Raw genomic sequence first — 228,871 nt, 5'->3', positions numbered from 1 at the left:
ACAGCTATATCGTCTATGGCCCGCTGGCCAATGGCGCCACCACGCTGATGTTTGAAGGCATCCCCAACTATCCCAGCGTCAGCCGATTCTGGGAGGTGATCGACAAGCACAAGGTCAATATCTTCTACACCGCCCCCACCGCCATCCGTGCCCTGATGCGCGAAGGCGAAGGCCCGGTGAAGAAGACCAGCCGCGCTTCCCTGCGCCTGCTGGGTTCCGTGGGTGAGCCAATCAACCCGGAAGCCTGGCTCTGGTACCATTCGGTGGTCGGTGATAACCGCTGCCCCATCGTGGATACCTGGTGGCAGACGGAAACCGGCGGCATCCTGATCACCCCGCTGCCGGGCGCCATCGGCCAGAAGCCGGGTTCGGCCACCCTGCCCTTCTTCGGCGTGAAGCCGCAGGTGGTGGATAATGAAGGCGCGGTGCTGGAAGGGGCGACGGAGGGCAATCTCTGCATCGCCGATAGCTGGCCGGGCCAGATGCGCACCGTTTATGGCGACCATGAACGGTTCGTGCAGACCTATTTCAGCACCTTCAAGGGCAAGTATTTCACCGGCGACGGCTGCCGCCGGGATGAGGATGGCTATTACTGGATCACCGGTCGCGTCGATGACGTGATCAACGTCTCCGGCCACCGGCTGGGCACGGCGGAAATCGAAAGCGCCCTGGTCGCCCATCCCAAGGTGGCCGAGGCGGCGGTGGTGGGTTACCCGCACGATCTGAAGGGCCAGGGCATCTATGCCTATGTGACGCTGAATGCCGGCGAGGAGACGTCGGACGAGCTGCGCAAGGAACTGGTGGCCTGGGTCCGCAAGGAAATCGGCCCGATCGCCACGCCGGACCTGATCCAGTGGGCGCCGGGCCTGCCCAAGACCCGGTCGGGCAAGATCATGCGCCGCATCCTGCGCAAGATCGCCGCCAACGAACATGAGGCTTTGGGCGATACCAGCACGTTGGCCGATCCCAACGTGGTGACCGAATTGGTGGGCAACCGGATGAACCGCAGCTGAGCCGAAAGCACAGCCGCGATACAAGGAAGGCCGGCGTCATTGCCGGCCTTTTTTGTGGCGATCAACCCGTTCCCGATCCACCACCGCATACAGGGCCGCATAGCGCTGGGCCTGCACGGCCGGGGCATAATCCCGTTCCGCCCGCTGCCGCCCGGCCCAGCCCATCGCGGGCAGGTCGGCCCGCCGGCGCACCGCCGCCGCCAGGGCGACCGCCAGACCGTCGGCATCGCTGCCGGGCGCCAGAAAGCCGGTGACGCCCGGCACGATCATGTCGGGCACCCCGCCACTGTCGAACCCGACCACCGGTCGGGCACAGGCCATCGCCTCCAGCACCACATTGGGCAGGTTATCCTGGCGGCTGGGCACGACCAGCAGGTCGCAGGTAGCATAAAACCCGCAGAGATCGGCATCGCCGGATTGCGGCCCGGCATTGAAGCAGGGCACAGAAAGGGGGACCGGCGGCACCTCCCCTTCCCCGGCAACCAACAGGGCCAGCCGGTCCGGCAGGCTGGGGGCCAGCTGGTTCAGCGCCTGCATCAGCAGATCCAGCCCCTTGCGCGGATCGGCCAGCAGGTGGGAGACAAAGCCCAGCGTCAGCACATCATCCGCAATGCCCAGCCGGTGGCGCAGCGGCGCGCCATCCACCGGAACCAGGGTGCGGATATCGACGGCATTGGGAATGACATGGATGGGCAAGCCGGCGAACAGCCGGCTGTTCGACGCCTCCGCCGCCAGCCAGCGGCTGGGGCTGACAAGATGGACCGGGCCGGGAAAGGCCGCCAATGCTGCCCGTTTGCGGGCCAGCACAAGGGCGGAAAGATCATCGGCCACAGCCGATCCCAGCGCCGGACAGCAGCCACACGCCGCGGTGAAACCCCGGCAGGCATCGGCATAATGGCAACCACCGGTGAAAGGGTTCTGGTCGTGCAGCGTCCAGACTAGGCCCTGATCCGGCCGGCGGCGACGAAAGAACAGGGGCCAGTCCACCAGACCGCGCACCCAATGCAGGTGGAAAATATCGGTTGGCGGCAGCCGATCTTCCAGCAGATCGGCACGGCCCGCCAGTCCGCTGTGGAAGGGCACGAATCCAGGCCCCTGAAGGGCAGGATAGGCCGCCAGCTCCGCCTGCCCTTCCCCCTCCCGCGCGGCCCAGGCCGCCTGCTCGGCAGCATCGCGCGGACGGACCGGTGTGATATCGGGATCGTCGCTATCCTTGCGGGCAACCAGAAAATGGTGCGGCACGCCGATATCCCGCAGCCCCTGGTGCAACCGATAGGCGGCGCGGGCGGCACCGCCGGCAATGTCGAACGTATTGAGTAAGGTGATCCGCATCATCCATGCTGTCCCGGTTCGCCCTCGTCCATCATACCGCAAATCCAGATGACAGCGACTGGTTGTCTCTGCCTACCCCAATGGGGTAGCATGGCTGAACAATTTTCATGATACCTGTACGTGAGCCTGCGGATGCATCGCTATTCAGATCTGGCCTCCTATCTGAACACAGGCGGGAAGCCGATCTTCTTTGTCCATTGCGTGAAGACCGCCGGCACCTCGTTGAACGGCTATCTCACCCGAATGGACGGGCGCAGCCGGATCGCCACCTATTATATCGACCGGCAATATACCGACATTCTGCTGACGGAGGCGGCGCAGCCCGGCTTTTATGACAGCCACCATGCCACCCACCTGCCTTTCTCAGTGCTGGACCCGATATTGGACCGGCTGGATGTCAGCCGGTTTCACTGGCTTGTCTGTGTGCGTGACCCGGTGGCGCGGCAAATCTCCCATTACCGCTTCCTGCGGAAGATGCAGCATCTGCCGCTGATCCAGAATAACTGCATCGATTTTTCCTCGCTGGAGGCTTTTACCGACAGTATGCCGCGCAACAGCCAGTGCCGCTTCTACCATTCATCCGGACAGGCCGCCGATGTCATCGCCTTTCTGGACCGGCTGGATGTGCAGGTGGTGCCGGTGGAATTCATGAGTGCGGTGATCGACAATATCTATGTGCAGCGCGGCCTGCCGCCGTTGCAGGAAATCCGCGCCAATCGCACCGATCAGGAACCGCCGGCCCGCGACCTGTCGCCCACCGCCGCCGCCCTGATCGCCGACCGCTTCGCCCAGGATGATCTGCTCTACCGCACCTATCATGCCCGCATTGCCCCGCTGATGGCGGGGCTGGGGCGGCCGGTACCGGTGGAGACATTGCAGCCAGGGGACGACCTGTCCTTCCTGCGCCCGGCGGTCCAGACAGGGAATTTATATATTTTCGGCAGCAGCGGCGTGGCCGAACAATTGCTGGGCCGGCTGCGCCAGGCCGGGCTGGAACCGGCCGGTTTCATCGACAGCACGCGGAACAGCACACTGGCCGGGCTGCCGGTTTGGCGGGCCGACCAGTTGGACAGCACGCAATGGCAGGCCGCCAGTGTTCTGATCGCAGCGGAAGCCTTCGGGCCGATTCATCGTGTGGCGCAGGCCCAGGGCTGCCGCCACATCATTGATGCCTTCGACTATGCCATCCAGAAAGAGATTTGGCGTGTCTGACACCAATCCGCTGAAGCTTTGAGGTTCAGGGAAAAAGGGAGAACCGGCCAACGAACCGGGGTACAGAAAAACCAACTTTAACCAAAGGCAGATCAACACAAAATCAAACAGGGGAACATAATGCATGAAAAACGATCAACGTTACGTGAGTTTGTCATCTTACCTATCCACCGGCAAGAAGCCCTTGTATTTTTTACATTGCCTGAAGACAGCCGGAACCTCTCTTATTCACTACATTGTTCGCCTTCATGGACGAGATCGATGCGACCTTCTTTATGATGAACGCCAATCAGTGCCAGGTCTGCTGGCGTCCGTCAGCAACCCGATAGAGCAGCTTCATCATCGCACAAGCCACTTGCCACTCGCCATCATGGGACCATTCCTGGACCAGATCGGTCATCAGCACTTCCATTGGATGACCTGTGTGCGTGAGCCGATGGCACGGCAATTGTCATTGTACCGGTACCTTCGGGATCGGCAGGATCGGCCCCTTCTGCAAAATCTCGGCCTGGATTTCAGCAGTCTGGAGCGTTTCATCGACGGCACCCCCCGTAACAGCCAGTGCCTTTTCTATCACCCGTCGGGGCAGGCCGATGCCGCGCTGGAAGCGCTGGACAAACTGGACGCACAAGTGATTCCGCTGCCCTTTCTGGGCACGGTGATCGATGCCCTGTTCGCCAACCAGGGTGTGGCACCACTGGCCCCCATCCATATCAACCGGTCACGCCGTGACAGCAGCGACGACCAGATCAGCCCCGCGGTACAGGCCATGATCGCGGAGCGCTTCGAACAGGATCAGTTGCTGTACGACACCTGTTACCAACGCGTCGCCCCCCTGTTGGCGGGGCTTGAACCCGCACGCCCAACGGTGGAAACACTCACGGCAACCGATGGGTTGGAGAGGCTGCACAGCCTTGGTGGGCCGATTCATATCTTCGGCACCAACACAGCGGGCCAAGCGCTTTTCCGGTGGTTGAATCAGGCTGGCATCCGGGTCAGCGGCTTCCTGGACAGCCGCAACCAGGGCGACATCCTGCTCGGACGGCCGATACAGCAGCCGGAAGCGCTGACTGCTGAGCAGATGCGGATGGCAACAGTGCTGATCGCGTCAGAAACCTACGGCCCGGTTTACCGACTGCTTTCCGACCATGGAGGTGGCCGGATCATTGACGCGTTTGATCTGGCAAAGACCCTGATGCTGACGGAGGTGGGTGGGTGTGAAAGTCACCACCACCCACCCCTCCCCATCAATGCGCCCCGCCTTCCAGATAGGCGGCCCGCACCTCCGGGTTGGCCAGCAGTTCCGGCCCAGCCCCCTGCAGGACCACCTGCCCCTGTGCCAACACATAGGCGCGGTGAGCCAGTTTAAGCGCGTGATAAGCGTTCTGCTCGACCAGCAGGATGGTCATCCCCCGCGTCTTGTTGAGATCGTTGATCACATCGAAGATGCGGCGGATGATCAGGGGTGCCAGCCCCAGCGAGGGTTCATCCAGCAGCAACAGGCGTGGCCGGCTCATCAGCGCGCGGGAAATGGCCAGCATCTGCTGTTCCCCACCCGACAGGGTGCCCGCCCGCTGGTCCCGGCGTTTTTGCAGGATGGGGAACAGGTCGAAGCAATAGGCGATGTCGGTATCGAAGTTGGCCGGGTCGCCCAGCGTGGCCCCCAGCTGCAGGTTTTCAAACACCGTCATGCGCGGGAAGATGCGCCGCCCTTCCGGCACCTGGGCGATGCCCAGCTTGGCCGTTTCATGTGGCGGCAGGTCGACGATGGACTGGCCATCGAAAACAATGCTGCCCGCCGCAGGCTTGGGCTGGCCGCAGATGGTCATCAGCAAGGTGGATTTGCCGGCCCCATTGGCGCCGATCAGGGTGACAATCTCCCCCTGTTCAACCGTCACATCCACGCCGCGCAGGGCCTCGATGGGGCCGTAATTGGTGCAGACCCCCGTCAGTTGCAGCAGGCTCATACCCGGTCTCCTTCGCCCGCCACATCGGCGATATCGGCTGCCACAGCGGGCGGCAATTCTTCCTCGTCCGGTTCGCCCAAATAAGCCTTGATGACGCGCTCATCGGTGCGGATTTGCTCCGGCGTGCCCTCGGCAATCTTGCGGCCATATTCCACCACATGGATATGGTCGGAAATGCCCATCACCAGCTTCATGTCATGTTCGATCAACAGGATGCCGATGCCGAATTCGGCCCGGATGCCCTGAAGCAACTCCCCCAGTGCCGCCGTTTCGCGCGGGTTCAAACCAGCGGCCGGTTCATCCAGGCACAGCAACAGCGGATCGGTGTTCATGGCGCGGGCGATTTCCACCCGCCGCTGCACACCATAGGAGAGGTTGCCCGCCTCCTCATTGGCGACAGCGCCCAGATCCAGCCGGTTGATCCAGAACCGGGCCCGCTCGATCGCGTCCCTCTGCGCCGTGCGCCAGCCCTTCAGGCCCAGCAGCCCGGCAACGCCCAGCACCGATTTGCGCATCAACCCGACATGCTGGGCGACCAGCAGGTTTTCCAGTACCGTCATGCGCGGGAACAGGCGGATATTCTGGAAGGTACGCACCACGCCATGGCGCGCCACCTGATAGCCCGGCAGGGTCTGCAAACTGACCTTGCCGCGCGTCGGGTGCGCCAGGGACAATTCACCCGATGTGGGTTTGTAAAACCCGGTCAGGCAGTTGAAAATGGTGGTCTTGCCGGCCCCGTTGGGGCCGATCAGGGCGGTGATGCGGCCGGTATCGGCCGACAGGTTCACGCCATCCACCGCCACCAACCCGCCAAACCGCATGGTCAGGCCGGTGACATTCAGCAATGGTTCGCTCATGTCTCAGGCCCCCTTCTGATCCAGCTTCACGGTCGGCACACGGGTGGAGAGCAGCCCACCCGGACGCCAGACCATGATGGTGATCATGGCAAGGCCGAACACGATCATGCGGTAATCGGCAAATTCACGCCCCAGTTCCGGCAGCATGACGATGAACAGGGCGGCAATCACCACCCCAACCTGACTGCCCATGCCGCCCAGCACCACGATGGCCAGGATCAAGGCGCTTTCGATGAAACCGAAGCTCTCCGGCGAGACGAAGCCCTGACGGGCGGCGAAGAAACAGCCGGCGAAGCCGCCCATCATGCCGCCAATGGCATAGGCGGACACTTTGCTGGCCGTGGGGTTGATGCCCAGCGACCGGCAGGCGATCTCATCCTCGCGCAACGCCTCCCACGCCCGTCCCACGGGCAGGGCACGCAACCGGTTGATCACCCAGGCCACCAGACAGACGAGCGCCAGCACGATCAGGTACAAGAACATCAACCGGTGTTCACCGGAAAAATCGATGCCCGTCAGCTCGTGAAAGCTGCCCATGCCTTCCGGCGGGCGGCGGTCGAAGGACAGGCCGAACAGGCCGGGACGCGGAATGCCCGACACACCGTTCGGCCCGCCCGTCAGGCTCTGCCAGTTCAGGATGACGATGCGGGTGATTTCCCCAAAACCCAGCGTGACGATGGCCAGATAATCCCCGCGCAGCCGCAGGATGGGCAGCGACAGCAGCGCCCCGAACAAGGCGGCGATCAGGCCCGACAAGGGCAGGCAGACCCAGAAATCCAGTCCGAAAAATTTCGACAGCAGGGCGAAACTGTAGGCACCGATGGCATAGAAGGCCACGAAACCCAGATCCAGCAACCCCGCCAGCCCCACGGTAACATTCAGCCCCAGCGCCAGCAGGATATAGATCAGCACCGTGGTGCCCAGGTCGATGATATAGCGGTCGCTATAGGGCATGAAGGGCAGCGTCACGGCAAACAGCAAGGCCACCGCCATGAAGGCCCGCGTCAGCCGGGCCGCCAGTGTCGGCTCCCCCGCCGCAACGGGCTTTGCCTGCTTCTTGGGTCGGCTGGCGGCACGCGCGGCCAGCGCATCGCGCGCAAAGCCCAGCAGCAACCGGCCGATAAACACCAGCCCCACAGCCCAGGCCACCCAGGACCAGCGGCTTTCCACCACCAGCCCCTGGTCGGTGGAAATGGTGTGCAGCCCGATGAAGGGGATGGACAGCACCAGCGCCAGCCCGGCGGCGGCGGCACTGTCTTTCAGCTTTGTCTCGATAGGGGTCGCCATCTCACACCTTCTCGATGTCTGGGCGGCCCAACAGGCCAGTGGGACGGAAGACCAGCACGGCGATCAGCACGCTGAAACTGGCCACATCCTTATAGGCACCAGAGATATAGCCGGTGAAAAACGCCTCAATCAGGCCGATCAGCAGCCCGCCCAGCATGGCCCCCGGCAGGGAGCCAATGCCCCCCAGCACGGCGGCGGTGAAGGCCTTCATCCCCGCCAGGAAGCCGATATAGAAATCGATCACCCCGTAATACATGGTCACCAGCACACCGGCCACGGCAGCCAATGCGGCACCCATCACGAAGGTCAGGCTGATGGTGCGGTCCACATTGATGCCCAGCAGCCCCGCCATCGTGCGGTCCTGCTCACACGCCCGCTGGGCGCGGCCCAGGGCGGTGCGGTTGATCAGCTGGGTGAAGCCAACCATCAGGGCAAAGGTCAGCACAATGATGAATAGCTGGATATAGGAGATGGAGAGCGTGAACCCGTCCCCCTGCCACAGGTTGATGCCGCCATTCATCACCGGGGCCAGCGGCTTGGGCCGCGATCCTTGCGTTTGCATCACATAGTTCTGCAGGAAGATCGACATGCCGATGGCCGAAATCAGCGGCGCCAGTTTTGGCGCGCCGCGCAGCGGGCGATAGGCGATGCGCTCCACCGTCCAGCCATAGGCGGCGGTGAAGAAGATCGACACCAGCAACACCAGCAGAAGCGCCAGCGGCACGGCAGCAATCCCCAGCGCCGAGAGTAGCGAGAAGGTCGTCACCGCCACAAAGGCACCGATCATATAGATTTCGCCATGGGCGAAATTGATCATGCGGATGATGCCGTAAACCATCGTGTAACCGATGGCGATCAACCCATAAATGGCGCCTAAGGTGATGCCATTGATCAGGTATTGGAGAAACGTCCCCAGCGCTGACGCGTCCATGTGCCCCCATATGTCCGATGCGGCCGGCGGTTCCCTGATTTATGGCCGGTGGCGTGGCCTTGCTCGGGAACTTCTTCCGGCACCCGGATGCACGGTAGCGAACCGACACGCCCCCATCAAGCATGGCGCGAATTGTCAGGGAGACATTTGGGGCGCCCAGGCGGGCCTCACTCCGCCGACAGCCCTGCCAACCGGGCGCGAGTCAGTTCTGGGCTGACCCGTTCGGATGCCATCAGCCAGCGGATCAACGGCGTGGCCATGAAGGTGCTGACAATGGCCATCACCACCAACATGCTGAACATCGGCTTGGGCAGCACGCCCATATCATAGCCGATATTCAGCACGATCAGTTCCATCAGCGCGCGGGTATTCATGGCCACCCCGACGGTGGCCGCCTGCCGGTGGCTCTCCCCCAACGCGCGGCAGGCCAGATAGGCACCGCCGAACTTGCCGGCAAAGGCCACCAGACAGACCAGCGCACACAGGCCCCAGCCGGATGCAGACAGGGAGCCGACATCGGTGCGCAGCCCCGTATAGGCAAAGAACAAAGGCAGCAGCAGCACCTGCACCAGCCCGCCGACGCGCATTTTCCATTGCGCCACAAAGGCCCGGTCATTTTGCAGGCAATGGCCGACAATGAACCCGCCGATGATGGCGAAGATGCCCAATTTGCTGGTGATGATGGCCGCCCCCAGCAGCACCAGCAGCAGCCCGGCAATGGTGGTTGTGTCCAGCGTACCCCCCTCCTTCGCCATCCTTCCGGCCACCCAGCGGGACAGGAACGGGCGCACCAGCGCCAGCATCACCGCCACGAACAGGGCCACGGCGGCGATACGGGCCAGGAACATCACCATATCGAAATTGGCGGCGACGATGGCGGCCACCAGCCCCAGCAGCATCCAGCCGCAAATATCATCGATCGCCGCCGAGCCGATGACCAGCGACGCCGTGCGTGTATGGGACAGGCCCAGTTCCATGAAAATCCGGCCCAGGATGGGGATGGCCGTGATCGACATGGCGATGGCAAAGAACAGGCGGAAGGCCAGCAGCCCCTGATCCGGGTCCATGCCCAGTTCCCGCCAGAAAAACGGCGCGGTGGCATAGCCCAGCGCAAAGGGCGTGATGATCCCGGTCAGGCTGATCAGTGCCACGGCCCGCCCATCACGCCCGCGCCCCGGTGTCACCTGAAATTCCATGCCGATCTGGAGCATCAGCAAGATCAGACCCAATTGCGCCAGCCCGACAAAGATGGGCCGGGTTTCCGGCACGAACAGCGCGTGGGAGAGATCGGGGAACAAGGCCCCGATCAGCGACGGCCCCAGCAGCAAGCCGGCCAGGATTTCGCCCGCCACCGCCGTCTGCCCCAGAAACCGGGTACTGACCCAGGAGACAATACGGCTGAAGGCCAGGATCACCACCAGCTGGCAAAGCAGCATCAGCGTCAGATGTTCTGCCGACGAACCCACGGCGGAACCGGCCATGGCAGCCGTATTGCTCATGCGTTTTCTCCCCCCACGGAAGTATGCTTTCTCATGCTATAGCGGATAGCGAATGGCCCTGCCAGTGCTGCCCCCGGCTGGGGCGGGGTTTGCAGGGAAAGCCGGTGTCGTCGCACCCGCCGGGGGCTATGCTATCGGAATTCCATTAAGCCACGCCCGGTAGTTTCGCCTGTGCCCCACGATCATTGCTGCGACGATCCCAGCCACCACCACAATGCCCCCGCCCCCCCGCCGCACCCGGACCGGCCGGCGGTGATGACGCCGGGCACGCCGGCCTATGCCAAGGGTGCGGCGGTGCTGGCGGCAGGCGGGCTGGTGGCCTTCCCCACCGAAACCGTTTATGGGCTGGGCGGCAATGCCGGGGATGATGCGGCCGTGGCCGCCATCTTCGCCGCCAAAGGCCGCCCCAGCTTCAACCCGCTGATCGTGCATGTGCTGGATGAGGCGGCGGCCGAACCGCTGGTGCATCTGGATGACCGCGCCCGCCAGTTGATCGAGCTTTACTGGCCAGGCCCGCTGACCCTGGTGCTGCCGCGCCGGGCCGATGCGCCGCTGTCGCTGCTGGTCAGTGCCGGGATGGACAGTGTGGCCGTGCGCAGCCCCGCCCATCCCGTGGCCCGCGCCCTGCTGGCGGCATCGGGCCTGCCGGTGGCGGCCCCGTCCGCCAACCGGTCCGGCCATGTCTCCCCCACCACGCCGCTGCATGTGGCAGAGGAGTTCCCTGATGGGGGTGGGGCAAGGCTGCAGCTGATCCTGGCCGGCGGCAAGGCGGAAATCGGCCTGGAATCCACCGTGCTGGACCTGACCGGCCCCACCGCCCGCCTGCTGCGCCCCGGTTCGGTGACGCGGGAGGAGCTGGAGACAGTGCTGGGCCGGGTGGAGCTGGCTGGCGAGGCCGATGGCATCAAGGCCCCTGGCATGATGACCAGCCATTATGCCCCCGGCCTGCCGGTGCGGCTTAATGCCGACAGCGTGGGCGGGACGGAGGCGCTGCTGGCCTTCGGGCCGGATCAGTTCCTGCGCGGCGGGGCCATGCGGCTGAACCTGTCCCAGCGCGGCGACATGGCGGAGGCTGCGGCCAACCTGTTCGCCATGCTGCGCACGCTGGACCGGCCCGGCCTGTCCGGCATCGCCGTGATGCCGGTGCCGGAAAAGGGGCTGGGTGTGGCGATCAATGACCGGCTGCGCCGCGCCGCCGCGCCGCGGGGCTGATCAGGCCAGAAAGTCCGCGCTGGGGCGCACCTGTGCCTTGTGCGGGCCGACGGGGAACCCATCCAATATCTGGTTATGGTGGGCAATGATCTGCTCAAAGCGCAGCGCGCCGATATCGCAGGTCATGTGCCCATCGGCCAGCAGCGTGACATCGAAGCCATGCGCCACGGCACTGCGCACACTGGTATCGATGCAATAGGGCGTCATGCAGCCGCCAATGATCAGGTGGCCGATGCTGCGTTCACGCAGCAACGCCTCCAGCCCGGTGCCGAGAAAGGCATCGCAGGCGGATTTATTGAAAACGGGCTCCCCAGCCGCCGGCCCCAGTTCCGCCCTTATCTTCCAGCCCTCACTGCCTTTTTCCAGGCGGTGCCCCGCTTCCCCATCATGCTGCACATGGATCACGGGCACACCCTGCGCACGGGCCCGGTCGGCCAACGCCGCCAGCCGATGCACCATGGCATCCAGGGCCGCCAGCGTTTCCACCCCACGCGGGTCAGACCCCAACAGGATATTGTTCTGCACATCGATGATGATCAGGGCTGTCGCATTACCAGACATGCGGTTTCCTCCTTGTGGCCGAGCCGCATCATGGCCTGGTTCGTCCCGCCAGCGGCGGGACTTTCGGCGGCAGCACCCATGCCCAGGCACGTCTTTACCACCCGTGACGCCTCCATTAGCCTGCGTCGGTTGAACTAATAGTCGGGAAGCCCGCCCCCATGTCCCCTGCCGACCTGCTTGCCCGGATCGCGGACCTGATCGGCCCTGCCCATGTGCTGACAGATGCGGCGGCGATGGCCCCCTTTGCCAGCGAGCAGCGGCGGCGGCAGGCCTCCCACCCCGCCGCCGTGCTGCGCCCCGCTGACATGGCCCAGGTGGCCGCCATTGCTGCCCTGGCATCGGCTGCGGGCGTGCCGCTGATCCCCCAGGGCGGTAATACCGGCGTGGTGGGCGGCACCGTGGCGGCGGCGGACCGGGGGGCATTTCTGCTCAATCTCGGCCGGTTGAACCGCATCCGTGACCTGGACGCGGCGGATTATACGGTGACGGTGGAGGCGGGCTGCATTCTGGCCGATCTCCAGCAGGCCGCATTGTCGGCAGACCGCTATTTCCCGCTCTCCCTGGGGTCGGAAGGTTCCTGCCAGTTGGGTGGCAATCTTTCCAGCAATGCCGGCGGCATCCTCACCCTGCGCTATGGCAATGCCCGCGATCTGGTGCTGGGGCTGGAGGTGGTGCTGGCCGACGGGCGGATCTGGAACGGGCTGCGGCGCCTGCGCAAAGACAATACCGGCTATGACCTGAAACACCTGTTCTTAGGTGCCGAGGGCACGCTGGGCATTATCACCGCTGCGACGCTGAAACTGTTCCCCCGCCCCCGGCAGGTGGAAACCGCCCTGATCGGTGTGGCCTCCCCCGCCGCCGCCGTCGCCCTGCTGGGGCGGGCGCGGTCCGGGACGGGCGACTTGTTGTCGGCCTTCGAACTGATGCCGCGTTTCGCCATGGATGGCGCGCGCGATCTGCTGGGCCGCAACCATGACCCGCTGGCAGCATCCCACCCCTGGTACGTGCTGTTGGAAGTGGCCAGCGGCATAGAGGGACCGCTGGTCCGCCAATTGGTGGAAAACACGCTCGCCGATGCGCTGGAAAGCGGGTTGGCCCAGGATGCCGTGCTGGCCGAAAGCGGGGAGCAGCGCCGCCGGCTCTGGCAAATCCGCGAAGGCTTGCCGGAGATCGGCCGGGCCATTGACGGCACAGTGCATACTGATGTTTCCGTGCCGATCAGCCGCATCCCGGATTTCCTGGACCGGGTGATCCTGGCCCTGGCCGATTTTATGCCGGGCCTGCGCCCCTACCCGTTCGGCCATGTCGGCGACGGCAATATCCATTGCAATGTCGCAAGGCCAGAAGCGATGGACAAGGCCACCTTCCTGGCCCATGCCCCCGCCATCACCGCCATCATCCATGCCGAGGTGACGCGCCAGGGCGGCAGCATCAGCGCCGAACATGGCATCGGCAATCTGAAGGTGGCGGAGATGGCCCGGCTGAAAGACCCGGTGGAACTGGCCCTGATGCAGCAGATGAAGGCCCTGCTGGACCCGGCGGGGATCATGAACCCGGGGAAAGTTCTATCCTTGTAACCAGATGGTCGCCTGCTTGCGGCCCTGCGCTTTCAGGGCCGCCAGATAGTCCCGATCCACCCGCAGACCATCCAGCTCTTCCACCGCCTTGGCGTCGGGATCGATGGCCAGCAGGTGCAGGCTCTCCGGCCGGTCACGGTGGGCCAGCTTTTCCCGGACCAGGGCAATCTCCGCCTCCAGCGGGCGGGAGAAGGTGATCTCGTTGAGCCGTTCGCGGATCGTGTCCGCCGTCTTCGGCGTCTGCGATGCCCGGTTGGGCATGGCCTGCACCACCAGGATGCGCCCCACGGCCGGCCCTTCCAGCAGGGCGGCCACCGGCGGGTTCAGGGTGTAACCGCCGTCCCAGTACGCCTCCCCCTCGATCTCCACCGCCTGATGGATCACCGGCAGGGTGGTGGAGGCCAACAGCGCGTCCAGGCTGATATCGCCATTGGTGAAGACGCGCGGACTGCCGTCGCGCACGCGCGTGGCGGAGATATAAAGGCGCGGCGCCTTCTTCTGCGTCAGCGCCTGAAAATCCAGCACCTCCGCCAGAATGTCACGCAGCGGGTTGAGACCCAGCGGGTTCAGCGCATAGGGGGAGAAAAAGCGCGTGGCCATCTGCAGCGCCGCCGCATTGACCGCCCGCACCACGCCGCTGGCCGGCCAGCTGGGACAGAAACCCAGCGAACCGGCGCCGCATTCCCCCACCTTTTGCCAGAGCAAATCCAGCGTCGCCCGCGCGCCCGCCGGACCGTCGGCGGCCCAGCCACAGGCAAAGGCGGCTGCGTTCACGGCCCCGGCGCTGGCCCCGGATAGACGCACCGGGGTGAAACCCGGCTCTTCCAGCAGCCGATCCAGCACCCCCCAGGTGAAGGCCCCCAGGGAGCCGCCGCCTTGCAGGGCTAGCGCCATGCCGTCGGGCCGATTCGGCCGGGCGGGTGCAGGCGGCGGCGGTACGGGTTCGGCAGCGGGTGCCGGTGGTGCCTGGCGGCGGAACCCGCTGATCAGCTTTTTCAACACCATGATGATTGCCCGATTGCTGCGCCGCACAATAATTTGGGCAGTCAATCGGCAATGTGCAAGCGCCTTGGGGCGGGGCAGCCATGCCCCGCCTTATGGTCCGGTATCAAGCTGCCAGCTTGGCGCCACCTTCGGCCTTCTTGCGCATCCGGCTATAAGCAAATTTTGATGCGATATTGTGCAGCCAACCCTGCGGCTTCAGGCCCGATGCCTTGAACACCATGGCCACCATACGGTCCAGATGCTGCCGCTTGTAATAGGAATAGGCCAGCTTGGTATATTCGCTATAATTCTCGCTGCGCTGATAGGGCCGCGTCCAATAGTTGGCCGCGTAATAGGCATAGGCCAGCTCGTCATCCTCTGTCTCGTTAATACGGGACATGCTGACCATCAGCCGCTGCAAGCGGTTCAGCTTCTCGCTTTCCAGATAGCGCTTCAGGTAATCGTAGAACAGCTTGTAATGGCGCAGCTCGTCCGCCGCAATATGGCGGCAAATCTGCTTGAACACCGGCTCGTCCGTATCATCGCCCAGGGCGGTGTAATAGCTGGAGGTGCCGGTCTCCACAATGCAGCGACTGACCAGCTCGCCCGCCCGGCTGCCCCGGCGGGAGGCATCGACCGAGGTCTCCACCTGATAGCCCTCACGGAAGCGCGTCACCGCCGCCTGAAAATCCCAACTGGGATCGACGCGCTGCGCCCAGGCACCCAAGGCCTCGCCATGCTGCACCTCTTCCACCGCCCAATCACGGGCGACCTGACAGAATTCCGGGTCGTCGCGGAAGACATTGCACAGATAGTCGGCATAGATATGGCCGTTATATTCGACCAGCGCTGCAGCCTTCGCCAGCTTCACCTTGTCAGGGTCGACCTTGGACGGGTCGAACTTGTCCCAGGGGAGACCCTCGATGGTCCAGTGCGTATAAGCCATGGTAACGGCCAGCTTTCCTGATGCGAAACGAATCCAGGCCAACAGATTGGCAAGAGATCAACAAAAAGCAACGGGGGCGCTAGGCGCCCCCGTGATAATCGATCGCAAAAACCTGTGGCGTGACAGATTTGTTACGCCTGCCCGCCGGGGCCAGCATTGATCGGGATCAATGCACGCTCTGACCGTGAAGTTCCAGCTTGGCCTGGGCGATCATCAGCTTAGCTTCCAACGCATGGCGTTCGCCATCGGTCTTGGCGTCTTCCAGATCCTCGGCCAGATCAGCAATCTGCTTTTCCAGCGCGCCCATGTCCTGGCGGCGCAGGGCCTCCAGATCAGAAGCTTCTTCGGCCAGCACGGTGACGCGACCGGCGGTGATTTCGCAGAAGCCACCGGCAACGAAGATGCGCTGGGTAATGGTCACCATGTCGTTACCATAGATGTCGATGACACCCGGCTTAACGGTGACGATCATCGGCGCATGGCCCGGCAGCACACCCAGGGAGCCCTCTGCACCCGGTACCACCACCATCGTCACCGGCTGGGAAACCAGCAGCTTCTCCGGCGCGACCAGCTCGAATTCAACCTTGTCGGACATTCTTCAGACTCCAGATGTCTGATGTCAGATGCCGGAGGCAGGGGATTCCCTGGCATCCGACATCTGACACCTGTCCTCTTATCAAGCAGCCTCAGCAGCCATCTTGCGGGCCTTCTCGACGGCACCTTCGATGGTGCCGACCATGTAGAAGGCCGCTTCCGGCAGGTGGTCATAGTCGCCGTTGACGATGCCCTTGAAGCCCTTGACCGTGTCCTCGATGGACACCAGCACGCCGGGGGTACCGGTGAACACTTCGGCCACGTGGAACGGCTGGGAGAGGAAGCGCTGGATCTTGCGGGCGCGGGCCACAACCAGCTTATCTTCTTCCGACAGTTCATCCATGCCCAGAATGGCAATGATGTCCTGCAGGGCCTTGTACTGCTGCAACACCTGCTGGACCTTGCGGGCCACGCCGTAATGCTCTTCACCCACAATGCGCGGGTCCAGCGCACGGGAGGTCGAGTCCAGCGGGTCCACGGCCGGGAAGATCGCCATTTCAGCAATCGAACGGCTCAGCACCGTCGTGGCATCCAGGTGGGCGAAGGAGGTGGCGGGGGCCGGGTCGGTCAAGTCGTCGGCGGGCACGTACACGGCCTGCACAGAGGTGATCGAACCCTTCTTGGTGGAGGTGATTCGCTCCTGCAGGGCACCCATGTCGGTGGCCAGCGTCGGCTGGTAACCCACGGCGGACGGGATACGGCCCAGCAGAGCGGACACTTCGGCGCCGGCCTGGGTGAAGCGGAAGATGTTGTCCACGAAGAACAGCACGTCCTGGCCTTCCTGATCGCGGAAATATTCCGCGACGGACAGACCGGTCAGCGCCACGCGGGCACGGGCACCGGGCGGCTCGTTCATCTGGCCGTACACCAGGGCCACCTTGGAGCCGAGCGTGTCGTTCTCGTTCAGCTTGATAACGCCCGAGTCCACCATTTCGTGGTAGAGATCGTTACCCTCACGGGTACGCTCACCCACACCGGCGAACACGGAAACACCACCGTGTGCCTTGGCGATGTTGTTGATCAGTTCCTGAATGGTCACGGTCTTGCCGACGCCGGCACCACCGAACAGGCCGATCTTGCCGCCCTTCAGGTACGGGGCCAGCAGGTCGATGACCTTGATGCCCGTCACCAGGATCTCGGCCTCGGTCGCCTGTTCAGCGAAGCTGGGCGCGTCGCGGTGGATGGAGGCGACGTTGGTCAGGTCGACCGGGCCGCGCTCGTCAATCGGCTCACCGATCACGTTCAGGATGCGGCCCAGGGTGGCGGGGCCGACCGGCACGGTGATGGGGGCGCCGGTATCCGACACCTTCTGACCACGGACAACACCATCGGTGGTGTCCATGGCGATGGCGCGGACAGTGTTTTCGCCCAGGTGCTGCGCCACTTCGAGCACCAGGGTCTTGCCCTCGTTCACCGTGTGCAGGGCGTTCAGGATGGGCGGCAGTTCGGCGTCGAACTGAACGTCCACGACGGCGCCCAGCACCTGGGTGATGCGGCCGACCGCGTTGCTCGTATTAGCCATGGGGCAAGCTCCCTCGGAACCCAATATCTGACAGTCGTCTTGGAACTAATACCACGGCCAGGAAATCTTGGCCTTGGTATCCGCGCCGACTGGCGCGGCGGCGGCACGTGCCGCCGAAGTCAGTAAATTCTGACAGGTCAGAATTTACTGACACTGGTATAGGACTTAAACCGCTTCCGCACCGGAGATGATTTCAATCAGCTCCTTGGTGATAGTCGCCTGGCGGGTACGGTTATAGATCAGCGTGTACTTTTTGATCATTTCGCCGGCATTGCGCGTGGCATTGTCCATCGCCGTCATCTGCGCGCCGAAGAAGGAGGCTGCGCTCTCCAACAGGGCGGAATAGATCTGGATGGCGACATTGCGCGGCAACAGATCGGCCAGAATGCTCTCTTCGCTCGGTTCAAATTCATAAACCGGACGAACAGCAGCATCGGCCCCCTCGACCGCTGCCTGCGGGGCAGCGAACGGGATGATCTGCTGGAGGGTGACCTCCTGCGTGATGGCCGACCTGAACTTGTTGTAGACGATCGTGGCGATGTCGAACTCACTCGCCTCGAACATCTCCAGCAGCTTGGCGGTGATCATGTCCGCGTCGGCATAGGAGAGGCGCTTCTTGCCCACTTCCTCAAACGAGGCGGCAATCAGCGAGGGGAATTCGCGGCGCAGCAGGTCGCGGCCCTTGCGGCCCACGCACAGCAGCTTCACCACCTTGCCCTGTGCCTGGAGCGACAGGATCTGTCGCTTGGTGGCACGGACGATGGAGCTGTTGAAACCGCCGGCCAGACCACGGTCGGCCGTCATCACCACCAGCAGATGCACCTGGTCATTGCCCGTGCCCGTCATCAGACGGGGGCCGCCCGGACCGCCCGCCACATTGGCGGCGAGCGATGCCAACATGCGGCCCATGCGCTCCGCATAGGGCCGACCAGCCTCCGCCTGTTCCTGGGCGCGGCGCAGCTTGCTGGCCGCGACCATCTTCAGGGCAGAAGTGATCTTCTGCGTCGACTTGACGCTGGTGATCCGGTTTCGGATGTCCTTCAAGCTCGGCATAACGGCCCTACGCTTTCAAAGACCCGTTCAATCGGGACTGTTGGATCAGGCAAAAACCTTGGAGAAATTTTCGAGGAAAGCCTTCAGCTTTTCCTCAGTCCCCTTGGAGATCGCCTTCTCGGTGCGGATCGCGTCCAGGATGTCGGCACCCTTGGCGCGGACCTCGTCCAGGAAGCGGGCCTCGAAGCGGTTCACATCCTCGGTTTTCACCTTGTCCAGGTAGCCCTTCACACCGGCGAAGATCGACACCACCTGCTCTTCCACCGGCAGCGGGCTGAACTGGGGCTGCTTCAGCAGTTCCGTCAGACGCGCACCGCGGTTCAGCAGACGCTGGGTGGAGGCATCAAGATCGGAAGCGAACTGCGCGAAGGCAGCCATTTCACGATACTGGGCCAGTTCCAGCTTGATGGTGCCCGCAACCTGCTTCATCGCCTTGATCTGCGCGGCGGAACCGACGCGGGACACAGACAGACCCACGTTGATGGCCGGGCGGATACCGCGATAGAACAGACCGGTTTCCAGGAAGATCTGACCGTCGGTGATGGAAATCACGTTGGTCGGAATGTAGGCCGACACGTCACCGGCCTGGGTTTCGATGACCGGCAGAGCGGTCAAGGAGCCGCCGCCATTCTCATCGTTCAGCTTGGCCGCACGTTCCAGCAGACGGGAGTGCAGATAGAACACGTCGCCGGGGTAAGCTTCGCGGCCCGGCGGACGGCGCAGCAGCAGCGACATCTGACGGTAAGCAACGGCCTGCTTGGACAGATCGTCATAAACGATCAGCGCGTGCATCCCGTTGTCGCGGAAGAATTCGCCCATGGCCGCACCCGTATAGGGGGCCAGGAACTGCAGCGGCGCCGGTTCGGAAGCGGTGGCGGCGACGACGATGGAATATTCCAGCGCGCCGTTTTCTTCCAGGGTCTTGACGATCTGGGCAACGGTGGAGCGCTTCTGGCCGACCGCAACATAGATGCAGTACAGCTTCTTGCTCTCGTCATCGCCCTTGTTGATCGCCTTCTGATTAATGAAGGTATCCAGCGCAATGGCGGTCTTGCCGGTCTGGCGGTCACCGATGATCAGCTCACGCTGGCCACGGCCAACCGGCACCAGGGCGTCAATGGCCTTCAGGCCGGTCTGCATCGGCTCATGCACGGACTTGCGCGGAATGATGCCCGGGGCCTTCACTTCCACGCGGGTGCGCACCACGTCGGTCAGCGGACCCTTGCCATCGATCGGGTTGCCCAGACCATCAACCACGCGGCCCAGCAGGCCACGGCCGACGGGGACTTCCACAATGGCGCCGGTGCGCTTGACGATGTCGCCTTCCTTGATCTGACGGTCGGAACCGAAAATCACGACGCCGACATTGTCAGCCTCAAGGTTCAGGGCCATGCCCTTCACCCCGCCCGGGAATTCGACCATCTCGCCGGCCTGCACATTGTCCAGACCATGGACACGCGCGACGCCGTCGCCAATGGACAGCACCTGGCCAACTTCGGCGACATCGGCCTCGTTGCCGAAGTTCGCGATCTGCTGCTTCAGGATCGCGGAAATCTCAGCGGCGCGGATTTCCATTATCCAACCCCTTTCATGGCGAGTTTCAGCTTGTTCAGCTTGGTGCGCACGGAACTGTCAACCATGCGGGAACCGATTTTGACGACCATCCCGCCGATCAGCGAAGGATCGATCCAGACGTCGAGCTTGACCTTGCCGCTGGCGCTCGGATCGATCGCCGCAGCCAGAGCCGTCCATTGTTCGTCGCTCAGCGGACGGGCAACCGTCACGCGCGCCGAGGATTCACCGCGACGACGGGCAAGTTCGGCCAGAAAACCGTCCATCATGCCCGGCAACGCCGCCAGCCGGCGGCTGCGCGCCACCAAGCCGATGAATTTGCGCACAAGCTCCCCCACGCCAGCGGCGGCCAGAACCGCCTCCATGGCGCGTTCCTGATCGCCACGGGCGAGCAGCGGGCTGCCGATCAAGCGGCGGAGATCCGCGCTTTCGGCGAGCAGAGCCTTGACGAGCGAGAGATCCTGGGCCGTCTGGTCCAGAGCCTGCTGCTCGTCCGCGAGATCGAACAAGGCGCTCGCATAGCGAGAGGCGAGTTCGGATACGCCAGTCCCTTCGGTTGCCACCTGGTAACCCCGGTTGTGTCCGTGGACCCTGAATAATTTCAGGATGTTAGCAATAAGCCACCTTGCCGGAAGAGAACCTTCCGACGTTGAGCGAGCGTGCATGTAACACAGCCCCAGCCCCTACGCAACTGGTCCGGCTGGATTTGGGCTATGCGGTTTTGCGCCGCGAACCGCCAAAAAACGCCGATCTGCGGCGTTTGGGGCGGGCGATCCGACGAAGGTGCAAGGGCGCCTTGCGCAGGTGCGAGATGACGATGCCATTGGTATAGGGCAGGCCGATGCTAGGCCAACCTATACGAAGGCGTTGATCTTGCGGGCTTCTCCGTAAAGTTCCCGTTAACCGGTTGCGCGCCAGTTTGGACAGAACAAAGGCCAGATTATGGCCGTCCTCATTCCTTCGTCCAAGGTGTCCGGCCATGTGTCTCATCATCCCCTTTCCGGTTACCCGTTTTACCCCCGGTGATGTTGCCTGCTGGTCCCGACTGGCCGAGGACAAGGTGCGCCGGGGATTGTGGCAGCCGCATCGCCGGGTGAGCAGCCGCGACAATGACAGTTTTCTGGTCAGCTTCCCCGATGCCGAACGGCCGGTCTTCAAGTTCGAACGGGATCGAAGCGGCACCTATCGCCTCAGCTTCAATGACCGTCGCGGCTGGCACCCGATCGGGGTAGGGGCAACGGCCGAGGAATGTCTGGCCGTCTGGGACCAGCCGCGCCGCCGCGACGCCGCCGCCAGTTAACCGCCCTGCCCCACTCTATACTGTGCCCGACGACAGCACGTTCAAGGGGATCGGCAAGCGCTCAATCCGCAGGGGCAGCCGGGCGATCACATCGCCATCACCCTGCACCGGCTCCCCCGCCGGCCCCTCGATCTCCACGGCCGTGACGGGCAAGATGGTGACATCCCGACGGGTCGGGATCAGTCCCAACACCATCGCCGTGGCATAGGACAAGGCCGCCAGCCGCCCCGCGCGCTGGAACAGCACCAGTTGAAAACCGTCCGCGTCCAGCCGTGCGGCCGGGGCCAGCACGAAGGTGCCGCCATAATAATGCCCATTGCAGATGATGGCGCTGGCTCCTTCCAGAGCCGTCACACTGCCATCCGGCCCGGTCGCCCGCACCCGATAATCACAGCGGGGGCCGGCCATGATCTCCCGCAGGGAGCCCAGCGCATAGGCCCCCTTGCCCAGCCGGCGCTTTACCACCGGATCAATGCCGGCCACCACACGGGCATCCATGCCCACACCGGCCATCTGCACGAACAGCCGACCATTGGCCCGGCCCAGCCGGATGGGGCGGGCCGGGGCGGTGGCCAGCCAGCGCCCCACCGAGCCCGCCTCGGCCGCCATGCCCAGCTCATGCGCCAGCACATTGGCCGTGCCCAGCGGCACAATCCCCAGGGCCGGTAAGGGCAGGCCGGCCACGAGCGCCGCCCCGACCATGCCGTTGATCACCTCATTGATGGTGCCATCACCACCCGCCGCCACGATGGCGTCAAAGCCACCGGAGCGCACCGCCGCCGCCGCCATGCGCTCCGCATCGCCGGCGGCCGTCGTCGCCGACAGCTCGATTCCCGCCCCCGCCCCCCGGGCGGCGGCCAGGGCGCGGTCCAGATAGCCCGGCCGCCGCCGCCCGGCCGTGGGATTGAAGATGACCAGCAGACGACGCCGTGGCGCAGAAACAGGCAAAGCCGACCCATTATGACGATCGGATGAATGGATCATGTATTCATCATGACTGTCCGAAGAAGATTTGAATAACATGACGTTCTTCACCGCTCATATGGTGGTCAATCAACGGAAGTGCCGATATAGAACCAGCAAGCTGTCGATAGATAGTCTTAAGCCATGACAATAACAATATGTGGATGAGGCGGTTTATCGAAGTGGGGGATTGGGGTTGACCGGCCATGGGGGCAGTCATGCTGGGCGACGAAGACGTCAAGCGTTACCGGACGATCTGGCTTTCCGACATTCACCTGGGCACCCGTGGGTGCCAGGCGGAAATGCTGCTGGATTTCCTGAAACATACCGAGTCGGAACGTCTCTATCTGGTCGGCGACATCGTCGATGGCTGGCGGCTGAAGAAAAGCTGGTACTGGCCCCAGGCGCATAATGACGTGGTGCAGAAAGTGCTGCGCCGCGCCCGCAAGGGCACCCAGGTGGTCCTGGTGCCCGGCAATCATGATGAGGCATTCCGGGAATTTGTCGGCCTGCAGTTCGGCGGCGTCACCATCCTGGAAGACACCATCCATGAGGCCGCCGACGGCAAGCGCTATCTGGTGATCCATGGCGACCAGTTCGATGCCGTGGTCCGCTATGCCAAGTGGTTGGCGTTCGTGGGCGACAGTGCCTACACCTTCCTGCTGTGGCTGAACACGGTGGTGAACAAGGTCCGGCGCAAGCTGGGTTTCCCCTATTGGTCGCTGTCAGCCTATCTGAAGCACAAGACCAAGAAGGCCGTCGAATTCATCGGCGATTATGAAACGGCGCTGACCGACGAAGCGCGGCGCCGGCAGGTGGATGGCGTCATCTGCGGCCATATCCACCATGCCGAAATGCGCGACATGGACGGTGTTCTCTATGTGAATGATGGGGACTGGGTCGAATCATGCACCGCACTGGTGGAACACACGGACGGGCGGCTGGAAATCTTGCGCTGGGCGGATATTGTCGCCTCCCGCACGGCGATGAAGGCAGCAGCGTGAAGCTGCTGATCGTCACGGATGCCTGGCATCCGCAGGTCAACGGCGTCGTGCGCACCCTGACGACGACGCGGGCTGAACTGGAACGGCTGGGCCATCGGGTGGAGGTGATCTCCCCCGACCGGTTCCGCACCATCCCCATGCCGACATATCCGGAAATCCGCCTCGCTCTGGCCCCCGGCCGGCGGGTGCGGCAGATGATTGAGGCGGCCCAGCCCGACGCCATCCATATCGCCACCGAAGGCCCGCTGGGTTTCGCCGCCCGGCGTTACTGCCTGAAACGCGGCCTGCCGTTTACCACCGCCTATCACACCCGCTTCCCGGAATATGTGCGGGATCGCGCACCGGTGCCGCTGCGCCTGTCCTATGCCTTCGTGCGCCGGTTCCATTCGCCGGCCCATTCGGTAATGGTGGCCACCGCCAGCATCGAGGCTGATCTGGTACAGCGCGGCTTCACCAATATCCGCCGCTGGTCGCGTGGGGTGGATACCGACCTGTTCCACCCGCGCGACAAGAGCCTGTTCGATCACCTGCCCCGGCCGGTCTTCATCTCTGTCGGCCGGGTGGCGGTGGAAAAGAATATTGAGGCGTTCCTGTCGCTGGACCTGCCCGGCTCCAAGGTGGTGGTGGGCGACGGGCCGCAACGGGCGGAGCTACAGGCTAAATATCCCGACGTCACCTTTGTCGGTGCCAAACATGGCGAAGAACTGGCCCGGCATTATGCCGCCGCTGATGCCTTCGTCTTCCCCTCGCGCACCGATACGTTCGGGCTGGTCTTGCTGGAGGCGCTGGCCAGCGGCCTGCCGGTGGCGGCCTTCCCCGTTCCGGGCCCGCTGGATGTGATCGGCGACCATCCGGCCGGCGTGCTGGATACGGATTTGCGCCGCGCCTGCCTGAAGGCGCTGGCGATCGACCCTAACCTGTGCCGGGACCACGCGCTGACCTTCTCCTGGCAGGCCTGTGCCCGCCAGTTCCTGGCCAACCTGCGCCCCTTCACGCCGGAGGGGCTGGCCGATCAGGCGGCTTGACAGCAATCCGCCTTGGTCAGACCCGTTGGTTCTGACCAAGGCCCCTCAATTGCCGGGCGGCGGCATCCGCCGCCTTGGCTCACGCGGGCACGTACCCGCGGGCGCTCAATGCGCCAACCAGGCATTAATGAGTGGCACTCATTAATGCCTGGTATCGCTGGCAACACGCAATCACGGGCCGGCACGGCATAATCTGCCGTTGCCGGCCCGTTTTGATTCGGTTATGCCTGAAGCCGGTGGCGCTTAACCTTTCCTGCCACCAACCATCAACACGCCGGTACCGGGAACACAGTGCGGATCACCTGATCCAAATCTGCGGCTATCCCTGTAACTGTAAGCGGCGAGCGTGACAGACGGGCGGGGCCGCAACCCCGCAGCCACTGGGCACCCCCTTGCAAGGGGCCATGCCTGGGAAGGTGTCTGTCAGGCGATGACCCGCGAGCCAGGAGACCGACCGGCGCTGTGTCGCTCTCTGCTTTGGCTCAGGGGTTGGCCAGGGCACGGGTTCACTCTCGTCTTGAGCGACGACCGAGCGGCGGGGGCCGCATCGGAACGTGCCGACGGGCGCCTGGCATCAGGCGCGTCCGACCGTTGGCGCGCGCCTGTTCGCCTGCCGGCGAGATGCCCCCTGCCCTGTTGCAGTGTCGCCAGACGGGGCTGTCGTCGGGGCTTGGACCCGCGCGGCGAAACAGTGCCGGGGACGCGATCTGTAACAGTTTCGGAACAGTAATTAACTCCCGCGGACGGGAGGGAATGTTACGGCAACTGAATGATCGCGCTCATGCATAGTGGGGAACCAATGACAAATAACCGGGTATCCCGGCTGGCCTTGATGGCCCTGGCCGGTCTCACCACCCTGCCCGCCGCCGCCGACGTACAGGTGGCGCAGACCGAGGAAATCATCGTCACCGGCCGTTCGCTGGAGGAAACGCTTCCCCAGGAACTGGCCGCCTATGGCAGCGATCTTGAAGTCATCGACGAAAGGCGGATCAAGGAGGGGGGCTTCCGCGATGTTTCCCAAGCCCTGCAGATGCTGACCCCCGGCCTTTACCTGCTGCCGAATTCCGGCCCCTTCTCCTATGTCGATATCTCGCTGCAGGGCTCGCGCACCCAGGATGTGCTGTGGCTGGTGGATGGGGTGCGCATCAATAACCGGCTTTACGGCACCACCACGCCGGCCGACACGCTGCCGGCCAGCATGGTGGAACGGATCGAGGTGCTGAAGGGCGGGCAAAGCCTGTTCTTCGGCACCCAGGCCGCCGCCGGTGCCATCAATGTGGTGACGCGCGGCTTCAGCGACACGCCGGACGGGCAAGCCAATATCGGCTTTGACACGCGCGGCACCTATCATCTGGATGGCTATGTCCGGGGCCGCATCGATGCGCATAAGCTGGTGCTCTATGCCACCAAGGAAAAGGCGGAAGGCTATCGTCCCTATACGGTGATGCAGCCCAGCGCCACCCAGCGCGACCGAGGCTTTAATGTCCGCTCCGCCGGGTTGAAATATGGCACGGAACTGGCCGAAGACCTGTCGCTGGAGCTGTCCTATCAGCATACCGACGCCAAGGTGGATTTCGCCACCCCGGCCCGCACCCTGCTGAATTACAATGACCGGGACGAGGAGATTGCCAGCCTGCGGCTGGATTACACGCCTACCGGCATCGCCCAGTTCTTCCTGAAAGGCTATTTCCATGATTGGGATACGAAATACGCCAATATCCAGAACAGCCTGACCGGCGGCCCGCCGGTGGTAATCAACCCGCCCGGCACCTATTGGGGCTATCGGGATTACGGGGTGAACGGGGTGCTGAAACTGGCCCTGCATCGCGGGGTGGATTATCTGCTGGGCTATGATTTCCAGAATTTCCATGGCCGGGATGATGTGCTGCTGATCGCCGGCAGAACCGAGCAGGTCCATGCCGGCATCCTGCAAATCCGCAGCAATGATGATCTCTCCAGCGATCTGAAGCTGGCCGCCGGCGTGCGCTACAACCGCACCGATGCGGCCGACAGCACGGTGTGGAATGTCAGCGGTCGCTATGAATTCAGTGACGCGCTTTATCTGGAGGGGGTGGGTGGCACCTCCTTCCTGTTGCCCAGTGCTGAACAATTATTCGCGGTTGATCCCTGCTGCGCACGGGGCAACCCGAAGCTGGCCCCTGAGCGCAGCCTGTCCGCCAACCTGTCGCTGGGCGGCGCGCTGGAAGCGGCGGGCCGGGTCACCTGGCAGGTGACCGGCTTTGCCCGCCGCGTCAACAACCTGATCACCGATACCTACAGCAACCCCGCCTTCCCGGACGGGATTTACATCAATGAAGACCGCAAGGTGCAGGTGCGCGGCGGGGAATTGCAGGTCGGCTGGCAGCCGGACGCGGATTGGCGGCTGGATGCCAGCTATACCCATACCCGCTCCCGCAACCAGGGGGCCAACCAGCAGCGCGACCGCATCCCAACGGATTTTGCCAAGGCCGGGGTCTCCTATCAGCCGGTCGACCGGCTTTTCGGCGCCGATCTGGCAGTGAGTTGGACCGGTGACAGTTGGCAGACACTGAGCGGTTTCGGCCGGCGTAATTACGGCAACCATGTCGTCACCGATCTGGGCGCCCACCTGTTCCTGGACAGTGACCGCCGGCACCGGCTGGGGGTGCGGCTGGAAAACCTGTTTGATGAAGAATACTCCACCCGGCTGGGCAGTGCGGCGGCCGATGCCGGTGGACGCTTCCTCTATGGTGCTCGCGGGGTGCCACGCACCCTGCATGTCAATTACGGCGTGCATTTCTGATGCCGGCCAGCCTTGTGCAAAAACGCCGCCCGCCGCCTGCCCATTGGCGGGCGGCGGTGCTGCGCGCCATCGTCTGGGCCCATCGCTGGCTAGGCGTGGGCCTGGGCCTGGTCATGCTGGTCTGGTGCCTGTCCGGCTTCGTCATGATGTATGTGGATTATCCACGACTGACGGCGGCGGAGCGGCGGCTTGGCCTTGCCCCCCTGGACCTGAGCCAGCCGCTGGCCGACCTGTCCGGCAGCCTGCCGGCGGAAACCATGCTGGCCGGATTCCGCCTGGAAATGCTGGGCGACCGGCCGGTGCTGCGCCTGCAGCCCGTCGGCGGGCACGGCCCCCGGCCAGGGGAACAGATGCGGGCAACGCCGTTGCTGCTGGACGCCGTGACAGGCCAGCCGGTGGCCACGCTGACGGCGGAACAGGTGGTGACACTGGCCGATGATGCCGCCCGGCGCAGCGGCATTGCCGGCACTGCACTGGAGGCCGAGCTGATCGAAGCGGACCAATGGACGGTGCAGAATGCGCGGCGTCACCAGCCGCTCTACAAGGTGCCCTTCAATGATGCCGCCGGCAGCGTGCTCTACGTCGCCGGAGCCAGCGGGGAACTGGTGCAGCAGACAACCCGCTGGGAACGGTTCTGGGGCTGGCTGGGGGCGGTGCCGCACTGGCTCTACCCCACCTTGCTGCGCCAGCAGCCGGTGCTGTGGACGCAGGTGGTGATCTGGCTGTCGCTGGCCGGCTGTTTTCTCACCCTGGCCGGGATCATCATCGGGCTGGTGCGGTTGCGGCGGCGGGATGGCAGCCTGTCCGTCCCCTATCGCGGCCTGTGGCGCTGGCACCATGTCAGCGGGCTGGTGGCCGGGCTGCTCACCCTCTCCTGGGTGGCATCGGGCCTGCTCTCCATGAATCCCTGGGGGCTGTTGGACAGCGAGGCCGGCCAGTGGCGGGGCCGGCTGGCCGGCACGTTGACGGGGGCCGATGCCGCCCATGCCCTGGCGCTGGCCCCCGGTCTGGCCCTGCCGCCCGATACGGTGATGCTGGAGGCCGCACCCTTGGGCGGACGGCTCTATCTGGCGGCGGTGACACGGGATGGCCAGATCCAGCGCTTTGATGCCGGGGGGCGGCCTGCCCCGTTGAAAGAAACGGAGATCAGCGACGCCATCACCACCAGCGGCACCCACATTACGGAACTGGGCCTGCTGACCGAGCCGGACGATTATTATTACGCGCATAAGGGTGTTGTCGCCCTGCCGATCTGGCGAGCCATCCTGGCGGATGCGGAGGCGACGCGGCTTTATATCGATGCCGGCTCCGGCGTTTTGCTGCGGGCCTTTGATGCCCCCGCCCGGCAGTTCCGCTGGTGGCAGGATGGGCTGCACCGGCTGGATTTCGCCTGGATACGGGCGCGTCCCTTGTGGGATCTGCTGGTCATCCCGGCCCTGGCCGCCGTCAGCCTGCTCTGCGCCACCGGCAGCTGGATGGGCCTGCGCCGGCTGGGGCTGAAACGCCGTCGCCGTCGCAGGCCCGGCAGGGTTCAACGCACCACGATGCTCTCAAACCCGCCATAGATCATGCGTTTGCCGTCAAAGGGCATATTGGCGGGATCGCAGTTCAGGCGCGGGTCGGCCATCACCTTGGCATTGATCTCGTCCCGTGCCTGACGCGACGGATAGGTGATCCAGGCGAACACCACCACCTCATCCTCCTTCGCCATCACGGCACGGGGGAAGGAGGTGAGTTCGCCATAGGGCACATCATCGGCCACCGCTTCCAGATAGGAGAGCGCGCCATAGTCGGTCCAGACCTCGGCCGCGGTACTGGCCAGCGCCTTGTAATCGGCCAACCGGTCCTTGGGCACCGCAACGATGAAACCATCAACATAGGGCATGGTTTTCCTCCGTCCTTGGGGTTGTTTTCTGCCAACAAGCCCAAGGACGGAGGAGGAGGCCGCCATCCGACAGCCCCGCCCGAAAAAATCAATTCCCGATCTGCGCCTTCAGGAACTGTTCCCAGGCGGTCATGATCCGGACCATATCCTCCCGGTTCATCGGGTAATGGTCCATTTCCTTGATCTCGATATATTCCACATTCTTGCCGGCCCTTCTCAGGGCCTTTTCCATGTCGCGGCTATGGCCGACATCGGCCTGCGCATCGCGGTCGCCATGGATCAGCAGGACAGGCACCTTGATTTCCGCCGCGCGATGCACCGGGGAATTGCCGGGATCGAATTCATCCGCCTCCCCAAAGATGCGGTCGCGGTTATAGTTCTTGGTCCGCACTTTGCGCAGATCATTATAGAGCCGTTCCATATTGGCGACCGGTGCGGTGGCCACGGCGCATTTGAACAGGTCCGGCGTCTTCACCGCGCCCATCAGCGCGGCATAGCCGCCATAGCTCCAGCCCAGGATGCACATGCGGGCGGGGTCGGCATAGCCCTGGGCCACGGCCCATTGTGCGGCATCGGTGACATCATCCTGCATCAGCCCGCCCCATTGGCGATATCCCGCCTCCCGGAACTCGCCCCCCAGACCGGTGGAACCACGAAAATTGGGCTGGATGACGGCATAGCCACGGTTGGCCAGGAATTGCGACAGCACGTCAAATTCCCCATCATTGCGGCTCTGGGGACCGCCATGGGGCATGACGATGAAGGGCAGGTTCTTTTCCCCCCGCCCGACAGGCAGGGTGAGATAGGCGGGAATCTCCTGTCCATCCCGCGCCTTGAAGGTTACCGGGCGGCGGGCGGCCACAGCGTCTGTCGGCAGACCGGGGTAACTGTCGCCAAAAAACTCAAACTTCTTACTGTCGCGGAAGAACAACCGATAGACCGTGGGTTCCGTCAGGGAATAGCTGGCGACCAGCGCCACCTTGCCATCATCGCTGACATCGATGATCACCTCGCGGCTATTGGGCACCGCCTTGTCCAGCTTTTCCTGCATATCCTGGGTCACCGGGTCCAGCCAACGGCGCTGCGGCAGGTCATCGGTCCATTGGAAGGCAACCACGGCCCCCTGCTTCATCACCGCCCCGCCGATCGAATATTTCGCATCCTCCAGCAGACGCGGCCCCAGTTTTTCCTTGTCCAGGTCATAGGTATGGATGCCTGAACGGTCGCTGTCTTTCGTGTTGGTGGCGATATAGAGCTGCTTGCCATCGCGGGAGAAGCCGAGCACATCGAAAATGCCATGGTGGATAATGTCCGCCCGCTTCATCGGCCGGTAGGACTCATCCGCGCTGTCGCGCCGCATATAGGTCATCACGCCGGTACGGTCGTTATAGGTGCTGGCGATGCGCACCTGGCCCGTCGGATCAGGCAGATAGTCGCTGAGATTGGGCAAGGCGCGACGGACGCGGCTATATAGCCCGGTATAGACATCCAGCCGCACCACATCAGGTTCCGGCTGGCCGCTGGTCGGGAACAGGGCCAGCACGTGCTCCCGGTCGATAAATTGCAGGATGGGGGTGGACACCAGATAATATCGCCCCGCATCCGCACCCCGGTTCAACAGCACCTTGGCCTTGGCCCCGTCGCGGTTGATGGCGATCAGGCGCTGAAAACGGATGGGCATGACGCCCATGTTGGTCGGCACCTTCTGTGTCGCCATGGCGGACAGGATCAGCCGCTCCTCATTCACCCAGTCAATCTGGATGATTTCCGCCTCATCCGGCGGGGCGAATACGGTGGGGCGCTCACCCGGAACCGGGTGGGTTTTCTGTATCGCCAGATGCTGCCGCCCCTGCAGCGGGGCGAGATAGGCGACATATTCACCATCCGGTGACAGGCTGATCACCTGCAAGCTGGCCGGGTTGGCGAAAATTTCCACCGCTGCCGGGGCCGGCTGCGCCCCGGCGGCTGATGCCCACACACACAAACCCATCACCGCCACCAGGGCAGCCTTGATTGCAAACTGCAAGATTCCCCCCACATGCACGTCAAAACCATCAGGCCCCGACCTTGCATAATCTTATAGAGGGGTTTTCATTCCGGCAATTCCCCTATTGCATGTATTGGCCCATCAGCGTTTTCCTTGAGCCAGCAAAACCCAGAGCCCGGCCAGCCTTGCCTCGTCACTATCGGCCGGGATGGCGGCCAGGGTCTGTTCGGCCAGCTTGGACTGACCGGCCTTGTAATAAAGGATGCCCAGCCACAGGCGGGTGCGGGCCGGCAGGCGGGGCTTTCCCCTCAGGGATTGCTGCAGCAGGTTGATGCCCTGGTCCAGTTGCCCCAACATGGCCCGCGCCATGCCCAGCTTGGCCAGGGTATTGGTATCCTTAGCGGCGATGGCCTGACGCTGCTGTTCATCCAGCTCCTTACGCTGGGCTTCCACCTGCTCCCGCGCATAGGCGCGCAACCGTTCCTGACGTTCCTGCTTCGGCCCCGGCTGGCCCAGCAGCCCGGCTTGCCAGCCCTTGTCCAGGATGGATACGGCCTCCCCCGGCAGCCCTTCCACGATGGCACGCTGTGCGGCCTCTGTGTAGGAGTCAGGATTCTCATAGGCATCAGCCGCCAGTTTCAGCCGCACCCAATCCATATCCAGCCGGTCCGGGATCGGCTTTTGCTTTTCCATCGCATCGAACAGGCGTTGCCAATTGTCATGGGTGCTTTGTGTGGCCAACTGCTGACGCAGAGTCTTGATATAGCCATCCACATTGCCGGTACCGAATTCCGATGCCGCCAGCAATTGCAACACCTCGGCATTGGGCTTGCGACCGGCGGCGCGGGCCTCGTTCACCAGGGCCTGCGCCAGTTTTGAGGCTTTGGCCGGGTTGTCGCTGCGGTAATAGGCCTCCGCCAGCATCTGGCGGAACGCTTCGCTTTGCCGCCCTGCCGCCAGGGCCTTCTCGCCATAAGCGGCGGATTTGGCGAAATCACCATGCCGGTACCAGAGCTGGGAGAGGGTTTCCAACGCCCCTGCCTGATCCGCCGCCGACAGCGGCACCAGCTTGGTGGCCGCTTCGAACGCGTTGGCGGCCAGATTGAACTTGCCCTGTGCCTTAAAGATGGCGGCGCGCATCTGCTCCACCGCCCATTTCTCGTCCGGCTTGATGGCTTTGACGGCTGCCGCCTTCTCCACCTCCTTCAACGCCTGATCATAGCGTTTCTTGGACAATGCCTCCCCTGCCGCCTGCAGCGGCTTGCCCACTTCCGGGCCAACGGAAATGGCCGCCACAGCGGGCAGCACGGCCAGGGCCATCGCCGTGGCAGCGGGCAACAGGCGGCGGCGCAGGGTGCGAAAGGCGGAACGCATGACTTCTCCCAGGGAAACAGCAAGGGCCATACCCTGATTTGTGTCCAAACGCGCCCCGGTTCAACCCTGAATGGGCCGCCCCCCCTCCAGTGAGCGGACAATATGTTCCGCCAGCAGGTCGACAGCCTTGGACATTGCCCCTGGTCGGCGATGCAAGGCGATCTCCATATCCGCCAGATCGGGCATCTTTTCCACCACCTGAAAGCCGGTGGCCAGCAGGTCGCGCGACAGGATGGTGACGCCCAACCCGGCACTGACAGCCGCCTGGATGCCGTTCAGGCTGGGGCTGGTATAGGTGATGCGCCAGGGCATTCCGGCACGGTCCAGCGCCTCCAGCGCGCGGCGGCGATAAATGTCCGGCGCGGGGGCCAGCACCAAAGGCACCGGCTGGCCCGGTTGCAGCAGCAGCCGGGCGGATGCCGCCCAGACCAAAGGTTCCCGCCAGACCCGCACCCCGTCGCCGGCGCCGCGCGGTTCCCGCTTGCACAGCACCAGATCGTAATCACCCTGCGCAAAGCCATCCAGCAGGTTGGCGGTGAAATCACACCGCACCTCCAGCGCCACCTGCGGATGGGCGCGGGCGAATCGCCACAGCACATCGGGGAGGTGTGCTGTGGCGAAATCTTCCGGTGTGCCCAGCCGAACGATCCCGCCGACATCCGGTTCCATCAGCACCGCACAGGCCTCCCCCGCCAGCCCCAGCAGCCGGCGGGCATAGGCCAGCAGCACCTCCCCGTCCCCTGTCAGGGCAAACCCCCGCCCGTCCCGCAGGAACAGCCGTTTGCCCAGCCCGTCCTCCAGCCGTTTCACCTGCAGGCTGATGGTGGACTGGGTGCGGCCCAGCCGTTCGGCGGCCCGGGTGACGCCGCCGCTTTCGGCAATCGTCACCAGGGTGCGCAGCAAATCCAGATCGAACGGCGGCAGAGGGATCGGCATCAGGTCAGCCCAGGATGGCGCGGGAGAGCGCGAGATAAAGGGGGATACCGATCAGGATATTGAAGGGGAAGGTAATGGCCAGCGAAAGTGGTAGCGAGAGGCCCGGATCAGCATCCGGCAGGGCATGGCGCAGTGCCGCCGGCACCGCGATATAAGAGGCCGAGGCGCAGAGCGTGACCAGCAGCACCGTATCCCCCAGTTCCAACCCCAGCGGCAGCGACACTGCCAGTCCGATGGCCGCCCCCAGCAGCGGCATGATGAAGCCAAAGGCGATCAGCCGGGGGCTGAGCGAGGCCGCCTGCCGCAGCCGGCTGGCCGCCAAATAACCCATTTCCAGCAGGAACAGGCTGAGCGCGCCATCCCAGGGGGCAACAAACAGGCCGGCCAGCTTGTCCAGCCCCGGCTTGCCGATCACCAGCCCGACCAGCAGCGAACCCGCCAGCAGCAGCACCGAGCCATTCAGCGCCGCCTCCCGCACAGCGGCCCCCAGCCGGCCATTGCCATTCCCACCGCCCATGGACAGGGTGACGGTGCCGCCCTGGCCATTGCTGCCCGCCGCCGCGACCGCTCCGCCGGCCATGCCCGCCAGCAACAGGCCGGAAATGATGGCCGGCCCTTCCATGATGGCCAGTGCCGCCACCATATGCCCGCCGAAGGTGATGCCTTGCGCTTCCAGCAGCTTGGTGGCGGTAACGAAGGTGACCAGACTGACGGAGCCATAATGCGCGGCAATCGCCGCCGCGTTGGTGCGGTCCAGCCCCACCGGCCCGCGCAACAGGGCAAAGCCCAGTATCGGCATGGCGAAGCTCAACAAAGCCGCTGCGATGAACAGGGGCAGCACCTCCCCCATCGCCGCCCCGGACAGGGCTACCCCGCCCTTCAGGCCGATGGCCACCAGCAGATAGGCTGCCAGCGCCTTGCCGAACCCATCCGGGAACGGGATACGGGCACCGACCAGCGCGATGGCAGCACCCAGAATGAAGAACAGGATAGGTGCGGACAGCAGCACGTCCATTTCAACATCTCCCACACAGCACAAAGGGCCTGTCAGACCCGCTGCGCCGCAACATAGGGGGGAGGTGTCATTTTGTGAAATTGATATGTTTTTTGATATTCATTGAATTTTTCAATGAATATCTGTGCAGGAAAATCGCCTCCCCCGACATCCGCCGTCACCCCGGCGAAGGCCGGGGTCCAGTTTCGTAGAGCAATGCGCAGGCGCCCCCTGGACCCCGACCTTCGCTGGGGTAACGGTGGTGAGAAAAGAAAAAAGGCCGGGGCGTTGCCACCCCGGCCTTGATCATCCTCACCCCCTTGCGGGGACCGCCGATCACATATGGATCGGGCGACCGGCAACGGCCATGGCGGCTTCCTTGATGGCTTCCGTCAGGGTCGGGTGGGCGTGGCTGGTGCGGTAGATATCTTCCGACGAAGCGCCGAATTCCACCGCCAGGCACAGTTCCTCAATCATCTCACCGGCAGAGGCACCGATGATATGGGCACCCAGCACCTTGTCGGTCTTGGCATCGGCCAGGATCTTCACAAAGCCTTCGGTGGCGTTCATCGACCGGGCGCGGCCATTGGCGGTGAAGGGGAACTTGCCGGCCTTATAGGCAATACCCTCGGCCTTCAGCTGCTCTTCCGTCTTGCCGACGGTGGCCACCTCCGGCCAGGTGTAAACGACGCCGGGGATGGCGTCGTAATTGATGTGGCCGGACTGGCCCGCCATCACTTCCGCCGCGACAACGCCCTCCTCTTCCGCCTTGTGGGCCAGCATCTGGCCGGCGATCACGTCGCCAATGGCCCAGATGCCCGCCACGTTGGTGCGGAAATGATGGTCGGTCTTGATGCGACGGCGTTCATCCAGTTCCACGCCCACAGCTTCCAGGCCCAGACCCTCGGTATAGGGGCGGCGACCGATGGCCACCAGCACGATATCCGCCTGGATGGTTTCCGCCGCACCGCCCTTGGCCGGCTCCACGGTCAGGGTGACGCTCTCGCCTTCCACCTTGGCGCCCGTCACCTTGGTGGACAGCTTGAAGTCGATGCCCTGCTTGCCGAAAATGCGCTGGGCCTGCTTGGAAACCTCACCATCCATGGTCGGCAGGATGCGGTCCAGATATTCAATGACGGTGACCTTGGCGCCCAGGCGCTGCCAGACGGAACCCAGTTCCAGCCCGATGACGCCGCCACCGATCACCACCAGATGGCCCGGCACCTTTTCCAGCTCCAGCGCACCGGTGGAGGAGACGATGCGCTTCTCATCAATCGTCACGCCGGGCAGCGGCATCACGTCGGAGCCGGTAGCGATCAGGATGTTCTTGGCGGACACTTCCTCGGTGGAGCCATCTTCCTTGGTCACCAGCACAATGCCGGGGGCCTTGATGGAACCCTTGCCAAGGATGCGGGTGACCTTGTTCTTCTTGAACAGGAAATCCACGCCGGTGACGTTGGACTTCACCACCTCGTCCTTGTGCTTCATCAGGCCGGCGAAATCCAGCTCCACACCCGACACCTTCACGCCGAAGGCACCCAGATGATGCTTGGCTTCGCTGTACTTCTCCGACGCGACCAGCAGCGCCTTGGAGGGGATGCAGCCGACATTCAGGCAGGTGCCGCCCAGGGTCTTGCGCATTTCCACGCAGGCAACGCGCATACCGAGCTGGGCCGCGCGGATGGCGGCAACATAACCGCCGGGGCCGGCGCCGATGACGACGAGATCGAATTGGGTGTCCGCCATGGGAATAACCATCCGTTGCTTTGCTGCTGCCCCTGGGCATAAGGGCCGGTTTCATTCGCGGCCCCCTTATGGCAAGGCCGCCCGCCGATGTCCACCGCCCGACCATGGTAACAGCCGTGGCGTTGTTACATGGCTGAAGGCGGTCGCCTGTACATCCCCGACATAAGTGTATTGTCGGTTTGCCCTGTTTTAAGCAAGAATCGACCAATGGCCTATAGCGGCGGGTACTGTTGCCCGTTCATTCTCCCCCTCTATGACAAGTCAGAGTCGCAATGATGAAAGCGACCGACCCACTGGGAGGCAAATGCCATGGATCAAGCCTATGCAGGCAACGGAAAGCCCGTCACCAGCGCAGGCACCAGCCAGGCCATCGCGGAGCTGGCGCAGGAGGTCGGAACGCTGGGCGTTTCCATTGCCGATGTGACCGGCTATGTCGATGATGTCAGCCGCCGCATCCGGCAGCAGGCGGAGATATTCGAGTCCTTGCGCCGGGAGGCGCTGGAGATGAAGGCCGGCAACACCCAGGTGACGGCCGCAACGTCTGCCGCAAGGGAAGTGACGGGCAAGGCACGGGCCCAGGCGGTGGAAAGCCGCACCCAGGTGGAACATGCGCTGGCGGAAATCCGCGCCCTGGCGACCGATGTCACCGGCATTGAACAGCAATTACGCGGGCTGACCGATGCCTTGTCACGCGTGGGCAAGGTGGCCGGTGAGATCAACACCATCGCCAAGCAGACCAACCTGCTGGCGTTGAATGCCACCATTGAGGCGGCACGCGCCGGCGATGCCGGGCGCGGCTTTGCCGTGGTGGCGACGGAGGTGAAGGCGCTGGCCAATAAAACGGCGGAGGCGACACAGGAAATCGACGCGACCATGCGCGACCTGGGCGAACAGGTGAAGGCCCTGGCGGCCAGAAGTGCCGCCGGCAGCGCCAAGGCCGCCAGGGTGCGCAATGAAACCGACCAGATCGGCCGCACCATGCAGGTGCTGGCCGACGCCATGGGCGAAGTGGACCGCCAGCAGGAACATATCGACACCGCCGCCCACGCCATCGGTGGCAGCATCGAGACGGTGGATCACCGTATCGGGGAAATGGCCGGCGGGGTGAAGGAAAGCAGCACCAGCCTGACCCAGGCCGGCAACCGGCTGAACAGCCTGCTTTCCCTCAGCGAACGGCTGATCGGCCACACGGCCAAGCTGGATGTGGAGACGGTGGACACGCCCTATATCCGCGCCACCCAGGCCGCCGCCCAGCAGATTTCCACCGCGTTTGAGCGGGCATTGGCCGAGGGGAGCATCCAGGTTTCCGACCTGTTTGACGAGGATTACAAGCCCATCCAGGGCAGCGACCCGGTGCAGCACATGGCGCGCTTCACCAGCCTGACCGACCGGCTGCTGCCCGCCATCCAGGAACCGCTGCTGACCCTGACCGACAAGGTGGTGTTCTGCGTGGCGCTGGACCGCAACGGCTATCTGCCCACACATAACCGCACATTCAGCGAGCCGCAGCGTCCCGGCGATCCGGCCTGGAACGCCGCCCATTGCCGCAACCGCCGCATCTTCAACGACCGGGTTGGCCTGACCGCCGGGCGCAACACCCAGCCCTTCCTGTTGCAGGCCTATCGTCGTGACATGGGCAACGGCACCTATACCTTGATGAAGGACTGTTCCGCCCCCATCCAGGTGGCGGGCCGGCATTGGGGGGCCTTGCGGCTGGCCTATCGGGTGTGAGGCGGGCGTTCAGCCATCCACCAGTTCAATACGCAACCGCTTGCCCACCGCACTGGCCGCCTTTTCCAGGGTCAGCAGGGTGACGGAGCCGTTGGCAGGGTCCAGCAGCCGGTCAACGGCTGTGCGGCTGGTGCCCATCCGCTCCGACATTTCCGTTTTGGTCAGGTTGCGACTTTCCATGGCTTGGGAAAGTTGCCAAGCGATGACCCGCTTCAGGGCGCGGGCATTGACCTGTTCAAGGATGCCTTGCTCTGCCAGAAAATCGTCAAAGGACGATCCGATATGGGGGTGCTTGTCTTCCATCACTTAGCCCTCGCGTCCTGACGCGAAGACTAAAAGGTCTTGCGTCAGAGGTTCCTCATCCGGTCCCTGGCCAGATCAAGATCGGCCTGCGGTGTCTCCTGCGTCTTCTTGATGAAGCCGTGGAGCAGGACCATCCGCCCCTCATGCACACAGAACAGAACTCGCGCGATGCGGTTCCTGAGATGCGTGCGCACCTCGAAAAGCCCACCGCCCATGGGGCGACAGGTTGGCATACCGATCGGCCAGCCAAATTCTACGGTTCGAATATCGTCTCCAATACCTACGCAATCTTCTTTGCTGAGGCTCAGCAACCATTCGCGTACAGGTTCGGCACCGCTTGCCAGCGCATAAAATTGCGCCGGGAGACGTTTAGGCACACCTTTCTGCATGACGCACCCCATTAACTGGAGCACATCAAGTAGCACCATTTTTGGTGCTACTTCAAACCAAAAAAATGAACACCAATGTGCCTACCATTGTTGTCCTTACACCCATTCTGCTGCAGGCGTCAACAAACAAAATTGTAGGAACAAACCTGCAGGGCTCAGCGGATATCGGAACCAGTCTGCAGCAGTCATGATAAAGCTGCAGACTGGTTCACGACTTATCCGGCCGAACAAAGCGGCTCCTCAAGCCCCCACCGCCCTCACCCCCTGGGCCACGCCCAGCGCCTTCAGCGCCGTGTCGACGATGTGGCGGGCGTTCAGGCCAGCCTCGTCATACTGCTTCTGCGGGGTGTCATGGTCCTGATAGGCGTCGGGCAGCACCATCGGGCGCACCTTGCAGCCGCCATCCAGTAACCCACTGCTGGCCAGATGGTGCAGCACATGGCTGCCGAAGCCACCGATGGAGCCTTCCTCCACCGTGATCAGTACCTCATGCTCCCGCACCAGCCGTTCGATCAGCGCCATGTCCAGCGGCTTGGCGAAGCGGGCATCGGCCACCGTCGTGGACAGGCCGCGGGCCCCCAAATCCTCCGCCGCTTTCAGCGCTTCCTGCAACCTTGTGCCCAGCGACAGGATGGCGACCTTGGCTCCCTGCTGAAGCACCCGGCCCTTGCCGATTTCCAGCGGCACGCCCTGTTCCGGCATGTCGATGCCCACCCCTTCGCCGCGCGGATAACGCACGGCAATAGGGCCGGCATCATGGGCAGCGCAGGTGGCCACCATATGCACCAGCTCCGCCTCGTCCGCGGCGGCCATCACCACCATGTTGGGCAGGCAGGCCAGATAGGCGATGTCGAAGGCGCCGGCATGGGTGGCGCCATCGGCCCCCACCAGCCCGGCGCGGTCAATGGCAAAGCGCACCGGCAGGTTCTGCAAGGCAACGTCATGGACCAACTGGTCATAACCGCGCTGCAGGAAGGTGGAATAGATGGCGCAGAACGGCTTGAAGCCTTCCGTCGCCATGCCGGCGGCGAAGGTGACGGCGTGCTGTTCGGCAATTGCCACGTCAAAGCTGCGCTTGGGGAACTGCTTCTGGAACAGGTCCAGCCCGGTGCCGGATGGCATGGCCGCCGTGATGGCGACGATCCTTTCGTCCTTGGCCGCTTCCTTGATCAGGCTGTCGGCAAAGACGCGGGTATAGGAGGGGGCATTGGCCTTGGGCTTGGCCTGGGCGCCGGTGATGACATCGAACTTGCCGACGGCGTGCAGCTTGTCGGCCGATGCCTCTGCCGGGGCATAGCCCTTGCCCTTCTGGGTGACGACATGCACCAGCACCGGGCCGCCCTGCGGATCGTCCCGTACATTTTCCAGCACGGGCAGCAGATGGTCCAGATTATGCCCGTCGATGGGGCCGACATAGTAGAAGCCCAGTTCCTCGAACAGGGTGCCGCCGGTTACCATGCCGCGCGCATATTCCTCCGCCCGGCGGGCGGCGTTCAACAGCGGGCGGGGCAGATGTTCGGCCACCTGTTTGGAGAAATCGCGGAAGCCGCGATAGGATTTGGACGAGATCAGCCGCGACAGATAGCCCGACAGCGCCCCCACCGGCGGGGCGATGGACATATCATTATCGTTCAGGATCACCACCAGCCGCGACTGGGCGGCCCCGGCATTGTTCATCGCCTCATAGGCCATGCCGGCAGACAAGGCCCCATCGCCGATGACGGCAACCACATTGTTGGTGCGACCGGCGAGATCGCGCGCCACCGCCATGCCCAACCCGGCAGAGATGGAGGTGGAGCTGTGGGCGGTGCCGAACGGGTCGTACTCGCTCTCCGCCCGTTTGGTGAAGCCGGACAGGCCGCCGCCCATGCGCAGGGTACGGATACGCTCCCGCCGCCCGGTCAAAATCTTGTGCGGATAGGCTTGGTGCCCCACATCCCAGATCAGCCGGTCGGCAGGCGTGTCAAAGCAGTAATGCAGGGCGACGGTCAGTTCCACCACACCCAGCCCGGCACCCAGATGGCCCCCGGTGACGGACACGGCATCGATCGTTTCCGCTCGCAGCTCATCGGCCAACTGGCGCAGTTGCGACGGCTGCAAACGGCGCAGATCCGCCGGAACCTTCACCTGATCCAGCAGCGGCGTTTTGGATGGGGACATGCCCGCCTCTCTCTAAACCCAAGTCTTTTTCTTAGGACCGGCGCTCAACGACAAATCGGGCGACCTGGACCAGCATATCGGCCCGATCACCAAAAATATCCAGATGCTGGGCCGCCTGATCGGCAAGCCGGCGTGCCTGATCGCGCGCCCGCTCCACCCCTAAGATAGAAACAAATGTGGCTTTTCCAGCGGCGTCATCTCGTCCCACCGGCTTGCCCACCTCATCCTGCTGGCCTTCCACATCCAGCAGATCGTCGGCAATCTGGAAGGCCAGCCCCAGATCGTGGGCGTAGGCCTGCAGTGCATGGTGCTGCGGCGCGCCGGCCCGGCCCAGAATGGCCCCGGCCCCGGCGGAAAAGGCGATCATGTCGCCGGTCTTCATCCGCTGCAGGCGGGTGATGGCGCCGATATCAAAGACGGTATTCTCGGCGATCAGGTCCAGCATCTGGCCGCCCACCATGCCGCGCGGGCCGGCCGCCTTGGCGAGGGCCGCCACCAGCTTGCAACGGACCTGCGGGTCTTCATGCGTCTCATGGTCGGCCAGAATTTCGAACGCCTGGGTCAGCAGGGCGTCGCCGGCCAGGATGGCCGTCGCCTCGTCAAACTCCAGATGCACGGTCTTGCGCCCGCGCCGCAGGTCGCTGTCATCCATGGCCGGCAGATCGTCATGGATCAGGCTGTAGCAATGGACGAATTCCACCGCCGCCGCCGTGCGCAGGGCGCAGGCGGGGCTGACGCCGAACATGCGTGCACTTTCCATCACCAGGAAGGGGCGCAACCGCTTGCCACCGCCCAGACAGCCATAGCGCATGGCATCGAACAGGCGCGCCTCCACCGCATCGGCGCGGGGCAGCAGCACCTCGATGGCGGCTTCCACCTGTTCGACGGTATCCGCCATGGCGGCAGTCAGGGTCTTGGGCAGCGAGGGCATGGTATCGCTCATCAATCCAGGCGTGCAGGTTCAGCGCCAATGGCGCCATCGGCGGAAATGGTGATGCGATCGACCTTGGCCTGGGCCTCGCGCAGCTTTTGTTCGCAATGGCGCTTCAACAGGGTGCCGCGCTCATAGGATTGGATGGCGTCATCCAGCTTGGCCCGCCCTTCCTCCAACTGACGGACGATTCGCTCCAGTTCGGCAAGCGCGTCCTCAAAACTCAAGGCGGCGATATCGGCGGGCAGTTTGGTATCGGTCATGGCATTCGCACGGGACACATTGCGGAACAGCGGACTGTATGTCCCCCGTCCCCGCCGTTCAAGTGCGATGGGTGCGGTGCAAGGCCGCTTTGTGCTGCCATGGGGGAGCCAACTACACCGTCATCAGGGTTTTAACATGGGCGGCGGTGCTGTTGGCCAGGGCCCGCAGGTCGTATCCACCCTCCAGCACGGAGACGATGCGCCCCTTGGCGTGGCGATCCGCCACCTCCACCAGCCGCGTCGTCACCCAGACGAAATCATCCTCCGTCAGGTCCAGCCCGCCCACCGGATCACGCATATGGGCATCGAATCCGGCAGAGATCATCAGCAGACCGGGGCGGAAGGCGTCCAGCGCCGGGATCAGCTTGGTCTGGATGGCATGGCGGAATTCCGGGCTGCCGGACATGGGCGGCAGGCAGGCATTCAGCACATTGCCGAATTCCCCCGTTTCCTTCACCGACCCGGTGCCTGGATAAAGCGGCCATTGATGGGTGGAGGCATAGAAAAGGTCGGGATCATGCTCGCAATAGGTCTGGGTGCCATTGCCGTGATGCACGTCGAAATCGACGATGGCGACGCGCTTGATCTTGTGCGCGGCGCGGGCATGGGCGGCACCCACGGCCACATTGTTGAACAGGCAGAAACCCATGGCCTGATCGGGCTCGGCATGGTGGCCGGGCGGGCGCACGGCACAGAAGGCGTTGCGCACCTCCCCCGAACAGACGGCATCCACGGCGGCCACCACGGCACCGGCGGCATGAAGGGCCGCCTCCCCGCTGCCGGGGGAGAGAATGGTGTCGCTGTCCAGCGAACTGTGACCTTCAGCCGGGATGGCGGCCAGAACACCCGTGACATGGGCCGGGGGATGCACCCGCTCCAACTGTTCCCGGCTGGCTGGCGGTGCGTCCCGCCGGTCCAGGAACATGAAGCTCTCCTCCTCCAGCGCCGACAGCACCACGCGCAGCCGGTCGGCGCATTCCGGGTGGCCGAAGCCGGTATCATGTTCCAGACAGGTGAGGTGGGTGAAAAGTGCTGTATTCATCCGCAACCCATTTCCCGAACGTTCCCCTGGGACGGGGGCCGGTCAAGGGTCGTAGAACCGCCCCCGCCTTCCCCTTCTCATTGTGCAAAACAGCATAAGCGGGGAGCGGGAACTTGTCATTGCGCTAAATCAGCCATTGCCCCGGCGGATGGTGAACAGGGTGACCGGTCCGGCGGCATGATCGCCCGCTGGCTGCATCGCCAGCAGCTCATGCCCGGCTTCACGGCAGAAGGTCTGGAAATCCTTGATCGCCACCTTGTCGGTGGCCGTCACGGCCAGCACCTGGCCCGGCTGCATGGCGCGGAGCGCCTTGGCCGCACGCAGCACCGGCATGGGGCAGCGCAATCCGTTGCAATCCAGTTCCTGATCCGCCATCTCACCGCCCCCGACCAAAGGCGGCAGAGGCGACCAGCAGCCAGCCGATGATGAAGGACAATCCGCCCAGGGGAGCCACCGCCCCCATGACGCTGGGCCCCCACCAGCCCAGCGCATAAAGCGCTCCGGGGAACAGCACCGATCCGATGGCGAAGGCCAGACCAGCCCCCAGCAGGCGGCGGGCGGCATGGGGCATCAGCCGGTAAAGCAGCACGGTGGCGACCATCGCCACCGCATGGATCAACTGGTAATGGCTGGCCATCTGCCACAGTTCCACCGCGCGGGCATCGCGGATGGCGGATAGACCGTGGCTGGCATAGGCCCCCGCCGCCACGGCAATGGCCCCGAACAGCCCCGCCAGCAGCAACAGGCGGTCGGCGCGGGCATCCTGCGGGGCGGGGTCGGTCATCATGGTTTCCTGAAGCAGCAGAGCGTGGACGCCAATCTAGGCGCTGCGGCGGAACAGGAAAAGGCCGGGGGTTGCGATATTCCGCCACCCCCAGCCTTTTTTAGTCACGCAAGCGCTGGAGCCTGCAACTCAGGAAAACCACACTTACGCGGTACGCGGCAGGTCGGCCAGCACCAGTTCGGCCTCCTCCAGCACCTCGATGGTCAGCACCGGCTCATCCCGAACGGCAGCACCATCGCGGGCTTCCAGCACCACGCCATTCACCTTCACCTTGCCACGGGCCGGCACCAGATAGGCCAGCCGGTCGCCCAGTTCATGCGTCAGCACGGTGCCCGCCGGCAGGGTGCCACCCAGCAGGGCAGCATCCTGATGGATGTAAAGCGCCCCGCTATCCTTGTCCTGCTCCCGGCCAGAGGCCAGCACCACCAGCTTGCCGGCCCGGTCGCCCTTGGGGAACTTGGCGGCTTCCCAGCGGGGCTTCACCCCCTGCTTGTTGGGGATGATCCAGATCTGGAACAGGGTGGTCTCGCCCGGCTCCCGGTTATATTCGGCATGGACGATGCCGGTACCGGCCGACATCACCTGCACATCACCTGCCTCGGTGCGGCCCTCATTGCCCAGAAAATCCTGGTGCGTGATGGCGCCCTTGCGGACATAGGTGATGATTTCCATGTCGCGGTGCGGGTGCGGGTCAAAGCCGGTGCCGCTGTCGATCGTGTCATCGTTCCAGACGCGCAGCGGGCCCCAATGCACCCGCGACGGGTTGTGATAGTTGGCGAAGCTGAAGTGGAAATTGGCGCGCAGCCAGCCATGGTTGGCCTTGCCCAAACCGGCGAAAGGACGATGTTCGATCATGATAGGTCTCCTGTAGCGGCCCCCGGCGCCGCCCCTGGCAGGCGGCGGAACCGGGTCCATGTGAGAAGGAAGTGAGAGGAACGGAAATTACGCCGTCAGCTTGGCGGCGATGCGGGCGACATGCTCACCCTGGAAGCGCGCGCCGGCCAGCTCGTTGGCGGAGGGCTGGCGGGAACCATCGCCGCCGGCGATGGTGGTGGCACCATAGGGGCTGCCGCCCGTCACCTCATCCAGCGTGGTCTGGCCGCCGAAGCTGTAGGGCAGGCCCACCACCACCATGCCGTGATGCAGCAGGCTGGTATGGAAGGACAGCAGGGTCGATTCCTGGCCGCCATGCTGGCTGGCGGTGGACACAAACGCGCTGCCCACCTTGCCGATCAGCGCGCCCTTGGCCCACAGACCGCCGGTCTGGTCCAGGAAGTTGCGCATCTGGGCGGCCATCATGCCGAACCGGGTGGGGGTGCCGAAGATGATGGCGTCATAATCGGCCAGCTCGTCCGGGGTGGCGATGGGGGCGGCCTGGTCCAGCTTGATATGGGCCCGCTTGGCCACCTCATCCGGCACCAGTTCCGGCACGCGCTTCACCACCACGTCGGTGCCCGGCACGCTGCGCGCACCCTCGGCCACGGCGTTGGCCATCGTCTCGACATGGCCATAGCTGGAATAATAAAGAACCAGAACCTTGCTCATCACCATCTCCTGTTTCTGGGCGGGGCCCCGTCGGCTGTGCCGGTCGGTTCATCCGTCTGTCTGAGGTGAAGATAGGCCGTTGCGGGTTACCCGTTAATGGCACAAAATCGAACAGGATTGTTGCAGACGACGGGACAATACCGATCTGTCGAAGGCCCGTCCTTCGACAGATCGGTGACCGGCGACTGAAGAAAATAGAATAAGGCGGCATACGGCATGGAACGGTTGGAGGATTTGCGGCTTTTCACCCTGGTGGCGGAGGGGCGTAGCTTTACCCGCGCCGCCGACCGGCTGGGCCTGTCGAAATCCGCCGCCAGCCGCCGCATCGGGGAGCTGGAGACGCGGCTGGGGGCCCGCCTGTTCAACCGCACCACCCGCCATATCAGCCTGACCCAGGTGGGGGAGGGTTTCTATCAGCGGGTCAGCCAGATTCTGGAAGCGCTGGAGGAGGCGGAACGCTCCGTCGCCAGCCAGCACGCCGCCCCACGCGGGCGGCTGAAACTGGCGGCCCCGATGTCGTTCGGCATCCAGCATCTTTCCAGCGCGGTGGCGGAGTTCATGGAACGCTACCCGGAGGTGGAGGTGGAGATGGAACTGTCCGACCGTTTCGTCGATCTGGTCGATGAAGGGTTCGATCTGGCCGTGCGCATCGGCCGGCTGAAGGACAGTTCGCTGGTGGCGCGCCGGCTCTGCCCGGTGCGCGCCGTGCTCTGCGCTTCGCCGGGATATCTGGCCCGACGCGGTACGCCGCAGGTGCCGGCCGATCTGCTTCAGCATGATTGCCTGATCTACACCAACAGCTCTTCGCCGGAGCAATGGAGCTTCCGTACCGAACCGGGGGCGGAGGAGACGCGCAGCATCCGCGTCAATGGCCGGTTGCATGCCAATAATGGCGATGCCCTGCGGGAAGCGGCCGTGACCGGTCAGGGGCTGGTGCTGCTGCCCACCTTCATCGTCGGGGAAGCCCTGTCGCGTGGGCGGCTGGTGCCGGTGCTGGACGATTATCTGCTCTCCCAAAGCGCTGTTCACGCCGTTTACCCCGCCAACCGCCATCTCAGCCCAAAGGTGCGGGCCTTTGTAGATTTTCTCGCATCGCGCTTCGGTCCAGTGCCATACTGGGATGCCGGGTTGACGGTACTGAAAGGCGGTTGAGGCCGCCCCCCCGACTTGGGGAAAACTTCACACAGTTTTCATCGTTTCCTTTCCCGTCATAGTGCTATGTGCCATGACTTTTCCCGAATGGTCGGAACAACCGATGGACCTGGAGGCGATGGTTAAAGCGTCCGATCACATGGGCTTTTCAGCGCGGCGGCTGTTGCAGGAAGCGCCCTGGGTCGGGACTGAAGCCACCTGTGGTCAGGTGGCCCAGATGTTCCAGGACGATCCGACCCTGCCCGCCATCGTGGTGCTGGCGGACAAGGGGGCGCGCATCCCCGCCGGGCTGGCCGACCGCAACACCTTCCTGCTGCATTTCGCCCAGCGCTATGGGCGCGATCTTTATACCAAGCGGCCGGTGCTGCATCTGGGGGATCGCAAGCCGCTGTTGGTATCGCTGGAGGCCGATTTGGCGGAAATCAGTGACAGGATCAGCCGGGAAAAGCCCGATGCCCTGCATCGCGGCTTCATTCTTGTGGATGAAAAGGGTGCCTATGCCGGGATCGGGCTGGGCATTGATGTGATGCGCCTGACGGCGGAGCGCACGGCCCAGACCCTGGAACAGTTGCGCAGCACCCAGCGCGAACTGATCCAGAGCGAGAAGATGGCCGCCCTGGGCGGGCTGGTGGCCGGCGTGGCGCATGAGATCAATACGCCGCTGGGCGTGGCTGTCACCGCCGTCACCGCCTTCGCGCAGGAGACGCAGAAATTCCGGGAAGCCTATCAGTCCGGCAAGCTGCGCCGCAATGATCTGGAAGAATATGTGCAATCGGCGGGGGAGGCGCTGGGCTTTGTCCAGGGCAATATCACCCGCGCCGCCGATCTGGTGCAGGCCTTCAAGCAGGTGGCGGTGGACCAGACCAGCGACCTGCCCCGCCAGTTCGACCTGGGTGAATATGTGGGCGAGGTGCTGCGCAGCCTGGTGCCGCGCCTGCGCCGCAGCCCGCACTGGCTGGATACCTATCTGCCCGCCGGCGTACAGGTGTACAGCGCCCCCGGCGCCATCGCCCAGATCATCACCAATCTGGTGATGAATGCGCTGACCCATGCCTTCGGGTCACAACAAGGGGTGATCGCCATCCGCCTCTCGGACGGCCCCCACCCCGACCTGCTGCAGCTTATCATCAGTGATGATGGTTGCGGCATTCCGGCAGACGACCTGCCGCATATTTTCGACCCGTTCTTCACCACAAAGCGGGACCAGGGGGGGACTGGTCTGGGCCTGCATGTAGTCTATAATCTTGTCACACAGCGGCTGCGTGGACGGATTGATGTGGAAAGCACCCCCGGCAAGGGCACACGGTTCCAGGTCACCTTCCCCCGGCAATTGCCCCGCGAATAAGCGGTTTCGCCCTGCCTAGCGCTGGTTTTTTGTTGACAAAAAAGAACAAAACGTGAATATTTATCACGCAAAGCCCGCGAAAGCACGATGAAGAAGACGCTGAAAGAACGCCTCGCCATCCTGTCGGATGCGGCCAAATATGATGCTTCCTGTGCCTCCAGCGGGACGGAACGGCGGGATTCCGGGCGCAGTGGCGGGCTGGGCTCAACCGAAGGGTCGGGCATCTGCCATGCCTATGCGCCGGACGGGCGCTGCATCTCCCTGCTGAAAATCCTGCTGACGAATTTTTGCATCTATGACTGCGCCTATTGCATCAACCGCTCCTCCAGCAATGTGGAGCGGGTGCGGTTTTCCGTGGAAGAGGTGGTCTGGCTGACGCTGGAATTTTATCGCCGCAACTATATTGAGGGGCTGTTCCTCTCCTCGGGCATCATCCGTTCTTCCGATCACACGATGGAAGAGCTGGTGCGGGTGGCCCGCATTTTACGCACCGACCATGGCTTCCGGGGCTATATCCACCTGAAGACCATCCCCGATGCCTCCCCGGCCTTGATTGAGGAGGCGGGGCTTTATGCCGACCGCCTGTCGATCAATATCGAATTGCCGACCGATGCAGGCATCGACAATTTCGCGCCGCAGAAGCACCCGACCCGCATCCGCGCGGCCATGGGCGATCTGCGGCTGAAGATCGATGCGGCGGCGGAGCCCAGCTTCCGGGGCCGGCGCAAGCGCTTTGTGCCCGGCGGGCAGAGCACCCAGATGATTGTCGGCGTGGATGGCGCCAATGATGCCACCATCCTGGCCTCTTCCGCCCGGCTTTACGGCAATTACCGTCTGCGCCGCGTCTATTATTCCGCCTTCAGCCCGATCCCCGATGCCTCCAGGGCGCTGCCGCTGATCAAGCCGCCATTGCTGCGCGAACATCGGCTCTATCAGGCCGATTGGCTTTATCGCTTTTATGGTTTCGCGGTGGAGGAGATCACCCGCACCCGGCCGGATGGCAATCTGGATCTGGAGATTGATCCCAAACTGGCCTGGGCGCTGGCCAACCGGGAACGGTTCCCCATCGATATCAACCGGGCGGAACGGGAGATGCTGTTGCGGGTGCCGGGGCTGGGACCGCGCAGCGTCAACGCCATCCTCTCGGCCCGCGCCCATAAGGCGCTGCGGCTGGAGGATCTGGGCCGGCTGGGCGTGTCGCTGCGCAAGGTCCGCCCCTTCATCGCCGCCCTGGGCTGGACGCCGTTGCGGCTGGTCGACCGGTCGGACCTGCGCGACCTGTTCGCCCCCAAACCCGAACAATTGAGCCTGTTCTGATGCTGACCATCCTGCTGGACGGGCATGGCGAACTGGCGGAATGGCGGGCGGCCGCCCGCGCCCTGCTGCTGGCCGGCATCCCGCCGGAGCGGGTGGAATGGCGGCAGCGGGGAGGTGCGACGGGTGACCTGTTCGGCGGGCAGATGGAGGGCAGCCCCCTGCCCCCGCCCGACCCGCAGACCCCCGCCGCCACTGTGCCGCGCGCCTTTCTGGAACTGGCCGAGGCGGTGATCTGCCACAACGATCCCCGCCGCTTCGCCCTGCTCTATCGCCTGCTCTGGCGCTTACAAGGGGAGCGGGCCTTGCTGGAGATGCGGGCCGACGCCGATGTGGTCCAGGCCAACCGGCTGGAAAAGTCGGTGCGGCGGGACGCGCACAAGATGAAGGCGTTTGTCCGCTTCAAGGAATTGTCGGATGGCGAAGGACAGCCGCGCCGCCGCTTTCTCGCCTGGTTTGAGCCGGAGCATTTCATCGTCGGTCGCACCGCCGGCTTCTTTCAGCGCCGCTTCACCGATATGGATTGGATCATCGCCACGCCCAAGGGCACATCATCCTGGGATGGGCAGCATCTGCGCTTTGATCCGGCCCCGGCGACAAAGCCGGACTTGCGCGATGCGGCAGATGATCTCTGGCGCACCTATTATGCCCATATCTTCAATCCGGCGCGGTTGAAGGTGCAGGCGATGCAGTCGGAAATGCCCAAGAAATATTGGAAGAACCTGCCGGAAGCCGACCTGATCCCAGACCTGATCGCCGGGGCGGAAGCCCGCGTGCGGGAGATGGCTGCGCGGGCGGCCAGCGACCCGCCGGCCTTCCATCACCGGCTGCGCGCACGGGACAAGGCGGCGGGGCGGGAGGGGGAAACATAGCACGCCCACGCCCCGCCGCCGCTTTGGCTCAGGGTCCGCCCAGAACGCCCTCTGTTTTTCGAGACCTTGTGATTTTACCACCGTCATTCCCGCGAAGGCGGGAATCCATACGACAGCGCGGATTTTGGATTCCCGCCTTCGCGGGAATGACGGTTAAGAGACGGGAAAATAACGATAAATTTCCGGACAGGCACTCAATGCAGGCTGACCGGCCCGCCGGCTGCCTTTTCCGAGACGCCGGCATCGGCGAAGGTGCCCATATTCAGATGGCAGGCCAGGGCGGAGCGCAGCAGCGGGATGGCCAGGGCAGCGCCTGATGCCTCCCCCAGCCGCATCCCGAAATCAAACAGGGCCTGTTTATTGATGGCGGCCAGCAGCCGGGCATGGCCGGGTTCCGCACTCTTATGCGCGACAACGCAATGGTCCAGGGCCTTGGGGTCGGCCTTGTGCAGCACAGCGGCGGCGGCCGTACAGGCAAAACCATCCAGCAGCACCGGCACACGGGCCAGACGGCAGGCGATGATGGCACCGACAATGGCCGCCAGTTCCTCCCCGCCCAAACAGCGCAGCGCCTCGAACGGGTCGGTCAGGGCCTGCGGGTTGGCGGCCAAGCCGGCATCAACCACAGCGGCCTTGCGCTTCAGGCCATCCTCATCGACGCCGGTCCCCGGCCCCACCCAATCGGCACCCGTGCCGCCGAACAGGGCCGCACAGAGGGCGGCGGCGGATGTGGTGTTGCCAATACCCATTTCGCCCAGGCACATCAGGTTCAGGCCCGGCTCCACCGCCATCATGCCATAGGCGGTGGCACGGGCGCAGCGCGCCTCATCCATGGCCGGGCCATGGGTGAAATCGGCGGTCGGGCGGGCGAGGTCCATTTCATAGACGCGCAGATCGGCATCGGCCGCCGTCGCCAGTTGGTTGACGGCGGCATGGCCATTGATGAAGGCCTGCACCATCTGGGCATTCACCGACGCCGGATAGGCGGACACCCCATGCGCCGCCACGCCATGGGCGCCGGCAAACACGGCGATGCGTGGATGGGTCAATTCCGGCGGGGCCTTGGCCTGCCAGGTGGCCAGCCACTGCACCAGGGTTTCCAGCCGGCCTAGCGCGCCGCGCGGCTTCAACAGGTTCTGTTCGCGCTGCAGGGCTGCCGTCGCCGATTCCAGGTCCGGCCCCGGCAGTTCCTTCAACACCTTGCGGATATCATCCATCGACGGGGCATCGTCGTGATGATGGTGGTGATGGTCATGATCGTGCGGATGGTCGTGATCGGCGGGCATCGAGAATGGTCCTGTGACGGTGGCCCCATAGGGGACGACGGCAACGGCGCTGGCGGCGCAAGCCACACTCCCGTATACCGATGTGATGGACGATGCAACAAAGCAGCACAGGCCCTCTCCGCTGGCGGAGTTTGTGGCCGCCGTGATTTTCCTGACCCGCCTGCCCATCCGCTGGCGCGGCCCCTGGCCGCCTGATCTGGACCGGCGGGCGCTGGCCTGGTTCCCCATTGTCGGCGCGCTGATCGGCACGGTCGGCGGGCTGCTTTACTGGGGGCTGACGCTGGCCGGGCTGACGGCCCCCTTGGCCGCCCTGGTGACGGTGGCGGGCCTGTCGCTGCTGACCGGGGCGCTGCATGAAGATGGGCTGGCCGATGTGGCGGACGGGTTTGGCGGCGGGCGCGACCCTGCCGCCAAGCTCTCCATCATGAAGGACAGCCGTGTCGGCACCTATGGCGCGCTGGCGCTGGTCCTGGCGGCACTGGCCCGCATCGGGGCGCTGGCCACCCTGGCCGATCCGCGGCTGGTGGCGCTGGCCCTGATCGGGGCGCATGGCTTCTCCCGCGCGCTGCTGCCGGCCATGAAGCTCTGGCTGCCCGATGCCCGCGCACAAGGGCTGTCCGCCAGCCAGGGCAGGCCGGACCGGGCGCGCGCCATCATTGCCGTGATCATCGGCTTTTCCTTTGCCGGCACCACGCTGGGGAAGCTGGGACTGCAATCCGGCCTGATCGGGCTGGATATCATGGCATTGTCCGCCCTGACGGTGATCGGGCTGGGCTGGCTGGCCCGCCGGCAGATCGGCGGGGTGACGGGCGATGTGCTGGGGGCCGCCCAGCAACTGGCGGAAATCGCCTTCCTGCTGGGTATTGTCGCCGCCCGCAGCCCATGAGCGCGATGATCACCACCCGTTGGTGGTGGGTGCGCCATGCCCCCATCGCCGCCGCCCCCGGCACCATCGCCGGACAGGCGGACCTGCCGGCCGACCTGTCGGACAGCACCGCTTTGGCCGCCCTGGCCCGGCGGCTGCCAACCGGGGCGGTGTGGATCGCCACCCCGCTGGCCCGCACCCAGGCCACGGCAAAGGCGCTGGGTGCCACGGAACTGCGGCTGGAGCCGGATTTCAGCGAACAGCATTTCGGCAGCTGGCAAGGCCGCACCTATGGGGCGGTCTGGGCGGAGGAGCGGGCAACGGCTGAGCAATTCTGGGCCGACCCCGCCCACGCCACCCCGCCAGCGGGGGAGAGTTTCGCCCAGCTCTGCGCCCGCGTGGCCGCCGCCGTACAGCGCCAGAGCCAGACCCTGGCCGGGCGGGATATTGTGGCCGTGGCCCATGCCGGCCCCATCCGCGCGGCCATCGGCCAGGCACTGGGCATCGCGCCCGCGCATTTATTGCCCCTGGCCGTGGATTGCCTGCATCTGACGCGCGTTGATCATATGGCGATGGCCGGCCAGCCGGACGCCTGGCGCCTTGGCGCTGTCAATATTCCGCCCTGTTAAGGCCCATCTGATCATTCAGGCTGTTATACTTCTGTCGTCAGGCTGGCCGCACCTTGTTCAACCGTGTTACCTGACAGACATCCAGCGATTTCGAAAAGACAGGCGACGTGAAGACAGGAGTGGGTTCGATGAAGCGTTTCGCGATGGCCCTGGCGGGTCTGGTACTGGCGATTTCCGCGCTGGTGCGTCCGGCCTATGCCTTGACCGAGCCTGAATTGATGGTGGAGCGGGCGCGAGTGACGGCGCTGACCCTGCTGACCGACCCGGAATATAGCGACCTGAAGAATCTGGTCGGCCGCGCTCGCGCCGTGCTGATCCTGCCCAATGTCATTCAGGCTGGCTTCTTCATCGGTGGCGGTGGCGGCACCGGCGTGATGGTGGCGCGCGGCGATGATGGCGCCTGGAGTGGCCCGGCCTTCTATACCCTGGCAGAGGCCAGCTTCGGCCTGCAATTCGGCGGTCAGGCCTCGGAAATGATCGTCGTCATCATGACCCAGAAGGGCCTGGATGCGGTGATCGACCGCAAGGTGAAGCTGGGCGCCGACGCCAATGTCGCCATCGGCGAACTGGGCACCGGCGTTGGCGCCTCCTATGGCGTAGGCCTGTCGTCAGACATCTATGTCTATTCCAAGACCAGCGGCCTGTTCGGCGGCATGGCGCTGGAAGGCTCCGTCATCGCGCCGCGCAGCGAGTTCAATGACAAGTTCTATGGCCAGCCGACCGACCCGCGCGCCATTCTGGTCGACCGGCATTTCTATCGGCCCGAGGCCCTGGCCCTGGCCAGCGCCCTGACCCCGGCACAGTAAGGGGTACGGCCCGGCCGCTTTCTCAGGCGGTCGGGCCCAGTTTTTCCTCGATGCGGCGCAAACTGTCGCGGATATCCAGCAGCACCTGCAGGCTGTCCGCTTCCCTGGGCTCGGGTGCCGTAGCCCCCATTGCCGCTTTGCCGTCGGCATCGCGCAGCCGCAGCACCCTTTCCTGAAAGACCTTAGCATCGCGCAAGCCCAGCAGCTTGACGCCACCAAGACCGCCCATCTGCCCACTGCCGCCCGCAGTTTCCAGACGCAGGCTGGTCAGGCCCAACATGTTCAGTACCGGCCCTTTCAGCAGGGCCATATCCTGGATCTTATCCAGCGGCACGGCACTTTCCCGCTGAAACAGGATGCCATGCTGAAAGTAAAGCCGCCGGCTGGTCACATGGCAGCGGATGGTCGCGTAATAATGCTTGGCCCACCACCAGGCCGCCGCCAGCGTCAGCGGCAAGAGCACAAGCCCGACCATGGTCACGCACAGCAGGAAACTGGCCTGCAAAAACAGATAAAGCCGCAGCTTGGGATCGAATTCCGCCACCAGCAGGGGCACATCCCGCTCCCGCCCCTCAACCACCTGTTCCACCATGGGTTTCCCCCAGTTGTCCATCGGGGACAGAATGCACGCAAGCGGCTCCCCACGCCAGCGCCGGCTCACAGCAGCAGCCTCTACTGGTCCCCGGGTGGGCAGCATCTGGAAGCGCCCATGTTCCACTGAATGTTAAATTTTGAACTTCTTGAACAAAGATTCCGGCATCAGCCGAATGATCCACATGATCAGGCGCCAGACGGGACGCAGGTAGACAACGTCCCGACCTTGGACCTGTGCCTTCCAGATGGCCTCCGCGACCTCCGCTGGCTGTGCCGTCAAGGCGGGAGGGAGAGCCATACCACGGGTCATACTGGTATCAATGAAGCCCGGCTTGATGGTCACCACCCTGACACCGTAGCGACTCAGCCGATTGCGCAGGCCAGACAGGAAAGCCGTGAAACCCGCTTTTGCCGACCCGTAGAGGTAGTTAGAGGCACGACCGCGATCGCCAGCCACCGAACTAACCCCGATGATGCAGCCCCTGCCTCTTGTCTGCATACGATTGGCGATCTCTCCCAACAGGCAGACGGGACCAAGATAATTGGTGCGCAAGATCAGGTCAGCCTGAACCCATGATTTCTCGGCCTCCTGCTGGCGGCCAAGCAGACCAACCACGCATATGACAGTGTCAGGCAAGCCGCCGAGACCATCGAGAAATGCCGCGTGCTCCGCCAAATCCAGAACATCGAGTTCAACCGACCGAACCGGCACGCCAAAGCGCATCGTCAGGTCTTGCACATCGGCGGTCAAGCGCTCCACCCGCCGTGCCGCCAGAATCAGGGGATGGCCTTCACGACCGTAGACACGCGCCAACGCCCGACCGACATCCGAGAGGGCACCGATGATCATCACCGAACCCCCATCGGCCACCGGGCCGGCTTGCGCGAACAGTGGATCGGTCATAACGCAAGCCTTTCGGAAAGCAGCGACCGGTAACGGCGGTCGGGATCAACAGCGCTGCATATCGCACGGAACCGGTCCAGATCAGGGTACGAAGCCCGCATCATGTCCGAACCCATGCGTGCATCCTTGGCCAGATACAGCCGGCCGCCGTGCCCGGCAACGACCTTGTCCATTTCCAGCATCAGAGAAAAGGCCGCCGGGGTTACCGGGAAATCCACCGCCAACGTATATCCCGCCATCGGAAATGAAAGCAGCCCCCCCTGCCCTGGCGTACAACCCGACCCGAACTGCTTCAGTACAGCCAGGAACGATCCACTGCCGCCAGCCGAGATCAGGGCCAGCAATTGCAAAAGCGCTTCCCGCCCCCCCGCGGTGGGCACCACACACTGGTACTGCACAAAACCACGACGACCATATAAGCGGTTCCAGTCGCCGATCGCATCCAGCGGATAGAAGAAATGCTGGTAGTCGATAAGCGTGCTTCCAGGCCGGCCCTGTTGGTAATAGAGCGCGTTGAAGGCTTGCACCGTCCAGCCATTCAGAACCCATTGAGGGACGTCGACGGGCACCCGTAGCCTGGGAGGCTTCGTGGTCAGGCGGGGTGCGCGCCTGCCTGTCGGCACGGCGGACGATGACGCGTGCTCGCCATGATACAAAAGGGCCCGTCCGCGCCCTCCTCCCTTGGCCAGGCAATCGATCCAGGCAACCGAGTAGGGGGCTGATCGCGCAGCCTCGAAAGCCGCGAGGGTTTCGTCAAGATCACGGCACCGAACCGTCTGCTGCAGAATCCACGGTGTTTCGATCCGGCGTAAGGACAAAGTGACCGTCAAAATGGTGCCCGTCAGGCCCATCCCGCCAATTGTTGCCCTGAACAGATCGACATTCTGGCTACGCGAACAGCGCCGGACCACACCATCCCCACACAGAAGCTCGAACTCCCGGACGTGATCCCCGAAGCAGCCGTCAATATGGTGGTTCTTGCCATGCACATCGGCCGCCAGCATACCGCCAAGTGTGACGAACCGGGTTCCTGGTGTCACCGGAGGAAACCAGCCGCGGGGAACAAACAGGGCCAGCAGGTCGGATAGCAACAACCCGGCCTCCGCCGTCAGAAGCCCGTCGACGGGATCGAAAGCCAACAGACGGTCAAGCCGCAGGGTGGAAAGGGTGGCCGCGGAATTCAGCGAAGCATCGCCGTAGGATCGGCCATTGCCCCGCGCGATCAACGACGATGCGTTGCGCCCGTCACCGATGGCCTCGGTCACGGTTCCCGGCCGCAGCAGAGGGCAAATTGCCACCGGGGATCGGCCCCAGCCGGAAAGGCGGACCTTGCGGCCAGCCGCGCTCACAGGCTGAACCAGACGATCAAGGCCATTGCCAATCCACAGGCCAGGCTCTTGCCATCGGTCACCGCAAAGACAACAGGATCTTCATGCATGTCCCCACGATGGGTCGTCAGCAACAGATGCCCCACCCAATAGATCATCACCAGGCAAGCCGCCCAAAGGCGTTCAGGATGCCCATACAGCATTGAGCCCTCGATGCTGCTGACATAGAGGGCCAGCACCAGAACGCTGACAAATCCGGAACCGGCCGCCATACTCGCGATGATCCCCAGGTCATCCGCCCGGTAACCACGGCCGCTGACACCCGCTGAACCGGCCTTTTTAAGCACAGCCAACTCTGTCGCCCGCTTGATCAGCGCCAGAAAGAAAAACAAGAACATAGCGAAAGCCGCAAACCAGTGTGACAGTGGAACCGAAGCAGCAACCGACCCCGCAATCAAACGGATGCCATACAGGCAGCAAAGGGCCACAACATCCAGCATGGCCATCCGTTTCAGGAAAATGGAATAGGTAAAGGTCAGGGCGTAATAGCCTACGAGCACCAGCAGGAAATCCACCGACACCGCTGAACCGAGCCCCAGCGACAATGCCAGCAGGACTGGTGCCAGAAGGAACCCATGCGACAGGGGAATGGCGCCCGCCGCGAAGGGACGGAACCGTTTGCTGTGCGAAAGTCGGTCACTGCGCAAATCCAGCAGATCATTCAGCAGGTACACACTGGAAGCACAGAAAGAGAAGGCTGCGAAACCCAGAAGCAGCGTAGACCAGGTCGAGGCAGAAAAGAGATGACCGGCCAATGCCGGCAGGAAAATTAGAATATTTTTGACCCATTGATAGACCCTCGCTGCCTTGACATATGCGGTGAGGGTGTTGATCCGTTCCGACAGCACGGTGTGGCCGGGATAGCGCTGCTTAACGCGCCGCCGCAGTTGCCGGTCAGGGTCAACAACGTACACTTGCCGCGCATGGTCCCATACCGGCAAATCATCGACATGGTTGCCGATATAGTCGAAGCCATTGGTTCCGAATTGTTGAACAAGCAGATCTGCCTTGGCCGTACCGGAGAGATTGCGGTCCTGGGTTGATGAAAATAGACCATCGAAAAGCCCCAGATGGTCTTGCACATCACAAGCGATGCGCTCGTTTGCCGCTGTTGCCAGGTAGACCTTTACTCCTCCGCTCCGCGCTTCCCGGATCAATGCCAAAACGGCTTGATTATAGGGATAGATAGCCGGGTCAGGTAACGCCATTTCGGCCAGTCGTGATTTGAATGCCGCCTTCCCGTGCAATATGGCAAGAAAAACGACGCTGAAAAATCGCAGAGGTGATTTTCGCAAAATAGTAAGGATGGTTTCAATCAAACTATCAGTTCTTATTAATGTTCCATCCAGATCAACAATTAATGGTAAAAACCCATTTTCAATCGTCACTTCACTGTCGGAATCAACTAAATATGCCGTCATTTTTGTGACCCGCATTTAGATTTCATGACCTTCACTGCAATCTCTCACCCCTAATGATCATGCCTGATATGGAGGCAAATCTCACTGGGATTTACCGGGAGGAAGGGCTGGCGGCCCGCCGCGCGACCGCCAGCCCGGCCATTTCATCCATAACGCCGCCCCAATCCAGAAAAATTCATGAACACTCCATCCGTGAACGACAAGGCAAGCAACCACTCAAAAGCATATTTATATGAGAAATGAATTGCCGAGCGATGCGGCAAAAGCTAAGAATCCAGGCAGAGGAAACAGCACCCCAGAGCGGTGCAACACCACCATGCAGAACGGAAATCGACATGAAGATCGCCCGCATTGAACTTTTCCAGGTGCCGCCCCGGTGGCTGTTCGTGCGGGTAGAGACCGATGACGGTCTGGTCGGCTGGGGTGAAGCCAGCCTGGAGGGCCACGCGGAGGCCGTGGAAGGAGCCTTTGAATCCCTGCGCGACCGGTTCCTTGGCACCGATGCCGCCCGGATTGAGGATGTCTGGCAGACCGCCTATCGCCTGGGTTTCTACCGTGGCGGACCGGTGCTGATGTCGGCCCTGTCAGGGCTGGATCAGGCGCTGTGGGATATCAAGGGCAAGGCGTTGAACACGCCTGTCTGGCAGATGCTGGGCGGCATGGTGCGTGACAAGATCGAATGTTATGCCTGGATCGGCGGCGACCGCCCGGACGAGGTGGCGGAATCTGCCCGCCTGCGCCAAGCTCAAGGGTTCCGCGCCGTGAAGATGAATGCCACGGCGGAACTGAACTGGCTGGCCACCAGCCGCGACATTGACGGGGTGCTGGCCCGTGCGTCCGCCGTGCAGGCGCAGGGTCTGGATGTCGGGCTGGATTTCCATGGCCGCGTCCATAAGCCGATGGCCAAGCAGTTGGCCGCCGCACTGGAACCGCTGCGCCCGCTCTTCATCGAAGAACCGCTTTTGTCGGAAAATATCGAGGGGCTCGCGCAGTTGGCGGGCCTGACCACCCTGCCCATCGCGCTGGGCGAACGGCTTTATAGCCGCTGGGATTTCAAGCCCTTCCTGACCCAGGGCATTGTCGACATCATCCAGCCCGATCTGTCCCATGCCGGCGGCATTTCAGAGGTGAAGCGCATCGCCACCATGGCGGAAGCCTATGATGTGGCGCTGGCCCCGCATTGCCCGCTGGGGCCGATCGCCTTTGCCTCCTGTCTGGCGCTGGCCGTCTCCACCCCCAATTTCATCATCGAGGAAATGTCACTGGGCATCCATTACAATACCGGCGGCTATGACCTGTTGACCTACCTGCGCGACCCGTCGATCTTTGCCCTGACCGATGGCTTCGTCAAAGCCCCCACCGGCCCCGGTCTGGGGGTGGAAATCAACGAGGAACTGGTGCGCGAAATGGCCCGCACCCCGCACCGCTGGCGCAACCCCGCTTGGCGGCTGCCTGATGGCAGTCTGGCGGAATGGTGAGGTTGGCTGTGGTTCCGCTGACGCGGCTGCGGTAGACGTTCTGTTGCGACCATGAAGCCACCCAACCGTCACCCCGGCGCAGGCCGGGGTCCAGTTTCGGAGAGCACAGTGCTTGTGACCCTGGACCCCGGCCTGCGCCGGGGTGACGGTCGTGCAAGCTGAGATACTGTCGGAAATTTTTTAGTCGATGCCACTGCGCCATCACGCTATTGAGCGGGATGTCGCATCGCTCACACCTCCTCCCCCGTCGCCTCCATGGTTTCCTTCGCCTGTTCGATCAGCGTCATGGCTTCCACCATCAGGTGACGCATGGCGGCCGATGCCGCCTCCGGATCACTGGCGAAAATCGCGTCAGCCACCTGCTGATGGTCAGCGACGCTGGCCAGCCGCACGCCCTTGCGTCGGTTGGTCAACCGGATCGACGTGCGCAGCGCCGCCTCGATCAGCCCGCGCAACTGGGCATAGAAGCGGTTGCCGCTGGCTTCCAGAATGGCGACATGGAAAGCGATATCCGATGTCAGCGGATCATCATCGCCGGCCTCCGCCGCCTTCATCCGGTTCAGTGCTGCGGTGATGGCTTCCTTGGCCTTGGCATCGGCATGGCGCGCGGCCAGGGCCGCCGCCATCGGTTCAATCGCCAGCCGCACTTGCGTGAATTCCAGCAGCAATCCTGGGGAGAATTTACGCTCCAGCAGCCAATAGAGCACATCGGGGTCCAGCAGGTTCCAGTTGCGCTCCGGCTCAATCCAGGTGCCCTGGCGCGGGCGGGCCTTCAGCAGGCCCTTGGCCGTCAGCATCTTCACCGCTTCGCGCAGCACGCTGCGGCTGGCCCCCAGCCGCTTGCACAGCTCGGCCTCCGTCGGGAATGGATTGCCCACGCCATAGGTGCCGGTGACGATATCCACGCCCAGCCGTTGCAGGATCTCGTACGTGAAGTTGCGGCCCATTTCGTGGCGCAGGCCCCTTGCATTGCCATTAGTCATCTGAACAGAACTCCACAGAAGCCGCGACGACACTCCTCTGCCAGAAGAAGCGCCAGACGGGCGGGGCCCAACAGCGGGGGCGCTGTTGAAAGGGTGCAGAAAAGAGGGGGCGGCTGAGATACCGACCAAGCATTATATATGATAAATACATGCCCGGTAAAGCCGCCCTACTGTAACAGAGCGCCTTGGATTTCAGGCTCCATTACAGACATGGAACGATTGCGCAATCAACCACCCAACCGGAAGCGGAAGCTGGTGGGGGTGACCGGGATGCGATAGGGCGGCAGGGCCCGACCATCCAGGCTCCACCCCGTATCGCCGCCGACACCCACCTGACCGGCATCGATCAGCAGGCTGCCGACGGGGCCGGGTTGGATATCGGAACTATGCGCCTTGCCCACCGGCTTCATCATCAGATCGGCATAGGGGAAGGCCAGGGCATTGACCGATAGCGGCCCGGCACCGGTGACCCGCAGCGTGGGCAGGCCCTGCCCTTGCAGGGTCAACCAGCGTACATCCACCTTGTTGCCGGTTTCCTGTGGCCGCACATAATCATGGTTCTGTTCGGCCAGCTTGCCCTGCCACAGGCCCAGCGCCATCCCGCTCTTGCGGTCGGCATAGCTTTCCTGCGGCCCTCGTCCGAACCAGGAAAGGTCCGTCAGGCTGGTCGGGATGCTGTAGGACAGGCCGATGCGCAGCGGATCGGGCAGGTCATCCTTCACCGGCGTGAAGCTGCCCGTCACCTCCACCACCCCGTCGCCCCCCATGGCATAGCGGGTTTCAAACCAGCCGCCGCCAGCGCCCAGGGCATGGCGCACGGCCACGGCACCTTCCTTGTCGACCTTGATTTCCCGCACATGGCGATAGCGCGCGTCGGACAGTTCGCGCCAGACATCATGGGTCTTGTGAACCCCAGCGCCGATATCATTATCGGTCAGCGCGCGGAAGAAATTGGGTGCCCCACCGGACAGCAGCAGCTTGCCCTGACGGGCATAGCGGTCCACCAGACCGGTCGCCCGGTCGATCACCAGTTCGGCATCACCGGCCGTCAGGGTGATGCGGCCATCGCGGTCCACCAGCCTAGCATCTGCCGCCAACAGCGCCGGGGCCGGCGGTTCGTTCAGGGCGAACTGTTCCCAGGCCACCACATGGCCCGCCGCCACGCCGGGAATCGCCCCCTCCCGCGCCAGGGCGCGGAGGGTCAGCACATGGCTGCGCGTGTCGCCCGCCGTCGGGGCTGGGTAGCGTGGCAGGGTCAGCCTGGCGCTGCTGGCCGCCGGCACGTTGGGCACATCCAGGCTGCCGCTGGCCACCACCACGCCATCGGCTTCCACCTTCCAGTCGAAGCTGACCCCGGACAGGTCCACCATATCGTGGCGGTTATGCAGGGTGACCGTGCCAGCCGCCGGGTCGAACCCGTCAAACCCGATGGGGGCATAGACCTTGGCCAATTCATAATAATGCGGGTTGGGCGTGCGGTCGGACTGGATCAAGCCATCGGCCACAACGCTGAGGTCGCCACGCGGGTTGGGGCCGTAATCAAAGCCGGATGCCCAGTAATCCCGACCCTTGGCGTCCTTCAGGATCATGGATTGGTCCACCCAATCCCAAACGAAGCCGCCCTGCAATTTGCGATGCGCCCGAATGGCCTGCCAGTAATCCTCCAGATTACCCAGCGAATTGCCCATGGCATGGGCATATTCGCACTGGATCAAGGGCTGCTTGAAGGCGGGGTCGGTGGCGTAACCGACGATCTTGTCGATATCGTCATACATGGGCGCATAGATATCGACATAATCATTGGGCCGATGTTCCTGGGTCAGCGTGCCCCAGCCGAGATAGGAGACAAGGCGCGATGGGTCGCGCCCCTTCACCCATTTGCCCATCGCCTCGAATGTCGGGCCGATGCCAGCCTCATTACCCAGCGACCAGAAGATGATGGAAGGGTGGTTCTTGTCCCGCTCCACCATGCGGCGCAACCGGTCCAGATGCGCCTCCTTCCATTCCGGCTTATAGCCCATCTGGTGGGCGGCGCGATCGCCGGTCTTGTTACCCAACTCCATGAATTCATGGGTTTCGATATTCGCCTCATCCATGATGTAGAGGCCATATTCATCGGCCAGATCATACAGGCGCGGATCGTTGGGATAGTGGGAGGTGCGCAGCGCGTTGACATTGGCCTGCTTCATCAACTCGATGTCGCGGCGCATCGTCTCCAGGCTGACCACCCGGAACGTATGCGGGTCATGTTCATGCCGGTTGACGCCGCGGATGGTGACGCGGCGGCCATTGACCTGCACCTCCCCATCCACCACCGCCACGCTGCGGAAGCCGACGCGGCGGCTGGTCGCCTCCACTAGCTTGCCGTCACGGTCCAGCAGTTCGATCAGAAGCGTATAAAGATGCGGCGTTTCCGCCGACCAGGGGCGCACCCCCGGCACGGTGCCGGAAAGGCTGACCGTGTCCTTCACGGCGGCCTGCTGGGTCAGCACCGGGTTATTGCCATCCAGCAGGGTGGCGCGCACCTGCCCGCCCTTGGCCGCCTTGGCCCCGGCAATCGCCACGTCCAGGGCGAAGGTGCCGTTCTGGAAGCCCTTATCCAGCCCGGCCTTCACCTCAAAGTCACGCAGATGGGTGGTGGGGGCGGCATAGAGCGTCACTGAGCGTTCAATACCGGAAACCCGCCAGAAATCCTGATCTTCCAGATAGGAACCATCAGCGAAGCGATACAGCTCAATCGCCACCACATTAGGCTGGCCGGGCTTCAGATGCGGGGTGACGTCGAATTCCGACGGCAGCTTGCTATCCTCGGCATAGCCCACGCGCACGCCATTGACCCAGACATAATAGGCCGCACCGGCGGCACCAATCTTCAGGAACACCTGCCGCCCGGCCCAATCCGCCGGAATGTCGATACTGCGGCGGTACGACCCGACCTCGTTCATTTCATGCGGGATGAAGGGGGGATTGAGCGGAAACGGATAATCGATATTGTTGAAATAGGGCTGGCCATAGCCCTGCGCCTGCATGATGCCCGGCACCTGGATGCTGCCCCAGCCGCTGACATCATAATCCGGGCGGTAAAAATCCTTCGGTCTTGCCTCCGGGTCGCGGGAATAGGCAAAGGACCATTTGCCATCCAACGACAGGTGAAAAGGCTGCCCCTTGGTATCGCGCGCCAGGGCGGCTTCACGGCTGGTGAAACCGTCAAAGGTGGCGCGCGCCGGCTCCCGCCCAATGACAAGAATATCCGGTCGTTCCCATTCGGCACGCGTCGGTTCTGGCTCCGCCGCCATGGCGGGGGCCGCCATCAGCGGGCAGAGCAGAAAAAGCGTGGCAAGGGCGGTTCCCAGGGGGCGGAGCATCGTCACGGGGCGACTTCCTTATTGGTTATGATCGGTGGATGGATGGCCGGAGCCATCCCTTGTGTCCGTCCGGTAAGTAATGGTGCGTCTCGAACCCTTGACCTTTCTCCACCGTCATTCCCGCGAAGGCGGGAATCCAAAATCCGCGCTGTTGTATGGATTCCCGCCTTCGCGGGAATGACGGTTAAATGGCTGAAAAAAGTGCGAACTTTGCGAACAAACATTTACAGATGATGGGCGGCGGCGGTGGCCGCGAAGGCCTCCACCTGTTGCTGCTGCCAGGTCTCATCCCGGCCCAGTTCGGCGGCCATCAGGGTGGCCACCTTGGGGGCCGCCTCCAAGGCGGCCGCCGCATCCAGCAGCAGGGCGCGGGTGCGGCGGGCCAGCACATCCTCCACCGTGCGCGCCATTTCGGCCCGCACGGCATGGATGACCAGGGCGGTAGGATAGGGCAGGCGCGGGTGCAGCGGGGCGGCCAACGCCGGATCGGATGCCATCAGCGCCCGCACCGCATCGGCATCAGCGCCATAGACGGTCAGCGGGTCGGCATAATCGCCCGCCTTCTCCACCCAGCCGGCCAGATGCCGGTCAGCGGTGTTGGACGGCACCGGCGGCAGCCCAGCCAGATCAGCGGCGCGATCCACCGTCTGTTCGGCCATCTTGCGATAGGTGGTCCATTTCCCGCCGGTGAGCGTAATCAGGCCCGATGGATCGGTGATGATCAGATGGTCACGCGGCACGGCAGAGGTGCCGGACACACCATCGGCCTTTACCAGCGGTCGGATACCGCTGAACACGGCCAGCACATCGGCGCGGGCCGGGGCCTTTTCCAGATACAGCGCCGCATGGGTCAGCAGGAATTCGATTTCCTGTTCCAGCGGGCGCGGTTCCAGCGCGATCTCCGGGATGGGCGTGTCAGTGGTGCCGATGATGGTGCGGTCGTGCCAGGGCACCGCGAACAGCACCCGCCCATCCGCCGTTTTCGGCACCATCACCGCATCATCCCCCGGCAGGAAGGACCGATCCAGCACCAGATGGATACCCTGGCTGAGCGACAGGGTGGAGGGGCGGGACGGATCGTCCAGATGCCGGGTCTGGTCGGTGAACAGGCCGGTGGCATTGATGATGGCGCGGGCATGGGCCATGCGCTCAATGCCGGTTTCGCTGTCCACGAACCGCACCCCCGTCACCTTGCCAGCCTGCTTCAGCAGCCCGATGACGGGGGCATGGTTGACCAGCACGGCCCCGGCTTCCGCCGCACTCAAGGCCAAAGTCAGGGCCAGCCGCGCATCGTCAAACTGCCCATCATAATAAAGGATGCCGGCCTTCAGCCCCGCCTGCTTCACCGTCGGTGCGCGGCGCAGAACTTCTGCGCGCGACAACAGACGGGACCGGCCCAGACCCAGCCGCCCGGCCAGCAGGTCGTACACCATCAGCCCGGCGCCATAGAAGGCGGCATCCCACCAGCGATAGACGGGCACGACAAAGGGCTGCTTGCGGGTGACATGCGGGGCATTGGCCAGCAGCCGCCCGCGTTCGCGCAGCGCATCCATCACCAGCCCGATATTACCCTGCGCCAGATAGCGCACACCGCCATGCACCAGCTTGGTGGAGCGCGACGAGGTGCCCTTGGCGAAATCATGCGCTTCCAGCAGCAGGGCGCTGTATCCGCGCGAAGCCGCCTCCAGCGCCACGCCCAGGCCACTGGCCCCACCACCGATAATCACCAAGTCCCAGCACTTGCCGGGTTCGGCATCCAGCCGGGCGATGGATTGGTTGCGATCCAGGATCGACATTGTTTGTTCCCGTGAATTGGGGGGCTGGTTTGCCTACCGTCATTTCCCTTCCACCGTCACCCAGGCCTTCGCCGGGGTGACGGTGGAGAGAGGGGCATCGGAGAATGCCCCCTACACATCCCACCCTTTGGCGCGTTCCAGGGCGCGGCCCCAGCGTTCATACAACCGGTCCCGTTCGGCGGGTGTCATGCCCGGCTCAAACCGGTGGGCCAGCTTCCATTTCTCGTCCAGCTCTTCCCGGCTGCTCCAGACACCGGCCCCCAGCCCGGCCAGATAGGCCGCACCCAATGCCGTCGTCTCGGCGATGCGCGGCACCTCCACCGGCACGCCCAGCATGTCGGCCTGGAACTGCATCAGGAAATGGTTGGCGGTGGCCCCGCCATCGGCGCGCAGCTCGGTCAGGGGAATGCCCGCCTCCCGCTCCATGGCGCGCACCACGTCCAGCGTCTGATACGCCATCGCCTCCAGGGCGGCGCGCACCATATGGGCGCGGCCAGTGCCGCGCGTCAGCCCGCAGATCAGGCCGCGCGCATAGGGATCCCAGTGCGGCGCGCCCAGCCCGGTCAGAGCCGGCACGAAATAGACCCCCTCATTACCCCGGATGGAGCGGGCCAGTTCTTCCGTCTCCGCCGCAGACGCAATCAGCCCCAGCCCGTCACGCAGCCATTGCACCGCCGCCCCGGTGACGAAGATCGCCCCTTCCAGCGCATATTCCACCGGTTCATCGCCAATGCCCCAGGCGATGGTGGTCAACAGGCTGCCCGGCCCCCGCCGCGCCGCCGTGCCCGTATTCATCAGCATGAAGGAACCGGTGCCATAGGTATTCTTGGCCAGCCCCGGCCCATGGCAGGCCTGGCCGAACAGGGCCGCCTGCTGATCCCCCGCCACGCCCGACACAGGAATGCCATGGGTGCCGAAGAAGCTGTCGGGATCGGTCAGCCCATGGATGCAGGTGGAGGGGTTGACCTTGGGCAGACAGACGGCGGGGATATCCATCAGGGCCAGGATATCCTCATCCCAGCGCAGTTCATGGATGTTGTAGAGCTGGGTGCGGGCGGCGTTCGAATAGTCGGTGACATGCGCCGCCCCGCCGGTCAGCTTCCAGATCAACCAACTGTCGATGGTGCCGAACGCCACTTCTCCCTTATCCGCCCGTGCCCGCAGGCCCGGCACATGGTCCAGCAGCCAGCGGATTTTCGTGCCGGAAAAATAGGGGTCGATGACCAGCCCGGTCTTGTCGCGGATCATCGCCTCCACGCCGGACTGCCCACGCAGTTCCTCGCAATAGGCGGCGGTGCGGCGATCCTGCCAGACGATGGCGCGGTGCAGCGGTTCCCCCGTCGTCCGGTCCCAGACCACCACGGTTTCCCGCTGGTTGGTGATGCCGATGGCGGCCAGATCATCGGCGCGCAGATGGGCGGCGCGCAGGGCGCGGCCGATCACATCCAGCGTCACATGCCAGATTTCCAACGCATCATGTTCCACCCAGCCAGCCTGGGGGAAATGCTGGGTAAATTCGGCATAGGCGCGGCCCACCATATTGGCGTCGCGGTCGAACACCAGCACGGTGGTGCCGGTGGTTCCCTGGTCGATGGCAAGCACATGGCCGGTCATTTTAAGGTTCTCCGATTGAGGAGTTATTCTTCCCGCACCGCCTTGGCGATGCGGGTCAGCGGCACCTTGGCCGCCGCATTGTGTAACTGTTGCAGCCGGTGAATCTGGGTGGCCGATGCGATCACCGCATGGGCCAGCGCCAGATAACCCTCCCGGTGCAGCGCCAGCAGATCGGCATCGGCCAGATCGCGCAGGCGGCCTTCCCCGATGCCGTAAAGCCCGTCGATCTGGTTTTCCCGCCCATCGCCGAAGGTCAGCAGCATGTCGACCGGGCAGATCAGGTCCAGCGCCGCCAGCCGGTCGACAAAGCCACGCGCGGCGGCCAGATCGTCGCGCAAGCTGGCCAGCAGCCGGCCCACCTGTTCGGTGCGCGCCGTCGGCTGGCCGTGCGCGTCGAACAGGGGTTCGCCCTCCCGGTCATGTAGCCGGTCCGTCTCCTCCTCCACCGCCAGATCGAACACGCCGCCGGCACCGGGGGCGAGGTGGAAGGGCTGGCGCAGCAGGTTGCGCGGCAGATATGTCGCCTGCCAGCCGCCCTGGATCATGAACCAGCTTGCCCCCCCTTCCAGGGCGAACAGGGCGCAGAGGTTGAACCGACCGCTATCGGCATGTTTCAGCAGGAAAATCGGGTAATCGGCCAACGCGTCCCGTACCTCGCTGAGACCCAGTTGGGCATGGTTCTGCCGGGCGGCATTGCCCATGTCGGGCAAGGGGCGCAGGCGGGCACGGGCGTGGCGGGCGGCGGTCAGGGGATGGATGGGCATGGGTGCTTCTCCTGATAACCGGGATCAGACCGGCTGCAGCCCGTATTGCTGAATACGGTTCAGCAGGTCACGGTGGCGCGGCAGGTCACGCAGGGCCTGTTGGCGCGCCCGCTCGGCCTGGGCAAAGGCGCGGCGGGCGCTGGCGGCCTCCGCCTTCACCTGGGCCAGCCCGCGATAGTCCGCGGCAAAGCCCATGCCATGCATCACATATTGATAAGAGGGCCAGGAAAACACCTCCGGCTGGTGCGGGAAATCGGCGGGGCCGGGCGGGTGGTAGCGCCACAGTTCCAGCTTTTCCCGCAATTCCAGCGGGATGCTGGCCGGGTCCAGATTATCGCGCCAGAAGGCGGTGTCGGTGCGCTTGGTCAGCACATAATGCAGCTTCAGGAATTCGATGATCCGGTCCCAGTGATGGGTGAAGGCGCGGTTGAACTGACGGGACAGCGTATCCATCACCGCCCGGTTGGCGGGCAGCCGGTCGGCGATGAAATCCACCGCCGTTTCGATCAGCATCAGGGCCGATGCTTCCAGCGGTTCCAGGAAGCCGGCGGCCAGCCCGACGCCGACGCAATTATGCGTCCAGAAGCTGGCGCGGTGGCCGGCGCGGATTTTGATCAGGCGCGGGCTCAGCCCGTCGGCGGCAGGGCCCAGATAGCGGCGCAGGCTCTCTTCCGCCGCCTCATCACTCATATGCCGGCTGGAATAGACATGGCCGGTGCCGCGCCGGGTCGGCAGGCCGATATCCCAGATCCAGCCGGCATCCTGCGCGGTGGAGATGGTGTGGGTGGCAATCGGCGCGTCGGGCCGATCATAGGGCACCTGCAGCGCCAGCGCCCGGTCACAGAACAGCACGTCGCTGCAATCCTTGAACGGCACGCCATAGGTGCCGCCCAGCAGCAGGGAGGCAAAGCCGGTGCAATCAACGAAGAAATCCCCGTCGATGCGCCCCGCCCCGCGCAGGGTCAGCCCGGTCAGGTCGCCGGCTTCATCCTGATGCACCTCTATGATGTCATCCACCATATGGATGACGCCCAGCTTTTCCACCGCATGATCGCGCAGCAGATCGGCGAATTTCCCGGCATCCAGATGATAGGCGTAATTGGCCAGCCCGGCATATTCCGGGCTGGTGATGGATTTCGGGGCCAGTCCGGCGTCGCACAGGCTAGCCTGGAAATCCACCGCCTCCGCGAAACTCAGCGGGTTCTCGCGGGCAAAGGCTTGCCAATGGCCGGACAGGTTGATCTGCGGCGCGCCCTGCGGCGGGTTCAGCGGGTGGTAATAGGCATCGCCATCGCTGCCATCCGTCCAGCGGGCAAACAGCGCTCCCTGCTTGAAGGCGGCGTCGCAATGGCGGATGAAATCGGTTTCCCGGATACCGATCTTGCGCAGGGTGTTGCGCATCGTCGGCCACGTCCCCTCCCCCACCCCGATGGTGCCGATCACCGCCGATTCGATCAGGATGACGCGCACGCCACCCGCCAAGTTAGCACCATTTCGGGCGGCGATACGGCCGGCCGCAATCCAGCCGGCGGAGCCGCCCCCGGCGATGACAACCGTTTTCACGGGCTTGTCCATAAACTCCTCCCACTTGATTATATTGGCATTTTTATGCCTTGGCGGGCAGGCCGCATCCCCTGTTGCAGATGCAGATATACCACACGAGGGAACGTTTTAGCCCGAAAGCGTCAGTTCGTCGATTGCAATGTTATATTTATCTGATAATTCATATACAAGAAACCGACGTCGAGATCAGGGAAGGGGCTCTTTCCCCGACAGGCGTCGAAAATCCGGGCGGCACAATCCTGTTCGGTCAGTACCGGTACGCCCGGTCAGCAAGAAGTAAATGTGTGGGAGGAGTGACATATGCTGAAAAAGACTATGGGCCGGCGCATGGCTGCCGGCCTGGGTGGTGTTGGCATGGCCGCGCTGTGCGCCCTGATCCCGGCAATGCCGGCGATGGCGCAGAATGCCACCGCTGCTGCGGATGGCACGCTGGATGAAATCGTCGTCACCGGTATCCGCCGCTCCCTGCAGGCCTCGGCGGAAATGAAGCGTTCCGCCGGCATCGTGATGGACAGCATCGCCAGCGAGGATTTGGGCAAGTTCCCGGACAGCAACGTGGCGGAATCGCTGCAGCGCATCCCCGGCGTCTCCATCGACCGCAGCGGCGGCGAAGGTCGTTTTGTCACCGTGCGCGGCTTCGGGCCGGAATTCAACACGGTGCTGGTCAATGGCCGCTCCTTCGCCTCGGAAAACCAGGGCCGCGAATTCTCCTTCGACCTGCTGGCCGCCGAACTGATTTCCGGCGCTGACGTCTATAAGACCAGCCAGGCCCCGGTGCAGGATGGCGGCATCGGTTCCACCATCAATGTGAAGACGGCGCGCCCGTTTGATATTGGCGGGTTCAAGGCCATCGCGTCCGCCAAGGGCGTGTATGAAGAGAATAACAAGAAGGTCTCGCCGCAGGCTTTCGGCCTGCTGTCGGGCACCTTCAATGATGACAAGCTGGGTGCCCTGCTGGCCGTGTCTTACCAGAAGCGTGAGACGGAAACCCCGTCCACCACGGTGAACGGCTATCTGTCCGGCCAGACGATCGGCCCCTCCTCCAAGCCCATCGCCACCAATGTCTATGCCCCGCGCAACCTGGATATCAGCCAGGAAACGTCGGAGCGGGAACGCATTGGCGTCAACCTGACCACCCAGTTGCAGGCCAATGACGATCTGGTCTTCACCCTGGACGGGCTTTACAACAAGTTCACGGTGGATTCGACCAGCCATGCGCTCGGCAACTGGTTTGAACCGTCCAGCTATACCGCTGCGCAGATCGATTCCAACCGCACGGTCACCGGCCTGACGACCAACGGCAATGCCGACCTGATCATCAACAGCAACAACCGTAACGTCACCACCAAGGCCGTGGGCCTGAATGGCGCCTGGAACGTCAATGACAATCTGACGGTGAAGGCGGACGCTTCCTGGTCCAAGGCTGCCAATAATAATGGTGGCAAGAATATCTTCACCGTTATCGGCATTCCCTCCACCTACAGCTTCCAGCAGGCGGATGGCGGCGGCTTCCCCTCCGTCTTCGGTCACACCACCTCGCTGACCGACCCGACGCGGGGCCGCACCCATATCGCCATCCGTCAGGGCAATGACGAGGCGGAAGAGGTGTTCGAGTACAAGCTGGACACCGAATGGAAGAGCGATGGCGGCGTGCTGGATGCCATCCGTTTCGGCCTGATCAATACCAACCGCGAGAAGACCAGCAATTCGGTCACCAGCGACCCGAACATCCAGTGCCTCTATTGCGGTTACCCGACTTCGGCCGATGCGTCCTTGCTGAAGCCGTTCAGCCTGGGCAGCTTCCTGGGTTCCGGCGGGCGTTTCCCGGCCAATTTCATGACCTATGACGCCAACGCCTATTTCAGCTTCCTGGAAAGCCCGGCGGCGGCGGCAGCCCTGGATAAGGCCCAGGGTCTGGCACCCGGCACCACGGCGGCTCGTCTGGCTGCCAGTAATGGCTATACCGCGACCCGTCAGCCCAATTCCTTCTCCGTGAAGGAAAATGTCTATGGCGGCTATGTGGATACCGCCTTCAAGGGTGACCTGGGCAACATGCCCTGGTTCGTGAATATTGGCTTCCGCTATATCCATACTGAGGTGAAGGCTTCCGGCCAGCAGCTGGCTTTGACCGACATCCTGCCGGTGGCCAATGACCCCACCATCTATACGGCGGTCTATGCCAATAACGGCGTGCCGGTGGCGACCAGCCAGAACAGCAGTTACGATTATCTGCTGCCCAGCCTGAATGTGAAGGTCGACCTGACGGACGATGTGATCGCCCGTTTCGGTGCTTCCCGCACGCTGACCCGCCCGCAGATCAGCGATATGGCGCCGCGTATCAGCTTTGATACGGTGCGTCCAGCCAGCCTGGATGCGTCGGGCGGCAACCCGTCGCTGAAGCCCTACACCTCTGACAATTTCGACATGTCGTTCGAATGGTACCCGACCCGTACCACCACCCTGTCGGCGGCCGCTTTCTATAAGCGCGTCAACAATTTCGTGGTGCAGACCCGGGCGGACGAGGTGTTCAACATCGCCAATGCCGGCAAGCTGGCGGTGGGTGCCGGTGGCGTGACCGGGCCGAACCAGGTGACCTTCAGCGTGCGCCGTCCGCGCAATGCGCAGAGCGCCAATGTCCATGGGTTTGAGTTCAATGTGAACCACACGATGGATTACCTGCCCGGTCTGCTGGCCGGTTTCGGTATCCAGGCGAACGCCACCTTCGTGGACAGCAACGCCGTGTTCGATCCTGCCTCTACCACCACCTCCTTCGCGCTGGAAGGTTTGGGTGACAGCCAGAACCTGGCCGTTTTCTATGAAATGGACGGGTTGTCGGCACGCGTCGCCTATAACCGCCGCGAACGCTTCCTGGAAAATCTGGTCAATCCCAGCGCTGGTTCTGATCCGGTCTATCGCCGGACCTATGATCAGGTTGACGCCCGCGTCAGCTATAATGTGCTTGAGAATGTGCAGGTCTTCGCTGAAGGCACCAATATTTTCGGCAGCGAAGTCGTCACCACCGGCCGCTTCGACAATCAGGTCCTGACCTATGTCGATACGGGTGCCCGTTACGCCATCGGTGTCCGCGCCGATTTCTAACGGTTTTTGACTCTCCCTTCTTCCTCAGGATCCCTGAAAAGGGGGCGGCCCGTCCGCCCCCCTCTTTTTATTGTGGGAGAAGGGTTGGAGATGTCGACTTTGACTCTATGGCTGCAAGGCCAGCACGGCGGCCCCGATCAACCCGGCATTGGCGCCCAGCTCGGCCGGTACCAGCAACGGCTCCTCCGTCTGCCGCAGGATCAGGGCACGGACGGCCTGATCCAGGGCCGCCACCAGCGGGGCTGACGAGCCCAGGCCGCCGCCCACCGGCACCCGATGCGGGCCGATGGCATTGACCAGCAGGGCCAGCGGTTCCGATACCAGTTCCAGGAAGATGGAAATGGTGCGGCGGCTGAGAGCCTCACCCGCCTGCCAGCCGTCAACGATGCTGCGGCTGTCCAGCCCCTGCCCCGTCAGGTGGTGGTGCAGCCGTTCCAGCCCGCGCGCACTGCCGAAGGTTTCAATGCAGCCGACACCGCCACAACCGCATTCCAGCCGGGGAATGGCGACGGGGGGCGACCCGGCCATGGTTTTCACAATGGCGCCATGGCCCCATTCCCCGGTGATGCCGGCAGCCCCGGAGATCAACCGGCCACCCACCACCAGCCCGCCACCGATGCCGGTGCCCAGGATGATGCCGAACACCACCCGGTGGCCCCGCCCGGCGCCAACGGTGGCTTCCGCCAGGGCGAAACAATCGGCATCATTGGCCACCCGCACCGGGCGGCCCAGCGCCACCGTCAGTTCCGCCGCCAGCCGGTGCCCCACCAGGCCACCCAGGTTGGAGGCGGCGGTCAGAATACCACTATCGGGATCGACGATGCCGGCCATGGAGATGGCCAGCGGTGCATCCGCCGGCTGCCCCGCGCCATGGCGGGCGCAGAGGTCAGCCAGCGCCGCCACGAAATCCGCCCAGCTATGGGCCGGCGTGGGCACCTGATCGACCTGTCGCACCGCCTCCCCATTACGGGGGGCGAGGCCGAATTTCATGAAGGAACCGCCGATATCGACACAGAAAGCCACGGCAGACACACCCGTTCGTCAGCTTCTCGGGTCAAGCAGGTCGCGCAGACCGTCGCCGAGGATGTTGAAACCAAGCACGGTCAGCATGATCGCCAGACCGGGAAACAGCGACATATAGATATTCACGCCCAGATAGTTGCGCCCATCGCTCATCATCGCCCCCCATTCCGGCATGGGCGGCTGGGCCCCCATGCCCAGGAAGGACAGGCTGGCCGCCGACAGCACCACCGTGCCCGCCGTCAGGGTGGATTGCACGATGACGGGGCCCAGCGCGTTGCGCAGGATATGGTCGAACATGATGCGCGGGGTGGATGCGCCCAGCGCCCGCGCCGCCTCCACATAATCCATGCTTTTCAGGCCCAAAGCCACGTTGCGCATCAGCCGCGCATAGACGGGGACGGAGAAAATGGCGATGGCGATCAACAGGTTGAACAGACCCGGCCCCAGGATGGAGACGATGAGGATGGCCAGCACCACGCCGGGAAAGGCGAACAGCACATCCATGGTCCACATGATCACCTGATCGACCAGCCCGCCGATGGTACCGGCGGCCAGCCCCAGCGGCACGCCCACCAGCACCGCCAAACCGACGCCCACCACCACTTCCAGCAGGGACAGCCGCGCGCCATAGAGCACGCGGGCCAGCAGGTCGCGGCCATTATCATCGGTGCCGAACGGATGGTCCCAACTGGGCGGCAAAAGCGCGTCGGACAGCACCTGTTCATAGGGATCGGCAGGCGACAGTAGCGGGGCCAGGATGGCGGCCAGCAGCACCAGCCCCACCAGCAACCCGCCGATGAAGATGCTGCGGCGGCGGGACAGCCAACGCCGGCGGCGGCGGGCCTTGCTGTCCGTGGGGGCCAGGGTGGCGGTGATCTCGGTCATTCTGGCCCTCAATCAAACCGGATGCGGGGATTGATGGCCGCGATCAACATCTCGGCCAGGAAATTCATCATGACGACGGCGGTGACGGCCACCAGGGTGACACCCTGCACCGTCGGGTAATCGCGGAAGCGCACGGAATCGACCAGCAGCCGGCCCAGGCCGGGCCAGTTGAACACCGATTCCGTCACCACCGCCCCACCCAACATGCTGCCGAAATTCAGCCCGATGATGGTGACGATGGGCACCAGGGCATTGCGCAGCGCGTGCTTGCGCATCACCACCCGTTCGGGCAGGCCCTTGGCGCGGGCGGTGCGGATATAATCCTGGCCCACCACCTCAATCATGGACGCGCGCGTCATGCGGGCAATCACCGCCGTCGGCATCACCGCCAGGGTGATGGCCGGCATGATGTAATGCTTCCATGTGCCCGACCCCATCAGCGGCAGCCAGCCCAGTTCCACCGCGAAGTAATTCATCGCCAGCAGGGCCAGCCAGAAATTGGCGATGGAGGCGCCGGCAATGGCGAACAGCATGGTTGCCTGATCGGGCCAGCGGTTGCGGTTGACCGCCGCCGCCATGCCCGCCGACAGGCCGACGGAAATGGCAATGCCATAGGCGACCAGGGCCAGTGAGATGGTCTTGGGCAACCGTTCGGCGATTTCCACCGTCACCGGTCGGCCCGACCGGATGGAGGTGCCCAGATCCCCGCCCAGCGCCGCCCCGGCGAAACGCAGATATTGCAGCGGCAAGGGATCATCCAGCCCCAGACGGACGCGCATGGCATCCACCGCTTCCTGCGGTGCCTCCGGCCCTGCCATCAGGCGGGCGGGATCGCCCGGCAAGGCACGCAGCGCCACGAAGACCAGCAGCGAGACCCCCAGCAGGATCAGCGGCAGGGTGACGAGTTTCTTCAGCAGATATATGGGCATGTTAAGGCTTCACCGCATCGCGCACGGCGATGCCGCCGCCCGGTTCCGTCCACAGGTTCTGGATGTTGGCCTGTGCGGCAAACAGATCCTTCTTGTAGTAGAGCAGCACATGCGGCGCGTCTTCGTTGATCAGCCGCTGCGCCTGCCCATACATCGCATTGCGAGCGGCTTCGTCCGCTGTCGCCGCCGCCTTATCCAGCAAGCCATCCAACGCGGGGGAGGAATAGAAGCCCAGATTGGCCCCGGTCGGCACGAAGCTGGCGGTGTGGTAAAGCGGGCGCAACTGCATGTCCGCCCCGTTCACCCCCGATGACCAGGAGGTAAGGATAGCGCCCGTACCTTCCTTGGCCTTCTGATCCGGGTTGGCGAAGGCGGCATTGGACCAGACGCCGCTTTCCATTTTGCGGACCTCCAGCTTCACGCCGATCTTGGCCCACATGCCCTGCAGCACCTCCGCGATGCGGGCCTCCGGCTCCTGCACGGCGACCGACAGGCTGAACCCGTCCGGCAATCCGGCCCGCACCAGCAGTTCCTTGGCCTTGGCGGGGTCGAACGGATAGGGGTTCAAGCTGGCATCATAGCCGGGGGTGACAGGGGAGAGCGGGGAATTGGCCGGGCGGCCAAAGCCGAACATGATCGCCTTGACCAGGGCCGCCCGGTCGGTGGCCAGGTTCAGGGCCTGACGCACCCGCACATCATCCAGCGGCTTCTGCTTCAGGTTCAGCGCCACGAAGAACACCACCGCCCCGTCGCTTTCATGCAGCGTCAGAGCGGTATTGGCCTTGACCATGCGGGCGAAAACCGGGGGCAGCGGGTTGACGATATCCACCTCCCCCGCCTGGATCGCCATGTTCAGCACCGATTGTTCGGCGGTCCAGGTCCATTTGATCCGTTCCGTCCCGCCCTGCTTGCCCCAATAACCGGAGAAGCGTTCTTCCAGCACATATTCGCCGGAGCGATATTCCACCAACCGGTAAGGCCCGGTGCCCACGGCCAAGCGGGACAGGGTGCCGGCGGCATCGGCCTTGGGGCTGACCATCAGGGCAGGCCCGGTGGTCAGCAGCGACAGAAAGGCCGGATACGGCCCCTTCAGGGTGAATTGCACTGTCATATCATCAAGCGCCACCACGCTGGCCAGCACCTGCCGGATACGGCCGGACGCGGCCAGACCGCGCTTGGTATCTAGATGGCGCTGGAAATTCTTCACCACCACATCGGCATTGAAGGGCGTGCCGTCATGGAAGCTGACGCCGGGCCGCAGCTTGAAGGTCCAGACCAGCCCGGCGGCGTCGCTGGACCATTCGGTGGCCAGCGCTGGTTCCAGCTGCAACTGCTTGTTCCGGCGAACCAGCCCTTCATAAAGCGGTTCCAGCACCGTGTAGGTGAAGGTCGCCGTCTGGTCGCCGGGGTCCATGCTGCGCGGCGCCTCGCTCTGCAACACGTTCAGCGTTGCGGCGGGGGCCGCCAAAGGCAGCCCCGCCAGCAGCCCGGCAAACAGGGTGGCCGCCACAAAGCGACCCTTCCTGACATTTGGCAACCCACGCGCCTTCATCGGCTTGAAACCCCTGCCCAACAGCAAACTTTACCAACCCTACCAAAAGCCTCTTCACTTTTGAACTAATTATGCGTAATAAATTTAGAAATTGAACTTAACACTCAGGCCCACCTCCCCGATGCTCAATCCCACCCAACGTCAGGCCCTGCGCACCATCGCGGAAGGCGGGCCGCTCAGCCGCAGCGATCTGGCCGAACGGCTGGATCTCAGCAAGGCGGCGATGACGACGCTGGTGCGCGACCTGATTCAGGACGGCATCCTGCGGGAGACGGAGATTGTGCGCGGCCTGGGCCGCCCTTCCATCCTGCTGGGCATCAACCCGGCCTGTGCCTATTTCGTCGGCGTGTCGCTGATCGACGATCCGATGATGATGGTGCTGACCGACCTGAATGGCGACATCCTGGCCCAGGCCTCGCTGCCCCGGTCACGCGAACCGCTGGCCGTGGCGCGGGATGTGGCGGCGGGCATCGGCCTGTTGCTGGATGGCAAGCCGGTGCAACGGGACCAGTTGGCCGGCATCGGCGTCACGCTCTCCGGTCTGGTGGACCCATCGCAGGGCGCCTGCCTGCAATCCACCCTGCTGGGCTGGCAGGATGTGCCCCTGTCCGCCATGGTAGAAGGGGCGACTAGCCTGCCCACCTATATGGAAAATGATGCCAAGGCCGTGGCGATCAGCCAGCATCTTTATGGGGCCGCCCGCGATGTGCGGTCCTTCTGTCTGGTCTCCGTCGGGGCCGGCATCGGGTCGGCCCATGTGATTGACGGGCAGCTTTACCGGGGCCGTCGGGGCGGGGCCGGTGAAATTGCCCATTGCACGATTGAAATCGGCGGTCGCCCCTGTCGCTGCGGCAAGCGCGGTTGCCTGGATACCATCGCCTCGGTCAGTGCCATTCTGGGCGAAGCGGCTTCATCTGGCCTACCCTGCCAAAGCGTGGCGGAGCTGGAAGCCCTAGCCGCCACCGGGGAAGCCCGCGCCGTGCGCATCCTGCACCATGCCGGTGAGGCGCTGGGGCTGGCCATTGCCCATATCATCCAGATCAACGATCCCGAACTGATCCTGATCACCCAGGAGGAGGCCCCGCTGGATGGGTTGATCGGCCGGGCCATGCGGCAGGCCATTGATGCCCATGTGCTGCCACTGTCGGCCGGGCAGACCCCCATCCACATCGTCCGCACCCAGCCCGACCATTGGGCGCGCGGGGCGGCCGGTCTGGTGGCGCACAAATTCTTCCACGATCCCGATTTCTTCCAATAGAGGCACCCGGACCATGCGCATCGCTGTCGGCGGCATCCATATCGAATGTTCGACCTACAACCCCGTGCTGAACCGGGCGCAGGATTTTATGATCGTGCGTGGCGACGCCCTGCTGGCGGCCCCCCGCTTTACCTTCCTGCAAGATTATCCGGCGCAGTTCCTGCCCACCATCCATGCCCGCGCCATTGCCGGCGGCCCCGTGGCGCGGGAAACCTATGAGGCATTTAAGGCCGAGTTCCTGGAACGGCTGGCGGCCACCCTGCCCATCGACGGCCTGTATCTGGCGATGCATGGCGCCATGTTCGTGGAAGGGATGGAGGATGCGGAAGGGGACTGGATCAGCGCTGCCCGCGCCCTGGTTGGCCCCGATTGCCCCATCACGGTCAGCTATGACCTGCATGGCAATGTCTCGCAGCGGATTATCGATGCGATCGACATGTATTCCACCTATCGCACCGCCCCGCATATTGATGTGGAAGAGACGATGCGCCGTGCCGTCACCATGCTGGTACGCAGCCTGGAAACCGGGGTGAAGCCCATCCTGCTGTGGGCGCCGGTCCCGGTGGTGCTGCCGGGCGAACGCACCTCCACCGTCGATGAACCGGCCAAGAGCCTTTATGCCATGTTGCCGGCGATCGACGCCATTCCCGGCGTCTGGGATGCCTCCCTGATGGTGGGCTATGTCTGGGCGGATGAGCCGCGCGCCACGGCGGCCGCCATCCTGACCGGCACCGACCGCGCCGTGCTGGAGCGGGAGGCCAAGCGCATCGCCCAGGCCTATTGGGAGGCGCGCGACCAGTTCGTTTTCGGTACCGATACCGGCAGCATTGAAGAATGCGTCGCCCAGGCCATTGCCAGCCAAACCCATCCGGTGGTGCTGGCCGATAGCGGCGACAATCCCACCGGTGGCGGGGTGGGCGACCGGGCGGATGTGCTGGGCGAACTGATCCGCAGGGGGGCGGATGGGGTGATCATCGCCGCCATCACCGACCTGCCGGCCCTGGAAGTGGCCTTTGCCGCTGGCGAAGGGGCGGAAATCCGGGTCACGGTGGGTGCCACACTGGACCCCGCCAGCCCGCGCGTGGTGGTGAGCGCCTATGTCACCCGCCTGATCGGGCATGAGGTGCCGGCGGAACGCGAAGCGGTGCTGACGCTGGGCGGCATCACCCTGGTGCTGGCCGCCCGCCGCCGCCCCTATCACAATATCGCCGACTTCACCCGCCTGGGGCTGGACCCCTTGGCCGCGAAGATCGTCGTCGTCAAATCGGGCTATCTGTCGCCCGAACTGGCCCCCATCGCCAACCCGGCGCTGATGGCGCTGTCGCCCGGCGTGGTGGACCAGTTCGTGGAGCGGCTGGCCCGCACCCGTAAAGTGACACCAACCTATCCGTGGGACCGTGATTTCAGCTTCACGCCCGTGGCCACGCCCTCGGCCCGGTCGCGCTGATGATCCGCATCGAAGCCCCACCGGTTCTGGAGGTTCGTGACCTGCAAACCTGGTTCGATACCGAACGCGGGCTGGTGCGGTCGGTGGATGGTGTCAGTTTTTCCGCCCGGCCCGGTGAAACCGTGGCCATTGTGGGCGAAAGCGGATCAGGCAAAAGCGTCACCAGCCTTTCGGTGATGCGCCTGATTGCGGCCCCGGCAGGAAAGATCATGGGGGGATCGATCCTGTTCCGGGGCCGCGACGGAGGTGCGCGCGATCTGGTCACTGCCGATGCGGCGACCATGCGCAGCCTGCGCGGCAATGAAATCTCGATGATTTTTCAAGAGCCGATGACCTCCCTCAACCCCGTCTATCCGGTGGGGGACCAGATTGCTGAGGCCATTGCCCTGCATCGCAATCTGGGCCGGAAACAGGCGTGGGCGGAGGCGGTGCGGATGCTGGAATTGGTGGGAATTCCAGCATCCGCCACACGCGCCAAGGATCATCCGCACCAGATGTCGGGTGGGATGCGCCAGCGGGTGATGATCGCCATGGCGCTGGCCTGCCGCCCGCTGCTGCTGATCGCGGATGAGCCGACGACGGCCCTGGATGTCACCATCCAGGCGCAAATCCTGGAACTGATGCGCCAGTTACAGCGGGAAATCGGCATGGCCATCCTGTTCATCACCCATAATCTGGGTGTGGTGGCGGAAATGGCCGACCGGGTGGTGGTGATGTATGGCGGGCGGGTGGTGGAATCTGGCCCCATTGCCCAGGTATTCCGTACCCCGCTGCACCCCTATACGCGTGGGCTGATGGCCAGCGTGCCGGGATCGCCCTTCCGCTTCCGTGATGCACGCGGGCGGCTGCGGCTGCAGGCCATCCCCGGCAATGTGCCGGACCCGCGCAGCCTGCCGCCGGGCTGCGCCTTTGCCAGCCGCTGCGCGTCGGCCACCGATGCTTGCACCGCCGCCATGCCACCGCTGGAGGCGGTTACGGCCGACCATCAGGTGCGGTGCCTGCGCTGGAAGGAGCAGCTGCCATGACCGCGCCCTTGCTGGATGTGCGTAACCTGACGACGACCTTTCCCGTCGGCAGCAATCTGCTGGGCCGGCCGAAGGCCAAGGTTCATGCGGTGGATCAGGTCAGCTTTTCCATCCGCCGGGGTGAGATGGTCGGGCTGGTGGGGGAATCCGGTTCCGGCAAGACGACGGTGGGCCGGTCCATCCTGCGGCTAACGCAACCGACATCCGGCGCCGTGACTTTTGACGGCACCGATATTCTGACACTGAAACCGTCCGCCTTTCAGGCCTATCGCCGGCGGATGCAGTTGATCTTTCAAGACCCGTTCGCCAGCCTGGACCCGCGCAAGAATATTGAAGGCATCCTCGCTGAACCGCTTTCCATCCACCGGCTGGTGCCGCGTGCCGAACGACGCGACCGCATCGCCGAACTGCTGGGGATGGTGGGGCTGACACCCGAGGCGATGAAGCGTTATCCGCATGAATTTTCCGGCGGGCAGCGCCAGCGCATCGGCATTGCCCGCGCGCTGGCGGTGAAGCCGGATTTCATCGTCGCCGATGAACCGGTCTCGGCGCTTGATGTCTCCATCCAGGCGCAGGTCTTGAACCTGCTGCAGGATTTGCAGGCCGATCTGGGCCTGACCATGCTGTTCATTTCCCACGATCTGGCCGTGGTGGAACATGCCTGCGACCGCATCGTGGTGATGTATATGGGCCGGATCATGGAGACGGCCAACACCGCCGATCTGTATGCCAATCCCCGCCACCCCTATACCCGCGCCCTGTTGTCGGCCGTGCCATCGCTGGATTTGGACCGGCGGCGGGAAAAGATCATCCTGAAGGGCGACATCCCCAGCCCGATCCACCCGCCCAGTGGCTGCGTCTTCCGCACCCGCTGCCCGCATGCGACCCCGCTTTGCGCACAGGAACGGCCGATCCTGACCCCGGCCAGCCCCGGCCATGCCGTGGCCTGCCTGCGGACAGGAGAGATTGGGATTATATAAAAATCGGGGCCAGGATTAACTCCCGGCCCCAAAAGAAGAGAAATATTGTCAATTATTGACAGTAATTTTCGGATCCCAGTTGTAGTATCCAACTACAGAATTGCTGCCGTCCGCATTGATTTGCACCAAGTAGAAACTGACGCCGTAGGATTCCGATCCCGTGGCTTCCACATTTGCTTGAATATATGAAACATCCTCATTTTTCATCGTATACTGAGTGAAATTGCCGGCGTTCGGGATTGGAATAGACTGAGCGTGTGTAGAGTATATGAAGTCAGTGATAACTGTCGGATCAGTAGAATAAATCTTTGTGATGTTGTAAACGATAGCATATACACGCTGATCAGCGTAAAGGGAGACCGTCCACCAGCGAACGACATCATCTTCCTGAGCCCTGATGGTAAGATCACCAGTTGCCTGACCAGAAATGGTGTATTTAGGTTGCGTGATCATGTATGCATAATTGTGACCGATTGGGAGGGGGTTAGAGCTGCTGTTGTTCGGGTTCAAAGCAAGCCCTTGTACTGCCTGGGTGTCGATAACGACATCGATATCAATCGTGCTCATCGCTGCTCTCCTCGTTGCAGATTTCGTTTAGGAAACAATCTCAACCATCACACAATTTCAGGTTTGTGTGATTTTCAACTTACGCGTTTATTGTTATGAATTTATAAAGCTATGTCAAAACCTACTTTAAGTTAAATTCTGATAAATTCTGATAAATTGCATTAAATTATTAATAGATAATTCATATAGTAAATCTATTAACACATAAATTTCGGCAAGCGCTTGAAATATCGTCACGACGATCATGCCAACAGGACGGGAAGGTAAGTGTCTGTCCGGAAAGTTATGGTGCTTTTTGCAACCACACCATCTCACCGCCGTCATTCTCGCAAAGGCAGGAATGACGGTTAAGTAACTGGAAAAGCGTCATAAATTTATGGGCGAACCCAAAAGCCGACCGGCAAGCTTGCGGGGCGGGAGATAGTTGAAAAACTGACCCTGCCCCTTTACATGGCGCCAATTGATACTGAGTTACCTTGATCACTGGCGCCAACATCCGTTGGCCTGGCTTCACGCGGCACGCGCCGTGCGGCGGCAGTCGCCGCCGCACCAAGTTGCGATGAGTTCACCTCATCGCAACTTGGTGTGAGCTACTTCGTTTGGGGGAGGCAATCACACGATAATGGCTGTTTGACAGCCACCCCCTGCAACCTGATGATCCAAGTTAAATCTGAGACGGGATGATCCATGCCTTCCTGCCGCCTGCTTCCCATCCCCGCGCTGTTGGGCTGCCTGTTGCTGGGGGCCTGCGCCGCCCGCCCACCAACAGCCGCCCCGCAAGCGGCCGCCACGCCATCCGCCCCCGCCCTCATTGCCCAGGTGCCGGAAAGCGGCCCGATCATTCTGCCGGCAGAACCACCCGCTACGGTCGCCCTGGTGGCAGAGGGCCGGAAATATCTTCGGGGTGATGGTGTGGCAACGGATGAAAGCCGGGCCTTCGCCCTGTTCCAACAGGCGGCCGATCTGGGCAGCCCGACAGGCCGCTACCGGCTGGGGCTGGTCCATCTGACCAGCCGCGATGGCCGGGCCGATCCACAGAAGGCGGCCCAGCTGATATTGCCGCTGGCACAACAGGGCTATCCGGACGCGGCCTTCCTGCTGGGACTGGTGGCCAGCGGCTTCACCCCCGCCCCCAGCCTGTTACCGGCGTCGGGTGAATCCAGCCTGCGACAGGCCCCCTACTGGTTCAACATTGCCCGCCGGGCCGGACAGGCCAACGCGCGCCGCGCCTATGAACAGCAATTGCTGGCGATGCGGGAGGATGGCGTCATCCCCGCCGGCAGCGGCACCGGCGATGATTTTGCCAACGCCATCCGCTTCAAGGGCAAATTCGCCAGCAGCAAGGAAGGGGTGCCGCTGGAATACCGCACCATCGGCCCCCTGTTCCCCGGCTGGAAGCGGGAGAGCCAAGCCCTGATCGAACAGGAAGGCAAACATTATGATGTGCTGACCCTGGTGAATGAGCACCAGCAGAAGGTGCTGGTCTATTTCGACATCAGCGATTGGGTGGGGTTGGGGGGAGGCCACTGAGCAACAGACGCTCCGTTGGATGGACAGACCCCATCCAAGACTCGCGTTTTTGGATTAAATCCCTTATCGTGCACCCAATGGCTGGAACAGCCCGGAACCGAATGCCCGTTAACCATCCCCAGAGGGGGAGAGTCACGCCATGTCGGTTTCCACTGTCAGCACCACCACACCCCCCACCGACCGCACCAGCCTGCGCGACAAGGATAGCAGCGGCTTTGCCCTGCCCGGCGACGGTGAAGAGATATCGGCCGGGATAAAGCCGGCACCCATTCCTGTCTCCCGCTATGGCGATCTGGGGATGAAGCCGGTCAATCTGGCCCTGGTTCCGGGCATGGAATGGATGGCTGACTATAACCACATGGAAGTCACGGAATATCATGAATCGCTGGCCACCTATCATCGGCGGCTGTTCGACTTTGCCAGCGAGATATTGGGCCGGGATGGCAAGCCGGCGCGGGTTGGCGGCCTCAGCGGCTCTGCCCTGGACATGGTGCGACAGGCGGCAGCGACCCAGGGCATTCTGCCGCCGGAAAAGCCGCGCAGCCTGTTGCTGGAAGAGGCAGCCAGCGGAAAATCGGCTTCCCCCCTTTCTGAGAACGCAGCGAGGGGCGATACCGACGTGGGCATCATCACAATTATGCTCCCCGCAGAGGAAGGCGGCGGGGAGCAGCATATCTTGGTTGATCCAGCGCAGTGGAAAGGTCTGGCGGCACAACATCCCCCCACGGCGGTGGCCAGCCTGCTGAATATGCTGGATAATTCGGCCAAGGCGGTAAAGCTCAACGACACCATGCTGCACGGCCTGTTCGGCAAATTCATGCAGGCGAACAGCGATGAGGGCCAAACCTGGCACGACAAGCCTGTCAGCCGCTATGGCTATAGCCTGCCGGGGACATCTGATCGAACCGGTCCAGCCTTCATGGTGGAAGCCTATCACGGTGCGGCCCTGTCACCCGAAAAGGCCATGGGGCTGGCTGCTGGATTGCTGCGCCTCGCCCAGGCCGCCGCACCGGGCGGCAACCGGTAGGGGGAGCGTCACCCCATCGCGTCCAGGATTTTCAACTGCTCAATATAGTGGCGGTTCTGCTGCAACATACCGGTTTGCGCCTGCACGCTGCCAATCGCCTCGGCAACATTGCGCTTCACGGCATCCACCTGGCGCATCACCTGATCCACATTGTTCAGCAGGCTGACATTGCTGCCAGCGATCTGGTCCAGCGTGCTGCCGGTCTCGGTAATACGCGCGCCCAGCGCGCCGACAGAATGGTGGATATCACTGATCGCCGCCTGGGTATTGCCCAGCGTCGCCTTGGTATCATTGGCCAGTTTGCGCACCTCTGCCGCCACCACGGCGAAACCCTTGCCGGCCTCCCCTGCCCGCGCCGCTTCGATGGTGGCATTCAGGGCCAGCAGGTTGGTCTGGCCGGCAATTCCATCAATCACCCGCAGCACACCTTCGACATTCAGCAGCACCTCCCCCAGGCGGGCAAACTCCCCCTCCATCTCCGCCTTGCGTTTTTCCTGCCCCTGAAAGGTGGCTGCATGGCCATGCAGGCCGGTCTGGATGGCCGACATGCAGCCATCCACATGGTCGGCATAGGCCGTCATTTTCTCCATCAGCCCGCTCAAGGCGGTGATCGCTTCCACCTGAACAATCAGATTATGAATCAGCTTCTGGCGAATACAGTTCAGCATAGACAGCCGATTCAGCCGTGTTTCGGTGAAATAGGATTTGAAGCGGGCATAATGAATGGGGAAACGGTCAGCAATGTCATCATGAAAATCACCCTTCTCATTATCGAAAAAAAAGACGGCTGACAGGGTTTGATTGATATTTATTCCCAGTAATTCCCCAAAGGTAGAAAACCCTGCCACTGTTACATCATCAAATACCCGCACCTGTCCCAAGGCGCCGGCATTGTTCAGCCGGCGCAGGATACAGTCATTCAGGATGCCGCCCAGTGGCTTGGGCTTGCCACGCAGGAATGAGCGGAAATCCTGCTCCGTCTGTCCAACAAAATCCGTGCCTTCCACCAGATGCAACTGGTCGCCGGCACTGACATCACAATAAAAATGCGCCTTGCCGGTCGCTTCTTCAAAACCGGAAACGGAGCGGACAAACAGTTCGCCATCCAGTTCGATGGCAAACGTATAGCGGGAAAGTTTGGCGGACAGTTCCGCCGGGCGGCATTTCAACGCGCCGCACAGCGCATCAGCAAAACTCTGTACCGCCAAGCTGTCGCCATCAATCACGCTGCTGACGGTCCGAGCGACCGGATCGGCATCCAGCACCGAAAAGGAAATGCCGGTGCGACGGAAATTCTGCGTCTTGAACACGCCATACCGCTTGCCCGGCGCCAGTTTCAGAAAGGCGATGACGGCATGGTTTTCCAGCACGCGGCTGCCGTCATAAAGCCAGGTATGCTGGAAATCCAGCTTGCCCCCGGCAGAGCCGCCCAGAAACAGAACAGGGAAGCGGCTGGTCTGATAGACAGCCTCCATCAGGTAATTCTCGCTGGCCGACAGACCATCGATGAAGGTCAACGCCAGGCTGTCCCGGCTGTCCAACGCGAAGGGCGGGGTAATGGCGGACAGGTCGGCCGCGATGGCCGCCACCCGCTGATCCTGGCTCAGCGTCGGCTTGCCGGCCCGGATGTCCTGGCAGTGCAACGGCACCGCGCGCACATCCACAGCCGCCAGCAGATCACTGGCGAAGGATTGCAGCACGATATCATCCCAGGCGCCGTCGGCCGGACTGTAAAGCCGGCCACCCTGGGAGCATAGTTCCCCCGCCGTCGTCATCAGGATCAGCTTCGTTTCGGCCGCAACAGCACGGCGGACCCGCTCGGCGATGCCGCGGAAATCCAGATGCGGGGAAACAAAGCCCAGCACCAGGGCGGGGGCCTTACCATCGAACTGCAATGCCGCAAGATCATCCGCCGACAAGGCGGTGGAACGGGTGCGGAGCGTGCGCACCATCTCGGCCGGGACAGGGGCCGAGACCGGAACAGGGGAAATCACAGAGGGGGAAACCGGCTGATTTTGACGGATAGCAGCCTCGGCCGCCGGGCTCTTCAGCAAACGGTTGATCAGGCTCATTTCAGTCCCCCCAAATATCAATGGCTTACATCGACATGCCGCACAGCAGTCGGCACAAAATATGACCACACACCATGAAATATCGAACAAGACAGCGGATTTTACCATCTATGCTGATGATCATAAATTTTGGTGTTTCCATGTTTTCTTATAAAGACTGACTACGATGTTGTTTTTGTCACTTAACAATTTATCACCCCCTGATGATCCGGCGGACGACGTGCCCACGGCCGCAGCCGGCAAGCGGGTTGCGTCAGCACGGCGGCGCCCTTATGGTCGGCCCCAGCCCTTGCGCCGATCAGGAAAGCCGCCGCCCGTGCCCGCCATGACGCTGACCGCCCTGTTGAAAAAGATTGCCCGGCAGATGACCGTGGGCACCCTGTCCCCCTTGCCGCCCGGCTTGTCCGAGCAGCTGCTGGAGGTGCCGGAGCTGCTGGAGGAACTGCTGTTCCTGTTCAGTGAAGAATTTGAAAAGCCGAAGCCCAACCGGAAACTTCTCGCCCTGTGCAGCCACCTGCTGGGCGATGTGATGATGATCCTGGCCCAACTGGGCAAGAAGGGCGCCAAACCCGCGCGCCACCTGCGTGATCAGGTCCGGCAAATGCTGGAGGAAGGGCTGGCCGGCCCGGAATTCGCGCTGGAACTGCTGCGTACTGCTCAGAGCACCGGTTTTGACCTGGAAATCGACCTGACGGGGGAGATGCAGGACATGGCCCCTGCCGTCCCGTCCACACCGGAAAACCCGGTGGATCAGATCCAGGCCCTGGTCCAAGCCTTCACCGGCCTGCTGGCGGAGGCCCAAGGCGATATCTTCGCCGCCTATGAACAGATAGCCCCGCTGATCACCGGCATCCCGGCGGAGGCGCGCAGCGCCATGGGGGATATTCTGCTGACCAACCCGGACAGCACGCCCTTGCGGGAACTGGCGCTGGCCTGGCTGCTGGACCCGGATGCCGGCATCCGGCAGCAGGCGGTCAGCCTGTTGCAGCAGACGGCGGAAAAGGGCGTGCTGCCGCCCAACAGCCTGCGCCGGCTGATCCTGCTGCGCAACATGCTGCCGGACTCCTTGCGGGCCGGGGTGGATGCCACCATCCGTGCCGCCCGGCTGAAGGGGATCGAATGCCCGCCCAGCGGCCCCGGCGTGGTGCCGGAGGCGGTATTCGCCTCTGGCTTTGACGGGGCGGGGGCGCAGAGCCTGTTCATGCTGCTAAAGCAGGGGCGGAAATATGTCATCGTCTCCCTGCTGTTCAAGCACGGGGTTGGCATCCGCGATGCCTGGTGCGGTGAAGCAATGACCCGCAAGGCCGCCACCGCCATGCTGGACCAGATCGACGAACAGCTGGGCCTGCTGGAAAGCAATGTCGATTATCTGACCATGGCGCTGGGCCATTTCCTGGCCGTCGGGGCAGATGCCGAAACCCCGCCCCCTTTCAGCCTGCTGTCGGTGCTGGAAACCCTGGCCCTGCCCCCGCCCGCCCCCGCCATCCGGGATACCGAGAACCTGCTGGAAGCACTGCTTCCCGCCAACCAGCCAGCGGATATCCAGGCGCAGGCCCTCGCCGGCTCTGCCGATTGGGTGAACGACATCCCCCTCACTCTGTCCTGGTTTGAGGATGTGCCGGCAGTGGATGATCTGTTGCGCGGCCGCCGGCTGGGCGTGGAGAAGCAGCGCACCCTGATCCTGACCCAATTGCTGCCGCAGCGGCGCAACCATTGGGCCCGTCTGCTGGCCTGGACCGCCACCACCGGCAAGGGGGACTGGAATGGCGTCACCGCCACCGACATGGCCCTGGTGGCCCGGTCACTGTTGACCGGTGCCGATCTGGATACCATCCCCGTCATGGCCGATATCGCCCAGCAGACGGTACTGGCCTGGCGCTCCGCCAATGGCAAAGGCTGAGACGCCGCGTCAGGGATCATCATAATCGGCGGGGAAATGCCGATCCCACAGCGCGCGCAGGCGGGGATCGGCCTCCACCTTCTCCGCCACCGCGACGATGCCCGGCGCCACGGTGCGGATCGCCCCCCGCCCTGGGCGCCAGCGCGTCAACATGGCGATATAGAGGTCCAGCACCGTCCAATCCGGCGTGCCCAGGGCCCAGCCACCGGGGGTGGGTGCCAAACCCGCCTCCACATTGGCCCAACAGGCCAGTGTGCGGTCAATGGTGGCCTGTTTCAGTTCCGCCTGCGCCGCTTCCCCCGTCACCCAGCGATCACAGAAATCGCCCACCGTATACATGGGATAGATGGCGGCCGGCAGATAGACCAGCCAGCGCAGGAACAACGGCCGCCGCGGGTCGCCCGGTGCCGGCGCCAGCGCGCCCGGATGGCGTTCCAGCAGCCAGAGCAGAATGGCCACCGTCTCTGTCAGCACCGTACCGTCGGGCAGGCGCAGGGTCGGCACCTGGCCCAGCGGGTTCAGTGCGCACAAATCCTCAAGTGCGGGGGAAGGCGTCCAAGGCTCGACCTCCACATAATCGTAATCTTCACCCAGTAGGATCAGTGCCGCTTCCACCACGGCGGAGCCACAACCGACACACCCATAGAGAAGCGGTTTCCCCGTCATCGCATCCTCCCCCCGCCTTCTCGCGCCAACAGCCGATGCAGCATCGGAACATAAAGCGAACAGTCATGCAAGGGGAAGAAATGTGACAAGGTGATTGGCGGATTGCCCCAACCCCCCGCTGGTGTTAGACACTCGCCCGTTTACCCATCATCATGGCCCACTTCGAACAGACCGGAGCCCGCACGAGATGACCGCACCCGCCGCCACGACGATCAGCCGCGAGGAATGGCTGAACAAGGCCCGGACCCTGTCGGAAGCCCTGCCCTATATGCGCCGTTACGACGGTAAGATCGTCGTGGTGAAATATGGCGGCCACGCCATGGGCAACCCGGAGTTGGCGCGCCGTTTCGCCAATGACATCGTGCTGCTGAAGCAGGTGGGCGCCTACCCGATTGTGGTGCATGGCGGCGGGCCGCAGATCGGCAATATGCTGGATCGCTTGCAGATCAAGTCTGAATTCATCGACGGGCTGCGCGTCACCGACAAAGCGACGATGGAGATCGCGGAGATGGTGCTGTCCGGCTCCATCAACAAGGAGATCGTGGCCCTGATCAACGATGCCGGCGGCGATGCCATCGGCCTGTCGGGCAAGGATGACGACCTGATCGAGGCGCGCAAGGCCACCCGCACCAAGCGCGACCCGGACAGCAATATTGAAAAGGTGGTCGATCTGGGCTTTGTGGGGGAGCCGTTCCGCATCAACCCGGAAATCCTGCACAAGCTGCGCCATGCCGGCTTCATCCCGGTGATTGCCCCCATCGGCATCGGGGAAGATGGCCAGACCTATAACATCAACGCCGACACCGCCGCCGGTGCCATCGCCGCCGCGATGGGCGCGATGCGCCTGCTGTTGCTGACCGATGTGGCCGGCTTCCTGGACAAGGACAAGAATCTGGTGACGGAGCTGTCGCTGGAGGCGGCCAAGGCTGCCATCGCCGACGGCACCGCCTTTGGCGGCATGATCCCCAAGCTGGAAACTTGCATCGATACGGTGGATGGCGGGGTGGAAGGGGCGGTCATTCTTGACGGCCGCGTTCCCCATGCCATTCTGCTGGAAATCTTCACCGAAGGCGGGGCCGGCACCCTGATCGGGAAGAAGTAATTTCCAAACCGGGGGCCCGTGGCTTCAAGGATGACAGCCAGCCTGCACCTGATCGATGGCCCGGCCGGGGCCGGCAAATCCGCCTATGCCAGGAAACTGGCGGCGGAATTGCCGGCCCTTTTTCTGTGCCGTGACCTTGCCATGGCCGAGCTGTTCACCGCCACGGCACCGGCAGCCCTGGACCCCGCCTGGCTGGCCGCAAAGGCGGCCCAGTGCGAGGGGCATCTCTGGTCCGTGGCGGAAAGCACCCTGGCGGCGGGTGATGCCGTGGTGCTGAACCTCGGCCCCCTGCAGCCCCACCAGCGACAGGCAGCCCTGTTCCGCACCCGTGGCAAGGGGGCAAGCCTGCATTTCCACCAGCCCACCGGCCCGCTGGCCGACCGTTGGGCGCGGGTGCAGGTACAAACCAGCCCCCACCCCTGCCCGCCGGTTGACCCGACCGGGTTTTATGCGCCGCCGACGCTGGACGAGTTGGCGGCGGCCTATGCGATGGCGTTGTGAGGGGGTGGGTATACAGTCCAGCCCCGGTAAGGTTTAACAAGGAACCACGGTAGCAGCCATATTAAACCTTATCAATGAACCGTAGCTATCTCTGCCACGCTGTTCGCCAGAGCTTGACCCGGCTGCCCAGCCCTTTCGAGTCAACCGCCTGACGGCGAGAAATTGGCTCTCCACTTTTTCAGGGCAAGTACATGTGTCGGTTCCGCTTTGCACGCCGATATGGCCGTTCACGAAGATTGTTATGGCTGCTGGAAGCAGACCTTGGGCTTATCCCGATTTTTAGCATCCTTATGGTGTATCTTCCTGACAAGAAGAGCGGTTTAGTTGTGCTTTAGCTGAAGCTTTAAGCAGGGCTACCACATCATCAAGCTGCAACCTGAGCGAAAAAATCTGGCACAGCCTATTGAATCGGTTGGCGGCGTGCGTTCGGGGGATGTCCAGTTTGCTGGGGCTCAGGGTCAGGGCCAATCCCCCGAACTCTGCGAATGGGAGGTTCGATTGTCATTCGGCTGGTTTCAGAGACATGACGACAAACACTTCGATAGGCCTGTTGGTGAGAGTCCGTCTGAGAATTTTTCCTTATTTTTCAAAATGTTAATGTTTCAATCCGTTCACCCCGGCGAAGGCCGGGATCCAGTTCGTAGAGCAAAGCGCCTGTGATTCTGGACCCCGGCCTTCGCCGGGGCGACGGTAGCGTTTAAAGATTAAGACGTGTAAGACATTGAGATAACGTGAAACTTCCCGGACGGACCCTTACGAGCGCTGGAGGCTAGGTTTGACCCAGGATGTGAAAAGCGTAGCCGCCCAAGATCTTTCAAGTATTTCGGAAACGCTCGCCGACCGCTATCGTGTCGGCGTCGGCGGCCAAACCCATTGGCTGACCTATCACCTTCACAAAGGTCGCGTAACGGAGTTTGGCGAAGCCCTTGTCTGCGCTTTGGCTTCCTGCGAGTATCGGTTATCTGGTTTGGGCAAGCGTCTGGTCGATGAACTGATCGATACGAGATATACCCCTACAGCGCAGGACCCCGTGGCATGGAGAGCGGGCTTCCAGCAACTGCTGCAGAAGTTCGCCGAAATCTTGGTGCTTAGGGTGTTGCTCGAAGCACCTTGGCCCGCAACCGCACAATTCCAGCATGAACCAGCCAATCCCACTACCGGTCGCCGGCCAGAACTCGCCGTTGAACTCGAAGAGCGTGTCTATCTATTCGAGGTCAAATGCCCCTCCCTCGTCGATCATCAGGCGGCACGGGGTGCGAATCCGCTACAGATCCCCGCCCGCTCCGTACTGGGAGATACCCTTCGCGCCAACCCGGATCCAAACGAGCCCGTCACGTGGCCTCGTGACAACGTCCTAAAGGATTTTCTCGAAAGCGCCAATGACAAGTTCTCCGGCTTCTCCGCGAAGGAGACGATTGGCGTGCTCGTCGTTTTCTGGGACGCCTATGTGTATGAACCCATTTCGGCGCTAAACTACCTGCGATCAGGTCTGCTGACCGAGCACTCCTTTTATCAGGTAAATGGTGTGCGGGTCCCGTTCGACGCTGTCGATGGGGTGATCATCATGAATCATCTCGCAGTGCTCCATGCCGGCGCGCAGGAGCAGGGTCACGCGCATAGGCCGGGCTATTTTCGGCTCGATCATGTTGATGGAGGCCTGCCGAACGTCTGGTGTCAGAATATCGGCGGCACGCAGCTCGATGCATTTCTGATGGAAGCGCTCGACGCCATTCCCGTCGAGGACGCGGAGCCGGTGGAGTACCAGCCTCACGAGATCATTGTGTGGATCAACCTACCAGATTGATCGACGGTTTCCCCGCGCACCATAAGCTTTCACCAGGAAAGCGCTCAAGAGACTTGCCTCCCTTAGTCGCATTCCAATCTACCTCATGAACACCTGCAATGGGGCCGCTGACCGAACGTCGGCTTTCTCAGTTTCCCGGCCGGAACCGGACAGTCAGCAGACGGCCCCAATTCAGCCCCTCCCATCAGACAGCCCAAACAAAAAAGCCGGGGCGCTGCCCTGTGGCCACGCCCCTTTCCTCACACCAGCCCTACAGCATCAATGCTGGAAGTGGCGCATCCCGGTGAACAACCATGGCCACGCCGCCGCGATCACCTCAGCGTCGCGCACGGAGCCACCGGGCTGGGGATCACCGCCGTCACGCCAACGTCAGCGGCGGCCAGCAGGCCGTCGGCGAAGGAGAAGAAGGCGTCGGACGCCATCACTGAACCTTTCGTGCCGGCCTCGGCCAGACCGGCGGCGTCGGCGGATTTCCAGGCGGCGATGCGGCTGCTGTCCATCCGGCTCACCTGTCTGACCCGATGCGTTGCAGAACAATATGCAGAGTTTAGGCCGGATCGGTACAGCGTACCGGGGCATCCGTATGCTGGCGGATCACTTTTGTTACCGCCTCGATAAGGTCAGCAGCCTGCGCGCACGTGCCATATAGCAGGAACATGTATTCGGTGTTTGCGGCAATATCTTGCGCTCTCTTTGGATAATATTCTGGGTTCTTGAGTAGCATTGCCTCTACATCTTCCAGAATGGCACTCGCCATTGCCGGGTTTGCTGTTGCAACCGAAATCTCCGATGCCGGAGGAGGCACCGGAGAGGGAACGGTTCTGAAATTTGAGAAAAAAGCCGCGCCAACACAAAGTAAAAATATCGAAAACGCTCCACCCCAGACAAAAATCTTTTTCATTTTCCAAACACCCGCGCAAGCCATCCGCCGATAGTATTATTAGCAGCACCAATAATGTCCATGGTTCCAAGGCCATTTTCTAGTGGCAGAAATTTATCTTCATCCACTTAAGGCACTTAAATGCCAAGATGGGCTATCATGTCTGGTACAGTGTTTAAATGCGCTGTACCTTGCCCCACAGCAACACATTACTGGTGTCTCAAGCCGGATCGGTACAGCGTACCGGCGCGTCCGTATGTCGGCGGATCACTTTTGTTAAATCTGCAATTAACTCTGCTGCTTGGGCGCATGTCCCATTGAGCCGGAAATAATATTCCGTATTGGAGGCCGTTCCCTGCAATGCTCTCAGCGGATAATAATGTGGATTTTGAAGAAGCATAGTTCCCACCTCCTCGGTAATTGCACTTCCCATCGCCGCGTCTGCTATCTCCAAAGAAATTTCAGATGCCGGAGGAGGCACATGTGCAGGAACTATCTCAAAGGCCGAAAAAAACAAGCCCGCACCAAGAACACCCAAGATAAGAATAAGCGCACCACCCCAGACAAGATGCTTTTTCATCTGTCAAAAACCCGTGTCAGCCACCCGCCAATCGTATTCTTATCGGTTCCAATGACATCACTGGTCCCAAGTCCATTTTTCAAAAGGTTGTATTTTCCACTATCCGCCGAGGGAATATGCACCCGGAGATGTGCCGCCAGGTCAGGCAATGTGTTCAACTGCGCCGTACCTTGCCCCACAGCAACACCTTGCCGGGCTCGGACTGTTTTGGACGCCGACAGACGGGCACCACCTGCCTTTGCCAAACGATGCCAAAGGAACTGGATACTCCACGCAACAATATCCGTTTCCACGCTGGATACATAAACCTGCGGCGAAACCTCCCCATAGGTAATTTCCAGTTTTGGCCCATCTGAACCACGGCCAACACTGATAGGAGCAAATGTTCGACGAACGTAACGTCGTTCCCAGAATTCTCGCTCCAACGCCCTTTGGGTTGTCAGGATGGACTCAGGTTTGCCGTTAGCTGTTGCCCTCGACATTACTTGATAGTTGAAATCGTGCCCACCAGCCTCGATGGCAAATGTCTCCACGGAAATTTTCTTTCCCGCTAAAAAATGAACATATTGTCCAGAGTTCACTTCTGGCCCGCGAATGTAAATTTCTCCCTCGATGATCTTCATACCAACCACCCATTTACGAGAAATTCGGTGGAAAAAATATCAGATGTGGCCACAACCCACAGTCACAAATAGGCATTACCCCGAATGCCGATCACCAGAAGAAGGAGCGGCCCCAGCGGGCCGCTCCCCAACCCCTCAATGCCGGAAGTGGCGCATCCCGGTGAACACCATGGCCAGCCCGCGCTCATCCGCGGCCGCGATCACCTCGGCGTCGCGCATGGAGCCGCCGGGCTGGATCACTGCCGTCACGCCGGCGTCAGCGGCGGCCAGCAACCCGTCGGCGAAGGGGAAGAAGGCGTCGGAGGCCACCACTGAACCTTTCGTGCCGGCCTCGGCCAGACCGGCGGCCTTGGCGGCGTCGGCGGATTTCCAGGCGGCGATCCGGCTGCTGTCCACCCGGCTCATCTGGCCGGCACCGATGCCCACCGTCGCACCCGCCTTGGCATAGACGATGGCGTTGGACTTCACATGCTTGCCCACGCGGAAAGCGAACAGCAGGTCGGCCAGTTCAGCCTCGGTCGGGGCGCGCTTGGTGACGATCTTCAGGTCGGCCTGGGTGATGCGGCCATTGTCGCGCGTCTGCACCAGATAGCCGCCGGCCACCGACTTCACGAACAGGCCGGGTTCCGCCGGGTTGGGCATGGAGCCGGTCAGCAGCACGCGCAGGTTCTTCTTGGTGGCCAGGAACGCCTTGGCCGCCTCGTCCGCATCCGGGGCGATCACCACTTCGGCGAACAGCTTGGCGATCTGTTCCGCCGTGGCGGCGTCCAGCGTGCGGTTCATGGCGATGATGCCACCAAAGGCCGATACCGGGTCACAGGCCAGCGCGCGCGTGTAGGCATCCAGCAGATTGTCGCCCTCGGCCACGCCGCAGGGGTTGGCGTGCTTGATGATGGCGATGGCCGGGCGGTCGAATTCCGACACCAGTTCGAACGCCGCATCCGTGTCGTTCAGGTTGTTGTAGGAGAGTTCCTTGCCCTGAAGCTGGGTGGCGGTGGCGATGCCGGGGCGCTGGGCACCGGTGGTGTAGAAGGCGGCGGACTGGTGCGGATTCTCACCATAGCGCAGGGTCTGGCGCAGTTCGCCGCCAAAGGTCAGGCGCTGGGGATAATCCTCGCCCAACTGGCCGGCGAACCAGCGGGAAATGGCGGCATCATAGGCACCGGTACGGGCATAGGCCTTGGCGGCCAGCTTGCGGCGGAAGCCCAGCGTGGTCTGGCCGTCATTGCCTTCCAACTGGGCGATCAGCTCGGCATAGTCGGACGCATCCGTCACCACGGCAACGAAATCATGGTTCTTGGCGGCACCCCGGATCAGCGACGGGCCGCCAATGTCGATATTCTCGATGCAGGTTTCAAAATCCGCCCCCTTGGCCACGGTGGCCTCGAACGGGTAGAGGTTCACCACCACCAGATCGATGCCGGGGATGTCGTGGGCCGTCATGGCATCGGTATGGGTGGGGAAATCGCGGCGGGCGAGGATGCCGCCATGGATCTTGGGGTGCAAGGTCTTCACCCGCCCATCCATCATTTCCGGGAAACCGGTATGGTCCGACACCTCGGTCACGGCAATGCCGGCATCGGCCAGCGCCTTGGCCGACCCGCCGGTGGAGAGGATCTGCACCCCAATGGCGGCCAGGGCGCGGCCCAGATCGATCAGGCCCGTCTTGTCGGAAACGGAAATGATGGCGCGGCGGATGGGAACAAGATCGATGGTCATGGCTGTAAACCCTGGGATGGAAAAGAAGCCGGGCCGATCCATATGGACCGGCCCGGACGGTTAGTGCCGATCACATATCGGCGTCATGTCTCTGTATCGGTACCCTCACGGCGGAAGCCCCATTTCACCAGGGTTTCCCCATAATGGGTCACGCCGCGCAGCACGATCTGTTGGGTGGGGCGTGGATCGGTGCCCTGGCCCAGATAGATGCTGTCCTCCAGACCCACCTCTGCGCCGGACACGCGCAAGCGCCAGAGCGCGCCCGACGGCAGGCGCAGCATCAACCCCGCCTCCCCCTCCAGCCAGGCGGCCTTCACACCGGGGTGCAGGTGGAAGCGGGCGGCAAATTCACGGCCCTGCGGGCCGATCAGCGTATCCTGGCCCCGCAAATCCTCCCCCGTCTCCGCCAGATAGAGGCGGCGGCGATGGACCAGCCCGAACAGCTCCCGATAGCCATCATGCGAGGCTTCCACCAGGGTGCCGCCATTGGCCTCCGTCCGGTTGCATTCCACCCGCTGGGGCCGACGGGACAGGCCGCCTTCCTCCACCACGCCGGATGAATTGGTATCGGCCACACAGAGGGTGGAATGGGCCGCCGTGGCCGCCAAAGCGGCACGCCAAGCCCCCTGGTCGCCCGGATGCGCGCCGCAATTGACGATCATCCGTTCCCGCCCCACGCTCATCTCAAAGGACAGGGTGCCGGCATGGGCATGGTCGTCCAGGCCGGGGGCGGGGGGATATCCGGCATCAATGATCACGCAGGTGCGGTTGGCGGTCAGCCGTTCGAACCCGATATGGGGGGTGGATTTCAGGGGCCGACCCCGTGCATCCGCCTGCCCCAGCACGGTGTCGATCAACACCCCCTCCCCTTCCTGCGCACCGTTGAACAGCGACAGGCCGCCATCGCCATGGCGGAAGAAACGCAGGGTGGGGGTGATGCGATCAATGGCGTGCTGCAGCGCCTCTGGCACTTCGGTACGCGAGGCGCGGAAACAGCCGCGAATATCGATCAAATGACGCAGCACAGCCAGTTGCTGGGCCGGGGAATGTTCAATATGGCCACCATCGGGCAGCACCTGCCGCGGCAGTTCGCGCGTCAACAGTTCGATGGCGCGTTCCACCACGCGGCCCATGCCCTGCAGGCAGATACCACCATAGACCAGCCCCTTGATGGCCACCACCAGGGCGGCACCCTTCAGCCGACCGGGCAGGGTGCGTTCCAGAAAGCGCACCTGCCGGGCCATGCTGTCAAAAATGCTGGCGCGCAGATGGTCATCGGCACTGGCCAGGAAGAAATCATGCTGGCCGACCCAGGCGGCAAGGCGCGTGCCCGTTACATCGGGTGCCCAGGCCACCGGGTCCCATTTGCGGCCATAAAGGTCCAGCCAATGGGCCGCCAGCACGCGGGCCTGTCGCCGGGCGGCATCGCCCCCCGTGGCGCGCAGATGGCGCAGCCAGTCAAACCCATGCATTTCCGCCAGCCAGGGGGCGGACGCATCCGCCGCATCCCACGGCGGCAACTCACCGGAAAAGCTCTGCCCGGCGAAGCGGAAACGGTTGGACAGCAATTCCTGCCCGCGCTGCGCATCACCCGGCCAGGGGTCCGGCGGCACCAACAGCAACTGCATGGGCACCGGGCCGGACAAGGCCGTCATCTGATAGAATGTGGAGGCGCGATACCAGGCACCGGGCCCTGGCCGAAAACGCTTATGCTCGCCACCACTTGCTGTCATGGGCCGGGTCAGCCTTCGCCACGCAAGGCGCGCATATTGGCCCCATAGGCATCGGGCCCACCGACAAAGGTGGCCGTGCCGGCGACCAGCACATCGGCACCGGCTGCAATACATTGCTGGGCGGTGGCAACATTGACGCCGCCATCCACCTCAAGATCGATCACACGGCCACCCTGGCTTTCCGAGGTGGCATTGATGCGGCGGCGCAGTTCCTGAATCTTCGGCAATTGGGACGCGATGAAGCTCTGCCCGCCGAAACCTGGATTGACCGACATCACCAGGACCAGATCAATATCACCCAGCAGGTAATCCACCATGGAAATCGGCGTGTGCGGGTTCAGCACAATGCCGGGCTTCTTACCGAGCGAGCGGATCAGCTGCACCGTGCGGTGCGGATGCGGCCCTGCTTCCGGGTGGAAGCTGATGATATCGGCCCCGGCATCGGCGAATCCCTGGATGAATTGATCCACCGGGGAGATCATCAGATGCACGTCGAAGACCTTGGCCGTATGCGGCCGCAGCGCCTTCACCACGCCGGGTCCGATGGTAATGTTGGGCACGAAATGCCCGTCCATCACATCAATGTGGATATAATCGGCGCCGGCGGCGTCGATGGCGCGCACCTCTTCACCCAGCCGGGCGAAGTCGGCGGACAGGATCGAGGGGGCGATCTTGACAGGTTGCTGTTTCATGAACCCGGTTCCTACCGAAATCCCCCCCATCCGGCAAGACGGGTTCAGCGCATGATGGGCCGGTAGGGCACACATGGCGCGACGCCGGCGGCCCCAGAAGGGACCACCGGCGCCGTTTAACCACGGGAGAACAGCATCAGGAGGAGTGATGGTTACTGACCGGCGGAACCCGCATTCGGGGTAACCTGGGCACCGCCACGGCCCAACGACACGGTGTCGCGGTCATATTTGTAGCCATCCAGCCGCTCGACCTGGGCCTGGGTCAGATTGTTCACCTGGACCTTCTCGTTCCCGGCCAATACCTTGGCATCTTCGAACTTGACGGCGATATCCTTCTCGCCAATGCCCAGGAAGCCGCCGCTGGAGATGATCACCTGTTTGGCACTGCCGCTATTGGCATCCAGGATGACATCCTTCACCTCACCCAGCTTCTTGCCATCAGAGCCGATCACCGTGCGCCCCATCAGGGCCTCGGCAGAGGCGCGGGTTCCCCTGACGCCATCCGCCTTCTGGTCGTGTTTCGTGTCGTGACCCATCGGGTCAGTCACGGTGCGATCCGCTGCGGGTGCCGACTCGGTCCCCGTGGTTTGGGCCTGGGCGAAAGCGGCACCGGACCAAAGCAGAGCGACGGCCGAAGCGGCGCCGATAAGTTGCTTGCGCATGGTCGTATTCCTCTGTCCATTTTTCTCGTGGAACGGCGTCTTCGCCATATCCATGTAGAGAACAACGGCAGCGGCAGATAAACGGACCAAGCCTGTGTTGTGACCAATAGGGGCCGATTTCAGCCCCTTTTTCGTCACAGGCCGCTGGCCGCCCCCTTCAACTGATCGGCGATATGGGCCAGCCGGGCGGAAAGGTCGCGCGCAGCATTGGCACTGCTCGCCTCGTTCTGGCGGGAGGAGGAGCGCAGCATGTCGATGGCGCGCGACAGATCCACCGACAGCCCATCCAGCCGCAGCACACGCTCGCGCAGGTTCTGGGTCAGTTCCGACACGATGGACAGGTCGGTGCGCTCCCGCTGGCGGGTTTCGTCCAGCAATCCACGCACGCTGTCGGTGGTGCCATCCAGCCGGTCGCCCAGCCGGTCGATAGAGTCCAGCCGTGCCTTCAGCGCCTCGGCGATGGCCAGCAGGTCGGCATTTTCCCGCTCACGACCGGCATTGTCAGAGGCGGCGAGCGCGTGCAGCGCGTCGCTGGCCGCGTGCAGGCCGCCAGTCATGCCCTCCACCGCCTCAATCCGCTGGCGCAGGTCGGCCACCAGCCCCACGGCGGTTTCCACCGCAGTCTTTTCCCGGTTGTCGGCACTGGCGATCAGCGCATGGACCGCATCGATGGCGGCGCGCAGGCCAGAGGTCAGGTCGACCAAAGCCTGGGGCGTATTATCCTTGTCCCGCTGGGCATCCAGTTCCGCCGTCAGCGCCCTCAGGTCTTCCACCATGCGTTCCTGCTGGCTGACGGCACGGGTCAGGCCGGTGGCGGCCTGATGGGCCTCGGCCGACAGGGCACGGGTTTCGGCGCGCAGATCGCCCGCCACATCGCGCAGGCGGGCGGTGGCATCGTCCACCCCGCCGGTCAGGCTCTGGGCCAGACGCTGCGCTGTCTCCCCGATCTCCCCCACGCGGCCGGCAATCTGGGTGGCGCTGCCACGCAGGCGGGTCAGCAGATCGGCAATGGCCTCGTGCTGGCCCGGTTCCACCCGGCGGCGCTCAAACTCCATCTTCAGATCGTCGCTGGTCTTGCGCAGCCCCTCCACGGCGCGGGCCATGGCATCGGCCCGGTCGCCGATATCGCCCATCATGTCGCCGAAGCGGTTGCGGATATCGGTGAACTCGTCGGCCAGCGGCTCCATCTTGCGCTCGGCAATCTCCGCCGACAGTTGCAGGGTGGTGCGCGCCTCCTGCATCGATTCCAGGGCATTGTCCAGGCGGGCACCGATGTCGGCAGAGCGGTCATCCAGCAGGTCGGCGGCGCGGGTCATCTGCATCCCCGCATCCTCCAGCCGGGCACTGGCCTGGCTGGTGGTGTCATCCAGCCGCATGGTGGCGCTGCCCAAGGCCGCCACCATGGCCTTTTCACCATCCTCCATGGCCTCGGCCGCGCGTAGCAGGCGGCTGCCCGTCTGGTCGGCGGTATTGGCCAGCAGATCGCCCGACGCGCGCAGGATTTTCACCGCCGACAGCAGGCTGGCCTGGGTTTCCGCCATGGTCAGCGACAGGGTATGCGCGGCATCGCGCGCTTCCCCGCTGGCATGGCGCATGTCGCCATCGGTGAAGGACAGGGTGTCCAGCGTCTGGCTCACCGCCTCTTCCGTCCGGCTCAAGGTGGCGGCCAGGGCATCGGCATGGTTGCGCATTGCCTCAATCACCGCATCCAGCCCGCCGCTGCCGGCATCGGCGTCAAACGCCTTCACCTGGGCCACGGCATGGGCCAGAATCTCCGTTGCCTGGCGGATTTCGCGGTTGCTCTCGCTCACCGTGCGCACGGCGGCGGCGCAAAGCTGGTTCACCTGGCCCAGCGTATCGGTCAATTGATGCTTGGTATCGCCGACGATGCGGCCGACATCCTGGCCCAGCACGGCCAGGGTACCACCGGCCCCGCGCAGCCGCGCCGTCAGCGCCTCGAACAGATCGGCATATTCCCCTTCGAATTTCAGGCGCAGGCGGCCATCTTCCGTCGCCACGGAAATATCGGGGATTTCCTGGGCCTGTTTGCGGAACCCATCCAGCGCGCGGGCCAACTGGCCAAACTCATCCCCCCGCTCCTGCCCCCAGATGGGGGAACGCCAGTCGCCACGCGCCACCTGATCCACCGCATTGGTCAGGTCGTGCAGGGGGCGCCGCACCCGCACCGCCAGCAGGATCAGGAAAGCGACCAGCACGCCCGCCAGGGCCAGCACCGCCGCCACGCCCAGCCACAGGCCACGCTGCGCCGTTTCGCCCAGCCGGGTCAGTTCCAGCGTCTGCAAGCCGCGCCCGCGCGCCTCGATCCGGTCGGACAGAGCGGCATAGCGGGTGGTCAGGATCAGGGGCGTCGTCTGGCCCAGGGCGGTGGGGCCGCTATTGGCGGCATCCAGGCTGCGCCGGGCGCTCTCCACCAGCCGTTTCAGGTCGGCCGCCAGTTCCAGTTCCTGCGGGGTCAGCCGCTTGCCCTGCAACCCACGCAGGGCCTGATCGGCCGCTTCCAGGCTGGCGCGCATATCGGTGCGGGCATCGGCACTGCCGGTTTCGGCAAACTGCGCCAGGGCCCCCAGATAACCACCATAGCCCATGCGGGCCTGGAAATCGGCCAGCAGCCGGTTCTTGGCCAGCGCCTCGCCCGGTGTTTCCAGAGCCGCCGCATCGACGGAATATTGTGCCAGCTCATAGACGGCACCGGCGGTCAGCCCACCAACCAGCAGCACGGCCCCCAGCGAGATAGCGGTCGCGGTGCCGCGCAGCGACGATTGCCGCGATCCCCTGCCCCGCTCCATCATACCGACCCCCGTGCCCCGGATATTGCGTTGATGGCGCAGAGACTAACCAATTCTTGTGGCGGGTTCATCCTTTCTTGTGAACAGGTTTGGATCAGGCGGTGGCAAAGGCCGCCCAGGCCGGGGCACGGACGGCCAGAGACGCCTCTCCGCAGCTCAGCGCCCCGCCTTCGCGGATGGCTTCCAGCCGCAGCAAGGCCAGCGCCATGCCGTCCCGGCCGCTGCGTATCTCCCCCACCTCCTGCCCGTCGCGCCGGATCAGGCTGCCCGGCTCGGGCAATGGGCCGGTGACGGCCACCGGCACCAGCCGCTTTTTCACCAGCCCGCGATATTTGGTGCGTGCGGTCAGTTCCTGGCCGACATAGCAGCCCTTGTCCCAGGCCACGCCCTGCAGCTCGTCAAAGCCATTTTCCAGCAGGATGGATTTTTCCACCAGCAGATCTCGGCTGCCATCGGGCAGGCCCAGGGCAATACGGGCGCGGTCCCAATCGGCAAAATCACCCGTCGCCTGGATACCAATGGGCAGCAGCAGGCGGCTGCCCATCTCCGCCTGGCGCGGATCGGCAAAGGCCAATCCCGCCGCTCCCCCCTCACCAGCCTGCCTCAGCCGGGCGAATACGGCCAATTCCGCCGACAGGTCCGTCAGTTCCACCTTGGACCGCAGCTTGAACATTTTCAGCCGGCGCAGCAGATCATCCTTGCGCGCCGCCTCGCAATCCAGCAGCAACCGGTCGCCCGCATCGATGATGAAAAACTCATGCAGGAACTTGCCCTGCGCCGTCAGCAGGGCGGCCCAGATGGCGCGGCCGGGCGCCAGCTTGCTGACATCATTGCTGACCAGCCCCTGCAGGAAGGCGACGCGGTCGTCGCCACCGACGGCGATCACAGTACGGGCGGGCAAGGCGATCAAGGGGGCGGTGCTGGACATGGGCGGCAAACCGGCAGCGGTTGGAACGGATAATGGTTGCCACAGCATATAGTCACGCCACCCCCCTCCCGCCTAGGGCGGATCGCAGGCAGACTCAACCGGGAGCCATCTGGGTTTGACGAAACGCGGGGGGGCTCCAGGGGGCGGCAAGATGCGCCATGCTTGGTTTCGGTCCCTGGCGCGTTTATGAAGGCGACGTGGCCCTGGTGCCTTGCGGGCCGCATCACATTCCTTCCTGTCAAAGGCGATGCGGAACAGACCATGACGCAGCATCCAGGCGCTCCCCAGCCGGCAGCCGCCTTCGGCCCCTTCGGGCTTCTTATCCTGTTTGTCAGTGTGCTGATGCTGGGGCTGCTGCTGCCCTTGGCAGCCCTGGGGGCGGCCCCTGGCTATCTGATTCTGGCCTTTATCGGCGGGGGCCTATGGCTCTGGCGGGAACGGCGTTTGCCGCTCCTGCCCTGGGCTTTGCTGCTACCGCTGCTGGCCTTCATCCTTTATGGCCGGGTCAGCGTGTCCTGGTCGCTGGCACCCAAGGATGCGCGCGATCTGACGGCGACCTTCCTTTATGAATTTCTGCCCGGATTCCTGCTGTTTCCGGCACTGGCCATGCTGCCGGCGGAAACGGCACGCCGGATCGCCCGCTGGCTGATCCCGGCGGCGCTGGTCGGCATTGCCCTGCTGGCCGTAGAAATCCTGTTCGATCAGCCGATCCAGCGCCTGTTCAGCGAACCCAAGCTGCCGGTCGATCTGGTGCGGCCGGTCAACCGCTCGGCCCTGCTGATCGCCTTCATGGCGGGGCCGATGGCGTTGATGCTGTGGCGACTGGGCAAGGGCTGGCTGGGGTTGGGCTGGATGGTGGGGGTGCTGCTGCTGGTCGGTGTCAGCACCAGCCAGTCGGCCGCTGCTGCCCTGTTGGCGATGATCCCGCTGATCCTGCTGGCCTGGCGCTTTCCGCGCCTGGTGGCGGGGCTGACGGGGCTCGCCATCGTCGCCGGGTTGATCTTCTGCGCCCCCATCGCGCAATGGATGTTCAATAACGGACTGGCCCATGCCCACTGGATGCCGGAAAGCTTCCAGCATCGCATCATGATCTGGAACTTTGCCGCCGAGCATCTGCCCCAGCGACCCTGGCAGGGCTTCGGGCTGGACAGCTCCCGCGCCATCCCCGGCGGCAATGATGGCTTCATCGGCACGCTGGGTTGGCGGAAGCTGCCGCTGCATCCGCATAATTTTTTCCTGCAGGTGCGGTTGGAACTGGGCTGGATCGGTGCGGCGCTCACCGGCTGGCTGATGCTGTCGGTGCTGCCGCTGCTGGTGCGGTTGCGCAGCGCCGATACCCGCGCTGTGGCGCTGTCGCTTTATGCAAGCTGCATCTTCGCCCAGTGCTTTGCCTATGGGGCGTGGCAGACCTGGGCGATCTGCGGGATGCTGTTTGGCTTTTTCCTGATCATGCTGGCCGACAGGATGCCGCCACGGCCAGCGTGATGCGCTTTCAATCCGCGCCCAGGCGGCGGGTCAGGCAATCCGCCCCCGCCGCCTTCAGCTTGGCACAGAAAGCCGTCGCACCCGCCTTGTCAAAGCCACCCAGCAACACGCGGGTATAGCGGCCCTTGCCAGCCACATCGGCGTCCCGCAGCAGGGGTGTGCGGCCGGCCAGCAGGTCGGCATGGCGTCTGGACAGACCGGCCCAGTGTTTTTCTGCCTCACCCCGGCTGGGCAGAGAACCGACCTGCACCGCCCAATCCTGGCCGGCGGCGGGTGGCGGGGGCAATGGCGCGGGCGTCGGAGCCACCGCCACGGCCGGCGGCGGCGGTGGCGGTGCCTGCACGGCGACAGGGGCCTCTGTTGCTGCCAGCTCCGGCGGTTTTGGCGGTGGTGCCATTTCCCGAACAAGGGGGGCGGCGCTCTTCGGCGATTTGGGCATCTGGCCGGAGGCCAGCATGGCGTTGGCGGCAGAGGCCTGCTCCGGCGTGGCCCGGGCGGCGATTTCAGCTGCCAGCTTCACAGCAGCCACCAGATTCTTCCCCGCCGCCCGCCGCGCCCAGTAAAGCGCGCTGATAATATCCTTCTCCGTGCCCAGACCAAAATAGAGCAGCGTGGCCAAGTTATTCTGCGCGTGCATATCGTCAGCCTCTGCCGCCGGGTGCAGCCAGTGCAGGGCCTGTTCATAATCGGCAGGTACATCCTGGCCATAGGCATAGATGGCACCCAAGGCGCTCATCGCTGCCACATGGCCACCCTCGGCCGCGCGGCGCATCAACTTCAAGGCCGCCTTGGCATCCTTGGGCGCGCCGCGCCCCTGCAACTGCATCTCACCAGCCAGATAAAGTGCTGTCAGGTCACCCTTGTCGCCGGCTTTGACGAATTCCTTGAAAGCCTGATCATATTTGCCAGCGGCAAAGGCCGCCCGTCCCTGCGCCATGTCGGCATGGGCAGGGCTGCTCAGCAGCGCCAGAACAAGTGCTAGGGGAATGACCGGTCGAAACATGGGCACCAAAGTGTGGCAGGGGATGTTCTCTATTACCCCACATGGCGATGCTTGACGATGGCGGATAAACGGGCTTCAACGGTCGCAGAGAATTCCAATCCGTTATCAGAGATTGCCCGCATGGCCACGCCCAAGAAAAACCCGCTGAACCTGAATGCTTTGCAGTTGAAGACCCTGACCCTGTTCCAGGCCCTGGCGGAGTTTGAGGATATTGCCCGCCCCATCGGCGATGGCGCGATTGAGGTGCTGGAACTGCCCTTCACCGCCCATGGCAATCATTTCCATCTCGGCCCCTGGCTGGTCTTCGCCCAGGACGCCACCGGCCTGCGCAACCCGGCCCCGTGGGCCGTGCTGGAGCGCAAGGGCCTGATCGTCGGCAGCTTCCCCGTCAGCGTGGTCGTAACCCGCGCCGGCCTGGATTATGAAACCGGGATGCGCCGCCAGATCCTGCAGGGGTCGGATCACTGAGACCAAGTTGCGACCAGCGCCGCGCGGCCCGTGCCGCGTGATGCCAAGCCGTTGGCATGTTGGCGCCGGCGGTCGCCGGCCTGCAACCCGCCTAAAGGTCAACCTTTAGGCGGGTTGGTATTAGCGTGGAAAACAAGCGTCAAGCGTCGTCGCCGAGACGGCGTCGATTGGAAACTGCTGGACATAACAGCGGCAAAAGAGCCACATTATTATGCACGGCGGATGCTATCCGCCTGCCATCGAGTTCAAGAATATCGGTTGCAGCATCATGACAAAGTTACATATCCCCGCCCGCCACACAGCATGAACTGTTTATCAGATCAGGGAAGTTTCAGAGGGGCGACGCGGAAAGCCGCTGATGACTCTCTGTCATTTCCCTTCAGGATTGACGAACAACATCCCCGAGCGCGTGTCTGGTCACGGTTACTGCCTGCTGCAAATCGTCTGCGGTGGCGGACTGTTTCGGGAGCGGCGGGATTTCAGGCGCCAACAGGGCATTCAGCGATGATCGCGGAGCAACGGCCATCGAATATCTGATCGAACAGGCGCACGGCCTGACACGCTCCGCCCTGGTCTCGTTGGAAACAGATGGGGGAGCATCGGCACTGCGGGCCGAAATGGCGCGCAGCTTCAATACACTCATCACCCAGATCGACCGGATGAAGATCGACCGGGAGACCTGCTGCCAAATCACCGGCGGCATCGGTCCGGCCCTGCGCCGGGCGGAAAATAGCTGGCGGGAGCGGGAGGATGTGGAAATCGCCCGTCACCAGCTGGATATCGCCCGGCGCTGGACACGCAATGTCCGGCTTGGGGCTGGTCTGGTGGATATGACGGCGGCCGACGCGGCCGATGGGGTGGTGCGCCCCTCGCAACAGGATCTGTTGAACCTGTTCTGATCCCCCGCCATTGGCACCCTCTGCTGACAGGCCCGAACCGTCGCCGGTCCGGGCCGCTCACCACCAGCAGGCGCCACGCCGAAGCGGGTATCCGCTTTAGAACCGCCAGGAAAGCCCCGCGCTGACCATATGCGCTTCATCCCCACGGAGTTGCCTGCTGTAACGCACGGACAAGACGGCATTGTCACCGATGGCCAGCGACAGTTCGGGTGCCAGCATCAGCCGGTCACGGGGGCCGTCGCCGACAAACAGCTGCAGCGGGCGCGGCGCATTGTCGATGAAGGAAGCCCTTGTGGCGGTGCCCGGTCGGTCCAGATTGCGGATATAGGCAGCCTCCATTTGGCCCGAAAGACGCAGACCGGGTGCCAGCTCGACCGGATGGAACCCCAGCGTCAGTCCCGCCGCCGCCGTCCAGTCGCTGCGCTTCATCCGGTCGATCTTGATCGCCGGGCCGCTGGCAGCGGTTTCAGCATAGGATTTCACCCGCACCTCATCCAGGGCGACGCCCAGGGCCGGTTCCAGGAACAGGGCGTCCAGATCGGCGTGCCAGGCGGCCTTGAAGGCGAAGCTGTTGCTTTCACCCTTGCCGTCACCCTGAGGGGCCGGCACCGCGCCGGTGCGGGAGACGCCATCCAGATCGAACCAGGCATGTCCCAGGCGGGAGGAAAGCCGTAAAGCACCAATCGTGTTCGCCACCTGCAGGCTGGCGGCCGTCCCCGAGAGATCAAAGCCGCCGCCCGCCCGGAACCGCGCGCTGCCTTCCACGGGTCCAGCACCCAGCGCCAGCCGCCAGCCATCGCCGTCGGCATAGGTAAGGCCAGCCACCGCCGCCTTGACGGTCTGTCGTGCCAGATCACCTTGCGTACCGGCGTCACGCCGTCGCCACCCTCCATCGGCGAACAGGCCAAATCCGGCGCGCCTTCCGTCATTGCCCGCCAGCCCGGATGCCCCCAGGGCGGCCGTCAATTGTCCGACATCCACGCCAATATCACTCCGCCGCGCCGCCCGCTGGTTCACCCCCACCGGCACCGCCGCCAGCGGTGCCGCGGAAAGGGACGGGCGGCCCATCAGCACGGCCCTCGGCGTCCCTTGCCCATCCGAGATGGGGGATGGGGAGATGTCCGCCGCCCTGACCGGCAATGCCAGCATCATCAGGGCGACACCACAGGCCAGCGTCACCGGAACGTTAGGAAGAGAATTGGCGGAAGCATGGACAGGCTTGCAGCAGGTCATGATCTCGATCTTCGGTCAGTGGGGAATGGCCGTCCCAGCGCTGCGCTGAGGCCGGCGACCGGGATTTCCTGCGCCATGGCGGGGTGTGCCGTCGTCCGATCCTGTAGGCCCGGACGCCCCGCACCCTATGATTTGACGGCTTCACAGCCACCCCTTATCTTGCCGCCGGCAAGGGGGAGACATGCAGCCAATCCAGATTGCCAATGCCGGCCTGTCGCTGCTGATTGCTGCACAGGCCCTGTTCCTGTTACCCGTCCTGTTGGGGCGGCCGGAAAGACGCAGCGGCACGAACCGTTGGCTGGCAGCCCTGCTGGGTGTTTTCGCCCTGAACAACATGCTGGATATTTTTGGCACCCTGAGCGGGGTGGAGGACTATCCGGCGATGACGGCCGTCAGTGTGGTTTTGATCGCGCTGATGGGGCCGCTGGCCTTGCGCCATATCGAGACGGCATTGCCCGGCAGGTGTCCGGAACGGCCGCTCCGGACCTGGGCGCCGGTGCTGCTGATGGCCTTGCTGATCATGCCCTGGCTGTTCCTGACCAAGGCAGAGATGGATCGTGCCGCAACCGCCGACGTCACAGTTACGCCGCTGCTGCTGGCCAGCGGGATCGGCGTGATGCTGTGCCTGCCGCTGCTGGTCGGCCATCTTGGCCTGTGCCTGTGGCGGGCCGTGCAGGTCACGCGGCAGGCCGCCGCCGCCGCCACAGGGCTGGATGCCGCCCGGCTGGCCTGGCTTTCCCTGCTGACACGGGGGATTCTAGGCATGTGGGCGGTATTTGTCTGCTCCCTGGTGCTGACCCTGTTGGGGCTGGAACAGGTGGTGGAGCTGCTGGCGAATGTCGCCTATCTGGTCGTGATCTATGGCTTGTCCATTCTGGCCCTGGGTCGGCCGGAGGTTTTTACCCCGCCCCGGGAGGCGGGGGAGAAGGTAATGGCCTTCCTGGCCGCCCCGGTGGCCAAGTACCGTAAATCCGCCCTGACGCCGGACGATATCGCCCGCCTGCTGGGCAAGGCTGACCATGCCATGGGCCAGCGGGCGCTGTGGCGGGAAAGCGGCCTGACCCTGCCGGTCCTGGCACGCCATATCGGTGCCAGCGTCAACGACCTGTCCCAGGCCCTGAACGAGGGCCGGCAGGTGAACTTCTTCGATTATGTCAATGGCTTCCGGGTAGAGGCTGTGAAACAGGCGCTCAGCGATCCCGGCATGGCCGGGCGGCCCGTGCTGGATCTGGCACTGGATGCAGGCTTCAACAGCAAGTCAGCCTTCAATGCCGCCTTCAAGAAATTGACCGGCCAGACCCCTAGCGCCTACCGGGCGGCCACCGCGCCGGGCTGAGGTGGCGGTCACCGCCTCAGCCTAAAAAAAACCGCCGACGGTCTGGCCGTCGGCGGAGCGGATGCACATCACATGTTCGGATAGTTCGGACCCCCGCCGCCTTCCGGCACGGTCCAGACGATATTCTGCGTCGGATCCTTGATGTCGCAGGTCTTGCAGTGCACGCAGTTCTGCGCGTTGATCACAAAGCGCGGATTGTTGCCGTCATCATCGCGCACCACCTCATAGACGCCGGCCGGGCAGTAACGCTGCGCCGGTTCGTCATAGAGCGGCAGATTATGGCTGATCGGCACCGTCGGGTCTTTCAGCTTCAGGTGCGCCGGCTGATTTTCCTCGTGATTGGTGTTGGAGATGAACACCGAGGACAACCGGTCGAAGCTGATCACCCCATCAGGCTTGGGATATTTGATCTTCCGCGCGGTAGAGGCCGGCACCAGGCTTTCATGATCGGCCTTCGTATGATGCAGCGTATAGGGCAGCAGCTTGCCCAGACCCAGATCATGCAGCCACATCTGGATGCCGCCATGCAGATTGCCCAGCAACAGCCCGGCCTTCAGGCCCGGCTTGACGTTGCGCACCTTGTAAAGGTCTTCATAGACCCAGCTCTGCTTCCAGGCGCGTTCGTAATTATCCAGCTTGTCGCCGGCCCCGGCACCCGCCGCCAACCGCTCAAACGCGGCCTCGGCGGCCAGCATCCCGGTCTTCATGGCATTATGGGTGCCCTTGATGCGGGGCACATTGACGAAACCCGCCGAACAGCCGATCAGCGCCCCGCCGGGGAAGCTGAGCGCCGGTACGGACTGCAAGCCGCCTTCATTGATGGCACGCGCGCCATAGGACAGGCGCTTGCCGCCTTCCAGATACTTCTTGATGAACGGGTGCTGCTTGAAGCGCTGGAATTCCTCAAACGGCGACAGATGCGGGTTCTTGTAATCCAGGTTGACCACGAAGCCGATGGAAACCTGATTATCTTCCAGATGGTACATCCAGGAACCGCCGGCGGTGCTGCTGTCCAGCGGCCAGCCCTGGGTGTGCATCACCAGGCCCTGTTGATGCTTTTCCGGGTCGATCTGCCAGAGTTCCTTGATGCCGATGCCGTATTTCTGCACATCGCAATCGGCCCGCAGATTGAACTTCTCCATCAGCAGCTTGGAGAGATTGCCGCGCACCCCTTCAGCAAAGAAGGTGTATTTGCCGTGCAGTTCCATGCCCGGCGTATAGTTGTGCGTATGCTCGCCATCCTTGCCGATGCCCATGTCGCCGGTGGCGACACCCTTGACGGAGCCGTCCTCATTATACAGCACCTCAGCGGCGGCGAAGCCGGGATAGATTTCTACCCCCAGCTCTTCGGCCTGGCCCGCCAGCCAGCGGCACAGGTTGCCCAGGCTGATGGCGTAATTGCCGTCATTATGCATCAGCGGCGGCAGCAGGAAGTTGGGCACGCGGATGCCGCCCTTGTCCGACAGCACATAGAACCGGTCGTCGGTGACGGGGGTGTTCAGCGGCGCCCCCTTCTCCTGCCAGTCGGGGATCAGCTCCGTCAGGGCCTTGGGGTCGATGACATTGCCCGACAGAATGTGGGCACCGACCTCCGAGCCTTTTTCCAGCACGCAGACGCTGACCTCCTGGCCCTTTTCAGCCGCAAGCTGCTTCAGCCGGATCGCGGCGGAGAGGCCCGAAGGCCCCGCACCGACGATCACGACATCATATTCCATCGATTCGCGTTCCATTCCCTGCCCATTCCCACGCTGGATGTCGCCAAGCGAACCGGCGTGGCCCACTGACGGGGCCTGAGGGGGACCGGAAGCTGGCTGACTGCCGGCCTTGATCGATGGGCCGGCGTTTCGTGGCTGTAACACAGCATAGGCCGGTGGTAGGGTCAAACCATGAATGCCTTGCTCGATACCATCGCCGCCCTTCGATTCCAGTTGGATGCCGGGGTGGATGAGGCCATTGGCGACGAGCCGATGGATTGGTCCGCGCTGTCGACGCGGGCGCGAAACGTGGCGCCAGTAACGTTAACCGGTGCCCCGCCCCCTGCCGCCCCACGCCCGACTGGCGCCGCCAGTATGGCCCCCCCGCGACAATATGCGCAGGTAACAACCCAGACCCCACTACAAGGCAGTGATCCCGGCCCCTTGGGGGCGGCGGAGGCAGGGCAATCCGCCCGCCTTGCCGCATCCGCCGCCCAGGATCTGGACGCGTTGAAAGAGGCGCTGGCCGCGTTCGAGGGTTGCGCGCTGAAAAAGACGGCCACCCATCTGGTCTTCGGCATGGGCAGCCGGCAGGCCCGCATCATGCTGGTGGGGGAGGCGCCGGGGGAAAATGAAGACCGCCAGGGCCTGCCCTTTGTCGGCCCGGCCGGCAAGCTGCTGGACCTGATGCTGGGCGCCATCGGGCTGGACCGGCTGGCCGATGATCCTGCCAAAGCGGTCTATATCACCAACATGCTGCCCTGGCGCCCGCCCGGCAACCGCAGCCCCACCGACGGGGAAATCGCCGCCTGCCTGCCCTTCATGGCCCGGCATATTGAGCTGATGTCCCCGGATATCCTGATCTTTGCCGGCGGCATCAGCGCCAAGGCCATGCTTTCCCGGACGGAGGGCATTACCCGCCTGCGCGGCCGCTGGTTTGATTATCACAGCCCCGGCTTGGCAAAGCCGGTGCCGTCCATGCCGATGCTGCACCCGGCATATCTGCTGCGCAACCCCGCCGCCAAGCGGGAAGCCTGGAAGGATCTGCTGGCCTTGCGGCTGCGGCTGGAAGGGAAGGGATAAGGGGCGACATTTGATTTATTCGGCCCGGCCGGAGCCAGACGCTTTGGCGCGAGGGGCTGGCTTAGCAAGCTTGCCCCCTTGTCATCCACCCGTCTCTACCGTCACCCCGGCCTACGCCGGGGTGACGGTGGTGAAAGGGGCACAGACGACGGAAAATTCGACAAGCCAGTGTCATTGGGAAAATATCAACGCCGAAACCTAAGAGAGGTGGCGGGTACACCGCCATCCACACCCCAGGGAGGCCCCATGAAGCTGTATGACGATGCCATCGCCCCAACACCCCGGCGGGTGCGGATGTTCCTGGCGGAGAAGGGCGTGGATATCCCGATTGTGCCGGTCACCATCGGCAAGGGGGAGCATCTGGCGGAGACCTATGCCGCCCGCGTGCCCAGCCGCCGGGTGCCGGCGCTGGAACTGGATGACGGCACGGTGATCAGCGAAAGTGTCGCCATCTGCCGTTACATCGAACAGCTTTACCCGGAACCCAACCTGTTCGGCAGCAGCCCGCTGGAACAGGCACGGGTGGAAATGTGGCAGCGGCGGATGGAATTCGAACTGCTGTTGCCCTTTGCCAATGCCTTTCGCCATTCCCATCCCAAAATGGCCGCCCTGGAAAATCAGGTGCCGGCCTATGCGGCGGCGCAGAAGCAATTGGCGGAACAGCGGCTGACCATGTTGGAGGGCGATCTGGCCCGCCATCCCTTCATCGCTGGGGACAAATTCAGCATCGCCGACATAACCGCCTTCACCACCCTGGCCTTCTTCCCCCGGCTGGTCGGGATTGCCATTGATGACCGGGTGCCCCAGGTCAAACAATGGTTCGACCGCATCGCCGCCCGTCCCAGTGCTGCCGCCTGACATTCCGAAGTATGTCGAAAGTGTAGGTTTGGTAAAAGGACAAGAAAGTGACCGGTGCGAAGGCAATTTCTTAAGGGATTGACGCTAGACATTGATTAACTTCGCATTTACGGTGCCTCCAGACGATGCGGGCAGGCAGGGGAGAGGGCGCATGAATTTCGGAACATCGGCCAAGCGAACGATGGCGCGCCCCTCAACACGCACCGGCCTGCTGGCCCTGGTGCTGACCGGCCTGCTGTCGCTGGGCGTCCCGGCCTCAGCCCTGGCGAAATATGCCTCCATCATCATCGATGCCCGGTCGGGTGAGGTGCTGCATGAAGCCGGCGCGGATACGCGCAACTTCCCCGCCAGCCTGACCAAGATGATGACCTTGCACATGGTCTTCGATGCGCTGGATGCCGGCAAGCTGCGGCTGAACCAGCCGATGACCGTCTCTGCCCATTCCGCCAGCATGGCCCCGTCCAAGCTGGGCCTGCGCCCCGGTGACACCATCACCGTGGAACAATGCGTGCTGGCGCTGGTGACCAAATCCGCCAATGATTGTGCGGCCACGGTGGCCGAAACCATCGGCGGGACAGAGACGAATTTCGCCCGCATGATGACCGACCGCGCCCGCCAGATCGGCATGACGCGCACCACCTTCCGCAACGCGTCGGGCCTGCCCAATGCCGGCCAGCTTTCCACCGCGCGTGATATGGCCCGGCTGGCACAAAGCCTGATCTATGATCACGCCAAATATTACAATTACTTCAGCACCACCAGCTTCAGCTATAAGGGTGCGACCCATGGCAACCATAACCGGTTGATGGCCCGCTATCCCGGTATGGATGGGCTGAAGACCGGCTTTATCAATGCCTCGGGCTTCAACCTCACCGCCTCGGCCACCCGCAATGGCCGCCGGCTGATCGGTGTGGTGTTCGGCGGGCAGACGGCAGCATGGCGCGACAACCATATGGCCGATCTGCTGGACGAAGCCTTTGAAGGCAAGAAGAGCGCGCCGATGCTGGTGGCCGCCAACCAATCCAAGCCGCCCAAGGGTAAGCAGCCGAAGGAAAAGGTGCCGGAACGCAGCATGGTTGCCACCGTCGCCAGCGAGATTGTCAGCGGGGCGGAAGAAATCGCCCTGCCGCGCAAGGCCGTGGCCGCCACGCCGGTGGCCGCCGCCCTGCCCCGGCCCACTGCCAATGGCCGCTGGTCCATCCAGGTCGGCGCCTTCAATGACAAGCAGGCAAGCCAGCGCGCCGTCAGCCACGCCACCCAGCAGGCCGGCACGCTGCTGGACAGCGCCACCCCGCATGTGATGGAAGTCAGCACTGCCAAGGGTACCATCTATCGCGCCCGCTTGACCGGCCTGGATGAAAAGACCGCACGCCGCGCCTGCAGCCAGTTGGCCAAGAAGGGGCAGAACTGCCTGACGGTACCGCCGTCGGCTTGATCAGCTTGCGCCAATCATCAAGCAAAGTTAGATCGTAAGGGCGTCGTGATTGCGGCGCCCTTTTCGCGTGGGAGCCTATGCAGCACCAGAACAGCACCCGGCCACGATTGTCCCCACCCGCCGAACCACCGGTGCCGGTGCATCTGTTGGGCGTGGCGCGTGGGGATGGGTTTCGCCCCTATCTGGCCGGCTTTGTGGCGCTGATGATTCTGGTGGTGCTGGGTGGCTATGCCGCCATCACCCTGTCTGACCTGTTTGCCACCTTCACCGGGGTGGATCGCCACAGCCCGTTATTACGCAACCTGCGCAATCTGCTGGCGCTGGGTTGCGCCATCCTGTTCATGCAATGGGTGCTGGGTTGGCAGGGGCGCGACCTGATGAGCGTCATCGCCCCCGGACGGCGGCTGGATGGCGGCGTGTTCCTGCGCTCGGCCGCCACCTATGCCGCCGCCTTCGCGCCCATCATCCTGATCTCGGCCTATTACGGCCAGATCAACGTCGGCTCCCTCTCACTCTCCCTGCTGCTGATGCTGCCGGTGTTGGCGGTGCTGTTCATCTTCCAGGCCTCAGCGGAAGAGATCGTCTTCCGCGGCTATATGGCCCAGGGGCTGCAGGTGCTGCTGGGCAATGCGGCGCTGGCGGCCCTGCCGGTAGCCATCTTCTTTCTTGTGCTGCATGACAGCGGCGGCTGGAATGTGGGATGGGAGCAGAAGGCGATGTTCCTGGCCATGTCGCTGGGCCTCTCCTACCTCACCTGGCACACCGGGCGGCTGGAAGCCGCCATGGGGGTGCATTTCGCCCATAATCTGCTGGTCACCCTGTTCCTGGCCCGGCCGCAGAGCGGCCTGCCCTCTGTCAGCGGCTTCGAAGAAACGGTCGGCTTCCAGCCGCCAGACCCCGACCGGCTGCTGGGCGTGCTGCTGATGCAGGGGGCCGTGGCCTCCAGCTATTGGTTTCTTGGCCTGTTCAGCGGGTTTGTCGAGCAGGGCTGGCGCGGGGGTGAAGGGCGGGAGGGATAGGCCCACTTGCGCAGGACCGGCGCACGATGTAACCTATAGGGCGCAATTGAGCCTATTTTATCGCGCAGGTTCAGGTGAGCGACGACGATAGCCGCTATCAGGAATTTCTGCGGTGCCACCCCGCCACCCCGGTGCATCTGCTGGGGGTACGGATGGGGGTGAGGCTGACGGACTATCTGGGCGGATTGGTCGTTTTCATCTGCTTGAGCGCTCTGACGCTGGTTCTTGCCGTCTGTATCGGTACCATCATTGTCGCGCTGGCCGGCCCCTCCGTGCGGCCTTCGGTAACCGGCCTGATGGGCCTGGCGCTAATGGGCAGCCTGTTATGGGCCCTGCATGGCAGTTTACGCCTGCAGGGGCGCAACCTGATGAGTGTCATTGCCCCCGGCCAGCGCCTGCATGGGGCGATGTTCCTGCGGTCGGCGCTGGTCTATATGCTCTGCATGACGGTTGTCAGTGCCCCGCAAGCCTTGATGGGGAACCTGCATATCGGCCTGCCATCCCTCAGCCAGTGGCTCTGGCTCCCGGCGCTGGTCGTCGGCTTTGCCGGGCAAACAGCGGCAGAGGAGGCCGTCTGTCGCGGCTATCTGGCACAGGCATTTCAGATATTGTGTCGTAATGCGGCCCTGGCGGCCGTGCCTGTCGCGCTGATCTTTGCCGCCCTGCACCTGAATTTCCCGCTGGAAAAGCGGATGGGTTTGATCGGCTTCTCCCTCTTCGCCTCCTACCTGACCTGGCAGTTCGGCCGCCTGGAAGCGACGATCGGCGTCCACATCGCCCATAATATGTTCATCAGTGTTTTGGCGAAGAAAGCCCCAGGTTTCCCCTCGCTCCGTGAGACAGCAGCGAAAGCGACATTGCCATCACTGGATCTGTCCGGCGTGCTTGCCTTCCTTGTAACACTTCTCCTCACGGCACTGCTGTACTGGCTGTTGGGTGTTCGTACCGGCTTTATCGAACAGGGCTGGCGCCCCCGAAGCAGAACGGACAGACAGATGTCCCAACACAGACGAAAATCTATTATAGACAGAATATCTATTCAAAGGCGAAATCATGAATAGTCATTTTCAATATATTAATTTTCTCCAACGTCAGCCGGGCACACCTGTGCACAGGCTGGGAACTGAGATGAAAATATCTATCACCCATTACATCGGCGGCTTTTTCATATTTTTATTTATATATTTATTCTCTTCTATGGTTTTAGGCCTTTTTGAACAAATATATCATCTGCACACTATGCACATGCCGGAAAGCCCGATCACGCCCTGGCTGTTAGAAATCAGCCAACTCTTGCTGATCGGCCTGGGACTGCTGGCCCTGCACTGGACCTTGGGCCTGCAAGGCCGTGACCTGATGAGCGTGATCGCCCCCGGCAAGCGGCTGGATGGGGGGATGTGGTGGCGTGCAGCCCTGGTTTATGGGCTCTGTTTCAGCCTCATGATGTTGCCATTCCCCTTCATGGACGAGACGCCATGGGCGTTACCGTCGGTAACAGCGCTGCTCTGGCTGCCGGCCATGCTGCCGGCATTCGCCCTGCAGACAGCAGCGGAGGAGGCTTTCTGTCGGGGCTATCTGGCCCAGGGCTTTCAGGTTCTGTTCCGCAATGCGGCTGTCGCGGCCCTGCCGGTGGCGGTGATTTTCAGCCTGCTGCATGGCTGGAATGGTGGGGAAAGGCAGGTTTTCTATTGGGGCCTGTCGCTATTCGCCTCTTACCTTACCTGGCGGTTCGGGCGGCTGGAAGCGGCCATGGGGGTGCATTTTGCCCATAATATCCTGTTCACACTGTTCGGAACCGGGGGCAAAGGGTTGCCCGGCATGTCGGAGAAGATGCAGCCGGACGAGATGGCCACCTTCCCGATTCCCGACATGTTGCTCGCCGCCCTTATCCTGGCGGTCCCGTTTCTGCTTTACTGGCTGCTGGGTATCCGTACCGGCTTCATTGAACATGGCTGGCGCGGCAAGCCGGCACCCCAAACGGAAACAACATGATCCTCCCCTCCCCTTCCCGCCCTTTCCCCGTGCCCGTGGACCGGTATGGGCTGGAAAATGGCCATTCCCGCCTCTCCTATCTGGTTGCCCTGCTGGTCTTCGGCTTCCTTTATATTGGGGTCAATCTGCTCGCCGGCGGGGCCCTGGTGGCCATGGGCAAATCAGCCAGCGGCTATCTCTTCTCCTATCTGCTGCTGGGCTCCACCATTCTGGGGCTGCCGCTGGTGCTGTTGACGGCGCGGTTCGTCCATAAGCAATCCGCTATGAGCCTGATTGCCCCTGGTCGGCGGCTGGATGTCGGCATGATCGGGCGCTCGGCCCTGGTCTTTTCCCTGCCGCTGCTGGCCACTTTCGGCTACGGGTTCTGGGCGGGGGATATCGGGCCGGTGCGGGTGGATTGGGTCACGTTCCTGGCGTTGACGCCGCTGACCATCCTGCTGTTCTGTTTTCAAACCAGCACGGAAGAGGTGATTTTCCGGGGTTATCTGTCCCAGGGGCTGATGGTGCTGTGCCGCAGCCGTATCGCCGTAGCCCTGCTTTCCGCCGCCTTGTTCACCCTGGCGCATGAAGGCGGCATCAATGAAAGCCTGTGGTCCGTGCGGGCAGAGATTTTCACCACCGCCCTGTTCCTTTCCGCCGTCAGCTTCCAGACCGGGCGGCTGGAGGCGGCGATGGGCATCCATCTGATCAATAATGTGCTGTTCGGCCTGCTGAATGGCAGCGCGGACCTGCCGCTGCCAGCCTTGGCCGAACGGTTGGGAGAGGTGGAGGAATTTGCCGGGCTGGGCGATGCGGCTTTGTTCCTTGCCATTCAGGTGGCTGCCTTTGGCTTTTACTGGCTGGTGGGCCTACGCAGCGGCTTTGTCAAAGGCACGCGGGGGTAATCTCTCCCTATGACAGCAGCCCCAACCCCATATCCCAGAACCCAGCCTCAAGCCGGCTGGCCGCATCAAAAGTACGGGTCAGGTCGCTAAAGCGGGCATCACCGCCGCGCTTCAGGCTCAACCGGTCCAGCAGGGCCACCTGGACGGCCGCCACGGCGCGATATTCCGGGTCGGCATACATGGCGATCCAGTCGGCATAGGGGTTGCCGTCCAGCTTCGTCGCCGGGTCGGCCAGCAAGGTGGCGGCAATTTCCGCATAGCCGACGATGCAGGGGGCCAGCGCCACATGCAGATCCAGCAGGTCGCCCGCCAGCCCACGTTCCAGCACGAACCGGGTATAGGCCAGCGTGCCCTGGGCCTCTGCCGTTGCCTGCATGGCGGCTTCATCCAGCCCCCAGCCAGCGCAATATTTCACATGCAGGCCCATTTCCAGATCCAGGATGGCCGACATGGACCGGGCCGCCGCCCGCATGTCCGCCAGATCATCCGCCTTGAAGACGGCCAGCGCATAGGCGCGGGCGAAATGGATCAGGAACAGGTAATCCTGCACCAGATAATGCCGGAAACAGGCTTCCGGTAACGTACCATCGCCCATGCGGCGCACAAATTCATGCGCCACATAGCGATCCCAGGAAGGACGCGCCGCTGAACGCAGACGGTGGAACAGCCCGCCCGGCGTGGCCAGATCGGGCAGTGTCTGCGCGGCCAGCGGCGTTCCCATTACTTCGCGCCGGGAAGCTTGACGGTCAGGCCGTCCAGTTCCTCGGTCATGCGGATCTGGCAGCCCAGGCGGGAGGTCTTGGTCAGGCCAAAGGCCAGATCCAGCATATCCTCCTCGTCCTCTTCCGCGTCCGGCAGCAGATCGTACCATTCCGGCGTCACCACCACATGGCAGGTGGAGCAGGCCAGGGAGCCTTCGCAGGCCCCTTCCAGGTCGATATCGTGACGGCGGGCGATCTCCAGGATCGACAGGCCCAGCGGGGCATCCACCTCACGGCGGGTGCCATCGGTCTCAATGAACACCATTTTCGGCATCGCGCCAAAACTCCCAGCAACCGGAATGCACCCCCGATCAACCGGGGGCCCTTTATTTCAGTCAGCCTTGTTACGAATCCACAGCGTCCGAGTCCAGCGCCGTTTTGGCGCGGGTGGGCATTGGCGGCGGCAGATCGCGCCCTATCTCCTCTCACCTGCCCTTTCGGCCCCTGTTTTGCTGCCAAGGAAACCGCTATGGCATCCCCGCCTTTGCGCCGGCAGGTCCTGCTGGCCTATGGCGCGCCGGCCCTGCCGCTGGCGGTGCTGCTGCTGCCCACCTACATCTTCCTGCCGGCCCATTATGCCCAGTTGGGCCTGTCCCTGGGCACGATCAGCCTGGTTCTGCTGGCTGCGCGGCTGTGGGATGGCGTGACCGATCCGCTGGTGGGTGCCTTGTCCGACCGGTTTGGCGGACGGTTTGGCCGGCGACGACCCTGGATCGCCGCCGGCCTGCCGCTGACCTGCCTGTCGCTCTGGTTTCTGCTGGTGCCGGGGGAATCGGCCGGCTGGCTGCACCTGCTGGGCTGGAGCATGGCGCTCTATCTCGGCTGGACGCTGATGGTGGTGCCGCTGACCGCCTGGGGGGCGGAACTGTCCGGCGATTACCACCAGCGCACCCGCATCAATGGCTATCGGGAGGCGGCGGGCGTGCTGGGCACCATGGTGGCCCTGGTGCTGCCGTTTGTGTTGGGTGCCGGGGCGGCGGGGCAGGAGGGGGCGGCGCTGCGCCTCTTGGCCCTGTTCATCCTGATCAGCCTGCCGCTGCTGACCCTGGCCGCCCTGCTGCTGGTGCCGGACCCGCCCTGGCCCCTGGCGGGGACGGCGGCGCAGGCGGCAACCCCAGCCTCTGGGGGTTGGCGGGCGATTCTGGGCGATGGGCCTTTCCGCCGGTTGCTGCTGGCCTACCTCATTAACGGGATGGCCAACGGCCTGCCGGCCCAGCTTTTCCTCTTCTTCGTGCAGCATCGGCTGGGCGAAGGGGGGCGGGCCGGGCTGCTGTTGCTCTGTTATTTCGCGTCGGGTCTGCTGGCGGTGCCGCTGTGGCTGGGGTTGAGCAAAATCTGGGGCAAGGACCGGGTGTGGCGGGCTGCCATGCTGTGGAACATCGCCTGGTTTCTGCCGGTCTTCTGGCTGGGGGCGGGGGATTTTCTGCCCTTCCTGCTGGTCTGTGTGATGACGGGGCTGACGCTGGGCGCCGATCTGGTGCTGCCCTCTGCCATGCAGGCCGATGTGGTGGATCTGGATACGGCCACGCATGGCACGCCACGAGCCGGCCTGTTCTTCGCGCTTTGGGGGCTGGCGACCAAGCTGGCCACCGCGCTGGCCGCGCTGGGGCTGGGGGCCGCCGGGCTGTTCGGCTTCACGCCCGCCGGCCCCAACGATGCCGAGGCGCTGACCGGGTTGACCCTGCTTTATGCCGGGTTGCCCATCCTGTTGAAATTGCTGGCCATCGCCCTGTTGTGGCGCTGGCCACTGGACCAGACGGCGCAGGCCGCCCTGCGCCGCCGGATAGAGGCACCAAGCCCATGATGCGACCATTCCTGCACTCCCTGTTGCCGCTGCTTGCCCTTCTCACCGTTCTGACTGGCTGTGACACGATGAAACCCGAACAATTCGCCAAACAGACCCCTGCCCTGGCGCTGGAGGAGTATTTCCAGGGCCAGACCCGCGCCTATGGCATCGTGGAGGACCGGTTCGGCAATGTGCGCCGGCAGTTCGTGGTGGATATCAAGGGCGCGTGGAACGGCAGGGAACTGACCCTGGATGAGAATTTCGACTGGAGCGACGGGGAGAAGGAACGGCGCGTCTGGGTACTGACGCGCCAGGGCCCCAACCAGTGGGAGGGCCGCACCCAGGATGCCATCGGCACGGCCAAGGGTGTACTGTCCGGCAATGCCTATAACATGGTCTATGATTTCAATTTGAAGATGGGCGAGGGCCGCACGAAGGTGCGGTTTGATGACTGGATGTTCCTGATGCCAGACGGGATGCTGTTGAACAAGGCGACCATCAGCAAATTCGGCATCCATCTGGCCACCGTCACCATCGCGTTTCGTAAGGATGTGCCGGGCGTGGCGGCCGGATCGCGGCAGGCGGCGGAGTAACCCCTGACCTACCGCCCCCGTTCCGCCGTCTGCGTATCCCCGGTCAGCAGCGGCGACAGGGCCGGGGCTAAAATCTTCAGCAATTGCGCTGGTAGGGCCGATGTGAAGCGATATTCCGCCGCCACTGGCCCATGCACATGGGCGGTGATGACGCCGAAGAAACGGTCGCCGACATAGAAGACAAAGGTGGCCGTGCGGTTGACCACCTTGCTTTCCAGCACCACCCCACCCGGCCCATAGCGTTCCAGCCGCTGATCACCCGTGCCGGTCTTGCCGCCGACGGGGATTTCCTTGCCGTCAGCGGCGGTAAAGGCGCCCTTCACCCGGCGGGCCGTGCCGTTTTCCACAATATCCATCAGATGACGGCGCACGGTGCGGGCCACTTCCGGGGCCATCACCTGTTCGGCCTGATCACCCAGATGCCCCGGCACGAAGGCGGTTTCATAGGGGGTGCCTTCCGCAAAATGCAGCCGGTCGATGCGCAGCGTCGGCAGCCGCACCCCATCATTGACGATGATGCCCATCAGTTCCGCCAGTGCCCCAGGACGGTCAGCGGAACTGCCGATGGAGGTGGCGTAGCTGGCCAACAGGCTGCCGAACGGATAGCCCAGCTTCTTCCATTCCGCATGGATACGCTCGAACGCCTCCTCCTCCAGCACGATGCCGATTCGGGTGTCCTGCGCGCGTTTGGAGCGCGACGAGAACAGCCAGCGATAGCTTTCCTGGCGCGGCTTGCTGCTGTCCTTCAGCATTTCGGCGCGCTGCGGCTTGGGGCTGTCCTGCAGATAGGCCACCAGCCACAATTCCAGCGGATGCACCCCGGCCATATAGCCGCGATCGTTCAGCGACCAATTATCGGGGGCATATTTCTCAAACAAGGCCGCCACCTGGGCCGCGGGCGGGGCACCCGCCGGCACATGGCGTTCCAGGAAGGCCGTCAGGTCTGCTTCGCTGGCATTGGGCCGGGCGGAACGGAAGATCACCGCCAACCGTTCCGGTGTGGGCCGCACCCGCCGGGTCAGTTTCTCCAGCGCCTGGTCTGGATTCATGCCCTTATAATCGCCCCAGAATTTATTCAGGAAGGTGGAGCCTTCCTGATCGGCGAACTGGGCCAGATAGGTTTTGCGGGCGGGATGGCGCGGATCATCCAGCACATCATCCTTACGCGCCGGACCTTCGGCAATGTAATGGTTGACGATATCGCGCATCAGCCGGATGAACACCAGATTGACGGAATGGCGAAAGGCTTCCGCTAGGCTCATCACCCGTCCATCATCCTTGTCATCGAAATTGCCGAAACTGTGCAGGCCGCCGCCGGTGAAGAATCGCTCGCCCGGATTGGCGGAATATTGCCGCTGCATCGCCTGATCCAGCAGGGCCGACAGGCTGATGCCCGGCTGTTCGGCCATGCTGTGCAACACCCATTGGGTCAGCCGGTCCGGCGCATCCAGGGCGGCGGCTGATAATTCATAATCCTGCCGGCTGGCATAACGAGCGTGCAGCTTGGCCACAATCTCCAGATATGTGACCAGGGTGCGCAGCTTGGCCGTCGATCCCAGGTCCAGCTTGGCCCCTTCATTCAGGTCCAGCGGCTGGGGCAGCGTGTCCACCTGCACCCGTACCAGATTGGCCGCCGCCGTGCGCTCGAACAGGGTGACGGAATAGACGACGCGGGCCGGGTCCGCATCATTCAGCAGCCGTTCCCCCACCAGCCCCAGGGCGCGGGCCTGCACCGGATCGGCCAGTTTCTGCAACGTTTCCGTCACCCGCATCTGGGTGGTCTGGTCCAGGGTGGTATCCACCGTCAGGTCCAGCCGGTCCAGGGCGTAGAGGCTCTGCACCCCCAACATGCCCAGCAAGCGGGCGCGGATGGCGTTGGTGGCCTTCTGCTCCACAAAGGATGGCTCGGGGATGGCCGGCGGCTCATCCTTGAAGCGCAGCGGAAAATAGCGCGACGCATCGGCCAAGGCCGGATCCACCACGCCCGCCCGTTCCAGCAGGGTCAGGTGGGCATTGGCCAGATCGTTCAGCGCCTTGCGCCCACTGGCCCCCAGATAGGCCGAGGGCCGACGCTGGGCCAGCAGCAGGCTCAATACCTGTTTATAGACAATGGCCTGGGTCTGCAATTCCCGCTCATTGCGGGGGCGGGCGCGCAACAGATCATTGGCGCGGTTGAAATCGGTGCCGTACCAGGCCCACAGCCCATCGCCCAGCCCATTCACCTCTCCCAGGCCGGGGCGGGCCGACAGGGGCGTGGAATTGAGATAATCCACCAATATCTGGTGCCGTACCCGCGTTGTATCCGGCCCGAATCGATAGGCGCGCACCGAGGCCGACATCATCTGCCGCAGCTTTTCCACCCCGCTGCTGGTGCGGCCCTCCGGCGAATGGCGATATTTCTCGATCTGGGTGGCCAGGGTGGAACCGCCGGCGCGCGGATTATCCGGGTCCACCATCTTCAGCGGGATGGAGGCCACGGCCAGGGCGAAGCGGTCCCATTCCACCGCCGGGTTGCGGTGGGGAAATGTCGGGTCCAGCAGTTCCCGATTCTCGATGAACAGCAACGTATTGGCCACCAAGGGCGGCACCTCACCGAATCCGGCATAGGTGCGCTGGGGGTAACGGGCATCGAACAGGGCCAAGCCCCGGTCATCGCGCAGCGTCAGCCCACCGGCCGTCTTCTCCGGATAGGGGGCGAATCCGCCGAAATCAATGTAATCGCGCAAGGCCGGGCTGGGCCGCGCCTGCAGGTCCACCCGATAGGCGGCGGCCACCAGCCGTTCGACGAATCCAGGAATGGCGCTATAGCCCAGCCGCTGATCATAGGGGCCGTTTCCAGGGAACCGAATGTCAGGATTGGGGCCCGGCTCCACCCGATAGGTCAGGTCGGACGCATAGCGCGCCAGCACTTCGGCCTGCAGGTCAGAACTGCGCATCTCATACCAGCCGGCCAGACCGGCACCGCCGGCCAAGGCCAGCGTCATGCCCCAGCTCATCCACCGGTAAAAGCGCGGCGACGCCATATCCCCCCGACCACTCTCCCTCAGCGCCTATGATGCGGCAAGGCTTTGCAACAGCGCGCGGCATACCATGCTTTACGGCAATCGTGCCATGGCCCTGGCCTTCGTCAAGCTTGACGACAGCCAGTGTGCCAAGCGGATGATTACCCCGCAACGACCATCGCCGCCATCTATATAAATGAATTAACACGCCAATGGCGAATTAGGGACACCAAACAGCGAAAACCGCGCCACCAGGGGTGGGCGCGGTTTCAGCATACCGGTGAGGGAAAACCCACACCGGCCAACCCGAACACCAATATCAGCCCTGACGGGCCTTGAAACGGGGGTTCAGCTTGTTGATGACATAGACACGGCCCTTGCGGCGGATGACGCGGCAAGCCTTGTGGCGGGTCTTCATCGACTTCAGCGAATTGACGATCTTCATGGTGAGCTACTCGGCGCTGGAGGCATGTTTTGCGAGGCGCGGACATAATCACAACACCCCCCGCCTGTCAACCGACAGGGGCGGAAATCCGCTGCAACCCCTCTCTGCGGGGCTGAAAAGCGACATTTCCCGCCCCGCCTACTCCAGCTCTGCCGGTTTCAAGGCATAGAATCGGTAATAACGCAGGCCCGCCGACAGGGCCGCCACGCGGCGTGCCCACATCTCCACCTCCTGCACCACGGCGATCTTGGTGTCGCGGTCCATCGACACGGTCTCCAGATGCTTCACCAACGTCTGGATGGCGTTCAAGATCAAGGAGCGTTGGGTGTCGGAATTATCCTCCGTGATGCGGATATCCAGGTTTCGCTGCGCCAGGGCCGCCGCATATTGCTCCACCGTCCAGGGATTCGGTTCCACCGGTTCGGCCTGCAGCCAGCCATCATAATCACGGCCACGCAGTTGGCTATGGTCGAGCACATAATCGGTGAACAGCAGCTGACCACGCGGTTTCAGGGCCATTTCGATGCCGTCGATCAGCCCATCCTTATTGCGCACGGCAAAGAAGGCTTCCTTGGCGAAGATGGCATCCACCCGCTTGGACCAGCTGAAATTCTCCAGGTCGCAGGTCATCACCGGTGCCTGGCGCGCCAGCCCGGCCTTCTGGGACCGGAAGGCGCCGGCCTCCGCCAGAACCGGGTTGGGTTCCAGCCCCGTGACCCAGGCGCCATATTGCTGGGCCATGGCGCGGGTGGCCCCGCCCAGGCCAGCGCCGATATCCAGCGCGCTCATCGCCGGGTTCAGGCCCAGCGGCTTCACCAGCGTGGGGATGAACTCCTCGCTGCCCGGCGTACAGAAGCCGTGACCCCAGATTTTCTCCACCACCTCTATCCGGGTGGCGGTCCAGAGCGGCTTGCCGTTGCGGTTCAGATGCCGGCCAGTCGCCCCACCCGGACCCGCGGCCCCAGCCGAATCAGCCCCGCCCGCACCGCCATCCCCTTCATGCAGGCCAGCACGGCGGATAATGTCATAGCCTTCCCACCAAGCCAGGAACCTCTGCTTGAGCGTGGGAGGCGGGACAGCCATGTCGTCGCTGCTGCGGGTAGCGGCCATGCGGGCAGAGTTTCGTTATCCTGGAAGCGGTTCGGCCCACACATTACCCTTTCGACGCGCCGCGCGAAACAGTCTTTGGTGTGGCCGCAGGGCAACGGATTAACCTTTTTGGCCGTCATATACTGGTAATAGAAGCCGAAGGCCGATCCAGCCACAAGTGATGGTAAGGTTACTTTAACCATATTTGCTGCAACCGTTTTCCCCGGCCAGCCCACCGCACGCGTATGAATGCGGCAGCGTTTTAAGGGGCTATTCTTCCGCGTTAGGCGCGGCTTTCCTCGTGCATCCGCCGGATAGACGGTGTAAGTTCTATCTCGGGGTGGCTGCTCGATTGGTGCCTTGCGGATGTTCTTTCCGTTCGGCGCAGAAGCGGGTACTGTCCTTGCAGCCGGTCACCCGGTGAAGTTCCTGACAATTTCGACAGTCGAGTTCGAGACCACATGTACGAGCGCCGTTCTCCGCAGAGCCCGCAGATCACCCGTCGTAGCGTCACCGCTACGGTTAAATGGTACAACCCCACGAAGGGCTTCGGCTTCGTGACCCTGTCTGACGGGTCGCCCGACGCCTTCCTTCATGCCTCGGTCGTTCAGTCCGTTGGCCATGATGCGCTGGCCGATGGCACCACCATCGTCTGCGACCTGTCCCAGGGCCAGAAGGGTCCGCAGGTGGCCTCGATCCACAATGTCGACACCTCCACCGCTGCGGCCCCGCGCCGTTCGCCGGGTGGTCCGGGTGGTGATCGCTTCGGCGGTGGGGACCGTTTCGGCGGCGACCGCTATGGCGACGCCCCGCGCGCCCCGCGCGTTGCCCGTTCCTTCGACAACGGCCCGACCGAAACCATCGAAGGCGTGGTGAAGTTCTTCTCCGCCGACAAGGGCTTCGGTTTCGTGACCCCGGATGGCGGCGGGAAGGACGTGTTCGTCCACATCACCGCTCTGGAACGCTCGGGCGTGCGGGCTCTGACGCCGGAACAGCGCGTCCGTCTGCACACCAGCATGGGTCAGAAGGGTCCGCAGGCCAACCGCGTGGAAATCCTCTGAGCTTGGTCTCGGGCATTTCAGCAGGCTTTCGGGCCTGACGCTCTGCGTTAGCGTGCTTAAAGTCAGGTAAGGGGCGCCATCCCATGGATGGCGCCCCTTATCTTTTTCGGTTGTCGGGCATAGCGGCGTGACCTCCCGAGTCGGGGCTGGAAAAAATATGCGTCCGCAGCATCCCCATGTTGCAAATGCGTTGCGGTCCGGGTGACCATGGGCCATGGCCCCTCCGCCGGCCCTGGCCGGCCCAACCTTGGGACGGCTGATGCAATCCACTTTCCCCTCCCCTGCGCGGCTGACCCGCCGCCTGCTCACCGGTCTGGCTTTCGTGGCCCTGCTGGCCGGGCCGGCATTGGCCCAACTGGCCCCGGAGCCGGCCAGCCGGCAGACCGCCAAACAACTGGTCACTGCCCACCACCATATGGTGGTGGCGGCTAACCCGCTGGCGGCGGCGGCGGGGCAGGAGATGTTGCGCCAGGGCGGCAGTGCCGTGGATGCGGCCATTGCCACCGAACTGGTACTGGGTCTGGTGGAACCGCAATCCTCCGGCCTGGGCGGCGGTGGTTTCATGGTGCTGGCGGAACCGGGGGGCAAGGTCACCAGCTATGACGGGCGGGAAACGGCGGGGGCCGCCGTGACGCCGGACCTGTTCATCGGCCCGGATGGCAAGCCGCTGCCCTTCCCCACCGCACTGAAGGGCGGGCGGGCGGTGGGCGTACCCGGGCTGGTGGCGATGATGGCCCAAGCCCACGCCGCCCATGGCAAGCTACCCTGGGCCAAACTGTTCGAGCCGGCGATCCGGCTGGCGGAAGCCGGCGTGCCCGCCCAGCCGCGCATGGTGACGGTGCTGGGCGAATGGCAGAAGATGCTGGCCACCAGCACCGACATGCAGCAGGTCTTCTATCGCAACGGGGCCGGCGCCCCGGCGCTGGGGGAAATCTTCGCCGTTCCCGGCCAATTGACCACCCTGCGCCTACTGGCCAAGGCCGGGCCGGAGGCGTTCTATCGCGGCCCCATCGCTCAGGAAATCGTCGCCCATTTGAAGGAAGTCGCAGGGCCGAACGGCCCGCCAGTGCTGAGCCTGGATGATTTCGCCAGCTATAAGGCTGCCGAGCGCGATGCCGTTTGTGTCGCCTATCGGGTCTGGAAGGTGTGCGGCATGGGGCCGCCGTCGGGTGGCGGCATCGCCGTGCTGCAAATCCTGACCCTGCTGGCCCCGCATGATCTGAAGGCCATGGGCAAGGACAGCCCGGAGGCCTGGCACCTGCTGCTGGAGGCCAGCCGGCGCGCCCATGCCGACCGCGAGGCCTATATCGGCGACCCGGATCATGTGGCCGTGCCGATCAAGGGCCTGCTGGACAAAGCCTATCTGGCTGAACGGGCGCGCGGCATCGACCCCGCCCATGCGGCAACGGGCAAGGTGCCGCCCGGCAAACCGCCCACCCGCCAGGGTGCCCTGTCGCGCCCGGTGGGAATCGGGCTGGATATCCCCTCCACCACCCATATTTCCATTGTGGATGATGAGGGGCGGATGGTCTCCATGACCAATTCGGTGGAATTCGCCTTTGGCTCCGGTCTGGTGGCCGCCGGCATGGTGCTGAACAACGAATTGACCGATTTCGCCTTTGTGCCGGTGAAAGATGGTATACCGGTTTCAGGCGCGGTCGGCCCCGGTCGCCGGCCGCGTTCTTCCATGTCGCCGATGGTGGTATTCGATGCACAGGGCCGCCCCGTGGTGGCCGTCGGCTCCCCCGGTGGCACGGCCATCATCGGCTATGTCGCCCAGGCGCTGGTGGCCATGCTGGATTGGGGGCTGGACCCGCAGCAGGCGGTGAACCTGCCCATCCTGCTGAACCGTAACGGGGCTACCCAGATCGAATCACTGCCCCAGGCCGACCGGCTGGCCGAAGCGCTGGCCGGCATGGGGCATGTGGTGAAACGCGAAGCCATCAATAGCGGCGTCCACGCCATCCGCTGGACCGCGCAAGGCTGGCAGGGCGGCGCTGATCCAAGGCGGGATGGGGTGGCGGTGGGGGATTGAGCAAAGGGCCCCCGGTCCCCCTTGTTTATCCCCTCACTGTGAGACACATTGTATCTCAGCCTTGAGGAGATCATCACATGCCTGCGACCAGCATGGTCCATGTGCGCGTGGACGAAGAGACGAAGGCCCAAGCGACCGAAGCGTTGGCCGCCATGGGATTGAGTGTGTCCGACGCGGTGCGGGTCTTCCTGCGCCGCGTCGCTGTGGAAAAGGCCCTGCCTTTTCCGTTGAAGGTACCAAACGCAGAGACACAGCAGGCGATGGCGGAAGCAGAGGAAATTCTGCGTCAACACAGCGCCCGATTCAGTGACGCCAACAGCCTGATCGCCGATCTTGAAGAAAACAGCGGCAAGTAAGCGCGCCCTTCCACCGCGCCGGGCTGACTATACAAAGTCATTTCTGAAGGACTGGGACAGGTTGTCCCGTTCCGGTCGATATGACATGCCGTTGCTGAAGCGGGCACTTCTGTTGCTAATTGCCAATGATGGACCCTTGGGGCAGGAATGGCTTGACCACCCGTTGAAAGGCAACTGGCAGGGCTACCGGGAATGCCATATCGGCGGCGATTTCCTGCTGATCTACAAGATTGAAGCGGGCGCCGGCACAGAAACAATTATCTTCACCCGAACCGGCACCCACACCGATCTTTTCGACGAATAGTCCTGCTTACGCCTTCGCCCCCGCCTTCGCCGCAGCCGGGTCCAGTGGCCAGCGGGGGCGGGGGGCGAAGTCCAGGCCATCCACCAGCCCCAGGCGCAGCCGTTCCAGCCCAGCCCAGGCGATCATTGCCGCATTGTCAGTACAGAGCTTCAACGGCGGGGCCACGAAGTCGAACTTCCGCTTGGCACACAGCTTGGTCAGCCGTGCCCGCAAGATCTGGTTGGCGGCCACCCCGCCGGCCACCACCAGCGTCCGCCCGTCCGGCCATTGCTCGCGGAACAGCTTCATCGCCCGGTCACAACGGTCGATCAGGCTGTCCCCGACGGCAATGTGGAAAGAGGCGGCAAGGTCTTCCATGTCGGCATCGCTGGCCGCATTACCCAGTACTTCCACATGCCGACGCACTGCCGTTTTCAGGCCGGAAAAGCTGAAATTGCAATCCGGCCTGCCCTTCATCGGCACCGGCAGGGGGAAACGGCTGGGGTCGGTGGCCCGGTTTGCCGCCTGTTCCATCAACGGCCCGCCGGGATAGCCCAGGCCCATCAGCTTGGCCGCCTTGTCAAACGCCTCGCCCACCGCATCATCAATGGTGGTGCCCAGCCGGGTATAGCGGCCCACTCCCTCCACCGCCAGCAACTGGCAATGGCCGCCGGAAACCAGCAGCAGCAGGAAAGGGAACGCCACCCCGTTGGTCAGCCGCGCCGTCAGCGCGTGGCCTTCCAGATGGTTGACGGCGGCAAAGGGCAGGTTGCGCACGGCGGCAATGGCCTTGGCGGTCATCACCCCCACCATGACCCCGCCGATCAGGCCGGGCCCAGCGGTGGCGGCGATGCCGTCGATGCCATCCAGCCCCATGCCGGCCTCGTCCAGGGCCTGGCGGATCAGCCGATCCAGGTGTTGCAAATGGGCGCGGGCGGCGATTTCCGGCACAACACCACCATAGGGGCGGTGATCGTCAAGCTGGCTCAACACCACATTGGACAGCACGCGGCCCGGTGCCTCGTCGCCATCGGCGGCGACGATGGCGGCGGCGGTTTCATCGCAGCTTGTTTCAATTCCGAGTATGATCATGGGCAGGCAAGCTAGTCGCATGGCGCGGCCACGGCAAGGGAGGCTTCCCAGCGAAGCCATTCAAGGATATTGAAGCGGGTATGACAGCCCTACTCCGCATCGGCACGCGCGGCAGCCCGCTGGCGCTGGCGCAAGCCCACGAAACCCGCGACCGTCTGGCCGCGCGCTTCCCCGAACTGGCGGCCCCTGACGCCGTTGAGATCGTCACCTTCAAGACAGAGGGCGACCGCATCCAGGACCGCACCTTGATGGCGGCCGGCGGCAAGGGCCTGTTCACGAAGGAGATCGAGGAAGCGCTGCTGGATGGGCGCGTCGATCTGGCCGTGCATTCCATGAAGGATGTGCCGACCTGGCTGCCCGATGGCTTGGCCATCACGGCGCTGCTGCCCCGCGAAGACCACCGCGATGGCTGGATCAGCCCCAAGGCCGCCACGCTGGATGATCTGCCCGCCGGTGCCCTGGTGGGCACGGCCAGCCTGCGCCGGCAGGCGCTGGTGCTGATGCGCCGGCCCGATCTGCGCGTCATCGCCTTTCGCGGCAATGTGCAGACGCGCCTGCGCAAGCTGGAGGAAGGGCATGTCGATGCCACGCTGCTGGCCATGGCCGGCGTGCGCCGGCTGGGGCTGGCCGACCGCATCACCTCCGTGCTGGAACCGGATGTGATGCTGCCCGCCGTGGCCCAGGGTGCCATCGGCATTGAAACCCGAATCGATGATGATCGCACCAACGCCTATGTCACCGCGCTGAACTGTGCGGAAACGGCATCGCGTGTGGCGGCTGAACGCGGTGTGCTGGCCACGCTGGATGGGTCCTGCCGCACGCCCATCGCCGCCTTGGCGCTGATCTCCGGTCAGGCGCTGACCGTAAAGGCCCTGGTGATCCGCCCGGATGGGCAGCAATGGTTCACCACCGCGCGCAGCGGTGCCGTGGCCGATGCGCTTTCCATGGGGGTGGATGCCGGGAATGAGTTGAAGGCCAAGTTGCCATCCGACTTCTTCCAGGCCCCCAACGCGGTGGCCGACGGGCCGGTGGTGTGACCGGCATCCTGGTCACACGGCCCGAGCCGGGGGCCAGCGAAACAGCGGCCCAACTGACCCGGTTGGGCCATCAGCCGCTGATCTGCCCCCTGCTGGAGATTGTGTATCTGGATGCCCCCCTGGCCATTGGGCCGGATGTGGCGGCCCTGGTTGTCACCTCCCCCAGCGGGGTTCGGGCGCTGGCAAGGCTGACGCCCCGGCGTGACCTGCCGCTGTACAGCGTCGGTGATCGCACCGCCGATCTGGCCCGCCAATTGGGCTTTCACGATGTTTTTAGCGCTGCGGGTGACGTGAATGCCCTGGCTGACCTGATTGTGCGGGAACCGCCGCGCAGGGCCGGTCGTTTGCTGCATGTATGCGGGCAGGATGTGGCGGGAGATCTGGCCAGGCTGCTGCACCCCCATGGCATCCGGCTGGATCAGCACATTGCCTATCGCGCCCAACCGGCAGCGGCGCTGGATGGGCAGACAATGGCGGCGCTGGCCGATGGTCGGGTCAGCCATGTGCTGCTTTTTTCCGCCCGCACGGCGCGTTGCTTTGTTACCCTGGTGGAAAAGGTGGGACTGGCACCCGTGATGGCAGGGCTGACTGCCCTGTGCATCAGCCAGACCGTCGCCGAGGCTATCCAAGGCCCGGCATGGGGAGAGATCAAGGTTGCGGCATCGCCTGATGCCGCCCATCTGTTGGCATTATTGCCGCCCGGCATTGATGCCTGAACCGGTGTGTTAAGGAGGTTGAATGGCGGACGAAATGAACCGGGAGGCCCCTGTTGCCGGCAGCCCGGCGGAAAAGGCCCGCGCCCTCGCCACCGACAGCATTATTGAACGATTCGGCGGCATCCGCCCAATGGCCGGCAAGCTGGGCCTGCCCGCAGAAGATGTGCAGCTTTGGCGCAAGCGCGGCTTCATCCCCCTATCCGTCGCCGATGATCTGGCCGCCGCTGCGGCGGCCCATGGCATCACCCTGACGCGCGGGGAGATTGATGCCGCCAGCGCCCCCGAACAATCACCGACAGAAGCCGAACGCCGCCGTCTGGCCGAACTGGAGCGGGAAGTGACCGACAACCGAAACGACAAGGCCGAACGGCCAGCCCCCCCTACTACCCCACCCGCGAAACCCGCCCCCAGCCTGACCCCACCGCCGCGCCCGCGCGGTGGCCGGCTGCTGGGGGGAACGGCCCTGCTGTTGGCATTGGCCGCATTGGGGTTGGCCGGTTACAGCCATTGGCAGCAACAGGAAATGGCGCTGGCAGTCCCCGCCCCGCAGCCCAGCATCGACCAGACGCCGCTGGAATCACAAATCGCCGCCCTGCGCGCCGATGCGCAAAGTGACCGCGCCCAGGTGGCCGCCCTGGCCAAGCGGTTGGACAATGCGGAGGCCCAGCTTCGCCAATTGGCCGCCCTGCCCGCAGCCACCGCACCGGCCCCGGTGGCTACCGACGCGCCCGCCACACCACAGACCCCCGGCACCCCTGTGGACCTGGAACCGCAACTCGCCCCCCTACGCGATCAGGTAACGACTCTGGGTCAGCGGGTGGATGGGTTGGAGAAGCTGACCGCCCTGCTGCCCGGCCTGCATGACGGGCATAATGATCTGCGCCAGAAGCAGGAAGAATTGGGCGGGCGGGTTGATGTGCTGGAAGCGCGCAAACAACAGGCGTCTGCCGGTGAGGGGCTGGTGGTGGCCATTGGCCAATTGCAGACGGCCCTTGTCGCCGGTCGCCCCTATGCCAAGGAACTGCGCGCCGTGCAGGCGCTTACCCGCGATCATCCCGATCTGGCGGCCACGCTGGCGCCCCTGTCGGCCAGTGCCGACAGCGGGCTGGCCAGCGATGTAGCGCTGAACCGGCAGTTCCGCGATCTGGCCCCCGCCATCCTGGCCGCCGACCGCACCCGCAGCGATGCCAGTTGGACCGATCAGGCGCTGGGCCGGCTGTCCAGCATCGTCACCATTCGCCGCGCCTCTGGCGAAGTGGCGGGCGATGGGGCGGATGCGATCCTGGCCCGTGCGGAAGCCGCCTTGAATGACGGTGCCATCGCCAAGGCGGTGACGGAGATGGAGATGTTGGCCGGCCCGGCGGCGGAAAAGGCCGCCCCCTGGCTGGCGCAGGCCCGTGCCCGCGTCGCCGCCGAAGCCGCCGCCCAGGCGCTGGCCGATCTGGCGCTTGCCCGCCTGTCCGGCGATGCCGGTGCCAACGGGCAGGTGCGGCCATGAGGAAAGCCATCTTCCTGTTCATCAAGCTGGGTATCCTGGTGGCCGCCGCCGTCTGGATCAGCCAGCGCCCCGGTCGGCTGTCGGTGGAATGGCTGGGCTATAATATTGATATGCCGGTGGCGGCGGCCCTGGCCGTGCTGCTGGTGCTGCTGGCCTTAACGGCACTCTCCTACCGCCTGTGGCTGGCGCTGCGCCGGGGGCCGGGGGCGCTGGGACGGCGACGCAATACGAAGAAGCGCGAACAGGGCTATCGCGCCCTGACACAGGGTATGGTGGCCGTGGCTGCCGGCGATGCGGAAGCAGCCAAGCGCTATGCCGCCAAGGCGGAAAGCCTGCTGCATGAACCGCCGCTGACCCTGCTGCTGTCGGCCCAGGCGGCCCAGCTTCAAGGCGATGAACAGGCGGCCAGCCGCTATTTCAAGGCAATGCTGGAACGCAAGGAAACGGAATTTCTGGGTCTGCGCGGCTTGCTGACCCAGGCGATGAAGCGCGGCGACCGCGCCACCGCGCTTGAATATGCCCGTCAGGCCCAGGCGTTGCAGCCCAAGGCACAATGGCCCGCCGCTGCCTTGGCCGAACTGGAAGCGGCCAGCGGCAACTGGCTGGAAGCCGACAATGCCCTGGCCAAGGCACAGAAGACCAAGGCGCTGGGTAAAGACGATGCCCGCCAGCGCCGCAGCGCCCTGCTGGTGGAAGAAAGCCGCGCCGCCGACACATCCGGTCGGCCCGATGCGGCCTTGCAGGCAGCGCAGACGGCGTTTGACCTGGACCCTGCCCGCGTGCCAGCCGCCGCCCAACTGGCTCGGCTGCGCGCCGCCGCCGGCCAGCATTCCAAGGCCACCAAGGTGCTGGAACAGGCCTGGCGCATCGCCCCCCACCCCGATCTGGCCGCCGCCTGGGGGGAGGTGTCGCCCAAACAGACCCCGCTGGATCTGGTGAAACGGTATGAGGGGCTGTTGGCGCTTTCCCCGCAATCGCCCGATGCCCACCGCGCCCTGGCAAAGGCGGCCATCGCCGCCCGCCTGTGGGGCGTGGCGCGCAGCCACCTGAAAGAGGCGGAGGCGGTGGAACCCAGTGCCGCCACCTATCGGCTTTATGCCGAACTGGCGCGCGCCGAACATGGCGATGGCCCGCAGGCGCGCGACTGGCTGGCCCGCATCGCCAATGCCGACGCCGATGCCGGCTGGGCCTGTGGCAATTGCGGCACCGCGCATGAGGAATGGCACGCCGTCTGTGCGGCCTGCGGCGGGTTCGATAGTATCACCTGGCGTCGCCCACCCTCGCAATTGCCGGTGGCGGTGTGATCGCCGCCGGCCGCCGCAGAAAAGACTTTCAGCCATCCCCACAAGCGCACTAAACCCAAGGGATTGGCTGCAGGGGCTTGCGGGGTTTCAGGATGTTATTGCCTTATCTGGGTGGGGTGGATGCCCTGCTGCTGCTGGTCATTGCCATCGTGCTGGATGCCTGCGTGGGGGACAGCCCCTGGCTGGCCCGCCTGCTGCCCACCCCGGCCACGCTAGTGGCCCGCCTGACGGCCCGGCTGGACCGGCGATTGAACCGTATCGACCGCAGCGATGCCGCCCGGCGGGCACGGGGTGCGCTGGTCAGCCTCTGCCTGCTGCTGGGGGCGCTGGCCCTGGGGCTGGTGCTGGCCTTTGCCTTCCGGGAAGTGCGCTGGGGGGCGGTGCCGGAACTGCTGCTGCTGGCCCGCGCCCTTTCCATCCGCAGCGCCTGGACCGGCATGGGCCAGACGCTGAAAGCCCTGGAAAGCGGCGGGGTGGAAGCCGGACGGGAAGCGGTGGCCCCCCTGACCGACCGCCAGACCTGGAGCCTGGATATCCATGGCGTGCTGCGTGCCGCCATTGAAGGCGGGATGCTGCGGCTGGCCTGCGGGCTGGCGGCCCCCTTGTTCTGGTATGCCGTGCTGGGGCTGCCGGGCCTGCTGGGCTGGGCCGCCATTGACGGCATGGCGCAGGTGATCGGCCATGATGTGCCGCGCTTCCGCCAATTTGGCGGCATGGCGCGGCAGTTGCGGCGGCTGGCCGGCTGGCCGCCTATGCTGCTGGCGACGCTGGCCCTGCTGCTGGCGGGCCTGTTCGTGCCGGGCTGCAAGGCGCTGGGCGGCTGGCGGGAGCTTGCCACAGCCCGTCGCCACCCCTGGGGGCCGCTGGCCTTGCCGGTGGCCGCCGCCGCCGGCGCCCTGGACCTGGCCATGGCCGGCCCCCGGCGGGAGGGGGAACAGGTGGTGAAGGAACCCTGGCTGGGCCGGGGCCGCGCCCGGGCCACCAGCCGCGACCTGCGCGCCGCCATGGCGCTTTATGGCGTGGCCGGCCTGTTGCTGGTGGGGTTGACCGTCTCCGCCGGTTTGATCGCCGCCGGCCTGGGCTTGTGAGGGTGACCGCAAGCATAGGCCTAATATAGGCAATCCCATTCCCTTTATGGCGAAAGACAGTCCTTTACGGCAAAAATGGGACCAAATTTAAGAGCCTATTTGACTGTCACACGGCAAGTTCTTGAAAAATCTCCACAGCGTAATTTTTCCCGATTTTTATCGCTGGTCTGCGGAACAAGCCCGCTGTGATGTCGTTCCTTGTGCGATGCCGGGTTGGACATCACCCATCCACTGGGTCTTCTGATCGCCCCACCCAGGCAAAGTCCGGCAGCCGCCATGATGGTGGCGCCGACTGACATGCTGGCAAGGAGACAGACATCATGCATAAGACCACGAAGGCCGCCCTGATCGCCGCCGCTTTGATCGCCGCCCCCGCCACCGCTGCCTTTGCGCAGACCGATCCGCTGGAAAATCTCAGCCAGCCGGGCCGCGACGCCTACGCGGTTTACTTGAAGCTTTCCAGCCCCAAGGCCTTTGCCGTTGCTGAAGATGGCGCCATCGGCTACAGCGCCAGCGACGACAGCGCTACCGCCCGGGCCAATGCCCTGGCCCGCTGTGGCGAAGTGACCAAGGATGATTGCCGCATCTTCTCCGTCGACGGGCAGACCGTCGCCGAAGTGAAGGGGCTGAGCCCGGAACTGGCCCAGCTGGCCCGTGACAATACCGACGCCGCCGACCTGAAGGGCGAGGTGCTGGCCGACTATCAAAAGGCCGAAGGGGCCAAGGCCATTGCCATGTCCAGCGACGGTGCCTTTGGTTGGGTGGTCCGCGACAATGAGGAACAGGCCCGCCAGGATGCCCTGGCCCAGTGCCAGACCTATGGCAAGGAATGCTCCATCCAGGCCTCGGCCCCGGCCATGAAGAACTAACGCACTCATTCAACTGGAAAACAGGAACGACCGTCGCCCTCTCCCCATCGGGTGGCGGTCGGCAGACCGGCGGGACGGGGCCATATCCCCTGACCCACCCCGTTCCGTCGGTTCTTCCTGCCAGCGAAGGGCGGCCCCTCTCCCGGCCGCCCTTCTTGCTTGGGCGCGTCCGGCGCGCTAAGCCTTAGCCGGACCGGGACGGCCACCGCCGATCCTTAAAAAGACAAGCCTGAGGGGGAAGCCACCATGCGTCGCATCGCTGTCATCGGGGCCGGGGCCTGGGGCACGGCGCTGGCCATGGCCGCCGCCCGCGCGGGGGCTGAGGTGGTTTTGCAGGCCCGCGAGGCGGAATTGGTGGATACCATCAACCGCAGCCGCGAAAATAATATCTACCTGCCGGGCATCACCCTGGCCCCGGCCATCCGCGCCACCCAGAACATGGGGGACGCGGCATCCTGCGACGCCGTGCTGCTGGTGACACCGGCCCAGCATCTGCGCACCGCCTGTCGCACGCTGAAACCCCTGCTGGCCCCCGGTACGCCGGTCATCATTTGCGCCAAGGGGATTGAGATCGACACCGGTGCATTGATGACAGAGGCGGCGGCGGCGGAATTGGGCGGCCAGCCGCTGGCCGTGCTGTCCGGCCCCACTTTCGCGGCAGAGGTGGCCAAGGGCCTGCCCACGGCAGTGACATTGGCCATCGCGGATGAAACCATGGGACGCCGCATCATGGCCGCCATCGGTGGCCGCACCTTCCGTCCCTATCTGTCCGACGATCTGATCGGGGCGCAGGTGGGCGGGGCGGTGAAGAACGTACTGGCCATCGCCTGCGGCGTCGTGCACGGCCGGGCGCTGGGCGATAATGCCCGCGCCGCCCTGATCACCCGGGGTCTGGCGGAAATTGCCCGGCTGAGCATGACGCTGGGCGCAAACCCGGAAACCCTGATGGGCCTGTCTGGCCTGGGCGACCTGACGCTGACCTGCTCCTCCCTGCAATCGCGCAACATGTCACTGGGGGCAGCCCTGGGCCAGGGCCGCACGCTGGATGAGGTGCTGGGCGAACGCCGCTCCGTGGCGGAAGGGGTCTATACCGCCCGTGCCGTGGTGAAGCTGGCGGCATCCAAAGGTGTGGATATGCCGCTGTGCCAGGCGGTGGACGCCCTGCTGAACCATGGCGCCAGCCTGGACAGCGTGATCGACGGGTTGATGACCCGACCCTTCAAGCATGAGGGACTGTGAGGGGCGACCCTCGGCTTGTCGGCTGACAGTTCCTCACCGCAACAGCGGCAGTAACGCCACGCCGCCAATCACCAGTACCAGAAAGCCCAGGCTGACAAACAGCGTCACCTTGCGGCCCGTGGACATCGGCGTCACGGCGGCTGCGTCATCCGGCTGCTTGCGCGCCTTGAAATAGCCGATGGCACCCATCACCAGCATGGCACCGATCACCGACCCCAGGATGGTGGACACCATTGCCCCCGGGTCGCCCCCCTTCACCCCCCCTAGCCGGACCACGGCCACCACCATGCCGATGATGAAACCGATCAGCGCGTGTTTGATGATAGTCAGCGTACTGGTCTTCATATCCCACCCCCACTCTCGTTTTTGGATGGGATAAATTTACCTCTGCTATTTACCGCCCTCTATCCACAATAAAGGAGGGAGCCCGCCGCAGGATTGTGTACCCCGAAAGAAAAAGGGGTGATCCAACCGGACCACCCCTTCCCTATAACCAGCGATTTATCGCTGCTTACTCAGCGCTCAACCGTTCTGGGGCCGTCACCGGTACCGCCAGACGGTGCAGCATTTCCTTGGGCACCACCTGCCAGAACTGGCCGCGCACCAGTTCCCAATCATTCAGCAACTGGGCAGCCCAGCGGCTGCCGGTTTCGTCCACATGCTCCTGGATCAGCGCCTTCAGCTGTTCCTCGTAATGCGGCACTTCCAGGCGCTGATAAATCACGCTTTCCGGGTTCACATAGAGCGGGAAGCGATTTTCCTCGTCGAAGACATAGGCCATACCGCCCGTCATACCGGCACCGAAATTGTCGCCAACCGGTCCCAGAATGACAGCCAGACCGCCCGTCATATATTCACAACCGTTGGAACCGCAGCCTTCCACCACCACGGTGGCACCGGAATTGCGCACCGCGAACCGCTCACCCGCCTGACCAGCGGCGAACAGCTTACCGGCGGTGGCGCCGTAGAGCACCGTATTGCCGATGATGGTGTTCTCGTTGGTCTTCAGCGGGCTGGCCGTCAGCGGACGCACCACGATGGTGCCGCCCGACAGGCCCTTGCCAACATAGTCATTGGCATCACCGAACACTTCCAGCTTCAGACCCTGCACCGCAAAGGCACCCAGGCTCTGCCCGGCGGAACCGCGCAGCCGCACCGTGGCGTGGCCGGGCTGCAGGCCCTTCATGCCGAACTTGCGGGTGATCATGCCCGACAGCGCCGTGCCGATGGCACGGTGCGTGTTCTGGGCGTGATACTGCATCTGGGTCTTTTCACCATCCTCGAACAGGGCGCGGGCATCCTTGATCATCTGGGCGTCCAGCGTGTCCGGCACCTCGTTACGGCCTTCCAGCGTGCAGTAACGGGCATATTCGCCGGGGTCGGCCACGGACAGCAGCGGGTTCAGGTCCAGATCGTCCAGATGGGCGGCACCACGGCTGACCTGATGCAGCAGGTCCGACCGGCCCACCACTTCGCGCAGCTCGCGGAAACCCAGGTTGGAGAGGATCTCACGCACCTCTTCAGCGATGAAGCTGAACAGGTTGACCACCTTTTCCGGCGTGCCGGTGAACTTCTTGCGCAGTTCCTCATCCTGCACGCAGACGCCGACCGGGCAGGTGTTGGAATGGCACTGGCGGACCATGATGCAGCCCATGGCGACGAGCGCCGCCGTACCGATGCCGAATTCCTCCGCCCCCAGCATGGCGGCCATCACGATGTCACGGCCGGTCTTCAGGCCGCCGTCGGTACGCAGCGTCACCCGGTGGCGCAGACGGTTCAGCGTCAGCACCTGCTGCACTTCCGACAGGCCCATTTCCCACGGCACGCCGGCATATTTCACCGAGGTCTGGGGCGAGGCACCCGTGCCGCCATTATGGCCGGCGACCAGGATGATATCCGCACCCGCCTTGGCCACGCCGGCGGCGATGGTGCCGATGCCGGACCGCGACACCAGCTTCACGCAGACCTTGGCGATCGGGTTGACCTGCTTCAGGTCATAGATCAGCTGCGCCAGATCTTCGATGGAATAGATGTCATGGTGCGGCGGCGGGCTGATCAGCATCACGCCCGGTGTGGAATGGCGCAGCTTGGCGATCAGCTCCGTGACCTTAAAGCCGGGCAACTGCCCGCCTTCGCCGGGCTTGGCGCCCTGGGCCACCTTGATCTCGATCTCCCGGCACTGGTTCAGATACTCCGCCGTCACACCGAAGCGGCCAGAGGCCACCTGCTTGATGGCGCTGTTCCAGTTGTCACCATTGGCATCCGGCTTGAAGCGCGCCGGGTCTTCCCCGCCCTCCCCGCTGACCGAGCGGGCGCCGATGCGGTTCATCGCCACGTTCAGTGTGCCATGCGCTTCGGGCGACAGGGCGCCCAGCGACATGCCCGGCGTGATGAAACGCTTGCGCAGGCTGGTGATGCTTTCCACCTCATCCACCGGCACGGACTTTTCCGCCGGCTTGAAATCCAGCAGGTCACGCAGGTTGATGGGCGGGCGCTTGTGCAGCGCCTCGGAGTACTTCTTGAAGGTGGAGAAGCTGTCCGTCGACACAGCGGTCTGCATCATATGGATCAGGCCGCCCTCCCAGGCGTGGCGGTCGCCACCCTTGCGGAAGCGGTAGAAACCGCCGACCGGCAGGGCCACCACATCTTCGTCATAGGCCATCTTGTGCTGGCCCAGCACCTCTTCCTGGATGCCCAGCAGGCCCAGGCCGGAGATGCGGGACGGCAATCCGGGGAAATATTCCGCCGCCAGCGAACGGGACAGGCCGATCGCCTCAAAATTCAGGCCACCACGATAGCTGCTGATGATGGAAATGCCCATCTTGGACATCACCTTCAGCAGACCGTCATTGATCGCCTTCTTGTAGCGCTTCAGGCATTCTTCCAGGCTCATCTGCCCGAACAGGCCACGGCGGTGGCGGTCGGCGATGGCTTCCTGGGCGATATAGGCGTTGACCGTGGTGGCACCGACACCGATCAGCACCGCGAAATAATGCACGTCCAGGCATTCACCGGAACGGACATTCAGGCTGGTGAAGGTGCGCAACTGCTGGCGGATCAGGTGGGTATGCACCGCACCGGTGGCCAGGATCATCGGCATCGGCGCGCGACCGCAGCTCATCGCCTCATCGGTCAGGATAACATGGGTGGCACCGCCACGCACGGCATCCTCCGCCTCCTGGCGGATACGGCGCAGGCCATCGCGCAGCGCGTTGGGGCCGGCGCTGGCATCGAAGGTGCAGTCAATCTCTGCCGCCGTCGCCCCCATGTAGTTGCGCATGGCGCGGAATTCCGCACTGGTCAGCACGGGGCTTTCCAGCTGCAGCAGGCGGCACTGGCCGGCATCTTCGTCCAGGATATTGCCCAGATTGCCCAACCGGGTCTTCAACGACATGACGCGGGTTTCGCGCAGGCTGTCGATGGGCGGGTTGGTGACCTGGGCGAAGTTCTGGCGGAAATAATGGTGCAGGCCGCGATACTTGTCGGACAGCACAGCGATGGGGCTGTCGTCCCCCATGGAGCCAATGGCTTCCTTGGCATCGTCCACCATCGGCTGCAGGATCAGTTCCAGATCCTCCATGGTGATGCCATAGGCCAACTGGCGGCGGCGCAGCTCGTCCTTGGACAGTTCTGCCGGTTCCACCGGGGCCTTCTTCACCAGATCGTCCAGCACGGTGATACTGCCGATCCAGTTGCCATAGGGACGCTGGGCAGCCAGATTGTCCTTGATCTCCCGATCATGGAACAGCCGGCCTTCGATCAGATCGACGGCGATCATCTGCCCCGGACCCAGGCGGCCCTTTTCCACCACGGCCTGTTCGTTGATCTTCACCATGCCGGTCTCAGACCCGCCGATGATCAACCCGTCGCCGGTGATGACATAGCGCAGCGGGCGCAGGCCGTTACGGTCCACGCCGCCAACAACCCAGCGACCATCATAGATGGCCAGGGCAGCCGGGCCGTCCCACGGCTCCATCACCGAATTGGAATAGGAATAGAGGTCGCGGTGGGCCTGCGGCATCACTTCCTTGTTTGACCAGGCTTCCGGCACCAGCATGGTCTTCACCATGGGGGCGGAGCGCCCGGCCATCATCATCAGCTCGAACACAGCGTCCAGCGCGCCGGAGTCCGAGGAGCCAACGGGGATGACGGGCTTCAGATCTTCGACATTGGCCCCGAACAGCTCATGATCCATGCGGGTCTCATGGGCCTTCATCCAGTTCACATTGCCGCGCAGCGTGTTGATCTCGCCATTATGGGCGAGCGTGCGGAACGGCTGGGCCAACTGCCAAGTCGGGAAGGTGTTGGTGGAATAGCGCTGGTGATAGACGGCGAAATTGCTCTCAAACCGTTCATCCAGCAGGTCGGGATAGAAGGCCGTCAACTGTTCGGCCAGGAACATGCCCTTATAGATGATGGAGCGGGCGGACAGCGTGCAGATATAGAAACCGCCAATCTGTTCGCCGGCCACCGCCTTTTCGATGCGGCGACGGATGATATAAAGGTCGCGCTCGAACTGGTCTTCCGGCACCTGCTTGGGGTTGCCGACCATGATCTGCTCAATCTCGGGACGGGTAGCGTTGGCCTTTTCGCCGATGATCGAAATGTCGATCGGCACCTGGCGCCAGCCATAGATCGTGTAGCCCCAGTTGAGCACTTCGGTCTCAACAATGGCGCGGCAGCGTTCCTGTGCCGACAGGTCGGTGCGCGGCAGGAACACCTGGCCGACGGCGATCAGGCCCTTGGGCTCCGGGTGGCCGGTGCGCACGACATGTTCGCGGAAGAAGGCTTGCGGAAGCTGCACATGGATGCCGGCGCCGTCGCCGGTCTTGCCATCGGCATCCACCGCACCGCGGTGCCACAGGGCGCGCAGCGCCTCCACAGCCTTTTCCACCACCTCGCGCCGGGGCTTGCCATCAATGGCCGCCACAAAGCCGACGCCGCAGGCATCGTGCTGTTCGGTATCAACGAAGGCGGTCGCGTCCAGCAGGGCCTTGTTGGCGGTGTAGTCGCCTACGAAAATCTCACCGGCGTGGAGGTTGGCGTCGGTCATGTCATGGCCCTCGGTGTTCGAAAACGAATGAAATTCGCCTATCGGATCGGTTATTCGGCAGCGACGTCGGGATAGTCGCGTTTCAGATCATCAGGATGGGTGCGGTACCAGAGGCTGTCGGCACTGAAATCAATCTCCTCCGGCCAGCCCAGATAATAGCCGTCTTCGGCCACATAGAGCTTACCGGTGAAGAAGGCGACATCGGCCAAAGGGGTGAAGACCTTGCCCTTGGCGATGGTCGGCTTGAAATCGACAATGCTGGTCGGACCGTGTTGCCATTCAATGGTGACGGTAAAGTCCGGGTTGGCGGTTGCCTTGGCGATGTAATACATGGGGTCAGCCTCCGATCCTGGGTGGCGTTTCGCCATCCTGCACCATATTCCAGGCCCTATACAGGGCCGGCAGATGGCGGCGCGCCCAATCCCGGATCGCCCGGATTTCAGCCGGCCTCAGCTGCCCCTTGATTTCCACCAGCATCAGTTCCGCCAGATCGAACTTTGCCTCCACACCCTTGCCGCGCACATGGAAATGGGGCGGCGCATGGTCTTCAAAGAAGAAGACGATCGCATATCCCAAGATCCAGGCAACGGTCGGCATCCTTACTCCGCCGCCACGGCCACCGGCTGGGCGGCCTTGGCCTGGATGAATTTATGGATGCCCTCGGCGGCGTCGCGGCCATCCTTGATGCCCCACACCACCAGCGAGGCACCGCGCACGATGTCGCCGGCGGCAAACACGCCATCCAGGTTGGTCATCATGGTGCCGTACTTCACCTGCACGGTGCCCCAGCGGCTGACCTTCAGTTCCGGTGCGCCGAACAGGGTGGGGATTTCTTCCGGGTCGAAGCCCAAGGCCTTCACCACCAGATCGGCATCAATCGTATAGCCGGACCCTTCGATGGGCATCGGGGTCTGGCGACCGGTGGCATCGGCCACACCCATATGCATCTTGAAAACCTTGACGCCGGTGACGTGGGCATCACCGGTGAACCCGTCTGGTGCGGTCTGCCAGACGAATTCCACACCCTCTTCCTCCGCATTGGCGGTTTCGCGCTGCGAACCCGGCATGTTCTTGCGGTCGCGGCGATAGAGGCACTTCACCGACTTGGCACCCTGGCGGATGGCGGTACGCACGCAATCCATCGCCGTGTCGCCACCGCCGATGACGACGACATTTTTGTCCTTGGCGTTCAGCTTGCCGGTCTCAAAATCCAGCACCGTATCGCCCAGGCTCTTGCGGTTGCTGGCGGTCAGGTAATCCAGTGCTGCAACAATGCCTTCCAGGCCCGAACCCGGTCCGCCCAGATCACGGGCCTTGTAAACACCGGTGGCGATCAGCACGGCATCATGCTTGGAACGCAGGGTGCGCAGGTCGGTGTTACGACCGATTTCCACGCCCAGGTGAAACTCAACCCCCGATTCTTCCAACTGCTTCCAGCGGCGGATCACCACGTCCTTGTCCAGCTTGAAGCCAGGGATGCCGTAGATCAGCAGGCCGCCCACGCGGTCATAGCGATCATAGACATGGACCTTGTACCCCTTACGGCGCAGTTGGGCGGCGGCAGCCAGCCCAGCAGGGCCAGCACCGATGATGCCGACGGACTGGTCACGTTCCACGCGCGGAACAATGGGCTTTACCCAGCCGCGTTCCCATGCCGTATCGGTGATGTATTTTTCCACCGCACCGATGGTGACCGTGCCGTGGGTCGACTGTTCGATCGTGCAGTTGCCTTCGCACAGACGGTCCTGCGGGCAGATACGACCACAGATTTCCGGGAAATCATTGGTGGCCTGGGACAGCTCGTAAGCTTCCTCCAGCCGGCCTTCGCGCGTCAGCTTCAGCCAGTCGGGGATATTATTGCTGACCGGGCAATGCACCTGACAGAAGGGCACACCACATTGGGAGCAACGGCCCGCCTGTTCGGATGCACCCTGATCGCTGAAGCGGGCATAGATCTCGTCAAAATCCTGGCGACGCAGCGCCGGTTCCCGTTTGTCGGGCATCCGCTGTTCGGTATGGACAAACCCGAGCATGTTCTGCTGCGCCATGGAACCAATCCTCATTCCCACCTGAAACCCAGCCGGCGGACGGGTAATTCCCTTATCCTCCAGCGGCGGAGAATGATCATATAAAGCGCCGAAGATCGGCTTTCCAGCAGTTTTTCGGCGATAGGTCAGCATTGCTGCCAATTTTTCAGCGCATAAGTCCCGTGCTCTCGGTGCAACCTCAGTTAAGAACCGTTCTCAATCGTCAAAATAGGGCCGATTCGGACCTTTCCATGTCAGAACCATTGCAAAAGCGCGATTCCCGGTGACGCGCCCAGCCGGGCGTCCATGTCGCAGTCGCCAGCGCGGGGAGCGGCTGCTATACAAGCGCCGCTGATCCCCACACCCTTATATGCGCCAAGGGAACCGCCATTTTGATCGCTGAAACCACCCCCTTTTTCGATGCCATCCTGCTGGGTCTGCTGGAGGGGCTGACGGAATTCATCCCCGTCTCCTCCACTGGCCACCTGATCATGCTGAGCGAGGTGCTAGGCTTCAAAGGTCAGGCCGAAGACCTGTTCAAGGTGGTGATTCAGTTGGGTGCCATCCTGGCCATCCTGCTGGTCTATTTCAACAAGCTCTGGGGTGTGCTGACCGGGCTGTTCCGGGGGGACAAGGCGGCGGTGCGCTTCACCGCCGCTATCCTGCTGGCCTTTCTGCCCGCCGCCGGCATCGGCGTGGTGGCGCATTCCTATATCAAGAGCGTGCTGTTCAACCCGACCGTGGTGTCCATCGCCCTGATCGTCGGGGGTATCATCATACTAGTGGCGGAAAAGCTGGTGAAAAGCCCGCGTTATTTCGAGGTCGAAAATTTCCCGGCCCGTCTGTCGCTGTCCATCGGCTTCATCCAGTGTCTGGCGATGATCCCCGGTGTTTCCCGCTCCGGTGCCACCATCATCGGGTCGCTGTTGATGGGGGTGGAGCGCAAGGCGGCAGCCGAGTTCAGCTTCTTCGTCGCCATTCCCACCATGCTGGGGGCGGCCGTCTATGATCTCTACAAGAACCGTGATGTGCTGGCCGTCGATTCGGTCAGCCTGATCGCCGTGGGCTTCGTCGTCGCCTTCCTGGCGGCGCTGGTGGTGGTGCGCTGGCTAGTGGATTTCGTCAGCCGGCATGGCTTCACGCCCTTTGCCTGGTACCGCATCGCCATTGGCACCATCATGCTGTCCTACCTCACCTTCTTTGCCGCCTGATTGCTTCCATGATTGACCAGCCAAAGCCGCGCCCCACCCTGCGCCTGAAGCCGCCGGCCCCGCCGCCACCGTCCAAGCCGGCGCGGCGCAAGCCTTTCCGCGTGGCCGGCTGGCCAGCAGTGGCGGCCCTGTTCGCGCGCGATCCGGACCGGGTGGAACGGCTTTATTTCGATGAGCGGTTCCGCGCCGATACCGGCCCCTTCTGCGCCCGGCTGGCCGAACAGCGCAAACCCTATCGGCTGGTACCGGCGGCAGAGCTGGAGAAGATTGCCGGATCGGCCATGCATGGCGGCATCGTGGCCGAGGCGCAGCCCCGCCCGGTGCTGGCCTATGATCCGGCGATGTCCGGCCAATGGCGAGCCGAAGGCCGTCGACTGTTGATTCTGGATGGCGTTTCCAACCCGCATAATCTGGGGGCCATCATCCGTACCGCTGCCTTTTTCGGCATCGACCGGGTGCTGATCTCCGACCATAAGGGTCAGGCCCTGCCGTCGGAGGCAGCCTATCGCGTGGCCGAAGGCGGGTTCGAATATGTGGAGCTCTATCAGGCCCATGGATTCGCGGCGGCACTGGCGGGCTTGCGCCCGCATTACCGCACCGTGGGCACCGCGCTGGGTGATTTCCCCGGCCTGGACGCGCTGGCCCCCAGCCCTGACGGGCGGCCCACCGCCTTTGTCATGGGGAATGAGGAATATGGAATGCCGCCGGAAAGCCAAGCCGCCTGCGAAGCCCTGGTGACGATCCGGGGCAGTGGCTGGGTGCAGTCGCTGAACGTGTCGGCCACCACGGCCATCCTGGCCTTCCTGTTGGCCCGCTAGGCGGTTCCACATACCCCTTCCATTCGGAGAATGGAGCGCCTATATAAGCGTTGTCGGGTTCGCCCGACTATGGGGATAAACGCGGTGTGGAATAGACGTTGCGGACCCGGGGGCGGTACCCGGCGCCTCCACCATTCCCCCATCGGTCTGGCCGGTATCGCGGCAACCAATGGGTTCATGGGGGCGAACTAGGATCGACGCGCGTAATAAAGGCATAGTCTTCTCCCGGCATGATACCGCCGTTATCGGGTCAAACCTTATAGATGCCAACGATAACTCGGCGTCTGACCTTCGCATGGCTGCCTAATTCCCCCTAAAGGGCGTTAGTCAGTTAGCTTAGTTCGCAGCCCGGGGGGAGCTGGGCAACAGAATCCCCCCACCTTATTTTCAGACATTGTTGGGTTTTGGCGCGCGACCTTGGCGACAGGGTGGCGTGTTTTGTCGTTGCGCTCACGGCTTTCAGCACTCTCAACCGTCACCCCGGCGCAGGCCGGGGTCCAGGGGCCACAGGCGCTTTGCTCTACGAACCTGGACCCCGGCCTGCGCCGGGGTGACGGGGAAAGAAAGCGACGTGCCCCGCCCCCTCAGTGATGCGCTACTGTCGGCACGGCGGCAGCGTCGGGGATGCCCCAATGATGGCAGGCCACGCGGTGACCCGGCATCTTTTCTTCCAGCACCGGCACTTCCTTGGCGCAAATGTCGCTGGCCTTGGGGCAACGGGTGCGGAAGACGCAACCCGAGGGCGGCTTCATCGGGCTGGGCAGGTCGCCGCCCAGCACAATGCGCTGCTTGTTCTTCTCAATATCCGGGTCCGGCACCGGCACGGCAGAAATCAGCGCCTGGGTATAGGGGTGCAGCGGCGCCTCATAGATGGCGTCGCGCTCGGCGATCTCCATCACCTTGCCCAGATACAGCACCATCACCCGATGGCTGACATGGCGCACCACCGACAGGTCATGGCTGATGAACAGCAGCGACAGGCCGAATTCCTTTTGCAGATCCATCAGCAGATTGACGATCTGCGCCTGAATCGACACGTCCAGCGCCGACACCGGCTCGTCGCAGATCACCAGCTTCGGGTTCAGGATCATGGCGCGGGCAATGCCGATGCGCTGGCACTGGCCGCCGGAGAATTCGTGCGGATAGCGGTTGATCATCTGCGGCAGCAGACCGACCTTGGCCATCAGGGCGCGGACCTTGGCCTTGCGCTCCTCTGCCTTCATCTTGGGGAAGAAGACGGTCAGCGGTTCGCCGATAATGTCGCCCACGGTCATGCGCGGGTTCAGGCTGGCCAGCGGATCCTGGAAGACGATCTGCATGTCGGCGCGCTTCTGGCGGATCACCTCCGCCCCCACGCCCGTCAGTTCCGACCCCATGAACACGACCTTGCCATCGGTCGGCTTGATCAGTTGCAGCACGGCGCGGCCCAGCGTGGATTTGCCACAGCCGCTTTCGCCGACAATGCCCAGCGTCTCCCCCTCGTTCAGGGTGAAGGAGACGCCATCCACCGCCTTCAGCGGGGTGTACTGGCCGATCAGGATGCCCCCGGTGCGGATGGGGAAATGCACCTTCAGCCCTTCGACGCGGAGAAGTTCTTTCGACATATCAGGCGCTCCGGGCTTCATCGGCCACCTTCAGCGAAGGGGCCTTGGGGTCGCTGACGGGGTTGGCGAGGCTCAGCAGATGGCAGGCCTTGGCATGGCCCGGTGTCACATCGCGCAGCAGCGGCAATTCATCCACGCAGCGTTCATGCACATAGTCACAGCGTTCCTGGAACGGGCAGGCCTTGGGCAGCCGTTGCAGGTTGGGCGGCTGGCCGGGAATGGCATAGAGCTTTTCCCGCCGCCCCTCCGTCAGGCGCGGCATGGAGGCCAGCAGGCCCGCCGTGTAAGGATGGGCGGGTTGATAGAAAATTTCCTGCACGCTGCCGGTTTCCATGAACCGGCCGCCATACATCACCTGCACCTTGTCGCACAGGCCAGCCACGGTGCCCAGATCATGGGTGATCAGCACGATGGCGGCCTTGGTGACGCGCTTCAGATCCGACATCAGATCCAGAATCTGGGCCTGCACGGTCACGTCCAGCGCCGTTGTCGGCTCATCCGCGATCAGCAGTTCCGGTTCGCACAGCAATGCCATGGCGATCATGATGCGCTGACGCATCCCGCCGGACAGTTCATGCGGGTACTGCGCCAGCCGGCGCGCTGCCTCGGGGATGCGAACGAGGTTCAGCATCTCCAGCGCCCGCTTCACGGCGGCGGCCTCGCCCATGCCCTTGTGCTGCACCAGCACTTCGGTCATCTGCTTGCCGATGCGCAGATGCGGGGTCAGGCCGGTCATGCTGTCCTGGAAGATCATGGCGATCTTGTCGCCCCGGATCTTGTTGAGATCCTTCACCGGCATCCCGACCAACTCAGTCCCGCGATATTTGGCGGAACCGAGCGCCCGGCCATTCTTGGCCAGCAGCCCCATGACGGACATGAAAAGCTGGCTCTTGCCCGAGCCGCTTTCACCAACGATGCCAACGCACTCGCTCTCATTCACGTCGAAAGAGACGCCATTGACGGCGGAGACCTCGCCATCGGGCGTGGCAAAGCGAACCTTCAGGTCGCGGACTTCCAATACTGCGGTCATATCCGGCGCCCCTTAGCGGTCCTTCGGGTCCAGCGCATCGCGCAGACCGTCACCGATGAAATTGAAGCAGAACAGCGTCACCGCCAGGAAGACGGCCGGGAAGATCAGCATATGCGGGGCATTTTCCATCTGTGCCGCCCCTTCGGAGATCAACACACCCCAACTGGTCATCGGTTCCTGCACGCCCAAGCCCAGGAAGGACAGGAAGCTTTCCACCAGGATCACCACCGGCACCATCAAGGTCACGAACACGATCACCGGCCCGATGACATTGGGGATGATGTGGCGGCGGATGATATTGGGGGTGGAAACGCCCGATGCCCGCGCCGCCTCGATGAACTCCTTGCGCTTCACCGACATGGTCTGGCCGCGCACGATACGCGCCATGGTCAGCCATTCCACACAGCCGATGGCGATGAAGACCAGCACGATGTGACGCCCGAACACCACCACCAGGATGATGATGAAGAACATCAACGGCATGGAATAAAGCACGTCGACGATGCGCATCATGACCGTATCGATGCGCCCGCCGAAATAGCCGGCGACGGCGCCATAGGCCACCCCGATCACCAGCGCCACCATGGTGGTGACGATGCCGACCATCAAGGAGACGCGGGCACCATAGAGCGTGCGGATGAACAGGTCGCGCCCATTGGCATCGGTGCCGAACCAATGGCTGTTTTCCAGCATCGGCCCGACCCCGATATAATCCCAATAGACCTCGTCATAGGCGTGCGGGCTCAGCACGTCGGCGAAGATCGCCATCAGCGCGATGATGCCCAGCACGATCATGCTGGCCACCGCCATCTTGTTGGCGAACAGGCGGCGCCTTGCATCCTGCCAAAGCGAGCGGCCCTGCACCTCCTCGGCGGCTTTCTCGATCAGCGCCGCCCGTTTGGTACCGCCGGTGATGTCTTGAACCATCGTCGTCTGCTCTTTCCCTACGCGCTCTATTCCGCGGCCTGGACCTGCGAACGCTGCCAAAGCTGCGTGCAGGGGATTTCCATCAGATCGGACCAATGCAGGTCATACCCATATTCCCCGATCGTCACCTGATCGAACCGCGCCGGGTTTTCCCGGATCGGGGCAAAAATCTCGTACCGGTCGATGATGTCGGCGATATCGACCACCGATATCTGGCCGACATCCCACTCCAGCCGAAGCTTGAAACCCGGCAGGGTGGTAACGGATTTGATCCGTGGTGTACGCATCCCATCACCTCCTTGTCGGGTTCAGGGCCTGGAACATGGCCAGGATAACATCCTGGTTGGTTCTGGCCCACGCTCCTTCTCAAACCCTTACTGCCAGCCGCAGCTCTTGCCTTCGTTCTGCTTGTCCAGCCATTCCTTCAGCGGGGCGAAATAGGCCAGCATGGCGCCGGCATCCATCTGCTCGCTGCCGGTAAAGGCCTTCAGCGCTTCCGGCCAGGGCTTGGAAGCGCCCATTTCCATCATCGCATTGAAGCGCTTGCCCACTTCCGCATTGCCGGCGATGGAGCAGCGGTGCAGCGGGCCTGTGTAACCCGCCTGCTGGCAGGCCGCCTGATGGAACTGGAACTGCAGGATGCGGGCCAGGAAATAGCGCACATAGGGCACGCTGGTGGCGACATGGTTCTTGGCACCGGGGTCGAAATCGGCTTCGGTACGTTCCACCGGGGCGGCGACGCCTTGATACTTGGTGCGCAGATCCCACCAGGCCTTGTTGTAATCCTCCGGCTTGATCTTGCCGTTGAACACATCCCAACGCCATTTGTCGATCAACAGGCCAAAGGGCAGGAAGGCCACCTTGTCGAGTGCCTGTTGCAGCAGCAGGCCGGTATCTCCCTCGGTGGAGGGCTCCTTGTCCAGCAGGCCCAGCTTCACCAGATAGCCCGGCGTCACCGACAGGGCGATGAAATCGCCGATGGCTTCATGGAAGCCGTCATTGGCCCCATTGCGGAACAAGGTGGACTGGGCCTTGTAGGCGCGCTGATAGATATTGTGGCCCATCTCATGATGGATAGTCTGGAAATCGTCACCATTGACCCGCATACACATCTTAATGCGGATATCATCCTTGTCGTCGATGTCCCAGGCGCTGGCATGGCAGACGACTTCCCGATCCTTCGGGCGCGTCAGCATGGAGCGTTCCCAGAAGGTCTGGGGCATCGGGGAGAAACCCAAGCCGGTGAAAAAGCCCTCGGCGGACTTCGTCATCTTGATCGGGTCGTAATTGGCCTTGGTCAACAGGGCCGTGACATCGACATTGCGGGTCGCCTGCTTGGGCGCCACGATGTCATAGACATTGCCCCATTCCTGCGCCCACATATTGCCCAGCAGATGGGCCGGGATCGGCTTGTCCTGCGGCACCACGTCGGTGCCGTATTTCTCGCCCAGCTTGGTGCGGGTATAGCAGTGCAGGCTGGTATAGAGCGGCTTCACCTGCTCCCACAGCCGGTCGGCCTCCGCCTCGAACTGGTCGGCGGTCATGTCATAGCCGGAACGCCACAGCGTGCCGGCGTCCGCCACTCCTAGTTCCTTGGCACCGATATTGGCGATCTCCGCCTCGCGCTGATAGATCGGGCGCATCGGCTGGGCCACCTTGTGCCAACCGGTCCAGAGCCGCTTCAGCTCCTTCTCATCGCGCGAGGTGCGGAACACATCGTCGATCTCGTCCAGCGTCAGGCAGTCACTGCCATCGGCACGGCAGACCTTGCCGGTGGCGTAAAGCTCACCCAGCTTGGCATCCAGCTCCGACAATTCCTTGTTCAAGGCCGGATCGGCGGGGGACGGCAGGGCCGTTTCGTTGCGCAGCAGGGCCAGCTTGCGCGCCACATCCGGGGCCAGTTCCAACCCGACAAACTGTTTGCTCTCCGCCGTCAGGCGGGCAACCAGCGCGCTATATTCCGCCCCAGTCTCTGACGACAGGGCCAGCGTATCCGGCGTGATATAGGTGTTCATCACCCAGGACTGGCGGCTCAGCTTCTCCCGCGCAGTACCCAGTTCAGCCTCCGCCCGCTCCACGAACTTCGCCGCATCCGCTGCCGTCGCCTTGGCAGGGGCTGCCGGAGCCTCAGCCTTCTTCTCGGCGGGCTGGCAAGCCGTCAGCCAAAACAGGGTGCCGATAGCGGCACCGGTACGAAGCAGATGGGAAAGCCGCATGGGATCATATCCTTCAGACGAAGATTGCGGTCGGATGATGAGGATGGTGCCGGATCAATCGTAGCGGACGCGCGGGTCCATCAGGCCATAGATCAGATCGACGGCCAGGTTCATCAGCACGATCAGGCTGCCATAGGTGATGACAGTGCCCATCACCAGCGTGTAGTCGCGGTTGATCGCCCCCTGCACGAAATAGCGGCCAATGCCCGGCAGGCCGAAAATCTGCTCGATCACCACCGACCCTGTCACCAGACCGGCAATGGCCGGCCCCAGATAGGAGACGACGGGCAGCAGGGCGGCGCGCAGTGTGTGGCGGGTGATGATCAGATGTTCCGGCAGGCCCTTGGCATGGGCGGTGCGCACGAAGTTGGAGCGCAACACCTCAATCATGCCGCCACGGGTCAGGCGGCTGACAATGGCGATCTGCGGCAGGGCCAGGGCGATCACCGGCAGCACCAGATTGCGGAACGAGCCATCGCCCAGCCCCGCCACCGGCAGCCAGCCCAGATAGATGCCGAAGATCAGCGTCAGCAGCGGGGCCATGACGAAATTGGGAATGGTGATGCCCACCATGGCGATGCCCATGATGGAATAGTCGGTCTTGGTGTTCTGGCGCATGGCGGCCAGAATGCCCAGCGTACAGCCGATCAGCACGGCCAGCGTCACCGCCGACAGGCCCAGCCGGGCCGACACCGGCAAGCCGGTCAGGATCAGTTCGGAAACCGTGAAATCCTTATAGGTAAAGGACGGGCCGAAATCACCCTGCAGCGCCTTACCCAGATAAATCGTGAACTGCTGCCAGACCGGCTTGTCCAGATTATAGGCCGCCTTCAGGTTCGCCTCGATCTCCGGCGGCAGCACGCGTTCGCTATCGAACGGGCCGCCGGGCGCGGAATGCATCAGAAAGAAGGACAGGGCGACGATCACCAGCAATGTGGGGATCGCTTCCAGCAGGCGCCGGACAGCGTAAGACAACATCGATAGAAACCCTCCATCGCGCCTTCGACCAGCATGGTAGCTGCCATGCATCGGATGCATTTCGCGCGGACGGGAGTGACGTTTCTGTGAAAACAGTTCCCCTGTCAACCGCGTCCCGGCAAAAGAGACATAATTTCAAAAATAGCCAAAAATCGCCCCACTTACCAAAGGTGAACACCCCCCCAGGGACACAATCGGAGGAAGACACACGATGGCAGGTCAAGGCCCGATAGGGCGGGTACCAACACCCCCGCTGCGGGGCGGGCCGTTGGAGTCTGCCCCCTGCCCTTCCCCGGCCACAGCGGAGCGTTGGCCGCTGCGGTCATCAGCCCCCTCTCCCAGCCCACCTAGTTAAGATCGTTTCGCAACAAGCCCCTACCTTGATCGAATATGAGTGAAAAGGGGGTCTGATCCCCCCTAGAGGGGTTTGCCCCGCACCGCGAAAAGCGCTAAACCACGCTCCGAAAAGCCACCCTGGCAGGCCTTGGCCCCGGACGCTGGAGCCGGGGCAAGAAGTCATGTCGCCTGCCGCTTTCGACCCCGATGGAGGAGTCACCCCCGATGTCCACGATCACCGGCCAGGACAGCCTGAAAGTCCGCCGCACCCTGACTGCCGGCGGCAAGTCTGTTGATTATTTCAGCATTCCCGAAGCCGAGAAGGCCGGCCTGGGCGACGTGTCGCGCCTGCCCTTCTCCATGAAGGTGCTGCTGGAGAACCTGCTGCGCTTCGAAGACGGGCGCACGGTGAGCGTGGACGACGTCAAGGCCGTCGCCCAGTGGCTGGTCGACAAGCGGTCCGACCGCGAGATCGCCTATCGCCCGGCCCGCGTGCTGATGCAGGATTTCACCGGCGTGCCCGCCGTCTGCGACCTGGCCGCGATGCGCGAAGCCATGGTGGCGCTGGGTGGCGACCCGACCAAGATCAACCCGCTGACCCCGGTGGATCTGGTCATCGACCATTCCGTGATGGTTGACGCCTTCGGCACGCCGCAGGCGTTTGACGAGAATGTGGACCTGGAATTCCAGCGCAATGGTGAGCGTTACGAGTTCCTGCGCTGGGGCCAGAAGGCCTTCAATAATTTCCGCGTCGTGCCGCCGGGCACCGGCATCTGCCATCAGGTGAACCTGGAATATCTGGCCCAGACCGTCTGGACCGATACCGACCAGACCGGCGCCACCGTGGCCTATCCGGACACGCTGGTCGGTACCGACAGCCACACCACCATGGTCAACGGCATGGCCGTGCTGGGCTGGGGCGTGGGTGGTATCGAGGCCGAGGCCGCGATGCTGGGCCAGCCGATCTCCATGCTGATCCCGGAAGTTGTCGGCTTCAAGCTGACCGGCAAGCTGCGTGAGGGTGCGACCGCCACCGATCTGGTGCTGACCGTCACCCAGATGCTGCGCAAGAAGAAGGTGGTGGGCAAGTTCGTCGAGTTCTATGGCCCCGGCCTGGACGCGCTGACGCTGGCCGACCGTGCGACGATTGCCAACATGGCCCCGGAATATGGCGCCACCTGCGGCATTTTCCCGATCGACGCCGAGACCATCCGCTTCCTGCACTTCACCGGCCGCGACGCCGACCGCGTGGCGCTGGTGGAGGCCTATGCCAAGGCCCAGGGCATGTGGCGCGATGCCTCCACGCCCGATCCGGTCTTCACCGATACGCTGGAACTGGACCTGGGCTCGGTGGAGCCGTCGCTGGCCGGCCCGAAGCGTCCGCAGGACCGGGTTTTGCTGTCCAACGTCACCCAGGAATTCGGTGACTTCCTGGCCACCGACGTTGCCGGCCGTCCGATCAGCCAGCCGACCGACGTGGCCGGCGCTGATTACAAGCTGGATCACGGCCATGTCGTGATCGCCGCCATCACGTCCTGCACCAACACCTCCAACCCGTCGGTGCTGTTCGCCGCCGGTCTGGTGGCGAAGAAGGCCGTGGAACTGGGCCTGACCGCCAAGCCGTGGGTGAAGACCTCCCTGGCACCCGGCTCCCAGGTCGTGACCGACTATCTGAACGCCGCTGGCCTGTCCCCGTACCTGGACAAGCTGGGCTTCAATCTGGTCGGCTATGGCTGCACCACCTGCATCGGTAATTCAGGTCCGCTGCCGGACCCGATTGCCGCCGCTGTTGACGCTGGCAAGCTGACCGTTGCGTCGGTGCTGTCCGGCAACCGCAATTTCGAAGGCCGCGTCTCCCCGCAGGTCCGCGCCAACTATCTGGCTTCCCCGCCGCTGGTGGTGGCCTATGCCCTGGCCGGCACCCTGCACCTGGACATCTCCAAGGATCCGATCGGCACCGGCAAGGACGGCAAGCCCGTCTTCCTGAAGGACATCTGGCCGTCGAACAAGGAGATCGAGGACACGATCGCCCAGTTCCTGACGCGCGAAATGTTCGTCAGCCGCTATGCCAACGTGTTCCTGGGCCCGGAACAGTGGCAGAAGATCAAGACCGTCGAAGGCATGACCTATAAGTGGGACGACAAGTCGACCTACGCCAAGCGTCCGCCGCTGTTCGACGGCATCACCATGACGCCGGGCTCCGTGTCCGACGTGAAGGGGGCCCGCGCGCTGGCCATCCTGGGTGACAGCATCACCACCGACCACATCTCCCCGGCTGGTAACATCAAGAAGACCAGCCCGGCCGGTGAATATCTGCTGGAGCACAATGTCACCGTCGCCGACTTCAACAGCTACGGCGCCCGCCGTGGCAACCATGAAGTCATGATGCGTGGCACCTTCGCCAATATCCGCATCAAGAATGAGATGCTGGACGGCGTCGAAGGCGGCCTGACCAAGTATGTGCCGACCGGCGAAGTGATGCCGATCTATAATGCGTCGATGAAGTACCAGGCCGAGGGCACGCCGCTGGTGGTGTTCGCCGGTCAGGAATACGGCACCGGCTCCTCGCGTGACTGGGCCGCCAAGGGCACCCGTCTGCTGGGCGTCTCCGCCGTCATCGCCGAAAGCTTCGAGCGTATCCACCGCTCCAATCTGGTTGGCATGGGTATCCTGCCGCTCCAGTACCCCGCCGGTGTCAGCCGCAAGACGCTGAAGCTGGACGGGTCGGAGACCTTCGACATCGAAGGCGTGGAAGCCGGCCTGAAGCCCCGCATGGACCTGAAGCTCACCATCACCCGCGCCGACGGGTCGACGGAAGTGGTCAACCTGCTCTGCCGTATCGATACGCTGGACGAGGTGGATTACTTCAAGAATGGCGGCATTCTGCAGTACGTGCTGCGCAACCTGGCGGTTCCTGCCGCTGCGGAGTAATGCCAAGTTGCGATGAGTTCACCTCATCGCAACTTGGTACGGCGGCGACTGCCGCCGCGCGGCCCGTGCCGCGTGAAGCCAAGCCAACGGATGTTGGCGCCGGCGTTTGAGGGTCATGATCAGAACCGATCGGTTCTGATCATGACAACAGAGTATAAGTTTTGATCATATACCGCCGGGGCAACCCGGCGGTGTTTGGCACAGAAGAGGCCGGCGGAGCGATCCGCCGGGTTTTTTGTTGTGCGAAGATCATCACTTGCAACTGATAAATCATGCCTGCAAGATGCTTCACCATATGGGGGAAGTGGGGATCATTCATGCGGCTTCTGTTGCTCTTCGGGCTTGGGCTTCTGGCTGCTGCCGGCCTGTCACCCCGCGCCACCGCCACGGAATCGCCGGTGCCCGGCTGCGGGCTGGCCAACAGCTATTTCTGTGGTGTCTGGCAGCCGTCCGGAAAAGGCTCGGAAGCCGGAGGGCGCGTGACCATCGAAAATGGTGTCTGGACCTGGGAAAATAAGGACAGGGCAGAATGCCTGCTGCTGGACGAAGGGGAACGCGCCGGCCGGCCCTACGCGGCTTTCCGCTGCAATTACCGCTATGATGGTGACGGCATGGTGGAGCAGGAGTTCGTCCTGCTTTATCCACTGCCGGCAAGCCCTGCTGGCTCCGCGATTGCCACCCCGATGACCGGACTGAACATATCAATCGCCGATAAATTAGACTGTCTGTTTTCCGGGTGGGCAGAATTAATAAATAATAATAGCATTAGAATTTCAACACAACCAGAATCTAAATTCTGCGGCATTACGACAATGATATACTTCAGATAGGGCATTAAGCGTGAAAATATTAATTTCAATCTCATTTATCCATCTGATTATTTTTGCCCTGTCAAGCACACCCGCGCCTGCTGAGGCGCCTCCTCCGACGTGCGGGTTGGCCAACAGCTTTTTCTGTGGTGTCTGGCTTCCTGTAGGTAAGGGAGCAGAAGGGGCCGGACCTGTAACCATCCATGCCACAGGCTGGACTTGGGAGAACGGGGACAAAGCTGATTGCCAGTTGCTCGATCAAGGGGACCAGGAAAATCGGCATTACGCCACTTTCCACTGTACCATTCGTTGACAACCCAACGGAAAAGAAGAGCAGCAGTTCGTTCGATTATATTCTGATCCCTTAGATCACCCTCAACAAAGTTCCTCTTCTTATTCCGCTCACCCCGGCATTCACATGTCGGGAGCACAGAAATTAGACTGCCTTCTGGATGGATGAAATGAAATGCTGGAAGATAAAAACTCGATAATCATCAAAATGAGACCAAAATCAAAATGTGGCAGGGTGACAACTTATTCATACGTGAAATAATATTCAGATAACGGAGAAATTATTTCATTCCATAAATATACATGATCCAGATATCCATGATGGAACGAGATAAAATGAAGAGCTTGTTCACCACCATTCTATTACTCCTTGCCCCCACTGCCCTGCCTGAGCTTGCCAGCGCGGCCGACCAATCCCCCGCCGGCTGCGGACTGACGGAGAGTTTTTTCTGCGGTGTCTGGCAGCCGATAGGTAAAGGGGAAGAAGCTGCAGGACGTGTCACCATCAATGCCACAAATTGGACTTGGGAGAATGGGGACAAAGCTGATTGCCAGTTGCTCGATCAAGGGAACCAGGGGGATCGGCATTATGCGACCTTTCGCTGTACAATCATTTGGAAATATAATGGGAAAGAAGAAGAGCAATTTATGCGATTATATAAAAAAATACTTTTCACACCAGAGGAAGGCATATCACATCATTCCAATAACAACAGTTTTCACATGTCAAAATCAAAAAGCCTGACATGCCTTCTAGATGGGTGGAATGAGATGCTTGAAGATAGAAAGGCAGTATTTATTAAAATGAAACCAAGTTCAAACTGTGGCCGTGTCACAACTTACTCATATGCTAAGTAATTAAAAATATAAATCATCTTCCTCGAGAACAGCACCTAACCCTGACATCCATGAAAGGTTGAGACAAAATGAAGACCCTTTTCGCCATAGCCCTTTCGCTCTTCGTCCTCTCTGCCCTGTCTGGGCCTGCCCGTGCCGCCGACCATTCCCCCAAAGACTGCGGACTGGCCGAGCGTTCCTTCTGCGGCGTCTGGCTCCCCGTCGGTAAGTCTGGGGAAGCTGGCGGACGCGTTACCATCAGTGCGACGGGTTGGACCTGGGAGAATGGGGACAAAGCCGATTGCCAGTTGCTCGATCAAGGGGACCAGGGGGACCGGCGCTATGCGACTTTCCATTGCACGATCCGTTGGCATCCCCATGGAGAAGAGGAGCAGCAGTTTTTTCAGCTATACTCGGAACGCCTACACAAAAAAGATGCTCTTGGATTTATAAAAACTCATATCGGTCGCATTTACATGTCAAGTACCGAGAAATTAGAATGCCTTCAGGATGGGTGGAATGAATTGATAAAAGACGAAAAAAGATTTTATATTATAGAAAATCCGAAATCAAAATGTGGATATATAGATACAGAGTTCCATGACAGGTGATTTTTGGGAGAATTTTTCTCTAAGGGCCATTGATGATAATTTCACAATGGCCCTTCACTTTATTAAGATTTTATTTTGCTTTCATCTTCTAAAAATTTTGCCCTTTCAAAATAGGTGCGTGCCGCTTGGTTACGTTCTTCAGAAACTGCTCTTCTGTTACTTTCCTGAGCAGCTGCGGCCCAGTCTCTGGCGACAACCGCCGCAAAGAGCTTTTTCCATTTTTCAGCATTAAATTTGGTCGTACCAATATTATAGATCATATCCATCAATACGATTTTCGCCGGGGCGGGGAAACAGGAGAATCCGGAGAATTTTTTCCTGAGGTCCTTTTCAAATTGCTGAACACTATCCTTGAGCATTTTCTTATAATCTGAACTCGACAATTTTAATTGGGTAATTTTTTTATATTTTTTCGCAAGGTAATTGATCTTTTCCTCACCATTTTTTTCAGCTTCTGCCCGTGCGTCATCAATAAATTTTCTTAACTTCTCATACCCATCCGTTACCTCTGCGAGAGTGGCAAAACGCCCATCTTCAGTTTCCATCCGCCATGGCAGGGATTTGAACTGGTCCCATTGATTAACGTTCGCGCCAACGCCCACAGTGATAAACCCGAGAGAGTCACCATACGGATAGTTGTATGCCTTTTCATGCTGCACCAACATTTCCACCGCCTCATCCAGCCATGGCCCCTGGAAACAAGGCGGCTCATCATCCTTGGCGGTTTTCCCGGCGGCGCCCGCAGCCGCCACCCCATCCCGTGATGCCACCGCATCCACCAGCTCCGCCCAGCAGCGGCAATGTTCCTCCTCCCCCGGTTCGGGCCAGGCTTTCCAGCGGAACAGCTTGCCTTCCCGCGCCGCGTGGCTGGGGCGGACGCGGTCATCCCGTACCGTCCGCCAGATATAGCGATCATTGCCGGATGTCCGGGCCAGATATTCCTGCAGGGTCTGGACCGTCTCATCATCGGGTTTGACCTGCCCGGTCGGGGTCAGCCCGGTCAGGCGCTGGAACGCCTCAATCGCCTCAAACAGGCGGGTTTCGGCAAAGCGGGTCATGCCGATCAGATCGTCGGGCAGATAATGGCCCAGACGGTTCAGCACCCGCTTCAGGTTCAGAACGTCATTGGGGTCGGCATCAACATTGCGGGCGACGGCCCGCTTCAGCTCCAGTTCCATCGGCTTTCTCCAGAAACAAAAAAGCCCGCCCCACAGGCGTGGGGCGGGCAGTTTCAAGGAAAATTATCCTATAACCGGAGCATGGTCAAGCGTGGCTGCTCACAGCCCCAGCACATCATCCATGCTGTAAAGCCCCGCCGGGCGGCCTGCCCGCCCCACAGGCCGGCGCGCACGGCACCAGGGGCAACGATGGTACGGGTACGGCCTTGTGGGACAGTTCCAGCCGTTTGGTACGGCGGTAGCCGCTGCCACCCGGCCCGCGCCGCGTGAAACCACGCCGTTGGCATGTTGCCACCGGCGATTGAAGGCATTGCTCAAAACCTGTGGGTTTCGAGCAATGCGAATGAGTATCAGCGGATAAAAGTTCAAAAGACTATCTATTCCAAAGGTCAGAACAGGAAGCGCTTGTCAGCGGGTAACCTTGGGATCGCGCTAAACCATAATCCCAAGGAGATTGTCATGCGAGCGTCCCTTCTCACCGTCCTGACCGTCGGCAGCCTGTTATGGGCGGGCCAGCCAGCCCTGGCAGCGGAAGGAAATGCCACCCGCGACGAAGCCGTGGCCATGGTGCAACGGGCCGCCAAGCACCTTGCCAGCGCCGGTCAGGAGAAAGCCTTCACCGATTTCTCCACGAAGGGCGGATCTTTTTCGGACCGCGACCTTTATGTCGTTGTCTATGACCTCAACGGAAAATGCTTGGCCCATGGGGCCAATGAAAAACTCATCGGCAAAGATCTGATCGACGCAGAGGATATAGACGGCAAGCTCTATATCAAAGAACGCATGGATATGGCCAAAACCAACAAGAGCTTCTGGCAAGAATACAAATTCACCAACCCCACCAGTAAGAAAGTAGAGCCGAAGGAAATGTACTGTCAGGTTGAAAGTAACCTAGCGGTATGTGCAGGTATCTACAAAAAATGATTTTCGTGGCGGAGCATCCGTCTTCAGGGTGCTCCACCTTGATTATTCGCACCTGAGGGTGACCAGTTCTGTTGCGTGAGGTAAGCCATGTCGATTGCCCGAAAAATCGTCCTTTATTTCCTGTTTCTCGCCATTGCGATGGTCGGGCTCGGCTCTGTCCAAATCGTGGCGGTCAGTGGCATCGACAAGCGAATCAGCACGGTTTTTGGCACGGTGCTGCAAGATGAAAGCGCCGTGAATGGCTTTCTGGTCCGTCTGCCGCAACAGCGCAAGGCGCTCTACCATCTGGTGGCGTTGGCCGCGACAGATATGGGACCGGAAAAGGTCGCCGCACAGAAAAGGCAGGTCCTGGCATTGACCGATGCGCTGGAACGCGATCTGCCTCTGTTGCGGGAGGTGATCAGCAATAATGGCCTGACAGATCTGGGTGATCCCTTCAGCGCCGCCGCCAAGAAATATGTCAGCAAAAGCCGTGACCTCACTGACGTAATCGATGGTGATGTCTCCACAACATTGGCTTTCATGGGAGCGTTGGAACGGTCCGCCGCCGCGATGGAAGAGATCGTGGGTAAGCTGCAGGCCGCCCAGGCCGCCCGGATCGGCAATGACGAACAGTCCGTCAATCGCGCCATCCTGCTCACCTATGCCATGGTCGGCGGCACCATTTTGGCCCTGATTATCGCCGTTCTGGCGGTCAACCATTTCATCAGCGGCCGTATCGCGCGTCCTCTGGTTGATTTGGCGAATGTGACCCACCGGCTGATTGCCGGAGAGAGTGGAGTACAGGTGGATAGGGCACTCAGCGGACGGTCTGACGAGATCGGGCGGCTGTCACAGGCCCTGTCAATCCTGGTAGGAAATGAGCAGGAACGGCGGGAATTACAGGCCCGAACAGAAGCCACAGCCCAGGCGGAGCGTGAAAGGGCCAGCCGGTTGGAGAAGCTCTCCACCCGCTTCGATACAGAAGCCACAGCCTCCTTGCGGGAAACCCTGTCGGCCGTGCAGGAATTACAAGCCACGGCTGGTGACATGGAACGGGTGGCCGACGATACCCGTGCCGCCGTGACCAATATGGCCGATGCCATCGCCAATGCCAGCCGTCAGGTAGGCCATGTGGCCGGGGCAACCGATCAGCTTTCTGCCAGCATCCGGGAAATCAGCGATCGGGTCGATCATTCGGCCAGCATTGCCGAACAGGCGGTTCATGAAGCTGGACGCACGGATCATCTGGTACAGGGGCTGGCGGGGGCTGCGGACAAGATCGGCACCGTGGTGCAATTGATCAGCGAAATTGCCAGCCAGACCAACCTGCTGGCGCTTAACGCCACCATTGAGGCGGCCCGCGCCGGGGAGGCCGGTAAGGGCTTTGCCGTCGTGGCAAGCGAAGTGAAGGCACTGGCGCGGCAAACTGCAGAAGCCACAAATGAAATAGCGACCCAGGTGGGTGACATCCAGCAGGTCACCAAAGATACGGTGGCAGCCTTGAGCGCCATTACCGACCGGATCAGCGATATCCGTGCCGCCGGTATGACCATCGCTGGCGCCGTGAAGCAGCAGTCCCGGATGACGCAAGAGATCGTCGAAAGCGTGCAATATACCAGTGACAGCACCCGGCAGGTAGCCGAACGCGTGGATCACGTGTTGCAGGGTGCCAACGCCACCAAGGCAGCATCGCACCGGGTGAACGAGGCTTCCGGCAGCCTTAACCAGCGTTCCGACGCGCTGGATGGGCAAATCCAGGGCTTCCTGTCCCAGGTCCGGGGCTGATGCAAAAGCGACGAGAAGGCCGGTGGAGACAATCCACCGGCTCCGTTCCTACCCAACCTGTCGCAACCGATCATTCAACAGATTGAATGACAAGTCCGCCCGCGACAATGTCCGTATCTGAGTGGCCGGCAGGTCCAGGCTGGTAGCGGTCTGGGCGTTATCGCCCCCCATCTCCTGGAAACTCAGCAATTCGGCCTGCACGTTCTCATGCAAGGGTATATTTTCCACCTGCTGCACGTCGGTGGGGGCTTCCCGGGACATGCTCAGCTTGGACAGGTCCAGCGGTGTGCCGGCCAGATTGTAGATGTGATCCTGAAACCGAACCTTGATACTGGTCGTGGCGAAACCGGACGCCAGCATCTCCGAAGACTTGCTCTCCGAATTCTCCATCATCGCCTTGATATAGTCCGCAGCGCCTAAATGAGCGTGCGCCTTGGTGAACGCTTCTGATTCCGCGCTGGCCTTTTCCTTTGCCTCACCGGTCAGTATCCGCGCGCCGGATGGGGCGATCATATGGCTGCTATAGATGCTAGTCCCGCTTGGGGACGATGATCCGATGGCTGTCACGTGTAGCTCCTTCACATACCTCTCCCGAAACGGATATGCAAAGGACGGACCAAAAAACCGGGCAGATTTTGCCTAGATCAATCAATATCAATCGGTTAGCGGGGTAGCCCTGGTGGGAGGATTACGACACCCAGAGCATCGCTTCTCCAATTGCCTGCCACTTGCCATCTGCCTGACGCTTTAGATAAGTAACATTTCCCCTGCCCAGAAGCATACCGGCAGAAAAACTCTCCACCAATACGGCTTCGTTGCCATCCTTGCTGATAACCGGCAGGGAAATTCCCAATATCGCAGATTTAAATAGCGCCCCGTTTGATGAACTACCTGAGTTTACAGCATCTTCGCCATAACGGATGCCTTTGCTATCAAGAAGCTTACGCACATTGGCGCAGTGCTTGATCGCGCTGGCACCACCACCGGCCCGCAAGCCGGAAATTAATTCATTCGGCGGCCCCGCGATCGGCTTAGGTTCTGCCCCCTCAGCCCCCATGTCTCGCCATTCCAGGCGGCCATCCTCCCGCGGTCCCCCTTGATCCTCCTCGGAGAAAACGACGGGTCCACCATTTTGGACAACAGGGAAGGACAGCAGATAGGTTTCAGCCAGTGCACAGGCGGGGGAAGGCTGCGCCGCCGGTACATTGTCTGCCGCGGCCGCCGAAAGCGCGGGCAGCAGCAGAACGGACAAAGCCAACAAGCTGCGCAGCATCATCCTTACCCCGCCTTACGCCCACCCGGCAGATAAGAGACATCCGCCCCGCGGCCCGGATCGAAATCCGTCAGCGGGATCGGGTATTCACCGGTGAAGCACGCGTCGCAATATTGCGGCATATCGCCATCGCGCTTGGCATGGTCCAGCGACTTGTACAGCCCATCCAGGCTGATGAAGGCCAGGCTGTCGGCCTTGATGTAATCGCGCATTTCATCCACCGTCATCCGGTGGGCCAGCAGCTTTTCCTTTTCCGGCGTGTCGATACCGTAGAAGCAGCTATGGCTGGTCGGCGGGCTGGAAATGCGCATATGCACTTCCTTGGCGCCGGCATCGCGCATCATTTCCACGATTTTCAGCGAGGTGGTGCCGCGCACGATGCTGTCATCCACCAGCACGATGCGCTTGCCCTGGATAAAATGCCGGTTGGCATTATGCTTCAGCTTCACGCCCAGGCGGCGGATCTTGTCCGTCGGCTGGATGAAGGTGCGGCCGACATAATGGTTGCGGATGATGCCCAGATCGAACGGTATGCCGCTCTGTTCGGCATAGCCCAGGGCTGCCGGCACGCCCGAATCCGGCACCGGGATGATCAGGTCGGCATCAACATGACTCTCAATGGCCAGCTGCGCCCCGATCTTCTTGCGCACACCGTACACGGAATGGCCTTCCATGTAGCTGTCGGGCCGGGCGAAATAGATATATTCGAAAATGCAGAACTTGGACGGCACCTGCTGGAAGGGGCGCAGGCTCTGCACCCCGTCCTTGTCCAGCACCACCATTTCGCCCGGCTCAATGTCGCGGACATAATCGGCCCCGATAATGTCCAGCGCCACGGTCTCCGAGGCCAGCACATGCACATCGCCCAGCAGGCCCAGCACCAGCGGACGCACGCCATGCGGATCGCGCACGCCGATCACAATATCCTTGGCCATGCAGACCAGCGAATAGGCGCCCTCGATCTGGCGCAGCGCTTCCACCAGCCGATCGATAACACTGCCGCCACGGGCCGTCGCCATCAGATGGATGATGGTTTCGGTATCAGAGGTGGACTGGAACAGGCAGCCCCGGCGCACCAACTGGCGGCGCAGCTGCATGGCATTGGTCAGGTTGCCATTATGGGCCAGCGCGAAGCCGCCAAACTCAAACTCCGCGAACAGCGGCTGCACATTGCGCAAGGACCGTTCGCCGGTGGTGGCATAGCGGACATGGCCGATGGCCTGCGAACCGGTCAAGTTGCGCATGACCGTTTCGCTGCCGAAAATATCGCCCACCTGCCCCAGCGCCCGATGGTGCGGGAAATCCTGCCCGTCAAAGCTGACGATACCCGCCGCTTCCTGGCCGCGATGCTGCAGGGCGTGCAGGCCCAGCGCCACCAGTGCCGCCGCATCTTGCGGACCGAACACACCGAAGACGCCGCATTCCTCACGCAGCTTGTCATCGTCGAAGGGATGGGTCGTAAGCATGGGCGGGTAGCCTTTCACGCTAAAGTCCGAAGATCGGTGGCAACAAAGTCGAAAGCGGCAGCGCATCCCTAACGGGATGTGCCACCGGGCGGTGGTTCCTGATCGGTATTCTTGATCAACTGGTCGAGACGTCCGAGCGCCTCGCCGTTATAGCCGTTATCGCCGGCGGGCGCAGCCGCGTTCCCTGCAGAGGCGGGTAGCGGATTGGCGAGGCGTTCCAGGGTACGCCTTGCCTCCTCCGCCTCCTGCACGCGCAGGCGCACGCGCTCCGCCTCCCGCTGGGCGGGGGTCAGATCGGCATTGGGCAGCAGATCGCGCAGCGTCTCAGCCCCGACCGCCAGGAAGGGGCGGGACTTGGCATCGTGCAGCCAAGCTGGCTGATCGGGCCAGAGCCAGAGGGCAAACATATAGACAAGGCTGACCAGCACCGCCCCGCGCACCACACCAAAGGCAAAGCCCAGCGAGCGGTCGATGGCCGACAGGCTGCTTTCCTGCACCCGGCCGGAAACGGCATGGGTGACCATGGAGAACAGGATCAGCGACAAGGTGAAGATGGCCAGGATGGTGACGCCATCGGCCAGATACTGGGTTTCAATACGCTGGCGGACAAAGGGCGTGAGGATGGGGAAGAAATAGATGGTGGCGAACGCCGCCCCCACCCAGGCCGCCACTGACAGCACCTCCCGCACGAAACCGCGTGCGAACGCCATCAGGGCGGAAATGCCCAGCACGGCGGCAACGGCGATATCGACGGGGTTCAACCCGCTGGCGTCCATCCACTTCCCCTAAAAATCAATCCCGCCCGCGCGGCGGGCGCGGCGGCGCATCGGCCTGGAACAAGGGCATCAGGTCGGACAGGTGATCCAGTTCCACCCGGCGCAACCCATCCGCCGCCGCTCCCGCACCGCCACGCGACCGGCGCGGCTGGGGCATGATGGCGCGGTTAAAACCCAGCTTGGTGGCCTCTTTCAGGCGCTGATCCGTCTGGCTGACGGCACGGATTTCGCCGGACAGACCGATTTCCCCGAACACCACGGCATCGGCCGGCACCGGTTCCCCCGTCAGACTGCTGACCAGGGCCGCCGCCACCGCCAGATCGGCCGCCGGCTCGCTGATTTTCAGCCCGCCCGCGACGCTGAGATAGACATCATTGGCACCGATGGCGACACCGCAGCGCGCCTCCAGCACCGCCAGCACCATGGCCAGCCGGGAACTGTCCCAGCCCACCACGGCCCGGCGCGGCGTGCCCAGGGGGGATGGCGCCACCAGGGCCTGCACCTCCACCAGCACCGGCCGCGTGCCTTCCAGCCCCGCGAACACCGCTGTTCCCGTTATATCGCGGCGGCGGTCGGCCAGAAACAGCTCTGAAGGATTGGGTACTTCGACCAGCCCATCCTCGCTCATTTCGAACACGCCGATCTCGTCGGTGGGGCCGAAGCGGTTCTTCACCGCACGCAGGATGCGGAACTGGTGCCCCCGCTCCCCTTCGAAATAGAGGACGGTATCGACCATATGTTCCAGCACGCGGGGGCCGGCGATCTGGCCATCCTTGGTGACATGGCCGACGATCAGCAGGGTGATGCCCCGCTTCTTTGCCACGCGGATCAGTTCGGACGCGCAGGCGCGCACCTGGGCCACGGTGCCCGGCGCGCTGTCCAGCGTGTCAATATACATGGTCTGGATCGAATCGATCACCGCCACCTGGGGGCCATCGGCCGCCTCCAGGCTGGCCACGATATCACGGACATTGTTAGCCGCCGCCAACGCCACCGGGGCATTGACCAGACCCAGCCGGGCGGCGCGCATCCGCACCTGATCCACCGCCTCTTCACCGGAAATATAGGCGCAGCGGGTTTCCTGGGCCAGGCAGCAGGTGACCTGCAGCAGCAGGGTGGATTTGCCGATACCGGGATCACCGCCCACCAGCAGGGCCGAGCCATTGACCAGCCCGCCGCCGCACACCCGGTCAAATTCCTGGATCTGCGTCATGCGGCGCGGCGCATCCTTGGAAACGCCGGACAGGGCGACGAATTCGATCTTGCGCCCCTGGCCCTTGCCCAGCCCCTTGGGCACGGCCTCAACGGCCTGTTCCTCGACAAGCGTGTTCCACTCACCACAGGCGTCGCACTTGCCCGACCATTTCGGGTAGGCGGCCCCGCAATTCTGGCAAACATATCGGCTGGTGGTGCGGGCCAAGGTTTTCTCGAAGGCTCCCGGGTGGAACGGCGCCCCGTATATAGCGGTTTCCTCCGCCCTTTCGCAGCCCCTCATAACACAAGTGCAACATGCGCGGGGCGTGGGGTGGCCGTGGTCCGCAGAATGACGGCCATTGAACAGATTGAGAGGGCGCATCGGTCACATTTTGTGACGCCGCGAATATGAAATATTGCTTAGCGCTGAACTGCCCAGCAATGCCCCCTCTCCCACCGCCGCCAGATGGCGCAGCTTGTCCGGATTGCGGGTGATGTAGACAGCCGCAATGCCATCGCCATCCAGCAGCAGGGCGATGGTCTGCAAGGTGCCATCCGGGTGGCGGCAAAGGAAACCCGGCAGCCCGTCAATCAATCCCCGATACAGCACAACCGGTTCGGCAAAGCTGTTCTTGGCGGCGATGCCGGCAAAGAAGCGGGCCACCTTGTCCCCACCCTGCACCGGGTTCAGGGCCGCCCGCGCCCGGCCGCCGCCATCGGTGTACAGCACGGCATCGGCAGCCAGCAGGCCACGCAGCCCCGCCAGATCGCCCCCATGGGCGGCAGCCAGAAAGGCATCGGCAATATCCCGCCCGCGTTCCGCCGTCACCGGAAAACGCGGCTTGGCGGCACGCACATGGGTGCGGGCGCGGGCGGCCAACTGGCGACAGGCGGCTTGGTCACGCTCCAGCACCTCCGCCACCGCGTCGAACGGCTGGCCGAACACGTCATGCAGCAGGAAGGCTGCCCGTTCCAAGGGGGACAGCCGTTCCAGCGCCAACATCAGGGCCAGGGTCAGCTGCTCCCCCTCCTCCAGCGCGTCCACGGGGTCGATGCTGGGTTCGGGCAGCCAGGGGCCGATATAGGTTTCGCGCCGGGTGCGGGCGGACTTCAACTGGTCCAGGCAAAGCCGTGTCAGCAGCCGCACCAGATAGGCATCGCCATCGCGCACGGCCGCATGGTCGGCCCCGGCCCAGCGCAACCACGCCTCCTGCACCATGTCATCGGCCTCGGCCACGGAACCCAGCATCCGATAGGCGATGCGGGTCAGCCGTGGCCGCAGCCGGTTGAAGGTGGCCAGCACTTCCCCGCTCACATCCGCCCCTCCTTGGGATGCACCAGCCGGAAGCCGACGCCGAACCGGTTCCAGGCATTGATGGTGGCAATCAGCAGGGTCAGGTTCACCTGTTCCTCCGGGCTGAACTGGGCTTGCAACAGGGCATAATCGCCATCGCCTGCCCCGCTATGGGCCAGATCGGTCAGCGCCTCCGTCCAGGCCAGAGCGGCCCGTTCACGCTCACTATAAAGCGGCGATTCCCGCCAGGCGTCCAGCAGGTAAAGCCGCGCCTCTGTCTCCCCCAGCGCGCGGGCGTCACGGGTATGCATGTTGATGCAATAGGCGCAGCGGTTGATCTGGGAGGCGCGGGTCTTCACCAGTTCTACCAATGTGGGCTCCAGCCCCAGATCGGCAATCTTGCCCTCCAGCTCATACATTGCCTTCATGGCGGCGGGGGCGGCGGCCTGGGGGTTGAGACGGGCTTTCATCATGGCTCTCCGGTTCATGGCCCCGGCAACAGATGCCGGGGCCTTCACCGATCAGGACGAGATGGACAGAACCCCTGTGACAGGTCGCGCAGAATTATTTTCAGCGTGGATCGGTGATCCGCATGGAAGGGCGCTGATCCACCGCCGCAAACCAGGTCGCCAGCACCGGGCAACCCGCCCGCCAATCCAGATCGGCATGGCGGAAATCCAGATAATCCAGCGCACAGGCCAGGGAGATGGCGCCCAGATCGAACAAGGCGGGCGGCTCCATCGCCTCCAGAACCGGCAGGCTGCGCCCGATCGCCGCCTTCTGCCGTTCCACCCAGCCGGGGGAGCGTTCGCCCGCCGGGCGACGGCCTTCGATCACCGCAGCGAACACGGCATCCATCAGCCCCTGCGCCAGCGCACTGCGGCGCAGCGCCTGCCAGCGTTCCGGCCCGTCGGGTGCCAGCAGACGGGGGCCGGGCAGCACGCTGTCCAGATAATCGGCGATGGCCCAGCTTTCACCCAAGGCCCAGCCCTCATCCGTCACCAGGGCCGGCACCTTGCCGGAGGGCACAGCCTGATGCAGGGCAGCCGGATCGCTCCAAGGGTCAATCAGCACCAGTTCCACCCGTGCTCCTGCCCGCTTTTCCGCGATCAGCACCCGCACCTTGCGGGCATAGGGGGAGGTTTGGGCAGCATAGAGCTTCATCGGTCACCTTCCTTCCGTTGCAATAAAACCAGCCCGGCCAGGGCCATGCCGCCGGCCAGCAGCAGGACAGCGGCCCCCAGGGCAAACAGGGGCAGATAGGCCCCGGTGGTGGCGAACAGGGCGGTCATCCCATAACCGCCGACGGCCTGGAACAAGGCAAACAGCAGCGTCATCCGCCCCCACAGTGCCGTATGGCCCGCCGGCCCCGCCAGCAGCCCCGCCACGCCCGATGCCAGCGCCACGCTGCCGGGCGTCAAGGCCCCGACCAGAAAGGCCGACAGAGCCAGGGCGGCGGGCGTCGCGGTCAGCAGCGGCAGGCCCACCGCCCCCGCCTTCACCAGCAAGGCCCCCGTCAGCGCCAAGGGAAAGCCGGTGGTTCGGGCCACCCGTGCCGCCAGCAGCGGCCCCAGCACGGCCCCCAGCCCCAGAATGGTCCAGTAGAAGCCGCCCGCTTTCAGCCCCCAGCCCAGCCCGCGCGCCACGAAATCCGACAGGAACAAAGTATGCGGCACAAAGCCCATGCCATCCGCCCCATAGGCGAGCGCGAACAGCAGCAAGGGCGCCATCCCCCTGCCCGTCGTCGCCCCCGCCACCGCATGGGGTGCGGCCAGCGGGGCCGGCTGCCACTGGCCCCAGGACAGCGCCGCCAGCCCCACCCCCAGCAGCCCCAGCACGGCCCAGGCCAGTGCCACCCCGCCGGCGGCCAGCAACGGCAGTACCGCGCCGGCCAGGATGATGCCGAATCCCATGCCGGAGAAAACCAGCCCGGCCAGCATCGGTCTTCTGTCCGCCGGCACCCGCGCCATCAGCAAGGGTGCCGGCAGGATCATCAGTACGGCCCCCGTCACCCCCGCCAGAAAGCGCCAGCAGCCCAGCCAGACCATGCCGCCATTCCAGCCGCAGGCCCCCAGCGACAGCACGATCAGCCCCAGGGCGACGCGCAGCACGGGTGCCGCGCCAAAGCGGCGCCCCAGCCCGGCCGCCACCAGCGCGCCCAACAGATATCCCGCCAGATTGAACGCCCCCAGCAAGGCCGCCTGTGTGCTGCTGAGCCAGCCCTCCGCCACCATGGCCGGCAGCAGCGGCGTATAGGCAAAGCGGCCCAGCCCGACGCCCAGCAGCGTCGCTGTCAACCCGGCCCCTGCCAGCCGCCAGCCTTTCCAGTTTGATCCCACCATCCGGCCCTTCCTTCCAGAGCCCATCTTTCCCCAGACTTGACATCAGAAAAAATGAAATGTCAGGATAAATGAAATCGCTATTTTTGATGGATCAACGCCATGGACAGCACCGATCTGGCCTTCTTCGCGGCGGTGGTGGATGAGGGCGGGGTGACGGCGGCGGCGCGGCGGCTGAATTGCGTGCAATCCAACGTCACCGCCCGCATCCGCGCGCTGGAAGCCACGTTGGGCGTGCAGCTGTTCCGCCGTAACGGGCGCGGCGTGGTGCCGACCCAGGCGGCAGAGGTTCTGCTGCCCCATGCCCGGCAGGTGGCCGATGCGCTGCGTGCCGCACGCGCCAGCCTGGATGATCTGCTGAATCCCGGCCAGCCGGCGGGGCGATTGCTGATCGGCAGCATGGAAACCGTGGCCGCCGTGCGCCTGCCGCCGGTGCTGGCCGCCTATCACCGGGATTTTCCGGCGGTGGAGCTGGGGTTACGCACCGGGGCCAGCCGGCCCCTGTTGATGGAATTGCTGGCTGGCCAGTTGGATGCCGCCCTGGTCGGCGGCCCGGTCGACCACCCCGCCCTGGTGGTGGCCGACCTTGGGGTTGAACGGATGATAGCGGTGACGGCGGCCGGTGCCGATTGGCAGACCCTGCTGGCCCGACCGCAGGCCGCGGTGCTGTGCTTCCGCAGCGGTTGCGCCTATCGGGAGCGGCTGGAAGGGCTGCTGGTCCATCTGGGGGCCACCCAGGTAAGGATGCAGGAATTCGGCACGCTGGAAGGCATCATCGGTGGCGTCTCCGCCGGGATCGGGCTGTCGCTGCTGCCGGAAGCGGCGGTGGAGCGTTCACCCCTGCGCCCGCTGCTGGCCCTGCATCCGGTGCCGGAGCCCTGGACCATGGCACCGACGCAACTGGTTTACCGGCGTGATGCACTGGTGACGGCGGCCCTGCGCCGCTTCATCGAGTATGCCCGGCTGGGCTGGGCAACAATTGCCGGGCAATAATTACCAGACCATCTCCACCGGTGGACGGTAGAGCGCCTGTTCGAACAGGCCATTGACCACCCCTTGCAACTGCGCCTGCGCCGCCGCCGGCTCCTCCGACGAAACCGACACGCGGGTCAGGGCGGCGACGTGAAAGCCGCCATTGCGCAGGTTTTTCAAGGTGATACGGGCCTCGTCCGCCCGTGACGGATGAATGGCCGCCACGGTCGCCCTGCCCTGCGGCGGCCGGACAATGAATAAACCGAAATCCGGCACGGCCGGCACCCCCCTTAAACGTCCCCGCCTACGGGAAAGCAAAAGGGGTGCCAGCAGAATGCCGCTATCAAGCCAGCAACTGGCGGGCCTGGTCGCTATCCTGGGCGATCTGTGCCTTCAGCGCGTCCAGCCCGGCGAATTTTTGTTCCGGGCGCAGGAAATGCAGCAGGCGGACGCGCAGATGCTTGCCATAGAGATCATCGGCAAAATCGAACAGATGCACTTCCAGCCGTTCATCCGTACCGTTCACCGTCGGTCGGCTGCCCAGATTGGCCACACCCTTGTGCCAGACCGTCTCCGGCCCCTGATCCACACCGGCCTCCACGGCATAGACGCCGAAGCGCGGGCGCAGGATATCGCCCAGCAACAGGTTGGCGGTGGGAAAGCCGATGGTGCGGCCGCGCTTGTCGCCATGTTCCACCCGCGCCTCAATCTCCCAGGCATGGCCCAGAATGGCCTGGGCCGCCGCCACATCGCCGGCCTGCAGGTGCTGGCGCACGCGGGTGGAGGAATAGATCGTGCCATCGGCGGCAGAGACGGGGTGCACCTCCGTCACCTTGAAACCGTGCCAGCCGCCGGCTTCGCGCAGGAAGCCGATATCGCCGCCCCGGTCATGGCCGAACACGAAATCATGCCCGGCCACCACATGGCGCACACCCAACCCCTCCACCAGTACCTGCCGTACGAAAGTATCGGCGGAAAGCTGGGAGAAGGGCCGGTCGAAATGCAGGGCAACCAGGAAATCCAGCCCCATCGTCTCCACCAGCCGCGCCTTGATGCGCAACGGCGTCAGCCGGAACGGGGGATCGTTGGGGCGGAACAGGCTGCGCGGATGCGGTTCGAACGTCACCACCCCGGCCGGCACGCCCAGCGCACGCGCCGCCACCTGGGCCTGTTCGATCACGGCACGATGGCCGCGATGCACCCCATCGAAATTACCCAAGGCCACAGCACCACCGCGCAGGGCGGCGGGCAGATCGGCAGTATGGCGGAAAAGCTGCATTGGCCCGCGGATCCGGTTTCAGGTTCCATCAAGCATATAGTCGGGAACCAGCCCCCGGGTCCAGCCCCAGCCGTCGCGGGGCTGGACCGTGATCGGGACAGAACGGGCAAGTCGCCCCACAGGGAAGCAGCATGACTGAAAATGGAAAAATTCAAGAAAATTAACGTAAAAATGTATAATCATCAGATACATCAGGACAACCATCGACGCAAAAATACATATTTACGATTTGATCGTAATCATTTTTCATAGAAATAACATGAAATTTCATTCCATTTTTAAGAGTTTCTGATTTATTTTTTACTATCCAGCCCGGTAAAATCGTATTTACTGTTTTTCTCTCTAGATACGAGATATTTTTATTACCAGATACATGGTTCGGGAAGATAAAGGGATCATCGAAATATAATCCCCTCCCAGCGACGGCCGGAAAATCACTTTCGAAACGATACACGCCCAATATTTCATCCCATATGCTGGAGACATGGGGGTCGGCCGTGCGCGCCGCAATATTTAACCAATATGGCGCACTCTGGCGAAGGGGTGTACTATAAGATAAGGCAGCGTATGCATAAATGCGAACTACAGCTTGACCATATCCTCTCCTGGAAAGATCAAACAACATTTTTGTATCCGGCACTTCCTGTAATATAGCTACTTGATACTGCGCTAGTGGACTACCCAGTGCGGCTGCCTGGCGATAAGCAGCCATCTGTTTTTCAGTATCGTTTGTTGCCTCCGCCTCCTTCAGAAAGCGCGCTGCGGCAGGGGGCTCAGGTAACGCGGGAAGAGGGCCCTCTGGCAGATAAAGCACAGCGTTTATCTGGGCCGAGATATCCGCGTCCTCCGACGCTGGAGGCGTCCCTTCCGCACCCCCTGCCAGAAGAACCAGCCCCGCCAGCCCCAGAACCCGAATGAAAGCGGATTTCATTTCCCCACCCCATAAAGCGAAACTGTGGCAAGTTTCCCATCAAGATATTCCGCTTTCAACAGCCGGATATGCCCCCAACCGTTGGGCTTACCCCGGCCGGCAGGGCACCATCACCATCGCCTCGCCTTCGATCACCACATGATCGGCGACGGTGCAGATGGTGGACAGTACGGCACGGCGCTTTTCCGGCACCAGTTCCTGCACCGTCACCGTGGTGGTCACCGTCTCCCCGATGCGCACCGGCGCGCGGAAGCGCAGCGACTGGGACATATAGATACAGCCCGGCCCCGGCAGGCGGGTGCCCAGCACGGTGGTGATGAAACAGGCCGACAGCATCCCATGGGCGATGCGGCCGCCGAACGGGGTCTGCTTGGCATATTCCTCGTTCAGGTGCATCGGGTTGGTATCGCCGGAAATACCGGCGAACATCACGATATCGGTTTCGGTGATGGTGCGGGCATAAACACCCTTCATCCCGACATAGAGATCTTCCAGATAAAAACCGGTGAGATCGGCCGGGTCCAGGCCGGTCCGACGGTGCATCGCCACATCATCCATCGTGCATCCCTCACGCTTGCAAGCCCTTGATGCCCCAACATTGCTGGCGCCAAACCATTTGGCCGCATATCCTAATGGGCGAAGGGCAATGCTGCATCGCAGCTTTGACAGGTGGACGATACCCCGACACCATGGGGCGGTCAAATCACGGGCGGAAGGACGGGCCTATATGACGCAGGCGGGTGGTTGGCAGCATGAGAAACGGAGCCTGCCCGACGGCGCCTTTCTGCGCCTGTCGCGCTGGCGGGCGCCGGGGACGGAAACGGGCGTGCCCCTGCTGCTGCTGACCGGGCGCAGCGAATGCGTGGAGAAATATGCCGAAGTGGCGGGTGATCTGGCGGCCCAGGGCTTCCGCGTGGTGGCCATGGACTGGCGCGGCCAGGGCGGTTCCGCCCGGCCGCTGGCCAACCCGCTGAAGGGCCATATCGACCGGTTCGACACCTATCTGGATGATCTAGAAGCCAGCCTGCCCCACCTGCTGGGCGATACCGGCGCGGGGCCGGTGCTGGCCCTGGCCCATTCCATGGGCGGGCATCTGCTGCTGCGCTATGTCGCCGAACGGGCGCATCCCTTCACCGCCGTGATGGTCAGCGCGCCGATGCTGGGCATCCGCACCAGCCCCCTGCCCGCCCCGCTGGCCCGTCTGCTGGCCGCCACCATGGTGGCAATTGGCCGGGGGGGCGATTACGCGCCGGGCCAGCGGGACTGGTACGCCGCCGATCCGGCCTTTGACGGCAATCCGCTGACCTCCGATCCGGTGCGGTTTCTGGTCGGCCATCGCTGCTATGTCGCCCAGCCCGATCTGGCACTGGGCGGTGCCACCTGGGGCTGGCTGGATGCCGCTTTCCGCTCCATGGCGCATCTGCGGCGGCCAGACATATTGGGGCAGGTAAGGATACCGGTGCTGCTGCTGTCCGGTCTGGCCGACCGGATCGTGCGGCCGAACAGTCATGTCCAGGCCGCCCGGTTCCTTCCGAACTGCCGCTTGCGGCAATATCCAACGGCCCGGCATGAACTGCTGATGGAAAGCGAAGCCATCCGTGCCGAGGTGATGGCGGAAATCAGCGATTTTGCGCGTCACATGGTTGCACATCCCGAACAAGCAGCAAACCATCCATTGCCGGGGGACAGCTCCCCCGTTAACATGTCTTAATTTTAGGTGTTTTGCGCAAAGGGAGTGCCGGATTGAAAGGGTGGTTGACGCCGCTGCTGAGCCTGACGCTGGCCTGGGCCCACCCGGTGCCCACCGGCGCGCAGGCAGCGACGGTGCAACTCGCCACCTTGGACTGGCCCCCCTTCAGCGGCAGCATGGCAGAGGGGGGATCGGCGGGCAGCATCATCGCCCAGGCGCTGGGCAGCCGGAACCTCAGCCTGCAAAGCCAGACCATGCCCTGGAAACGCGCCGTATCACAGGCGATGGCGGGGGATGGGGTGGTCGGCTTCTACCCTGCTTCCCCGGTGGAATGCGCCGGTGCCGGCGGGCAATTGTCAACCTTTCCCATCGGGCACTATCAGTTCGCGCTGGCCCAGGCGGAAACTGCCCCTGTCCGCTGGGAACAGCCGGATGATCTGCTGCGGCTGCGCATCGGCATTGTCGATGGCTATGATAACGGTCCGTTGATCGACGGGTTGCGGCAACAGGGGCGGCTGGTCACCGATACGGCCCAGACCGACATGCTGAACCTGCGCAAGCTACAGGCCGGCCGCATCGATGCGGCGGTGGTGGAAATCTCCCAGTTCGCCGTGCTGGCCCCCATGTTGAACCGGACGATGGCCGCCGGAATGGCACGGATCAGCCTGAACCCCCGTCCGCTCGACCCGCCGGCCCAGATCCATGTCTGCTTCAACCACAGCCCCGCCGGGCAGGCCGCACGGCAAGCGCTGGATGAAGGGCTGGCCGGCATTGATGTGCTGGCCCTGCAGGCCGACTATCTGGCCCGCCATGCCCCCGAACTGAATCCAACCAATTAAGAGAACGGGGGCGGGGCGCAGCAAGCCCTGCCCCCCTCAACGCCTCACAACACCGTTAACATGCTGGCCACCAGCGGGTGGCGCACAATGTCCATTTCCGCCAGCCGGACCACGGCAATGCCATCCACCGGTTCCAGCCGGCGGGCGATATCGGCCAGACCGGACAGGCCATCCAGCAGGTCGGACTGATCCGGGTCACCGGTCAGCACCATGGTGGAATGCCAGCCCAGGCGGGTCAGCAGCATCTTGATCTGGGCATAGGTGCAGTTCTGCGCCTCATCGATGACGATGAAGGCATTATTCAGCGTGCGGCCGCGCATATAGCCAACCGGGGCGATTTCGATGGAGCCATCGGCCATCATCGCCTTCAGCCGCTTGGCCCCCAGCCGGTCCGACAGCGCGTCATAGAGCGGGCGCAGGAACGGGGCCATCTTCTCATTCAGGTCGCCCGGCAGATAGCCCAGGCTCTCCCCCGCCTCAATCGCCGGGCGGGACAGGATGATACGGTCGATGGAACCCTTTTCCAGCGCTGCCACGGCGGACGAAATGGCCAGATAGGTCTTGCCCGTACCCGCCGGCCCCAGCGCCAGGGTCAGGCTATTGTCGGCGATGGCCTGCATCAGCAGGGCCTGGCCGGGGCTCATCGGCTTGACGGTTCTGACGTAACTCTGTTCCCGCCTCTCCTCCCCCAGCGGATCCCAGCCGGCACGGCCAGGGAAAAGCGTATGGACCTTGGCATCATGGGTGTTGGAAGAGGACTTCGGCGGCGGGCGCTTGGCCATGGATGTCTCCTCACAGTCGGCTAAGGAACCAGATGGTGCGATGGAATGCGACGCAACGGCGGGGGCCCTGACAGCAGGCAATAAAAAACCGCACCCTCGGTCAGAGGCGTGCGGCGCATGAAAGCCGGTGTCAGGAGGGCCGGTGCCGATCGGCCACACGGCGGGTCACCGGGGGTGGCGCATGATGATGCGCTGCGGCACACAGGTGCGGGATTTCGCATGGGAGCCAACAGACGGTTCCATCCCCCAGATTGAACCAACCATGCTAGGATATCGTAAGATCAGCCGCGCGTCACCAGCTGTTGCGGCTGTCATTCAAGTTTAACACCAGATATTGCCACCCTCCTTCGGACTACCCCCGCATCCCGAGTCGGGCTTGCTGCGGGCGCGAAAGGGGTGGAGAAGCAGCCGGAGCCGAAATGCCGTTCCCGACCAGCCGTTCCAAACCGCCCGCCCCCCACACCGGTGCCGCCGTCGCCGCCACCGATGCGGAATCCGGCACGGAGGGGGCCGACCGTGCCGAGGATTTGCGCAAGTCCTTGTACGCCTTGAAGGTCATGCATGAACGCGGCCTGCTGCCGACCAACCAGTATGAAGAGGAGGTGGCGCGGCTGAAGGGTGACCCCACCTGACCTTTCGGGGCATTCCATGGGGATGTACCGGCACCGGCCAATAGATGTTGTGGAAGGGCCGGTGCTTGTCGCAAAATCTGCGGATGAAATGCTTGACGCCGTTTGCCAAACCGGCTTGAACGACGCGGTTGACGGGGCTGAATCAGCTTATCGCCGCATGGCTGCAGGCGGCGGCGCGGATCGGCCGGGGCTTGGCCTGACAGGTGGGGTAATAATCGGCAATGAGTACGCAGGTCGCCTATCGGGACGCACCCTTCCAGCTGCGCGGCAGCACTTTCACCATGATGGTGCTGAAGGTCAGTGACCCCCGCAATCCCAATTTCTTTCCCGTTCTGTCAGGCAAGATCGCCCAGGCGCCAAATTTCTTCCGCCACGCCCCGGTGGTGCTGGACCTGGATGATCTGCCGGCGGGCGTGCCGTTCGATTTCGAAAGCTTCGTCAAGCTGTTGCGCAATCTGGGCCTGATCGCGGTCGGGCTGCAGGGTGGCACCAAGGAACAGCAGGATGCCGCCCTTGCCGTGGGTCTGGCGCTGCTGCAGGCGCCGCGCGGCAAGGTGGAGATGTTTGACCCTCTGGCCGGGACCGGCCGCAGCCCGGCGCAGGGGCTGGCCAATGTGCAGGCACAGCCGCAGCAGCCGGCACAGGCCCCCGCCGCACCGGTGATCCTGGAACCGCCGCCGCCGCCGCGTGCCTCCATGCTGGTGACGGAACCGATCCGGTCGGGGCGACAGATTTATGCCGCCGGCTGTGACCTTATCGTGGTCGGCCCGGTCAGCCCCGGTGCCGAACTGCTGGCCGATGGCAGCATCCATGTCTATGGCACGTTGCGCGGCCGGGCCCTTGCCGGCGTGTCGGGCGACCAGAATGCGCGCATCTTCTGCCAGAGCCTGGAGGCGGAGCTGGTCTCCATCGCCGGGCTCTACCGGGTGTCGGAGGATATGGATAAGGATATCCGCCGCCGGCAGGTGCAGATCTATCTGAACAATGGTTTCTTGCATATCGACCCGGTTTCCGCCTGAATTGGCCTTTACCGGTTCTTAATCTTACAACAACCTCTGACCTTGGGAGACGCCTCTTGGCCAAGATCATTACGATGACCTCCGGCAAGGGCGGCGTGGGCAAGACGACGTCGAGCGCCGCCGTCGGCACCGGTCTTGCCCTGCGCGGTTTCAAAACCTGCATCATCGATTTCGATGTCGGCCTGCGCAATCTGGACCTGATCATGGGATGCGAACGCCGCGTGGTGTTCGATTTCATCAATGTGATCAATGGGGAAGCGCGCCTGAACCAAGCGCTGATCAAGGATAAGCGGGTGGAAAACCTGTATATCCTGCCCACCAGCCAGACCCGCGACAAGGACGCACTGACGCCGGCAGGGGTTGGCAAGATCCTGGATGAGTTGAAGAAGGAATTCGACTACATCATCTGCGACAGCCCGGCCGGCATCGAAAAGGGTGCCCTGATGGCGCTCTATTGGGCCGACCATGCCATCGTCGTCACCAACCCCGAAGTCTCCTCCGTGCGCGACAGCGACCGTATCCTGGGTGTGATCCAGGCCAAGTCGCGCCGCGCCGAACAGGGGCTGGAGCCGGTGCAGGAACATCTGCTGGTCACCCGCTATGATGTGGAGCGGGTGGAAAAGGGTGAGATGCTGAAGGTGGATGATGTGCTGGAAATCCTGGCCATCCCGCTGCTGGGCATCATCCCGGAAAGCCCGGCCGTGCTGAAGGCATCCAATGTCGGGATGCCGGTGGTGCTGGATGATAAATCCACCGCCGGTCAGGCCTATGCCGACGCTGTCGGCCGTTTCCTGGGTGAGAAGATCGAGCATCGCTTCATCAAGCCTGAGAAAAAGGGCCTGCTCGACCGGTTGCTGCGGAGGACGGCATGAGCTTACTCGACATCTTCAAGCGTTCCAAGCCGCCCACGATTGCCGCCCAGGCCAAGGAACGGCTGCAGATCGTGCTGGCCCATGAACGGTCGGACCGCAACAGCCCGGACTTTCTGCCCGCCCTGCAGCAGGAATTGCTGGCTGTCATCAAGAAATATGTCAGCGTGGACGAAGATAAGGTGGCGGTGAAGCTGGAGCGTGAAAGCGGCTGTTCCATGCTGGAAGTGAATGTGGAACTGCCAAGCCCCGCCGCCCGTGCCGCCGCTGCCGCGGCGGCAGCGGTCAAGGGTAAAACGGCCCCGGCCAGTTGACCGGGCCGGGGCCGGGAGGGGTGCGGCATCGCGCCGACAATGCCCACCGGTTCCCCGACCCTTGGCAGGACAGGGCCGGACAAAACAGGGGACGATGGTGCGTAGAGGGCGGGGCATTGCACGGGGCTTCCTGGCGCTGTTGGCCCTGTTGAGCCTCTCCTCCCCCGCATGGGCGGAAGGAAATCGTCAGGAACTTTCCATCGCCCTGTCCGGTCAATCCACCCTTGATGACCCGCATCAGGCCCGCAGCGGCGCGGATTTCCAGTATTTCGAACATATCTTCGATACGCTGGTGACCCGCGATGGTTTTGGGGTGATGCCCCGGCTGGCCATCACCTGGAACAGCCCGGATAACCGGAAGTGGTCGTTCCGCATCCGGAATGATGCCAGGTTTTCCAACGGTCGTTCCGTAACCGCAAGGGATGTTGCCTATTCCCTTTGCCGCTTTGAAACCCTGTCGCGGGACGTGGGGGGCAATTATCTGGGGCTCTCCCTGGTGGAGATCACCGGCACCACCAGCCTGACGCTGCATCTTGACAGCGCTTACCGGCTGCTTCCCGCCGCCCTCAGTCTGGTTTTCATTGTGGCCGCACCGGCTGATGGGCGCGGTGTGGGCGGGCCCATGGGATGCGATCCGGCCAAAGTGCTGGCCGGGCGCGGCAGCCCCCAGCTTGGCAGCGGTCCTTACGTCGCCGCCGACAGTCCGCAGGCCAATACCCGCAGGCTGGCGGCATCTCCCTACCATGGGGCGGAATCGCCGCCCTGGCGCTCCCTGAACCTGATCAGCGAACCCGACGCGCGGGAACGGCTGCGCCTGCTGTTGGCCGGCACCGTCGACATCATGGAAGATGTGTCACCCTTTCAGCTGCCCTATTTCCAGCGCCAGCCCAATGTGCATCTGACGGAATTGCCCACCGACCGGGTGCTGCTGCTGACCTTCAACATGGCGCCCACCGACAGCGATGGCCGGCCGAACCCGCTGGCCGACAGCCGGGTACGCCGGGCCATAAATATGGCGATTGACCGTTGGGCCCTGGTAGAGCGGGGGCTGGCGGGGGTCGGCGGCCCCGCCTGGCAGCTGGCGCAACCGGGAATGGAGGGCTGGCTGCCCGCGCGGGCCACCGGCCCAGCCAGTGATGTACAGGGTGCGCGCCACCTGCTGGCCGAAGCCGGATATCCAAATGGTTTTGCGGTGGATATCCTGATGCCGCGCACGCGCGTGACCAATCAGCCGCGCGTGGTTGAATTGCTGGCCGGCATGTTGCGCGCCATCAACATCCAGGCGCAGGTAGAGCCCATTGAGGGGGCAGCGACGCGCGAGCGCATCCGGAAAGGGGACTTCACTCTGGCGATGAGCGCCATCGGCCTGACCGCCGGATCGGCGATGGAGGGGCTGGAGGCGACTGCCGGCCCCCTGTTCCACCATACCGGCACCAATCCCAGCGGTTATGAGGATGCCCAGCTGACCGCCCTGCTGGCCAAGGCCCGCGCAGCACCGCCAGCCGCCATCCCGGCCCTGGCGATGCAGGCCACCGCGATTCTGGATCGGGACATGCCGATGATCCCGCTGCTGCATATGCGCGATCTGGTCGCCCACCGGGCTGACCTGACCATTGCGGCCAGCGACACGGCACGGGCCTTCGGGCGGATCACCTGGCCGGCGACGGCCCAGTTGAACCCGCCGCCCTAACAAGGGGATGGCCGTCGATCAGCCCGGACGTTTCACCGGGAACACATGTTCCGGACCCGGAAAGATCCGCGCCTGCACATCGGCCGTATAGGCCGCCGCCGCCGCCTCGATCTGCTCGCCCAGCGTGGCATAGCGCTTGACGAATTTCGGGGTGAAACCGCCGAACAGGCCCAGCATGTCATCGCTGACCAGCACCTGCCCGTCACAGGCCACACTGGCACCGATACCGATGGTGACGGCGGGAATGCTCTCGGTGATCTGGCGGGCCAGTGGCTCCACCACCCCTTCCACCACCACGGAGAAGGCGCCGGCCTCTGCGATGGCGCGGGCATCGCCCAGAATCTTGTGCTGTTCAGCATCCGACCGGCCGCGCGCCCGATAACCGCCCAGCGCATTCACCGCCTGCGGGGTCAGCCCGACATGACCCATCACCGGAATTCCGCGGCGGACCAGGAAATCCACTGTTTCGGCCATTTCCTCTCCACCCTCCAGCTTCACCGCCTGGGCACCGGTTTCGGCCAGCACGCGGGCGGCATTGCGGAAGGCCTGCTGCGGGCTTTCCTGATAGGTCGCCCAGGGCAGGTCCACCACCACACAGGCCCGCGCCGATCCGCGTACCACGGCGGCGCCATGGGCGATCATCATCTCCAGCGTCACGCCCAGCGTGCTGTCCAGCCCATAGACCACCATGCCCAAACTGTCACCGACCAGCAGGCAATCCACATGCGGGTCCAGCAGCCGGGCGGTGGAAACACTATAGGCGGTCAGAACTGAGACAGGCTGCTGGCCCTTGCGGGCGGCGATATCCGGTACACTGATACGCTTGATCTGGCTGGTGGCGCTCATTTCCGGTCCCCTCACTGCTTTTTGCGCTGCGGCAAGCCGCTCGTTGCAGCAACCCCTAGCATAATTTCCCTGCCGGGGGCAAAGCGGGGACCGGGCGCATCACCATCCACCCATTACTGCACCATGCGCATTTCGCCCCGTGCCCGTTTGGACGCCATGGGCGGCACCGGCCCAGCCGGCAACTCGGCACTGCTGCGCACCCGGCGGGCCACCTTCTTATAGGCGCCGCTCTCGATCTGGCGGATACGTTCCTTGCTGACCCCGTAATGCTGGGCCAGCGTTTCCAGGGTCACCGGGTTTTCCGCCAGATTGCGGGAGGCGAAAATATGCCGCTCCCGTTCGCCCAGAATGGTGAGCGCATCACGCATCATCGCCCGCCGGTCGTTCAGCTCGCTGCGCTCGGCCAAGTTTTCCTCCACCGATTCCCCATCATCGGCCAGCAGGTCAATGGCTTCATGGTCGCCATCCTCCCCCACCGGCACATTCAGCGAGGTAACGGGCGTTGAGAAGCGATGCTCCATCTCCCGCACCTCCTCCACCGAGGCGCCCAGCGTCGTCGCCACGCGCAGCACATCATCATCATTCATCACCCGGTCCTCGATCCCCAGCTTGCGCTGGGTCTGGCGCAGGTTGAAGAACAGGCGCTTCAAGGCGGCCGTGTTGCCGCCCTTGATCAGCGACCAGTTATGCAGCACGAAGCTCTGCACCTCCGCCCTTATCCACCACAGCGCATAGGTGGACAGCCGGAAGCCGCGCGACGGGTCAAAGCGCTGCACCGCCTTCACCAGGCCGATATTCGCCTCCGAGATCAGGTCGGCGATGGGCAGGCCGGAGCGGGCATATTTCGCGGCAATCTTCACCGCCAGCCGCATATGGCTTTTCACCAGCTGGTCAAAGGCGCGGCGATCCTGCCGCTCCGTCCAGGCATGGGCAAGCTGCTGCTCCTCTTCCGGGGGCAGCATGGGGAAACGGTTGGCCTGCGACGTGAAACTGCGCAGCAGGTCGGCGGATTCGGTGTAGCTGGCCATGGCCTCTGTCCTCCTCTGGACGCGGCGCGATGCGGATAACCGGCCCGGCATTGGCACCGGCCACATCTCCCAATGGGAACCGCTCCTTCTTGGAATGATTCTAAGATAGGACGGTGCAGGCTTATCCGCAAGACCCGGCGCGGCTATATATCAAAGGTCATAGCGCAGACCGGGGCCGGCAATGAAAAAGGGCGACCGATCAATGCCGGCCGCCCTTGGTCAACAAAGCGGAGCGTCAGGGGTTCCCGGGGGATTTACCCCTGGATCGGCGCCATCGCCTCCAGCACTGTGCCTTCCGTCAGCAATTGCGGCAGCACCAGCGGTTCCGCCGCACCGGGCAGATAGAGCAGGTAGAGCGGCACGCCGCTGCGGCCATGGCTTTCCAGGATGCGGGCGATCTTGGCATCGCGGTTGGTCCAGTCGCCCTTCAGATAGGTGATGCCCTTCTGCTTCATCGCCGCCTTCACCGCCTCGGTCGACAGGGAGGTGCGTTCATTCACCAGACAGGTGACGCACCAGGCGGCGGTGAAATTCACGAAGACCGGCTTGTTCTGGCCGCGCAATTCGTCCAGCCGCGCCTCGCTGAAGGCTTCGTAATTCTTCGCCGGGCCGCTGCTGGCAGCCAGGGCAGCGGGGGCGGCATTCATCGCCGTGCGCCCGGCCCCCAGCACAGAGGCCACCACCAGCGCCAGCGCCACCAGCCCGCCGCCGACCCGCCAGCCGGTGCCCGACTGGCGGGTGACGCCATAGAGCCAGCCGGCAAAAGCCACCGCCACCATGCCGGCCAGCACGGCGGCCACCGTGTCCGGCCCCGCCTGCACCGACAGCACCCAGACCAGCCAGGCCGCCGAGGCATAAAGCGGGAAGGCCAAACCCTGCTTCACCCGGTCCATCCACAGGCCGGGGCGCGGCATCCGGCGCAGCAGCGCCGGGCTGAAAGTCAGGGCCAGGAAAGGCAGCGCCATGCCCAGGCCCAGCGACAGGAAGACGGCCATGGCCGCATACCAGGGCTGGGTGATGGCATAGCCGAGTGCCGTGCCCATGAAGGGCGCCGTGCAGGGCGTGGCCACCACGGTGGCCAGCACACCGGTGAAGAAGCTGCCAGCCAGCCCGCCCCTGGATGCCAGCCCCTGCCCCACCCCCATGGCGCTGGTGCCGATACTGAACACGCCCGACAGCGACAGCCCCAGCAGCAGCATGACATAGGCCAGGATGGCGACCACCAGCGGGTCTTGCAGCTGGAAGCCCCAACCAATCGCCGCCCCACCCGCGCGCAACACCAGCAGCGCCCCGGCGATGGCGGCGAAGCAGGCCAGCACACCGGCGGTATAAACCAGCCCATGCTGGCGGGCATGGCCCGGCCCATGGCTGATCAGCGCCATCGCCTTCATCGACAATACGGGGAAGACGCAGGGCATCAGGTTGAGGATCATGCCGCCCAGCAGCGCCAGCAGGATGGCTCCGGCCAGGGAGGTGCCCGCCGTCTCCTTCGCTGCCGAGTCGAGCACAGTCCCCGCCGCTGGGGTCGTCGCAGCCATCGCCCCGGTATCGGCACTGATGGCAAAGGCATGGCGCAGCGGCTTGCCGTCCAACTCCTCCACAAAGGTCAGCACGCCTTTGGCCGGACCGGCCGGCAAGGCCCCGCCGGGGGTCAGCGCCAGGGTCAACCCCTGCCCATCCAGCTGCATCGGCTGGGCGGCATTGGAGGCAGCGGTCTTGAAATCGTCGGGGAAGAAGAAGGCGTCGCGGATCTTGCCCTGCGCCAGCTCCGGCGCCTGGATCACCAGCTTATGCTGCTTTTCCCCCGGCACCAGCCGCACCGGATAGGGGCTGGGCACCGGCAGGCTGGTCCGGGCCTCCGTGAACAAGGCCGCCGCCTCCGCTGCCGGCTTCGCCGCACCGTCCACCACCGGCACATCCAGGGTCAGCGTTGCCGACTCGGGAATACAGATGTCCTCACAGACCAGCCAATCGACCGCCGCTGTCAGGGTGACGGGGGCGCCGGGCTTGGCATCGGCCGGCAGCGTCAGCGGCACCAGCAGATGCACCGTGTTCTGATAGCCGAAATTGACCAGCGGCCCGATGGGAAAGCGTTCCGGCGCTGGCCAATTGATATCGCCTGCCTGCCAGCCCGCTGGCAGGGTCCAGCCGATGGAGGTGGCGATGCCGCTATCCCCTGGATTGAGCCAGTAGGTATGCCAATGCAGCCGGATTTTCTGGGTCAGCGCCACCCAGACCTGCTGGCCGGGGGCAGCCCCATCGGTTTCCAGGGTCAGATGGCTTTCGACATTCTCCGTTGCCACGGCCGGACCGGCAACCAGGGCGGCCGGGGCGGCACTGCTGGCAAGAACAGTCAGGGCCAGGGCGGCCGGCAGGAACAGCTTGGACATGGGCGGGTGATCTCCTTCGCACCCTAGATTTAATGCTGTCCGGAGCAAACGACCACCCCCTATGCGATGGCCGCAGCAAGGCACCCCTGCACAGCGGTTGAACCAGGACAGCAAGGCGGCTAGGTTCGCTTGCCCGATGGCAGCCGGATGTCCATCTGCGGCATAACCATACTATTGGCTGAAAGCCTCCGTTCAAGGAAACGCCCCCCATGACCACGCATCGTTCCAAGGTTTTGATCATCGGCGCCGGCCCCGCCGGCTATACGGCGGCGATTTATGCTGCGCGCGCCAGCCTGGAACCGGTGCTGGTCCAGGGGATGACGCCGGGTGGTCAGCTCACCATCACCAAGGATGTGGAAAATTACCCCGGTTTTGCCGACCCGGTGGAAGGCCCGCACCTGATGGAACAGATGCGCGCCCAGGCGGAGCGCTATGGCACCAAGATGTTCTTCGACATCATCACCGATGTTGATTTCACCCAGCGCCCCTTCATCTGCAAGGCCGATAGCGGGGATGAGTTCGTGGCCGACGCGGTGATTATCGCCACCGGTGCCCAGGCCCGCTGGCTGGGCATTCCCGGCGAACAGCATTTCCAGGGCGCTGGTGTCTCGGCCTGTGCCACCTGCGACGGCTTCTTCTTCCGGGGCAAGGAAGTCGCCGTGGTTGGCGGCGGCAATACCGCGCTGGAAGAAGCACTTTACCTCACCCACCATGCGGCCAAGGTGACGCTGATCCATCGGCGCGACAGCTTCCGCGGCGAACGCATCCTGCAGGAGCGCGTCGCCGCCCACCCGAAGATCGAGGTGGTGTGGGACAGCGTGGTGGACGAAATCCTGGGCGTCGGCGGCGACAGCTTCAGCGATCCCAAGCGCGTTACCGGCGTGCGCCTGCGCAATGTGAAGACCGACGCTGTGTCGGAACGCAGCCTGGACGGCGTGTTCGTCGCCATCGGCCACGACCCGGCGACCAAGCTGTTCAAGGGCAAGCTGCGCATGGATGAGGAGGGCTATCTGGTCACCGCCCCCGACAGCACCCGCACCGACATTGATGGCGTCTATGCCGCCGGCGATGTGAAGGACAAGGTGTTCCGTCAGGCGGTCACCGCCGCCGGCATGGGCTGCATGGCGGCCCTGGAAGTGGAAAGGTTCCTGGCCGGCCATTGATTCGGCGGCAGATGGTTCACTGGCCGAATCAGGCCGGTGCGGACGGGTATTTTCGCCGGAGGATGGCCGGTGCGACCCGTCCGCACACCCCAGTGTGACCTGAAGGTTACGTCCATCAGGTCATAAACTGTTGCAAGGACAATACGATACCTTGCGGTAATGACGGTTTTTAGCGACAAGCCCTAGCAATGGCGAAAAGCCCCGTATATCATCCATGCGTCGGCTGCATTCCCGCTGCCGATCAACAGACGGGGTGTCCAGCGCAGGGCGCCACTTTCTAGGGACGGGTCCATGGATTGGGACAAGCTTCGCGTCTTTCACGCAGTGGCGGAGGCGGGCAGCTTCACACATGCGGGGGAAACCCTGAATCTCAGCCAGTCTGCCGTAAGCCGGCAGATCAGCGCGCTGGAGGAAAGCCTCCACGTGCCGCTGTTTCACCGCCATGCGCGGGGACTGATTCTGACTGAGCAGGGCGAACTGCTGTATCGCACCGCACGTGAGGTCTTTGCCAAGCTCTCGATGACGGAGGCCATGCTCTCCGAATCGAAGGAGCATCCGAAGGGCCCGCTGAAGGTCACTACCACCATCGCGTTGGGTTCCACTTGGCTGACCCCGCGGGTGAAAGATTTCCTGACGCTCTATCCGGATGTGCAGCTGACGCTGCTGCTGGACGATAATGAGCTGGACCTGTCGATGCGGGAGGCGGATATCGCCATCCGCCTGTCGGCACCGCGCCAGCCCGATCTGATTCAGCGCCATCTGATGACGGTGCGTGTGCATCTCTATGCCCACAAATCCTACATCGAAAAGCGTGGGATGCCGCAATCGGTGGCGGAGCTGGACCAGCATGACCTGATCGCCTATCCGAATGAGGCGCGGGCCCCGGTCAGCAACATCAACTGGGCGCTGCATGTCGGCGATCCGCCGGGTGGCGAACGTCACACGGCGTTGCGCGTCAACAGCCTGTACGCCATGTTCCGCGCCGCGCAGAGCGGCCTGGGCATTGCCTCGCTGCCTGATTATGTGGTGGATGGCCAGTCGGATATGGTCCGGGTGTTGCCGGAAATCAGCGGGCCACGCATCGACGCCTATTTCGTCTATGCGGAGGAATTGCGCCATTCCAAGCGCATCGCCGTGTTCCGTGATTTCCTGGTGAAGAAGGTTGCTGAAACCTTCCCCGCAACCCATGCGCAAAACGCATAACTCACGCTTCGCATCACCCCTGGTGAAATGCGCAGGAATGCTTAAATCTTAGGCCACCTGCTGCTGCATTGCAGCGCGGGTGTTTCGCCCCGATTTACCCGGTCGGGGTTGGGTCCTTGACCCAGCGTCTCCCAGACGTGAAGCCTCCCTGTTCAACTCGGCCGGAAACCTTTTGGTTTTCCGGCCGTTTTTTTATCCCGGGCCTGGCTTGACGGCTGCCCAAGGGGTGGGCAATGGCTGCCGCCCGATAAGGCAGAATCGCAACTTTCCCCCCTGCTTTCGCGCTATTGCGGATCGATAGGCATCGGCCCATGATTCGGCCCATGTCTATCAACGGCGTCACCGGCAGCTATACCGCCCCCAGCCCGCCGCCACCGGAACCCGCACCGGGCCGGCGATCGGCGGACCCTGCGCCGGCCCCACCCCCACCGAATCCGGCCCCGGCCTCCCGCCTGCCGGATCGCAACCTGTCACCCGTACAACCGGTGCCAATCGGGCCGGTACAGCTGACGCCGATGCCCCCGCCCATGCCACCGGCCCCGATGCCGGGCAGCTTGGTCAATATCGTGGTTTAGAGCCGGGTGCGTTTAAACGGAAACGCACCCGGCTCTAAGTCCTTGTTCAGCGAGCGGATTCACGCTCCAAAGCGATTCCGCTTTTCCACGATCCGCTCTAGAGCCAAGCCACCCTCAGGGATCCGCTCTAGAGCCAAGCCACCCTCAGGCGCTTTGCCGCTTTTCCAGATTAAGGGCGGGAGGATCGGCAAGGTCGCCCTGATGCGGCTTTACCTCGACAATCATATAGCCCGCCTCCTCGGGAAAGCGCACCAGGGCTTTGCGCTTGGCCCGGGCCGCATCGGCCGCAAAATAGAAGACGTAGCGACCATCATCCCAGAGGGTCGTGACATTGTCCGGCTCCAGCGGCGAGGCCACGTCGCGTTGGCGGCGGACGCAAATGATCCAGCCCGTCTCCGACAGGCCGCGCCGTTCATCCAGCACCAGCACCCGCCGATCCTCCGCCTCCAACTCCATCAGGCGGCGCTGCAGCTCCCCCAGCTTGTCGCTCAGCGCTGTTGCCTCAATGTCGTCCTGTCCCGCCGTCAGCCGCTGGCCCAGGCTTTCGCGTGCCAGGGAGCGGACCTTCTGGCTCAGTGACTGCTGACGGCGGCGCAATTCCCGGATGGCGCGCTGTGTCTCTCGGATCGTCCTGCGCGCCCGCCGCACGGTGGGGCGCAGGGAGAGGATCACCAGCATCGCCCCGATCAGGAACAGGGTGGTCGGGCTCATGCCGGCTCCATCGCGGCTGGCTCCTCGGCGGTCACATCCATCTCGGCCGGTGCTGCATCGCTGCTGGGCGCGGCCACCCCGGTCAGCGGCTGGGCGAAAACCGCCTTGAAGCCGGAGGCACGCGGATAGACCCGCTCAAACTCCGCCTTGGCCTCCTCCGGCCCTGGGGCCCAGACATGCACCGGGCAGGGCTGGGCCCAGCTGCTGTCATAAAAGGCGTGCCGCTCCCCCCGCTTCACCTGATGGGAGACGGATGTATTCACCACCAGGAATTCATAGGGCTTGTTGGGGAACTGCTCCGCCCCCAGCGTGCGCACAAAACGATAGGGGGAATTTTCCAGCTCCCGAATGCGGGCACGCAGGGCCTTCTCATTGCGCTGGGCACCGAACAGTTGGCTGGCGGCCCCGGCAGCGCGGGCCTTGCGATCTTCCACCCGCGCGGCCAAGCCGTTGGCCAGCCGTGCATAGCGGGCCAGCCGCGCCCGCAACTGCACCTCCCGCGCCTGCCCCCGCATCAGCCGGGCATAGAGATGGGCCATGACGGCGACGAGTATATTGACCCCGACCCCCGCCAGGAAGGTTACCACCGCGAACTGAACGAAGCCGATCAGATGGGTCAGCACCAAGATGCCCCGGATTGCTATGTTTCGTTATATTGCAACAAAACACCTGAAGGTGAAAAGCGAAATGATCCATGTGAAACATGGGCTTGGGCAGGGCAGGCCTAAAGGATGGTGAAGTTGTGGCGCACACAACCGATCGAATTACAATAGTTTGTGTCGGATTCGGCATGGACATCATAAATATTCGATGCCGACCGCATGGCGCCACGCCCTCTCCATGCGAATAGGGCATCCGTACCCAGCGCCCTTTTCGGGCACAAATCCGCGCTGCGGGCGTTTCAAGCAGTGAAAGCCGGCCCCCGCCGGTTCCTGCCAGCAAGCGGAGCACCCGACCATGGCCAACCAAAAGCCCAGCATCGTCGCCTCTGACACCGACCGCACGCCGCCTTCCACCGAATTGCTGCCGGTGCAAACCGGCATCGACCGCGACCAGCGCAAGGCCCTGGCGGAGGGGTTGGCCGGGGTTCTGGCCGACAGCTACACGCTGTTGGGCAAGACCCATGGCTTTCATTGGAATGTCACCGGCAACCGTTTCCATTCCCTGCACGCGATGTTTCAAGCGCAATATGAGGATCTGACCGACGCCGTGGATGAACTGGCGGAGCGCATCCGGGCGCTGGGCCATTTCGCCCCCGGCAGCCTGTCGCAGTTCCTGAAACTGACCGGGATTGAGGATGAACATGGCGTGCCCGACGACCGGGCCATGCTGGAACAGTTGGTGCGCGACAATGAACAGGTCACCCGCGCCTGCCGTGCCGTGGTGGAACTGGCCGATCAGGCCGGCGATACGGTAACCGAAGACCTGATGAATCAGCGCATGGCCTATCATGAAAAGGCCGCCTGGATGCTACGCGCCTCCATCGGGAAGTAATAAGCCCTTCCGTAACGATAGGAACGGGCCGCGCCGCCGGGTGCGGCCCTTTGCTGTCATCCATGCGCTTGCGGATTTGTTCGCGGGATGTTCCAATGGAACAGCTTTTCCTCCCCCCGCGAAAGATCCCCTTGCCATGGAACAGCGCGTCACCCTGATCACCCTCCATGTCGCCGATCTGGCGCGGGCGCGCCGCTTCTATGAAGGGCTGGGCTGGGCCGTGGCGGCGGAAGGGGCGGGGGAGGCGTGTTTTTTCCAGCTGGGCCCGCTGGGCCTGTGCCTGCTGGGACAGGCGGCTTACCGGCGGGAAATGGCCGGGGATGCCGACCATGTGCCGCCGGGCCCGTCCATGCTGGCCCATAATGTCTTCCACAAGGCCGATGTCGACACGCTGCTGTCTTTCGCCCTGACCCAGGGCGGGCGGCTGGTGCGGCCGGCGGCGGAGCAGTTCTGGGGTGGCTATAGCGGCATGTTCGCCGACCCGGACGGGCATTATTGGGAAATCGCCTATAATCCTTATTGGCCGTTGGCCGATGATGGCCGCGTCACCATCGCCTGACCCGGCATGAGCGACGCGCGCATTCCCCTGAACGGCACCCTGCTGCTGCCCGATCTCAGCGGTGCCCTGTTCTGGCCGGATCAGGGCTGGCTGCTGGTGGCCGATCTGCACCTGGAAAAGGGGTCCGCCTATGCCCGGTTCGGCCAATTGCTGCCCCCCTATGACACGGCGGCCACGCTGACCCGGCTGGAACAGGCCTGCCAGCGCTGGCAGCCCCGGCGGGTGATCTGCCTGGGCGACAGTTTCCATGATGCCGAGGCCGCCAGCCGGATCAGCAGCACCGACGGGCAGCGCATCGCCGCCCTGACCCGTGCCCATGACTGGGTCTGGATCAGCGGCAACCATGACCCCGCCCCGCCGCCCGGCTGGGGTGGGATGGTGACGGACAGCATCCGCCACGGCCCCCTGCTGCTGCGCCACGCAGCGGAAGCGGTGGACCCGGCGGGGGAGATTTCCGGCCATTATCATCCCAAGGCGGTGACGCAGGTGCGCGGCCGCCGCCTGTCTGCGCGCTGTTTCGTCAGCGATGGGCAACGGCTGATCCTGCCAGCCTTCGGCGCCTATACAGGGGGACTGAACGTACTGGACCCGGCCATCCGCACGCTGTTCGGCAGGGACATGTTGACCTGGGCGCTGGGGACGGAGCGGCTGCACCTGTTGCCCGCAGCACGGCTGACGGCCGATGCCGCCACGCGGCGGGAATTGAAGCGGGTGAGCGGGTAATACCAAGCCGCCTAAAGGTTGGCCTTTAGGCGGCTTGGAGGGCGAAGACCGCCGGCACGCCGCACGTGCAGCGCAAGCCAAGGGTGCCTTATGCGCCCACCCGGTGCCTGAGGGAACGCAAAATCACCCTGGATCGGTCACGATCAAGGGTGATTGGTATAAAAGGGGGGAAGCCCGACATAGTGACGGCCCGGAGCGGGGGGATGCATCCGGGCCGTCGGGTGCCCGGCGGCGGAATGGGGGGGAAGTCCAGGCCGGGGGAGGGCCATATCCGCCATTGGTGCCGGGCACAATGATTAGATAGGGTTTGATCCCGCCGAATCAACAATCAGCGCCCATGACTTTGGTATTAATCAACGATAGACCTTAGGTCGAAATAAGCGGCTGATCCAATGTCGCACCGGCACCGTATAAGCCGCTGATGAAAAAGATTCCCGGAGCCCCTGGCCTTCAATGACGACACACCCGAGCGCCCCGATCATTGTCTGGTTCCGCCAGGATTTGCGTCTGGCCGACAACCCGGCGCTGTACCATGCCGCCCAGGCTGGGCGGCCGGTGCTGCCGGTCTATGTGCTGGATGATGTGACGCCCGGCCCCTGGCGGGCCGGCGGGGCCAGCCGCTGGTGGCTGCATCACAGCCTGACCGCGCTGGCCGCCGATCTGGCGGTGTGCGGCAGCCGCCTTGTTCTGCTGCGGGGGCCGGGTGATGCGGTGATCCGCGATCTGGCCCGGCAGGTGGGTGCCGCAGAGGTGGTGTTGAACCGCTGCTATGAGCCGTTCGCGGCGGAACGCGACAGCCGGCTGAAGGCGGCCCTGTCCGATGAAGGCATCGCCGTGCGCAGCTTCAACGGTTCCCTGCTGAAAGAACCGTGGGAGGTGCTGACGGGGGCCGGCACGCCTTTCAAGGTCTTCACCCCCTATTGGCGGGCCTGTCTGGCGGCCATGAACCCGGCCCCTGCCCTGCCCGCCCCGGCGCAACTGGCCCCTCATGCCGCAGCACCCGCCGGCGATGCGTTGGCCGATTGGGCGCTGTTGCCGACCAGGCCCGACTGGGCCGGCGGGATGCGCGCCTTCTGGCAGGCGGACGGGATTGGGGAGGCGGCGGCCATGACCCGGCTGGAAAACTTCCTGTCCGGACCGGCGGCGCAGTATAAGCAGGACCGCGACATGCCAGGGCTGGATGGCACGTCGCGCCTGTCCCCGCACCTGCATTTCGGCGAAATCTCCCCCCGGCAGATCTGGCACCGGGCCAAGGCGCACACGGCCATGGTGTCGGCGGCGGCAGCCGCACAGATTGACGGGTTCCTGCGGGAGATCGGCTGGCGGGAATTCTGCTATTCCCTGCTGTACAATTTCCCCACCCTGCCGGAACGGCCGCTGAACCCGGCCTTTGACGCTTTCCCCTGGGCCGACGATCCCGCCCTGCTGGCCGCGTGGCAACGGGGCCGCACCGGTTATCCCATTGTCGATGCCGGGTTGCGCCAGCTCTGGACCACCGGTTGGATGCATAACCGGGTGCGGATGATTGTCGGTTCCCTGCTGGTCAAACATCTGCTGCTGCCCTGGCAGGCGGGGCAGGATTGGTTCTGGGATACGCTGGTGGATGCCGATCTGGCCAATAATGCCGCCGGCTGGCAATGGATTGGGGGTTGCGGGGCCGATGCCGCGCCCTATTTCCGCGTCTTCAACCCGGTGCTTCAGGGCCAGAAATTTGATGCCGAGGGGCATTTTGTCCGGCACTGGGTGCCAGAACTGAAACAATTGCCGGCCAAATATATCCACGCGCCCTGGGAGGCACCAGCCATAGTGCTGCGGGACGCCGGGATCGTGTTGGGACATCATTATCCCCGGCCGGTCATCGACCATGCGATGGGACGCCGGCGCGCCCTTGACGCCTTTCAAGCGATCAAAGGCGGTGCAGGGCCGACAGCGGATTAAGAAAGGGTTCAGCTTATGAAGATCGCTGTCATTGGTGCCGGCATTTCCGGCCTCAGCGCGGCCTGGCTGCTGCGGCGCCACGGGTACGACGTCACGGTCTATGAACAGAATGACTATCTGGGCGGCCATTCCAACACGGTGGATGCCCCCGGCGCCCATGGCCGCACCGTACCAGTGGATACCGGCTTCATCGTCTTTAACGAGGCGACATATCCCAACCTGATCGCCTTGTTCGATCATCTGGGCGTACCCTCCACCCCCTGCACCATGAGCTTTGCCGTCAGCCTGGATCGGGGCCGACTGGAATATTCCGGCAGCAATCTGGCCGGCATGTTCGCACAGAAGCGCAACCTGCTGTCCCCCACCTATCACCTGATGCTGCGCGACATCATGCGCTTCTACAAGGAAGCGCCCAAGCTGCTGCGCGACCCGCGCGCCATCGATCTGACGCTGGGCGAATATCTGGATGCCGGCCGCTATGGCCACCGCTTCATCTATGACCATCTGCTGCCGATGGGGGCGGCCATCTGGTCTTCCACCATTTCAGAGATGCTGTCCTTTCCGGCACAGAGCTTCGTGCGTTTCTTCCAGAATCATGGGCTGCTGAAGGTGAAGAACCGGCCGCAATGGTTCACCGTGAAGGGGGGCAGCCGCACCTATGTGCGGGCGCTGGCCGACACACTGGGCGACCGCTGCCTGATCAATTGCGCCATCACCAGCCTGCACCGCACCCCCAACGGGGTGGAAATCCAGGATGCCACCGGCCGGACCAGCCATTACGACCATGTGGTGATCGGTGCCCATGCCGATCAGGCCCTGGCCATGCTGACCGATGCCACGCCGGACGAACAGCAGGTGCTGGGAGCCTTCCGCTATCAGTTGAACCGCGCCTGCTTGCATAGCGACCCGGCCCTGATGCCGGTGCGGCCCAAGGCCTGGTCAGCCTGGAACTATCTGGCCAATGGCACGCGTGAGCGCCGGGCCAAGGTCTCCGTCACCTATTGGATGAATGTGCTGCAGGGGATCGAGGCCTCCACGCCACTATTCGTCACCCTGAACCCGATCCGGGAGCCAAGGCCGGAATATCGCATCAAGGAATTCATCTACGACCACCCGATGTTCGACGCCGCCGCCCTGCAGGCGCAAAGCCGCATTGCCGATATCCAGGGCGTGCGCCGCACCTGGTTCTGCGGCGCCTACATGGGCTATGGCTTCCATGAAGATGGGCTGTCCGCCGGGCTGGCGGTGGCCGAAGCCCTGGGCGCCCGGCGGCCCTGGACCGTCACCGACGCCTCGCCCGCCGGGCGCAATGCCCGCCCGCGCGGCGGCAAGGCCCAGGTGGCGGCGGCGTGACCGGCATGGCAGCGGCGGAACCGGACCACGCGCTTTATCTCTGTCGGGTGTTCCACGCCAGGCACCGGCCGTTCCGCCATGCTTTCAGTTATCGGCTCTACACGTTGTTGCTGGATATCGACCGGCTGGACCATCTGCCCTGGCCGCTGGTCCATGAACGGCCAGGCCTGCTGTCCATCCGGGCGCGTGACCATGGGCGGCGCGACGGCTCCCCCTTACGCCCCTGGGTGGAGGAGATGCTGGCGGAAAAGGGTGTGGTGCTGAAAGGTGGGCGCATCTTGATGCTGGCCATGCCACGGGTGCTGGGCTACGCCTTCAACCCGCTGACTGTTTACTATTGCCATGGACCGGATGGGCGCCTGCGGGCCCTGTTGTACGAGGTGAAGAACACTTTCGGCGACCAGCATTGCTATACCGTGCCCACGCCCGGCGGCTGGGATGCACGCCAGGGGGCCAGACACGCCCATGGCAAGGAATTCCACGTCTCCCCCTTTTTCGATATTGCGGGGGATTATCACTTCCGCACCGGCCAGCCCGGTGACAAGCTGGCCCTGGATATCAGGCTGGTGGATGGCGATGGCGAATTGCTGGTGGCCACCCAGACCGGTCGGCGTCTGCCCCTGACCCGTGCCAGCCTGTGGCGGGCGCTGTTTCTGCACCCGCTGGTGACGTTGAAGGCCATCGCCGCCATCCATTGGCAGGCTTGGCACCTATGGCGCAAGGGGGCAAAATTCCATCGCCGCCCCGATCCGCCCGTGCGGCGTGAAACCAAGCCAACGGATGTTGGCACCGGCACCTGAGGCTGGTGATCGGTTCCGATCACCAGGACGTGGAACAAGACAGAGATCACCGCTTGCCGAACGACAAAACTGAACAAGATCAATAACCGCCAAGCCTATGGTGGAGCCATGACCGAACAGACCGAATCCCATTATCTCGGCCTTGCCGATGCCGCAGATTACCGACCGTCCCGGCTGATGGGGGTGCTGCTGGCCATGGCCCCCAATATCCGCGTCGGTGCCCTGACCATCGTGCTGCCCAACGGGACCAGCCACCGGTTCGATGGCATGGAGCCGGGGCCGCATGGCGTGCTGTATGTGCGCAATGACCGGATGGCCGCCCGCATGTTAAGCGGCGGCAAGCTGGGCTTCTGCGAAAGCTATCTGGAGGGGGACTGGTCCAGCCCGGACACGCTGGCGCTGTTTGAAATGGCCTTGCGGAACGAGGCGGAGCTGGACCGCGCCATGAACGGGCGCACCTGGGTGAAGCTGCTGCAATTCCTGATGCACGCCGCCCGGCCCAACAGCAAGCGCGGCAGCCGGCGCAACATCGCCTATCATTATGATCTGGGGAATAATTTTTACGAAGGCTGGCTGGACCCCAGCATGACCTATTCCGCCGCACTCTATGCCGACCTGGAAAAGCCAGAGCCGCTGACGGCGGCGCAGACCCGCAAATATGCCGCCATCGCCCAGCGCATGGATCTGGCCCCCGGCCAGCATGTGCTGGAGGTCGGCTGCGGCTGGGGTGGCTTTGCCGAATATGCGGCCAAGCATGTCGGCGCCCGCGTCACCGGCATCACCATCAGCCAGGCGCAATATGATTATGCCTGCGCCCGCATCCAGCGCGAAGGGCTGGGGGAGAAGGTGGACATCCGCCTGCAGGATTACCGCGACACCAAGGGCCAGTTCGACCGTATCGCCAGCATCGAGATGTTCGAGGCGGTGGGCGAACGCTATTGGCCGACCTTCTTCTCCTCCCTGCATGAGCGGCTGAAGCCGGGTGGACGCGGTGCTTTACAGATCATCACCATCGGGGAAGAGCATTTCGAGGGCTATCGCCGGGGTGCCGATTACATCCAGCGCTATATTTTCCCCGGCGGCATGTTGCCCAGCCCCACCCGCCTGCGGGCGGAAATCGAGGGGGCGGGGCTGGTCTGGCGCGGGGGGGAGGGCTATGGCCTGCACTATGCCCGCACCCTGCTGGAATGGCAGGAGCGTTTCCAGGCCGCTTGGCCCGATCTGGTCCGCCAGGGCTTTGACGAGCGGTTCAAGCGCATGTGGGAACAATATCTCTGGTACTGCGCCGCCGGCTTCCGCGTCGGCACCATCGATGTGATGCATGTGGGCATCGGCCGGGATTGATGGACGGGGGCGCGGGCGTGGGCTGGTTGGCTGTCCCCTTCCCCTTTGCCACCGTCATACCACAAACGCCATCTGCTCAATCCGCACCAGCCGCCGGCCAGCCAGGGCCAGATCGCCCAGGCGGAAAGCATCCAGCAGCAGGCGCAGCTCCGCCTGCATCTCCGTTCTGATCTCCCCCTTCAACCGATCCTGCGCGGCTTGGGTGGCGGCCACCGCCAGCCGCAATTCCCAATCCCCTCCATGGGCGGGGGGAGGCGGGGCCGCATCGGCAATCGTCAGCAGCGCCCTTGCCCGGCGGGCCGGGTCACGCAACTGCGCCAGCGCATCGCCCAGGGCGCGGCGCTGGCGTTCGGCCACTTCCGCCACCGCCTCCCCCTTCCCCGCAAAGCGGGCGGGGGCCAGGATGCGACTGAAACCCGCCTGCTGCCGGTCCAGCACGTCGGTGGCGATCTCAAATGACGGGGCCAGCCCCAGCCGGGTGAAGGGATCAACGTCCCCCGGCGGCTGGACGGTGCCGCAGCCATGGCAGAACAGGGCCCGCGCAGCCACCCCGGCCCCACAATGCCAGCAGGGCTGCGGCTCGGGCTGGCCATCGCGGGGTGTCGTCATATCCATTCCATAGGTTCCTCGTGGCCCTTGCCCCCATCCGGTGTGATGGCATCGGCGGGGTGGGCTGCCGCTTAATGCTGATCCGGCCAGAAGGCCCCATCCATGATCTGATCAAAAGACCAAGGACATTCCGCCGGAAAGGTTTCTTCCGGCAGGCTGGTTTCATCAGCCGCCTGGATCAAGGCGGTGGTGTAGGCATCTGCCACCGCCCCCGGTATCTGGGATTTGAGGCTGGGATTATCCTTGAGGTGGCGGAACAGGTCCAATCGTTGGACGCGAATGGTGGTCCGCCAGGAATTGCCCCGCCTTACCGGCTGGAACTGCCATTTCAGCAAATGCAAGAGCAGGACGGTCAGGCGGCTGATCAGTTCGCGCTTCTCGGTCCGGCCCATGCTTTCAATTTCCTCGGCAATATGCTCGACATCTGCCGCCGAAAGTTTGCCGGCCCGCAGCAAGGCCGCCTGTTCCAGGGCCCAGGCATAGAAATCCGTCTCGTAGAGATTTCCGCTCATCCAGCGCCTCCACCCATCGAAACCCAGCGGATCATAGCACATTCCATGATCATCACGGTTCGCTGTGGGGATCATATATTAACGCGGCACGCGGGCGGCAATGCGTGACCAGCTTTCCAGGAAACGGTCAATATCTGCGCCCGTGCTATCCCAGCCCAGCGACACCCGGATGGCGCAGCCGGCCAGTTCCTCCCCCAGACCCATGGCCATCAGGACGTGGGAGGATTTGACCTTGCCGCTGGAACAGGCGGACCCCGCCGACACGGCCACCCGCGCCAGATCGAACGCCATCAACTGGCCATTGGCCGGCACGCCGGGCAGCACGATGCAACTGGTATTGGCCACGCGCGGGGCCGCCGCACCGGGGATCAGCACCGGCGGGTGCCGTTCGCGTACTGCCGTTTCCAGCCGATCGCGCAGCTGGGCCAAACCGGCATAATCATCCAGCCCTGCCAGGGCCGCCGCTGCCGCCGCACCAAAGCCAGCAATGCCGGCGACATTTTCCGTGCCCGCCCGCATCCGCCGCTCCTGCCCGCCGCCCTTCAGCAGCGGGGCCAGCGGAATGCCGGGGTGGGCCACCAGCGCCCCCACCCCCTGCGGCCCGCCGATCTTGTGGGCCGACAGCGTCAGCAGGTCGGCCCCCCAATCGCCCATATCCACCGGCAGCCTGCCCGCCGCCTGCACCGCATCGCTATGCAGCCAGCCACCCTGGTCATGCACCAGATTGGCCAGTTCCACCATGGGCTGCACCACCCCGGTTTCACTGTTCACCGCCTGGATGCTGACCAGGGCCGGCTTGGGATCGACGGCCAAAAGCCGCACCAGCGCCGCGCGGTCGACCAGCCCATCGCCATCCACCGGCACCTGCACGGCACCGGGTGCCGCTTCCAGCACAGAGGCATGTTCGGTCGCCCCCACCAGAATACGGCGACCATGGGCGGCGGCCAGTGCCAGGGCCTGGTTATTGGCCTCCGTCCCGCTGCCGGTGAAGGTGATGTCGGCGGGGTTCACCCCGACCAGCGCCGCCACCTGTTCGCGCGCATCTTCCACAAAACGGCGGGCGCGGCGGCCAAAGGCGTGGATGGAGGAAGGGTTGCCCACATGGTCCATTGCTGCCAGCATGGCGGCGCGCGCCTGGGGGCGCAGCGGGGCGGTGGCGTTCCAATCCAGATAAAGGCCCGTCATCCGGCTCTCCGGCCCCTGTCCGTCCAGTAGTAAAGAGATGTTTTACGAAGAGGCTTGAACACGAATATGTCCGCTGTGGTATAGTCCGCGCCCGTTCCGTTGCCGATATGGCACCGGCACAGCCCCCAGGGACGGCGGGGCGTGGTTTTTGGCCCGTTGCCGGCATCCGGCAGTGGCGGCAAAACCGGCGCACCGACGGACCATCCGCCCAAGGGCAGTCCTACAGAATGCACCAAAGCCGGTCAAGCTGGCGGCGGGGGCGTTCGCTGGGGCGGCCCACCTTGCTGTCGTGCCTCATGCCTGACCGGGACCGGTGAAGAATGCCTGATGTGATCATGAACGGCCCCGCAGGCCGTCTGGAAGGCCGCTATTCGCATAGCAAGGTACCCAATGCGCCGGTGGCGCTGTTGTTGCACCCGCATCCGCAGCACGGCGGGACGATGAACAACCGTATCGTCTATACGATGTTCCACGCCTTCACCAAGCGCGGCTTCTCTGCCCTGCGTTTCAATTTCCGGGGCGTGGGCCGCAGCCAGGGCACCTATGACCGGGGTGAGGGGGAACTGGCTGATGCCGCCAGCGCGCTGGACTGGCTGCAGACCTATAACCCCAATGCCAGTTCCTGCTGGATCGGTGGTTTCAGCTTCGGTGCCTGGATCGGGATGCAGCTGCTGATGCGCCGGCCGGAGCTGGATGGGTTCCTGTCCGTGGCCCCGCCGGCCAACATGTTCGATTTCAGCTTCCTGGCCCCGTGCCCCGCCTCCGGCCTGATCGTGCATGGCGACCGGGACGAACTGGTGCCGGAGGCGTCGGTGACGCGGCTGGTCAACAAGCTGTCCTCCCAGAAGGACATCAAGATCGATTACCGCCGGGTGGAAGGCGCCAACCACTTCTTCACGGAGAAGTCGGAAGAACTGGGCCGGATCGTGGACGATTACCTGGACGTGGCGCTGGCCAAGCCGATGGGGGCTGCGGCGGGGTAAGGGGGGCTGGGCGTTCAGACCGCTTACTCTCGCGCCCCTCTGCTTCTTAGCCGTCACCCCGGCGAAGGCCGGGGTCCAGTATCGGAGGCACAGTGCTCTACGAACTGGACCCCGGCCTTCGCCGGGGTGACGGTTAGTTGAAACGTATAGCCCCCCGGACCGGCCACCGCCGATCCGGGGGTTTTCACGTCACAGCCGTTCCAGCTCGTCGATGAAGCTTTCCAGCAGGCCCAGGCCCTTGTTCCAGAAAGACGGGTCTTTCAGGTCCAGCCCGAACGGGGCCAGCAGGTCGCCATGGTGCCGGGTGCCGGCGGCGGAGAGCATCTTGATATATTTCTGCGCAAAATCCGCCCCCTGCCCCTGGGCCGCTGCCTCCTGATAGGCCGCATACAGGCTGTTCACCAGGCAATCGCCAAAGGCATAGGCGTAGACATAGAAGGGCGAATGCACGAAATGCCCGATATAGGTCCAGTAGGGGCGATAGCTGTCTTCCCAGCGGAAGGCCGGGCCTAAGCTTTCGGTCTGCACCTCCATCCAGATATCGGCGATGCGCTCGGCGGACAATTCGCCTTCCCGGCGTTCGGTGTGCAGCTTGCGCTCGAACTGATAAAACGCGATCTGGCGGACCACCGTATTGATCATATCTTCCACCTTACCGGCCAGCAGACGCTTGCGGGCGGCGGGGTCGCTGGTGCTGTCCAGCAGGGAGCGGAAGGTCAGCATCTCCCCGAAGACCGAGGCGGTTTCGGCCAGCGTCAGCGGCGTGGAGGCCTGCAAATGCCCCTGGGCGCGGCAGAGATACTGATGCACGCCATGGCCCAGTTCGTGCGCCAGCGTCATCACATCGCGCGTGCGGCCCATATAATTCAGCAGCAGGTAAGGATGGGCCGACGGCACCACCGGATGGGCGAAGGCACCGGGGTTCTTGCCGGGGCGCGGCGGCACGTCGATCCAGGGATTATCAAAGAATTTCTGCCCGATCGCCGCCATTTCCGGGGAGAAACGGCCATAGGCCTTGGCAACGATCTCCTTCGCCTCCTCCCAGCTGATCTTGGCATCATCATCGCCGGGCAGGGGCGCGTTGCGATCCCAGTAATCCAGCTTGTCCTGGCCGAACCATTTGGCCTTCAGCGCATAGTAACGGTGGGAGAGGCGGGGATATGCCTCACGCACCGACGAGAGCAGCGCATCCACCACAACGTCTTCCACATGGTTGCCCATGTTGCGCGCCGACCAGGGCTGGGCGTAGGAGCGCCAGCGATCCTCGATCTCCTTATCCTTGATCAGCGTGTTGGTGATATGGGCGAAGATGCGTTGGTTCTTCCCCAGCACCTCGCCCAGCGCCTGCGCCGCTTCCCGCCGCAATGCTGGATCGGTGGAGGAGAGCAGGTTGAGCGCCTCGGCCGAGGTCAGTTCCTTGTCGCGCACGGGGAAGCGCAGATCGGCCAGATGTTCATCGAACAGCCGGGTCCAGGCCGCCCGGCCCGCCACATGCTTTTCATGCAGCAGCTTTTCCACCTCATCGGAAAGCTGATGCGGGCGGAAAACGCGGGTATCGCGCAGGAAGGGGCCGTAGGCGGCCAGTGCCTTGTCGCGCAGCTTGGCCTGAACTTCATGCTCTTCCAGCCGGTTGATCTCCAGCGTGAAGAACAGCAGGTGGACGGAAATGGCCGTCACCCGCTCGCTCATGCCCTGGTAGAAGCGACCGATGGCGGGATCGGCCATGTTGCCGGCATAGAGCAGGCCGGCATAGGACATGATCTTGGACAGTACCTCGTCCAGCCGCTCATAGGCGGCAATGGCCTTGGCCAGATCGGCACCGGACAGCTTGGCCAGCTTGCCTTCATACTGTTTGGCAAAGGCAATTCCGTCCTTTTCCGCCTGATCCAGATCGGCCTTCAGCGCCGGGCTGTCGGGCCCGGCATAAAGATCGGACAAGTCCCAGGCCGGCATCGGGCCCAGATCGGCGGCATTCAGGCTGTCGGGCATCGCCCCCTCCGGTTGTGCAATGGTTGCCCCCCGATATGGCACGCCACGGCCCCGGTTTCAAAGGGGGGATGGTTACCCGCTTACCACCAGCCGATCCCCCGGTCGGGCCAGCCGCAGCAGCGACAGCATGTCCGGCAGGGTCACCGCCACACAGCCGGCCGTACCCTCATAGCCGGGGCGGGCCAGATGCAGGAAGACGGCACTGCCCAGCCCCGGCACCGGCGGATCATCATTGTAACCCAGCACCACCACGATGTCGTAGACAGGCTCCTCCAGCCACATTTTCTCATGCGAGGCGGCGAAGGGCAGGGTCACCGGGCGGTTATAATCCGGGTGGGCGGGATCATCGCACCAGCCATCCGTCGGCCGAATGGCGGCGATGGGCAGGCCCGTCTGTGGCCGGGGCAGCCGGTCAGCGCGATAGAAGACCTGGCGCAGGGCGAAGGCGCCGACCGGCGTGGCCCCATCCCCTTCCCGCTTGTCGGCGCGGATACCGCTGCGCCCCACGGCACAGCGCGCCCGGCCACCCGGCCAGAATAGCTGATAGCTGCCGTCGGGTGCCTGATCGACCAGAAGATCCATGGTTGCCCCCGATCAGGAAGACGGCGTGGGCTGGAAGCTAGTGGGGGCGGGATCGACCAGACTGGACCCGGTGCGCGTCACCTCCATCACCGCCAGGCCGCGTTCGGAGACACCGGACGGAACCAAGCGGAAAATCCCTTCCACCCCGGCAAAGCCGTTGGGGTTGGTCAGGGCCGCCGGATCAAAACCATCGCGCCCGCCAGCCTTGGCCAACACGGCCGCCAGGGCCGTGGCATCATAGGCCAGCGTGGCCAGACGGTGCGGCTTGTAGCCGTAAAGCTGCTGAAAGCGCTGTTCGAAGGCCTGGCGGCCTTCCGACGGCGGGGCGGCGTACCAGCCGCCGATCAAAGCCGGCTCCCGGCCCAGCCCGCCTTCATCCCACAGGCCGGTGCCCAGCAGGCGCCCCGGGGCCGGATCAATGTCGAAGAACGGGAACAGGGAGGCGATTTCGCGCAGCTTGGTGCCGCCCTCCGCAATCAACACGGCATCGAAGGGCATTTCCCCGAACGTGTCGGCGTTTGAAAGCCGGCGCAGGGCCGTCTGCGACTCCGCATCGCCAGCCCCGTGCAGGCGAGATCGTTCGGCAGCCAGCCCCGCCTTACGCCCATCATAATTGGACAGGCGACGCACCACACTGGTCATGTCCGGCGTGCCGGGGGTATAGCGCTCCACCCGCGTCACCTGCCCACCCACGGCGGCCGCCGCCTCCGTCAGTGCCTTCAGGGTGGCATCGCCATAGGGGGTGGAAGGGGCCAGCAGACCAAAGCGCAGCGCCCCCCGACCGGCCGCCATGTTGACGACGCGGCGCACCTGTTCCTGCGGCTGGAAGCCCAGCACCCAGAGGCCGCCACCGGCGACATTCCAGTCCGAGGAGAAGCTGACCACCGGCACCGGCCGGCCGGCCTGGGCCAGCACCGGCTTCACCGCACTGGCCTGGGGGGCGAACAGCGGCCCCAGAATCAGGCTGGCCCCTTCATCGATGGCGCCCTTGGCGGCGGCAGCGGCGGCAGCGGGCTCCCCCTTGCTGTCGCGCGGCATCAGCACGAACTTGTCATCGCCCAGATCGAACAGGGCCATCTGGGCCGCATCCAACATGCTCTGCCCGATGGCAGCGCTGGCGCCGGACAGCGGCAGCAGCAGGGCCACCCGCACCTTGTCATCCTGGGGCATGGGGGCGGCACTGGCCACCGGCGGGGGCGGCGCCACCACCACGGGGGGCGGGGCTGCAACGACCGGGGCTTGCGGTGGCGGGGGTGGGGCCGTTACCGTACCCGGACTGGCGCATCCCGCCAGTATGCCGGCGGTCAGGGCCAGCGCCGCCAGCGTCTTTGCCATGCGGTGCCGTTTCTGCGCTGCCATCCCGAACCCCTTCCTGCTTGAAAACCACGCCATGGACGATGTCCCCGATACCGAACCGACCGACCTTGACGATACCGACGGGGAGGAATTCCCCATGCCGGGCGAAGGTAGCGGGACCGACCCGATCCGTAAACCAGCACCGGGCCTTTACATCGTCGCCACCCCCATCGGCAATGCCGGCGACATAACGCTGCGCGCGCTCGCCCTGTTGCGCGGCGTCGATGCCATTGCCTGCGAAGATACCCGCGTCACCGGAAAGCTGATGCGCCGATATGGCATTGCCACCCGGCTCGTCCCTTATCACGACCATAATGCGGCAAAGATGCGGCCGCAGTTGCTGGCCCGCGTGGCCGAGGGGCAGGCCATCGCCCTGGTGTCGGATGCCGGCACGCCCCTGGTCAGCGATCCGGGCTTCAAGCTGGTGCGCGATGCCCGGGACCAGGGGCTGCCCGTCACCCATCTGCCCGGTGCCAATGCGGCCCTGACGGCGCTGGTGTTGTCGGGCCTGCCCAGCGACCGTTTCCTGTTCGCCGGCTTCCCCCCGCCCAAATCCGCCGCCCGGCGGACCATGCTGGAAGAGTTCCGCACCCTGCAGGCGACGCTGATTTTCTACGAATCGGCGCAGCGGCTGGCGGAGATGCTGGGGGATGTCGCCGCCACGCTGGGCAGCCGTGAAGTGGCGGTGGCGCGCGAACTGACCAAGATGTTTGAAGAGGTGCGGCGCGGCCCGGTGGCCGAGCTGGCCGCCCATTACACCGAAAACGGCCCGCCCAAGGGTGAGGTTGTCGTCGTTGTCGGCCCGCCCGCCGCCGATGCCGCCGCCACCGATGCCGCCGACCTGGACAGCCTGCTGGCCCAGGCCCTGTCCGGCGGGATGAGCGTGCGGGACGCCGCCGCCCATGTCGCCACCATCACCGGCCAGCCGAAAAAATCCGTCTATGCGCGCGCACTCGAACTGGGGACAGGAGGCCGTGGGAAAGGTCCGTAACCGCATCGACCGCCGGCGGGCGGAACGGCTGGGCCGGCTGGCCGAACTGGCCTGCCGGCTGGTGCTGTGGCTGAAAGGCTATCGCATCCTGGTCACCCGCCTGCGCCTGCCGGTCGGGGAGATCGACATCATCGCCGCAAAGGGCCGCGTGCTGGCAGTGGTGGAGGTGAAGGCGAGGGCCAGCCTGCCCCAGGCGCTGGCAGCCCTGCCGCAGACCAGCTGGCGCCGCCGCCATGCCGCCATCAGCCATTTCGTGGCACGGCGACCGCATCTGGCCCATCATGCCATCCGCTTTGACCTGATGGTGGTGTTGCCCCGCCGTCTGCCCCGCCATATCAAGGATGTCTGGCGGCTGGAAAATTGACCTTTACCCCGCCAGGCGCGCCGGCTCCCCCACACGGCGCGGGATGGTCAGGATGAAGCGGGCACCCTGGCCCGGCTCGGATTGCAGCCGGATGGTGCCACGTAAGGATTGCGTCACCAGATTATAGACGATGTGCAACCCCAGCCCGCTGCCGCCATGGGCACGGTTGGTGGTGAAGAACGGGTCGAACAGACGGTCCTGATGTTCAGGCAGCACGCCCTTGCCATCATCGGCAAAGACCATTTCCACCAGATCGTCGCTGACCAGCCGCGCCTGGATGCTGATATTGCCCGCCCGGCCATCGGGGAAGGCATGGATCAGGGCATTGATCAGCAGATTGGTGAGGATCTGCGACAGCGCCCCCGGATAGCTGTCCATCATCAGGCCCGGCGGGCAGCCCACGCTGATCTGGTGCGGTTCCTGGCGCAGGCGCGGCGCCAGGCTCAGCAATATTTCCTCAATATAGGCGCCCAGCTCAAAGGGCCGGCATTCGGCACTGGCCTGATCCACGGCCACCTGCTTGAAGCTCTGCACCAACCCGGCCGCGCGGGCAACGTTGGCCAGAATCAGGGCTGCCGTCTCCCGCAGGGTCTGCTGGTAATCAGCCAGCTGGCTGCGGGTCAGCCGGTTACCCGCCACCGCCTGATCCAGCCCATCCACACAATCGCGCAGATGGGTGCTGGCGGTGACGGCAATGCCCATCGGCGTGTTCAACTCATGCGCCACCCCGGCTACCAGCCCGCCCAGGCTGGCCATCTTTTCCGCCTGGACAAGACTGTCCTTGGTTTCGATCAGCTGGCGCTGCGCCTCCTCCAGCTCCTCCACCTTGCTGGCCAGCTGGTCGCGCTGCAGGGCGATGATGGTTTCCCGGTGCAGCAGCTCGACATTGGCTTCCTCCAGCCGCCGCCGCTCCGCCTCCTGCTCCCGGCGGCGGTGGAATTCCGACCGGCGCAGCGTGGCCAGCTGATAGGCGGTAACAGCCCCGAAAATATTGGCCAGGGTCTGCATCACCATGGCCGTCTTGATCTGCGAGGTGGTGGCCCCGCTATACGGCATGACCAGCCAGAGATAGAGGGCGCTGGCCGCCACCCCCCAGCCCACCATCCAGAGCCAGCGCGTGGGCAGGAACAGGTAATTCATCAGCACCACGATCATGACAAAGAAGCTGACCGTAAAGCCGACATCCTGCCGTTCCACCCAGAGCGCGACCATCGCGGTCATCACCCAAATATAGGAGAGCAGGAACAGGGTGGCGGCGTGGCGCAGGCCATAGGTGGCATTGCGCGCCGGGATCAGCATCACCAGTAGAATCGTGACATAGACCCCCAGCCGCAGCGGCAGGAACAGATTGAAAATGGTTTCCCGCGGCAGATAGACGAAATCCAGCGCCAGCGGCATCAGATAGAAGAACATCAGGGCCAGCAGGTTCATGCGCAGGGCGCGCACCTCCTGCCTCATGATCGACTGGCGGAAATCACGCTCCAGGGCGTGGTCCGCGAATGTGCCCCATTTCTGCATCGCGCCCGGAACCTCGCCTCGCATGACGACCGGGTGATCCCGGCCCCTTGCCCTGACCGCCATACGGCCGCTGCCAATTTAAACGCAGCGGCTGGCGGCGGCAATAGAAGGCGCAACCTCTGCCAGCAGCAAAGACGCGCCTATCAACCTGCTACATCTTCAACCGGGGTTATTGCTTCGCCCGCCACGGCACGCGGCAATGTCAGGGTGAAGCAGGTGCCCTCCCCCAGGGTGGAGCGGACACGGATGCTGCCCCCCAGCGTCTGGGTCACCAGATTATAGACGATGTGCAGCCCCAGCCCGCTGCCGCCCTGGGCGCGGTTGGTGGTAAAGAATGGGTCGAACAACCGGTCCAGATGCTGGGGCGGCACCCCTTTGCCATTATCGGCAAAGATCAGTTCCAGCTGATTGCCCGGCAGCGGCCGGGCCTGGATGCTGATCAACCCCACCCGTCCCCCCGGAAAGGCGTGGACCAGCGCGTTCAGCAGCAGGTTCGTCAGCACCTGCGACAGGGCGCCGGGATAGCTGTCCATCACCAGCCCCGGATCGCAATCCACCAGCAGCTCATGCGGTTCCTTGCGCAGCCGCGGGGCCAGACTGTGCAAGACCTCATCAATATAGGGGCCGAGCGGGAACAGGCGGCGTTCGGCACTGGCCTGATCCACCGCCACCTGTTTAAAGCTCTGCACCAGCCCGGCAGCCCGGCTGACATTGGACAGAATCAGGTCGGTGCTGTCGCGCAAGGTCTCCTGATATTCGGTCAGCCGGCTGCGGGTCAGCCTTCCTTCCGCCACCACCTGATCCAGCCCCCGCAGGCTGTCGCGCAGATGGGTGCCGGCGGTCAGGGCGATGCCCATGGGGGTGTTCAGCTCATGCGCCACCCCGGCCACCAGCCCGCCCAGACTGGCCATCTTTTCCGCCTGCACCAGACTGTCCTTGGTCTCGATCAGCTGGCTGTGTGCCTCCCCCAGCTCCACCACCTGGGCAGCCAGCTGGTCGCGCTGGTCGGCGATGATCGCCTCCCGCCGACGCAGCTCCTCATTGGCCTCTTCCAGCTGGCGATGGCGCAGAAACTCCGCCCGGCGGACGGTGGCCAGCTGATGCGCGGTGAAGGCACCAAAAATATTGGCCAGGACATGCATGACCACAGCCGTTTGAATCTGAAACGACGTCGCCCCGGATTGCGGCATGATCAGTATGATATAGATGCAGCTGGCCGCCACCCCCCAGGCCAGCATCCAGGTCCAGCGTGTGGGCAGGAACAGATAGTTCATCAGCACCACAACGGAGATGAAGAAGCCGACCGTAACCCCGACCCCCATCACATCCACCCATAAGGGCGGTGTGGCCGTCAGCAGCCAGATATAAGAAAGCGCCACCATGACGCAGACATGCCGCAGCGTATAGGTGGACGGCCGCACCGGCAGCAGCAGGATGAAGATGAGAAAGGGGAAGAGCGCCAGCCGCAGCGGCAGATAGACGCTCAGCACCATGCCCTGGGGCATGTAATAAAAATCCAGTGTCATCGGCAGCAGGCGCAGCACCATCAGCGCAATCAGATTGATGCGCAGACCCCGCACCTCGCGGGCCATAACGGAGAGGCGGAAATCCTGCTCCATCGCGGGGTCGACAAAGCGCCCCCATCTCTGCGTCGACACCGGCGCCCACCCTCCAGACCTAAGCTGCCTTTATTCTATGCAAAGATGGCGGGCACAGCAATGGCATCACAACCATTGACGGTGCCCGCCATCATTACAACAACCAGGGTCAATAGGCGTAGACGTCGTACAGCGGATCGACGGAATGCGCCCATTCCGTCTCATACCGTTCCAGCAACTCTCTCGCCAGGGTGCGGCCGGTTTCGGCGATGGCGGCCAGTGGTTCGATGAAATGGCTTTCATCATCGCCCATGCCGGCAGTGCGGGCCCGGTTGCGCAAACCCTCCCGCGCGATCTCCACCACTTGGCGGGCCACGGGCTGCAGCGTGCCGCCCTGGAAGGGGGTATCCAGGCCCAGGCGCGGCACGTCGCGGCGAAGGCCCGCGCGGTCGTCGCTGCTCCACCCCTTCACCAGATCCCAGGCGGCATCCAGGGCAGTATTGTCATATAACAAGCCCACCCACAGCGCCGGCAGGGCGCAGAGACGACCCCAGGGGCCGGCATCGGCCCCGCGCATTTCCAGATATTTCTTCAGCCGCACTTCCGGGAACATGGTGGTCATATGGTCCGACCAATCCGTCATCAGCGGCAGTTCGCCCGGCAGGATGGACAGGCGGCCATCGAGAAAATCGCGGAAGGACAGGCCGGACGCATCCAGATACTGCCCATCGCGGTAGGCGAAATACATCGGCACATCCAGCGCATAATCCACATAGCGCTCGAACCCGAATCCCTCCTCGAACACAAAGGGCAGGTCGCCGGTGCGGTCGGGATCGGTATCGGTCCAGATATGCGAGCGGAAGGACTGGAAGCCATTGGGCTTGCCCTCCGTAAACGGGCTGGCGGCGAACAGGGCCGTGGCGATGGGCTGCAACGCCAGCGACACCCGGAACTTCTTCACCATGTCCGCCTCGGAGGCGAAATCCAGGTTCACCTGCACCGTGCAGGTGCGGGTCATCATGTCCAGGCCCAGGCCGCCGCGCTTGGGCATATATTCGCGCATGATCTTGTAGCGGCCCTTGGGCATCCAGGGGATATCAGCCCGCTTCCATTTCGGGTTGAAGCCCAGCCCCAGCATCCCGAAGCCCAGGTCGCGCCCGATGGCGCGCACCTCGGCCAGATGCTGGCCCACCTCCGCACAGGTTTCATGGATGGTGTGCAGCGGGGCGCCCGACAGTTCGAACTGGCCACCCGGTTCCAAGCTGATATTGGCCATGCCCTTGGTCAGCGCGATGGTGTTCTCCCCCTCGCGCACCGGCTCCCAGCCGAATCGGCGCTCAAACTCGCCCAGGATGGCGCCGATGCCGCCCGGCCCCGGATAGGGGACGGGGGACTTGTCATCCAGCCGGAAGACAAATTTCTCATGCTCCGTCCCGATGCGCCAATCGACAGCGGGTTTGCAGCCGCTTTCCAGATATTCGACCAGTTGCCGACGGTCGGTGATAGGCGCGCCGCGCGAAGACGGGGGTGCGGACATGAATGAATATCCTTAAGGGCAAAGACGAAGACCAGAGACAACGCCACGGACAGGGGCTGGGAAACCCCCGCAGAAAACTCAAGCCCGGTTGGGCGGGCGGGCATCCTGTCCGCCCCGCTGCCAATCGCCAGCCACCGCCTGCCAGGCGGAAAGCACGGCAAAGGCCGCCGTATCGGCGCGCAGAATACGCGGACCCAGGCCGATCGGCACCACAAAAGCCATGCGGTACAACAGCGCCAGTTCCGTCGGATCGAAGCCCCCCTCCGGTCCCACCAGGAATGCGGCGGGTGCAGTGGTGTGCGCTGTGATGGCGGTCACCAACGGTTGCGCCGCCCCGCTTTCCGCCGCCAGATAGAGGCGGCGCCCTTCGTCCCAGCCGGACAGCAGCCGGGCCAGTTCCACCGGCTCCGCCACATCCGGCACGGTCAGCCGTTCGCATTGTTCGGCGGCTTCCACCGCGTTGGCGCGCAACCGCTCCAGGTTGACGCGCCCCACATCGCCCCGGCGGGTGAAGACGGGGATCAGCCGGGAAACGCCCAGTTCCACCGCCTTTTCCACCACATATTCGGTGCGCCCGCCCTTCAGCGGCGCAAAGGCCAGCCAGGGGCCGGCGTCGGGATCTGCGGGGGCGGGCCGGGTCTGGCGTTCCACCGTCAGGGTACCGGCGGATTTGCCCAGCGTGTCGATCCGCGCCAGGAATTCGCCATCCCGCCCGTTGAAGGCCAACACCCCATCCCCCGGACCCTGGCGCAGCACAGCGCGCAGATAATGCGCCCGCCCCCCGTCCAACGGGGCCGATGCCCCCGCCGACAGCGGTGCATCGATGAACAGGCGGGTACGGGGCAGCGGCTGATCCTGGGTCATGGGCACCGGGCGGGGGTAGAAATCCGGCTGACAGAAATAGACCGTCAGCCCCCGCCGCACCAGTACCGGCGGCAAAATGCCACCAATACGCTTGGCGCCGGATAAGCAAACGGTTGCACCTTTGCCTATCCGGCGCATCGGGGGTAGGATGCGCGCCATCATGACCGATATTCCGCGTCAGGCCGGTGGCCATACCGATATTCGCAGGGGGGACTGGATCGACCGGCTGTTGCCGGCCGGCTGGCGCCCCTATGCGCGGCTGGCCCGGCTGGACCGGCCGATTGGCACCTGGCTGCTGCTGCTGCCTTGCTGGTGGTCCATCGCCCTGGCCGCCCCCGCCGGTTCCTGGCCGGATTTCTGGCTGATGGCCCTGTTCGGGATCGGTGCCGTGGTAATGCGCGGGGCCGGCTGCACCATCAACGATATCATCGATCACAAGCTGGATGCCCAGGTGGAACGCACCCGCGTGCGCCCCATCCCCAGCGGTCAGGTCAGCCTGTTGCAGGCTTTTCTTTTCTTAGGGGCGCAATGCCTGGTCGGGCTGCTGATCCTGGTGCAGTTGAACCTGTTCTCCATCCTGCTGGGGGCCGCCTCGCTGATCCTGGTGGGGCTGTACCCGCTGATGAAGCGGGTGACGTGGTGGCCGCAGGCGTTTCTGGGGCTGACCTTCAACTGGGGCGCCCTGCTGGGCTGGGCCGCCGTGCGCGGCAGCATCGATTGGCCGGCCCTGTTGCTCTATGCCGGGGGCATCCTCTGGACGCTGGGTTATGACACGATCTATGCCCATCAGGACCGGCGGGATGATGAACAGGTCGGCATCAAATCCACCGCCCGCCTGTTCGCCGCCGATTCGCGGCGCTGGGTGGGGGGCTTCTATGCCGGGGCCTTTTGCCTGTGGGTGCTGGCGCTGACGCCGCTGACCATGGGCTGGACCGTGCTGGTGCCGCTGGCCGCCACGGCCGGGCTGATGCTGGTGCAGGTGCGCGGCTGGGAGATGGATGACCCGGCGGACAGCCTGTCCACCTTCCGCGCCGCCCGTTTCACCGGCTGGACCCTGCTGATCGCCATCATGGCCGGTATCGCCGCGATGCCGCCCGGCAGCCATGGCGGTGGCGGCAGTGGCGGGATACAGTTCAACAGCCTGCCCAAGCCCCAGATGCAGCACCAGATGCTGAGATTGGCCGATTTTGCGCCCGATAACCGCCGCTGAGCGTACTGATTTCATCCGTTCCCATACGGCCCTGGCGCCTGTCGGCCCCCTTCTCCCCGATATAAGCCTGTATCAGGCAACCGAAATCACCCCCATCTGGCAGGCCACGGAAGACTGGCTGGAGCGCCAGGGCGTGCCCCCGCCCTTCTGGGCCTTTCCCTGGGCCGGCGGGCAGGCGGTGGCCCGATTGATCCTGGACCAGCCCGATCTGGTGGCCGGTCGCCATGTGCTGGATTTCGCCGCCGGCAGCGGCCTGATCGCTATCGCCGCCCTGCAGGCGGGTGCCGCCGCCGTCCGCGCGGTGGAGATCGACCCGTTTGCCGTGGATGCGACATATCTGAACGCGGCCGCCAATGGCGTGACGGTGACGGCGGATGTCGCCAACATTATCGGCCAGGATCTGCCCGGCATCGAGATCGTGCTGGCCGGCGATATCTGTTACGAGCGCCCCTTTGCCGAAGCAGCACTCGGCTGGCTGCGCCGGCTGGCCGCCGGCGGCACCCTGGTGCTGCTGGGCGATCCGGGCCGGGCCTATCTGCCGGCCCAGGGGCTGGAGAAAATGGCCAGCTACGCCGTGCCCACCACGCGGGAGCTTGAGGACCGGGAGGTCCGTGTCACCGATGTCTGGCGGGTGCCAGGCTGACAGGGATTGCCGCAAGCAAGGTCAGGGCGGTAAAAGCCAGAGAGCACCACCCAAACGGACCTGCCGCCGATGTCCTTCCTGACCCAAGCCCAGATCGATGCCTATCACCGCGACGGCTTCCTGCTGCTGGAAGGCTTTGCCGATCCGGCGGATTGCCGGGCGCTGATGGATCAGGCCGGGCGGCTGGTGGCGGGGTTCGATGCGGCGGCCCATGCCTCGGTCTTCTCCACCGTCAACCAGCAGAAGACCAGCGACGATTATTTCCTCTCATCGGGCAATCAGATCCGCTTCTTCTTTGAGGAGGAGGCGTTTGACGCGGCCGGGCATCTGCGCCAGGAAAAATCCCTGTCGATCAACAAGATCGGCCATGCCCTGCATGACCGCGATCCGGTGTTCAGCCAATTTTCCCGCGACCCGCGTCTGGCTTCCATTACGGCAGATATCGGCATGGCAAGGCCGCTGTTGATGCAGTCCATGTATATTTTCAAGCAACCCCATATCGGTGGGGAGGTGGTGTGCCACCAGGACAGCACCTTCCTTTATACGGAGCCGATGAGCGTGGTGGGCCTGTGGTTTGCGGTGCAGGATGCGACGCTGGAGAATGGCTGCATGTGGGCGCTGCCCGGCGGGCACCGGGACGGGCTGAAGAAGCGTTTCTCCCGCGATGGCCAGGGTGGCGTGCGCATGGATGTGCTGGATGCCAGCCCCTGGCCCGACTGCACGCCGGACAATGGCTATGTGCCGCTGCCGGCCAAACAGGGCACGCTGATCCTGCTGCATGGCTTGCTGCCGCATTTGTCCGGCCCCAACCGCTCCCCCCAGTCCCGCCATGCCTATACGATCCATGTCGTGGATGGGGCCTGCGACTACCCGGCCAGCAATTGGCTGCAACGGTCGGCGGACGATCCGGCGCGGGGTTTTGCCGGCTGATTTTCCGGTTGAATTACCTCTTTGGTACAGGGATCAACCGGCTTGCCAGCGGGGTGGCGCTGCGCCAGAGTGGCACGTTTCCTGACCGGATAAGCCGCCATGCCACTGATTTTCCTGCTTTCCACCACCATTGCCATTTTCTTTGCCGTGCATGTGGTGCGCACCGGGCGGGAGATGTACTGGCTGTTCATCCTGCTGGTTTTCCCCTTCCTGGGCAGCGTGGTCTACGCGCTGGCGATCTATCTGCCCTCCCTGCGCAACAGTTCCCACGCCCACAAGGTGAAGGAAAACCTGATCCGCGCGGTGGACCCGGGCCGTGACGTGCGGGAAGCCCGCGAACGGCTGATGGATGTGCCCAGTGTGCAGAACCGGCTGAAACTGGCGCAAACCCTGCTGGCGGCGGGTGACCATGCCGAAGCCGAGGAACATTTCACGGCGATGTTGACCGGCCTGAACGCTGATGATCCGGATATCCTGCTGGGTCTGGCGGAGGCCCAGTTGGGCAATGGCAAACCGGCGGCTGCCCTGGACAGCCTGACCCGGCTGCGCGCCGCCCATCCCGATTACCAGTCCGCCGAGGGTCACCTGACCTATGCCCGCGCCCTGGACGAGCTGGACCGGGGGCCGGAGGCGGAGCGCGAATACCGGGCGCTGGCCGATTATTATCCAGGCGTGGAGCCGCTGTGCCGGCTGGCCCTGCTGCTGGGGCGCCTGGGCCGTCAGGCGGAGGCACAGGAACTGTTCAAGGACGTGCAGCAGCGCCTGTCCCGCGCCCCCGGCCATGTCCGCGCCCGACAGAAGGAATGGCTGGATCTGGCCCGGCAGAATCTGGCGCGGGGTGGCGCTTCTTAAACCAATCCCCCTTGATCGTGATCGATCCAGGGGGATTTTGCGTTCCCTCATGCGCCGGGCGCTGCCTCCGGCAGCTTGGCTTGCGCGCCACGTGGCGCGGGCTGGCGGTCGCCAGCCTCCAAGCCGCCTAAAGGTCAACCTTTAGGCGGCTTGGTGTTAATCTTCCACCAGCGGCTGGAACATGACCAGCGCGTCGACATAGCCCAGGCTGGGATGCTGGAAGACCAGCGGCAGGCGGCCGACGATGGTAAAGCCCAGCGCCTGCCACAGGGCCACGGCGCGGGTGTTGCTGCTGACCACGAAATTGAACTGCATCCCGCGATAGCCGCGCTGTCTGGCATGGTCCAGGGAATGCAGGCACATGGCCCTGGCCACCCCGCGCCCGGTGGCCGCCGCAGCGGTCATGTAGCCGCAATTGCAGATATGGCGACCACCACCGGCCTGATTGGGGCGGATGAAATAGGTGCCCACCACCTGCCCATCCGGCGCCACGGCAACAAACGTCTCCTTATCCGGCGCCAGCCAATAGGCCAGCGCCTCGCCCTCCCCCATATCCTGGTCCAGCGTATAGGTCTCCCCAGCCCGGATGGTGGGGCCGATAATGCGCCAGAGGACGGGGGCGTCGGCGACGGTGGCCGGGCGGATGAGAAGACCGGTCATCAGCTTTAATTCCTATAAACGGATTACAATTGACCAGAAACCTATCCGAGGTAGCTGCCAAGCGGGTGCCACCCCACTCACTCACCCGGCAGGTCATAGATGAAATCGTAATAATGATTCCCGTCGGCCACCTTGATGGCCATCTCCCCGGAAATGCCGGCCAACCCACCGAAACCGCTGTCCGGCACGACGGAGATGGACAAATGCGGGTGGCCGCGATCCATGGTGCCAACATGGCGCAGCACGAAACTGCCGCTGCGGCCGTTCAGCGTACCGGTCACCCGTTCCAGCGCCACATAAACCGCTGATCCCTTCACACCGGTCTGCGCGCTTAACATCCGGCCTTTGCCGGTGGCATCCAGGGGACCGTGAAACTGCTTGTCCAGCAGCATCTGGCCCAGGCTGGTGCCATCCGCCGCGTCGGGTTCGCCCTCGGGCGTTATCTTGACGTCGAAAGTACCGGTGGCATGGAAGCTCATGGCGGCGTCGATCCATTGGTTGATGACGCCGCCATTCTATCAGAACATTACACGAACGGGAAAGCCTGTTCAGCCAACCCGCACCAGATCGGCCGCCGGGCGGAACAGCAGGTCGCGCGGGGACATCCTGGCGATAAAGGCGGCGAAATCGCACGCCTCCCCATGCACCAGTTCGTGATAGGCGTCGAACAGATCTTCGTAGAGATGCAGTTCCTTCAGCAGGGCCGTCTTCTGCTGCAGGCTGGCCTGGGGCGCCAGTTCGGTATGCAGCAGGGCCAGCCCCGCCAGCCGCCAGTCGGCCCCGGCGAAGAAGGGCACCAGCAACAGGTTTTCCGCCTCCCCCGTGCCAGCGGAAAACACGGTACGGCCCAGGCGCAGGGCCTTGCGCTTGCTGCCCGCCGCCACCCGGCCACCATCATAGCCGGATGTCTGCCCGGCAGAGCGGCCGACGCGGGTATCGGCCACCAGCTTCGGCCCGTCCTTGCCATCGCCGGCCAAGCGGTAAAGCAGCCCACCTGTCACCGCCGTCAGCACGGCGGAATAGGCGGTCAGGGTCTGCCGGTCAGCCTCGGCCAGCGACTCCGGTGCCACGCCCAGTTCGGCCAAGGTGGCCAGGATGGCGGGTGCCACCTCCCGCGTCGGGCGGGAAATGCCCACGGTCACGGTCTTGGCTTGATGGCGGATGGTGTCGATGGGGCGGCTGGTTTCCTCAAATAGCGTGCGCAACACCCCCTCCCCCGCCGTCAGCACGGCGGCGCGGCGGGCGGGATCGTTACCGATGCCGGCCAGATCGGCCCCGAAGGCCGCCAGTTGCGCCACGGCGCGCGGCGGCAAGGCCGCATCCTGTTCGCCATCGGCAATGCGGCGCATTTCCAGCGCCACCGCATCCAGCAGCGGGGCGACCGGCTGGTCCTTTTCCACCAGTGCCTGTTCCAGCGCCGCCCCCAATTCGCGGAAGCCCTGGGACCGGCGGTCAATGGCGCGGGCGGCGTGGAAGCCCCAGAGATGGCCCGCCACCGTGGCCAGCACGAAATCCAGCCCGGCCCCGGCGGATGGCACGCGGATCACTGCCTCCGCGTAAGGATCGAAACAGGTTTCCCCCTTGGCCGCCACCACGATGGGCTTGCCGGCATGGGCCTTGAAGATCGCCACTTCCTTGGCCGTGTCCTGTGCCAGCAGCGGCGGTAGATCATTGGCGATCACCAGGGTCAGCGGCTCGGTCGACAGGTCGATATGCTTCTTATCCTCGGTATAATCGACCGGGATGGATTTGTAACAAAGCTCCGACAGCTTGATGCGGATTTCCTCTGCCGCCACCTTGTTGGCGCCATTGCCCACCACCGCCCAATAGCGGTTATAGGGGGCATATTGTTCCGCCACGGCGGCAATCGCCGCTTCTTCATCCAGCACTTCCTGGATGCGGGCGGGCAGCCCTTCCAGGGCCACCAGTTCATCATGGATCTGCACCGGGCCCAAGGTGCCCAGCGCATCGGCGATGCAGAGTGCCGTCAGCTTGCCCGCCGTCACCTGCGAATAGAAAGCCTTGGTGCTGGCCACGGCCATTTCAATGTCGCGCCCGTCACTGGTGAACAGGTGGCTGTCGGCCTTGCGCACCAGGGTGCTGTTGCGGCGGTTGACGATGGCGTGAATCCAAGCCCCCGCCGCGCGGGCCAGATCAACCGTGCGGTTAGTGTCGGTGGTGGTGCCCGACTGGCTGATGGCGATCACCAGCGTATCATCCAGCACCGCCCCATCCAGGTTGGAGGAGAGCTCCGACGCCTTGGCCGCTTCCACATGGATGGCGCTGCCCCCCAGCGCCTGGCGCAGCAGATGCGCCACGCCCATGCCGGCAATGGCCGCCGTGCCCTGGCCGGTGACGAAGATACGGCGGATGGCAGGCTTGGCCGGATCACTCAGGCGGCGGCGCAGGCTGGCCCAGATGCCATCCTCCCCCAGATCGAAACTGGCCTGCCGTCCTGCGCGGCTGTAACGCCCCACCAGGGTCTTGCGCACGCTGCCGGCGGCTTCGTGGACCTCTTTCTCGAAGAAATGGTCGAAATCGCCCCGGAAAATATCGCGGCTGAAAATCTCGATCGGGTCGGCTATCAGCGCGGTGGGCTGGCCATCATCGATGGTGCGGGCGGTCAGCGCCAATTCCCCAGCAACAGTAGACAGCGTGACGGCCAGCCCGCCTTTTTCAACCTTGGCCAGCGCGATGGAGGCGCGGGCGCGCGGGGCCAGCCCGTAATTTTCCGACGACAGGATCAGGCCATCGGCCACCTCCGCCACGAACAGGGCCTGCCCGCTGCCCTTCTGTCCCAGATAGAGCCGTTCCGGGTCCGTCGGGTGCAGCAGGCCAATGGCGACGGAACCTTCAAAGCGGCGCAGGGCCGCCAGGAACCGGTCGCCATTGCCATTGCCCGCCGTCAGGCGGAAGGTGACGGGGATGATCTTGGCATCGGTGGTAACGGCGGGCGGAATGGCCAATCCGGCCGCCGTCACCAGCCCTTCGCGCAGGCCCCGGTAATTGTCGATATCGCCATTCAGCACCGAGACGACATCGGCGTCCACCGGCAGCAACGGCCCTTCATCCCCCGCCAGGGCCCCGCCCTGCGGGTGGCAGTTGGGCAGGTTGATCGCCCCGTGGGAGGCCCAGCGCGTATGGGCGATGATGCCCACCTGCGCCACCTTGGCCGCCATCTGCCAGAACAGCGCGTCGGCGCGCAGCTTGGCCCGCAGCGTGGCGCCATTGTCACCCAGCTTGCCGATCAGTTGCGCCACCTTATAGGTGAAGCGCACCGTCGCCCCGCCATCGGCCAGGGCATGGGCGACAAAGGCCCCGTCCGTATCATAGCCATCGCGCCCCAGCGCAGCGGCCTGCCGGCGCCAGCCGGCCAGTTCGGCATCGGCCAGGGGGCCGGGGATGGCGAGTTGTACGGAAATGCCGGCGCTGTCGCGGCCCCGCACCTCCAGCCGGTCCAGATTCTCGATCACCTGTTCCACCGTCCAGGCGGTGAAATGCTGGGCGCGCAGCGGCTGGGCCACACCGGCCAGCAGCGACAAGGTGCGGTCGATATTGGCCAGCACCTCATGCGTCAGCTGCCAGCCATAATCGCGCAGGCGTTCGGCCGTGCGCTCCACCCGCGGGTCACGCGCGTTGGCCCCCGTCTTCAATGTGGCTTCCAGGGAAGCGACATAGGCGGCCGCCCGTCCCACATGGGCGCGCAATGCTGGCTGTTCCACCAGGGCCATATGGGTGGCAAAGGCCATCAGGTCGTTGAAGCGACCATGCAGCGCATCCAGGGCGGCATCAATGGCGTCCAGGTTCGTGGCGTCGGCCGCCAGCAGGCTGGCCGCAATGCCATCCACCCAGGAGGCATCCCCCGCCTGACGCCAGGAACGACCGGAGAGAAGGCCAGCGATGCCGCACATGGTGATCACCCGATAGCTGAAGAACAGAAACCTAGATACGCCACCCCGGCGCCGGGGTGCAAATGGCTTGACCGCATGGCCCCGTCAAGGCGGTGTGGGCTCCGGAATCAGGCCGGTCGCATCGATCCGCAGGGCCACCTTATTGGCGATGAACAGCCCGGCCACCCCGTCCACCATACCGTAATCCCGACGGTCCAGCGTGCCCTTGACGGTGATGAACAGTCGGCCAGACGCACCGTCCTGATCCGGCGTAATCGCCACATCCAACGCCAGGGGCCGCGTCACCCCACGCAGGGTCAGTTCCCCCCGGATGATGCCGCTGGCGGGGCCGGTGCGCTCCACACTCAAGCCCTTGAAATGCATGGTCGGGTAGCGTTCGGTCCAGAAGAACCCTTCCCCCCGCAGCCGTGCGTCACGCGCTGGCTGGCCGGTATCCACACTGTCCGTGCCGATGGTGACATCGATATCGGCCACCTGCCCGCTGTCGGGATCAAAGGTCACATCGCCCTGTACGGCCGGAAAGCGCCCTTCGGCCTTGGCCACCGCCAGATAGCGCACGCTGAAGCCGACACGCGTATTCTCCGCCCCCAGCCGATAGGCGCGCAGGGCCGCCGGTGCCGTTTGCCAGGGCAACAGCGACAGCAGCACCAACCCCAAGGCGGCGTGTGGATGACAGACGGTGGCACGGGCGATCAGCCCCATGGCGGCATCCCTGTGGAAGGGCAGTCAGTTTTACAGTCTCTGACCAAATCATGTTCCCAGTAAAAAGACCATTATGGCGCTGTCACGGCAAAGACACTTGGCCCGGCCCCGTACGCATGACAGGGTGCCCACCCAGCCTATGAAGACGCCAAGGGGACGGCATTTGGAACAGACGCTGAAAGGACGCAAGGCGGCGGTCGCCGGCTGGTGCCTGTATGATTGGGCCATGTCGGCCTTCAACACGGTGATCGGCACCTTCGTCTTCAGCGTCTATTTCACCAAGGGCGTGGCGGCCGACCCCGATTCGGCGTCGGCCGACTGGGCCTTCATGCTGGGTCTCTCCGGGCTGGCCATTGCCGTGCTCTCTCCGGTGCTGGGGGCCATCGCCGACAAGGGCGGGCGGATCAAGCCCTGGCTGGGCGGCTTCACCGCCATCGCGGTGGTGGGGGCCGCCCTGCTGTGGTTCGTGCGGCCCGACCCTTCCTATGTGCTGCTGGCCCTGGTCATTGTCGGCGTTGCCAGCACGGCCTTTGAACTGGCCAATGTGTTTTATAATGCGCTGCTGCCCGGCATCGCGCCGCCCAGCCATCTGGGTCGGGTCTCCGGCTGGGGTTGGGGGACCGGCTATATTGGCGGGCTTTTATCGCTGATGGGCTGTCTGCTGCTGCTGTTGCAGACGGACACGCCGCTGTTCGGCCTGCTGGACAAGGCGGAGGCCGCCCCGGTACGCGCCACCTCCGTGCTGGTCGCCATCTGGTACGGGTTGTTCGCCCTGCCCTTGTTCCTGCTGGTGCCGGACCGACCGGGCAGTACCGCCCCGCTGGGGCAGATCGTGCGCGAAGGACTTTCCACGCTGGGCCGCACCCTGCGCGCCCTGCCCTTCCATGGCAATCTGCTGCGTTTCCTGGTGGCGTCGGCCCTGTGGCGGGACGGGATCAATACCATCACCGCTTTCGGCGGCATCTATGCCGGCATCATTTTCGGCATGACGGAGGCGCAACTGATTCTGTTCGCCATCCTGCTGAATGTCTCCGCCGGGCTGGGCGCCATCGGCTTCGCCTGGCTGGATGACCGGATCGGGGCCAAGCCGACCCTGATCATTTCCATCATCGGGCTGATTCTCTCCGGTGTCGGGCTGATCGCTATCGGCACGCCGGCCTGGGGCTGGGCCCCGGCGCTTAATCTGCCGCTGGATTTCACCCCTGATCAGCAGTGGCTGCTGGTCCTGGGGCTGGTGCTGGGCTGTTTCTTCGGTCCCGCCCAGGCCGCCGCCCGCTCCATGATGGCCAGGCTGGCACCAAAGGGGCTGGAAACAGAGTTTTTCGGCCTTTACGCCCTGACCGGGCGGGCCGTGGGCGTGCTGGGGCCGCTTTGCTATGGCGCTGCCGTCAGCCTGTTCGCCACCCAGCGGGCCGGCATGGGCACGGTGGTGGCCCTGTTCCTGCTGGGGCTGGGCCTGCTGCTGCTGGTCCGGGAGCCGGGCCGCCAAGGCTGAAGGCGGCTATGCTGCAATGAATGAGGGGCCCGGGCTTGACTCACGGCCCCGCGTCGTCTATCAACGCGGCTTCATCGGCCAGGGTTCGCCTTGGCTGGATTGGTTTTATCGTGTCCGGTGCGCCCGGTAATTCTCTCGCGGGCCGCCAGCAGCTTAAAGATAGGTGTTTCGATGTCCCGCAAGTGCGCCGTGACCGGCAAGGGTGTGCAGACCGGTAACAACGTCTCCCACGCCAACAACAAGTCCCGTCGGCGCTTCCTGCCGAACCTGCAGGAAACCTCGCTGATGTCGGATGCGCTGGGCCGCATGATCCGCCTGCGTCTGTCCACCAATGGCATTCGCACGATTGAGCACAAGGGTGGCCTGGACGCTGCCCTGCTGGATATCGCTGATGCCAAGCTGGACGTTGATGCCCGCAAGGTGAAGAAGCAGATCCAGAAGGCACTGGCCGCCAAGACCGCCGCCTGAGTCGGCGTCTGACGGTTACAGTTCGCTGCTGACGGTATTGTCGGCCCCGCGAAACCCCATCCGGGCGTTTCGCGGGGCCGCTGCCGTTTGGGGTTTGTTTTTTCTTGCTGCCGATTCGCGTGCCCCCATGTCGCTCTCCCCTGCCGATCTTATCGCCTTTCTCAACCAGGTGCCGCCGGAAGCGCTGCTGCTGTTCCAGGCCCTGTTCTGTTTCGGCGCCATCCTTCTGATGGCGCGGCTGTTCGGAGCGGCGGGGCTCTATCTCTACATTGCCGTCGCCGTGATCAGCGCCAATGTGGAGGTGCTGAAGGCCGTGCAGTTTGGCTTTTATGACCATCCCGTGGCCATGGGCACGGTGCTGTTCGGCTCAACCTATCTGGCCACCGATATCCTGACCGAACATTTCGGCCGCGCCGCCGCGCGCCGCGCCGTATTCCTGTCCTTTGCCGCCTATCTGCTGTTCACCCTGCTGATGATACTGACGCTGGGCTTCCGGCCCATGAATGCGGAACAGGCCGGCACGGACATGGCCTGGGCCTTGGGGATGCAGGACCATATCGCCGCCCTGTTCACGCCGGCCCCAGCGCTGTTCGCCGCCGGCATGACCGCCTACCTCACCAGCCAGCTGTTCGACGTCTGGGTCTATCAACGCATCCGGGGAGCCACCGGCGACCGGCACCTGTGGTTGCGCAATAATGGCAGCACCATGCTGTCATCGCTGGTAGACAATGTCATGTTCAGCGTGCTGGCCTGGGTGGTGTTCGCGCCGGAACCGGTGGGCTGGGAAGCCCTGTTCTTTACCTATATCCTGGGCACCTATGGTTTGCGTGTCGCCTTGTCTTTGCTGGACACGCCATTTATGTATTTGTCACGCTGGGCGTTGGGAAAGCATCTACCCTCCCGCTGAGATTGCCTTGGGCTTCCCTTTTCATGCTGCTACGCAACAAATGGGGGGCGGACCGGCATTCCGAGCAACAGTATAGTTCGATTTTATAAATTTAATTGCCTTAAGATAGCGCTACCTTTCAGTGGTGGCGAGATGGGGCAAGAAATTGATGCAAAAAGATAAAATGCTACAGATCGGGGTGGCGGTCGCGGGTCTGGCCATTGCCCTTCTGGTGGGTGGGGGCAGCCTGTCCAGCGGTCTCTTCTGGCTGGGTCTCTTCATCGGGTTAGCGGCCATTCTGGCGGGGCTCTGGATCAGCCCTGCAACCCAGACCACGCCTGTCATCAGCGATGACGAAGCGCTGATGGAGACTTTCCGGCGCATTGCCTTCGACAAGTCACCGGACCCGATGCTGGTGGCCAACACCACCAGCTTCGTCATTTCCAACGACGCCGCGCTGAAATTCATCAAGGCCAAGGATGCCAAACAGCTGCGCGGCGTGCTGCCCGGTGCCTTGTCCCCGGAACGACAGCCCGACGGCCGCGTCTCCGCCGAGGTGGCAGGAGCCTATCTGCAAGAGGCAATCCGCGATGGCTTCCGCCGATTCGAATGGATGCACCTGGCGCTGGATGGCAGCCCGCTGCCGGTGGAAGTGACCCTGGTCCCCTTCCCGTTCAGGGGGGAACCCCACGTCCTGGTGTATTGGAAGGATATTGCCGACCTCTGGCAATCGCGTGAACGCAGCGCCAAGCTGGCAGACGAGGTGAATATTGTGGTGGACGGCTTCGCCACCGCATCGGCCGCCTTGCAGGATGCGGCCACCCAGAATGCCGATCTGGCTGAACAGAGCAAGGTCCAGATTGGGGCGGCCAATGATGCCGCCCGGCGCGTCTCCGCCGACACCCAGGAGGTGGCCGCCGCCGCCGGCCAATTGTCCGCTTCCATTGACGCGATCAACCGGCGCGTGGCAGAGGCAACCGGCATCTCCCGCACGGCAGAGGGGGAATCCCATCACGCCAATGAACTGATCCAGGGTCTGGCCGACATGGCCGGGCAGATCGGCACCGTGGTCAACCTGATCAATGAGATTGCCAGCCAGACCAACCTGCTGGCGCTGAACGCCACGATTGAGGCCGCCCGCGCCGGGGAGGCCGGCAAGGGCTTCGCCGTGGTAGCCGGTGAGGTGAAGAGCTTGGCAACCCAGACGGCACGGGCCACCGGGGAAATTGCCGAGCAGATCACGGCCATCCAAAACCAGTCGCAGATGAGTGTGGACGCCATCCGGACCGTCACCCGGGTGCTGGGCCAGATGAACGAAATCTCCAGCGCGATTGCTGCCAGCACCGAAGAACAGGGTTCCACCACCCGCGACATTGCCAGCCGCGCCGACAGCGTGGCCGCTGGTGTCAGCCAGTTGGCCAAGAATGTGGAACAGCTGGGCGAGATGGCGCAGCAGAGCGGGGCCGGCTCTGAAACCATGCTGATGGCGACCGCCGATCTGGACCGCAACTTCCGTCAGTTGCGGGAAAAGGTGTCGGCCTTCGTTGCCGGCCGCCGGTAGCCTTATCCCAACCCGCCTGAAGGTTGACCTTCAGGCGGGTTGGAGGCCAGCGACTGCCGGCTCAGCACCTCGTGGCGCGCAAGCCAAGCTGCCGGATGGCAGCGCCCGGCGTCTGAGAGAACGCAAAATCTCCCTGGATCGGTCACAATCAAGGGAGATGGGGATAACTGGAAAATCAGCGCTGCAACTGCCCCTGCTGCGGGATCAGCGCCAAGCAGTTTTCCACGATGCGATAGCACTGGCCCAGCCGGGCGCTCGGCCCCTGGCTGGCACCGCCATAGACGATGCGCTGCACCACGCCATCCTTCACCGTGAAGGTGGCCTGACAGTCGCGCGTCTCCGTCTCCGGATAATCGAACGGGCCCGGCCCCCAGCCATAGCCATACCAGGGCGACCAGGGACGGTAGAAACCATAGGCAGCGGAGAAGCGCGGGCTGCCCGGAATGGTCACCAGCCGCTCGCTGGTATAGGTGAAATATTCCACATTATCGACCGTGGCCGTCCGCGTCGGCACCCCGGCGCAGGACAGCAGGGTCTGTTTGGGCATACCGACAAAGGCCTGCTGGGCATAGAGCGCCTGATCGGCCTGCGGGTTGGCACAGGCGGCAAGGCCCAGCAGCGCGGCCGCGCCCGCGGCCAAACGCACGCCCGTCTTCAGACGAGAAACCATGGTGCATACTCCTCAACATGCGTCCCGGGCCCGATCAGCGGGCCCTGCTTCTGCCGCCCCGTCCGGCCGGCGGACCGGAAAGGGCTGATCCCTCTCCTGATACGCTGACCGACCTGTTTTCCTGTCATGGCAAAATGGCATCGCCAAGGCATCGTTGCAATGTGACGAAAAGGAATGGCCGTCAGCTTTCCACCATTTCCGCCGCGCGGGCCAGATCGACCGACACCAGTTTGGAAACACCGCGCTCCATCATGGTCACGCCGAACAGCCGGTCCATGCGGGCCATGGTCAACCGGTGATGGGTGACGATCAGGAAGCGGGTGGCCCCGCTGCGGGCCATTTCTTCCACCATGTCACAGAACCGGCCGACATTGGCCTCGTCCAGGGGCGCGTCCACCTCATCCAACACACAAATGGGGGCGGGGTTGCACAGGAACACGGCGAACAGCAGGGCCAGGGCCGTCAGCGCCTGTTCCCCGCCCGACAGCAAAGACAGCACCTGCAATTTCTTGCCCGGCGGGCTGGCATAGATTTCCAGCCCCGCATCCAGCGGATCTTCGGCTTCCGTCAGTTTCAGATGCGCTGAGCCGCCGCCGAACAGGCGGGTGAACATATCCTGGAAATGCGCATCCACCTTGGCAAAGCTGGCCAGCAGCCGTTCCCGCGCCTCCCGGTTCAGACCATTGATGCCCTGGCGCAGGCGGGCGATGGCGGCGGTGAGGTCT

205 protein-coding genes, 1 other RNA gene, 1 pseudogene and 1 riboswitch (2 of these 208 only partly in view) are annotated in these 228,871 nt (G+C 63.7%); of the genes and pseudogenes, 92 read left to right on the top strand and 115 right to left on the bottom strand.

Features of this window, described 5'->3' with window-relative positions; all coding sequences use genetic code 11:
- Window positions 1-1,013, top strand: partial view of an acetate--CoA ligase gene (gene acs, locus GE253_RS11375; RefSeq protein ID WP_153204247.1) — the 3' portion only. The gene continues 928 nt to the left of window position 1, outside the view; the window shows 1,013 of its 1,941 coding nt (coding positions 929-1,941); its start codon lies beyond the left edge, outside the window; its stop codon occupies window positions 1,011-1,013.
- Between the two features lie 36 nt (window positions 1,014-1,049).
- Here the strand turns inward: acs and GE253_RS11370 are convergent, their stop codons facing one another.
- A complete protein-coding gene (locus tag GE253_RS11370) occupies window positions 1,050-2,348 on the bottom strand; it encodes a glycosyltransferase (protein WP_153204246.1) in 1,299 nt (432 codons plus the stop codon).
- A gap of 129 nt (window positions 2,349-2,477) precedes the next feature.
- Between GE253_RS11370 and GE253_RS11365 the strand changes: the two genes are divergently transcribed.
- A complete protein-coding gene (locus GE253_RS11365) occupies window positions 2,478-3,557 on the top strand; it encodes a sulfotransferase family 2 domain-containing protein (RefSeq protein WP_153204245.1) in 1,080 nt (359 codons plus the stop codon).
- Between the two features lie 1,247 nt (window positions 3,558-4,804).
- On the opposite strand, the gene GE253_RS11355 is transcribed toward GE253_RS11365, so the two are convergent.
- The 5 genes from GE253_RS11355 to GE253_RS11335 all read right to left on the bottom strand — a co-directional run bounded on the left by GE253_RS11355 (window position 4,805) and on the right by GE253_RS11335 (window position 10,098).
- Window positions 4,805-5,524 carry an ABC transporter ATP-binding protein gene (locus GE253_RS11355; RefSeq protein WP_153204243.1) on the bottom strand — a complete coding sequence of 240 codons (720 nt, stop codon included), beginning with the start codon at window positions 5,522-5,524 and terminating at the stop codon, window positions 4,805-4,807.
- On the bottom strand, window positions 5,521-6,381 hold the full coding sequence (gene livG, locus GE253_RS11350; RefSeq protein WP_153204242.1) for a high-affinity branched-chain amino acid ABC transporter ATP-binding protein LivG: 861 nt from the start codon (window positions 6,379-6,381) through the stop codon (window positions 5,521-5,523). The genes GE253_RS11355 and livG overlap by 4 nt, the downstream gene beginning before the upstream one ends.
- Before the next feature lie 3 nt (window positions 6,382-6,384).
- Window positions 6,385-7,668 carry a high-affinity branched-chain amino acid ABC transporter permease LivM gene (gene livM, locus GE253_RS11345; protein WP_153204241.1) on the bottom strand — a complete coding sequence of 428 codons (1,284 nt, stop codon included), beginning with the start codon at window positions 7,666-7,668 and terminating at the stop codon, window positions 6,385-6,387.
- 1 nt (window position 7,669) lies between these two features.
- Window positions 7,670-8,599 carry a branched-chain amino acid ABC transporter permease LivH gene (locus tag GE253_RS11340; RefSeq protein ID WP_247878603.1) on the bottom strand — a complete coding sequence of 310 codons (930 nt, stop codon included), beginning with the start codon at window positions 8,597-8,599 and terminating at the stop codon, window positions 7,670-7,672.
- 167 nt (window positions 8,600-8,766) lie between these two features.
- Window positions 8,767-10,098 carry a cation:proton antiporter gene (locus tag GE253_RS11335; RefSeq protein ID WP_153204240.1) on the bottom strand — a complete coding sequence of 444 codons (1,332 nt, stop codon included), beginning with the start codon at window positions 10,096-10,098 and terminating at the stop codon, window positions 8,767-8,769.
- A 255-nt stretch (window positions 10,099-10,353) separates the two neighbouring features.
- Between GE253_RS11335 and GE253_RS11330 the strand changes: the two genes are divergently transcribed.
- A complete protein-coding gene (locus tag GE253_RS11330; protein ID WP_153204421.1) occupies window positions 10,354-11,310 on the top strand; it encodes an L-threonylcarbamoyladenylate synthase in 957 nt (318 codons plus the stop codon).
- Here the strand turns inward: GE253_RS11330 and GE253_RS11325 are convergent, their stop codons facing one another.
- Window positions 11,311-11,871: a cysteine hydrolase family protein gene (locus GE253_RS11325; protein ID WP_153204239.1), complete on the bottom strand. Its 561-nt coding sequence runs from the start codon at window positions 11,869-11,871 to the stop codon at window positions 11,311-11,313.
- Window positions 11,872-12,029: 158 nt separating this feature from the next.
- Between GE253_RS11325 and GE253_RS11320 the strand changes: the two genes are divergently transcribed.
- Entirely contained in the window at window positions 12,030-13,448 is a 1,419-nt protein-coding gene (locus GE253_RS11320; protein ID WP_153204238.1) for an FAD-binding oxidoreductase, read from the top strand.
- On the opposite strand, the gene GE253_RS11315 is transcribed toward GE253_RS11320, so the two are convergent.
- The 7 genes from GE253_RS11315 to GE253_RS11285 all read right to left on the bottom strand — a co-directional run bounded on the left by GE253_RS11315 (window position 13,437) and on the right by GE253_RS11285 (window position 20,682).
- Window positions 13,437-14,453, bottom strand: coding sequence for a patatin-like phospholipase family protein (locus tag GE253_RS11315; RefSeq protein WP_153204237.1), 1,017 nt, complete (start codon window positions 14,451-14,453; stop codon window positions 13,437-13,439). The two genes, GE253_RS11320 and GE253_RS11315, sit on opposite strands and share 12 nt — an antisense overlap.
- A 103-nt stretch (window positions 14,454-14,556) precedes the next feature.
- Window positions 14,557-15,378 (bottom strand): ferritin-like domain-containing protein, encoded by an 822-nt coding sequence (locus GE253_RS11310; RefSeq protein ID WP_153204236.1) that lies wholly within the window; start codon window positions 15,376-15,378, stop codon window positions 14,557-14,559.
- 166 nt (window positions 15,379-15,544) lie between these two features.
- On the bottom strand, window positions 15,545-15,973 hold the full coding sequence (gene atpC / locus GE253_RS11305; protein ID WP_153204235.1) for an ATP synthase F1 subunit epsilon: 429 nt from the start codon (window positions 15,971-15,973) through the stop codon (window positions 15,545-15,547).
- An 81-nt stretch (window positions 15,974-16,054) separates the two neighbouring features.
- The gene (gene atpD / locus GE253_RS11300; RefSeq protein WP_153204234.1) at window positions 16,055-17,494 is read right to left on the bottom strand and encodes a F0F1 ATP synthase subunit beta; all 1,440 of its coding nucleotides are present in this window, start codon (window positions 17,492-17,494) and stop codon (window positions 16,055-16,057) included.
- 165 nt (window positions 17,495-17,659) lie between these two features.
- A complete protein-coding gene (locus GE253_RS11295) occupies window positions 17,660-18,547 on the bottom strand; it encodes a F0F1 ATP synthase subunit gamma (protein ID WP_153204233.1) in 888 nt (295 codons plus the stop codon).
- Window positions 18,548-18,592: 45 nt separating this feature from the next.
- Window positions 18,593-20,122: a F0F1 ATP synthase subunit alpha gene (gene atpA / locus GE253_RS11290; RefSeq protein ID WP_089286373.1), complete on the bottom strand. Its 1,530-nt coding sequence runs from the start codon at window positions 20,120-20,122 to the stop codon at window positions 18,593-18,595.
- A complete protein-coding gene (locus GE253_RS11285) occupies window positions 20,122-20,682 on the bottom strand; it encodes a F0F1 ATP synthase subunit delta (RefSeq protein WP_348770827.1) in 561 nt (186 codons plus the stop codon). Before GE253_RS11285 ends, atpA begins: the two co-directional genes overlap by 1 nt.
- Window positions 20,683-21,098: 416 nt before the next feature.
- Here GE253_RS11285 and GE253_RS11280 point away from each other — a divergent pair, with 416 nt between their 5' ends.
- Window positions 21,099-21,419 (top strand): hypothetical protein, encoded by a 321-nt coding sequence (locus GE253_RS11280; protein ID WP_153204231.1) that lies wholly within the window; start codon window positions 21,099-21,101, stop codon window positions 21,417-21,419.
- A gap of 15 nt (window positions 21,420-21,434) precedes the next feature.
- Here the strand turns inward: GE253_RS11280 and GE253_RS11275 are convergent, their stop codons facing one another.
- Entirely contained in the window at window positions 21,435-22,403 is a 969-nt protein-coding gene (locus GE253_RS11275) for a diacylglycerol kinase family protein (protein WP_153204230.1), read from the bottom strand.
- A gap of 197 nt (window positions 22,404-22,600) precedes the next feature.
- Here GE253_RS11275 and GE253_RS11270 point away from each other — a divergent pair, with 197 nt between their 5' ends.
- The 4 genes from GE253_RS11270 (at window position 22,601) to GE253_RS11255 (ending at window position 28,758) form a co-directional block, all read left to right on the top strand.
- Window positions 22,601-23,386 (top strand): UDP-2,3-diacylglucosamine diphosphatase, encoded by a 786-nt coding sequence (locus GE253_RS11270; RefSeq protein ID WP_153204229.1) that lies wholly within the window; start codon window positions 22,601-22,603, stop codon window positions 23,384-23,386.
- Window positions 23,383-24,411: a glycosyltransferase family 1 protein gene (locus GE253_RS11265; protein WP_348770826.1), complete on the top strand. Its 1,029-nt coding sequence runs from the start codon at window positions 23,383-23,385 to the stop codon at window positions 24,409-24,411. Before GE253_RS11270 ends, GE253_RS11265 begins: the two co-directional genes overlap by 4 nt.
- Before the next feature lie 217 nt (window positions 24,412-24,628).
- A riboswitch (cobalamin riboswitch) is annotated at window positions 24,629-24,885 on the top strand.
- Window positions 24,886-25,210: 325 nt separating this feature from the next.
- A complete protein-coding gene (locus GE253_RS11260; protein WP_153204227.1) occupies window positions 25,211-27,193 on the top strand; it encodes a TonB-dependent receptor plug domain-containing protein in 1,983 nt (660 codons plus the stop codon).
- Entirely contained in the window at window positions 27,193-28,758 is a 1,566-nt protein-coding gene (locus GE253_RS11255; RefSeq protein ID WP_153204226.1) for a PepSY domain-containing protein, read from the top strand. The genes GE253_RS11260 and GE253_RS11255 overlap by 1 nt, the downstream gene beginning before the upstream one ends.
- Here the strand turns inward: GE253_RS11255 and GE253_RS11250 are convergent.
- From GE253_RS11250 to lpdA, 6 genes are all read right to left on the bottom strand, one after another.
- Window positions 28,725-29,078 carry a DUF1428 family protein gene (locus GE253_RS11250; protein ID WP_153204225.1) on the bottom strand — a complete coding sequence of 118 codons (354 nt, stop codon included), beginning with the start codon at window positions 29,076-29,078 and terminating at the stop codon, window positions 28,725-28,727. The two genes, GE253_RS11255 and GE253_RS11250, sit on opposite strands and share 34 nt — an antisense overlap.
- A gap of 88 nt (window positions 29,079-29,166) precedes the next feature.
- Window positions 29,167-31,104: a S9 family peptidase gene (locus GE253_RS11245; protein ID WP_153204224.1), complete on the bottom strand. Its 1,938-nt coding sequence runs from the start codon at window positions 31,102-31,104 to the stop codon at window positions 29,167-29,169.
- A gap of 102 nt (window positions 31,105-31,206) precedes the next feature.
- Window positions 31,207-32,439 (bottom strand): tetratricopeptide repeat protein, encoded by a 1,233-nt coding sequence (locus tag GE253_RS11240; protein WP_173012599.1) that lies wholly within the window; start codon window positions 32,437-32,439, stop codon window positions 31,207-31,209.
- 60 nt (window positions 32,440-32,499) lie between these two features.
- A complete protein-coding gene (locus tag GE253_RS11235; protein WP_153204222.1) occupies window positions 32,500-33,375 on the bottom strand; it encodes a LysR substrate-binding domain-containing protein in 876 nt (291 codons plus the stop codon).
- 4 nt (window positions 33,376-33,379) lie between these two features.
- Complete coding sequence (locus GE253_RS11230) at window positions 33,380-34,390, bottom strand: sodium-dependent bicarbonate transport family permease (protein WP_153204221.1); 1,011 nt, start codon at window positions 34,388-34,390, stop codon at window positions 33,380-33,382.
- Between the two features lie 315 nt (window positions 34,391-34,705).
- A complete protein-coding gene (gene lpdA, locus GE253_RS11225; protein WP_153204220.1) occupies window positions 34,706-36,115 on the bottom strand; it encodes a dihydrolipoyl dehydrogenase in 1,410 nt (469 codons plus the stop codon).
- A 309-nt stretch (window positions 36,116-36,424) separates the two neighbouring features.
- Here lpdA and GE253_RS11220 point away from each other — a divergent pair, with 309 nt between their 5' ends.
- The gene (locus tag GE253_RS11220; protein ID WP_153204219.1) at window positions 36,425-37,846 is read left to right on the top strand and encodes a methyl-accepting chemotaxis protein; all 1,422 of its coding nucleotides are present in this window, start codon (window positions 36,425-36,427) and stop codon (window positions 37,844-37,846) included.
- Between the two features lie 9 nt (window positions 37,847-37,855).
- Here the strand turns inward: GE253_RS11220 and GE253_RS11215 are convergent, their stop codons facing one another.
- From GE253_RS11215 to wrbA, 10 genes are all read right to left on the bottom strand, one after another.
- Window positions 37,856-38,149, bottom strand: a complete 294-nt coding sequence (locus GE253_RS11215) for a helix-turn-helix transcriptional regulator (RefSeq protein ID WP_153204218.1) — start codon at window positions 38,147-38,149, stop codon at window positions 37,856-37,858.
- A gap of 44 nt (window positions 38,150-38,193) precedes the next feature.
- Window positions 38,194-38,538, bottom strand: coding sequence for a type II toxin-antitoxin system RelE/ParE family toxin (locus GE253_RS11210; RefSeq protein WP_153204217.1), 345 nt, complete (start codon window positions 38,536-38,538; stop codon window positions 38,194-38,196).
- A 240-nt stretch (window positions 38,539-38,778) separates the two neighbouring features.
- Window positions 38,779-40,698, bottom strand: a complete 1,920-nt coding sequence (dxs, locus tag GE253_RS11205; RefSeq protein ID WP_153204216.1) for a 1-deoxy-D-xylulose-5-phosphate synthase — start codon at window positions 40,696-40,698, stop codon at window positions 38,779-38,781.
- 31 nt (window positions 40,699-40,729) lie between these two features.
- Complete coding sequence (locus GE253_RS11200) at window positions 40,730-41,629, bottom strand: polyprenyl synthetase family protein (protein WP_153204420.1); 900 nt, start codon at window positions 41,627-41,629, stop codon at window positions 40,730-40,732.
- A gap of 11 nt (window positions 41,630-41,640) precedes the next feature.
- Window positions 41,641-41,892 (bottom strand): exodeoxyribonuclease VII small subunit, encoded by a 252-nt coding sequence (locus GE253_RS11195; protein WP_153204215.1) that lies wholly within the window; start codon window positions 41,890-41,892, stop codon window positions 41,641-41,643.
- 112 nt (window positions 41,893-42,004) lie between these two features.
- Window positions 42,005-42,934, bottom strand: coding sequence for a histone deacetylase family protein (locus GE253_RS11190; RefSeq protein WP_153204214.1), 930 nt, complete (start codon window positions 42,932-42,934; stop codon window positions 42,005-42,007).
- Window positions 42,935-43,063: 129 nt separating this feature from the next.
- On the bottom strand, window positions 43,064-43,309 hold the full coding sequence (locus GE253_RS11185; RefSeq protein ID WP_153204213.1) for a sulfurtransferase TusA family protein: 246 nt from the start codon (window positions 43,307-43,309) through the stop codon (window positions 43,064-43,066).
- A 1-nt stretch (window position 43,310) separates the two neighbouring features.
- Window positions 43,311-43,721 (bottom strand): DUF423 domain-containing protein, encoded by a 411-nt coding sequence (locus tag GE253_RS11180; protein ID WP_211101421.1) that lies wholly within the window; start codon window positions 43,719-43,721, stop codon window positions 43,311-43,313.
- A gap of 141 nt (window positions 43,722-43,862) precedes the next feature.
- The gene (locus GE253_RS11175; RefSeq protein ID WP_153204212.1) at window positions 43,863-44,573 is read right to left on the bottom strand and encodes a pirin family protein; all 711 of its coding nucleotides are present in this window, start codon (window positions 44,571-44,573) and stop codon (window positions 43,863-43,865) included.
- 87 nt (window positions 44,574-44,660) lie between these two features.
- Window positions 44,661-45,263 carry an NAD(P)H:quinone oxidoreductase gene (wrbA, locus tag GE253_RS11170; RefSeq protein ID WP_153204211.1) on the bottom strand — a complete coding sequence of 201 codons (603 nt, stop codon included), beginning with the start codon at window positions 45,261-45,263 and terminating at the stop codon, window positions 44,661-44,663.
- 216 nt (window positions 45,264-45,479) lie between these two features.
- On the opposite strand from wrbA, the gene GE253_RS11165 reads away from it, so the two are divergent.
- The 4 genes from GE253_RS11165 (at window position 45,480) to GE253_RS11150 (ending at window position 49,946) form a co-directional block, all read left to right on the top strand.
- Window positions 45,480-46,415, top strand: a complete 936-nt coding sequence (locus GE253_RS11165) for a LysR family transcriptional regulator (RefSeq protein ID WP_153204210.1) — start codon at window positions 45,480-45,482, stop codon at window positions 46,413-46,415.
- A 118-nt stretch (window positions 46,416-46,533) separates the two neighbouring features.
- Window positions 46,534-47,760 carry an ATP-binding protein gene (locus GE253_RS11160; RefSeq protein ID WP_173012598.1) on the top strand — a complete coding sequence of 409 codons (1,227 nt, stop codon included), beginning with the start codon at window positions 46,534-46,536 and terminating at the stop codon, window positions 47,758-47,760.
- Window positions 47,761-47,847: 87 nt separating this feature from the next.
- Window positions 47,848-49,077 carry a putative DNA modification/repair radical SAM protein gene (locus GE253_RS11155; protein ID WP_153204208.1) on the top strand — a complete coding sequence of 410 codons (1,230 nt, stop codon included), beginning with the start codon at window positions 47,848-47,850 and terminating at the stop codon, window positions 49,075-49,077.
- The gene (locus tag GE253_RS11150) at window positions 49,077-49,946 is read left to right on the top strand and encodes a TIGR03915 family putative DNA repair protein (RefSeq protein WP_153204207.1); all 870 of its coding nucleotides are present in this window, start codon (window positions 49,077-49,079) and stop codon (window positions 49,944-49,946) included. The genes GE253_RS11155 and GE253_RS11150 overlap by 1 nt, the downstream gene beginning before the upstream one ends.
- 194 nt (window positions 49,947-50,140) lie before the next feature.
- Here GE253_RS11150 and cobT read toward each other — a convergent pair whose 3' ends face one another.
- Window positions 50,141-51,232 carry a nicotinate-nucleotide--dimethylbenzimidazole phosphoribosyltransferase gene (cobT, locus tag GE253_RS11145; protein ID WP_153204206.1) on the bottom strand — a complete coding sequence of 364 codons (1,092 nt, stop codon included), beginning with the start codon at window positions 51,230-51,232 and terminating at the stop codon, window positions 50,141-50,143.
- Between the two features lie 85 nt (window positions 51,233-51,317).
- On the opposite strand from cobT, the gene cobS reads away from it, so the two are divergent.
- The 3 genes from cobS (at window position 51,318) to GE253_RS11130 (ending at window position 53,532) form a co-directional block, all read left to right on the top strand.
- Window positions 51,318-52,118, top strand: coding sequence for an adenosylcobinamide-GDP ribazoletransferase (gene cobS / locus GE253_RS11140; protein WP_153204205.1), 801 nt, complete (start codon window positions 51,318-51,320; stop codon window positions 52,116-52,118).
- Window positions 52,115-52,726: a histidine phosphatase family protein gene (locus GE253_RS11135; RefSeq protein ID WP_153204204.1), complete on the top strand. Its 612-nt coding sequence runs from the start codon at window positions 52,115-52,117 to the stop codon at window positions 52,724-52,726. Before cobS ends, GE253_RS11135 begins: the two co-directional genes overlap by 4 nt.
- Before the next feature lie 128 nt (window positions 52,727-52,854).
- Window positions 52,855-53,532 carry a lipid-binding SYLF domain-containing protein gene (locus GE253_RS11130; RefSeq protein ID WP_153204203.1) on the top strand — a complete coding sequence of 226 codons (678 nt, stop codon included), beginning with the start codon at window positions 52,855-52,857 and terminating at the stop codon, window positions 53,530-53,532.
- A gap of 22 nt (window positions 53,533-53,554) precedes the next feature.
- Here GE253_RS11130 and GE253_RS11125 read toward each other — a convergent pair whose 3' ends face one another.
- The 4 genes from GE253_RS11125 to GE253_RS11110 form a co-directional block, all read right to left on the bottom strand.
- Window positions 53,555-54,124 (bottom strand): PH domain-containing protein, encoded by a 570-nt coding sequence (locus GE253_RS11125; RefSeq protein WP_173012597.1) that lies wholly within the window; start codon window positions 54,122-54,124, stop codon window positions 53,555-53,557.
- Window positions 54,125-54,256: 132 nt separating this feature from the next.
- On the bottom strand, window positions 54,257-55,030 hold the full coding sequence (locus tag GE253_RS11120; RefSeq protein WP_153204201.1) for an SDR family oxidoreductase: 774 nt from the start codon (window positions 55,028-55,030) through the stop codon (window positions 54,257-54,259).
- Window positions 55,027-56,295, bottom strand: a complete 1,269-nt coding sequence (locus GE253_RS11115; protein WP_211101420.1) for an FAD-binding oxidoreductase — start codon at window positions 56,293-56,295, stop codon at window positions 55,027-55,029. The genes GE253_RS11120 and GE253_RS11115 overlap by 4 nt, the downstream gene beginning before the upstream one ends.
- 80 nt (window positions 56,296-56,375) lie before the next feature.
- Window positions 56,376-57,854 (bottom strand): UbiA family prenyltransferase, encoded by a 1,479-nt coding sequence (locus GE253_RS11110; RefSeq protein ID WP_153204199.1) that lies wholly within the window; start codon window positions 57,852-57,854, stop codon window positions 56,376-56,378.
- A 320-nt stretch (window positions 57,855-58,174) separates the two neighbouring features.
- Between GE253_RS11110 and dgoD the strand changes: the two genes are divergently transcribed.
- Entirely contained in the window at window positions 58,175-59,317 is a 1,143-nt protein-coding gene (gene dgoD / locus GE253_RS11105; protein ID WP_153204198.1) for a galactonate dehydratase, read from the top strand.
- A gap of 230 nt (window positions 59,318-59,547) precedes the next feature.
- On the opposite strand, the gene GE253_RS11100 is transcribed toward dgoD, so the two are convergent.
- The 6 genes from GE253_RS11100 to GE253_RS11075 form a co-directional block, all read right to left on the bottom strand.
- The gene (locus tag GE253_RS11100) at window positions 59,548-60,300 is read right to left on the bottom strand and encodes a FadR/GntR family transcriptional regulator (protein ID WP_153204197.1); all 753 of its coding nucleotides are present in this window, start codon (window positions 60,298-60,300) and stop codon (window positions 59,548-59,550) included.
- Window positions 60,301-60,527: 227 nt separating this feature from the next.
- Window positions 60,528-63,665 (bottom strand): glycoside hydrolase family 2 TIM barrel-domain containing protein, encoded by a 3,138-nt coding sequence (locus GE253_RS11095; RefSeq protein ID WP_173012612.1) that lies wholly within the window; start codon window positions 63,663-63,665, stop codon window positions 60,528-60,530.
- Between the two features lie 224 nt (window positions 63,666-63,889).
- On the bottom strand, window positions 63,890-65,461 hold the full coding sequence (locus GE253_RS11090) for a glycerol-3-phosphate dehydrogenase/oxidase (protein WP_153204196.1): 1,572 nt from the start codon (window positions 65,459-65,461) through the stop codon (window positions 63,890-63,892).
- Window positions 65,462-65,572: 111 nt separating this feature from the next.
- Complete coding sequence (glpK, locus tag GE253_RS11085; protein WP_153204195.1) at window positions 65,573-67,075, bottom strand: glycerol kinase GlpK; 1,503 nt, start codon at window positions 67,073-67,075, stop codon at window positions 65,573-65,575.
- Window positions 67,076-67,098: 23 nt separating this feature from the next.
- Window positions 67,099-67,839: a SapC family protein gene (locus tag GE253_RS11080; protein ID WP_153204194.1), complete on the bottom strand. Its 741-nt coding sequence runs from the start codon at window positions 67,837-67,839 to the stop codon at window positions 67,099-67,101.
- Between the two features lie 24 nt (window positions 67,840-67,863).
- Window positions 67,864-69,414 (bottom strand): tryptophan halogenase family protein, encoded by a 1,551-nt coding sequence (locus GE253_RS11075; RefSeq protein WP_153204193.1) that lies wholly within the window; start codon window positions 69,412-69,414, stop codon window positions 67,864-67,866.
- 288 nt (window positions 69,415-69,702) lie between these two features.
- On the opposite strand from GE253_RS11075, the gene GE253_RS11070 reads away from it, so the two are divergent.
- Entirely contained in the window at window positions 69,703-72,501 is a 2,799-nt protein-coding gene (locus tag GE253_RS11070) for a TonB-dependent receptor (protein ID WP_153204192.1), read from the top strand.
- A gap of 105 nt (window positions 72,502-72,606) precedes the next feature.
- Here GE253_RS11070 and GE253_RS11065 read toward each other — a convergent pair whose 3' ends face one another.
- The 4 genes from GE253_RS11065 to GE253_RS11050 are packed head-to-tail and all read right to left on the bottom strand — an operon-like array spanning window position 72,607 to window position 76,890.
- A complete protein-coding gene (locus GE253_RS11065) occupies window positions 72,607-73,524 on the bottom strand; it encodes an ROK family protein (protein WP_211101418.1) in 918 nt (305 codons plus the stop codon).
- Between the two features lie 18 nt (window positions 73,525-73,542).
- Window positions 73,543-74,409: an ABC transporter permease gene (locus GE253_RS11060; protein ID WP_153204191.1), complete on the bottom strand. Its 867-nt coding sequence runs from the start codon at window positions 74,407-74,409 to the stop codon at window positions 73,543-73,545.
- An 8-nt stretch (window positions 74,410-74,417) separates the two neighbouring features.
- Window positions 74,418-75,338, bottom strand: a complete 921-nt coding sequence (locus GE253_RS11055; protein WP_153204190.1) for an ABC transporter permease — start codon at window positions 75,336-75,338, stop codon at window positions 74,418-74,420.
- Window position 75,339: 1 nt separating this feature from the next.
- Window positions 75,340-76,890, bottom strand: coding sequence for an ABC transporter substrate-binding protein (locus GE253_RS11050; RefSeq protein ID WP_153204189.1), 1,551 nt, complete (start codon window positions 76,888-76,890; stop codon window positions 75,340-75,342).
- Window positions 76,891-77,011: 121 nt separating this feature from the next.
- On the opposite strand from GE253_RS11050, the gene GE253_RS11045 reads away from it, so the two are divergent.
- From GE253_RS11045 to GE253_RS11030, 4 genes are read left to right on the top strand one after another with little or no spacing between them, the layout of a single operon-like run.
- Complete coding sequence (locus tag GE253_RS11045; protein WP_153204188.1) at window positions 77,012-78,148, top strand: ROK family transcriptional regulator; 1,137 nt, start codon at window positions 77,012-77,014, stop codon at window positions 78,146-78,148.
- A 13-nt stretch (window positions 78,149-78,161) separates the two neighbouring features.
- Complete coding sequence (locus GE253_RS11040) at window positions 78,162-79,595, top strand: M81 family metallopeptidase (protein ID WP_153204187.1); 1,434 nt, start codon at window positions 78,162-78,164, stop codon at window positions 79,593-79,595.
- Window positions 79,595-80,620, top strand: a complete 1,026-nt coding sequence (locus tag GE253_RS11035) for an ABC transporter ATP-binding protein (protein WP_153204186.1) — start codon at window positions 79,595-79,597, stop codon at window positions 80,618-80,620. Before GE253_RS11040 ends, GE253_RS11035 begins: the two co-directional genes overlap by 1 nt.
- Window positions 80,617-81,600, top strand: coding sequence for a dipeptide ABC transporter ATP-binding protein (locus GE253_RS11030; RefSeq protein WP_153204185.1), 984 nt, complete (start codon window positions 80,617-80,619; stop codon window positions 81,598-81,600). Before GE253_RS11035 ends, GE253_RS11030 begins: the two co-directional genes overlap by 4 nt.
- A gap of 48 nt (window positions 81,601-81,648) precedes the next feature.
- Here GE253_RS11030 and GE253_RS11025 read toward each other — a convergent pair whose 3' ends face one another.
- Window positions 81,649-82,167, bottom strand: coding sequence for an AidA/PixA family protein (locus GE253_RS11025; RefSeq protein ID WP_153204184.1), 519 nt, complete (start codon window positions 82,165-82,167; stop codon window positions 81,649-81,651).
- 687 nt (window positions 82,168-82,854) lie between these two features.
- Here GE253_RS11025 and GE253_RS11020 point away from each other — a divergent pair.
- Both GE253_RS11020 and GE253_RS11015 read left to right on the top strand, forming a co-directional pair.
- Window positions 82,855-83,697, top strand: coding sequence for an SEL1-like repeat protein (locus GE253_RS11020; RefSeq protein ID WP_153204183.1), 843 nt, complete (start codon window positions 82,855-82,857; stop codon window positions 83,695-83,697).
- Between the two features lie 139 nt (window positions 83,698-83,836).
- On the top strand, window positions 83,837-84,724 hold the full coding sequence (locus GE253_RS11015) for a hypothetical protein (protein WP_153204182.1): 888 nt from the start codon (window positions 83,837-83,839) through the stop codon (window positions 84,722-84,724).
- A gap of 8 nt (window positions 84,725-84,732) precedes the next feature.
- Here GE253_RS11015 and GE253_RS11010 read toward each other — a convergent pair whose 3' ends face one another.
- The gene (locus tag GE253_RS11010; RefSeq protein WP_173012596.1) at window positions 84,733-86,796 is read right to left on the bottom strand and encodes a methyl-accepting chemotaxis protein; all 2,064 of its coding nucleotides are present in this window, start codon (window positions 86,794-86,796) and stop codon (window positions 84,733-84,735) included.
- Window positions 86,797-87,112: 316 nt separating this feature from the next.
- On the opposite strand from GE253_RS11010, the gene GE253_RS11005 reads away from it, so the two are divergent.
- Window positions 87,113-88,696, top strand: a complete 1,584-nt coding sequence (locus tag GE253_RS11005; RefSeq protein ID WP_153204180.1) for a hypothetical protein — start codon at window positions 87,113-87,115, stop codon at window positions 88,694-88,696.
- A gap of 9 nt (window positions 88,697-88,705) precedes the next feature.
- Here GE253_RS11005 and GE253_RS11000 read toward each other — a convergent pair whose 3' ends face one another.
- Window positions 88,706-89,362, bottom strand: a complete 657-nt coding sequence (locus GE253_RS11000) for a glutathione S-transferase family protein (RefSeq protein ID WP_153204179.1) — start codon at window positions 89,360-89,362, stop codon at window positions 88,706-88,708.
- 187 nt (window positions 89,363-89,549) lie between these two features.
- Here GE253_RS11000 and argB point away from each other — a divergent pair, with 187 nt between their 5' ends.
- The 3 genes from argB to GE253_RS10985 all read left to right on the top strand — a co-directional run bounded on the left by argB (window position 89,550) and on the right by GE253_RS10985 (window position 92,769).
- A complete protein-coding gene (gene argB, locus GE253_RS10995) occupies window positions 89,550-90,464 on the top strand; it encodes an acetylglutamate kinase (protein WP_153204178.1) in 915 nt (304 codons plus the stop codon).
- A gap of 30 nt (window positions 90,465-90,494) precedes the next feature.
- Complete coding sequence (locus GE253_RS10990; RefSeq protein WP_153204177.1) at window positions 90,495-90,965, top strand: AAA family ATPase; 471 nt, start codon at window positions 90,495-90,497, stop codon at window positions 90,963-90,965.
- A 775-nt stretch (window positions 90,966-91,740) separates the two neighbouring features.
- Window positions 91,741-92,769 carry a hypothetical protein gene (locus GE253_RS10985; protein WP_153204176.1) on the top strand — a complete coding sequence of 343 codons (1,029 nt, stop codon included), beginning with the start codon at window positions 91,741-91,743 and terminating at the stop codon, window positions 92,767-92,769.
- Between the two features lie 258 nt (window positions 92,770-93,027).
- Here GE253_RS10985 and purH (GE253_RS10980) read toward each other — a convergent pair.
- From purH (GE253_RS10980) to GE253_RS10935, 10 genes and pseudogenes are all read right to left on the bottom strand, one after another.
- Window positions 93,028-93,281: pseudogene (purH, locus tag GE253_RS10980) on the bottom strand (bifunctional phosphoribosylaminoimidazolecarboxamide formyltransferase/IMP cyclohydrolase); the annotation flags it as partial.
- Between the two features lie 35 nt (window positions 93,282-93,316).
- Window positions 93,317-93,670, bottom strand: a complete 354-nt coding sequence (locus GE253_RS10975) for a hypothetical protein (RefSeq protein WP_153204175.1) — start codon at window positions 93,668-93,670, stop codon at window positions 93,317-93,319.
- Window positions 93,671-93,869: 199 nt separating this feature from the next.
- Window positions 93,870-94,229 (bottom strand): hypothetical protein, encoded by a 360-nt coding sequence (locus GE253_RS10970; RefSeq protein ID WP_153204174.1) that lies wholly within the window; start codon window positions 94,227-94,229, stop codon window positions 93,870-93,872.
- Window positions 94,226-94,852 (bottom strand): hypothetical protein, encoded by a 627-nt coding sequence (locus tag GE253_RS10965; protein ID WP_153204173.1) that lies wholly within the window; start codon window positions 94,850-94,852, stop codon window positions 94,226-94,228. The genes GE253_RS10970 and GE253_RS10965 overlap by 4 nt, the downstream gene beginning before the upstream one ends.
- Before the next feature lie 135 nt (window positions 94,853-94,987).
- Entirely contained in the window at window positions 94,988-96,571 is a 1,584-nt protein-coding gene (gene purH / locus GE253_RS10960; RefSeq protein ID WP_153204172.1) for a bifunctional phosphoribosylaminoimidazolecarboxamide formyltransferase/IMP cyclohydrolase, read from the bottom strand.
- 83 nt (window positions 96,572-96,654) lie between these two features.
- The gene (locus GE253_RS10955; RefSeq protein WP_153204171.1) at window positions 96,655-98,304 is read right to left on the bottom strand and encodes a heparinase II/III family protein; all 1,650 of its coding nucleotides are present in this window, start codon (window positions 98,302-98,304) and stop codon (window positions 96,655-96,657) included.
- 8 nt (window positions 98,305-98,312) lie between these two features.
- The gene (gene rpe, locus GE253_RS10950; protein WP_153204170.1) at window positions 98,313-98,996 is read right to left on the bottom strand and encodes a ribulose-phosphate 3-epimerase; all 684 of its coding nucleotides are present in this window, start codon (window positions 98,994-98,996) and stop codon (window positions 98,313-98,315) included.
- 152 nt (window positions 98,997-99,148) lie between these two features.
- A complete protein-coding gene (locus tag GE253_RS10945; RefSeq protein ID WP_173012595.1) occupies window positions 99,149-99,658 on the bottom strand; it encodes a PRC-barrel domain-containing protein in 510 nt (169 codons plus the stop codon).
- Between the two features lie 134 nt (window positions 99,659-99,792).
- Complete coding sequence (locus GE253_RS10940; protein ID WP_153204168.1) at window positions 99,793-102,468, bottom strand: HAMP domain-containing protein; 2,676 nt, start codon at window positions 102,466-102,468, stop codon at window positions 99,793-99,795.
- A 91-nt stretch (window positions 102,469-102,559) separates the two neighbouring features.
- A complete protein-coding gene (locus GE253_RS10935) occupies window positions 102,560-103,393 on the bottom strand; it encodes a folate-binding protein YgfZ (protein ID WP_153204167.1) in 834 nt (277 codons plus the stop codon).
- Window positions 103,394-103,654: 261 nt separating this feature from the next.
- Here GE253_RS10935 and GE253_RS10930 point away from each other — a divergent pair, with 261 nt between their 5' ends.
- Window positions 103,655-104,878 (top strand): O-antigen ligase family protein, encoded by a 1,224-nt coding sequence (locus GE253_RS10930; protein WP_173012594.1) that lies wholly within the window; start codon window positions 103,655-103,657, stop codon window positions 104,876-104,878.
- 7 nt (window positions 104,879-104,885) lie between these two features.
- Here GE253_RS10930 and GE253_RS10925 read toward each other — a convergent pair whose 3' ends face one another.
- A complete protein-coding gene (locus tag GE253_RS10925; protein WP_153204165.1) occupies window positions 104,886-105,881 on the bottom strand; it encodes an SPOR domain-containing protein in 996 nt (331 codons plus the stop codon).
- Between the two features lie 120 nt (window positions 105,882-106,001).
- On the opposite strand from GE253_RS10925, the gene GE253_RS10920 reads away from it, so the two are divergent.
- Together GE253_RS10920 and GE253_RS10915 are read left to right on the top strand one after the other, a co-directional pair.
- Complete coding sequence (locus GE253_RS10920; RefSeq protein WP_089290071.1) at window positions 106,002-106,349, top strand: hypothetical protein; 348 nt, start codon at window positions 106,002-106,004, stop codon at window positions 106,347-106,349.
- A gap of 449 nt (window positions 106,350-106,798) precedes the next feature.
- Window positions 106,799-107,248: a hypothetical protein gene (locus GE253_RS10915; protein WP_153204164.1), complete on the top strand. Its 450-nt coding sequence runs from the start codon at window positions 106,799-106,801 to the stop codon at window positions 107,246-107,248.
- Window positions 107,249-107,344: 96 nt separating this feature from the next.
- On the opposite strand, the gene GE253_RS10910 is transcribed toward GE253_RS10915, so the two are convergent.
- A complete protein-coding gene (locus GE253_RS10910) occupies window positions 107,345-108,316 on the bottom strand; it encodes an autotransporter outer membrane beta-barrel domain-containing protein (RefSeq protein WP_173012593.1) in 972 nt (323 codons plus the stop codon).
- 49 nt (window positions 108,317-108,365) lie between these two features.
- On the opposite strand from GE253_RS10910, the gene GE253_RS25815 reads away from it, so the two are divergent.
- Together GE253_RS25815 and GE253_RS10905 are read left to right on the top strand one after the other, a co-directional pair.
- Window positions 108,366-108,530: a hypothetical protein gene (locus GE253_RS25815; protein ID WP_173012592.1), complete on the top strand. Its 165-nt coding sequence runs from the start codon at window positions 108,366-108,368 to the stop codon at window positions 108,528-108,530.
- Between the two features lie 132 nt (window positions 108,531-108,662).
- Entirely contained in the window at window positions 108,663-109,817 is a 1,155-nt protein-coding gene (locus tag GE253_RS10905; RefSeq protein ID WP_153204162.1) for a helix-turn-helix transcriptional regulator, read from the top strand.
- A 68-nt stretch (window positions 109,818-109,885) separates the two neighbouring features.
- On the opposite strand, the gene GE253_RS10900 is transcribed toward GE253_RS10905, so the two are convergent.
- Window positions 109,886-111,547 carry an electron transfer flavoprotein-ubiquinone oxidoreductase gene (locus tag GE253_RS10900; RefSeq protein ID WP_153204161.1) on the bottom strand — a complete coding sequence of 554 codons (1,662 nt, stop codon included), beginning with the start codon at window positions 111,545-111,547 and terminating at the stop codon, window positions 109,886-109,888.
- A gap of 156 nt (window positions 111,548-111,703) precedes the next feature.
- Between GE253_RS10900 and GE253_RS10895 the strand changes: the two genes are divergently transcribed.
- The 7 genes from GE253_RS10895 (at window position 111,704) to GE253_RS10865 (ending at window position 118,782) form a co-directional block, all read left to right on the top strand.
- Window positions 111,704-112,594, top strand: a complete 891-nt coding sequence (locus GE253_RS10895; RefSeq protein WP_153204160.1) for a uracil-DNA glycosylase — start codon at window positions 111,704-111,706, stop codon at window positions 112,592-112,594.
- A gap of 246 nt (window positions 112,595-112,840) precedes the next feature.
- Complete coding sequence (locus GE253_RS10890; RefSeq protein ID WP_153204159.1) at window positions 112,841-113,452, top strand: glutathione S-transferase family protein; 612 nt, start codon at window positions 112,841-112,843, stop codon at window positions 113,450-113,452.
- 151 nt (window positions 113,453-113,603) lie between these two features.
- On the top strand, window positions 113,604-114,887 hold the full coding sequence (locus GE253_RS10885) for a D-alanyl-D-alanine carboxypeptidase (RefSeq protein ID WP_153204158.1): 1,284 nt from the start codon (window positions 113,604-113,606) through the stop codon (window positions 114,885-114,887).
- Between the two features lie 77 nt (window positions 114,888-114,964).
- Window positions 114,965-115,906: a CPBP family intramembrane glutamic endopeptidase gene (locus GE253_RS10880; RefSeq protein WP_153204157.1), complete on the top strand. Its 942-nt coding sequence runs from the start codon at window positions 114,965-114,967 to the stop codon at window positions 115,904-115,906.
- Window positions 115,907-116,058: 152 nt separating this feature from the next.
- Window positions 116,059-116,967 carry a type II CAAX endopeptidase family protein gene (locus GE253_RS10875; RefSeq protein ID WP_173012591.1) on the top strand — a complete coding sequence of 303 codons (909 nt, stop codon included), beginning with the start codon at window positions 116,059-116,061 and terminating at the stop codon, window positions 116,965-116,967.
- 184 nt (window positions 116,968-117,151) lie between these two features.
- Window positions 117,152-117,898, top strand: a complete 747-nt coding sequence (locus GE253_RS10870) for a CPBP family intramembrane glutamic endopeptidase (protein ID WP_173012590.1) — start codon at window positions 117,152-117,154, stop codon at window positions 117,896-117,898.
- Window positions 117,895-118,782 (top strand): type II CAAX endopeptidase family protein, encoded by an 888-nt coding sequence (locus GE253_RS10865; protein WP_153204154.1) that lies wholly within the window; start codon window positions 117,895-117,897, stop codon window positions 118,780-118,782. The genes GE253_RS10870 and GE253_RS10865 overlap by 4 nt, the downstream gene beginning before the upstream one ends.
- Before the next feature lie 7 nt (window positions 118,783-118,789).
- Here the strand turns inward: GE253_RS10865 and tenA are convergent, their stop codons facing one another.
- The gene (tenA, locus tag GE253_RS10860; RefSeq protein WP_153204153.1) at window positions 118,790-119,503 is read right to left on the bottom strand and encodes a thiaminase II; all 714 of its coding nucleotides are present in this window, start codon (window positions 119,501-119,503) and stop codon (window positions 118,790-118,792) included.
- Entirely contained in the window at window positions 119,503-119,817 is a 315-nt protein-coding gene (locus GE253_RS10855) for a ferredoxin family 2Fe-2S iron-sulfur cluster binding protein (RefSeq protein WP_089286280.1), read from the bottom strand. Before GE253_RS10855 ends, tenA begins: the two co-directional genes overlap by 1 nt.
- A 195-nt stretch (window positions 119,818-120,012) precedes the next feature.
- Here GE253_RS10855 and GE253_RS10850 point away from each other — a divergent pair, with 195 nt between their 5' ends.
- Together GE253_RS10850 and GE253_RS10845 are read left to right on the top strand one after the other, a co-directional pair.
- Window positions 120,013-121,347 carry an MFS transporter gene (locus GE253_RS10850; protein ID WP_153204152.1) on the top strand — a complete coding sequence of 445 codons (1,335 nt, stop codon included), beginning with the start codon at window positions 120,013-120,015 and terminating at the stop codon, window positions 121,345-121,347.
- On the top strand, window positions 121,344-121,922 hold the full coding sequence (locus GE253_RS10845; protein WP_247878601.1) for a DUF3833 domain-containing protein: 579 nt from the start codon (window positions 121,344-121,346) through the stop codon (window positions 121,920-121,922). Before GE253_RS10850 ends, GE253_RS10845 begins: the two co-directional genes overlap by 4 nt.
- 8 nt (window positions 121,923-121,930) lie before the next feature.
- On the opposite strand, the gene GE253_RS10840 is transcribed toward GE253_RS10845, so the two are convergent.
- The 3 genes from GE253_RS10840 to GE253_RS10830 form a co-directional block, all read right to left on the bottom strand.
- Entirely contained in the window at window positions 121,931-124,906 is a 2,976-nt protein-coding gene (locus tag GE253_RS10840) for a transglycosylase domain-containing protein (RefSeq protein WP_247878600.1), read from the bottom strand.
- 337 nt (window positions 124,907-125,243) lie between these two features.
- A complete protein-coding gene (ykgO, locus tag GE253_RS10835) occupies window positions 125,244-125,369 on the bottom strand; it encodes a type B 50S ribosomal protein L36 (protein ID WP_029014073.1) in 126 nt (41 codons plus the stop codon).
- A gap of 138 nt (window positions 125,370-125,507) precedes the next feature.
- A complete protein-coding gene (locus GE253_RS10830) occupies window positions 125,508-126,452 on the bottom strand; it encodes a methyltransferase domain-containing protein (RefSeq protein WP_247878599.1) in 945 nt (314 codons plus the stop codon).
- Between the two features lie 467 nt (window positions 126,453-126,919).
- Between GE253_RS10830 and GE253_RS10825 the strand changes: the two genes are divergently transcribed.
- The 4 genes from GE253_RS10825 (at window position 126,920) to GE253_RS10810 (ending at window position 130,214) form a co-directional block, all read left to right on the top strand.
- Complete coding sequence (locus tag GE253_RS10825) at window positions 126,920-127,519, top strand: cold-shock protein (RefSeq protein WP_089286286.1); 600 nt, start codon at window positions 126,920-126,922, stop codon at window positions 127,517-127,519.
- Between the two features lie 214 nt (window positions 127,520-127,733).
- Window positions 127,734-129,554, top strand: coding sequence for a gamma-glutamyltransferase (ggt, locus tag GE253_RS10820; RefSeq protein ID WP_247878598.1), 1,821 nt, complete (start codon window positions 127,734-127,736; stop codon window positions 129,552-129,554).
- Between the two features lie 77 nt (window positions 129,555-129,631).
- Window positions 129,632-129,910 carry a type II toxin-antitoxin system RelB/DinJ family antitoxin gene (locus tag GE253_RS10815; protein WP_153204149.1) on the top strand — a complete coding sequence of 93 codons (279 nt, stop codon included), beginning with the start codon at window positions 129,632-129,634 and terminating at the stop codon, window positions 129,908-129,910.
- Window positions 129,888-130,214 (top strand): type II toxin-antitoxin system YafQ family toxin, encoded by a 327-nt coding sequence (locus GE253_RS10810; RefSeq protein ID WP_153204148.1) that lies wholly within the window; start codon window positions 129,888-129,890, stop codon window positions 130,212-130,214. Before GE253_RS10815 ends, GE253_RS10810 begins: the two co-directional genes overlap by 23 nt.
- A gap of 6 nt (window positions 130,215-130,220) precedes the next feature.
- Here the strand turns inward: GE253_RS10810 and tsaD are convergent, their stop codons facing one another.
- Entirely contained in the window at window positions 130,221-131,285 is a 1,065-nt protein-coding gene (gene tsaD / locus GE253_RS10805) for a tRNA (adenosine(37)-N6)-threonylcarbamoyltransferase complex transferase subunit TsaD (RefSeq protein WP_153204147.1), read from the bottom strand.
- Between the two features lie 80 nt (window positions 131,286-131,365).
- On the opposite strand from tsaD, the gene hemC reads away from it, so the two are divergent.
- From hemC to GE253_RS10770, 7 genes are all read left to right on the top strand, one after another.
- Window positions 131,366-132,322 carry a hydroxymethylbilane synthase gene (hemC, locus tag GE253_RS10800; protein ID WP_153204146.1) on the top strand — a complete coding sequence of 319 codons (957 nt, stop codon included), beginning with the start codon at window positions 131,366-131,368 and terminating at the stop codon, window positions 132,320-132,322.
- Window positions 132,319-133,038: a uroporphyrinogen-III synthase gene (locus tag GE253_RS10795; RefSeq protein ID WP_153204145.1), complete on the top strand. Its 720-nt coding sequence runs from the start codon at window positions 132,319-132,321 to the stop codon at window positions 133,036-133,038. The genes hemC and GE253_RS10795 overlap by 4 nt, the downstream gene beginning before the upstream one ends.
- Before the next feature lie 22 nt (window positions 133,039-133,060).
- Window positions 133,061-134,536, top strand: a complete 1,476-nt coding sequence (locus tag GE253_RS10790; protein WP_153204144.1) for a mitofilin family membrane protein — start codon at window positions 133,061-133,063, stop codon at window positions 134,534-134,536.
- Window positions 134,533-135,840 carry a heme biosynthesis HemY N-terminal domain-containing protein gene (locus tag GE253_RS10785; RefSeq protein ID WP_153204143.1) on the top strand — a complete coding sequence of 436 codons (1,308 nt, stop codon included), beginning with the start codon at window positions 134,533-134,535 and terminating at the stop codon, window positions 135,838-135,840. The genes GE253_RS10790 and GE253_RS10785 overlap by 4 nt, the downstream gene beginning before the upstream one ends.
- 92 nt (window positions 135,841-135,932) lie before the next feature.
- The gene (locus GE253_RS10780; RefSeq protein ID WP_153204142.1) at window positions 135,933-136,928 is read left to right on the top strand and encodes a cobalamin biosynthesis protein; all 996 of its coding nucleotides are present in this window, start codon (window positions 135,933-135,935) and stop codon (window positions 136,926-136,928) included.
- A gap of 320 nt (window positions 136,929-137,248) precedes the next feature.
- Window positions 137,249-137,797 carry a DUF4189 domain-containing protein gene (locus GE253_RS10775; RefSeq protein ID WP_153204141.1) on the top strand — a complete coding sequence of 183 codons (549 nt, stop codon included), beginning with the start codon at window positions 137,249-137,251 and terminating at the stop codon, window positions 137,795-137,797.
- Window positions 137,798-138,043: 246 nt separating this feature from the next.
- On the top strand, window positions 138,044-139,036 hold the full coding sequence (locus GE253_RS10770; RefSeq protein WP_153204140.1) for an NAD(P)H-dependent glycerol-3-phosphate dehydrogenase: 993 nt from the start codon (window positions 138,044-138,046) through the stop codon (window positions 139,034-139,036).
- Window positions 139,037-139,069: 33 nt separating this feature from the next.
- Here GE253_RS10770 and GE253_RS10765 read toward each other — a convergent pair whose 3' ends face one another.
- The 5 genes from GE253_RS10765 to GE253_RS10745 all read right to left on the bottom strand — a co-directional run bounded on the left by GE253_RS10765 (window position 139,070) and on the right by GE253_RS10745 (window position 146,137).
- Window positions 139,070-139,381 (bottom strand): hypothetical protein, encoded by a 312-nt coding sequence (locus GE253_RS10765; protein ID WP_153204139.1) that lies wholly within the window; start codon window positions 139,379-139,381, stop codon window positions 139,070-139,072.
- A gap of 166 nt (window positions 139,382-139,547) precedes the next feature.
- Window positions 139,548-144,089: a glutamate synthase large subunit gene (gene gltB, locus GE253_RS10760; protein ID WP_153204138.1), complete on the bottom strand. Its 4,542-nt coding sequence runs from the start codon at window positions 144,087-144,089 to the stop codon at window positions 139,548-139,550.
- A 50-nt stretch (window positions 144,090-144,139) separates the two neighbouring features.
- Window positions 144,140-144,421: a DUF2442 domain-containing protein gene (locus GE253_RS10755; RefSeq protein ID WP_173012589.1), complete on the bottom strand. Its 282-nt coding sequence runs from the start codon at window positions 144,419-144,421 to the stop codon at window positions 144,140-144,142.
- 4 nt (window positions 144,422-144,425) lie between these two features.
- Window positions 144,426-144,686 carry a DUF4160 domain-containing protein gene (locus GE253_RS10750; protein WP_153204136.1) on the bottom strand — a complete coding sequence of 87 codons (261 nt, stop codon included), beginning with the start codon at window positions 144,684-144,686 and terminating at the stop codon, window positions 144,426-144,428.
- Between the two features lie 2 nt (window positions 144,687-144,688).
- Window positions 144,689-146,137 (bottom strand): NAD(P)-dependent oxidoreductase, encoded by a 1,449-nt coding sequence (locus GE253_RS10745; protein WP_153204135.1) that lies wholly within the window; start codon window positions 146,135-146,137, stop codon window positions 144,689-144,691.
- A 374-nt stretch (window positions 146,138-146,511) separates the two neighbouring features.
- Between GE253_RS10745 and GE253_RS10740 the strand changes: the two genes are divergently transcribed.
- From GE253_RS10740 to ssrA, 3 genes are all read left to right on the top strand, one after another.
- Entirely contained in the window at window positions 146,512-147,327 is an 816-nt protein-coding gene (locus GE253_RS10740) for an undecaprenyl-diphosphate phosphatase (RefSeq protein ID WP_348770839.1), read from the top strand.
- Window positions 147,328-147,335: 8 nt separating this feature from the next.
- On the top strand, window positions 147,336-148,145 hold the full coding sequence (locus tag GE253_RS10735; protein WP_153204133.1) for an RNA methyltransferase: 810 nt from the start codon (window positions 147,336-147,338) through the stop codon (window positions 148,143-148,145).
- A 13-nt stretch (window positions 148,146-148,158) separates the two neighbouring features.
- Window positions 148,159-148,526: a transfer-messenger RNA gene (gene ssrA / locus GE253_RS10730) on the top strand.
- 203 nt (window positions 148,527-148,729) lie between these two features.
- On the opposite strand, the gene GE253_RS10725 is transcribed toward ssrA, so the two are convergent.
- The 6 genes from GE253_RS10725 to oppB all read right to left on the bottom strand — a co-directional run bounded on the left by GE253_RS10725 (window position 148,730) and on the right by oppB (window position 154,900).
- The gene (locus tag GE253_RS10725; RefSeq protein WP_153204132.1) at window positions 148,730-149,749 is read right to left on the bottom strand and encodes a dipeptide ABC transporter ATP-binding protein; all 1,020 of its coding nucleotides are present in this window, start codon (window positions 149,747-149,749) and stop codon (window positions 148,730-148,732) included.
- A gap of 1 nt (window position 149,750) precedes the next feature.
- Window positions 149,751-150,779 (bottom strand): oligopeptide/dipeptide ABC transporter ATP-binding protein, encoded by a 1,029-nt coding sequence (locus GE253_RS10720; protein ID WP_153204131.1) that lies wholly within the window; start codon window positions 150,777-150,779, stop codon window positions 149,751-149,753.
- A 12-nt stretch (window positions 150,780-150,791) separates the two neighbouring features.
- Complete coding sequence (locus tag GE253_RS10715; protein WP_153204130.1) at window positions 150,792-151,706, bottom strand: ABC transporter permease subunit; 915 nt, start codon at window positions 151,704-151,706, stop codon at window positions 150,792-150,794.
- A 26-nt stretch (window positions 151,707-151,732) separates the two neighbouring features.
- Window positions 151,733-151,993 (bottom strand): DUF2442 domain-containing protein, encoded by a 261-nt coding sequence (locus GE253_RS10710; protein WP_089286231.1) that lies wholly within the window; start codon window positions 151,991-151,993, stop codon window positions 151,733-151,735.
- Window positions 151,994-152,080: 87 nt separating this feature from the next.
- On the bottom strand, window positions 152,081-153,922 hold the full coding sequence (locus GE253_RS10705; RefSeq protein ID WP_153204129.1) for a M2 family metallopeptidase: 1,842 nt from the start codon (window positions 153,920-153,922) through the stop codon (window positions 152,081-152,083).
- 54 nt (window positions 153,923-153,976) lie between these two features.
- Complete coding sequence (gene oppB / locus GE253_RS10700) at window positions 153,977-154,900, bottom strand: oligopeptide ABC transporter permease OppB (RefSeq protein ID WP_153204128.1); 924 nt, start codon at window positions 154,898-154,900, stop codon at window positions 153,977-153,979.
- Window positions 154,901-155,461: 561 nt separating this feature from the next.
- On the opposite strand from oppB, the gene acnA reads away from it, so the two are divergent.
- The 4 genes from acnA to GE253_RS10680 all read left to right on the top strand — a co-directional run bounded on the left by acnA (window position 155,462) and on the right by GE253_RS10680 (window position 160,715).
- On the top strand, window positions 155,462-158,167 hold the full coding sequence (acnA, locus tag GE253_RS10695) for an aconitate hydratase AcnA (protein WP_153204127.1): 2,706 nt from the start codon (window positions 155,462-155,464) through the stop codon (window positions 158,165-158,167).
- A gap of 317 nt (window positions 158,168-158,484) precedes the next feature.
- A complete protein-coding gene (locus tag GE253_RS10690; protein ID WP_153204126.1) occupies window positions 158,485-158,997 on the top strand; it encodes a hypothetical protein in 513 nt (170 codons plus the stop codon).
- 588 nt (window positions 158,998-159,585) lie between these two features.
- Complete coding sequence (locus GE253_RS10685; protein WP_153204125.1) at window positions 159,586-160,125, top strand: hypothetical protein; 540 nt, start codon at window positions 159,586-159,588, stop codon at window positions 160,123-160,125.
- Window positions 160,126-160,193: 68 nt separating this feature from the next.
- A complete protein-coding gene (locus GE253_RS10680) occupies window positions 160,194-160,715 on the top strand; it encodes a hypothetical protein (protein ID WP_153204124.1) in 522 nt (173 codons plus the stop codon).
- Window positions 160,716-160,777: 62 nt separating this feature from the next.
- Here the strand turns inward: GE253_RS10680 and GE253_RS10675 are convergent, their stop codons facing one another.
- Entirely contained in the window at window positions 160,778-161,893 is a 1,116-nt protein-coding gene (locus GE253_RS10675) for a peptidoglycan-binding domain-containing protein (RefSeq protein ID WP_153204123.1), read from the bottom strand.
- Window positions 161,894-162,178: 285 nt separating this feature from the next.
- Between GE253_RS10675 and GE253_RS10670 the strand changes: the two genes are divergently transcribed.
- Both GE253_RS10670 and GE253_RS10665 read left to right on the top strand, forming a co-directional pair.
- Window positions 162,179-162,817 carry a cache domain-containing protein gene (locus GE253_RS10670; protein WP_247878597.1) on the top strand — a complete coding sequence of 213 codons (639 nt, stop codon included), beginning with the start codon at window positions 162,179-162,181 and terminating at the stop codon, window positions 162,815-162,817.
- Between the two features lie 87 nt (window positions 162,818-162,904).
- Window positions 162,905-164,584: a methyl-accepting chemotaxis protein gene (locus tag GE253_RS10665; RefSeq protein WP_153204122.1), complete on the top strand. Its 1,680-nt coding sequence runs from the start codon at window positions 162,905-162,907 to the stop codon at window positions 164,582-164,584.
- A 48-nt stretch (window positions 164,585-164,632) separates the two neighbouring features.
- On the opposite strand, the gene GE253_RS10660 is transcribed toward GE253_RS10665, so the two are convergent.
- From GE253_RS10660 to GE253_RS10620, 9 genes are all read right to left on the bottom strand, one after another.
- Window positions 164,633-165,097, bottom strand: a complete 465-nt coding sequence (locus tag GE253_RS10660) for a hypothetical protein (RefSeq protein WP_153204121.1) — start codon at window positions 165,095-165,097, stop codon at window positions 164,633-164,635.
- Between the two features lie 175 nt (window positions 165,098-165,272).
- Window positions 165,273-165,860: a hypothetical protein gene (locus GE253_RS10655; protein WP_153204120.1), complete on the bottom strand. Its 588-nt coding sequence runs from the start codon at window positions 165,858-165,860 to the stop codon at window positions 165,273-165,275.
- A gap of 2 nt (window positions 165,861-165,862) precedes the next feature.
- Window positions 165,863-167,323: an amidophosphoribosyltransferase gene (gene purF / locus GE253_RS10650; protein WP_153204119.1), complete on the bottom strand. Its 1,461-nt coding sequence runs from the start codon at window positions 167,321-167,323 to the stop codon at window positions 165,863-165,865.
- A gap of 68 nt (window positions 167,324-167,391) precedes the next feature.
- A complete protein-coding gene (locus GE253_RS10645; RefSeq protein WP_153204118.1) occupies window positions 167,392-168,099 on the bottom strand; it encodes a CvpA family protein in 708 nt (235 codons plus the stop codon).
- A 16-nt stretch (window positions 168,100-168,115) separates the two neighbouring features.
- On the bottom strand, window positions 168,116-169,519 hold the full coding sequence (radA, locus tag GE253_RS10640) for a DNA repair protein RadA (protein WP_153204117.1): 1,404 nt from the start codon (window positions 169,517-169,519) through the stop codon (window positions 168,116-168,118).
- Window positions 169,520-169,678: 159 nt separating this feature from the next.
- Window positions 169,679-170,608: a sigma-70 family RNA polymerase sigma factor gene (locus GE253_RS10635; protein WP_348770825.1), complete on the bottom strand. Its 930-nt coding sequence runs from the start codon at window positions 170,606-170,608 to the stop codon at window positions 169,679-169,681.
- Window positions 170,605-171,060, bottom strand: coding sequence for a carboxymuconolactone decarboxylase family protein (locus tag GE253_RS10630; RefSeq protein WP_247878596.1), 456 nt, complete (start codon window positions 171,058-171,060; stop codon window positions 170,605-170,607). The genes GE253_RS10635 and GE253_RS10630 overlap by 4 nt, the downstream gene beginning before the upstream one ends.
- A gap of 97 nt (window positions 171,061-171,157) precedes the next feature.
- Window positions 171,158-171,751 carry a glutathione S-transferase N-terminal domain-containing protein gene (locus GE253_RS10625; RefSeq protein ID WP_153204116.1) on the bottom strand — a complete coding sequence of 198 codons (594 nt, stop codon included), beginning with the start codon at window positions 171,749-171,751 and terminating at the stop codon, window positions 171,158-171,160.
- The gene (locus tag GE253_RS10620) at window positions 171,748-172,929 is read right to left on the bottom strand and encodes a YbfB/YjiJ family MFS transporter (RefSeq protein ID WP_173012588.1); all 1,182 of its coding nucleotides are present in this window, start codon (window positions 172,927-172,929) and stop codon (window positions 171,748-171,750) included. Before GE253_RS10620 ends, GE253_RS10625 begins: the two co-directional genes overlap by 4 nt.
- A 99-nt stretch (window positions 172,930-173,028) precedes the next feature.
- Between GE253_RS10620 and GE253_RS10615 the strand changes: the two genes are divergently transcribed.
- Window positions 173,029-173,919 carry a LysR family transcriptional regulator gene (locus tag GE253_RS10615; protein ID WP_153204114.1) on the top strand — a complete coding sequence of 297 codons (891 nt, stop codon included), beginning with the start codon at window positions 173,029-173,031 and terminating at the stop codon, window positions 173,917-173,919.
- Here GE253_RS10615 and GE253_RS10610 read toward each other — a convergent pair whose 3' ends face one another.
- The 4 genes from GE253_RS10610 to GE253_RS10595 form a co-directional block, all read right to left on the bottom strand.
- Window positions 173,920-174,123, bottom strand: a complete 204-nt coding sequence (locus GE253_RS10610) for a hypothetical protein (protein ID WP_153204113.1) — start codon at window positions 174,121-174,123, stop codon at window positions 173,920-173,922.
- A 118-nt stretch (window positions 174,124-174,241) separates the two neighbouring features.
- Window positions 174,242-175,177, bottom strand: coding sequence for a bifunctional riboflavin kinase/FAD synthetase (locus GE253_RS10605; RefSeq protein ID WP_153204112.1), 936 nt, complete (start codon window positions 175,175-175,177; stop codon window positions 174,242-174,244).
- Window positions 175,178-175,337: 160 nt separating this feature from the next.
- Window positions 175,338-176,108, bottom strand: coding sequence for a hypothetical protein (locus tag GE253_RS10600; protein ID WP_153204111.1), 771 nt, complete (start codon window positions 176,106-176,108; stop codon window positions 175,338-175,340).
- A gap of 87 nt (window positions 176,109-176,195) precedes the next feature.
- Window positions 176,196-176,651, bottom strand: a complete 456-nt coding sequence (locus GE253_RS10595) for a MaoC family dehydratase (RefSeq protein ID WP_153204110.1) — start codon at window positions 176,649-176,651, stop codon at window positions 176,196-176,198.
- A 184-nt stretch (window positions 176,652-176,835) separates the two neighbouring features.
- On the opposite strand from GE253_RS10595, the gene GE253_RS10590 reads away from it, so the two are divergent.
- Complete coding sequence (locus GE253_RS10590; RefSeq protein ID WP_173012587.1) at window positions 176,836-177,819, top strand: alpha/beta hydrolase; 984 nt, start codon at window positions 176,836-176,838, stop codon at window positions 177,817-177,819.
- A 32-nt stretch (window positions 177,820-177,851) separates the two neighbouring features.
- Entirely contained in the window at window positions 177,852-178,637 is a 786-nt protein-coding gene (locus GE253_RS10585) for a hypothetical protein (RefSeq protein WP_153204108.1), read from the top strand.
- A gap of 44 nt (window positions 178,638-178,681) precedes the next feature.
- On the opposite strand, the gene GE253_RS10580 is transcribed toward GE253_RS10585, so the two are convergent.
- Window positions 178,682-179,419 carry a PhoH family protein gene (locus GE253_RS10580; RefSeq protein ID WP_153204107.1) on the bottom strand — a complete coding sequence of 246 codons (738 nt, stop codon included), beginning with the start codon at window positions 179,417-179,419 and terminating at the stop codon, window positions 178,682-178,684.
- Window positions 179,420-179,838: 419 nt separating this feature from the next.
- Here GE253_RS10580 and GE253_RS10575 point away from each other — a divergent pair, with 419 nt between their 5' ends.
- The 5 genes from GE253_RS10575 to GE253_RS10555 all read left to right on the top strand — a co-directional run bounded on the left by GE253_RS10575 (window position 179,839) and on the right by GE253_RS10555 (window position 183,943).
- Window positions 179,839-180,051: a hypothetical protein gene (locus GE253_RS10575; protein ID WP_153204106.1), complete on the top strand. Its 213-nt coding sequence runs from the start codon at window positions 179,839-179,841 to the stop codon at window positions 180,049-180,051.
- A gap of 221 nt (window positions 180,052-180,272) precedes the next feature.
- Window positions 180,273-181,070, top strand: coding sequence for a septum site-determining protein MinC (gene minC, locus GE253_RS10570; RefSeq protein ID WP_153204105.1), 798 nt, complete (start codon window positions 180,273-180,275; stop codon window positions 181,068-181,070).
- A gap of 56 nt (window positions 181,071-181,126) precedes the next feature.
- Entirely contained in the window at window positions 181,127-181,942 is an 816-nt protein-coding gene (minD, locus tag GE253_RS10565; RefSeq protein ID WP_153204104.1) for a septum site-determining protein MinD, read from the top strand.
- Window positions 181,939-182,253: a cell division topological specificity factor MinE gene (minE, locus tag GE253_RS10560; RefSeq protein ID WP_153204103.1), complete on the top strand. Its 315-nt coding sequence runs from the start codon at window positions 181,939-181,941 to the stop codon at window positions 182,251-182,253. The genes minD and minE overlap by 4 nt, the downstream gene beginning before the upstream one ends.
- Before the next feature lie 94 nt (window positions 182,254-182,347).
- Window positions 182,348-183,943 (top strand): ABC transporter substrate-binding protein, encoded by a 1,596-nt coding sequence (locus GE253_RS10555; protein ID WP_173012586.1) that lies wholly within the window; start codon window positions 182,348-182,350, stop codon window positions 183,941-183,943.
- 18 nt (window positions 183,944-183,961) lie between these two features.
- Here GE253_RS10555 and panB read toward each other — a convergent pair whose 3' ends face one another.
- The 3 genes from panB to GE253_RS10540 all read right to left on the bottom strand — a co-directional run bounded on the left by panB (window position 183,962) and on the right by GE253_RS10540 (window position 188,207).
- Window positions 183,962-184,789, bottom strand: coding sequence for a 3-methyl-2-oxobutanoate hydroxymethyltransferase (gene panB / locus GE253_RS10550; protein WP_153204101.1), 828 nt, complete (start codon window positions 184,787-184,789; stop codon window positions 183,962-183,964).
- Window positions 184,790-184,902: 113 nt separating this feature from the next.
- A complete protein-coding gene (locus GE253_RS10545; RefSeq protein WP_153204100.1) occupies window positions 184,903-185,817 on the bottom strand; it encodes an RNA polymerase factor sigma-32 in 915 nt (304 codons plus the stop codon).
- Window positions 185,818-186,071: 254 nt separating this feature from the next.
- Window positions 186,072-188,207 carry a protein-disulfide reductase DsbD domain-containing protein gene (locus GE253_RS10540; RefSeq protein WP_211101417.1) on the bottom strand — a complete coding sequence of 712 codons (2,136 nt, stop codon included), beginning with the start codon at window positions 188,205-188,207 and terminating at the stop codon, window positions 186,072-186,074.
- Between the two features lie 209 nt (window positions 188,208-188,416).
- On the opposite strand from GE253_RS10540, the gene trxB reads away from it, so the two are divergent.
- The 3 genes from trxB to GE253_RS10525 all read left to right on the top strand — a co-directional run bounded on the left by trxB (window position 188,417) and on the right by GE253_RS10525 (window position 191,148).
- The gene (gene trxB, locus GE253_RS10535; protein WP_153204099.1) at window positions 188,417-189,370 is read left to right on the top strand and encodes a thioredoxin-disulfide reductase; all 954 of its coding nucleotides are present in this window, start codon (window positions 188,417-188,419) and stop codon (window positions 189,368-189,370) included.
- A gap of 291 nt (window positions 189,371-189,661) precedes the next feature.
- Window positions 189,662-190,573, top strand: coding sequence for a LysR family transcriptional regulator (locus GE253_RS10530; RefSeq protein WP_089287624.1), 912 nt, complete (start codon window positions 189,662-189,664; stop codon window positions 190,571-190,573).
- A 323-nt stretch (window positions 190,574-190,896) separates the two neighbouring features.
- Entirely contained in the window at window positions 190,897-191,148 is a 252-nt protein-coding gene (locus GE253_RS10525; protein WP_153204098.1) for a hypothetical protein, read from the top strand.
- Between the two features lie 144 nt (window positions 191,149-191,292).
- Here GE253_RS10525 and GE253_RS10520 read toward each other — a convergent pair whose 3' ends face one another.
- Window positions 191,293-191,859, bottom strand: a complete 567-nt coding sequence (locus tag GE253_RS10520) for a LapA family protein (protein ID WP_153204097.1) — start codon at window positions 191,857-191,859, stop codon at window positions 191,293-191,295.
- Window positions 191,856-192,482: a hypothetical protein gene (locus GE253_RS10515; RefSeq protein WP_153204096.1), complete on the bottom strand. Its 627-nt coding sequence runs from the start codon at window positions 192,480-192,482 to the stop codon at window positions 191,856-191,858. Before GE253_RS10515 ends, GE253_RS10520 begins: the two co-directional genes overlap by 4 nt.
- 334 nt (window positions 192,483-192,816) lie before the next feature.
- Here GE253_RS10515 and GE253_RS10510 point away from each other — a divergent pair, with 334 nt between their 5' ends.
- The 7 genes from GE253_RS10510 to GE253_RS10480 all read left to right on the top strand — a co-directional run bounded on the left by GE253_RS10510 (window position 192,817) and on the right by GE253_RS10480 (window position 200,070).
- Window positions 192,817-193,353: a Dps family protein gene (locus GE253_RS10510; protein WP_173012585.1), complete on the top strand. Its 537-nt coding sequence runs from the start codon at window positions 192,817-192,819 to the stop codon at window positions 193,351-193,353.
- Window positions 193,354-193,489: 136 nt separating this feature from the next.
- On the top strand, window positions 193,490-193,912 hold the full coding sequence (locus GE253_RS10505; RefSeq protein ID WP_153204095.1) for a VOC family protein: 423 nt from the start codon (window positions 193,490-193,492) through the stop codon (window positions 193,910-193,912).
- Between the two features lie 6 nt (window positions 193,913-193,918).
- On the top strand, window positions 193,919-194,635 hold the full coding sequence (pdeM, locus tag GE253_RS10500; protein ID WP_153204094.1) for a ligase-associated DNA damage response endonuclease PdeM: 717 nt from the start codon (window positions 193,919-193,921) through the stop codon (window positions 194,633-194,635).
- A gap of 453 nt (window positions 194,636-195,088) precedes the next feature.
- Window positions 195,089-196,573 (top strand): deoxyribodipyrimidine photo-lyase, encoded by a 1,485-nt coding sequence (locus GE253_RS10495; protein WP_153204093.1) that lies wholly within the window; start codon window positions 195,089-195,091, stop codon window positions 196,571-196,573.
- Window positions 196,574-196,588: 15 nt separating this feature from the next.
- The gene (locus tag GE253_RS10490; protein ID WP_153204092.1) at window positions 196,589-197,926 is read left to right on the top strand and encodes an FAD-dependent oxidoreductase; all 1,338 of its coding nucleotides are present in this window, start codon (window positions 196,589-196,591) and stop codon (window positions 197,924-197,926) included.
- 5 nt (window positions 197,927-197,931) lie between these two features.
- Entirely contained in the window at window positions 197,932-198,726 is a 795-nt protein-coding gene (locus GE253_RS10485) for a DUF1365 domain-containing protein (protein WP_153204409.1), read from the top strand.
- Window positions 198,727-198,834: 108 nt separating this feature from the next.
- Entirely contained in the window at window positions 198,835-200,070 is a 1,236-nt protein-coding gene (locus GE253_RS10480) for a cyclopropane-fatty-acyl-phospholipid synthase family protein (RefSeq protein WP_153204091.1), read from the top strand.
- 54 nt (window positions 200,071-200,124) lie between these two features.
- Here GE253_RS10480 and GE253_RS10475 read toward each other — a convergent pair whose 3' ends face one another.
- From GE253_RS10475 to GE253_RS10465, 3 genes are all read right to left on the bottom strand, one after another.
- The gene (locus tag GE253_RS10475) at window positions 200,125-200,685 is read right to left on the bottom strand and encodes a molecular chaperone DnaJ (RefSeq protein ID WP_153204090.1); all 561 of its coding nucleotides are present in this window, start codon (window positions 200,683-200,685) and stop codon (window positions 200,125-200,127) included.
- 65 nt (window positions 200,686-200,750) lie between these two features.
- Complete coding sequence (locus GE253_RS10470) at window positions 200,751-201,191, bottom strand: DUF29 domain-containing protein (protein WP_153204089.1); 441 nt, start codon at window positions 201,189-201,191, stop codon at window positions 200,751-200,753.
- A gap of 78 nt (window positions 201,192-201,269) precedes the next feature.
- Window positions 201,270-202,376: a cysteine desulfurase family protein gene (locus tag GE253_RS10465; protein WP_153204088.1), complete on the bottom strand. Its 1,107-nt coding sequence runs from the start codon at window positions 202,374-202,376 to the stop codon at window positions 201,270-201,272.
- Window positions 202,377-202,696: 320 nt separating this feature from the next.
- On the opposite strand from GE253_RS10465, the gene GE253_RS10460 reads away from it, so the two are divergent.
- Window positions 202,697-203,359, top strand: a complete 663-nt coding sequence (locus GE253_RS10460) for an alpha/beta hydrolase (RefSeq protein ID WP_153204087.1) — start codon at window positions 202,697-202,699, stop codon at window positions 203,357-203,359.
- 189 nt (window positions 203,360-203,548) lie between these two features.
- On the opposite strand, the gene GE253_RS10455 is transcribed toward GE253_RS10460, so the two are convergent.
- The 3 genes from GE253_RS10455 to GE253_RS10445 form a co-directional block, all read right to left on the bottom strand.
- Window positions 203,549-205,348, bottom strand: a complete 1,800-nt coding sequence (locus tag GE253_RS10455) for a M3 family oligoendopeptidase (RefSeq protein ID WP_153204086.1) — start codon at window positions 205,346-205,348, stop codon at window positions 203,549-203,551.
- A 72-nt stretch (window positions 205,349-205,420) separates the two neighbouring features.
- Window positions 205,421-205,930: a L,D-transpeptidase family protein gene (locus GE253_RS10450; RefSeq protein WP_153204085.1), complete on the bottom strand. Its 510-nt coding sequence runs from the start codon at window positions 205,928-205,930 to the stop codon at window positions 205,421-205,423.
- 12 nt (window positions 205,931-205,942) lie between these two features.
- A complete protein-coding gene (locus GE253_RS10445; RefSeq protein WP_247878595.1) occupies window positions 205,943-207,289 on the bottom strand; it encodes a penicillin-binding protein activator in 1,347 nt (448 codons plus the stop codon).
- Window positions 207,290-207,320: 31 nt separating this feature from the next.
- Here GE253_RS10445 and rsmI point away from each other — a divergent pair, with 31 nt between their 5' ends.
- Both rsmI and GE253_RS10435 read left to right on the top strand, forming a co-directional pair.
- Entirely contained in the window at window positions 207,321-208,277 is a 957-nt protein-coding gene (rsmI, locus tag GE253_RS10440; RefSeq protein ID WP_153204084.1) for a 16S rRNA (cytidine(1402)-2'-O)-methyltransferase, read from the top strand.
- The gene (locus GE253_RS10435) at window positions 208,261-208,641 is read left to right on the top strand and encodes a YraN family protein (protein ID WP_348770824.1); all 381 of its coding nucleotides are present in this window, start codon (window positions 208,261-208,263) and stop codon (window positions 208,639-208,641) included. The genes rsmI and GE253_RS10435 overlap by 17 nt, the downstream gene beginning before the upstream one ends.
- A 3-nt stretch (window positions 208,642-208,644) precedes the next feature.
- Here GE253_RS10435 and GE253_RS10430 read toward each other — a convergent pair whose 3' ends face one another.
- The 4 genes from GE253_RS10430 to GE253_RS10415 form a co-directional block, all read right to left on the bottom strand.
- Window positions 208,645-210,183 (bottom strand): ATP-binding protein, encoded by a 1,539-nt coding sequence (locus tag GE253_RS10430; protein ID WP_173012584.1) that lies wholly within the window; start codon window positions 210,181-210,183, stop codon window positions 208,645-208,647.
- Between the two features lie 119 nt (window positions 210,184-210,302).
- Window positions 210,303-211,817, bottom strand: a complete 1,515-nt coding sequence (locus GE253_RS26655) for an ATP-binding protein (protein ID WP_348770823.1) — start codon at window positions 211,815-211,817, stop codon at window positions 210,303-210,305.
- Window positions 211,818-211,926: 109 nt separating this feature from the next.
- Window positions 211,927-213,294 (bottom strand): glutamate--cysteine ligase, encoded by a 1,368-nt coding sequence (locus GE253_RS10420; protein ID WP_153204081.1) that lies wholly within the window; start codon window positions 213,292-213,294, stop codon window positions 211,927-211,929.
- A gap of 78 nt (window positions 213,295-213,372) precedes the next feature.
- A complete protein-coding gene (locus GE253_RS10415; RefSeq protein WP_348770822.1) occupies window positions 213,373-214,320 on the bottom strand; it encodes a 16S rRNA (uracil(1498)-N(3))-methyltransferase in 948 nt (315 codons plus the stop codon).
- Between GE253_RS10415 and ubiA the strand changes: the two genes are divergently transcribed.
- From ubiA to GE253_RS10395, 4 genes are all read left to right on the top strand, one after another.
- Window positions 214,319-215,368 (top strand): 4-hydroxybenzoate octaprenyltransferase, encoded by a 1,050-nt coding sequence (gene ubiA / locus GE253_RS10410; protein ID WP_173012583.1) that lies wholly within the window; start codon window positions 214,319-214,321, stop codon window positions 215,366-215,368. The genes GE253_RS10415 and ubiA overlap by 2 nt on opposite strands.
- Complete coding sequence (locus GE253_RS10405) at window positions 215,355-216,011, top strand: 50S ribosomal protein L11 methyltransferase (RefSeq protein ID WP_348770838.1); 657 nt, start codon at window positions 215,355-215,357, stop codon at window positions 216,009-216,011. The genes ubiA and GE253_RS10405 overlap by 14 nt, the downstream gene beginning before the upstream one ends.
- 69 nt (window positions 216,012-216,080) lie before the next feature.
- A complete protein-coding gene (locus GE253_RS10400; RefSeq protein WP_153204078.1) occupies window positions 216,081-216,941 on the top strand; it encodes a phytanoyl-CoA dioxygenase family protein in 861 nt (286 codons plus the stop codon).
- Window positions 216,942-217,040: 99 nt separating this feature from the next.
- Window positions 217,041-217,793 carry a tetratricopeptide repeat protein gene (locus GE253_RS10395; protein WP_153204077.1) on the top strand — a complete coding sequence of 251 codons (753 nt, stop codon included), beginning with the start codon at window positions 217,041-217,043 and terminating at the stop codon, window positions 217,791-217,793.
- Between the two features lie 156 nt (window positions 217,794-217,949).
- Here GE253_RS10395 and GE253_RS10390 read toward each other — a convergent pair whose 3' ends face one another.
- From GE253_RS10390 to GE253_RS10375, 4 genes are all read right to left on the bottom strand, one after another.
- Complete coding sequence (locus GE253_RS10390) at window positions 217,950-218,453, bottom strand: GNAT family N-acetyltransferase (protein ID WP_153204076.1); 504 nt, start codon at window positions 218,451-218,453, stop codon at window positions 217,950-217,952.
- A 77-nt stretch (window positions 218,454-218,530) separates the two neighbouring features.
- Entirely contained in the window at window positions 218,531-218,932 is a 402-nt protein-coding gene (locus tag GE253_RS10385) for a DUF3224 domain-containing protein (protein WP_153204075.1), read from the bottom strand.
- Window positions 218,933-219,001: 69 nt separating this feature from the next.
- Complete coding sequence (locus GE253_RS10380) at window positions 219,002-222,364, bottom strand: SIS domain-containing protein (protein WP_153204074.1); 3,363 nt, start codon at window positions 222,362-222,364, stop codon at window positions 219,002-219,004.
- Between the two features lie 84 nt (window positions 222,365-222,448).
- A complete protein-coding gene (locus tag GE253_RS10375; protein ID WP_153204073.1) occupies window positions 222,449-223,066 on the bottom strand; it encodes a YceI family protein in 618 nt (205 codons plus the stop codon).
- Window positions 223,067-223,229: 163 nt separating this feature from the next.
- Between GE253_RS10375 and GE253_RS10370 the strand changes: the two genes are divergently transcribed.
- From GE253_RS10370 to GE253_RS10355, 4 genes are all read left to right on the top strand, one after another.
- Entirely contained in the window at window positions 223,230-224,561 is a 1,332-nt protein-coding gene (locus tag GE253_RS10370; protein ID WP_153204072.1) for an MFS transporter, read from the top strand.
- 171 nt (window positions 224,562-224,732) lie between these two features.
- Entirely contained in the window at window positions 224,733-225,029 is a 297-nt protein-coding gene (gene rpmB / locus GE253_RS10365) for a 50S ribosomal protein L28 (RefSeq protein ID WP_153204071.1), read from the top strand.
- Window positions 225,030-225,156: 127 nt separating this feature from the next.
- A complete protein-coding gene (locus GE253_RS10360) occupies window positions 225,157-225,936 on the top strand; it encodes a queuosine precursor transporter (protein ID WP_153204070.1) in 780 nt (259 codons plus the stop codon).
- Window positions 225,937-226,084: 148 nt separating this feature from the next.
- Complete coding sequence (locus GE253_RS10355) at window positions 226,085-227,476, top strand: methyl-accepting chemotaxis protein (RefSeq protein ID WP_153204069.1); 1,392 nt, start codon at window positions 226,085-226,087, stop codon at window positions 227,474-227,476.
- 175 nt (window positions 227,477-227,651) lie between these two features.
- On the opposite strand, the gene GE253_RS10350 is transcribed toward GE253_RS10355, so the two are convergent.
- Together GE253_RS10350 and smc are read right to left on the bottom strand one after the other, a co-directional pair.
- Window positions 227,652-228,146: a hypothetical protein gene (locus GE253_RS10350; RefSeq protein ID WP_153204068.1), complete on the bottom strand. Its 495-nt coding sequence runs from the start codon at window positions 228,144-228,146 to the stop codon at window positions 227,652-227,654.
- A 181-nt stretch (window positions 228,147-228,327) separates the two neighbouring features.
- Window positions 228,328-228,871, bottom strand: the final stretch of a protein-coding gene (gene smc / locus GE253_RS10345) for a chromosome segregation protein SMC (RefSeq protein WP_348770821.1). Its footprint extends 2,987 nt past the window's final position; 544 of the gene's 3,531 nt are visible here — the last part of the coding sequence; its start codon lies off the right edge, out of view — the gene reads right to left on this strand; it ends in the stop codon at window positions 228,328-228,330.

Origin of the sequence: Niveispirillum sp. SYP-B3756 (assembly GCF_009495745.1) — a bacterium.
Taxonomy (GTDB): Bacteria; Pseudomonadota; Alphaproteobacteria; order Azospirillales; family Azospirillaceae; genus Niveispirillum.
This window is presented reverse-complemented; position numbering and strand designations above follow the sequence as displayed.

What these genes read in the sequence shown, in the direction of transcription:
- GE253_RS11370 (WP_153204246.1), bottom strand. Translation starts at nt 2,348, where the DNA reads ATGATGCGGATCACCTTACTCAATACGTTCGACATTGCCGGCGGTGCC.
- GE253_RS11365 (WP_153204245.1), top strand. Translation starts at nt 2,478, where the DNA reads ATGCATCGCTATTCAGATCTGGCCTCCTATCTGAACACAGGCGGGAAG.
- GE253_RS11355 (WP_153204243.1), bottom strand. Translation starts at nt 5,524, where the DNA reads ATGAGCCTGCTGCAACTGACGGGGGTCTGCACCAATTACGGCCCCATC.
- livG (WP_153204242.1), bottom strand. Translation starts at nt 6,381, where the DNA reads ATGAGCGAACCATTGCTGAATGTCACCGGCCTGACCATGCGGTTTGGC.
- livM (WP_153204241.1), bottom strand. Translation starts at nt 7,668, where the DNA reads ATGGCGACCCCTATCGAGACAAAGCTGAAAGACAGTGCCGCCGCCGCC.
- GE253_RS11340 (WP_247878603.1), bottom strand. Translation starts at nt 8,599, where the DNA reads ATGGACGCGTCAGCGCTGGGGACGTTTCTCCAATACCTGATCAATGGC.
- GE253_RS11335 (WP_153204240.1), bottom strand. Translation starts at nt 10,098, where the DNA reads ATGAGCAATACGGCTGCCATGGCCGGTTCCGCCGTGGGTTCGTCGGCA.
- GE253_RS11330 (WP_153204421.1), top strand. Translation starts at nt 10,354, where the DNA reads ATGACGCCGGGCACGCCGGCCTATGCCAAGGGTGCGGCGGTGCTGGCG.
- GE253_RS11325 (WP_153204239.1), bottom strand. Translation starts at nt 11,871, where the DNA reads ATGTCTGGTAATGCGACAGCCCTGATCATCATCGATGTGCAGAACAAT.
- GE253_RS11320 (WP_153204238.1), top strand. Translation starts at nt 12,030, where the DNA reads ATGTCCCCTGCCGACCTGCTTGCCCGGATCGCGGACCTGATCGGCCCT.
- GE253_RS11315 (WP_153204237.1), bottom strand. Translation starts at nt 14,453, where the DNA reads ATGGTGTTGAAAAAGCTGATCAGCGGGTTCCGCCGCCAGGCACCACCG.
- GE253_RS11310 (WP_153204236.1), bottom strand. Translation starts at nt 15,378, where the DNA reads ATGGCTTATACGCACTGGACCATCGAGGGTCTCCCCTGGGACAAGTTC.
- atpC (WP_153204235.1), bottom strand. Translation starts at nt 15,973, where the DNA reads ATGTCCGACAAGGTTGAATTCGAGCTGGTCGCGCCGGAGAAGCTGCTG.
- atpD (WP_153204234.1), bottom strand. Translation starts at nt 17,494, where the DNA reads ATGGCTAATACGAGCAACGCGGTCGGCCGCATCACCCAGGTGCTGGGC.
- GE253_RS11295 (WP_153204233.1), bottom strand. Translation starts at nt 18,547, where the DNA reads ATGCCGAGCTTGAAGGACATCCGAAACCGGATCACCAGCGTCAAGTCG.
- atpA (WP_089286373.1), bottom strand. Translation starts at nt 20,122, where the DNA reads ATGGAAATCCGCGCCGCTGAGATTTCCGCGATCCTGAAGCAGCAGATC.
- GE253_RS11280 (WP_153204231.1), top strand. Translation starts at nt 21,099, where the DNA reads ATGTGTCTCATCATCCCCTTTCCGGTTACCCGTTTTACCCCCGGTGAT.
- GE253_RS11275 (WP_153204230.1), bottom strand. Translation starts at nt 22,403, where the DNA reads ATGATCCATTCATCCGATCGTCATAATGGGTCGGCTTTGCCTGTTTCT.
- GE253_RS11270 (WP_153204229.1), top strand. Translation starts at nt 22,601, where the DNA reads ATGCTGGGCGACGAAGACGTCAAGCGTTACCGGACGATCTGGCTTTCC.
- GE253_RS11260 (WP_153204227.1), top strand. Translation starts at nt 25,211, where the DNA reads ATGACAAATAACCGGGTATCCCGGCTGGCCTTGATGGCCCTGGCCGGT.
- GE253_RS11255 (WP_153204226.1), top strand. Translation starts at nt 27,193, where the DNA reads ATGCCGGCCAGCCTTGTGCAAAAACGCCGCCCGCCGCCTGCCCATTGG.
- GE253_RS11250 (WP_153204225.1), bottom strand. Translation starts at nt 29,078, where the DNA reads ATGCCCTATGTTGATGGTTTCATCGTTGCGGTGCCCAAGGACCGGTTG.
- GE253_RS11240 (WP_173012599.1), bottom strand. Translation starts at nt 32,439, where the DNA reads ATGCGTTCCGCCTTTCGCACCCTGCGCCGCCGCCTGTTGCCCGCTGCC.
- GE253_RS11235 (WP_153204222.1), bottom strand. Translation starts at nt 33,375, where the DNA reads ATGCCGATCCCTCTGCCGCCGTTCGATCTGGATTTGCTGCGCACCCTG.
- GE253_RS11230 (WP_153204221.1), bottom strand. Translation starts at nt 34,390, where the DNA reads ATGGACGTGCTGCTGTCCGCACCTATCCTGTTCTTCATTCTGGGTGCT.
- lpdA (WP_153204220.1), bottom strand. Translation starts at nt 36,115, where the DNA reads ATGGCGGACACCCAATTCGATCTCGTCGTCATCGGCGCCGGCCCCGGC.
- GE253_RS11220 (WP_153204219.1), top strand. Translation starts at nt 36,425, where the DNA reads ATGGATCAAGCCTATGCAGGCAACGGAAAGCCCGTCACCAGCGCAGGC.
- GE253_RS11215 (WP_153204218.1), bottom strand. Translation starts at nt 38,149, where the DNA reads ATGGAAGACAAGCACCCCCATATCGGATCGTCCTTTGACGATTTTCTG.
- GE253_RS11210 (WP_153204217.1), bottom strand. Translation starts at nt 38,538, where the DNA reads ATGCAGAAAGGTGTGCCTAAACGTCTCCCGGCGCAATTTTATGCGCTG.
- dxs (WP_153204216.1), bottom strand. Translation starts at nt 40,698, where the DNA reads ATGTCCCCATCCAAAACGCCGCTGCTGGATCAGGTGAAGGTTCCGGCG.
- GE253_RS11200 (WP_153204420.1), bottom strand. Translation starts at nt 41,629, where the DNA reads ATGCCCTCGCTGCCCAAGACCCTGACTGCCGCCATGGCGGATACCGTC.
- GE253_RS11195 (WP_153204215.1), bottom strand. Translation starts at nt 41,892, where the DNA reads ATGACCGATACCAAACTGCCCGCCGATATCGCCGCCTTGAGTTTTGAG.
- GE253_RS11190 (WP_153204214.1), bottom strand. Translation starts at nt 42,934, where the DNA reads ATGAATACAGCACTTTTCACCCACCTCACCTGTCTGGAACATGATACC.
- GE253_RS11185 (WP_153204213.1), bottom strand. Translation starts at nt 43,309, where the DNA reads ATGGCGGATCAGGAACTGGATTGCAACGGATTGCGCTGCCCCATGCCG.
- GE253_RS11180 (WP_211101421.1), bottom strand. Translation starts at nt 43,721, where the DNA reads ATGATGACCGACCCCGCCCCGCAGGATGCCCGCGCCGACCGCCTGTTG.
- GE253_RS11175 (WP_153204212.1), bottom strand. Translation starts at nt 44,573, where the DNA reads ATGATCGAACATCGTCCTTTCGCCGGTTTGGGCAAGGCCAACCATGGC.
- wrbA (WP_153204211.1), bottom strand. Translation starts at nt 45,263, where the DNA reads ATGAGCAAGGTTCTGGTTCTTTATTATTCCAGCTATGGCCATGTCGAG.
- GE253_RS11165 (WP_153204210.1), top strand. Translation starts at nt 45,480, where the DNA reads ATGGAACGGTTGGAGGATTTGCGGCTTTTCACCCTGGTGGCGGAGGGG.
- GE253_RS11160 (WP_173012598.1), top strand. Translation starts at nt 46,534, where the DNA reads ATGGTTAAAGCGTCCGATCACATGGGCTTTTCAGCGCGGCGGCTGTTG.
- GE253_RS11155 (WP_153204208.1), top strand. Translation starts at nt 47,848, where the DNA reads ATGAAGAAGACGCTGAAAGAACGCCTCGCCATCCTGTCGGATGCGGCC.
- GE253_RS11150 (WP_153204207.1), top strand. Translation starts at nt 49,077, where the DNA reads ATGCTGACCATCCTGCTGGACGGGCATGGCGAACTGGCGGAATGGCGG.
- cobT (WP_153204206.1), bottom strand. Translation starts at nt 51,232, where the DNA reads ATGCCCGCCGATCACGACCATCCGCACGATCATGACCATCACCACCAT.
- cobS (WP_153204205.1), top strand. Translation starts at nt 51,318, where the DNA reads ATGGACGATGCAACAAAGCAGCACAGGCCCTCTCCGCTGGCGGAGTTT.
- GE253_RS11135 (WP_153204204.1), top strand. Translation starts at nt 52,115, where the DNA reads ATGAGCGCGATGATCACCACCCGTTGGTGGTGGGTGCGCCATGCCCCC.
- GE253_RS11130 (WP_153204203.1), top strand. Translation starts at nt 52,855, where the DNA reads ATGAAGCGTTTCGCGATGGCCCTGGCGGGTCTGGTACTGGCGATTTCC.
- GE253_RS11125 (WP_173012597.1), bottom strand. Translation starts at nt 54,124, where the DNA reads ATGGTGGAACAGGTGGTTGAGGGGCGGGAGCGGGATGTGCCCCTGCTG.
- GE253_RS11120 (WP_153204201.1), bottom strand. Translation starts at nt 55,030, where the DNA reads ATGACCGATCCACTGTTCGCGCAAGCCGGCCCGGTGGCCGATGGGGGT.
- GE253_RS11110 (WP_153204199.1), bottom strand. Translation starts at nt 57,854, where the DNA reads ATGCGGGTCACAAAAATGACGGCATATTTAGTTGATTCCGACAGTGAA.
- dgoD (WP_153204198.1), top strand. Translation starts at nt 58,175, where the DNA reads ATGAAGATCGCCCGCATTGAACTTTTCCAGGTGCCGCCCCGGTGGCTG.
- GE253_RS11100 (WP_153204197.1), bottom strand. Translation starts at nt 60,300, where the DNA reads ATGACTAATGGCAATGCAAGGGGCCTGCGCCACGAAATGGGCCGCAAC.
- GE253_RS11095 (WP_173012612.1), bottom strand. Translation starts at nt 63,665, where the DNA reads ATGCTCCGCCCCCTGGGAACCGCCCTTGCCACGCTTTTTCTGCTCTGC.
- GE253_RS11090 (WP_153204196.1), bottom strand. Translation starts at nt 65,461, where the DNA reads ATGTCGATCCTGGATCGCAACCAATCCATCGCCCGGCTGGATGCCGAA.
- glpK (WP_153204195.1), bottom strand. Translation starts at nt 67,075, where the DNA reads ATGACCGGCCATGTGCTTGCCATCGACCAGGGAACCACCGGCACCACC.
- GE253_RS11080 (WP_153204194.1), bottom strand. Translation starts at nt 67,839, where the DNA reads ATGCCCATCCATCCCCTGACCGCCGCCCGCCACGCCCGTGCCCGCCTG.
- GE253_RS11075 (WP_153204193.1), bottom strand. Translation starts at nt 69,414, where the DNA reads ATGGACAAGCCCGTGAAAACGGTTGTCATCGCCGGGGGCGGCTCCGCC.
- GE253_RS11070 (WP_153204192.1), top strand. Translation starts at nt 69,703, where the DNA reads ATGCTGAAAAAGACTATGGGCCGGCGCATGGCTGCCGGCCTGGGTGGT.
- GE253_RS11060 (WP_153204191.1), bottom strand. Translation starts at nt 74,409, where the DNA reads ATGACCGAGATCACCGCCACCCTGGCCCCCACGGACAGCAAGGCCCGC.
- GE253_RS11055 (WP_153204190.1), bottom strand. Translation starts at nt 75,338, where the DNA reads ATGCCCATATATCTGCTGAAGAAACTCGTCACCCTGCCGCTGATCCTG.
- GE253_RS11050 (WP_153204189.1), bottom strand. Translation starts at nt 76,890, where the DNA reads ATGAAGGCGCGTGGGTTGCCAAATGTCAGGAAGGGTCGCTTTGTGGCG.
- GE253_RS11045 (WP_153204188.1), top strand. Translation starts at nt 77,012, where the DNA reads ATGCTCAATCCCACCCAACGTCAGGCCCTGCGCACCATCGCGGAAGGC.
- GE253_RS11040 (WP_153204187.1), top strand. Translation starts at nt 78,162, where the DNA reads ATGCGCATCGCTGTCGGCGGCATCCATATCGAATGTTCGACCTACAAC.
- GE253_RS11035 (WP_153204186.1), top strand. Translation starts at nt 79,595, where the DNA reads ATGATCCGCATCGAAGCCCCACCGGTTCTGGAGGTTCGTGACCTGCAA.
- GE253_RS11030 (WP_153204185.1), top strand. Translation starts at nt 80,617, where the DNA reads ATGACCGCGCCCTTGCTGGATGTGCGTAACCTGACGACGACCTTTCCC.
- GE253_RS11025 (WP_153204184.1), bottom strand. Translation starts at nt 82,167, where the DNA reads ATGAGCACGATTGATATCGATGTCGTTATCGACACCCAGGCAGTACAA.
- GE253_RS11020 (WP_153204183.1), top strand. Translation starts at nt 82,855, where the DNA reads ATGCCTTCCTGCCGCCTGCTTCCCATCCCCGCGCTGTTGGGCTGCCTG.
- GE253_RS11015 (WP_153204182.1), top strand. Translation starts at nt 83,837, where the DNA reads ATGTCGGTTTCCACTGTCAGCACCACCACACCCCCCACCGACCGCACC.
- GE253_RS11010 (WP_173012596.1), bottom strand. Translation starts at nt 86,796, where the DNA reads ATGAGCCTGATCAACCGTTTGCTGAAGAGCCCGGCGGCCGAGGCTGCT.
- GE253_RS11000 (WP_153204179.1), bottom strand. Translation starts at nt 89,362, where the DNA reads ATGACGGGGAAACCGCTTCTCTATGGGTGTGTCGGTTGTGGCTCCGCC.
- argB (WP_153204178.1), top strand. Translation starts at nt 89,550, where the DNA reads ATGACCGCACCCGCCGCCACGACGATCAGCCGCGAGGAATGGCTGAAC.
- GE253_RS10990 (WP_153204177.1), top strand. Translation starts at nt 90,495, where the DNA reads ATGACAGCCAGCCTGCACCTGATCGATGGCCCGGCCGGGGCCGGCAAA.
- GE253_RS10975 (WP_153204175.1), bottom strand. Translation starts at nt 93,670, where the DNA reads ATGAAAAAGATTTTTGTCTGGGGTGGAGCGTTTTCGATATTTTTACTT.
- GE253_RS10970 (WP_153204174.1), bottom strand. Translation starts at nt 94,229, where the DNA reads ATGAAAAAGCATCTTGTCTGGGGTGGTGCGCTTATTCTTATCTTGGGT.
- GE253_RS10965 (WP_153204173.1), bottom strand. Translation starts at nt 94,852, where the DNA reads ATGAAGATCATCGAGGGAGAAATTTACATTCGCGGGCCAGAAGTGAAC.
- purH (WP_153204172.1), bottom strand. Translation starts at nt 96,571, where the DNA reads ATGACCATCGATCTTGTTCCCATCCGCCGCGCCATCATTTCCGTTTCC.
- GE253_RS10955 (WP_153204171.1), bottom strand. Translation starts at nt 98,304, where the DNA reads ATGACAGCAAGTGGTGGCGAGCATAAGCGTTTTCGGCCAGGGCCCGGT.
- rpe (WP_153204170.1), bottom strand. Translation starts at nt 98,996, where the DNA reads ATGAAACAGCAACCTGTCAAGATCGCCCCCTCGATCCTGTCCGCCGAC.
- GE253_RS10945 (WP_173012595.1), bottom strand. Translation starts at nt 99,658, where the DNA reads ATGCGCAAGCAACTTATCGGCGCCGCTTCGGCCGTCGCTCTGCTTTGG.
- GE253_RS10940 (WP_153204168.1), bottom strand. Translation starts at nt 102,468, where the DNA reads ATGATGGAGCGGGGCAGGGGATCGCGGCAATCGTCGCTGCGCGGCACC.
- GE253_RS10935 (WP_153204167.1), bottom strand. Translation starts at nt 103,393, where the DNA reads ATGTCCAGCACCGCCCCCTTGATCGCCTTGCCCGCCCGTACTGTGATC.
- GE253_RS10930 (WP_173012594.1), top strand. Translation starts at nt 103,655, where the DNA reads ATGACGCAGCATCCAGGCGCTCCCCAGCCGGCAGCCGCCTTCGGCCCC.
- GE253_RS10925 (WP_153204165.1), bottom strand. Translation starts at nt 105,881, where the DNA reads ATGTTTCGACCGGTCATTCCCCTAGCACTTGTTCTGGCGCTGCTGAGC.
- GE253_RS10920 (WP_089290071.1), top strand. Translation starts at nt 106,002, where the DNA reads ATGGCCACGCCCAAGAAAAACCCGCTGAACCTGAATGCTTTGCAGTTG.
- GE253_RS10910 (WP_173012593.1), bottom strand. Translation starts at nt 108,316, where the DNA reads ATGGGCCGCCCGTCCCTTTCCGCGGCACCGCTGGCGGCGGTGCCGGTG.
- GE253_RS25815 (WP_173012592.1), top strand. Translation starts at nt 108,366, where the DNA reads ATGTCCGCCGCCCTGACCGGCAATGCCAGCATCATCAGGGCGACACCA.
- GE253_RS10905 (WP_153204162.1), top strand. Translation starts at nt 108,663, where the DNA reads ATGCAGCCAATCCAGATTGCCAATGCCGGCCTGTCGCTGCTGATTGCT.
- GE253_RS10900 (WP_153204161.1), bottom strand. Translation starts at nt 111,547, where the DNA reads ATGGAACGCGAATCGATGGAATATGATGTCGTGATCGTCGGTGCGGGG.
- GE253_RS10895 (WP_153204160.1), top strand. Translation starts at nt 111,704, where the DNA reads ATGAATGCCTTGCTCGATACCATCGCCGCCCTTCGATTCCAGTTGGAT.
- GE253_RS10890 (WP_153204159.1), top strand. Translation starts at nt 112,841, where the DNA reads ATGAAGCTGTATGACGATGCCATCGCCCCAACACCCCGGCGGGTGCGG.
- GE253_RS10885 (WP_153204158.1), top strand. Translation starts at nt 113,604, where the DNA reads ATGAATTTCGGAACATCGGCCAAGCGAACGATGGCGCGCCCCTCAACA.
- GE253_RS10880 (WP_153204157.1), top strand. Translation starts at nt 114,965, where the DNA reads ATGCAGCACCAGAACAGCACCCGGCCACGATTGTCCCCACCCGCCGAA.
- GE253_RS10875 (WP_173012591.1), top strand. Translation starts at nt 116,059, where the DNA reads ATGGGGGTGAGGCTGACGGACTATCTGGGCGGATTGGTCGTTTTCATC.
- GE253_RS10870 (WP_173012590.1), top strand. Translation starts at nt 117,152, where the DNA reads ATGCCGGAAAGCCCGATCACGCCCTGGCTGTTAGAAATCAGCCAACTC.
- GE253_RS10865 (WP_153204154.1), top strand. Translation starts at nt 117,895, where the DNA reads ATGATCCTCCCCTCCCCTTCCCGCCCTTTCCCCGTGCCCGTGGACCGG.
- tenA (WP_153204153.1), bottom strand. Translation starts at nt 119,503, where the DNA reads ATGGGAACGCCGCTGGCCGCGCAGACACTGCCCGATCTGGCCACGCCG.
- GE253_RS10855 (WP_089286280.1), bottom strand. Translation starts at nt 119,817, where the DNA reads ATGCCGAAAATGGTGTTCATTGAGACCGATGGCACCCGCCGTGAGGTG.
- GE253_RS10850 (WP_153204152.1), top strand. Translation starts at nt 120,013, where the DNA reads ATGGCATCCCCGCCTTTGCGCCGGCAGGTCCTGCTGGCCTATGGCGCG.
- GE253_RS10845 (WP_247878601.1), top strand. Translation starts at nt 121,344, where the DNA reads ATGATGCGACCATTCCTGCACTCCCTGTTGCCGCTGCTTGCCCTTCTC.
- GE253_RS10840 (WP_247878600.1), bottom strand. Translation starts at nt 124,906, where the DNA reads ATGACGCTGGCCTTGGCCGGCGGTGCCGGTCTGGCCGGCTGGTATGAG.
- ykgO (WP_029014073.1), bottom strand. Translation starts at nt 125,369, where the DNA reads ATGAAGATCGTCAATTCGCTGAAGTCGATGAAGACCCGCCACAAGGCT.
- GE253_RS10830 (WP_247878599.1), bottom strand. Translation starts at nt 126,452, where the DNA reads ATGGCTGTCCCGCCTCCCACGCTCAAGCAGAGGTTCCTGGCTTGGTGG.
- GE253_RS10825 (WP_089286286.1), top strand. Translation starts at nt 126,920, where the DNA reads ATGTACGAGCGCCGTTCTCCGCAGAGCCCGCAGATCACCCGTCGTAGC.
- ggt (WP_247878598.1), top strand. Translation starts at nt 127,734, where the DNA reads ATGGCCCCTCCGCCGGCCCTGGCCGGCCCAACCTTGGGACGGCTGATG.
- GE253_RS10815 (WP_153204149.1), top strand. Translation starts at nt 129,632, where the DNA reads ATGCCTGCGACCAGCATGGTCCATGTGCGCGTGGACGAAGAGACGAAG.
- tsaD (WP_153204147.1), bottom strand. Translation starts at nt 131,285, where the DNA reads ATGATCATACTCGGAATTGAAACAAGCTGCGATGAAACCGCCGCCGCC.
- hemC (WP_153204146.1), top strand. Translation starts at nt 131,366, where the DNA reads ATGACAGCCCTACTCCGCATCGGCACGCGCGGCAGCCCGCTGGCGCTG.
- GE253_RS10790 (WP_153204144.1), top strand. Translation starts at nt 133,061, where the DNA reads ATGGCGGACGAAATGAACCGGGAGGCCCCTGTTGCCGGCAGCCCGGCG.
- GE253_RS10785 (WP_153204143.1), top strand. Translation starts at nt 134,533, where the DNA reads ATGAGGAAAGCCATCTTCCTGTTCATCAAGCTGGGTATCCTGGTGGCC.
- GE253_RS10780 (WP_153204142.1), top strand. Translation starts at nt 135,933, where the DNA reads ATGTTATTGCCTTATCTGGGTGGGGTGGATGCCCTGCTGCTGCTGGTC.
- GE253_RS10775 (WP_153204141.1), top strand. Translation starts at nt 137,249, where the DNA reads ATGCATAAGACCACGAAGGCCGCCCTGATCGCCGCCGCTTTGATCGCC.
- GE253_RS10770 (WP_153204140.1), top strand. Translation starts at nt 138,044, where the DNA reads ATGCGTCGCATCGCTGTCATCGGGGCCGGGGCCTGGGGCACGGCGCTG.
- GE253_RS10765 (WP_153204139.1), bottom strand. Translation starts at nt 139,381, where the DNA reads ATGAAGACCAGTACGCTGACTATCATCAAACACGCGCTGATCGGTTTC.
- gltB (WP_153204138.1), bottom strand. Translation starts at nt 144,089, where the DNA reads ATGACCGACGCCAACCTCCACGCCGGTGAGATTTTCGTAGGCGACTAC.
- GE253_RS10755 (WP_173012589.1), bottom strand. Translation starts at nt 144,421, where the DNA reads ATGTATTACATCGCCAAGGCAACCGCCAACCCGGACTTTACCGTCACC.
- GE253_RS10750 (WP_153204136.1), bottom strand. Translation starts at nt 144,686, where the DNA reads ATGCCGACCGTTGCCTGGATCTTGGGATATGCGATCGTCTTCTTCTTT.
- GE253_RS10745 (WP_153204135.1), bottom strand. Translation starts at nt 146,137, where the DNA reads ATGGCGCAGCAGAACATGCTCGGGTTTGTCCATACCGAACAGCGGATG.
- GE253_RS10735 (WP_153204133.1), top strand. Translation starts at nt 147,336, where the DNA reads ATGATTGACCAGCCAAAGCCGCGCCCCACCCTGCGCCTGAAGCCGCCG.
- GE253_RS10725 (WP_153204132.1), bottom strand. Translation starts at nt 149,749, where the DNA reads ATGTCGAAAGAACTTCTCCGCGTCGAAGGGCTGAAGGTGCATTTCCCC.
- GE253_RS10720 (WP_153204131.1), bottom strand. Translation starts at nt 150,779, where the DNA reads ATGACCGCAGTATTGGAAGTCCGCGACCTGAAGGTTCGCTTTGCCACG.
- GE253_RS10715 (WP_153204130.1), bottom strand. Translation starts at nt 151,706, where the DNA reads ATGGTTCAAGACATCACCGGCGGTACCAAACGGGCGGCGCTGATCGAG.
- GE253_RS10710 (WP_089286231.1), bottom strand. Translation starts at nt 151,993, where the DNA reads ATGCGTACACCACGGATCAAATCCGTTACCACCCTGCCGGGTTTCAAG.
- GE253_RS10705 (WP_153204129.1), bottom strand. Translation starts at nt 153,922, where the DNA reads ATGCGGCTTTCCCATCTGCTTCGTACCGGTGCCGCTATCGGCACCCTG.
- oppB (WP_153204128.1), bottom strand. Translation starts at nt 154,900, where the DNA reads ATGTTGTCTTACGCTGTCCGGCGCCTGCTGGAAGCGATCCCCACATTG.
- acnA (WP_153204127.1), top strand. Translation starts at nt 155,462, where the DNA reads ATGTCCACGATCACCGGCCAGGACAGCCTGAAAGTCCGCCGCACCCTG.
- GE253_RS10690 (WP_153204126.1), top strand. Translation starts at nt 158,485, where the DNA reads ATGCGGCTTCTGTTGCTCTTCGGGCTTGGGCTTCTGGCTGCTGCCGGC.
- GE253_RS10685 (WP_153204125.1), top strand. Translation starts at nt 159,586, where the DNA reads ATGATGGAACGAGATAAAATGAAGAGCTTGTTCACCACCATTCTATTA.
- GE253_RS10680 (WP_153204124.1), top strand. Translation starts at nt 160,194, where the DNA reads ATGAAGACCCTTTTCGCCATAGCCCTTTCGCTCTTCGTCCTCTCTGCC.
- GE253_RS10675 (WP_153204123.1), bottom strand. Translation starts at nt 161,893, where the DNA reads ATGGAACTGGAGCTGAAGCGGGCCGTCGCCCGCAATGTTGATGCCGAC.
- GE253_RS10670 (WP_247878597.1), top strand. Translation starts at nt 162,179, where the DNA reads ATGTTGCCACCGGCGATTGAAGGCATTGCTCAAAACCTGTGGGTTTCG.
- GE253_RS10665 (WP_153204122.1), top strand. Translation starts at nt 162,905, where the DNA reads ATGTCGATTGCCCGAAAAATCGTCCTTTATTTCCTGTTTCTCGCCATT.
- GE253_RS10660 (WP_153204121.1), bottom strand. Translation starts at nt 165,097, where the DNA reads ATGATCGCCCCATCCGGCGCGCGGATACTGACCGGTGAGGCAAAGGAA.
- GE253_RS10655 (WP_153204120.1), bottom strand. Translation starts at nt 165,860, where the DNA reads ATGATGCTGCGCAGCTTGTTGGCTTTGTCCGTTCTGCTGCTGCCCGCG.
- purF (WP_153204119.1), bottom strand. Translation starts at nt 167,323, where the DNA reads ATGCTTACGACCCATCCCTTCGACGATGACAAGCTGCGTGAGGAATGC.
- GE253_RS10645 (WP_153204118.1), bottom strand. Translation starts at nt 168,099, where the DNA reads ATGGACGCCAGCGGGTTGAACCCCGTCGATATCGCCGTTGCCGCCGTG.
- GE253_RS10630 (WP_247878596.1), bottom strand. Translation starts at nt 171,060, where the DNA reads ATGATGAAAGCCCGTCTCAACCCCCAGGCCGCCGCCCCCGCCGCCATG.
- GE253_RS10625 (WP_153204116.1), bottom strand. Translation starts at nt 171,751, where the DNA reads ATGAAGCTCTATGCTGCCCAAACCTCCCCCTATGCCCGCAAGGTGCGG.
- GE253_RS10620 (WP_173012588.1), bottom strand. Translation starts at nt 172,929, where the DNA reads ATGGTGGGATCAAACTGGAAAGGCTGGCGGCTGGCAGGGGCCGGGTTG.
- GE253_RS10615 (WP_153204114.1), top strand. Translation starts at nt 173,029, where the DNA reads ATGGACAGCACCGATCTGGCCTTCTTCGCGGCGGTGGTGGATGAGGGC.
- GE253_RS10605 (WP_153204112.1), bottom strand. Translation starts at nt 175,177, where the DNA reads ATGCAGCTTTTCCGCCATACTGCCGATCTGCCCGCCGCCCTGCGCGGT.
- GE253_RS10600 (WP_153204111.1), bottom strand. Translation starts at nt 176,108, where the DNA reads ATGAAATCCGCTTTCATTCGGGTTCTGGGGCTGGCGGGGCTGGTTCTT.
- GE253_RS10595 (WP_153204110.1), bottom strand. Translation starts at nt 176,651, where the DNA reads ATGCACCGTCGGACCGGCCTGGACCCGGCCGATCTCACCGGTTTTTAT.
- GE253_RS10590 (WP_173012587.1), top strand. Translation starts at nt 176,836, where the DNA reads ATGACGCAGGCGGGTGGTTGGCAGCATGAGAAACGGAGCCTGCCCGAC.
- GE253_RS10580 (WP_153204107.1), bottom strand. Translation starts at nt 179,419, where the DNA reads ATGGCCAAGCGCCCGCCGCCGAAGTCCTCTTCCAACACCCATGATGCC.
- GE253_RS10575 (WP_153204106.1), top strand. Translation starts at nt 179,839, where the DNA reads ATGCCGTTCCCGACCAGCCGTTCCAAACCGCCCGCCCCCCACACCGGT.
- minC (WP_153204105.1), top strand. Translation starts at nt 180,273, where the DNA reads ATGAGTACGCAGGTCGCCTATCGGGACGCACCCTTCCAGCTGCGCGGC.
- minE (WP_153204103.1), top strand. Translation starts at nt 181,939, where the DNA reads ATGAGCTTACTCGACATCTTCAAGCGTTCCAAGCCGCCCACGATTGCC.
- GE253_RS10555 (WP_173012586.1), top strand. Translation starts at nt 182,348, where the DNA reads ATGGTGCGTAGAGGGCGGGGCATTGCACGGGGCTTCCTGGCGCTGTTG.
- panB (WP_153204101.1), bottom strand. Translation starts at nt 184,789, where the DNA reads ATGAGCGCCACCAGCCAGATCAAGCGTATCAGTGTACCGGATATCGCC.
- GE253_RS10545 (WP_153204100.1), bottom strand. Translation starts at nt 185,817, where the DNA reads ATGGCCAGCTACACCGAATCCGCCGACCTGCTGCGCAGTTTCACGTCG.
- GE253_RS10540 (WP_211101417.1), bottom strand. Translation starts at nt 188,207, where the DNA reads ATGTCCAAGCTGTTCCTGCCGGCCGCCCTGGCCCTGACTGTTCTTGCC.
- trxB (WP_153204099.1), top strand. Translation starts at nt 188,417, where the DNA reads ATGACCACGCATCGTTCCAAGGTTTTGATCATCGGCGCCGGCCCCGCC.
- GE253_RS10530 (WP_089287624.1), top strand. Translation starts at nt 189,662, where the DNA reads ATGGATTGGGACAAGCTTCGCGTCTTTCACGCAGTGGCGGAGGCGGGC.
- GE253_RS10525 (WP_153204098.1), top strand. Translation starts at nt 190,897, where the DNA reads ATGTCTATCAACGGCGTCACCGGCAGCTATACCGCCCCCAGCCCGCCG.
- GE253_RS10520 (WP_153204097.1), bottom strand. Translation starts at nt 191,859, where the DNA reads ATGAGCCCGACCACCCTGTTCCTGATCGGGGCGATGCTGGTGATCCTC.
- GE253_RS10510 (WP_173012585.1), top strand. Translation starts at nt 192,817, where the DNA reads ATGGCCAACCAAAAGCCCAGCATCGTCGCCTCTGACACCGACCGCACG.
- GE253_RS10505 (WP_153204095.1), top strand. Translation starts at nt 193,490, where the DNA reads ATGGAACAGCGCGTCACCCTGATCACCCTCCATGTCGCCGATCTGGCG.
- pdeM (WP_153204094.1), top strand. Translation starts at nt 193,919, where the DNA reads ATGAGCGACGCGCGCATTCCCCTGAACGGCACCCTGCTGCTGCCCGAT.
- GE253_RS10495 (WP_153204093.1), top strand. Translation starts at nt 195,089, where the DNA reads ATGACGACACACCCGAGCGCCCCGATCATTGTCTGGTTCCGCCAGGAT.
- GE253_RS10490 (WP_153204092.1), top strand. Translation starts at nt 196,589, where the DNA reads ATGAAGATCGCTGTCATTGGTGCCGGCATTTCCGGCCTCAGCGCGGCC.
- GE253_RS10485 (WP_153204409.1), top strand. Translation starts at nt 197,932, where the DNA reads ATGGCAGCGGCGGAACCGGACCACGCGCTTTATCTCTGTCGGGTGTTC.
- GE253_RS10480 (WP_153204091.1), top strand. Translation starts at nt 198,835, where the DNA reads ATGACCGAACAGACCGAATCCCATTATCTCGGCCTTGCCGATGCCGCA.
- GE253_RS10475 (WP_153204090.1), bottom strand. Translation starts at nt 200,685, where the DNA reads ATGGATATGACGACACCCCGCGATGGCCAGCCCGAGCCGCAGCCCTGC.
- GE253_RS10470 (WP_153204089.1), bottom strand. Translation starts at nt 201,191, where the DNA reads ATGAGCGGAAATCTCTACGAGACGGATTTCTATGCCTGGGCCCTGGAA.
- GE253_RS10465 (WP_153204088.1), bottom strand. Translation starts at nt 202,376, where the DNA reads ATGACGGGCCTTTATCTGGATTGGAACGCCACCGCCCCGCTGCGCCCC.
- GE253_RS10460 (WP_153204087.1), top strand. Translation starts at nt 202,697, where the DNA reads ATGCCTGATGTGATCATGAACGGCCCCGCAGGCCGTCTGGAAGGCCGC.
- GE253_RS10455 (WP_153204086.1), bottom strand. Translation starts at nt 205,348, where the DNA reads ATGCCCGACAGCCTGAATGCCGCCGATCTGGGCCCGATGCCGGCCTGG.
- GE253_RS10450 (WP_153204085.1), bottom strand. Translation starts at nt 205,930, where the DNA reads ATGGATCTTCTGGTCGATCAGGCACCCGACGGCAGCTATCAGCTATTC.
- GE253_RS10445 (WP_247878595.1), bottom strand. Translation starts at nt 207,289, where the DNA reads ATGGCAGCGCAGAAACGGCACCGCATGGCAAAGACGCTGGCGGCGCTG.
- rsmI (WP_153204084.1), top strand. Translation starts at nt 207,321, where the DNA reads ATGGACGATGTCCCCGATACCGAACCGACCGACCTTGACGATACCGAC.
- GE253_RS10430 (WP_173012584.1), bottom strand. Translation starts at nt 210,183, where the DNA reads ATGCGAGGCGAGGTTCCGGGCGCGATGCAGAAATGGGGCACATTCGCG.
- GE253_RS10420 (WP_153204081.1), bottom strand. Translation starts at nt 213,294, where the DNA reads ATGTCCGCACCCCCGTCTTCGCGCGGCGCGCCTATCACCGACCGTCGG.
- ubiA (WP_173012583.1), top strand. Translation starts at nt 214,319, where the DNA reads ATGACCGATATTCCGCGTCAGGCCGGTGGCCATACCGATATTCGCAGG.
- GE253_RS10415 (WP_348770822.1), bottom strand. Translation starts at nt 214,320, where the DNA reads ATGATGGCGCGCATCCTACCCCCGATGCGCCGGATAGGCAAAGGTGCA.
- GE253_RS10400 (WP_153204078.1), top strand. Translation starts at nt 216,081, where the DNA reads ATGTCCTTCCTGACCCAAGCCCAGATCGATGCCTATCACCGCGACGGC.
- GE253_RS10395 (WP_153204077.1), top strand. Translation starts at nt 217,041, where the DNA reads ATGCCACTGATTTTCCTGCTTTCCACCACCATTGCCATTTTCTTTGCC.
- GE253_RS10390 (WP_153204076.1), bottom strand. Translation starts at nt 218,453, where the DNA reads ATGACCGGTCTTCTCATCCGCCCGGCCACCGTCGCCGACGCCCCCGTC.
- GE253_RS10385 (WP_153204075.1), bottom strand. Translation starts at nt 218,932, where the DNA reads ATGAGCTTCCATGCCACCGGTACTTTCGACGTCAAGATAACGCCCGAG.
- GE253_RS10380 (WP_153204074.1), bottom strand. Translation starts at nt 222,364, where the DNA reads ATGTGCGGCATCGCTGGCCTTCTCTCCGGTCGTTCCTGGCGTCAGGCG.
- GE253_RS10375 (WP_153204073.1), bottom strand. Translation starts at nt 223,066, where the DNA reads ATGGGGCTGATCGCCCGTGCCACCGTCTGTCATCCACACGCCGCCTTG.
- rpmB (WP_153204071.1), top strand. Translation starts at nt 224,733, where the DNA reads ATGTCCCGCAAGTGCGCCGTGACCGGCAAGGGTGTGCAGACCGGTAAC.
- GE253_RS10360 (WP_153204070.1), top strand. Translation starts at nt 225,157, where the DNA reads ATGTCGCTCTCCCCTGCCGATCTTATCGCCTTTCTCAACCAGGTGCCG.
- GE253_RS10355 (WP_153204069.1), top strand. Translation starts at nt 226,085, where the DNA reads ATGCAAAAAGATAAAATGCTACAGATCGGGGTGGCGGTCGCGGGTCTG.
- GE253_RS10350 (WP_153204068.1), bottom strand. Translation starts at nt 228,146, where the DNA reads ATGGTTTCTCGTCTGAAGACGGGCGTGCGTTTGGCCGCGGGCGCGGCC.